This window comes from Priestia sp. RMT2NF4, from assembly GCF_047872835.1.
In the GTDB taxonomy this organism is placed as follows: domain Bacteria; phylum Bacillota; class Bacilli; order Bacillales; family Bacillaceae_H; genus Priestia; species Priestia zanthoxyli.
In genome coordinates, this window is the sequence record NZ_JBLQZO010000001.1 from 1 (window position 1) to 230,686 (window position 230,686).

Consider the following 230,686-nt stretch of genomic DNA (forward strand, 5'->3'; position numbering starts at 1 on the left):
TTAAAGCTATTTCAACACCAATCTATTCTAAAATGACAAGACCACATTATACCATTAAATTAAATAATAGGTAATAATTATCTACTAAATGAAAAGCTAGTCAACATAATCAAACTTATGGTAACTAAACCAGAAAATAAAAAGCCTGGATCTCCTTAGATACAGGCTTTTTCCCAACTCTGTTGTTTAAGTAGAACTAGGTACCTACTTTAAATTCAAAGTTACTTCCTTATTTAGATATGGAGATGTAAAAGTTACTGTTTGTTCATTTCCCCATTGTGCATCATGAGCTCCTAAAACATTTAAATCGCTCATATCCGTATTTCGTGTCATAACATGAAGAGGTTCTTGATTTATTCGTTTTTTCACCAAAGGGAATTCCGTTTGTTTATAAAAATCATAGTAATGATTAGTTTCTCCAAGACTCCAATTAGAATAACCAATAATAAGTTTTTGGGTATTCTTAGGGGAACTTAGATCATAATAGTCAACTTTATTAGTATAAAAGAACGTGAACCACCCAACGATTGCTATAGGTACAATAAAAAACGGCCCAATTACTCCCCAAAAAACTTTAGACTCTTTTGTTTTGCTAACGGTTATAAGGACTATGTATAAATAGATAAAGTGTAGAACAAATATCAGAAAATATATCGAAACCTTTGAAGAGAAAACGTATAGGCTCTTTAGTGCTAAAAGATAAAAGAATAGATTTATAGAAAGAAGGATGATAGCTAACATTTTTAGTATACTCTTATTATTTTTATACTTCATTGACTACGAACCCTCCTCCTTTTAATTTAGAAATGTTAAATATCGCTGCTATTAATATCAAGTGAGTAGCTACGAGGTATATAATTTTGGACTTTTCCAGGTGAGTTAAATAAATCACTCTTACTGAATATCGTAAATCCAACCTCTTCCACATCCACAAATGTATCGACTTTATCTATATCGACATTTTTAAATTCTATAGGTTTATTCCATTGTCTCGAAGGAATTAAATTCTGCTCTACAATACCTTCTCCGTAGAAAATGAATATACTCAGCCCATTATTAACTAATTCTTCTGCTAATCCACTAACATGGCTCAATTTTTCTTCAGAATCAACTTTAATAATAGCACCATCTAATGAATGCTCATAAAAAGGAATTTTATTTTTAATCAATGTTTCTTTTTCATGTCCAGAGAGCATTGAGTCTAAAACAAAAAAAACAGGTAAACCAAACATTTTTCGAACTAAAGAGATGATCAGATCATGATTAATGTCCCTAATCCCTACAGTAATAGATACAAATTTATCTTCTGGAAAGTCAAAACTATCAATTATACTTTGGTCTGAATATTGCACAAAATATTCTTTTTTCAACATTTATCCCCCTTTAGGGTTTAGTCTTTTTGAACTCTTACTATTACGTTATGTAGTAGTTACTTCTGTTAATGTAACAATAAATTCTATGCAAGTGATAGCAATAATCGGGAAAAATTTAGAATTTTTATTGGATAAAGAACGTTTGTTCGTATATAATAGAGAACGAACGTTCTTTATTTTAAGGAGTTCTTTCAATGGATTATGGCCAGCTACCAAACAGAGTCATTATATGTATCGATATGAAGGCATTTTTCGCTTCAGTTTCTTCTGTCATACGGGGATTAGATCCGCTGAAAACAAAGCTTGCGGTAGTAGGAGATATCAAACGGTCTGGATCGGTTGTGTTAGCTGCCACACCCTTACTAAAGAAAGAAGGAATCAAAACGGGAAGCCGTCTTTTCGATATTCCTAAAAGAAAAGATATCCATGTCGTGAATCCATCTATGGAGAGGTATATCAAGGCTTCGAACTATATTTCTAGTTTGGTGTTACAGTATGTGGCTCCTGAAGACTTTCATGCGTATAGCATTGATGAGTTGTTTATTGATGCGACAGCTTCTTTGCATTTGTTCGCTAAAACACCAGAAGAATTAGCTCATAAAATCATCAACGAGATTTACCGTAAGACACGGCTGACAGCTACCGCAGGCATCGGGCCCAATCTCTTACTGGCAAAAGTGAGCTTAGATCATGAGGCTAAGAATAGCCCAACAGGAGTTGCGTATTGGCGATATGAGGATATTCCCTTTAAACTATGGTCCATTCATCCGATGAAGGATTTCTGGGGAATTTCGTCTGCTACGGAAAGACGCTTGAATCGTCTGGGCATTCACTCCATAAAAGAACTCGCTCTTTCTTCCAAAGAGATGTTACAAAAAGAATTTGGTGTCTTGGGGGAGGAGATCCACCAACATGCGAATGGGATTGATTACAGTCGCATTTCTGATGTGTACATTCCTAGCTCTCGTTCATTTGGAAAAAGTCAGATTCTATTCCATGATTATACAAACCGAAAAGAAGTGGAGTTATTGCTGTTGGAGCTATTGGACGATGTATGTTTTCGTTTACGCATGCATCAAGTGGTAGCTCAGACTGTTCATTTATCTATTGGTTACAGCAAACGAACAGGTGGAGGCTTCTCAAGACAAAAGAAAATGGAGAGAGCTTCGAATTTAAGCCAAGATATCTTTCCGTATTGTTTAACCATCTTACATACACATGATAGCGGAATGCCGATTCGTTCCATTGGCATTTCCTTGTCGAACACACGCATTCAAGAAGAAGAACAAATGAGCTTATTTGAGGATATTGATCAGCGGGAAAGAGCCTATGCACTTGCAAAAACGATTGATGACATTCGTCTTCGTTATGGAAAGAATAGCGTTCTACGGGCCTCAAGCTATCTCGAGCATTCAACAGCTCGTTATCGAAACGGCCTTCTAGGAGGTCATAAAGCATAAAGGAGGAAGCTGCTATGCAGAACAGAGGAATGAAAAAATGGCGACCGTTCGCCACTATGCCAGAGCAATACAAAGGATTACAGGAAATGATAAAAAAACAATCGGAGATACCTCAACCTTTTTTAACAGAAGATCAAATGGAACAGATTAATTTCACTTTGATTGAAGCGCTTCATACACATAAAAAAGTGTACCTTACGTATTACAAGCGTGGGCAGTGTATAACGGAAACAGGAGTTATTCAGTTTGTTGATTCTCTTGGAGGATTATTTGTTTTTATCGATGAGGGGGATCAACAGACGAATAAAATGAGGTTAAGCGAGCTAATTGATGTTCGTTTCATATAGTAGAAAGTAATAAAACAGTTTATTTACATAAGATTTCCATACATAATTAGTATAAGCTTAAAAAGTACAGGATGATTTTTCGTAGATTCATTTAATGATGTTATATAAGGAGGAGTCCAGTATGAAGCAAGTTTGGCATGAGTTTGAACAGTGGTTGAAAATACATCGACCAGAAGCAGTACGAACGCTTAATGAAGCTGCTGCTGAATCAGAAATTGCAGCGGTTGAACAAAAGATGGGACTAACCTTCCCTCAAAACCTTAAAGACTGGTTAATGATACATAATGGACAGCGTGATGAATATATAGCAGCTATCGAAAATTATACTCTATTACCTTTAGAGGAGATTCTGTATACGTGGCAAACATTAAAAGAGCTTTTAGACGGAGGAGAATTTGAAGATTTTCCAGAAATTGAACCTATTGGGCCAGTAAAAAAAGAATTTTGGTGGAACCCGCGCTGGATTTCGATTGCCACGAATGGGGGAGGAGATGATATTTGTATAGACTTGGATCCGGCTGAAGGAGGAAAAGTCGGCCAAATTATCACCTTTTGGCACGATTGGGAACAGCGCGAAGTAATAGCAGACAGCTTAGAAGAATGGGTAATGGCCACGATAAATCATACAGATCATTAAAGGGGAGAAGCAAATGATAAAGCCGGATATAGAGAAAATCTATAAAATTCTTAAAGCACTTCCAGGTACGTCGGTGAAAGTAGAATTTGAAGATGAAGTGGGAGAAATTCTTTCTACTCCTTATTATATCTATCTTAAAAGCGAGTTTTTAGATGGACAATTAGGCTATAGAGAAGATCTAGAAGCCAATTCCCTTATAGGGAATTAAGAAGGAGATTGGCAAGAAAGCTGGTTTGTCATAGGGTATGATGAAGAAATCGGCGGTGACCCGCTTTTTATTGATATAGCGAATGAAGATTATCCAGTTTTTACAGCTGAACATGGTATGGGTGAATGGGACGCTTTAGAAATGTATGATTCTCTAGAAGAGTTTGTAGAAGATGTTACTTAATTATGGCTTCGTTAAAAGATTTTGATAAGAGTACGGTCAGAAGAGGACAGATAGTAGTTTAATATCTACCTAGCTGTCCTCTTTTGTAGTACCTATTAATCTTAGAAAGAATAATAGTAGAAATCGATTTCTGTATCACCGATATACGAAGACGCAAAGGCATTCCTATTCCTATTCTTTTATCGTTGAAAACTGTTAACAATTGAATAGTATATGGCTGCAATGATTAAAAGCATGCCAGTGATGTATAAGGTATATCTTAAAGTTTGGATCATACAAATATTTATCTTTCTGATTTAATTCCAATTCAACAAATTTTTATTAGTTTGTTTAATCAAAGAAAATATGATGTACAAAAGGGTAGATTGTTCTTTTGTTTCTTAAAGAACCTATTCATTATGTTCACTGTGGTAACTAGAGTTAGTATTTTCATTACCGTATAGGATAATCCAAATTTATCCATATTGAGTATAGAAGCTATTCTTAAAGCATTACGTAGATGGGATATACCAAACGAACGTATTCATTACGAGGTATTTAGCCCTGTAGCCATTTTAGGAGAAAAATAAAGAAGAAATTGTCATCAGTAAACAGAAAATGGTCGATTAAAATACACGTCCTGCTTAAATAAATATGCTTTTTCACTTTGCCTTAAGGAACAATTCTAAAAACAATCATTTTATGTATAGGTACTTCCACACTCTCTATGTGCAAAAAACTGGAAAAAACTCTCTCTAATAATTTATAATAATAGAGAACTATGTCGAATCCTAAATATTGGAGAGAGTACTATATGAGAAGACTACTTCCTTTTATAATTTTTACCATTTACTGCATTCCATATGTTTATTTATCTATGCGAAAGGATTTTGAGGATGATTCCAAGGTAAACTATATCATCATGGCCATAGTTACACTAGCACTGTCTTATCTAAGTGGGCTGATTAGAGCGGATTTATCACTTATTTTAGGAAATATCATTTCTTTTAGTACTTCATATTTTTATAACGCATTAAGGCTGCCTGATTCTAAGTGGGAGAAATATTTTTCACCCTTTAATTCTGTCGAACAAGTAGTACTGATAAGCCTTGCGGCGCTTGTGCTGCAGGTGATTATTTATACAGTTGCTAGAAAGCGAGCGAAGAGATACATTCGTAATACTATGGTTTCGGAATAGTTCAAAAAAGAGAGTTAATCATCTAATGAGCTAGACTCTTCAGGTGACCAAATGAAAGAAGGGTTAAAATGAGGAGAGATGTTGAAATTTTATTCTCTAAAAAGAAAGTGTTAAATGAGGAAGAACAACAAATCCTTCAAACGTGTACGTATCTGCTTTAAACAGGATACGAATCAATTAGGTAAGCTAGTTATACAACTTTTAAATATGTAACCGCAAACAAAAAGGTATGTATTTCTCTTCCTACTTTAATTATACCATAAAAAAAAATGCCGATATAGACTGTTTATTCTCATTTGCTGCTGGTAAAATCAATAAAACATTACCGGTTAGGAGAGATGTTGAATGAACTCTTTAGTTCTTAGCTTTCAAGAAATAAAAGATATACAGCTTTCACTTGTTGGAGGAAAAGGCTTGAATTTAGGGGCGTTATCAAAAATTCAAGGAATACAAGTACCGGAAGGATTTTGTGTGACAGCGGCCGGGTATCAAAAAGCTCTTGAACAAAATGAAACATTTCAAGCGTTACTGAACCAGCTGACGATGCTAAAAGCTGATGATCGAGATCAAATTGGTGAAATCAGCGAAAAAATTCGCCAAACCATTATGGAAATAAAAATTCCTTTTGACGTCGTAAAAGCAGTTATTCATTCTCTCTCTCAGTTTGGGGAAGAGCATGCTTATGCCGTTCGTTCAAGTGCGACAGCTGAAGATCTGCCACATGCTTCTTTTGCTGGTCAGCATGACACCTATTTAAATATCAGAGGCAAAGAAGCCATCCTTGAGCACATTAGCAAATGCTGGGCTTCCCTGTTTACAAATCGCGCGGTAACCTACCGTATAAAAAATGGATTTGACCATAGTCAAGTGCACGCATCGGTTATTGTTCAACGAATGGTTTTCCCGCAGGCTTCAGGTATTTTATTTACAGCTGACCCAGTCACTTCTAATCGAAAGCTGCTATCCATTGATGCAGGATTCGGACTTGGAGAAGCGCTGGTGTCTGGTTTGGTATCTGCCGATTGCTATAAAGTACAAGAAGGAGAAATCGTTGATAAAAAAATAGCAGCTAAAAAGTTAGCTATCTATGGATTAAAAGAAGGCGGAACAGAAGCGAAGGAAGTTCCTTCTGGTGTGCAAAAAACGCAAGCGCTCACTGACTCTCAAATTTTACAATTAGAACGCGTTGGAAGACAGCTTGAAGCTTATTTTGATTGTCCTCAAGATATCGAGTGGTGCTTGGCTGATGATACATTTTATATTGTCCAAAGTCGTCCAATCACTACTTTATATCCAATTCCAGAAGCAGCTGATCAAGAAAATCACGTGTATGTATCTGTTGGACACCAACAAATGATGACCGATGCCATGAAACCACTGGGATTGTCTTTTTTTCTGTTAACGACTAATGCACCGATGCGTACAGCCGGTGGAAGGTTGTTTATTGATGTCACCCCTATGCTGGCTTCACCTGACAGCAGAAAAATGATGTTAGGTGCCATGGGACAACATGATCCGCTCATGAAAGACGCACTTACAAGCATAATAGAGCGAGGAGATTTCATAAAATCTTTATCTAATGATCAAAGTTCCGGTAAAAGCAATAAAAGCGTGCCGCCTACGAAACCTAAGGTACAAATCGAAAACGACTTTACGATCGTTTTTGACTTGATCAAGAAGAATCAAGCTTCAATAGAAGAGCTAAAACAAACCATCCAAACGAAGTCAGGGTCGGAATTAGTCGATTTTATTTCAGAAGATATCGGGACATTAAAGAAGATTTTATTTGATCCACAAAGTACAGCTGTGTTTATGGCCGCTATGGATGCTTCATCATGGATTAATGAAAAAATGGAGACATGGTTAGGTGAAAAAAACGCAGCAGACGCGCTTTCTCAATCCGTCCCAAACAATATTACTTCAGAAATGGGTCTGGCGCTATTGGATGTCGCAGATGTAATTCGCCCTTATCCAGAAGTCATTCATTATTTAAAACATGTAAAAGATGATAACTTTTTGGAGAACCTGGTTAAGTTAGAAGGCGGACAGGAAACCCGAGACGCTATCTATGATTATCTCAGCAAATACGGAATGCGATGTCCCGGCGAAATCGATATTACGAAAACTCGGTGGAGCGAAAAGCCAGCTGCACTTATCCCTGTGATTCTTGGTAATATTAAAAACTTTGAGGCTAGCGCCAGCAAACAAAAATTTGAAAAAGGTTTGCAGGAAGCCTTTAAAAAAGAGAAAGAGCTATTAAGTCGATTAGAGCAATTGCCCGATGGCGAACAAAAAGCAAAAGAAACAAAAGAAAGAATTGATCTCCTCCGAAATTTTATCGGTTATCGTGAATATCCCAAATACGGGATGATTAACCGTTATTTTGTTTATAAGCAGGCTCTCCTGAAAGAAGCCGCTCTGCTAGTAAAAGCCCGCGTTATTGATGAATCAGAAGATATATACTATTTGACGTTTGAAGAACTTCAAGGAGTTGTGCGCACACGTAAACTAGATTACCAAATCATCAGTAAACGAAAAGAAGAGTACAGATTATATGAAAAGCTAACACCTCCGCGTGTGATTACGTCTCAGGGTGAAATTATTACAGGTGCGTACAAACGAGAAAACCTCCCGCCCCAAGCAATTGTAGGTTTACCGGTTTCTTCCGGAGTGATAGAAGGGCGCGCGCGCGTCATTTTAAACATGGAAAAAGCTAATCTATCAGATGGAGATATATTAGTCACTTCCTTTACTGACCCTAGCTGGACTCCGTTATTCGTAGGAATAAAGGGGCTTGTTACGGAAGTTGGGGGACTGATGACTCACGGCGCAGTCATTGCCCGCGAATACGGATTGCCAGCGGTTGTCGGAGTAGAGAATGCTACTCGGCTAATAAAAGACGGTCAGCGAATTCGCGTACATGGAACAGAAGGGTATATTGAAATACTGTAAAAGCCAAAAATACTTGCACTATTTTATCTAATTAATAGATGAAGATTTGTCTAGATTTCTTTGCGCATCTTCAGTTCATACAAAAAGGCAGGCCACAATGGCCTGCCTTTTTTATATTGGTAACAAAGTAGATTGAAACGTCAAATGCTGACTTTTTTCGTAGCTGTCTGCTGCACATGCTCCATAAAAAGTTTAAACAAGTTCAGCATTGAAATATGTTCTTTTGCCATCATTTCTGGATGCCACTGGACGCCGACTACAAATTGATTTCCTTGTTTTTCAATGGCTTCAATGACTCCGTCTTTTGCCCATGCGGAAACTTCAAAGCCTGGAGCTACGTCTTTAATCGCTTGATGGTGAAATGAATTAATAAGAGCTTGATTACCGTAAAGGTCATGTAGGCGTGTTCCGTCTTTAATCATGATGGAATGAGAAGGGTCGCTTGTATTGTTGTATTGATCATGTTTGATAAATGACTCTTTAATGTCTGACATGTCTTGATAAAGCGTGCCGCCGTAAGCAACGTTTAAAATTTGTAAACCGCGGCAAATCGCTAATACGGGCTTTCCTTGATCAATCACATGCTTTAACAATAGATGTTCAGACTGATCTCGTGCTAAAAAAGGTGAACCTGTTTTTGTTGTCGGTTCTTCACCGTATAAAAGGGGATTGACGTCTTGTCCACCTGATAAAATCAACCCGTCTATACTTTCTGCCTGCGCTTTAATCATTTCTTCATCTTCTAGTACTGGCAAGATAAAAGGAACTCCGCCGCTGAGCGCTGTTGATTCGATATAGTCGTTATTCACATACGCTCGCTTATAGCCTGGAAAGCGTCCTCCTTGATCCACAATAATGCTTCCTGATATACCAATTAAAAATCCCACTGTTGTTTTCTCCTTTTTTGTTAAATTACCATTTCTTAAGATGTTTTTTCTTTTTTACTGCGTTGATAAAGTGTTTTCAATCGCTTGCTTTATAAGAAATAAATGGTTATTTTATTCAACTATTATACATATATACCATATTTATTTAATAGAAAATGGTATAATAGCCTCTGTGTGTCAAAAATACTAATTGCCAAAGGTAGAAGGTAGTGCTACAATTGTTCACATTCCTACTATTCTTCTAATTATAGTCGGATTAAAATTTTATACAAGGAAATAGGAGTGATTTTAGTGAAAAGGACTTATTTACTTTTCATCTCTCTTTTAACCATTGTCCTCATGGTAGCAGGGTGCAGTGGTAACGCAAGTGAAAATACTTCAAGTGAAAAAGAAGGAAAAGAAGGCGGAACGCTAAACGTCGCGTCTCAAAGTGAGCCAGCAACGCTAGATGCTCAAATCACTGGGGACTCAGATGTGAAAGATGCAACGCGCAGTATCTATGAAGGGTTAATGATTTTAGACGACAAAGGAAATCCTAAGCCTGACTTAGCGTCTAAAGTAGATATTAGCGATGATAAAAAAACATACACGTTCCAATTAAGAAAAGGGGTTAAATTCCATAACGGTAAAGAAATGACTGCAGATGACGTTGTCGCTTCTATTAACCGCTGGATTAAGCTATCATCCCTTGGGAAAACAAACTTCTCTGGTGCTGAAATGACAAAAACCGGTGATTATACGGTAGAGCTTCATTTACCATCACCAAATGTTAACACGCTATCTTTATTAGCTGATCCAATCCCCGCAGCAGCTATTTTACCAAAAGAAGTGGTTGACAATGCATCTGATGAAGGGATCAAAGACTACATAGGAACAGGTCCATATAAAGTAAAAGAGTGGAAGAAAAATCAATATCTTTTATTAGAAAAATTTAAAGATTATTCTTCGAAAGGCCGCGAAGTTAAGAAAACTCCTCACGTCGATGAAATTAAGATTAGTTTCGTAAGCGATGAGTCAACTAGGATTTCTGGTATTACAACCGGACAATTTGACGTTGCGCTATCTGTATCAAGCGATAATGCCAAACAAGTTGAAGGCAGTCAAAATGCAAAAGTAGAAACATCACCAGGCGGATTTATGGGACTTTTCTACAACGCAGATAAAGGCGTCTTTAAAGACATCAATGCGCGAAAAGCAGTTAACGCAGCTCTTAACTCAAAAGATATCTTAGACAGTTCTTACGGAAGCTCAGATTATTACAAGCTTTCTTCATCCATTGTGAACAAAGAGTATCCAAACTACTACAGTACAGCTGGAAAAGAAGAATATAACCAGCATGATAAGAAAAAAGCAAAAGAATATTTGAAGAAATCTGGTTATAACGGAGAAGAAATTCGCTTAATGGCGTCTCGCGATTACCAAGATCAATACAATACAGCTGTTGTGGTTCAACAAGAATTAAAAGACATTGGTATGAATGTAAAATTAGAAGTATACGACTGGGCGACATTCAGCGATAAAATGAGTGATACAAACCAATGGGACATCTATCCTGTTGACTGGAATGCTCGTTCTACCATCTTCCAAGGATTCTGGACGACAAAAGGTACATCAGTTGAAAAATCAATGGACTACTTAAACAAAATTAAAGCTGCTCCTTCTGTTAAAGAAGCTCGCGGTGACATTGATGCCATCCAGCAATACGTATGGGACGAGCTTCCGTTCACGCTTATTGGTCATAAAGTGAACATCAATGCCGTTTCTAACAATTCAAAAGGCTATGAGTATAATTTAGGTCCAATTTTCTACAATATGAGTTTAACAAAATAATATCTTATTATTCTAATAAACAGAGGGCTTATGCTCTCTGTTTTAGAAAGGAGTTTACGATGGGAGCTTATACACTTAAGAGACTTTTTGCACTAATTCCTGTTTTATTCATTGTATCTATTGTTGTGTTCTTAATTACACGCTTAACGCCTGGGAGTCCCGCAGCAATCATTTTAGGACAAGGCGCAAGTCCGGAACAAATTGCAGCGCTAAGCAAAGAAATGGGATTGGATGAGCCTGTTGTCAATCAATACTTTATCTGGCTATCTAACATCTTTCACGGAGATTTTGGTTATTCCTACTTTTTAAATAAACCTGTGCTCGGGGCGATTTGGGATAACGTAGGTCCTACGGTTTCTCTAGCTATACTTGCGCAAATTTTTGGCGTGGTGTTTGCTTTACTATTTGGTATATATGCAGCTAAACATAAAGGAACGATTCGTGATGAAAGCATTATGGGAGCCAGCCTTTTAGGTATCTCTATTCCTAGCTTTCTTCTCGGTTCATTCCTTATTTTGCTTTTTGCTGTACAGCTTCGAATTTTCCCTGTTTCAGGATACGTTCCGTTAAATGCCGGATTATTTGAATACTTAAAGTATTTAGTTTTACCAACGATTACGCTTGGAGCGATTCAAGCTGCATTAATTACGCGTATGACGCGTTCATCTTTACTCGATACCATTTCTGAAAACTTTGTTAAAACGGCAAAAGCAAAAGGATTAAATGAACGCACAATTATGCTTAAGCATACGCTGCGCGTGAGTTTTTTACCGATTTTAACAGTTATCGGAGAATCATTTGCGGGACTTGTGACCGGAGCGGCAGTAACAGAATCATTATTTAACATCCCGGGATTAGGTCAGCTGATTGTTTCATCAATTGAACGCCGAGATTACGCGCTTATTCAAGGAGCTGTACTTTTAATTACGGTTGCTTACGTGGTCATCAATTTAGTTGTTGATTTGCTGTATGCCGTGATCGATCCGCGTGTACGCAATTCTTATCATGATTAAAGGAGGGTGATGAATGTGAACGCACAACAAAATACAGAGACCATTTCAGTAACTTCAAAGAAAAAAAGAAACCCAGCGGCAGCGCGTTTCTTCTCAAATCGTTTGCTAGTAAGAGGAGCGATACTTATTTTATTATCTATTTTGATTGCTGTTTTTGCTCCGCTCATTTCTCCTTTTGGCAGCTTACAAATCGACCCTGCAAATCGATTAGCACCGCCGTCAAGCACGCACTGGTTTGGAACGGATAACTTTGGGCGAGATGTATTTAGTCGGACAATGTACGGCGTCAGAATATCGTTAATGATTGGAGCCGCAGTAACGATTATTGCTACTGTACTGGGTTTAATCGTTGGACTTTTATCTTCTTATTATAAAATTCTTGATTATATTTTAATGAGAATTTGTGACGGCTTGTTTGCTTTTCCATCTATTTTACTAGCAATTGCCATCATGTCTGCTTTAGGACCTAAAACAAGCAATGTTATTATCGCACTGAGCCTTGTATTTATTCCTTCGATTGCGAGAATTGTTCGTTCAGCTGCGCTTGTTGTAAAAGAAAAAACATTTATTGAAGCGCTAAAAGCTCAAGGAGCAAGCTCACTTCGAATCATTTGTTTTCATATGGCACCAAACGTCTTATCGCCTTTAATCGTTCAAGTAACATACGTGTTTGCCGTGACGATTTTAACAGAGGCTTCGCTAAGCTTTTTAGGAGCCGGAATTCCTGCGCCAACACCAAGCTTAGGAAATATGCTGTATGACGGAAAGCTTGCCATTTACAACGCGTGGTGGATGACCGTGTTTCCGGGTGTATTTATCATTTTAATTGTACTTGGCCTTAATTTATTTGGTGACGGTCTGCGCGATTGGTTAAATCCGAAAAACGTAATGCTGAAGAAAAGGAGGAAAAAACGTTGAGTAACGCCCTTTTAAAATTAGAAGACTTACAAGTAACTTTTACAACGTATAGCGGAGAAGTAACGGCTGTTGACAATGTATCTCTTCAATTAAATAAAGGAGAAGTATTAGGCATTGTCGGTGAATCTGGATCAGGAAAAAGCGTAACGTCCGAATCTATTCTTCAGCTATTAGATGAAGACCTAACAAGCTACGAGGGCAAGATTTTGTTTGAAGGAAAAAACTTATTAGACATGTCTTCAAAGCAAATTCAAAAGCTAAGAGGAAACGAAATCTCAATGATTTTCCAGGATCCCATGTCGTCATTAAATCCCGTTATGCCAATTGGAAAACAAATTGCTGAAGTGATTCGTCTGCATCAAAAAGTCTCTAAAAAAGAAGCGCAAAAGAAAGTCGTAGAGCTTTTGAGACTAACCGGCATTCCGTCTCCAGAACAGCGAGCAAAAGAGTATCCGCATGAAATCTCGGGAGGAATGAGGCAGCGCATTATGATTGCGATGGCTTTAGCCTGTGAGCCGAAGCTTCTTATTGCCGACGAGCCAACAACGGCTTTAGACGTAACCATTCAAGCGCAAATCCTTGACCTTATGATGGATTTAAAAGACAAGCTCAACATGGGCGTGCTGTTCATCACCCATGACTTAGGCGTTGTCGCTAATATTTGTACAAAAGTAGCCGTGATGTATTTAGGACAAGTGATGGAAGAAACGGACGTTAACACGCTGTTTTCAAAGCCGCTTCATCCTTATACAATGGGCTTAATTAAGTCGGTTCCTCACTTAGATGGCGACAGAACACAAGAGCTTTCGTCCATTCCAGGAACGGTTCCGCCGCTTTCAAACGTGCCAGACGGCTGTCGTTTTGCACCAAGATGCCCGTTTGCAACGGAAAAATGCCATAAAGAAGTACCTGTTTTAGAGCATGCCGATGATACGCATCGCGTTCGATGCTGGCACTATGAAAAAATTCAAGAAGGAGAGGTTGCGTATGTCTAGTGAAGCAAAGCAGCAAAGCGCCAAGCCCTTGCTTGAAGTTCGCAACCTGCAAAAATACTATCCGGTTCGTTCAGCTTTAGGAAAAGCGAAGGGACAAATCAAAGCGGTTCAAGATTTGTCTTTTGATATTTATGAAGGCGAAACGTACGGATTAGTAGGTGAATCTGGTTGCGGGAAAAGTACAGCGGGGCGCACGCTTTTAAAGTTAGTAGAACCAACGGGCGGGGAAGCACAGTTTAATGGAGAAAGTATTTTCGAATCTAAAGCATCACGCTTACGGACGATTCGTAAAGATTTGCAAATGATTTTCCAAGATCCGCATACTTCCCTTAACCCAAGGAAAAAAATTGGGGCTTCCATTCAAGAAACATTAACAATTCATAATGTAGGCGCCAAAAGCGAACGAAAGCAGCTTGTCATTGAATTATTAAAAAAGCTTGGGTTTAATGAAGAAGATTACAACCGCTATCCGCACGAATTTTCAGGCGGCCAGCGCCAGCGTATAGGGATTGCGCGTTCGTTGATTTTAAACCCGAAGCTTATCATTTGTGATGAGCCGGTTTCAGCACTGGACGTATCTATTCAAGCACAAATCTTAAACTTGCTGCGCAGTTTACAAAGAGAAATGAAGCTTTCATATCTCTTTATCTCCCACGATTTAAGCGTCGTAAGGCATATTGCAGACCGCGTTGGCGTAATGTATTTAGGAAGATTAGTAGAAGAAGGGCCAACAGATGAGATTTTTTCAAATCCTCGTCATCCTTACACAAAACTTCTTTTATCATCTGTCCCGGCAATTCACGAACATGAAAAGCGTGAAAAAATTGAGGTTAAAGGTGAAATTCCTTCTCCTCTTAATCCACCTTCAGGCTGTGCGTTTCATAAAAGATGCCCGTTCGCATTTGACCGCTGCATGAAAGAAACACCTGAAGATACAGTGATTGATAGCAAGCATAAAGTAAAATGTCATCTATATAGTTAAGGTGAAAATCTGTAGCGATAGAGAAAACAAACATATTGATGCAGTAGCATAATTGAATGAATAGAAATGAAAAAGTCACTAGTACCTCTAGTGGCTTTTTTCTTTGAAAACATCGGGTTCCAAAGGTAGTGAAAAGTCATTATTTAGCATATTAGATTCATTTTTATATAAAAGATATGAATAACCCTTACTAACCTACCTATCCTAATATATGGAGATATGAAAACAAAACGTGTTATGATGGTATCGGTGATAATTATGGGTAAAAAAGCAGACAAAACGAACGTAATGCGAATTTTAGATCAGAAAAAAATTGAGTACAATTATTATTCTTATGAAACTAAAAATCTGAGTGGAGTACAGGTAGCTACTTCGCTCGGAGAGGATCTTGCTAAAGTCTTCAAGACACTTGTGACCGTTGGAAAATCAAAAGAACATTATGTCTTCATGGTACCGGTTGAAAAGGAGCTTGATTTAAAGAAAGCGGCAAAAGCAGCTGGTGAAAAATCCCTAGAAATGATTCCTCAAAGAGAGCTGTTGCCTCTGACAGGATATGTTCACGGAGGGTGTTCTCCTATCGGGATGAAAAAGCAGTTCACAACCTTCATTGACTCTACGGCAGAAGACTGTGAAACGATTTACTTTTCTGGCGGGCGTGTAGGTCATCAGATACAGCTACCACTAAGTGACTTATCAAAAGTAATTCGTATACGTCCGGCAGACATCACAAAAGATAGTTAAAATGTAGTTCCCTTGAGCGAAACGCACTTAGACATAAGCGTTTCGCTTTTTTAGTTGGTTTAATTACTGTTGGAATAACAAAAACAAAAGTAAAAAGACAGAAAAAATGATATTATATAGTTAATATATGGAAACTTCATAAAAAGGATAGGAGGAGGACAAAAATGATTAAATCAATTATTGGTGGGTTCATTTTATCTTTTATACTTTTAGTAGCATGTACAATAGCTAACGTAAATTCAGAAACAGTACTTTTCACCGCTTTCATTATATTAGTGGGGCTAGCTCTTATCATATCTGGAGCAGCTGTAAGCGGTGATCGAATGAGAGCTAACCTTTCCACAGAATCAAAAGCAGACAAGAAGTGGAGAATAACAAATTCTATAAACCTTATGTTAGCTGCCGCTCCAGTTCTCGGGGTATTTCTTCTCATTCATTACTTTGTATAGTTTATTCTTCGACATGTAAGAGCAACCCGCAAGGTCCTAAAAAACAAACTAATTATTCATAAGATAATAGCGAAAAGAGGTGCTAGGATGAAAGAAATCACTTCAACTATGGTGAATCCGACAATAAAAAAGCTGTTGTCTTATGCAACTTTAGAAGAGAAGGTTGATGAAGAATATAAAAAATACACGTGTTTGCCAAGTCGGAAATTATATAGTATTGAAGTAAATGGAGAAACCATTAGCTGTATGGGAGTTGAATTTCTTAACGCCAAGGAAGCTGTTATAAAACATATAGCTGTTTTACCAAAAGAAAGAGAGAAAGGAATAGGAAGCTGCATGATTAGCTTTCTTTGTAAGAACTATGATATACATTCTATTTTTGCTGAGACAGATAAAGAGGCAGTAAGCTTTTATTCTAAGTTTGGCTTCCAAATAACAAGTTTAGGTGAAAAATATCTCGGAGTGGAGCGCTTTTTGTGTGAATTTAAAGTTCAATGAGATAAATTAAGGTCGCCGATGTAACAAAATTATAGAGCATCTATGGCTGTATATATAATAAGGGATAAGATTAAAATTCAATAATTATCTTAAATTTAGGTTAGAGCTCAGTACAAGTTATGTTTATTCTACATATTATGTCAATGTAAGCAGCTTACACTCACAAGTTGAAAAGAGTATTTTCTTAACCATGTTCTCACTTAAAGAACATGGCTTTTTTTCTGTTTGTCATATAAATTAGAAAGCCGAACTTTGTAAAATTTTTGTATTAATAATTAGAAAATATTATATTTTCTAATAAATCAATAGTACAATATATAAATAGAAGGGAGGGTTAACACTACATATATAATAGACAGCAGCCGCTTTTAAAACCCTTATTTTGTTACCTATAAATGATATTGAAATGGATTATTCAACCTTTTTTAAGCGCTCTCATTATATAAGTGATTGGTTGAATAGGTTTTATAGAAAGCAATACAATCTAGCTGTTTAAAAAGATTTACTGGTAAATTACTTACTACTTCATGTTACAGGAGAATCAACATTAAACACTCAAAGAAAAGAGGGATCACTCATGGCTCATACCAGTGAAGCTGCAAACAACAGGCGTGTTACAAGTAATATTTTTAAAGGGTCTGTTGGAAATTTAATTGAATGGTACGATTGGTACGTTTACTCTGCTTTTGCCGTCTATTTTTCATCGCAATTTTTCCCAGAAGGCGATCCAACAAGTCAGCTGCTTAACACAGCCGCAATCTTCGCTGTTGGTTTCTTAATGCGTCCAATCGGTAGTTTGCTAATGGGACGCTATGCCGATCGGTATGGTCGCCGTGCTGCGCTTACCTTATCTATTACCATCATGGCGAGCGGTTCTTTGATTATCGCTTGTACCCCTAGCTATGGCACAATAGGGTTATTATCTCCTATTATTCTAGTACTCGCACGTTTGCTTCAAGGAATCTCCTTAGGGGGAGAATACGGAACGTCTGCAACTTATCTTTCTGAAATGGCAAGCAGCGGGCGAAGAGGATTTTATTCAAGCTTTCAGTATGTAACGCTTGTTGCTGGTCAGCTGGTAGCATTAGGTGTTCAAATTATTCTGCAAAACGTTCTTAGTGAAGCAGATATGATTTCATGGGGCTGGCGTATTCCTTTCGTTATTGGAGCCATCGGCGCGCTAAGCGTTTTATGGCTGCGACGTACGATGGATGAGTCAGAGCAATTTTCTAAAATGGACTCTGAAAGCCGTGAAAATGCAGGGACTATTAAAGCACTTATGAAGCACCCTAAAGCAGTGTTGACCGTTATTGGTTTAACATTAGGAGGAACGGTTGCATTTTATACGTATACAACGTATTTGCAAAAATTTATGGTAAACAGTGTAGGGCTAGATAAAGGAGTCGTAAGCTGGATTAACTTCTGTGCGCTGCTTGTATTTGTTGTTATTCAGCCAATAGCAGGGATGCTATCTGATAAAATTGGACGCAGACCTCTGTTAATGAGCTTTGGTATTTTGGGAACATTGCTGACTGTACCGCTGTTTCTTTTTATGAAACAAGCACATAACCCAGTCATGGCCTTTCTATTAATGACAGTTGGACTTATCATTGTAACCGGTTATACATCTATTAACGCAATTGTAAAAGCTGAGCTTTTCCCAACGGAGATTCGAGCTCTTGGTGTAGGATTACCGTACGGACTTACAGTTGCCATATTTGGAGGGACAGCAGAATTTATCGCCCTATGGCTAAAAAGCATCGGCCATGAATCAATTTTCTTTTTCTATGTAGCAGGGTGTATTGCCATCAGCTTCCTTGTTTATTGGCGTATGGGAGAGTCCTCTAAAGATTCATACATAGAATCTGAGCTCAAGAAAGAGGACAAAGAAGACAATGTACCGCCAAATAATATCAGTTTTTAATTTTGGTTAAATAAATAATCGTTTGATAACATAAAAAAGGACGGGCTTTTATAGCCAGTCCTTTTCTAGTATTCCGCGCGTATACTTGTATTAAACGCACTAAGTGACGGTTCTTACTATAGAATTCTTTTTTCTATAGTTTTGCATTATGAATTTGTACGATTAAAGCATAAAGAGGAAAATAATTAAAGGCATATAAAAAAGATCAGCGCCATAATAAAAGGATTATTTTGTGATATAACGAAATAGAGAGTATATACATCAGAAATAGAGAGAGGGTAAACTCCGTGAATACTTTATGTTCCTTTTTTATGAATCCAGTTTTAAGCGCTTCAACTTTTTTAATAGAATTACAGAGTGCGTTCTTTCGCCCTATTTGGAAAGAGTATAATTATGACGATTACTTTACCTACAAGGTATATGTTCCAAGTACATATACTGGGTTAAGTAAAGTACCATTAATCGTTATGCTTCATGGATGTCAACAAGATGCAGATGATTTTGCTGCGGGTACGGAAATGAATAAGCTAGCGGAAGAAAAAGGTTTTATTGTTCTCTATCCCCAAATGAATTACTTTGCTAATTCCAACGGGTGCTGGAATTGGTTTTATGAGTATAACCAGTTTCGCGGTAATGGAGAGCCAGACATAATAAAAGATATGATTGATCACATAACCACTAAGTATGCGATTGATTCTACTAATATATACCTTGCTGGCATGTCAGCTGGAGGCTTTATGGCGAATGTGATGGCTATTGCTTATCCTGATATATTTAAAGCGGTAGGCATTCATTCAGCAGGCAGTAATGCGTATGCTGTAGACCTCATAACAGCCGGAGAAGTTATGCTATATGGATCTCTAAATCCTGAATTTGACGGTGATGAAGCTTATAAGAAAATGGGACCTTACGCACGGCCTGTTCCCATCATTACGTTTCATGGCCAATCAGATACAACAGTTAATCCAATTAATGCGTCTACATTAATTCAGCAGTGGGTTTATACGTATAAGTATTTCGGTATCGACCTACATGAAAATGCTGATTCTTATACTTCAAAGGAAAACGAAAATCATTATAGTTACATAACGTATGACTACGTAGATACAGAAAATAAAGTCTGGATGAAAAAAATTATGGTAGAGGATATGGGGCATGCGTGGTCAGGAGGAAATAACAATGGATCAGATACTGATTCAAAAGGTCCTAATGCTTCAAAAATAATGTGGGATTTTTTTGAAGCACAGAATGATTAAATAAAATATGAACGAGCGATCAAAATGTACTACTAAATAACATCAGCCTTCATTTTTTTGAAACAAATAATTGTCGATCAACAGTAAAAAAGGATCTTATGGAAAGATCCTTTTTCTGTTATCAACCAGCATTTCTTAACAAGTAGCTTCAAACCGATTTAACAATACATCTAGATCCTGACTGATTTTAATCGTATTACTACTTGTAAACCCTTCTTCTAGGGCAATCATCATCATCATTTTTCGTATAAATTCTATCTTTATCAGCAGTAGTCTACATTTGAAACACATTAAGTTTCCTCCACTTGCCACGTCATTTTAAAGGTTTAAATTATTGAATTTTTTATGTAAAAACGGTTCAAATCTAAAAATAGAACCTAAAAAATATAGTAACAAATAGATAGTGTCGAAGTCTGTCGTATTTTGAATTCAGATATTTTCATTTAAAAAGAATTGACTCTTAAACGTTTTGCTGGAAGCTGCGCTCTGTCTTAATTATGATTGTTCCACCGGTTGTAAATAACTGACGGAGTAACAGAGCTTACCCTGTTTTTTGGATATAGGCATAATCAGATTACATTTAGGCATGTTAACATAGGATTGGACTTATTTAAGTTAGTCAACTTTAAACCAAAACATATCTTTTTTTCATTTATTGGTTTCTGTTTAACTATTTATGGCTATCAGGCACTGACAAATAAAGATAAATGATAGGTGAGGGCCGTTTCTAACCGCTATAGACTTTGTAAAAAGCGCAACAAAAAAGCGTCTGTTAAGACGCTTTATATATAATACATATACTGCTCTTCTTTATTGGCATGTGTTGTTTCATGGATTATTTCTTCCGGGATATTGGACGTCCGGTTAGTAAAAAGCATAAACAACGCAATAATTGATGCCACAAAACCTAAAGTAACAATCACAATAAATCCCTCCCTTTAGAATATATATTCTACTTTCATCTTCATTTTCCTATATTTATTTTATACCCTTATTTTATTTTCTCAACACATAGAATAAAAAGAGTGTATGCATCGCATCGGCTGAATATCCATCCAAAGTAAATACAATCAAGGGAACTTAAAAAAGTAGGAAATCATAAAGATTTTTTCGTATTCGGGATATAAATCATTAAAATTATTAATCATTGAGATAACTTATTTGTATTGTACGAATGAAAGAAATTTATATATATTAAAAATACGAAATATTCATTAAATTATACGAGGGTTTGTTTTAAGTTAAAAAGAAAAAAGCTGCTGCTTTAAAGGCAACAAGTAAGCAGTATAAGATTAAGGAGTTACACGGAATATAAAAGTTATAGAAATGAATACAAGTAGAGTTCTTTTTGCTCAAATATTCACACAGTTTTTATTCGTAAAAAAGACTGAAAATTTTGATAATAAATTTCACTTTTATTAAGGGGGACTTTTTATGACAACAACGGTTTTAAATGTATCAACTTATTCTTTTTATCTTAACGGTGAGTGGAAAGAAAGCAAATCAGGGCAGACGATCGATATTGTTTCTCCATACCGTCATGATGTGATTGGAAAAGTGCAGGCTATCACAAAAGAAGAAGTCGATGAAGCGGTACATGCCGCGCAAAAAGCTCAGAAGGGGTGGGCGGAAACTTCTCTGCAAGACCGTGCCAAATATTTATATAAGTGGGCAGATGAGCTGGTAAAAATGCAGAGTGAAATTGCCGAAATTATTATGAAAGAAGTTGGAAAAAGCTTAAAAGATGCAAGGAATGAAGTCGTACGCACGGCAGATTTCATTCGCTATACAGTTGAAGAAGCTCTTCATATGAACGGAGAAAGCATGAAAGGAGATAGCTTTCCTGGAGGTTCTAAGTCAAAGGTTGCGATTGTTGAACGCGTGCCTTTAGGCGTGGTACTCGCGATTCCTCCTTTTAACTATCCGGTAAATTTGTCTGCTGCTAAGCTTGCGCCTGCGCTTATTTCAGGAAATGCAGTTATCTTCAAACCCGCAACGCAAGGAGCGATCAGCGGTATTAAGATGATTGAAGCTCTTGATCAAGCAGGTATTCCACAAGGACTTGTAAACGTCGTAACGGGCCGCGGATCTGTAATTGGTGATTACTTGGTTGAACATAAAGGCATTAACATGATTTCGTTTACCGGAGGAACAAATACGGGTACTCAGTTAGCTAAAAAAGCAGGCATGATTCCTCTTGTACTAGAACTTGGAGGAAAAGACCCGGGTATTGTATGTGAAGATGCAGATTTGCAGGAGGCAGCAAAACATATTATAAGCGGAGCATTTTCTTATTCGGGTCAGCGCTGTACAGCTATTAAACGTGTACTTGTACATGAAAAAGTAGCAAACGAGCTGGTCGACATCCTAAAAGAAGAAGTACATAAACTATCAGTGGGTTCTCCTGAAGATGGATGTACAATCGTTCCATTAATTGATAGTAAGGCAGCGGACTTTATTCAAATTTTAATTGCAGACGCGCTCGGAAAAGGTGCAGAAGTTGTGACTGGGAACAAGCGTGAAGGCAACCTTATCTATCCTACTCTTTTAGATAACGTGAATGATACTATGCGTGTAGCATGGGAAGAACCATTTGGTCCTGTGTTACCAATTATCCGCGTCGCTTCTGACCAAGAAGCCATTGACATCGCAAACGAATCAGAATTTGGCTTACAAGCAAGCGTTTTTACAAAAGATATTAATAAAGCCTTCTCAATTGCAAATAAAATGGAAGTCGGTTCCGTTCAAATCAACGGCCGCACAGAACGCGGCCCTGATCATTTTCCTTTTATCGGCGTAAAAGGATCCGGTATGGGCGCTCAAGGCATTCGTAAAAGCATTGAATCCATGACTCGTGAAAAAGTAACGGTATTAAATCTTCAATGATTGAATTCCAAGAGCTATCCAAATCGAGTCAGTAAAATGTAGAGAATCTCATGGAAAAAAGCCTGTGCTCCAAAAAGCACAGGCTTTTAAACGTCTTATTTACCTATCACTCGATTCCATCTTTATAGTTCTTATGCCAGTTTTTATCACCTTTGTGCTCGATATCTTCAACGGTTTTTTCGAGCTCTGACATAATGAGTGTTTTTACTTCATAGATGGTATCAAAAAAAGCTTTCTCTTCATCCGGATTCGGCTTTATTTTGGCTGCTGCCGAAATATCAACATATCTGCGATGTTCAGTTGTTAATTTATCAAGCGCATCAAAAATATGAGAGGTAAGAACAGCAACCTCTTTATGATTATCAGGCAGCTTTTCTTTTAATGTTTCAATTCTTTTATCCATGTTAAAGTCCCCCTATAACGTGTTGTATTTATGTAACTTTCCCACTAATAAAAACGAATAACCTTAAAAAGTAAAAAAATATGGGAATTAGCACGTGAAACAAAAGTATACTACAGGATATCATGTTAAAGTGAAAAAACGGTGAAATGAGTGGCTATATTTTTGCATAGAGGGTATGTAATAAAGGTCGGTTTTTTTGAAGAGATAGTTGCCTTAAGACACATTGAAGCACACAATCAACATAAAAGTTCATCTATTTTTAATAGATGATGACCTTTTATGACTACTTTTTACGATTTTATGACTTTTTTTGAATGAATTTGATTGTTTTTGATGATTTTTCGAATAATCTGATATATAATGAAAGCGTAAACAGTAAAACATGTCCGTTGGTTAAGAAAAACATCCACAAAAACTGGATTCGTTATTACATAAAATCAGACCTCTGTTTTTTTATAAAAATAAATAGAACTTGAGAAAGGGAGAATGAGAATGGACATATTGGATGCAAAAGTAGTGAATACAAAGTACGGTTTAGAAACATATCTGGATGTATCAGAAAGCGTAGAAATAAAAGAAATTCATATGCCAAGTTCAGAGAATCAATCTCATAAAATTAAATTTGGAATTAAGTATTTTCTTTTAAGAGAAGGAAAGTATTACGATAGCCAAAAAGGTTATTTTTGGCTTTGTATGAATCACGATTTTAGCAGCCTTATGCTGAGTGAAACGGAAACAGAGAGTTTATTTGCAGTTAAAAGTGAAGAAGAAAGAGAAGCAACAAAAACGCTGTTAGCAGAATGGTTTATCCAAACGAATGCGTATAAAGAAGTCATCAACGAATGTATCCATCAGATTAAAACGGAGAATATTCGTACAGAGGAAGACATCGAAGACCGCGTGGACGCTATACAATTTTTAGAAAAACTAAAGGTATTAACTGCAAAAGAGATTGAAAACGCTTCTATAGAAAATCTATATGCGCTGCAGCAAATTGGCTAGGCGATAGTTCACGCAAGTTGAGATGCAGATTGATGTACAACAATAAGGAGGAATAGTGAGATGAAATTTTTTATTGATACAGCAAACCTTGAGGATATTAAGAAAGCATATAAAGTTGGTGTTCTAGCAGGTGTAACAACCAATCCATCTTTAGTAGCAAAAGAAGGCGTAAGATTTGAAGACCGCATCGAAGAAATTCTTCAAATGGTACAGGAGGTTGAATCCGTTTCCGCTGAGGTAACGCCTGACGCACTTTCTGCTGAAGACATGATCGCTCAAGCTGAAGAACTGATTAAAATTAACGATGGAGATAAAAACATTACGATTAAGCTGCCTATGACATTAGCTGGCTTGGAAGCGACGCGCTACCTTGCAAAAAAAGGTGTAAAAACAAATGTAACCCTAATCTTTACAGTAAACCAAGCGCTTTTAGCAGCTCGTGCTGGAGCGACGTATGTTTCTCCATTTTTAGGACGTCTTGATGATATTTCAGAAGACGGAGTACAGCTGGTATCTAAAATTGCTGAGTTATTCCGCGTTCAAAACATCGACTCTCAAATTATCGCCGCATCTGTAAGACACCCGGATCATGTAACGCGCGTAGCACTTGCAGGGGCTCATATTGCCACAATTCCATACGCTGTTATTGAGCAATTAGCAAAACACCCGTTAACTGACCAAGGAATGGAAAAATTTGCAGCGGATTGGGAAAAAGCAGTTAAAGCTTAACCAAAAGTCATATCAATAAAAAAAGCTTGGGGTAAGCATAGCTTATTCCAAGCTTTTTATCGTTTAACTAGCTAGTTTCTTTTTGCGTAAACGCTCTAAGCGTCGCTGCACGCTATTTCTCGAACGCCCGAGCAGCTGCCCAATTTCTCGCTGATTGCGCTTTTCCTGATAAAACATACGCCACAATTTAGCATCTTCTTCTGCTGTCCACTTTTTATGCTCGTATTTAGGGCGCTTTACATAGTCTAGCCTTCTTTGTTCATCCACCCACGCTGGTTCTGGAATAAGCGTATTTTTAGGTATTTTAAAAAAGTTAAGGCACGATTTATTTTGTTCAGCCCACTTCCAAAAAGATTGAATGTCAATTCCCATGAATGTTCTGGTCTTGGCGATGATCATTTTATACGGTAGATTCTCTTTATGAATCCACTTGTAAATTGTGTGAACATCTACTTCAAGGCAGGCTGCTAGCTCACACGCTGTGATATGTCCTACGTGCGATTTAGCTCCATACACCTCTAAACGACTTAACCTCGATTCTAGTGCCTGCACACTTCGCTGCAATTTCGCTGATATGCGCGAAAGGGGTTTTATTCCGTAATACCTTAGCAAATATTCGTCTTCTTGTACGGTCCATCTTCGCATCGCAGTTTTTCGAGTTACACCCAAAACTTTTATGCGCGTAGCAATAGAAGAAGGACTTCTGTCTAAGGAGTCTGCCATTTCACGGTTGTTCATGATATCAATGTTCTGCTGTAAAAAAGCATCTTGTTTCGGCGTCCACTTTTTACGTAAAGCTGTATCTGAAGCTCGAAGATTTAATCGAGTAAGCCGTTTATTAACCGATTCCTTGCTTCTATGTAAATGCTCACCCATCTTTTGAAGCGTCATAACGCCATAGTGTTGGATAAGAAATTTATCTTCTTCTTTTGTCCATCGCTTTTGATTTTTACTCACTGTTGTCTCACTCCAATTCAAACGAAAAGCTCAAGATGAAAAAGTTGCTAGCAATCTATTTTACGAATGAGCAGTACCCATTCAGACTGATACTCACTGCGTTCTAGCCTGTATATATTTTATCATATTTCTGCAGAAAAACCAAACGTGTGTTCTGTTTCTGTTTTAGTAAGCATTAAAGTAAGTAGAAGATTAGCTCCTTCCTTTAATAAAAGTCAATTGTGGTAAAATTGACTAGAATCGCAAGAATTTTTACATAACTGACAGCTCAGCATCATTACGTTGAGAAAGGGGAATGAGCATGAATTTTAATTTAAAAGAAGCGACCGAAATACTTGAGCGTACGCCTCAGACGCTTGAAAAACTTTTGTCGGGTCTATCTGCAGGGTGGCTGCAATGTAATGAAGGAGAAGGAACTTGGAGTACCTCGGAAGTAATAGAACATTTAATAGAAGCAGAAAAAAACAATTGGATACCAAGGCTAAAATTCATCCTTCAAGAAGGAAAAGGAGGAGCTTTCCCTCCATTTGATCGCTATGCTCATTTACACAAGGAATCTACTAGTTCTATTGAAGAAAAGCTTCTTGAATTCAACATGATAAGAATGCAGAATTTACAACAACTAAAGCTGTTAATTAAGCCTGAAAAGCATCTTGAAGTGAGAGGAGAACACCCGGAGTTTGGGGAAGTAAAAGTCAGAGAGTTGCTCTCGACTTGGGTTGCTCACGATTTAACGCATATTGCCCAAATTGTTCGAGTAATGGCAGAACGATACAGAGAAGATGTAGGACCTTGGGAAGAATACTTAGGAATACTAAAGAAATAGCAATGACAAACAGTAGCCAGCCTTTATCATTCAAGCTTGAATTAGGAAATGTACACGATTACAATAAAATGAGAATAATGAAGATTCAGGAAGGATTGCAGAGGGAACTATAAGAACATATCCCATGTGCATAACATGTAGGGTCCGTTAAGCAATTTACGAATAAAAAGAGGATTGGACTGATTAAAAATGAAAGTGAATTTTGAGAAATTTGGCGAACTAAACAATCAAGCTGTACATGCTTATACCTTATTAAATGATGAAGGGCTTAAAATCACCTGCCTTGACTATGGATGTGTGATATCAAATATTGAAATGCCGGATTCTGAAGGGAAGATTGAAAGTGTTGTCTTGGGATTTGATTCAATAGAAGAATACCAAAAGTATTCTCCTTATTTCGGAGCTGTGGTCGGACGCGTAGCAGGACGTATAGGGGGAGCGGAGTTTCAGCTTAATGATGAAACCTATCGTCTAGAGAAAAATGAAGGAAATAACCATTTGCATGGCGGTTCAGAAGGGTTTAGCCACAAAATATGGCATGCAAAAACAATCGAGGCAAGTGATCACGTAGGTGTTGAATTTACATATGTAAGTAAAGACGGAGAAGAAGGGTACCCTGGCAATCTTGAAGTGAAAGTTACGTATACGTTGACTAATAAAAATGAGTTTCATATCTCTTACGAAGGAACAACAGATCAAGAAACTCTTATCAATTTAACAAACCATACGTATTTCAATTTAAGCGGAAATCTAAAGGAAACGGTCTTAGATCATGTTTTAAAGCTGAAAAGTAACGAATTCTTAGAGCTGAATGATGATCTTTTACCTACTGGAGAAACGATAAGTGTCACAGATACCCCATTTGATTTTAGAGAAGGACATAGCCTCAAGGAAGGAGTGGAATCTACACATCCGCAAAATGTATTAGTTGGTAAAGGATACGATCATCCATTTCTTTTAGAAGCAGAAACTGAAAACCAGATGTCATTATTTGATCCAGCAAGCGGTCGCAAAATAGAAGTCAAAACGGATCAGCCTTCAGTTGTTCTCTATACGGGAAATCATCTAGACGAAGAATTTGAAATTAGAGGGGTTCACTCAGAGAAATACCTCGGTGTTTGCTTGGAAACACAAGGTTTACCAGACGCTATTCATCATAAGCATTTTCCTTCTTGTGTATTAAAGCCCGGTGAGAAATATGAAGCATCGACTAAATATTTATTTACTAATAACAATATCTAAATAAAAAAGTGCTCTCATTGAGAAGAGCACTTTTTTATTGACGTTAAGAAGTTATAAAAATGATGAATATCCAAAGCCGATGCCAAGATCTTCGATAAACGAATGGTAAAAATAAAAAGACTTAGGGACAAAGGGCTTTTCAAGCTAATGGAGAATCCTTATATAGATTAATTAAATTGTTCCAGCTTACATATTTCAGGCTTAAACAGGATAACAAGGAGGTTTCATTTTGAAAAAAACAGTAATGCTAGCTGGTCACGCCAAGCTTCCGCAAGGGATGGCAGCCAGTGATATCCATCAGACTTTAACAGTTACATTAGAAACAGATTTAAAGTATTGGGTCATTTTAAATGCGTCCTGTACGCTTGCCACTGAGCATGCACAAAAGTTTTTGGACCAATTATTAAAAGGACACAGTTTGTTAGATGGTCTAGAAGCTATTATAAAAGAAATTGAAGAACATTATTATGGCAAGGCTCAATCTGCATTAGTTGCTGCAGTAAAAGATGCTTACAAACAGTACAATCAAATTAATTTAAATGAAAAATTAGAATTTTCAAAAATTAAATTGACAAATAAGCATTAACTTTGTAAACTAGAACTATCAAATTACTCCTAGAAAGGTTACCCTTTCGTGGTCAGTAATTTATTATTCTACTAGCATCTTAAATTAACTGTTAAGTCTATCGGACTTCATACCAGAAGCCATCAGTAGACCGTAGCCAGTAATATTATTTCTCTATGCATATGTATGCGCAGAGATGATATTACTGGCTATTTTTATTGCTTTGATTAAAAAGGAGGAGAAAACATGAATGTGACTCAAGAGGGAACAAAGTCTTTCATAGGAAAATACGATACATTTGAGGTAAAAGAACACTGCCATCATCAGCGCCTGTATTCAATTGAAATGAATAACGAAGTAATAGGTGCATTTTTAGAAGAGAATCAAGATGTAAATACACAGCAGTTAGAGTATGTACCCTATATGAGATTAGTACTAGCTGAGCGCTTGCAAAACGTAGCGGGCAAAACGTTTGTTGAGAAGATACGCGCTATTTTACATGATCGAACATCAGGAGGTTTTACAATTGGTATGCAGAATCAAACTACGAGTGATCAAGATTACGTCAAATTTTCTACAGCGCTTACTCATTTAGTAGGAGGAGTTAATTTTGATGCCATGTCTAACACCTACTACGCAAGATTTACTGTAAAAGATACGGATAGCAGTGATTCATATTTAAGGCAGGCTTATCGTTTATTTACATTGCATACAGATGGTACATTTGTCGATGAGCCAACGGACTGGTTATTAATGATGAAATTTGCCGAAGAAAATGCAGTGGGTGGAGAATCAAGATTACTTCACTTAGACGATTGGGAAGACCTAGGGAAATTTGCAAACCACCCATTAGCCACTTGTCGTATAGAATACAGAGCGCCTTCAAGTAAAAATGTCAGCCAAAATGTTTATAACCAAACATTCTATGAACAGAATGGGGAACCTTGTATTTGTTTCATTGACCAATTTGCTTATCCGGCTACGTTAGAACAAGCAGCGTATTTAAAAGATCTTTCTGATTCAATGGAAAACAGCTCGGCTACCATTGCCTTGCCCCTTCCAGTAGGGGATGTAGTGATGATTAACAATCGTTTTTGGCTCCATGGAAGAGCACCATTTGAAAAAAATTCAAATCTACATCGTGAGCTGTTAAGACAAAGAGGCTACTTTGCAAAAGTCTAAAATAGATTCGTATATGAGGAGGGAAAGGATGAAAGACATTGTTATTATTGGAGGGGGCATCGTGGGGTTATCAACGGCTTTCTCGCTAAGTAAACGTTTCCCTCACGCTCGCCTTGCAGTGCTGGAAAAGGAAAGTAGTTGGGCTAAACATCAAACTGGAAATAACAGCGGCGTTATCCATTCAGGAATTTATTATAAACCCGGGAGCCTAAAGGCGAAATTTGCAAGAGAAGGTAGCCGTCAAATCATTCAGTTTTGTCAAGAGCATGGAGTGAGTTACGATCAATGTGGAAAAGTAATTGTGGCGACTAAACAATCGGAGTTGCCACTACTAGAAAATTTGTTTCAACGCGGCTTAGCAAATGGACTTGACATTTCAACTATAGGCAGAGAACAACTACAGGAAGAAGAACCGTATGTTAAAGGAATAAAAGCAATAAAAGTACCACAAGCCGGGATTATTAATTATAAACAGGTTTGTGAAAAGATGGTAGATTATTTAAGAACACGCGGAGCAGAGCTGAATTTAGAAACGGAAGTCAAAAAAGTTCTGGAGCATGATGATAACGTCGAGATTATAACAGAAAATAAAACATTTACTGCAAACTATGTAGTGAATTGTACAGGACTGCATAGTGATCGAGTAACAAAAAGAGCTGGGGTCGAAATAGATTTGCAGATTATTCCGTTCCGAGGAGAATATTACGAACTAAAACCTGAAAAACACCATCTTGTCAAAAATCTTATATATCCCGTTCCTAATCCTGATTTCCCATTTCTAGGTGTCCATTTTACAAGAATGATTGGAGGCGGAGTAGAAGCTGGCCCGAACGCTGTGCTAAGCTTCAAAAGAGAAGGGTACAAAAAGACGGATATTAATATGAAGGACTTTTCCGAAGTTATGAAATATAAAGGGTTTTGGAAACTTGCCTCTAAGTATTGGCAAGAAGGCGCCAAGGAAATGTGGCGCTCTTATAGTAAAAAAGCTTTTGTCAAAAGTCTGCAAGATCTTATTCCGTCTATTCAAGGAGAAGATCTTGTGCCTGCTTCTTCAGGTGTAAGAGCGCAGGCACTTAAGTCCGATGGAACGTTAGTGGATGATTTTTATATTGTCTCAAGTAAACGCAGTATTCATGTATGCAATGCGCCATCTCCAGCAGCTACAGCGTGCCTTCCAATTGGAAAAGCCATTGCTAATAAAGTACCAGAAATTGAAATCAATCCACAAATTTTTATTCCTTCATAGTATTTGTCTCAATAACGTAGAGCTCAGGTTTTAACAATGGGCTTTGCGTTATTTATGTTTAGTAGAGACACCTCTAAACTGTATTACATAATGAGGAAAGCGTATTTTAAAAAATAATAAGTTCACTTCGAACCAAAGGTGTTAGGCAAGTTTGTAGAAGAAGAGGAGCTCTTTACTGCAGGAATTTGAAAACTTTTGGAGAAATAAGGAGAAATACTAATAAGTTTGTCGAAACTTTGTTGCTAATAAAAAGGGTGGGATTTGCATGAGCACCGAGTTATCAAAATTAGAACAAGTCACGCAAGAACTGAAAAAGTTAAAAACACTAAACCGTGAATTAGAAGCAATTATTGAGAGCTCGTACGACGTTATCTATATCACTGATAAAAATGGAGTTACCTTAAAGACAAACTCTGCAATTGAAAGGATTACAGGTATTCCAAAAGAATATTATGTAGGTAAAAACGTAGATGCTCTTATGAAGAGAGGCATTTTAAAAAGTTCGGTTACACATAAAGTGTTGAAACAAAAGCGGTCTGTTTCTACCATTCAATACAATTATTCAGGAAAAGAAACTCTTATTACTGGTAATCCAGTCATGAATGATGAGGGGGAAATAGAAAAAGTAGTCACAAATATTAGAGACCTGTCTGAATTAAATGAGCTGCAAACAGCTTTAAAAAAAGCAAATGAGCTAAATAATAGTTATAAACAAGAGATTGAAAAATTAAAGAGTTCAACAAAGAAAGAAGAAGATGTTATTATTACAAATCATCAAATGAAGCTCATTTATGAAATGGCTGAGCGTATTGCAGATGTAGATGCCACAGTATTGATTCTAGGTGAGACAGGTGTAGGAAAAGATGTATTGGCTAAATTTATTTATAGCAAAAGTACGAGAGCGAAGCAAGGGAATTTTATTAAGCTTAACTGCGGAGCTATTCCGTCTAACCTGTTAGAATCAGAATTATTTGGGTATGAAAGCGGAGCGTTTACAGGAGCGAATGCTAAAGGGAAACCAGGGATGTTTGAGCTGGCAGATAACGGCATACTTTTTCTCGATGAAGTAGGAGAATTATCATTTGAATTGCAGGTTAAGCTCTTAAGAACACTGCAAGAAAAAGAAATACGCCGAGTCGGGGCAACTAAAACGAAAAAAGTGAACGTACGTATTATAGCGGCGACGAACAGAAACTTAAAAGAAATGGTGCTCAACGGTGAGTTTCGTGAAGATTTGTATTATCGATTAAATGTCATCCCTATATCTATTCCCTCTTTAAAAGAAAGAAGAGATGACATCTTGCCTCTCATTCAGTTATTTTTAACTCAGATAAATCACAGATATAAAAAAGATAAAAGAATTGATGTCAAACTAAACGATTTTTTTTATCGCTACAATTGGCCCGGAAACGTTAGGGAACTCTCTAACCTTATTGAAAGACTCGTGCTTACTACTCAAGAACAAGAAATAAAAATACAAGATCTTCCGTTAGAATATAGAGAATCCAAAAATTCGAGCTTAGCGTTTGCTGAATTAATGACGTTAAAAGAAGCAGTAGAGCTAGCTGAGGAAAAAGTTCTGTCGCTTGCGGTCCAAGCATGTAAAACAACATATGAAATAGCCGACGCATTAAACACTAGTCAGCCTACTATCGTAAGGAAGCTTAAAAAATATCATTTAAAAATAAAAGAGTAAAAACAAAAAATAAAGGTAATAAGGGCAGTAGCGTATATAATCCACTCAAAAATGAAAGCGTGTTCATTTTGAGGTAATAGAATAGCATATAAATGACAAAAATGTGCTAAATTCGAAGAATTCAAAGATACTTATTAGTTCTTTGGATTCTTTTTTAATACAAAAAATCAGCTGATTCAAAAATAAATCAATTGATACATAGTTGAATTGAAAAAACAGCTATTTACCTCCTCAACACGTAGTTCTGATTCAAATTTGAATGTTCCTATTTTTTTATTTGTTAAAAAGTCTTATTAACTAGAGCTTGTGGTAGTTGGCATACTTCTTGCAGATAACATAAGTGAAACTTTTTTAGAGAGGAAGATGATCAATGACCGTAGCATTAACAGAAGAAATGCAGCAAATGAAAAGCATGATTCGAAACTTTGTGGAAAAAGAAGTGGAACCATTTGCACAGCAAATTGAAGAAGAAGACGCAATCCCGGAACACTTAGTAGAGAAAGCTAAAGATTTAGGGCTGTTTGGGATTAGTATACCAGAACAATATGGTGGAATTGGATTAAACACAGTAGAAAAAGCTACTGTATTAGAACAATTAGGAAGAACACATAACGGGTTTGTTTCATTAATCAGTGCTCATACAGGGATTGGAAGCACGGGTCTTGTAAAATTGGCATCAGAGTATTTAAAAAATAAGTATTTACCTGACATGGCAGCTGGCAATAAAATTGGAGCTTTTGCCTTATCAGAACCCGGTGCTGGATCTGATGCAACTAATTTAGCAACAAGAGCGGAGAAAAAAGGTAACTATTGGGTCATGAATGGCACAAAACATTTTATTACAAATGGTCCAATTGCCGATGTGTTTACAGTATTTGCATTAACCGATAGAGAAAAAGGAGCAAAAGGTGGAATTACAGCTTTTTTAGTAGAAAAAGATTTTCCTGGGTTAATTATTGGCAAGAAAGATAAAAAGATGGGTCTAAGAGGCTCTTACACATCTCAAATTATTTTTGAAGAATGTATTATTCCAGAGGAAAATGTAATTGGCGAAGTAGGAATGGGATATATGTCTGCTCTTAAAATATTAGGAGAAGGGCGTGTAGGCTTAGCAGCTAGAGCAGTTGGATCATGTGATAAATTAATTGAATTATCGGCGAGTTACGCAAAAGAACGTATTCAGTTTGGTAAGCCTATTGCTGATAATCAAGCAATTCAATGGATGCTAGCCGATATGGCAACAGAAACAGAAGCAGCAAGAACATTGACTATGATGGCAGCACAAAAAATTGATGAAGGAAAAAAAGTGGTTAAGGAAGCTTCAATGGCGAAATTATTTGCATCTGATGTGTTTAATAGAGTAGCAGATAAAGCTGTTCAAATTCATGGTGGAATGGGATATGTGTCAGACTATCCGGTCGAGCGCTTTTATAGAGATGCCCGCATTACAAAAATTTATGAAGGGACAAATGAAGTTCAACGTTTAATTATTGCTAGAAATGTTTTACAAGAGTGTTAAAAAAGAATACATCTACATGTATTAACCTGAAACATAGAGGAAGGTGAAAGCTTTTTGCGCAATCTAATAACGCGGCCCTGGTCTACATTTTATGTAAAGGAAAAAGAACTGAGAGTTCCAGAAATTTCGTTGTACGCTATTTTAGAGAAAACAGCCAACCAATACGGGAAGCAAACGGCAATTATTTTTGAACATAAGAGAATTACGTATAGTGAATTAAAGCACCAAGTAGATTGTTTAGCCGCTTCTTGGAGAGATATGGGCGCTTACAAAGGGCAGCGAATAGGCTTAATGCTGTCCAATCATCCGGATTACATTATTTCTTATTATGCCGCCCAAGCGCTTGGGCTTATTGTTGTACAGGTAAATCCAATGTATACGCCAAGAGAACTCTTCCAAATTGTAAGCGATTCCAAAATGTCTTATCTTGTGACAGATTCAGGTGCATTAAACGCAGTTTGCGAAGTATACGAAAGCTATAAATTCAAGCATATTTTTGTATCCCAAGACCAGAAGAAGACTCAGGGTCATTTGTTCCATAGCCTAGAAGATTTAAAACGCTCTAGTCATCCCTTAGATAAACCTGCTGCTGTGTCTGTACATCAAGATGTAGCTGTTATTCAGTACACAGGAGGAACAACAGGACAAATGAAAGGAGCGATGCTAACACACTACAATTTGGTTGCAAACGTAGTCCAAAGTTATTGTATGTACGGAGAAAAAATGCTCTTAGGACAAGAAGTTATTTTAACTGCAACTCCTCTATATCATGTATATGCCATGACAAGTGCGATGAATTTAGGGATATATATTGGAGGAACGCTGCTACTATTTAAAAAATTTGAAGTAGATAACGTTTTGGAGTGTATAAAAACATATCGTCCAACTTTTTTCCCAGGTGTTCCTAAAATGTATAATGCTTTTGTGAATCATCCCGAAGTAGAAAGTTACGGACTGGAGTGCTTAAAACTGTGTTCCTGTGGATCAGCACCTCTTCCAATTGAAATTATTAAACGTTTTGAGTATTTAACAGGAGCGATAATTGGAGAAGGTTTCGGACTTTCTGAAGCATCTCCATCTACGCATCGAAATCCTACCAATGGCGTAAGAAAGATTGGAAGTATTGGAATTCCAATGCCTGGAACAGATTGTATGATTATTGACGATAATGCGCAAGAATTACCGCCTAGATGTGTTGGAGAATTACTCATAAAAGGACCCCAAGTCATGAAAGGTTATTGGAATAATGAAAAGGAAACGCTTCGCTCTTTGCAGGATGGATGGCTTTTAACGGGAGATTTAGCCACTATGGATGAAGAAGGTTACTTTTACATAGTTGGAAGAAAAAAAGAAATGGTTATTGTAGGGGGATTTAATATTTACCCTCAGGAAGTAGAGAGTATTTTGTACGAACATCCGGCTGTAAAAGAAGCAGCTGTAGTTGGTATTCCTGACCAATCGAACGGAGAGGTTATAAAGGCATATATTGTTCCAAAGGATGAGTGTCAAGTAGATTTAGAAGAATTAAAAGGACATTGTTATATGAAACTAACTCGTTATAAAGTTCCAAAGGAGTTTGAAATAAGGGAGTCTCTTCCTCGAAATGCGGTTGGCAAGTTATTAAAAAGACTATTGGTGCAAGAGGAACAAGAGAAGGAGGAACATAAAAATGCAAATTAAAGATATTAAACAAATAGGGGTCGTTGGATCTGGCGCAATGGGATCACAGATTGCTATGGTATGTGCCTTAGGTGGATACTCTGTTATTTTGCACGACGTTAGTGAAGAAAGTCTTACAAAGGCAAAAGAGTCTTTGCGTGGCCATATGAATAAAAAAATAAGCAAAGGTAGATTAACAGAAGAAGAAGTAAATAATGCATTCGGCAGATTGATATTTTCTTCTTCATTGGAGGAGCTGAATCACACAGACTTGGTTATTGAAGCTATCGTAGAACGGTTAGATGCTAAGCGTGAGCTCTTTGCAAAGTTAGATAAAATAGTCCCGGAGCACGCAATCTTAGCAACAAATAGTTCAACTATTGTTAGTTCAAAAATTGCTGATGTAACAAGCAGGCCAGAAAAAGTGTGTAACGTTCACTTTTTTAATCCAGCACTGGTGATGGAACTTGTAGAGGTAGTGCGTGGACCTCATACGTCAAAAGAAACAGCTCAATTGGCAGTAGAATTTGTAAGAAATATTGGAAAAACACCGGTTCTTTTGAAAAAAGAAATTTCAGGTTTTATTGCCAATCGTATCTTAGGCAAGTTAATGGATGAAGCTGTTTACTTACTAGAAAATGGATATGCTGATCACGAAGAAATTGATCTGGTTTGTACAAAAGCTCTAAATCACCCTATTGGTCCTTTCTCACTTATGGATTTAACAGGAATTGATGTAAATTATTTTGTTCGGATGCAGCGATATCAAGAAAGTGGTAATGAAGCTGATAAGCCCGCACAAATTGTGCAAGACAAAGTGCATAAAGGAGAACTGGGCCGGAAAACTGGAAAAGGATTTTACACTTACAATCAAGCAAAGGTTCAAGCATAAGAAAGCTCACGAAAAAGAACTGTCTTAAGACAAAGAAAGGAGGATATCAATGGTTCAACACGTAAGTGTCATTGGCGCTGGAACGATGGGACGAGGGATTGCTTACACGTGTGCGGCAGCCGGACTTTCAATTGCTGTACATGATATTGATCCTCATATGCTAAAGACCTGTAAAGAATATATAGCTGGACAATTTCAAAAAGCTTCAGAAAAAGAGCTCCTAACTGTTGAACAGGCAAACGCTTATTCTGAAAATATTTTATATACTACAAGTCTCGAAGAAGCAACTGAGCAAGCAGATTTAGTAATTGAAGCTGTTCTTGAAATTATGGAATTAAAGATTAAGATCTTTAAACAACTTGATAAATTTGCTCCTAAGCATGCTATTCTGGCGACAAATACTTCTACAATGAGTCCAACAGAAATTGGAGCACAAACAAGCAGACCATCTCAATGTATTGCTCTTCACTTTTTTAACCCCGTTCCCAAAATGAAATTAATTGAAGTTATCTGCGGATTAGAAACATCGGAGGACACGGTAGCTAAAAGCTTTCAATTTGGAGAGAAAATTAAAAAAGAATGTGTCAGGATTAACGAGTTCCCAGGCTTCGCAGTCAGTAGAATGAATTGTTTAATAGGAAATGAAGCAATGAAAATGGTAATGGAAGGTGTTGGAAGTATTAATGATATTGATAAAGCTATGAAGCTAGGTTTAAATCATCCAATGGGTCCTTTAGAGCTAGCAGACTTAGTCGGGTTAGATACGAGGCTGCGTAATATGGAATATCTCTATAAAACACTAGGTGAGACATATCGTCCTTGTCCTATTCTTACTAAGTATGTAAAAGCTGGAAGGTTAGGTAAGAAAACTGGAAGAGGATTTTATGAATATGATCATGAAAAGTAGCGAATTAGAAAATAGAAAGAAGGGTTGAGAATGGACTTTCGTCTAAGTGAAGACATTCAGTTTTTGAAAAAAAATGTGCGGGACTTTGTACAAACAGAAGTAGAAGCAGTAGCGATGCAGATAGAACAAGAGGATAAAATTCCGCAGCGAATTATCGACATGTCGAAAGATTTAGGCTTATTTGGACTAAGTATTCCAGAGCAGTACGAAGGGCTTGGAATTGGAATGGTTGGAAAGTGTGCACTATACGAGGAGATCGGAGCTACGCACAATGGATATACAACGTTAATTGGAGCACATACAGGAATTGGTACAGTAGGTATTGTAGAAATGGGCAACGACGAACAAAAACAAAGATATTTGCCCGCTATGGCTCGAGGTGAAAAAATTGGGGCGTTTGCGTTAACAGAGCCTAGTGCTGGTTCAAACGCTACGAATTTAAAAACAACTGCTGTGAAAAAAGGAGACAAATATATTTTAAATGGGACAAAGCACTACATTACAAATGCTACAGAAGCTGATGTGTTTACAGTAATGGCCATAACAGATCCAGATAAAGGGGCAAAAGGCATTACATCTTTTATTATAGAAAAAGATTTTCCCGGTTTTCATGTTGGAGCTGTAGAGAGGAAGATGGGGCTTAGAGGCTCACATTCAGCTGAAATTATTTTAGAAGATTGTGAAGTACCCGTTGAAAATGTATTGGGAGCAGAAGGTCAAGGATACGTTAACGCTCTAAAAATTTTAGCAAATGGACGTGCTGGATTAGCAGCACGCAATCTTGGTTCCTGCCAGAAGCTGCTTGATCTAAGTGCAGCGTATGCACAAGAACGAATTCAATTTGATGTTCCAATTATTGAACATCAAGCCGTATCACATATGCTTGCTGAAATGGCTGTAGACGTTGAGTCGTTACGATCATTTACATACCGCGTAGCATGGATGGTTGATAAAGGAATGAAAGTAATCAAAGAAGCGGCTATGCTAAAACTATTTGGTTCAGAAGCATACAATCGCGTTGCAGATAAAGCTGTACAAGTTCATGGAGGCATTGGCTATATTGCTGACTATCCAATTGAACGCTTTTTCCGAGATGCTAGAATCACCAGAATATATGAAGGAACATCTGAGATTCAGAAAAATATTATAGCTGGACAATTAAAAAAAGAATATAGTTAACGGTTAGTAAAGGAGGAGAAAAAATGCAAGAAGAAATCGTTATTGTAAGCGCTACCAGAACACCTATTGGGCGTTATGGAGGTGCTTTGAAAGAAGTCAGCTCCGGTCATCTAGCAAGTCTTGTTATCGAAGAGTCTGTAAAAAGGGCTAATATCGCGGCGGAACAAGTGAGTGAAGTTATTTTCGGAGAAGTAAGACAATCAACAGAAGCATCGAATGTTGCCAGAGTAGCGGCTCTAAGAGCAGGGATACCCGATACTGCACCAGCTTTTACCATCAATCGATTATGTGCATCAGGTATGCAGGCAATCGCCTCAGCTGTTCAGCAGCTACACTCAAATCAAGCAACAGTTGTGGTGGCAGGCGGAACAGAAAGTATGAGTCGTGCACCTCTTTATTTAAGAAATACACGTTTTGGAGGAGACAGATCTACTTTAGTAGATTCAAATACAGAAAATGGTCAGCAGCCTCAGGAGATATATGGTCAGCATCTAGGTATGGGAGTTACAGCGGAAAATGTAGCTGAAAGGTACCATATTTCAAAAGAAGATCAGGATGGTTTTGCAGTAGAAAGTCAACAAAAAGCTGCCAAAGCTATAAAAAATGGGGCATTTAAAGATGAAATCATTCCAGTTAAGATCCAACAAAGAAAAGCCACTGTTACAGTTGATCGAGACGAACACCCTCGCCCTCAAACGACAATTGAACAGCTATCGAATTTAAAGCCTGCTTTTAAAGAAAATGGAACTGTTACAGCTGGTAATACTTGTGGACGAAATGACGGAGCTTCTGCATTAGTTTTAATGAAAAGAAGAGAAGCTGAGCGCTTAGAGCTTAAACCTCTAGTAAGAATTGTCGATTGGGCGGCAGCTGGAGTTTCTCCAGAAGTTATGGGAATCGGTCCTGTTCCAGCTGTAAAAAAATTATTACAAAGGACTGGAAAAAAAGTAGAAGACATTGGGCTTTTTGAGCTGAATGAAGCATTTGCTTCTCAAGCTTTAGCTGTTATTCGAGAGCTTAATTTAGACGTAAATAAAGTGAACGTCAACGGAGGGGCAATTGCTCTTGGTCATCCTGTTGGAGCAACAGGCGCTCGTATAGTAACCACTTTACTTCATGAGATGATCCGGAGACAGGAGAGATATGGAATTGCTACTCTTTGTGTAGGTGGAGGACAAGGTATGGCAATCATGATTGAAACCATTCTTTAAATGTTAATAAGGAGAGGATTTTATGAAACAGCCTGTTATCGTATCAGCGGTTCGAACCGCCATTGCAAAACAAGGAGGAACTCTTGCTAATATATATCCCTCCGTTTACGGCGCTGCTGTCATGAAAGAAGCAATCAAACGTGCTTGTATTCAATCAACAGATATTGATGATGTCATCTTTGGAAATTGTCTGGCTGGAGGAGGAAATATGGCAAGGTTAACGTTACTCGAAGCCGGTTTGCCTCTAGCAATTCCTGGTATGACCATTGATCGTCAATGCGGTTCAGGAATTAACAGTATAGGTCTTGCCGCTGATCAAATTCGAGCAGGAAATGGAGAGATCTTTCTTGCGGGTGGAACAGAAAGTATGTCACGTTCACCATACTTACTTGCACCACAAAGCAGACCTTACGATCGAATGCCACCTCAATTTATAAAGCGAAAACTTTCTCCGAATCATATTGGAGATCCTTCTATGGGGATTACTGCGGAAAACTTGGCTGAAAAGTACGAAGTAACGAGAGAAGAACAAGATTTATTTGCTTTAGAAAGTCAGCAAAAAATGACCAACGCGATAAACAGGGGATACTTTAAAGAACAAATTGTACCTATTAATATTACGAATAGAAAAGGAGAATCTTATTTATTTAATCATGACGAACACGTTCGTCCGAGTACGACCATAGAAGATTTATCAAAACTTTCTCCCGCCTTTAAAAAAGAAGGAAGTGTAACGGCAGGAAACTCCTCTGGTGTTAATGATGGAGCGTCAGCAGTTGTACTTATGTCCGAAAATCGTGCAAACGAAGAGGGCATAGAAGTATTAGCGAAAGTAAAAGAGTGGGCCGTTGCAGGAGTAGATCCAAATATGATGGGGATTGGACCAGTGCCAGCTGTTCAAAAAGTGCTTCAAAAAGCAGGCTTGTCTCTTGAAGATTTCGATTTAATTGAATTTAATGAGGCGTTTGCTGCTCAGGTACTTGCTTGTAATCGAGAGCTATCTATGAATATGAAAAAAGTAAATGTAAATGGAGGAGCAATTGCTCATGGTCACCCTATTGCAGCAACTGGGGCTATGTTAATTACAAAACTGGTGTATGAAATGAAAAGACGGGATGCAAAACGCGCACTCGTAGCAGCCTGCATCGGTGGAGGGCAAGGCATTGCTTTAATACTTGAACGATAAAATCATCAATAGTGGAGGTATCGTAAATATGATTACATTTGCAAATATAGACGTGCTGAAAAAAGGACAGCTTGCTTATATCGTAATTAATCGTCCTGAGCAGAGAAATGCATTGACAAAAGAAACGTTAGAAGAAATAACAGAAGCTTTAGAAGAAATAAAGAAAGATGAAACGGTAGCTTGTTTAGTTTTTACGGGGCAAGGAGATAAATCGTTTGCAGCGGGAGCTGATATTGGTCAGCTGCGTGAAAAAACAGTGCTTGATGCGTTAAGCCAAAGCGGTATGCAGCATGTGTACAATCTTATAGAAGGTTTTGAGAAGCCAACTATTGCTATGATTAATGGTTATGCTTTGGGAGGAGGCTGTGAATTAGCCATGTCCTGTGATATACGAGTCGCTTCTACAAGTGCCAAGCTTGGTTTACCAGAACTAAATTTATCAATTATTCCAAGTGCTGGAGGAACCCAGCGCCTAGTCAGAATTGTAGGGAAAGGAAAAGCACTGGAGCTAATTTTAATGGGGAAAATGGTTGATGCCGATGAGGCCCTTCGAATCGGCCTTGTATCAGAAGTTGCTAAGCCGGAAGAACTTGAAGCAAAAGTAGAAGAAGTCGCCAATCAAATTCTGTCAAAAGGCCCGTTAGCTGTGAAGTTAGCTAAGATTGCTGTAAATTTAGGGTCCGACGTGGACATGAAAACGGGGTTAATGATTGAAAAGCTTTCTCAAGCTATTCTCTTTTCATCAGAAGATAAAAGAGAAGGAACAACAGCGTTTCTAGAAAAACGAAAACCTGAGTATCAAGGAAAATAAGAAAGGAGGAAGCGTGAGTTGCCAATTACAGTAGAGGATATCCGCGAAAAATTTGAAGAGAACCCGTTCTTTATGCATATAGGGTTTGAGATTGTTAGATTTGAAGAAGGAAATGTGAATATAAAGTTAGATATTAAAGAACATTTACTTAATATAAATGGAACCCTTCATGGCGGTGTTCATGCGACAATGCTCGATTATATCCTTGGCATGGTTACTCGATCTGTAACAAAAGCAAAGGTAGTGACAACAAATTTAACTGTTCATTACCTTTCGAGCATATCTCAAGGAGAAATCTTTGCGGAAGCTAAAGTGCTGCAGGAAGGATATAAACTTGCTTTTACTGAAGGAGAAATTAAGGATGGTCAAGGAAATATTCTTGCAAAAGGGATTGGTACTTTCAAGCTGATTCGAGATAAATGAAAAGAGGAGAATAACAGTGGGTCAATTAAAAGAGAACGTAGCGTATATCACTGGGGGAAGTAAAGGAATTGGCAAGGCAATCGCCAAGACGTTTTCTCGTGAAGGAGCAAAAGTTTGTATTGTAGATCTTAATGAACAGGAACTCTATCAAACGATAGAGGAATTTCAAATGGAAGGACTGGACGTAACAGGTTTGGTCTGTGATGTAACGAAACGAGAGCAAGTAGAGAGCAGTATGGAAGAAATAGTCCGTACATTAGGGAGCATTGACATCCTTGTTAATAATGCAGGATTAACGAGAGATAATTCTTTTCATAAAATGACTGAAGATGATTGGGATCTTATTATGAATGTTCATTTAAAAGGAACCTATTTTTGTAGCCAAACTGCTCAAAAATATATGGTCCAGCAGCAATTTGGGAGGATTATAAATATTTCTTCAGTGTCTGCGTTAGGAAACAAGGGACAAGCTAATTATGCAACTGCCAAAGCTGGCATACAGGGGTTTACTAAAACTTTGGCAATAGAGCTTGGCAAATTTGGTATTACTGTCAATGCAATTGCCCCTGGATTCATTGAAACTGATATGACTAAAGCTACCGCAGAACGACTAGGCCTTAAATTTGAAGAGTTAATCGAAGAAAAGAAAAAGGTGATTCCCATGCAACGTACTGGAAAACCCGAAGATATTGCAAATACGGCACTCTTTTTTTCATTAAAAGAATCCTCCTTTGTCAACGGTCAAACCTTATACGTAGCCGGAGGGCCAAAATTTTAATAATAGTAGTGTAAGAGCAAATGATTGGTGAGTTGTTAATACCAATCGTTTTTTTATAAGATTTATAAAAGAACGTTTGATTTAAATATGAATTATGATTTTTCTTTGAATCACCGGCTTGTTTCAATAGATAAAGGAACGGGTCACATACTTAATGCATTACTGAATTTTTTATAAATATTTCTCTTATAAGAGTGGGGAGATTAAGGCTTTTGGAATGGCATAAAACTTGCATTTATGGCAAGCTGAAGGAATACTGCAAATCCTTTTTCAAAAAAAGAAAAAAACGTACCACTGAACCATTTGATAAACGTTTTAGCTGAAAGTTCAAAAATAAAAATGAAGAAAAGAGGGATTCATATGCGATGGTTTGTTCTTCTAATGCTATTTTTCGGCGCAGTTATTAACTTTGCAGATAAATCAATTATAGGGCTTGCAGCTGTTCCTATCATGAAAGAAATGAACTTATCTTATGCCGAGTGGGGGCTTGTAGGGAGTAGTTATTACTGGCTTTACCCCATAACAGGTATTTTCGGAGCAGCATGGGCCGATCGGATTGGAGCTAAAAAAGTCCTTGGCTTTTTAATGTTAACATGGGCTTTTTTACAATTTGGTGTCTTAGCTATTGCTGCTTTACCACTACTAGTTATTTACCGAATTTTATTAGGGGCATTTGAAGGCCCATTTAGTCCAGTTGCCTATAACCATGCAGATAAATGGTTTCCACCAAAGCAAAGAGGATTTGCTAATTCTATCGTAGTTGCTGGCGGAACTGTAGGAGCTATGATTGCCGCACCGCTTCTTGTTTCTCTAATTACTCTATTAGGATGGAAGGCTGCTTTTGCTTGTCTTGGACTAGCGAGTATTGTGTGGTTTTTCTTGTTTCAATTCTTTACCAAAGAGAGTCCAGTGAAAAGGTATCAAAAAGTGCAAAAGAAAAAGAAAGCACAGCTAGAAAAAATAAATGTAAAAGATTTTTTAAAACTCCTTGGGTCTCCTTCAGCTTTATTTACAACGCTAGCCTATTTTTCAACATATATTTTAGTTGTTTGGTTTTCAGTTTGGCTACCTATTTATCTAGTAGAAGCAATAAAAATGTCTCCTGGCGAAATGGGGTATAGCGTCGCGATTATTGGAATTGTTTCTGTACTCATTTATACAGGAGTTTCGATGCTGTCTGATTATTTGTTTAAGAAAAACGAAAGCTGGCAGATATCAAGGATATTTGTAGTAGCGGGAGCTATGATAGCAGGAGCTTTACTATTAGCGTCTATTACAGTCTTTCAAAATCCGCTATGGGTGGTTATCGCTATGTGTCTAGCCAAAGGTTTAACCTACGCTATTTTGCCAATTGGACCAACTATTATGATTAATGAGTGGCCTGAACGCGGTGCATTAATGACAAGTATTTTAACTTCTTCAGGTAATATCGCAGGAATTATCGCTCCCATTTTAACTGGTTATATCGTTGGGCTAGCTGGAGCAAACAAAATTGCAGGTTACAACTTATCAATTATCTCAATGGCAATTCTCGTTTTGGTTTTTGGGATACTATTTGCGTTTTTTGTCAAACCATCTGGAGCAAAAAAGAAAGCTTTAGATCACGATGATTTATCTGAAAATTCAAATATAAAATATTCATAACCTAAAACAATCGATTATTGCACAAGACAAACCCTCGCGACTAAGGATGGCATAGTCTTATGAGGCGACGCCATTTTAATCAACTAATTATTTTCTCATAAAGACGTTGAATATACCTAATATAAATGGCTATAAAAAGGAGGGTAAAAGATGAAAACCCGTATTACAGAGTTGCTAAATATTCAATATCCGGTTATTTGCGGAGGTTTATTTAGAATTGGACGAGCTCCTTTAGCTGCTGCTGTTTCAGAAGCTGGCGGGCTCGGTATTATTACATCGGCCACTTTTGAAACAGCAAAAGAGCTGCGGCACGAAATCCGAAAAGTAAGAGAATTAACGGATAAGCCAATTGGCATTAATATTAACTTATTTCCAAGTGTGAAGCGTATGCCAAACGAAGCCTATATAGATGTATTACTAGAAGAAGGTATACGTATTGTAGAGACCTCTGGCAGAAGCCCTGAGCCATATATGAAAGTATTAAAAGACAATAACGTAGTCGTTATTCATAAAGTTGCCGGAGTGAAATATGCAAAAACGGCTGAACGAGTAGGATGTGACGCTGTAACTGTAGTGGGATTTGAAGCGGGAGGTCACCCTGGAATGGAAGATGTGGGAAATATAGTTTTAGTCCCTCAAACAGTTGATGCACTAACTATCCCCGTTCTTGCCGGTGGTGGAATTGCGGATGGACGGGGATTGGCTGCCATGCTAGCTCTCGGAGCAGAAGGTATTGTTATGGGCACACGATTCCTAGCTTCTCAAGAGGCACTAGTCCACGACAACGTGAAAAAGTGGATGGTACAAGCTTCAGAAGGAGATACGGCATTAATTCAAAAAACAATTGGTTCAACTTCAAGAGTCGCTCGAAATGCGATGGCTTTACAAGTGATGGATGCTGAAAGTAGAGGGGCTTCACTAGAAGAACTGTTGCCACTAATTTCAGGGAAAAAGGCTGTGCGGGTATATAACGAAGGAGATATCGATGCAGGAATCTTTTCATGCGGTCAATCTGTGGCCAGAATTCAAGAGATAAAAACGGTACAAGAAATCATTTTAGGAGTAGTAAATGAGGCAAAAGCCACTGTGGAAAGAATGGGAAACAGGTGGAGCAAAGTTAATGAATTAAAATAGTTAAGGGGTGAGAATAGTGAACTGGATTGGGAATAGGAAGTACCCTGAATCTCTGCCTCAGGAAATTGAAATTCCTTCATTAACGCTATATGACTTGTTGGAGCATTCAGCTCATCGTTACCCGTTACGAGTAGCGGTGATAGAAAGAGAAAAGGAGCTAACTTATGTTGAATTAAAGACAGCCTGTGAGCGTCTTGCATCAGCTTTACATCAAAAAGGATTTTGTAAAGGAGATCGAGTCGCTGTAATGTTACCAAATTGTACGGAATATATTATCTCCTACTATGCAGTTCAACGGTTAGGAGGAATTATTGTACAGGTAAACCCCATGTATCAAACGGCTGAACTAGATTATATTTTACAGGATTCTGAAGCCATATGGTTTATTAGTCGTGAAGACCAAAGGACAAAAATAGATCAAATAAACTTGAAGACTCCACTCAATTTTATTTCAACTAACAACAAGCAAAATGAAGAAGATAACCTTTATTTTTTGATTAAAAAAGGAGAGAAAGAACTTCCAAAGCTTAAAATTGAACCCAAGGAAGACTTAGCGGTTTTGCAATATACAGGAGGAACAACAGGTAAGTCTAAAGGAGTCATGCTGACTCATTCTAACTTGTTCTCCAATGTCTATCAAGATCTTTCCTGTACATTAAACGTTCTTCCACATCAAGAATCACCTGAACGAATGCTAGGTTTAGCGCCGTTATTTCATGTATATGGCATGGCTCGTATGAATTGTTCTATCTTTTCTGCTTCAACGTACATTGCTGTAGAAAGGTTTGAGATAAATGAAGTCATAAATTTAATTCGAAAGCACCGACCAACCATTTTTCCAGGTGTACCAACTATGTATGTAGCGCTACTTAACCATCCAGATTTAACAGCTGAGGATTTATCATGCTTTAAATATTGCAGTAGTGGTTCAGCGTCTCTCCCTATAGAGATCCTTCAAAGATTTGACCAAAAGTTTAATCTACCCATTTTCGAAGGGTATGGTATGACGGAAACGTCACCGACCACTCATAGAAATCCAGTTGTAGGAAAAAGAAAACAAGGAAGTATTGGTCTTCCCTACCCAAATACAGATGCTAAAATTGTAGATATTGAAAAAGGCATTACAGAATTGATGCCTGGTGAAGCGGGAGAGTTAATTATTAAAGGCCCCCAAGTAATGAAAGGTTACTGGAGGAAAGAGAATGAAACAGCAGCGGTAATACGACATGACTGGCTATATACAGGAGATATTGCTACTATGGATGAAGACGGTTATTTCTATATTGTAGGAAGAAAAAAAGATATGATTATTGCTAGTGGATATAACGTTTATCCAGTGGAGATAGAAGATATTATTTATCAGCATCCAGCTGTAAAAGAAGTATGTGTGTTTGGAGTACCAGATTTTTATCGAGGGGAAACCGTTAAAGCTGCGATTGTTTTAAAAACTGATGCATCTGCTACAGAACAGGAATTAGAAGAATGGTGCAATTTAAGGTTAGCTAAGTACAAGGTCCCTCGCTTGATTGAGTTTAGAAATAAGCTGCCTAAGTCCACGGTAGGAAAAATTTTGCGCCGCACATTAGTGGAAGAGGAAGAAGAGAAAAGAAAGAAAGAAACAGATTAGGATTTCACTAAAAAAAGGATTGCAAACGAGCTTCTGCCGATTGTAATCCTTTTTTATTCTTACTTTTTCTTTTGGCTTTTTGCACGATTAGCGTCAAGCTCAGCCGCATATTCTTCTTGAGACTTTCCTTGCTTTTGACTCTCAGACTGAATCTTTTTAAATTTGTTATCGTTTAAATTTGGCATATTAGCACCTCCTTGCAGACAGGGTTATTTTGTACAAACATTAAGGATTTATATGCTAAAAAGTTTTAATGAACTTGATTAGAAATTTCGCTCAATGCTGCACCGGCTTCATCAACATATACGTTCACGGTCGCAAGGTCACCGATTGCACAGATTCCAACCATATTATTATTCTCCACTACAATAATGCGGCGAATTTGATGATCGGCCATCATACGTGCACATTCATGAATATCCGTATCTGGAGAACAAGTAATCACATCTTTAGTCATACAATCATGGCAATGCACAGTGTTGCAATCTTTTCCATCCGCCACGCAGTTTAACACGATATCACGGTCTGTGATCATTCCCATTACTCGATTTTCTTGACACACTGGCACAGAGCCACAATTAATATCACGCATTAATTTTGCTGCAGCTGTTACTGGGTCGTGCGGTGCACAAGCTTTCACATCTTTAGTCATAACTTCACGTACTGTAGTCATTTTTAATTCCTCCTTTTAATTAAACATTCACCTCCGTATTTTCTCCATGCACATGCAGAATATGAGAATCAATAATTTCCTGAAAGCAAAAAATCTTGTAATAAAAGACGAATAAAAGAACGAACGCAGTGTAATAAACACATAAAAAAGAGCCTATTACACAAACTAAAGAGAATATGGTTTAGCTTACATTTTCGTAACGGCAGGAGTTGGGTACATAATGAAAGGAAAGTTAACGCTTTTGGCAGTACTTTTATTGCCTTGGCTGTCTATAATAAAAGTTGATAAATTTGTCTTTAAAAGATACCTACCTGTTTTAACATTTAGTTCATTAGTTATTGCTTTTATCAGTGAGTTATCTAAAAGCTTTACATGGTGGAAAGTGAGGAAACCTCTTTTCCCTAAACTTTCAAGCGACGTTTCTTTTATATTTGGACCGTTTTTTATAGCTAATTTTTGGGTATTCAAGCTGACCTATGGGAATTTCAAAAAATATTTGTTAATTAACATCCTATTTGACTATCTATTTGCTTATCCCTTGACCAGTCTGGCAGAAAAATTAAAGGTATACAAAATGGTCAACATGACGCGTTTTCAACTTTTTGTGATCTCGATTGCCACTGCTCTTATTAATTATTTCTATCATTATTTTATAGAAGATGTATTAAGGAAGAGAAGGCAATAGCTGATAGTTCGTTAACGTGAATTACTGCAAAATGATAAGGAGCCTCGCACGTTTATCATTCAGAGCTCTCTTTTATCGCTAGAGAAAATCAATACTCTCGCACAGACCAAAGAGCTAGAGGAATATAAGGAAGTCGTGACTCTCTTAACAAAAAATGATTGATTGGATGTTTCAGCAAGTAAAGCAAACAAACTAGTAAGAAATAAAGCTCCATACTTCATTACTCCCAAAAAGCTCTTCCAGTTAATAAGAACTGGGAGAGCTTTTTTACTTTTATCAGAATCTACGCGCTAGGAGAAAGATATTTCACACCACATTTAACCAAATATGTGACGAAATTATGGTAAAGCCATTTAAACTAGATAAAAATCGCTTCAAGTGTGAGAAATATCACACCTTTTAAACATACAACATGATAATTTTTTAGGAGTAAGCAATATGTCATGACAAACTTCAATATGTTAGGAGGTTTTTAGCTCTTTGATCTGTTGAGATGCATCTCTAATATGAACGTTTATATACCATTATTATGTACAGAGATTTAAAGGAAGGGAGCCTGAGCTGAGGTGAGAAAGCAAAAATCAATGCATATTGGCAAGTTAATCATTCTCTCCGTATTCATTACAATTTTTTTAGCAGGCTGTGATAGTCGTTATTTGATTTTAAATCCACAGGGGGCGGTGGCTCAAAAAGAATACCAGTTAATTATTTTTTCCATAATTTTATGCGCAATTGTCGTTATTCCTGTTTTAGGTCTGCTTGTGTATATCGTTTTACGCTACCGTGATAAGCCTGGAAACAAGGCTCCGTATCGACCAGATTGGGACGATAGCAAGCGTCTTGAATTTATTTGGTGGGGCATCCCCATTATTATTATTGGCATTTTAGGTTTCGCTACGGCCAAGACGACTTATGAATTAGTAGATCCGCCGAAAAAAGATGTAAAGCCGCTAACGATTGAAGTAACGTCTCTTGATTGGAAATGGTTATTCCAATATCCGGATCAAGATATTGCGACAGTCAACTATGTCGAAATTCCAAAGAATGTGCCCGTTCAATTCGTGCTAACGTCAGATGCACCTATGAATTCCTTTTGGGTACCCCAGCTAGGAGGACAATTATATACAATGCCGGGAATGGCCATGGGGCTTTGGCTGCAAGCTAATCACAAGGGAGAATATTTTGGTTCAGGCGCTAATTTTACGGGTGAAGGGTTCGCTCATATGAACTTTAAAGTTAAATCTACATCGACAAAAGAATTTAATCAGTGGGTAAGGCAAGTAAAAGAAACAGCACCAGCTTTAACAAAAGCTGATTATAACAGTCTTGCAAAACAAGGTCTTTCTTTAGAGAAATCGTACTCTACCATTCCTAAAGGTTTGTTCCAAGAAACTGTCATTAAAAACGGTGGTCAATATTATAGTCAGCATCACCATATGAAAAATGAAGACATGAAGACAATGAATGTGGCTTCTGATGAACAAGCACATACACAGCACGAGCACCAGGAAGGAGGAAACTAAGTTGTTAGACAAATTAAAAGATTTTTCATCTCATTTTTTTGTGACAGGGGAGCCAATGATTTACGGAGCCGATGTCGCCATATTGTTAACACTAGCCGGTATTATTTTTGTTCTTACGTATCTTAAAAAGTGGAAGTGGCTATGGCGTGAGTGGCTCACAACGGTGGATCATAAAAAAATTGGAATCATGTATATGCTTTCTTCATTGTTAATGCTGTTTCGAGGCGGAGTAGATGCATTATTGATGCGTATGCAGCTAGCATTTCCTCAGTGGCATTTTCTAGATTCTAATCATTACAACGAAATTTTTACTACGCACGGAACCATTATGATTCTATTTATGGCAATGCCGCTTATGTTTGCTTTCTTTAATATTGTTGTACCTCTTCAAATTGGAGCAAGAGATGTCGCCTATCCTTTTTTAAACGCGGTAAGCTTTTGGCTATTTTTCTTTGGCGCCATGCTTTTCAATTTGTCGTTTGTAATCGGAGGATCGCCAGATGCAGGGTGGTTGAGTTATCCGCCGCTTTCTGGCATGCAGTTCAGTCCTGGACCAGGTCAAGATTTTTATATTTGGGGCATTCAAATATCAGGTATTGGCAGCTTGGCTTCTGGAATTAATTTTATTATGACCATTTTAAAAATGCGTGCGCCTGGCATGAAACTTATGCATATGCCGCTATTCACGTGGTCTGTTCTAGCAAGCTGTATTATTATCATTTTCGCGTTTCCTGTATTAACCGTAACGCTTGCTTTATTGTTTATTGACCGCTTCTTTGACGGACACTTGTTTACCATGACCGGCGGTGGAAATCCGATGATGTACATTAACTTAATTTGGATGTGGGGACATCCTGAAGTGTATATCGTTGTACTTCCTGCATTTGGCATTTTTTCTGAAATCGTTGCAACGTTTTCTCAAAAGAAGATATTTGGCTATAAATCTATGGTTTTTTCAATGATGATTATTAGCGTTCTATCGTATTTCACATGGGTGCATCATTTCTTTACGATGGGTGCAGGTGCTAATGTAAATGTGTTTTTTGCTATTACGACGATGGCTATCGGAATTCCAACGGGTGTTAAAGTGTTCAACTGGTTATTTACAATGTTCCGCGGCCGTATTCAAATGACCCAGCCGATGCTATGGACAATTGCTTTTATCCCGTGCTTTGTTGTGGGAGGAGCAACGGGTGTTATGCTTTCAGCAGCTCCCGCAGACTATCAGTATCATAATAGCTACTTTTTAGTTGCACACTTTCACCAAGTGTTAATCGGAGGCGTTGTATTCGGCTTTTTTGCAGGTTTGTACTATTGGTGGCCAAAAATGTTTGGCTTTAAGTTAAATGACCGTCTTGGCAAATGGGCATTTTGGACGTGGAATATTGGTTTTTATGTATGCTTCATGCCTCAATATGCACTAGGGTTTATGGGAATGACGCGCCGTATTTATACGTACGATTTTGACATGGGATGGGGACCGCTGAACGTTATCTCTACAGTGGGAGCCTTCTTTATGGGCATAGGGTTTATCTTTCAAGCATGGCAGATTCTTCATGGCATTAAGTACGGAGAACGAGATGTAACAGGAGATCCTTGGAATGGCCGCACATTAGAATGGTCCATTCCTTCACCTCCGCCGCACTACAATTTTGCAGTGATTCCAACAGTAACCGGGCAAGATGCGTGGTGGACGATAAAAGAAGAAAGAAAAAAGAAAAAAGCGAAGGAAGCAGCGGCTTTTTCTCCAATTCATATGCCAAAGAATTCAGGTATCCCGTTTATTATGTCAGTTTTTTGGTTCATTGCTGGTTTTGGCTTAACGTTCCACTGGGTATGGATGGCGATATTCGGTTTGACAGGAGTCGGAGCTTGTTTACTAGCTCGTTCTTTTCAATACAACTCGGATTATTATATTCCCGTTGATGAAATTCGACATACAGAAAATTCAGTAGGGAGGGTCGGGTAACATGGCATATGCGACAGCGCACCACGAAGAACATCATCATGAACATGATGAAGAAATCAAAGTTATGGGTTTTTGGCTTTTCCTCGTAACGGACTGCATCTTATTTGGAGCATTATTTGCTACGTATGCTGTTCTTGTTAATCATACTGCGGGAGGCCTTACGGGAAAGGAATTTTTTGAAGTTCCAGGATTTGTTTCTGAAACGTTTATCTTATTAACGAGCAGCTTTACGAGCGGATTAGCTGTATTAAGCATGCACAAAGGAAAAATAAAGCCTTTAATTGGCTGGCTAATCGTAACACTGCTTTTAGGTGTATGCTTTGTTGGTCTTGAAATTCATGAATTTCAAACAATGGTTCACGAAGGAGCAACCATTTCTACGAGCGCATTTTTCACGGCTTTCTACACGCTGGTTAGTACGCACGGGCTGCACGTCTCGGTTGGAATCATTTGGATGATTTCAATTACAATCCAGTTAAAACGATACGGAATTACCTCTATAACAAAACGAAAAGTGACGATTATCAGCTTATACTGGCATTTTCTTGATGCTGTCTGGATCTTCCTTTATACGGTTGTATATTTAATGGGGGTGATGTAGATGGAGAACCACGGGTCGTTAAAAGCTTATACAACCGGATTTATTTTCTCAATTATTTTAACCGTTATTCCTCTGCTGCTGGTATTAAACCACGTACTTGCTAAAAATATATTACTAGCTAGCATTCTAGGAATGGCCGTGCTTCAATTTTTCGTTCAATTGTTTTTCTTTATGCATATTAAAGACGGAGAGAAGCCTCGTTATAATGTGATGGCTTTGATACTTGGAATCGTTTTTGTTATTACGATTGTAGCAGGATCTATTTGGATAATGACTTTTAACTCTCAAGTTCAATAAAAATGGAGCCGTGTACGATGTGCGCGGCTCCATTTTTATTAATTTCTATAACTTGTGATAAAAATCACATACTTTCGCTTGCGCAAGAAGTACAATAAAAGTGTAGCAAAGAAAGTTCTTTATAAACGAATGTTAAAGGAGAGATTATGATGAATATGGCTTATCGTAACATCCTCGTAGCAGTAGACGGTTCTGTAGAAGCGGAGTGGGCATTCAAAAAAGCAGTTAACAGTGCGAAAAAAAATAACGCTCATTTGATAATTTGTCACGTTATCGATATACAGGCGTTAAGTCCATCACCTTATGCATTTTATACGGATACACGCTTTCAAGATGCAGAGAAATTTGCTGAAGAACTTTTAACCAACTATAGTAACCTAGCCATTAAGGCTGGAGTAACGAAAGTCGAGACCTTAATTGAACACGGTTCTCCTAAAACAAAAATATCTAAAAAAATTGCTCCCGATAAGCACGTTGATTTAATTGTATGCGGTGCAACCGGGTTAAACGCGGTAGAGCGTATCTTAATCGGAAGTGTATCTCAGCATATTTTGCGCTATGCCAAATGTGATGTGTTAATCGTTCGCACCCCTAAAGAAGCTGAAGAGGAATCAAAGCCTTTACAAGTAGAACTAACAGAGTAACAGAGTAACAGGTACAGACGAGAAATAAAACTTGTTGTGCACAGCAAAATACAAAGCTCTCACCATTTCATTTATTTAAAGAGTGGGGGGAAACGTGTTTTAGTTAAAAGAAGATCCGAACAAGGAGTCAAGGTTCTCAAGAGAGAACGTGACTCGTTCGGATTTTTTTATTGTGATGGTGAATGTAGTTTTCATGTATCCAGCTGTTGATTGAAGGGGAATGGCAGAAAGAAAGGTGAGGATAGTAGAGCACATCAAACATGTTTATGAAAGAAGAAGAGGGGAAGAACAAGCATATAGAAAACTTTTCCTTAGTTGGTTAAGTTTGATTTATAAAGGAGTGACGAATATGTCAAAGTTAAATAATCCATTAACTCAATATTTCCATGAAGGCTATCCAAAGCAGTATCAAGAACCGCCTGGTGTACAAAAAGAAATGAACGTCATCCCAGACTGCGGGGAGAACAGTTACATAGGTGCAGGTAAATTAAAAGGCAGAAAAGCTCTTGTAACAGGTGGGGATTCAGGTATTGGCCGAGCAGCAGCTATCGCTTATGCAAGAGAAGGAGCGGACGTTGCGCTTAATTACTTGCCACAAGAGCAAACTGATGCAGAAGAAGTAAAAAAGCTTATTGAGGCAGAAGGCAGAAAAGCAGTACTCATACCTGGTGATGTAGGCGAAGAATCTTTTTGCAAGGAGCTAGTAGAAAAAGCTTATAAAGAATTAGATGGATTAGACGTTTTAGCGCTCGTAGCAGGTAAACAGCAGGCAGTAGAAGATCTTGCTGATTTAGAAACGGATCAGCTGCGCAAAACCTTTGAAGTAAATGTATTCTCTTTATATTGGACCGCAAAAGCAGCGCTGCCTTATTTACCGGCAGGTGCTTCTATTATTACCACAAGTTCTGTACAAGGCTATAGCCCAAGTCCTAATTTATTAGATTATGCAGCTACAAAGTTTGCCATTAACGGATTCACTCGCGGACTAGCCAAGCAATTAGCTCCAAAAGGTATTCGCGTTAACTCCGTTGCCCCAGGACCTATCTGGACGCCGCTTCAAATTTCTGGAGGGCAGCCAAGCGACGCTATTCCAGGCTTTGGACAAGATACACCTTTGCAGCGTGCTGGTCAGCCGGTAGAGTTAGCAAATGTATACGTATTTTTAGCTTCAACGGATGCAAGCTACGTAACAGCTCAAGTTTACGGAATTACAGGCGGAATAGAACTAGCTTAAAACAAAAAACACGTGCAGTTATGAACTGCACGTGTTTTTTTGTTTTATCGTCTTTTACCTTTTAAAGTTTGTACACAAATGTAGCTAAGCGTAGCGAATAATGCTGTAATAAATGCCGAGTGAGACAGTGTAGCAAAGACATTTAAACGAGACATGACAACAAAGATACCGCTAAATATTTGAGCAAAGGTTAAAGCAACTGCAATGATGGACGCGTAGTAAATATCACGGCGAGTTTCTTTATACTGTTTGATAGCAGATACCATAATCCAAATGATAAGAACAAACAGCACAAGAGCAGCAAATCGGTGAGCAAAGTGAATGCCTGTTGTTCCTGATAGCTTTGGAATAAGAGTGTTGCCATAACAAGCCGGAAAGCTTGTACACGCTAAGCTTGCACCTTTGTGACGCACATATGCACCTAAATAAATATCGCAGTAGGTAAATATAAGCGTAAACCATGCGAGCCATCTAAATTTGCCTGTAACGGCTCCTTTAATAAAATGATCCGAACGGTCCTTTTGAATAACAAATATTGAAAGTAAAAATACACCGGTAAACGCAATAAGCGAAAGACCGAAATGCAGGGCTAGCGCCTCAGCTGACTGAGGCCAGATAACGGCAGAAGCCCCGAGCAACGACTCGATAACGATAAATGCAATACTCATGATCGCTAAAATTTTCACTTCACGGTTTCTGCGATAACGAATCCAAGCCCAAATAGAAAATGCTAAAACAAGAAGACCTGCAAATGCGGTAATCAAACGATGCGTATATTCAATCATTGTTGCTACTGCGTATTCGGGTATTAACTGCCCGTTACACAATGGCCACTCGTTTCCGCACCCTAATCCAGATCCTGTGGTTGTGACCAGACTGCCGGCAATCATTAAAATAAACATAACAATCGTTGTAAATATAGCTGTTATTTTAAATAAATTTCTCATACGTTGACTCCCTTTGTTGAGTTACTAATTATGACTATAGATTTGATGAATACGATAGTCAAGTAGTAGAGCGTAATTAACAAATAACTGTCACAAACTCGCACATGTTTTCCTTAAATTTGATGTCAGAAAAGCTTTCTTCACTAAGCTTTGTAATGGTTTTTTTCTTTTAAACAATGTAAATATGCTTTCATACATAAGATATAAAAAATTATATTAGTGATTTTATACAATTTGCAAAAAAAACTTTAGAGAGAATGGAGATACAATCATATTCCAAAAGTGATAATATAAATATAAATCAAATGATGTTATAAAACCTATCATTTTATGTTAGATATAAAATAAACTTTTTTATCACGGAGAAACTTTATTGAAAGGAGAGATAACGATGAGCTTAGAAGCTTTAAATAAAAGAGTAGAAACCGATCTTTCTTACCTTTCTTTCAGGAAACCAACAGAAGTACAGCCAATTATCCCTAAAAGTGGACACGTATACGATGTAATCATTATTGGAGGAGGTCAAAGCGGTTTAGGAACGGCTTTTGGCTTGCTGCGAGAACGCGTGTCAAATATTCTTGTTATTGATGAAAACCGTTCGGGTTTAGAAGGTCCGTGGGAAACGTATGCACGAATGATTACGCTGAGAACGCCCAAAAACTTAACATCTATTGATTTAGGTATGCCTTCGCTTACGTTTCAAGCGTGGTGGGAAGCACAATTTGGCTCAGAGGGCTGGGAAGCTCTTGACAAAATTCCAAGAGGAGACTGGATGAATTATTTACGCTGGTACCGGAGCATTCTTAACCTTCCTGTGGCAAATGAAATAAACTTAACGTTAATTGAGCCGACGGAAACAGGTATTCATCGCTTGCATATTGAAGGAAATGGAGCTGCATGTCCTACACTGATGGCACGTAAAGTTATACTAGCTACAGGAATTCAAGGAGGAGGAGAGTGGCATGTCCCGCCTATGATTTCTGAAAAATTGCCGCCTCATCTTTATTCTCATACTTCACAAACGATTGATTTTACTACGTTAAAGAACAAAAAAGTAGCTGTTTTAGGAGGAGGAGCTTCGGCGTTTGATAACGCCAACTATGCGCTTTCCGAAGGAGTTGCTGAAGCTCATGTATTTGTTCGACGAAAAGAACTTCCGCGTATTAATCCAATCAGACAAATGGAAGCTTCAGGAATGATTGAGCGTTTTCATGCTCTGTCAGATGCTGAAAAATATGAAGTAATGGCTCATTTTTTCGAATACAATCAGCCGCCTACGAATGATACATTTGGACGCGCTTCCTCATGGCCAGGTTTTCATTTGCACGTACATGCCCCGTGGCTCGATGTCGAGGAAAAACAGGACAAAGCAGTTGTAACAACTCCTCAGGGAGTCTTTACATTTGACTACTTAATTATTAGCACAGGCCTTCTAACAGATCCGGCTCTTCGTCCAGAATTACGTCTTGTTGAAAAACACATCGCCCGCTGGAGCGATTATTACAAAGCACCGCATGAAATTGCCAATCCAGTATTGGATGCCCACCCTTACCTTAGTAATGGCTTTGCTTTTTCAAATCGCAATGGGGAAGGTCAAAAAATGGTATATGGCCTTTTTGCTTTTAATTATTCTGCTTTAATTAGCTGTGGAATTTCTGCTTCCGCTCTTTCAGGGCTGAAATATGCGATACCAAAGCTCGTCTCAGAAGTAGCCAATCAGCTTTTTATTGATAACCGCCATGAGAATTTAACCAATTTCTTTGACTATAATGAGCCTGAATTTATCGGCAGCTGGTCAAAAGACGCTAATCAAGTGAAAACAACATAATAAAATTACATTTTTAACAATGAAAAAGGTGAAGCATATGGAGCCGATCTCTAAAAAGAAGATAGCTACTTTGTATACTCAAATTAGCCAAGAAATTTTTAATGTAGGCGTGAATACTCAAAAAATAGATATTATTGATAATAAAATTCTTATACTAGCTCAATCAAAAAGAATGCCAGCGCTAGACGCCCTCAGTGAAGAATATAAAGAATTAGTGATGTCTCTTGATGCGGCTTTGTCGACTAAATATAAAAAAATGCTAAAGCAAAAAGTGGAGCTATTATTCGATATCCAGGTCACTTCTTTATTTAGAGATTATGATCCTGCTACTGAGAATTCTTGTACGGTTATTTGCTTTAAATAACTTCTCTATATAAATGGCAAAACGTTCGATGAAATCGTTTGTTTTGCAAAAAACGTAAAAGACGGATGCTTATCTTCTGTTTACAGAAGCAAAGAGCCGTGAAGATAGAAGGGTTTCCTTCTGTTTTCACGGCTCTTTTTATACATATTTTCATAAAAAAGGAGTGGGGAAATGACTGAATATACACTTGTTGATAAAGCGGCTGTAAAAACTAGTTAAAAAAATCCAATCGATCATTAAAGGAGTGAAAAGCAAGTGGCGATGAATGAAAAAATGGAAACTCAGCATATGGAACTAACAAAAAAATTAGCACCTAATCCTTCATGGGTAGATAAGCTGTTTCATTTAACAGAACGTAAAACAGATGTAAAAACAGAAATTCTTGCGGGAATTACGACTTTTGTGACGATGAGCTATATTATCTTTGTTAATCCGACGATTTTAGCAGATGCAGGCATTCCAAAAGAAGCGGCAATTGCGGCAACAATTTTTGCCACTGTTTTTGCAACTCTTTTGTTTGCACTGTGGGCGAACATGCCTATTGCAGTTGCACCAGGAATGGGGCTAAACGCTTTTTTTACGTATACAGTGGTATTGGGTGAAGGGTTAACGTGGCAAACAGGTTTAGGAGCCGTATTTATTTCAGGGGTTGTATTTTTTATTTTAACCATAACAGGCTTACGCAAGAAGATTATTGAAGGGATACCCGCTATTTTAAAAAGTGCTATTTCCGTTGGAATCGGTCTATTTATTGCTTTTATCGGTTTTAAGCAAGCTGGAATTATTGTAAGCAACAAAGAAAATTTAGTAGCGCTTGGACAACTGACAAAACCGGGCCCATTACTTGCTTTATTAGGTTTTATCGCGGTAACTGTATTAACTGCTCGAAAAATTAAAGGAGCTGCTTTGATTAGTATTTTACTAGTATCAATTGCAGGGATGGTGCTGGGCATAGTAGAAGCACCTAAAAGCATCAGCAGCGTTGTGTCGTTTTCAATGCCAAGCATGTCAGAAACTTTTTTACAAATGGATATTAAATCTGCTCTCCATTACGGTCTTTTCTCTATTATTTTTTCATTTACGCTTGTGGAGCTATTTGATAATTTAGGATCGATGATTGGATTATCTAAAAAAGCTGGACTAATGGATGAAAAAGGAGAAATTAAAGGGTTAGATAAAGCGCTTATGGCAGATTCTCTTGCGACTGTAGCCAGTGCTGCTATGGGATCTACCGCAATGAACGCGTATGTAGAAAACGCGGCGGGAATTGCAGAAGGAGGCAAAACGGGTCTTAAAGCACTGGTTGTTGCCATGCTGTTTTTAGTCAGTATTTTGTTCACTCCATTGATTAGCATTATTCCTGCTTTTGCTACAGCGCCTATTTTAATTATGGTTGGAGCTCTCATGTTAACAGAAATTAAAAACATTCCTCTCGACGAAATAACAGATGCTGTACCTGCTTTTTGCACCATTATTTTGATGCCGTTAACGTTTAGTATCGGCGAAGGCTTAGCGCTAGGGTTTTTATCTTATACATTCGTTAAATTGTTAGCCGGCAGGGCGAAGGAAATTCACTGGATTATGTATATGATTAGCGCCGCTTTTATTATCAACTTCGTTTGGGCTGCTTGAACGCATATATCTAGAGAAAAAAAGACTTCTCAGCTGAGAAGTCTTTTTACTGTTCATGTAAATTTTAATTGCTCTTTCTTTACAGGAATAAAAGGTAGCGAAGAAAGATATATAACGTTGAAATCAAAAGAGATACAAGCATAATTGGAGCTCCAATTTTCAAAAAATCCATAAATGAAAATTTATGTCCTTTTTTTACAGCCATGCCAGCTACAATGACGTTGGCAGATGCTCCAATTAACGTACCGTTTCCTCCCAAACATGCTCCTAGAGCCAATGACCACCATAGTACATTGATTTGAGCAGAATCAGGGCTCATTCCCATTCCATGAGCCATATCTTGAATAAGTGGAATCATTGTAGCAACAAAAGGAATATTGTCAATAACAGCTGAGGCAATTCCGCTAATCCATAAAATGAGGTAAGCTGATAGTGCGATATTGCCGTCTGTAACGTTTAACGCGCCAGCAGCCAGCTTTTTAATGATGCCTACATCAATTAATCCTCCGACAAGAATAAACAAACCAGCAAAGAAAATAATGGTTGTCCATTCCACAGAATCAAACGCGCTTTCTACTTCATCATGAGTTCTTAATCCGATTACCAGTAGCACAGCTGCACCTGTAATAGCTACCATAGCAGCATCGATATGTAAAACGGAATGCAGGGTAAAACCTAGAATCGTTAATACTAATACCGTTAACGATTTTTTCATTAAAACGGAATCTTGAATATAATCTTTTTCATTTAAACTCATTAACTCTTGCTTTTTACTATCTTCTACTTTTAACTTTTTACGATAGATAAGAACAAGAATCCCCAGCGTAACAACACCGATAATCAGCACTGCAGGAGTTAAATTTAATAAAAAAGCATTAAAATCAAGGTGAGGATTCGCTGCCCCAATCATGATATTAGGCGGGTCGCCTATTAAAGTTGCCGTTCCTCCAATATTTGAAAACAGCACTTCTGATATAAGAAACGGAAAAGGATTAATGTTTAAAATAGTAGTAATCGAAAATGTAACGGGAACAATTAACAACACCGTTGTTACATTGTCTAAAAAAGCTGATCCGACGCCTGTTAAAATCGATAAAATAACTAGAATTCGAACCGGATCACCTTTAGCAATTTTAGCAGACTTGATGGCTGCGTATTGAAACACGCCTGTTTTGTTTGTGATGCCGACTAAAATCATCATACCCATAAGAAGGACAATTGTTTCCCACTGAATGTGTTCGGTAATAGCATTATTAAAATCGACAATACCTAACAAAATCATCAATATAGCACCTAAAAGAGCTGCTGAAGCGCGATTGATCTTTTCAGTCATAATCAGAAAATATGTAATGATAAATATAATAATGGCTGCGTATACATGAAAACTTGTAATGTGTTGAATTGCATTGTGCATAACTGTAACCTGGCGATATGTCATCTAGACGTCGCGAAGTGTAGATGACGCAAACTTTGGATGTTTTCCAGGTTTTCACCTCATCTTTCATCGTTTAATTTACATCCAACTTTACGGTGAAACTTCTATAAAATCCGCTTTCCTTTAACCAACCTCCTTTAAAAGCTTTGGTGTTCTTCAAAATGAAGACGATTCCTTCAGCATTATATCATATTTACATAAAAGCTTTCTTGCTAATTATTCATGTGATTTTCAACCCACACGCTTATTATGCACCTTAAATTCAGTTTACATAATTGATTCCTCTAATATCGGACAAAGTTAGACAAAGTTGGAACAGTGTCCAATTTTGTCTAACTTTGTGAGAACAAATAAAACAATGGATTGCTAAGATAAAGCGGTTTTCATGTTGGCACGGTACTTGCAAGAGTAATTAAGTGAAGTTTGATAATCAAATGAGGAGGCTTACTATAATGAAAACTGCTCAAAATAAAACAGAAAAGCTTACGAAAGAAAAAGCCAGCTGGATGTATCAGAAAATGGTAGAAATTCGAAAGTTTGAAGATGAAGTACATCAAATTTTTGCAAAAGGTGTACTGCCTGGTTTTGTTCATCTATATGCAGGTGAAGAAGCGGTAGCGGTTGGAATGTGCGCTCATCTTAATGACAGTGACAGTATTACGAGCACTCATCGAGGACACGGTCATTGTATTGCTAAAGGCGGCGATTTGGATGGGATGATGGCTGAACTATTTGGGAAGGTAACCGGGTTAGGCAAAGGAAAAGGCGGATCTATGCATATCGCGGATTTAGATAAAGGAATTTTAGGAGCAAATGGAATTGTAGGAGGAGGATTTCCGCTTGCATGCGGTTCTGCTTTAACTGCTAAGTATAAAAAGACAAAAGATGTAAGCGTTTGCTTTTTTGGAGACGGGGCGGGCAATGAAGGAACGTTTCATGAAGGAATTAACTTGGCAGCCATTTGGAAACTGCCGGTTGTTTTTGTTGCTGAGAATAATGGCTACGGAGAAGCAACTCCCTTTTCTTATGCTTCAAGCTGCAGCACGATTGCAGACCGTGCCGCATCTTACAATATTCCAGGCGCACGAGTGGATGGAAAAGACGTGATGGCTGTTTATGAAGCAGCTGCTGAAGCGATTCAACGAGCTCGCAGAGGGGAAGGCCCAACGTTAATTGAATGTGTAACGTATCGAAATTACGGGCATTTCGAAGGCGACGCACAAACGTATAAATCAGGCAGTGAAAAGAAAGAACATCTTCAGGAAAAAGATGCGATTGCTCTTTTTGAAAACTATTTGCTTTCAGAACAAGTAGTAACAGAAAAAGAGCTTAGAGATATTGAAAGTGACGTAGAAAAAGCAGTAAAACGCGCAGTTGAGCTAGCAGAAACAAGCGATTATCCTGATGCTTCCGAACTATTAACAGATGTTTATGTATCTTACTAATTAAAGGGGGAAAAGAAAATGACTAGAAAATTAAGTATGTCTGAAGCTATCAATGAAGCAATGAAACTAGCGATGCGAAAAGATGAGAATGTGATTCTGCTGGGAGAAGATGTAGCTGGCGGAGCGGAAATTGACCACCTGCAAGATGATGAGGCTTGGGGCGGTGTCCTTGGAGTGACAAAGGGACTTGTACAAGAATTTGGACGTGAACGAATTCTTGATACGCCTATTTCAGAAGCAGCTTATATAGGAGCTGCAATGGGAGCGGCAGCTACGGGGTTAAGACCGGTTGCAGAATTAATGTTTAATGACTTTATTGGCTGCTGCTTAGATCAAGTGCTGAATCAAGGCGCAAAATTTAGATACATGTTCGGAGGAAAAGCAGAAGTGCCCGTCACGATTCGAACGACTCATGGAGCTGGATTCAGAGCTGCGGCTCAGCATTCTCAGAGCTTGTATGCTTTGTTCACTAGCATTCCTGGCATTAAAGTAGTGGTGCCTTCTACCCCTTACGATGCAAAAGGTTTATTATTAGCAGCAATTGAAGACAATGATCCGGTTATCTTTTTTGAAGACAAAACATTGTACAACATGAAAGGTGAGGTTCCTGAAGGCTATTATACGATTCCATTAGGAAAAGCAGACGTGAAACGCGAAGGAACAGATTTAACTATTGTAGCGATTGGCAAACAAGTAAATACTGCACTTACAGCCGCAGATCAATTATCTCACAAAGGAATTGACGTAGAAGTAGTCGATCCGCGAAGTCTATCACCTTTTGACGAAGAGACGATTCTTTCTTCTGTAGAAAAAACGAATCGATTAATTGTTATTGACGAAGCTAACCCAAGATGCAGCATCGCAACAGATATTGCTGCGCTAGTTGCTGATAAAGGATTTGATATGCTTGATGCACCTATTAAACGAATTACAGCACCACATACACCTGTACCATTTTCACCTCCATTAGAAGATATTTATCTGCCAACACCGCAAAAAGTAATTGAAGTTGTATCGGAGTTGCTAGGAGATAAATCGCTTCTAAGCGTGTAAGTAAAGAGAAAGGAGGAGGAAGCAAATGGCTGCAGAGGTTGTAATGCCAAAACTAGGTATGGCAATGAAAGAAGGAACCGTTTCGACATGGAATAAAAAAGTGGGAGACTCCGTTTCAAAAGGAGATATGATTGCAAGTATTAATTCTGAAAAAATAGAAATGGAAATTGAAGCGCCGCAGGACGGTGTGATTCTTGATATCCTTGTGCAAGAAGATGTAGGTGTGCCTCCTGGAACGATTATCTGTTATGTTGGAAATCCAAACGAGCAGCTTACTGAGCAAAGCAGTTCAGCAAATGAGCTTCAGGCTCCTAAAAACGAGGTAGCCGCCACTATCTCTTTAGAAGAGCCACCAGCAAACGCAGTTTCATCAAAGAAGAGCAAAGAAACTGTGCGCATTTCACCAATTGCACGGAAAATAGCAGAATCTGAAAACCTTGACATTGAAATGATTAAAGGCACGGGACCAAAAGGAAGAATCACAAAAGCGGATGTAGAGAAAGTGCTGACAGAAAAAGCTTCAGAAACAAGTCATCCACCAGTTGAAATAGATAAAGCTACAAAAAAAGAAACGCTTCCAGTAGCGGGGATGAGGAAAGTCATTGCAGGCCGAATGCATAATAGCTTACTAAACAGTGCTCAATTAACGATTAATATGAAAGCTGACGTGACGGATTTGCTGTCTCTTCAACGAGAAATTAAAGAAGTGATTCAACAACGCCATAAGGTGAAAATCTCTCTAACTGATTTTATTGCTCGCGCTGTTGTTCTTTCACTTCAAGAACACAAGCAAATGAACAGTGCGTATATCGATAACGAAATTCATCTCTATCATCATGTTCATCTTGGAATGGCCGTGGCTTTAGAGAATGGGCTAGTTGTTCCTGTTGTGCAACATGCTGAAAAAATGCCGTTAGTTGAATTAGCTGCAGAGATTAAAACACGAGCAGAGGATGCTCGGCAAGGTCAGTTGAGTACTGATAGCATGCAAGGTTCTACATTCACTATTACTAATCTCGGTGCCTACGGAGTAGAGTATTTTACACCTGTATTGAACCCGCCTGAAACAGGAATCCTTGGTGTGGGAGCTACTGAAGATGTACCTATGTATATAGGAGACGATTTACAAAGAAGAAACGTGCTGCCTTTAAGCCTGACGTTTGATCATCGCGTACTGGACGGAGCACCTGCAGCTAATTTCCTTGGAACTATTAAACAATACTTAGAGCAACCTATTTTACTACTCTTATAGAAAGGTGGTGCATTCCATGAAACCTTTAGTTGTCATTGGCGGCGGTCCTGCAGGATATGTGGCAGCAATCACTGCCGCCCGGCAAGGAAAACAAGTTACGTTAATCGAACAAAAAGATTTAGGTGGAACATGTTTAAATGAGGGCTGCATGCCAACAAAGTCATTATTAGCAAGCGCGGAAGCCTATGAGAAAATAAAGCAAGCTGAGCAATTCGGCATCACTCTTCCTTTAGAACAAGTGAAAATTAACTGGGATGGCGTTCAGCATCATAAAACAACCATTGTTAAAAACTTGGTCAGGGGAATTGGCTATTTGATGAAAAAGAACAGTATTAAAGTCATGAAAGGAGAAGCTTCTTTTTTGACAAATCATCGCCTAGCCGTGCGAAATGAAAATCAAGTAGAAGAAATAGAGGCTGAACAGTTTATTATTGCTGCAGGTTCAGAACCTGCTAGCCTGCCATTTGCTCCGTTTGATGGAAAGTGGATCATTCACAGTGGACAAGCGATGTCGCTGCCTGCTATCCCTTCATCTCTTTTGATAGTAGGAGGAGGTGTAATTGGGTGTGAATTTGCAAGCATTTACAGTCAAATGGGAACAAAAGTAACGATTGTGGAAGCGGCAGATCAGCTGCTTTCTGGTGAAGACGCCGATATCGCCTTTATGTTGCAGGAAGAGTTAGAGAAAAAAGGCGTAACGATTTATACATCCGCTTCGCTAACAGAAATGCAGCCAGAAGATAAAACGGCTCTATTTAAACATAAAGAAGAACTGCATGAACTGCAGGCTGACTATGCATTAATTTCAATTGGGAGAAAGCCTAGAGTGCTAGGTTTAGGTTTAGAAAAGCTTGGCATACATTTTTCAAAACAAGGAATTGATGTTAATGAGCATATGCAAACGAATATACCTAATATCTATGCTTGTGGAGATGTAGTCGGCGGAATTCAGCTTGCTCATGTAGCCTTTCATGAAGGCACAGTTGCTGCTTTGCATGCATGCGGAAAAGATAAGAGCGTGAATTACCGAGCTGTACCACGCTGCATCTATACTCATCCTGAAATTGCAAGTGTCGGTTTGACAGAAAAACAGGCCCGAGAAAAATACGGTGATGTTCGTATCGGAGAATTTTCGTTTACGGCAAACGGCAAAGCGATGATTGCAAATGATTCTGTTGGAAAAGTGAAAGTAATCGTAGAACCGCAGTTTAATGAAATTATTGGGTTTTCCATTGTAGGTGCACATGCTACAGAATTAATTGGACAAGGAACCATCATGCTGCACGGGGAGTTGACCACGGATGTAATGGAAGACTTTATCGCTGCTCATCCTACATTATCCGAAGCGATTCATGAAGCTCTTTTGCAGTCAACGGGTCAGGCCGTTCACTCATGATTATACAAGTGCTCAAGTTATTAAGCTCTTTAAGAATGAAAAGTAAAAATGAATGATTCAAAAAGGTAAACTAGAGGATGAAGGAATCATGAAAGAGGGAGAGGGATTTTCCTGCATCCTCGTCTAGTTTTTCTATTAATTTTTACATAACGTGAGTTTAAGAATCTATCTTTGGTAATGATAACGTTTTCTTTGTGATTTATAATAATAGTAACAAGCCTTGATTTACTATATTCAATTAAGTTTATAGGGGAGAGGTAAGAAATGGAATCCACACTTTCTTTAAACACATGGAAACGTTTTGTAAACGAAGGAGCACTTGAATCTTCAAGGTTAAACGACATCATTGTAAAATCGTGGCACCGCTGTAAAAGCGCAGATGTTAACCCTTACCTAGATAAAGGCAGGTCGATTTTAAGAAACGAAGATTTTCATTCTCGAAAACAAATGAACTCTTTATTTCTTGAAACGGCGTTGCCGCACTTAGAAAGAATCAGACAATCAGCGGCAGATTTAGGAATGGTTGCTCTATTAATTGACCCAGAAGGCTATATTTTATCTATTACAGGAAATAGACTTACACTGAATGAAGCAAGAAAAATTAATTTTGTGGAAGGTGCCTGTTGGACAGAAAAAGAAGTAGGAACAAATGCAATCGGGACGGCTCTGCAAACGGAAGAACCCATTATGATAACAGGTACAGAACATTATTCGATTGCTTCGCATCAATGGAGCTGTTCGGCGGCGCCTGTTCGAAATGACGACGGAAATTTAATTGGGATTATTAATATTTCCTGTCCCGTAAACAGAGCGCATCCTTATATGCTTGGAATGGTTACGTCCATTGCGTATACAATCGAACGGGAGTTAAGCATTCGAATGCACAAAGACGAAATTGAGTTGGTTCATGCTTCTATGAATTTTGTCGATAGCAAGCAGCTCTTGCTGCTTTGCAATTACAAAGAAGTGATTGTAGGAGCAAGTAAAACCGTTCGGGAATGTATACCTAAATGGTCAGGACAACAGTTGAATACGATTGTACAACAGGGATTTCGTATAGTGATGGAAGTGCCTGTCATTTCAAAAAGACACGGCCATTCTATTGGAAAGATTGTTTACTTATCAGAAGAAACGACTCATAACCAAACAACTAAACAGATCTCTGCTCAATCATTTTGTTTTAAAGGAGAAGCAGGCATAAGCCGATCCTTTCAGCGAACATTAGAAGAAATAAAGCAGGCGGCTCCTACGGATACAACGGTCTATATTTTAGGGGAAACAGGTACTGGAAAAGAAGTAGTGGCGAGAACGATTCATGAAAACAGTTCGCGTAAAAACGGGCCTTTTATTGCTCTTAATTGTGGTGCCATTCCGAAGGAACTTATGGAAAGTGAATTATTTGGCTATGCGGAAGGAGCCTTTACAGGAGCACGGCGTCAAGGATATCAAGGGAAGTTTGAACAGGCTAATCATGGTACGATTTTTCTTGATGAAATAGGTGAGCTTCCTCATTCTATGCAAGTTTCTTTGTTAAGAGTATTGCAAGAGCGCAAGGTCACGCCTGTGGGAAGCAATCAGGAAATTCCGGTAGACATCCGGATTATTACCGCTACTCATCGAGATCTTCGCCAACTTGTCAATGAAAGGACGTTTCGAGAAGATTTATACTACCGGCTTCACGTGTACCCCGTGCATGTTCCGCCTTTACGGGAAAGAAAAGAAGATATTCCACATCTTATGCGGTACTTTTGTCAAACGAATGATTGGAATATGAATTTCCCCAAGGAACTAGTAGATAAATTGATAGATTACCAGTGGCCGGGAAACATTCGAGAATTATTTAATGTACTTGAACGCTTGAAAATTTCACTAAACGCGGACACAGAAAAAGAGACAATATTGAGTTATTTGAGTTCTTTACATCTTGGTGGTCAGAGGAACATCTCTCACTCTGATACTTCACAAGAAATAGAAGAAAACGATTTTACGTCCCTATCCGCACTCACATTTCGTGAAAAAGTTCAAAAAGACTTGATGATGGATGCTTTACGTAAAACGCAGGGAAATGTGTCGCTTGCTGCTAAGCTGTTAGATATACCAAGAAGTACATTTTATAACAGATTAAAAAAATTCAATTTATAAGCTGAGAGTTTCTAGCTGTTTTAAATTTAGAAAAAGTAAAAAACGAACCATTGATTGATCAAGATTTTTGATTAGTGGTTCGTTTTTTTTGTTATGATAAGCGTAGTTTCGATTCGTTTTAAGTTCTTCTAGTAGTTGATTGGAGGGCAAGACGAAAACTCCTGCCGAAAAAGCGGAACAGGGGAGACTCCACAGGAGCGTATGCGACGAGAAGGCTCAGCGGCCGCCCGCGGAAAGCGAAGTCTTGTACGGAATCAACTGCCGTGACACAAGCGTTCAGCTCATGTATCCTATTTGTTCGTCGTTAGATTGAATTGCTTTCGTTATATCTCGATCTTTTTTAAATTTAATGAGGAGTGTACGTATATTTTATTATCAGATTATTCTGTACTATATACAGTATATTGTATACAATATATAATTTAATCAATATCTAATTAACAAAACCAGAGGTGATGAGTGAATGACAGACAAACAGTTTAAAAATGTACAAGACGGAACAAAAGCGGTATGGGCAGGAGAAAAAGAATCGCTTGCTTACAATGCCACTCAAGTTCCCGTCGTCTTCAGCGTAGCTTACAATTATGATGATGTAGACGAATGGCAAGAAGTTGCGTTAGGAAACAAACCAGGCTATACGTATAATCGCATGAGTAATCCTACGGTTAAAGCTTTTGAAGAAAAAGTAAGGATACTCGAAGAAGCAGAAGAAGCGGTCGCATTTTCTTCCGGCATGGCGGCTATTAGCAGCACATTATACACGTTTTTAAAACCCGGAGACCGAGTCGTATCGGTAAAAGATACATATGGAGGAACAAACAAAATCTTCACTGAGTTTCTTCCTAACATTGGAGTGGATGTAACCTTATGTAATACGGGAAATCATGAAGAAATTGAAGCGGAAGTAAATAAAGGATGTAAAGTGCTGTATTTAGAGTCACCTACAAATCCTACGATGAAAATTATTGATATTGAAAGAATAGCGAAAGCAGGGAAATCGGTAGGGGCAGTGGTCATTATTGATAATACGTTTGCGACACCAATTAACCAAAACCCTCTTCAATTAGGAGTAGATCTTGTCATTCACAGCGCCACAAAATTTTTAAGCGGACATGCGGATGCCTTAGGAGGAGTAGTATGCGGCTCTAAAGAATTAATACAGCATGTGTATCACTACCGTGAGATCAATGGCGCGACCATGGACCCTATGTCAGCGTATCTTATTTTAAGAGGAATGAAGACGTTAAAATTACGTATACGTCAACAAGAACGAAGCGCTTTGGAAATTGCTAAATTTCTTCAAAAGAAAGAAGCGGTTGAAGCCGTCTATTATCCTGGATTGGAAACACACCCTCATCATCATATTGCCAAAAAACAAATGAAAGGCTTTGGCGGAATATTAAGCTTTGTGTTAAAAGGAGAAATGGAAGCTATTAAAATTTTGCTACCAAAGTTAACGTATGCAAATAAAGCCGGTAATTTAGGAGCGGTTGAAACGATTTACGGTCCGGCAAGAACGACTAGTCACGTAGAATGTACGCTTGAAGAACGTAAAGCTCTTGGAATATCCGAAGGACTGGTTCGCATATCTGTAGGAATTGAAGATACGGAAGATTTAATTGCAGACTTAGAACAAGCATTTGCTCACTTAGAATCTGCATCACCTATTAGTAATTAAAAAGACATGTATTACTTTTTTAAATAAAAATAAGGTAAGCAACTCTTTTTAGTTGGTAGACGTTTCTTCAAAATTGCAGAGATATTGTGGAATAAAGCTGAGAAATTAAACTGCACGTGTATTTTTCCGTCTGATTTTGTAGGTATACTGATAAATTAGATGGAATAAAAATGTTTTTACACGCTTTAAAAATAAACTAACTTACAATAGCCTACAAATAAGGAATGATAGTATGTCGAAACAAGAAAATGAATACACAATAAAAGATGCATCATTGTTTGGATTTAAATTAATGCAGGTAAGTAAAGCCATCTGGCGAGCTGCAGAAGATGATTGGGAGCAATGGGTGAAACCTTATGGTCTGAATGTAAATGAGCATCATATTTTATGTTTGGCTAGCAGCACGGGAGAAATCTCTATGTCAGAGTTAGCTAACTTAGGCGCTATGCATATCTCTACAGCATTTAATTTTTCGAAAAAATTAGAAAATCAAGGATGCCTTCATTTATCCAAAAGGGAAAATGATAAAAGAAATACCTACATCAAACTGACTGAAAAGGGAGAACAATTATTGCTTGACACGCTCAAAGGGTATGAACCACATAACAGTAAGGTGTGCAAAGGCGCACTTCCTTTAAAAACGTTATACGGAAAATTTCCCGATTTTCCAGAGCTCGTAACCGTTGTTCGTCACGTTTGCGGCGGCGACCTAGTGACCGTTGCTGATCAACCTTTTGTGAATATAGAAGAAGCGGGAATAGAAGAAAATGAAGATAAGAAAGAAGTCCAGCTAACTAGTAATTGAACGCGCTGAATAATGGGCAGAGAATAGGGCTTCGTGAAAATAAGTGAATAACAGACCGAGCTGTTTTATCCGTGAGAAACTTCACGTATAAAACAGCTCTTTTTTATTTTGTGAATAATGATTCTCCATTATATTATGAGAAATTTAGGATAAGCTACCAGTAGTAAATTTACCGGAGAGAAGGAGTGGTTACCATGAATAAGTCAGACTCAATTTCTGTTTTTCAGCTGATCCTTCTTTCGATGACGTTTATTGGCTTAAAAACTCATGTGATGCTTATATCTCCATTAATTAAAACGGCAGGGCGCGATGCTTGGATCACTGTTCTTCTTACTTGTCTTTTAACACTCATATGGGTTCCTTTACTCGTATATGTAAATAAAAAAACAAACGGCGAACATCTTTTTCAATGGATGAAAAAACATATGAATAAGTCATTTACCAACGTCGTTATTTTTCTTATAATCGCTTATTTGGCCATTATGGAAATTGCCACCTTACGAGAGACGATTACGTGGATCAATATTATTTTTCTTCAGCGAACACCTTTAATTATACTCATTTTACTATTTGGTTTTACCTGTTGCTTACTTGCCGCTACGAGCATGAGAACGATTAGTATTGTAAACGTGTTTCTTTTATTTTTTATTGTACTATTAGGTTTTTTTGTTTCTTTTACAAACTTTCAATTTAAAGATTATTCTTTATTGCAGCCTGTTTTAGAAAATGGCTATTTTCCGGTTATTAAAAGTATTGTATTTCAAGGATCAGGGATGGTAGAGCTGCTGCTGCTGCTTTTCTTGCAGCACAAAGTACCGCAGCCTATACGCTATAAGCATTTAGCGGTGGCAGGAATTCTCTTAACGGGCCTTACAATTGGGCCTCTTATTGGGGCAATTACTGAATTTGGTCCTGTAGAAGCCTCTAAGCAACGTTTCCCTCCCTATGAAGAATGGGGAATTGCATCACTTGGAAAGTTTATAGAGCATATCGACTTTTTATCTATTTATCAGTGGCTGTCGGGTACCTTCATCCGCATTTCGACCTTTCTTTTTATTATGAAAGAATTAGTTCCATTTCAAAAAGGCCACAAAAGGTTTCTTTTACTCATTTTAGTGGTTATCACTGTATGCACGCTGGCTCCTATAACAGACTTTACTTTTTCAAATCTTTTATTTTTTACAATCATACCGGCTACTTTCTGGCTGTTTGTTGCTTTTTCTCTTTTCTTAGTAGTCATAGTCTTTCTAATTTCTCATAAAACAAGGAGGGATAAAAGTGGAATTTTTTAAGAAGCAAAAAGACTACAGCTCTAAAAAACAAGAGAGCGAAAGTCTTTTAAAAGAAAGTTCTTCTCGTTCTCAGATCATCAATGAGCGTACGTTAAGAGATTTATTTGGAAAATGCGGCGATATTAACTTCGAGACCGTTTATTTTTATAACAAACGAGTGCTTATGATTTATTGTACCGGTTTAGTGAGTACGGAAATGCTATATGGAATGATCCCTAAAAGATTAGAGGAATGCTGCGCTAAGCTAGAGGGGGAAGTAGAAGGAGACCAGATCATAAAATTATTAAACCTTCCCTCAGTTTCTATCGTTCAAAATGAAGAACAGGCAGTTTCGGAAATTTTTTCTGGGAAATTATTCATTGATTTTGGATTACCGAACGCTGTTGTGTCTATCGATATTTCTGACCGTCCTCAAAGAAGTCCAGAAGAAACGAAAAATGAAGTAACCATATTGGGTCCTAGAGATAATTTTATTGAAGACTTACCTGTGAATATTGCTTTAATTCGTAAGCGTCTTAAATCGGTTTCCTTGTTAACAAAATCTTTAGAAATTGGAAAACGAACAAAAACAAAAGTAAGCATTTTATACATGGAAGACGTAGCTGACAAGAAGATACTTGACGAAATTATGGAGAAGTTAGGGAATATCGATATCGACGGTATTTTCAGCGGAACACAGCTAGAAGAGCTCATTAATAAAAATCCGTATAGCTTTTTTCCTCGCCACGCTTATACAGGGAGGCCTGATTTTGCGGTTCAATCTCTGTTAAATGGCCGGTTCATTATATTAATTGATGGCACTTCATATGCGTATGTTACACCTATTAACCTTTTTTACTTATTAAAAGGATCTGAGGATAAAGAAAATACATATTTATACAGCTCTTTTGAGCGTATTCTTCGAATCTTCGGCCTTTCTATCGCTGCTTTTTTGCCCGGTTTTTGGGTTGCAATGACGGCTTTTCATCAAAATCAGCTTCCGCTCAGCTTATTAGCTACGATTGTTGAAGCAAGAAGAGGTGTCCCGTTTCCTACCTCTCTTGAAGCAATATTAATGCTTCTTTTATTTGAATTGTTTCGAGAGGCAGGATTTAGACTCCCGACTTCTGTCGGGCAGACACTCAGTGTAATCGGAGGGCTTATTATCGGTGATGCAGCCATTAGAGCCGGTTTAACAAGTCCTGCCATGCTGGTTGTCATTGCAGGCTCTACGATTGCTACCTTTACGCTAGCAAATCAGTCCCTTATAGGAACAATTTCACTGATCCGCTTTTTTAGTATTATCTGTGTTAGCATTTTAGGTTTTTTTGGCTTTTTTATTTCCATCTTTTTAGTCATGATCTATATTACAAACATTCGAACGTTTGGTGTGCCATATTTCGAATTAGCAACCCGATTAGATGCGAAAAATATTTTAAAATCTCTCTTCCGCCTGCCCGAAAGTAAAAAAGCAACGAGAGCTAGTATGCTTAACCCCAGCGATTCCACCCGCGAAGAAGGAGGAAGTTAGTGAAAAGGACCATAAGGAACTTACTTATACTTGCTATGAGCTCTTTTTTATTGTTTCTTTCGGGGTGCTGGGATACGAATGAACCGGAACAAATGGTATACGCACAGGGCATGGGGGTAGATTTTAAAGATAATCGTTACGTTCTTTACCTGCAGACAATCAATTTAAGTTTATTGGCAAAATCTGAGGCAAGCGGTGCTGGCGCGGGTCAAGTCAAAGTAGAAGTTGGCTACGCAACAGGAAAAACCATTGATGAAGCTATTTTTAGATATTATCAAATTTCTCAGCGCAGAATCTTTTTTGGGCACTTAGCTTTCCTTGTTCTAACGGACGATGCGTTAAAGCATGGTGCTGTCAAATCTGCGGTGGACTTTTTAGATCGTTATCGGGAAACGAGATATAACATTTGGATGTATGCTACGAAAAGCCCTTTGAAAAAAATGCTGTTAGCTACGCCGATGTTCGAAGTATCGAATGCTCTTTCTCGCTTGAGCGATCCTAAAGTGATTTTCAAGCAAAACTCCTTTATTCCACCAGTTGATTTAAGAGAGCTCATTATCCATCTTAATGAACCAAGTCACGAAGTAAACATCCCTCTAGTTCAGACTAAAGAACATTTAACAACGGATCAAAAAAGTGAAACAGCTATTCAAGTAAACGGAGCAGTGGCTATTACATCGTCTGAATTAAAAGGAGTTTTTTCTGAAAATAAAATCAAAGGGCTTAGATGGATAACTGATGAATTTGTACGAGCTGGTTTACGGGTAAGGCTACCTGATCATTCGGATATTGATCTTGTGGTAGACAAGAAAAAAGTAAAGATCGAACCTGTTCTAAAAGGTAGTAATCTAACCTTTAATATAAAAGTTCGGGCAAAAGCAACGATTTTAGTTATGCCGCAGCACGAAAAACTATCAACTATAAAAAAAGAAGCTGAACAGAAAATTAAGAAACAAATTATTGAAACATACGCGCAAGGCTTAAGTATAAACAGCGATGTTTACAGGCTTTCTCATGTTCTTTACAAAAAAGAACTGCGTAAATGGAAAGCTGTTCAAAGCAACGGGGCCATTCCTCTAACAAAAGACTCAATAAACGTGAAGGTCAACGTACAGGTTAAGCACGGAAACAAACAGCGAATAGGTCCGACTATAGATTAAAATACTGAAAACCTGCATTTCTCACCTAATAATGTTAAATCAAAAGTGTAAGAATAGATAAAATAGAAAAGACCGACCTAAAAACAAATCGAATTAGGAGATTATAAATGGAAACAATCAAACCAACTAAAATAGGTTCAAAAAAAACAAGCGTGAAAGAGAAATTAACAGCCCCCGAAATGGGTAAACTTTGGGCAACCTATATGGGCAACAGTATGTCTTCATATATTTTAAGTTATTTTCTTGAACACGTTGAAGATCCGGATATAAAAAAGCTGTTACAACATGCAAAAGGTTTAACGGAAGAATTTCAAAGTAACGTAAAAGACATTTTCACAAAAGAGAATGTGCCAATTCCGTATGGATTTACGCAAGAAGACGTGAACCTAGGTGCTCCAAAGCTGTTTGAAGATGAATTTTACGTGCATTATTTAAAATATGCTGCTAAAGCGGGTTTAAGCATTTACAGTATTGCACTGCCGCTAATGTATAGAGAAGATGTAAAGACACTTTTAACGTATTGTATGAAAGCAACAATGGAATTGATGGAGCAAATAAAGGCAATCTTAATGGATAAAGGATTTATTATTAAGCCGCCAATTATTCCCGCACCAGAAAAAGTGAACATCGCTACTACTCATTATTTAAGCGGGTTTATAGGAGATGTTCGACCTTTGCACGCATTAGAAATTGCTCATCTGTATGATAACATCGAGAATAATGTGACAAGCAAAGCCTTAATTTTGGCATTTAGTCAAGTTGTTAAAAGTGAAAAAATTCGTGCATTATTTGTAAAAGGCGAAGATCTGACAAATAAAGCGGTAGAACGCTATGTTGAAAAGCTTCATCTAGATAATTTACCAGCGCCATCTTTTCTTGATCATTTAATTACTACTTCGACTTTTTCACCATTTTCCGATAAATTAATGCTGTTTCACAAAATGGATATGTTCTCAATGAAAATGAGGGCTTTTGGAAATTCGGTAGCCGTCAATGGAAGACATGATTTGGCGCTGTTATATGGAAAATCAATGACAAATATCTCGAGGTTTGTAAAAGATGCAGCGGATATTATGATGGAAAACGGCTGGATGGAAACACCACCGGCAGCCGTAGATAGAAATCATTTAAACTCCAACTAGTTACTCAACGCGTCATAAAACAACGAGAACCATTTTAGAAACAGGTTCTCGTTATGTTGTTAAGTTAAAGGAGCAGGGTTAAAAAGACATAAATCATTATGCAGCCCCCAATAATCACTCCACGTTTTCTTATGGCCGCTTGCTATTTCTATAATTAAGTGAAAAAGTTCCCAACCCACCTCCTCAATGGTTGCCTCTCCTTGTGCTATTCTTCCTGCATCTAAATCTATTAAATCATCCCATTGCTCAGTTAATGAACTTCTAGTAGATACTTTAAGAACAGGTGCCATTGCCAGGCCATATGGAGTTCCTCTCCCTGTTGTGAAAATATGCATGTTCATCCCAGAAGCTAACTGTAATGTTCCGCATACAAAATCACTCGCCGGAGTTGCTGCATAGATTAAGCCTTTTTTAGTCGGCTTTTCTCCAGGCGATAAAACTTCGACGATTGGAGTTGTTCCTGCTTTAGCTATAGAGCCAAGTGCTTTTTCTACTACGTTTACAAGTCCGCCTTTTTTATTTCCAGGTGAAGGATTTGCACTTCTATCAGCTTCGCCTCTTTTTAAATATTGATCATACCAGCTCATTTCATTAATTAGAGATTGACCGACTTCTTCATTAATTGTTCGTGGCGTTAACAAATGAATAGCATCTCGAACTTCAGTAACTTCAGAAAATAAAACAGTAGCGCCTGCTCTTACTAGTAAATCTGCCGCATATCCAACTGCTGGATTGGCGGTAACACCGGAAAAGGCATCGCTTCCTCCACATTGTAAACCTACCGTTAAATCAGATAGGGGGCAGGTTACGCGCGTCCTATTATTTAGCTTAATTAATTTTTCCTCTGCCATCTCTATGATTGTAGCAACCATTTGCTTAAAGCCGGCCTGGTCCTGCAAACGTGTTATATTTCCTGAATCCTCCTGGGGAATCAAACGTTCAGGAAGAAGCTTTTCACACCCTAAGCCAACTACTAAAACTTCACCCCCGAAATTTGGATGGGTAGAAAGATTTTGTAATGTACGAATCGGAATGACGGCATCCGGTGCATTAATGGCAACTCCGCAGCCATAATTATGAGTTAAAGCTACTACATCATCTACATTTGGATAAGAAGGAAGAAGCTCTGTTTTGATTTTTTTAACCGCATAATCAAGTACTCCTGCTACACATTGAACACTTGTCGAAATCCCAAGTATATTTTTTGTTCCAACACTTCCATTTATATTTTTATAGCCTTCAAATGTGTAACCTTCTAAAGGAGGTAAAGGGGCAAAAACTTTAGTTTCCAAAGGCAACTTTTCTAAAATAGGAGGATCAGGCAGGGTAACATATGATTCTTTTACCCAAGTTCCCTGAGAAATTGGTGAGGAAGCAGTTCCAATAATTTCTCCATAACGAATAATTTTGTCATCTTTCTCAAAGTTTCTTAATGAAACTTTATGCCCTTGAGGGATATATTCTTTTAACTCTAACCCAGATGGAAACACAGTTCCTTTCGGCAATCCTTTTGAGTTTACAATAGTAGCAACATTATCGTTTTCATTTACTTTGATATAAAGGGGTTTTTCCGTTTGATTGATTTGCAAAGACATGATTCATCTCTCCTTAATCGCTTTTAATTTCTTTCTAAACATGTTCATCTTTATTTATTGCAATAAGCATGCCAAGTGCTTTAACGGGTAAAAAAGCCTTTATATCGAATAAAAGTGATGAAATATACAACAATTGTTGTACATAAAGCAACAATTGTTGTGTCAATGCGTTATAATAACTAGAATATTCTAACTAATAAGGAGGGAACGAATATGTCAAAAATTGCTTTTATTGCTCCAGATAAACAACTGTTTTTACAAGGGAGAAGAGTAATTCAAGAGTTAGGATTACAAGGAGAGGTTGAAATCTATCTTGCAAGGTTAAGTCGCGCCGTAAAACTCGCCAATAAATTAGAATCCAGTTGTGATGTTATCGTTTGCAGAGGAGGGACTGCAAGGTTAATTACTGATTCTGTAAGCAGAATTCCTCTAGTTGAAATTCCAATTACAGGACAAGATTTAGCTCAAGTCTTTTATAAAAGCAAGAAGGCAACAGGCTTAGAGAATCCTAAAGTGGCCATGCTCGCGTTTCAGAATATGAAAAATGATGTGGAAATTTTAGCAGATATTTTGGGTATCAACCTTTCTATTTATCCTCTTAATTCAGTTGAAGATATTCCAACTTGTATTGAGCAACTTTCTTCAGTAGAAACAGATATTGTTATTGGCGGAATGAAAACAACTACTTTATCGCTTAGGAAAGGCTTTAAGGCAATTCCTATTGAATCTGGAAACTCCGCTGTTAGAACAGCATTTTTAGAAGCTAAAAAGATTTCTTTAGGAAGAAAAATTGAAAAAGAGCGTTCCCAAACAGTTAAAGCCCTTATTGATTATTCTATACAAGGAATTATTAGTATTAATAGAAATAAAAAAGTAGAAGTATTTAATCATGCTGCTGAGCATTTACTAGAATTAAAAAGGCAAGAAGTGCTAGGAAAGCAGATCGATGCTGCTATGCCTTTTTTGCCTATTAAAAATTGTTTTGAAGGAGAAGAGCATCTAGGTATAATCAAAAAAATCAAAAATAAAAGTTTAATATTTAATATTGCTCCAATTAAAGTGGAGAAAGACATTATTGGAGCAATGATAACTTTTCAAGATATTACAAGTATTCAAGAAATGGAAGCTAAAATTAGAGGGGAAGTACTGTCAAGAAAGTTCGAGACACGCTACACATTTTCTGATATTTTAGGACATTCTAAGCATATTTGTGAAGCCAAACGGATTGGACAGACAGTGTCTTCGGTAGATGCAACCGTTCTAATTTATGGGGAGTCTGGCACTGGGAAAGAGTTATTTGCTCAGAGTATTCATGCAGAAAGTTTGCGGAAAAACGGTCCTTTTGTTGCTGTTAATTGTGCCGCCATTCCGCCTAATTTACTGGAAAGTGAGTTATTTGGATATGTAGAAGGGGCCTTTACTGGGGCGACCAGAAAAGGAAAGCAAGGTTTGTTTGAAATGGCGCATCGAGGAACGATTTTTCTGGATGAAATCTCTGAGATGGATACATATGGACAATCGCGCTTACTTAGAGTTTTACAAGAAAAACAGGTTATGCGCTTAGGTGATAATAAATATATTCCTGTAGATGTAAGAGTTATTGCAGCAACGAACAAAAATTTATTAAAAGTCGTAGAAAAAGGCGAATTTCGAGAGGATTTACTCTATAGGCTTAAGGTCTTAACTATAAATATTCCACCGCTCCGTAAAAGAAAAAATGATATTCGTTATCTTGCTCAGCATTTTTTAGTCTATTACACTAATCTCTATAAAAAGAAAAATATAGAAATTACAGAAAAAGCTTATTCACAATTAACTACCTATGAATGGAAAGGAAATGTAAGAGAATTAATGCATTTTATTGAAAGATTAGTAGTGATCAGTAAAAATAATGTAGTTTCGGCTCAGGATATGAAAGAGCAGCTAAATGAAAATGTTTTTGAAACAAATTACATCGGTGAAGAAGCGGAAACTAACAATCATCTTCGATCTGAAAAAGAGCAAATTTTGCTTACTCTAAGGGAAACCCATTCCAATATATCTCAAGCAGCTAAATTGTTGGGAATTGATCGAAGTACACTTTACCGTAAGTTGAGAAACTATGAAATTGAAATAAAAAAAGCGTATAAATAGAAACAAAACACACCTCTAACAAAGAGGTGTGTTTTGTTTCTATTTTAAAATCCTTTATTTAATAATTTAAGTTTATTTATTTTATTGACAAACAATTTAATTTGTCTTACAATAAAAATGTAAAAATTATCTGAAAATTTATAGGAGGATATGCATGTGAATATGAATAGAAAAGCACCTACAGGAATTTTAGGTTTCCCCGTTGCTCCCCTTAATAACCAAGGAAAATTAGATGAAAAAGCTTTAGAAACAAATATTCAATTTTTATTAGACGAAGGATTAGAGGCTATCTTCATCGCTTGCGGTTCAGGGGAATTTCAATCCTTAAATACAAAAGAATATACAGCAATGTTAGAAGTAGCTATATCTGTCGTCAACGGAAAAGTTCCCGTTTATACAGGTGTGGGCGGTAATCTTTCTACAGCTTTAGAGTGGGCTCGTATTTCAGAGGAAAAACAGGCAGACGGCTATTTAATTTTACCTCCATACTTAATTGAAGGTGAACAAGAAGGCCTTTACAACTATCTAAAAGCAATCATTGAGCATACACATTTAAACGCAATTGTTTATCAAAGAGACAATGCCATTTTACAGTTGCCAACTTTAGAAAAACTTACAGAATTAAACCAATTAGTAGGATTAAAAGACGGATATGGAAATATGGAATTAAATATAGAATTAACCCAGTCTTTAGGGAAACGACTAAGCTGGCTAAACGGAATGCCAATGGCTGAAGTAACGATGCCAGCATACGCTCCAATTGGATTTGATTCTTATTCGTCAGCAATATCTAACTATATTCCGCATATATCAAGAATGTTTTACAATGCTTTATTAAGTCATGATCAAGAGTTACTCAGTGAACTCTACCAAAATATAATTCTTCCAATTAACGATATTCGCAAGCAAAAAAAAGGATATGCTGTGTCATTAATCAAAGCAGGGATGGAAATTATAGGTTTACCTGTTATAGATACAGTGAGGCCTCCTATCGTTTCAGTAGATAAAGAACATTACGCACAGCTCGAAAGAATTTTAACACGAGCATTTGATCAATATCCTAAATCCTCTAAACAAGTTTTATCTTAATTAATAAAATGTAAACGCTTTATAAAAAGGAGAGTTCATATGAAAATTAGTGTTCAAAACAAACAATACTTAAATTTTATTAATGGAAAAGGCGTGCCATCATCGTCTCAAGAGATAATGGAAAGTCTAAACCCAGCCAATAAGAAAGAGGCTGTAGGATATGTACAAAAATCAACTCTTGAAGATTTAAATCTAGCGGTAAAAGCAGCTAAACAAGCTCAAGAAAAATGGAAGCGTTTGTCAGGCGCAGCTCGCGGACAGTACCTTCACAAAGCTGCGGATATTATGGAAAATAGACTAGATGAAATTGCAGAATGTGCTACACGTGAAATGGGAAAAACCTTGGCTGAAACAAAAGGAGAAACAGCTCGCGGAATAGCTATTCTTCGATACTATGCGGGAGAAGGTATGAGAAAAATGGGAGATGTAATTCCTTCTACCGATGCTGAAGCATTGATGTTTACATCTCGAGTGCCGTTAGGCGTTGTTGGAGTTATCACTCCATGGAACTTTCCTATTGCTATTCCTATATGGAAAATAGCTCCGGCACTTGTCTACGGAAACACTATCATAATTAAGCCAGCTACCGAAACAGCTATTACGTGTGCTAAGATTATCGAATGTTTTGAAGAAGCAGAAATTCCAGCGGGTGTAATAAACATGATTACGGGCTCTGGATCAATCATTGGTCAAGCTATTGCTGAACATCCAGAAATTAATGCTATTACATTTACAGGATCTGATCGAGTAGGTAAACAAATTGGTCAACAGGCTTTCGTTCGAGGAGCTAAATATCAGTTAGAAATGGGGGGGAAGAACCCGGTAATTGTAGCGGCGGATGCAGATTTAGATTTAGCAGTAGAAGGTACGATCAGCGGTGCATTCCGTTCCACAGGTCAAAAATGTACTGCGACTAGTCGGGTAATTGTTCAGCATGAGGTATATGAAAAATTCAAACAAAAACTATTAGCAAAAACGAAGGAGATTACCGTTGGAGAAGGGTTAAACGAAGACACGTGGATGGGACCATGTGCAAGCGAAAATCAGTTACAGACCGTATTGTCATATATTGAAAAAGGAAAAAGTGAAGGTGCAACTCTTTTATACGGAGGACGTCAGTTGACTGACGGGGAATATGAAAATGGATTTTACGTAGAACCTACTATTTTTGAAAACGTAGAATCGCATATGACGATATCACAAGAAGAAATTTTTGGCCCGGTAATAGCATTGATGAAAGTAGAATCCATCGAGGAAGCATTAGGACTAGCTAACGATGTTCAATATGGGCTAAGTGCTTCTATTTTCACTACAAATATTTCTCATATGCTTTCTTTTATTAATGAAATGGATGCTGGGCTTATTCGAATTAACTCGGAAAGCGCAGGTGTTGAACTTCAGGCACCTTTTGGAGGCATGAAACAATCAAGTTCTCACTCTAGAGAACAAGGGGAAGCTGCTAAAGAATTTTTCACAGCTATTAAAACTGTTTTTATAAAAAGTTAAATACCTTTATTGTGTTATGAACCTTTTATTCTCTTAGAAAGAAGGAAAACTCCTCCTTTCTAAGAGAGATAAACATAGAAAAAGAACAAAACAATAAGAGGGGGATGGAATAGGTGATTATGCAAGCTAAACCAAAACTGGAAGCGGGAAGCAGCAAGAAAAGCCATGTACGCTGGTTTGTCGTATTTATGCTTTTTGTTTTGACAACGATTAACTATGCAGATAGAGCGACACTGTCCATTGTAGGAGACTCTGTTCAAAAAGAATTAGGCTTAAATTCAGTTTCAATGGGGTATATTTTTTCAGCATTTGGATGGGCCTATGTAATTGGTCAGCTTCCTGGAGGTTGGTTCTTAGACAAATTCGGATCAAAGACAATCATTGCATGCAGTGTATTTTTTTGGTCTATTTTTACCTTTTTTCAAGGATTTATCGGCTTTTTTAGTGGCGGTGCTGCTATAATTATCTTATTTACGCTTCGTTTTATGGTTGGGTTAGCTGAAGCCCCTTCTTTTCCAGGAAATAGCCGTATTGTAGCGGCCTGGTTTCCAAAATCTGAACGTGGGACAGCCTCTGCGATTTTTAATTCGGCTCAGTATTTTGCACTAGTATTATTTTCGCCTATTATGGCATGGCTCACTCACAGGTTCGGCTGGCATTTTGTATTTATTATTATGGGTGTCTTAGGGGTAATCTTAGCTACTGTTTGGATGAAAGTGATCTACAGTCCAAGCAAACATCCTCGCATTACAAAAGAAGAGATAAATTATATCCAGCAGGGCGGCGGGCTCATTGATATGGATGATAAAAAAGTAGAAACAAAGAAAAATACCGGCCCGGGATGGAATCAAATTAAACAACTTCTTAAAAGCAGAATGTTGTTAGGTGTTTACATTGGGCAATATTGTATTACGACTCTCACTTATTTCTTTTTAACATGGTTTCCTGTTTATTTAGTTCAAGCACGCGGAATGTCAATTTTGGAAGCTGGATTTATTGCTTCCCTACCTGCCGTATGCGGATTTTTAGGAGGAGTGTTAGGGGGAATTGTATCTGATTTCTTTTTAAAAAGAGGTCGTTCATTAACTTTTGCACGTAAAACACCTATTGTTATTGGCATGTTGCTTTCTTGTAGCATGGTTGCTTGCAATTATGTAGATGCTGAATGGATTGTCGTAGTAATTATGTCACTTGCTTTTTTTGGAAAAGGCTTTGGAGCATTAGGATGGGCTGTTGTTGCTGACACTTCCCCTAAAGAAATAGCCGGTTTAAGCGGCGGACTTTTTAACACATTTGGAAACATTGCTTCTATTACAACACCTATTATTATTGGGTACATTGTCAATGCAACAGGCTCTTTTAATGGAGCATTGGTTTTTGTGGGCGCTAACGCTCTTGTAGCTATTCTCTGCTATCTTCTTTTAGTGGGAGAGATTAAACGAGTAGAACTAAAGAATATCCCCGCAAAGGATGAAAGTACGTTTAATATGTAAGCGGATACAATAAAACCTAAATTAGGAGTGGAAATCATGAACAATTATGTCCTTACAAATAGTGAAATTCAAAACGAAAAAAAGTCGACTACGCCTCAAATTATAGATATGCAGGTTATACCAGTGGCTGGGCATGATAGTATGCTGCTTAACCTCAGCGGTGCCCATAGTCCCTTTTTTACTCGAAATATTGTTATTTTAACAGACAGTACCGGAAGCACAGGGGTGGGAGAGGTACCTGGAGGTGAAAACATTCGTCAAACGCTTGAAGATGCGAAGACATTTGTAGTAGATCAATCAATCGGAAATTATAATAACATCTTAAATACAGTACGTAAAAAATTTGAAGATCGAGATATGGCAGGGCGAGGATTTCAAACATTCGATTTACGGACGACTATTCATGCTGTTACAGCGTTGGAGGCAGCGTTATTAGATTTAGTAGGAAAATTTCTTGATGTACCAGTTGCAGCATTATTAGGAGAAGGACAACAAAGAGAATATGTGAAAATGTTAGGTTATTTATTTTATATTGGAGATCGCAAAAAAACCGACTTGGACTATCTAAGTGGTGAAAATGAAAAAGTGGAGTGGTTCCGACTTCGTCATGAAGAAGCTCTGATTCCTGAAGCAATCGTAAAACTTGCACAGGCAGCTCATCAGCAGTATGGATTTAATGATTTTAAATTAAAAGGCGGTGTACTTCAAGGTGAGCAAGAAATAGAAGCGGTAGCAGCATTAGCTGAAAAATTCCCTGAAGCTCGAATTACCTTAGACCCCAACGGAGCTTGGTCTTTGGAAGAAGCCATTCAACTATGTAAAAATAAACATCATGTATTGGCCTATGCAGAAGACCCTTGCGGGAGCGAAAATGGATATTCAGCAAGAGAAACAATGGCGGAATTTCGGAGAGCAACTGGACTGCCAACTGCTACGAATATGATTGCTACAGACTGGCGTCAAATGGGGCACGCTATCCAGTTAAACGCTGTAGATATTCCTCTAGCAGATCCCCATTTTTGGACGATGCAAGGCTCAGTTCGTGTGGCTCAAATGTGTCATGATTGGGGTCTTACATGGGGATCACATTCAAATAATCATTTTGACATTTCACTGGCCATGTTTACTCATGTGGCTGCTGCCGCTCCTGGAAAAATAACGGCTATTGATACGCACTGGATTTGGCAAGATGGTCAGCGATTGACAAAAGATCCTTTTAAAATTGAGGGAGGAAGAGTAGCAGTACCTAAAAAACCAGGACTTGGCATAGAGGTGGATTTAGAACGAATCGAGCAAGCACATCAGCTATATAAGAAAATGCAATTAGGAGCACGTGATGATTCAAAAGCTATGCAGTATTTAATTAAAAATTGGAGCTTTGATAATAAACGTCCTTGTCTGGTACGTTAAAAATTTTTCAAAAATAATTATTTATAGGGTGCTTTTAGCTCGAACAGTTCTACGTCTTTGTTCGAGCTTCTGTTTTTATAATAACGAGCAGTTTAATACATACTCCTATGTAGATAAGAAATAAAAATAGTTAAGAAGTAGTGGTTGGTAATACATAAAAAGATGCTATATGATATAATTAGTCTTACAAATAAACAATATTCAGAAAAGGGTGGATGAAGATGAGTGGTTCGACGAAAAAAGTGTCATTTGAATCCGTTAATCGTAATACGCTAGCAAAACAAGTAGTCGATCGTATTATTCAGTTATTGGTCAGCGGGCAATTAAAGCCAGGAGATAAGCTGCCAACTGAAATGGAGTTATTAGACGTACTGAATGTAAGCCGCCCTGTATTGAGAGAAGCCTTGAGTGCATTAGAAGTACTTGGTGTAATTACACGAAAAACCCGTGGAGGTACGTATTTTAATAACAAAATAGGAGCACATCCTTTTTCCGTTATGTTAGCGTTATCAATAGATAATTTACCTGCGGTAGTGGAAGCGCGCATGGCACTAGAACTGGGCTTAGTAACCATGGCCGCGGAAAAAATAAACGATGATCAATTAAGACAGTTAAAAGAAACGATCGAAGACATAAAAAAGAGTGCAGATAACAATTACGGTGCAGCGGATAAGGAGTTCCATCGAATTATTGCTGTTAGCGCTGATAATCCAGTGGTAGAAGGTATGATTAATTCCTTACTCTTCACTCACGAAAAAACAGATAGGGAAATTACCTTTAGAGAACCAGAACTTACTGTAGAACATCATACTGCTATTTATAATGCGTTAGCTAATCATGACCCCGATGATGCATTCAAGAAAATGTATCATCATCTTAAATATGTGCGTGATAAAGTTCTTAAACAATATAATCCTAATAAATAAAAAAACACACAAAGCAGATGTAAAGAATTTGTTTTGTGTGTTTTTTTATGAAAGTATACATATGCATAAAGTAAGAAAGGGCATTTCTATTCTATAGAAGTGCTTTTTTGCTCTGTTATATATTATGTCTACTAAACTGGTATTCATTGTAGCTTAATATTTATGTGTATAAAAAACGCTATTTATTCGCTGCTCTTTATTTTAAAGAAATTATTATACATTTATAAGAGATTAAAAAGAAATTAAAGAAATTATAAACATTGCTAAAACTTATATGGACAAAAGCCTTCTGCTGACTGAGGTTATAGGGAATGAAGCAATCAAAAAAACTGCAGATTACTACAAGAATTTTCACGAAAAAATATAGGATTTTTTTATAACAGCTATATTTTCTACGCAGTCGATCGGAAAATAACGTTTATTTATTGTATTTTTTGTTCATTTAGTTGATTTTTTTCATGAAAACGAAAATCATTATCATTTAAAGAGATTTATTATAGCTGAGAGACAAATATGTTTTAGTAAGTTAAAGAGAAAAGAAGAGTAGGAGGGAAATAGAGTAGAGATGAGGAAAAAAAGGCATAACAAAAAAGAGTATTATAGAGCGTTAATTTTTGCCTGATAATACCCGTTGGCAATTTTGCGGATATACGTAAAGAAGTTTGACTCCATTTCATGCACAAGAGGGCGAAATACATCCATACTTTCTTCTATGTAAGTTTGTTGTAGATAACGCTGAACGGACGTTAATGATTTTTCGATTATATCTAAACCGAACTCATGCACAATGGAATGAATATCTTCTTTTTTAATAGAATAATGGCCAAAAGATTTAAAGAAATTCTTAAACTGAGCAAATGCATGCTCTCCACGGATTTTTTCGATTTCTTTTTGTTTTTTACTATCATGAGCACCAGTTAAATTGAAACTTAAAATAAAACCATCCTTGATTTTTTCAATAATCGATTTTCTTGGCTGCTTTTCTTCTAATAATGTTTTGACACAATCATCTTTTTCTAGTACATCGATACGGAAAATTTTACTTAATTTACTAGCCATTTCTTTAATAGCAGCTTTATAGCCAATGTATTTCGGAAGAATGTGTTTTACCTCGGTGTAAGATAAAAGGGCTTCTGAATCTTTCTTTACGTTTACATCAGATTCGTATACATACAAAGCACGTAAAGCCAGGCGCAGCATGTTAATATTTTTGATAGCCAGCAATTGATAAATCACTTCCATTGAAACAGAAGTGTAACCACCTTTTGAAGTATATGTATTGTGATCTTTATCAAGCATTTCCGGAGTATATGATATGTTTTGAGCATCAGCAGCTTCTTTCATATGTAAATCTAAAAAATCCTCTAAATAGTTGTTTAAAGAAACTTGAATATAGTCTCCCCATAAACGATCCCAGCGAATGATGTCATAGTCTTCTAAAAGCTTATTATTATTTTGAACGGTCCGAACGGAACATTGGATTGTATTAGCCAGTTCTTGCTCAGAAATAATTGAAATATGACCTTGGCTGTTACATTTGGCTACGTAAGCTAAAATTTGCTTCATCAGAGAACCCGTCCACTTTATGTCTACAAAGTTTTTTGCTAGACCAAATGAATGTTTTTCATAGTAATAGCTGTTGTCTCGTTTCGTCTCTCTATTTAAACCACTCATGACAATCAGCAGCTTGTTTGCTATCAGAGTGTGCCGTTTTAGTGCCAGCTTTTGTATACTCATGTAGTTACCTCCTTTCCAAAACTATATACGTCATCTTTTACAGTATAGACACAGTCATATAGGCTGTAAAATGACATATTTGCACGGAAAAATGGTGCATTTTTTTAAAAGACTAGTGATACCAAGGGACGAGACATCTATTTACAAGGTGACATATTTGCACGGAGATGTGGAGCAAAAATAGCGTTACATTTCATAAACGTTGATAAAACAGCATTCTTAAGACAAATGTCGTATTATGACGGATGAAATACACGTAATGTGACAAATTCAAAAAAAAATTTGATGTAAAAATGACATATTTGCACGGAGAATAGGAGCAAAAATGATAAAAATAAAGATTTGGGCAACAAAGTGACACATTTGCACGGAAAATAGGGACATAAAACAAAAAAATGCCCTTTTTTAGACACAGAAAGTTCACATTTTTACAAAGAATAAATGAACATTTGCAGAAAAAATCGCGCTTTTTTAAAAAAGTGGCATATTTGCACGGAAATCTAGAGCAAAAAACACTTTTGCACGGAGATTTGGAGCAAAAAATGCAGAAAACGAAGGGGGAAAGTCGCTGTCTCAAGAAAAATTATGTAAAAGTGGCATATTTGCACGGAAGATTGGAGCCAAACTTATAGTAAATGCAGTATAGAAAGAAAAACGACACTTTTGCACGGGAACCTGGAGCAAAAATTAGTTATAACACTTCTTTTAGACACAAAAAGTTCACAAAATGATAGGGAAGGTGAAGTTTAATAACTATATCAGCAGGGGAAATAGTATGTTTATATGGAGAATTGGAGCAAAAAAACACTTTTGCACGGAAATGTGGAGCAAAAAATGCAGTAACTAATGGTAGGCAGATAAAAAGAATGCTCTTATAAAGATCATAAGAGCATTCTTTTTTTAGCCTATAGAACTTGTTACGTTTTGATAGATAGAAAGGGGAGCATATTCGTAATCACCGGCTAATAAGTCTTTTACTTCACTTTCTCCCACAGGAATAAAGGTGATCTGAAACACTTGGCCCACTCTTTTATAAGATTGGACAGCTAGTTTTTGTTCGACTAGCTCATCTAAGGCTGTTTCAATTTCGACAAGGTTTTCTTTTTTGCGTCTTTTTCGAAAGCGGACTCTTGTCGAAAAATATAAATAATCTCTTGTGACATTGTATGAAGATTTTGTTTCATAGCAAATGAGACGCTCTTTTTGCATAACGAATAGCAAATGGTAAGCGGCGTCTAAACTTAATTTTTCTACTTTATTTTTGTAAATACGCACCGTTTGGCGTTGAATATAGTCTCTATATATCACTTCATTGACGTGAATTTCAGCAATTCGCGTTCCGTTTGGCATCGTAGTAATATCCACAAAGTCAAAAATACCATAGGCAATTGTCTTATTATGCTGTACTTTTGACATGCTGTAGTGCTTCATTTTTGTAATTCTTTCTTCTATCATCTGGTAATTGCGCTTACTGTCTGTTTTATAAAGTGCTTTCACAAGGTCACCAATCTTTACATTAATGATTTTTTGTGTAGCGAACAACTCGTCGCGTTGGCTCATGATCTCTAAAAACACTTTATAATCAAACCGATCTAAATCACTAATTTTATTTCCATTTTCTTCAGCGTATTCTTTTTCTATTAACAATTCGTAATCTGTCCCGTCTTCAGAGTTATAAGTACTTAAGAAATATTCTTTTCCTTCTTTCTCTAATAGGGGTTGCTCGACGAGAAGCTTTGCTCTTGAGTTAGAGAAAAAAGGGTTCTCTACAGTTGAAAAAGGGCTTTCAATAATACTATGGTTTCCGTTTTGGAAGCTAGGGTCCAGTATAGTCAGCCCAATAATAATAGATATATCCGTATGAATTGCTTTTTCTCGCTGCGTTTTGGTTTTTTGATGAATATAAGGATAATCAGTTAAGAAGAAGCTATCTTCTTGACTCCATTCACGTAGGATATCAATTCGTTTATTAATGACTTCTTCCGGAGACGGTATGTTTTCAAACTGTTTGCAAAAGAGTTCTTTTCCGTTTGTTTTATAATAAGCTGTTAGCGCTCTGTATTCCCCAATCAGCTCTTTATTCTTCTTGGGCTTTTTTTGCTCATAGTCGCGTATAGCAGCATCTAACCACCTGCGTTTCGTACGATTGAGAAAGTCTTTTTTTAAAATTCTCAACGCTTCGTTTACATCTTTATTTTCAAAGTGCTGCTGATAAAGAGGGAGGATGGTGCTCTCTAAATCACCTTTTATACTTTCGTTATAAACGGATAAGAGGCGTAATTTAGATACTCTATCAATGACTTCGCGTATGAGTAAAGATGAATAATCCATACACATCTAACCTCCTTAATCTTAAGTTAGTCATTTTAATCCTTAGTTGGATAGTAGCTTTAAATCTATTGTAATGCACGAAAGTTCGATGCCACAAACAAAAGACGGCTACTATCTATAGTCTATTTTTCATTATACACGTGCAAAGCAGGCGAAGGGGGGGATTTTCTTATTTTCTTTTTTCGTAATCTAAATTTGGTCATGAAGTATATACATTTGCTGCGTAGCTTATGTAAGGAGGATAACTCTGTTCGCAAGACTACTAATTCTGCTGCGGAGTTTAATGGATGAATAGCAAGCAATTTAACATAAAAGGATATCAGCGGTTAAAAGAGAATACTTTCTAAAACTACTAAACATACCCTGGAGGTCATGAATGAACCCTATATTAAATGAAGTAGGCACGATTTTTATTCCTGTAGAAGATATACAAAAAGCACGAGACTGGTATTGTGACGTGCTAGGTTTGCCGGCAGATGGAGACATTTTATATGATCATTTATATGTGATACCTATGAATGGAACAGGAATTGTATTAGATAGCAAAACTTATTCAAAAAATACGCTTTTTAAAACACCGGCTTTTCATTTGAATACAAACGATATCAAAGAAGCTTATGAGTATATGAAACAGAAAAAAGTAGAGCTAACGACAGGAATTGAACACGATCACTGGTTTATATTTAAAGATCCAGATGGAAATCATCTTATGGTGTGTGAATGCTGAACCTATGGAATAATAAAAGGACCTTCAAGAGAAGGTCCTTTTATTGTATTGCCTTTGCATTTTATAACTTGATAGATTTGTTTCTGAATTGAATCATTCTTACAATATTTATCACAATTGTTTTTGTTACAGCATAAGCCGGAATCGCTAAGATCATTCCGAGTATTCCTGCAATATTACCCGCAACAAGCAATAAAATAATAATCGTTAAAGGATGAGTGTTTAATTTCTTTCCAATTACCAGCGGAGAAATAATGTTCCCATCTAGCTGTTGAACGATTACGACGACAATAATTACTAATATCGCTTTTGTAGGAGAGTATAATAAACCTACGATTAAAGCGGGAGCTACGCCAATAAAGGGGCCGACGTACGGAATAATATTAGTAAGGGCTCCTATTAGTGCAAGTATTAATGCATAGGGCAACCCAATGATGAGGTAACCAATGAACGTACTAATACCGACAAATAAACAAACGAGCATTTGGCCTTGAATATAAGTAGCTAGCGTATTTGTTGTTTCTTTCATTGTACGCAACGTTTCTTTTCGGTAAGAAGCAGGCACCATACGCAGCGTATTTTTACGAAGTTTATGGCTGTCTTTGAGCATATAAAAAAGAATGAAAGGAACGGTTACAACCGTAAGTGTAATATTTGTTACGACGCTTAAAACAGATGAAATACTGTTTGTGAGATTCGTAGGTAAAGTAGACGCGTAGTTTAAAAGTGACTCTTCAATATGATCGAGCGACACATATTTTTGTTCAACGAGCCAGTTAAACCATCTTGAGTTAGATAAATCATTTATGTACTCTCTCGTTTCTACAATGTAAGACGGAATATTCTTAGCCAAATCAGTTAATTGTTTAGATAAGGTAGGTCCCACACCGCCCACAATAGAAGCAATTACGCCGATAAAAACAACGTATAATAGTAAAATGGCCAGTGTTTTTGGCACTTTTTTTCTTGTGAGAAATGACACAATTGGTTCGAATAAAAAGAAAAGAAAACCAGCTACAAGAATAGGGAAAAACAAAGTGGAGATAAACACACCGATTGGTAGAAAAACAAACGAAATATGTTTACAAATGTAAATCAGTAAAGCAATCATTAATAGTTCTAATGTCCAAAAATGCAGTTTCGATTTAAACAAAAAGTTACCCTCTTTCTTTACTATTTTTTACTATCATACATCAAAAAAGAAACCCACTGCACGTTAAAAGTGGGCTTTTTTAGTCTGTATAACTTTCATTTAAATAAAAATTAGGCTTTTTCCTCTTTATCTTCAGTGGTATCCTCTGGAGTTTTTTTGTCGTCATCTTGTATAATTCCTTCTGCTGCATTTTTAAATTCTCGCAGGGAATGTCCAAATGCTCGTCCTATGTCCGGCAATTTACTTGGTCCAAATACAATTAAGGCAGTAATCCCGATTACGACCATGCTTGTGGCTCCTGGCATGATATCCTCTCCTTTAAAAGCAATGAATATATGAAAATTAAAAAGAGATAGTAAATAAAGTGCATGTTTATACTATTCACTTTTCTCTTTAAAATTCCTTTATTTTAAATGATACGAAAACAAGGTGGAGCGGCTATGTATAATTTAAATGCTAGTAGTGATATTTTGCATATGAAATTTATTATAGCATTAAAGACAGCCGTTCGCCTTATTACTCTTGTATAAGCCCTATGTGAAAAAACTTGCTTTAATTCTTATGGAAACATGTCATAAATCCTGTTTTTTAAAATGAAGAATCAGTATATGAAAACAAGAAAAGAAAAAAATCGAAAAAATATAAAGATAAATTGTTGTAAAATTTAGAAATAAGTAATAGAATTAAATAAAATGTTAACGTTAACATTTTTGTTGTTGAAGATTATATCTTATTAAAATAGTTATCTATAAATAAGATTATTTATCCTCATATAAAATTTTGTTAACGTTAACAAAAAAGTAAAGGAGTAGGTAGAAATGAAACAGTTTATGGATGACCATTTTTTATTAACAAATGAAACAGCAGCACACTTGTATAATACTTACGCAAAAGATATGCCGATTATTGATTATCATTGCCACTTAAACCCGCAGGAAGTTTATGAGAATAAACAGTTTAAAACGTTAACTAACGTTTGGCTAGATGGAGATCACTATAAATGGAGACTGATGAGAGCGAACGGAATTGAAGAAGAAAAGATAACAGGATCAGCGAGTGACTATGAAAAATTTCTCGCGTGGGCTAAAACAGTTCCGATGACGATTGGGAATCCACTATATCATTGGACGCATCTAGAGTTAAAGCGTTTTTTTAATATTGATGAGATATTAAATGAACAGACGGCACCGTTTATTTGGGAAAAAGCAAACGAGAAATTACGCAGCGGTAAGTTTGGTGCAAGAGATCTTATTACACGTTCTAACGTAAAAGTTATCTGTACAACGGATGACCCAACAGATTCATTAGAGTATCATATGAAACTAAGAGATGTCCAAGGTTTTGAGACCCAAGTACTTCCAAGTTTTCGTCCGGATAAAGGGCTTGAAATCAACCAAGAAGGGTTTAAGAGCTGGATTGCAAAGTTGCAAGATTGTTCAAACCGCTCCATTCACACCTATGATGATTTGTTAAAAGCTCTTGAAAGTCGAGCTCGTTTTTTTCATTCCATGGGAGGGCGTTTATCTGATCACGCACTAAATAAAATGGTATATACGAAGACTTCGAAAGAAGAAGTTTCGGAGATTTTCTTAAAAGCCTTAAAAGGTGAAGGCGTAAGTACTGAAGAAGAAAGTAAATACAAGTCATATACGTTAATCTTTTTAGGGAAGCTGTATAATGAGCTAGGTTGGGCAATGCAATTTCACCTTCATGCTCTTAGAAACAATAACACCAAAATGTTTCGTCAGTTAGGTCCAGATACAGGGTATGACTCGATGTATGACGGACAAGTGGCAGAGCCTCTCGTACAGCTTCTTGATCAAATGGACGTACAAAATAGTTTGCCAAAGACGATTTTATATTCGTTAAATCCAAAAGATAATTATGTATTAGCAAGTATAATTGGCAGCTTTCAAGGAGACGGTATTCCTGGCAAGCTGCAGCTTGGCACGGCTTGGTGGTTTAATGATCAACGAGAAGGTATGTTAGAACAAATGAAAGCGTTATCAAATGTTGGGTTGTTTAGTCGGTTTATCGGTATGTTAACAGATTCCCGAAGTTTTCTTTCGTATACAAGGCATGAATATTTCAGAAGACTAGTATGCAGCTTAATTGGTACGTGGGTAGAAGAAGGGGAAGTACCTAATGACCAACAGCTGCTTGAGCAAATTGTAAAAGGAATATGTTATGAAAATGCTAAAGACTACTTTAGCTTCCCAGCCTATACGCTGCAAAAATAAAGGGGCAAAATAGTTTAAAGAATTGCAAGGGGAGAAGGGGGATTACCATGAGTGTTGTGGCAACAGAAAGAAAGGTTGAAATAAAAGTAGAAAAGAAAAATCTTAGTGTAAAAGAAAAAATATCTTATGGTATGGGTGATTTTGGTAACGGTTTCATGTTTGATTTAGGGCAGCTTTATTTGTTGAAGTTCTTTACAGATGTGGCAGGCATCCCTGCCGCGGCTGCGGGAGGGATTTTTCTAGTAAGTAAGTTATTTGCAGCAGTTTGTGATCCCATTGTTGGTTCGTCCATTGATTACCGAAAAAACATCGGAGCTAAAGGAAAATTCCGGCCGTATTTACTATTCGGAAGTATGGTGTTAGCCATTTTAACCGTACTCACGTTTATTTCGCCAAATCTTTCACCGGCGGGTAAATTAATTTATGCGTACGCTTCTTATATGATTTGGGGAATTGGCTATTCATTTGTCAATATTCCATACGGATCGCTAGGCGCATCCATGACTCAAAATACTTCTGATCGCACGTCTCTTGCTGCTTTTCGTCAAACAGGATCATTAGGTGCACTGTTTGTAACCAGCATTGCTGTTGTACCGCTCATTCTGTTATTTCCAAATGAAAAAATCGGTTATCCCGTTGTTATGGGAATTATGTCGGTCATTGGCATCATCGCTTTTTATGTATGCTATCGCAATTGCAAAGAACGCATTGTCGTAAAAGAGAGTCCAAAAGAAAAACTATCAGTTAAGTCTATTTTTAAAACGTTTGTAAGTAACAAACCTCTTTTAATTTTAGTGTTTATGACGGTATTTACCATTTCAGCTTACAATATTAAATCAGCTATGCTTATTTACTTTGCACAGTATAATTTAGGAAATGTTAAATTGATGGCTTACATGAACTTTATTATTATTGGTTCATCCTTTCTAGGAGTCATTATGCTGCCAAAGCTTGTTAGCCGATTTGGAAAAAAGCAAGCTGCAATGATTGGCTTAGGAATCAGTATTGCAGCGGACACAGTAAATTTCTTTATGCCTTCTAACGTCGTAATTTTTACGATTTTAGCAAGTATTGCTTTTATAGGTATCAGCATTCCTAACGGGATTACATGGGCATTTGTATCAGATATTATTGATTATGGTGAATGGAAAACAGGCGAAAGAAAAGAAGGCACAACGTATTCATTGTTCAACTTTTCTCGAAAGCTTGCTCAGTCGCTATCCGGCTTCTTATCAGGTATTGGTTTAGGGTTAGTTGGGTATATCCCAAACGTGGCACAAAAGGCAGGTACATTAGTGGGAATTAAAAGTTTGCTGTTACTATATCCTGCTATTGCTTTGTCCATTGCTGCAGTGATTATTGGTTTTATGTATAAGCTAACGGATAAGAAACACGCGGAGATTGTCCAAGATATTCATGCTAGGTCTTAGTCAAAACTGTCATAACATTCACCATTTGCTTATTATTCCTACTAACTTGTGATATCCTTATAATAAAAATCGATACTGATTCATTAAAGGAAGGTAAATGAAATGGGTGTTACAATTAAGGATATTGCAAAACTAGCAAACGTATCACATACAACGGTTTCACGTGCATTAAACAATAGTCCGCTTATTAAAGAAAAAACAAAAAAGAAAATTTTAGAGATTGCAAATACGCTTAACTATATTCCTGATTATCATGCGAAAAATTTAGTGCTTCAAAAATCTCATACAATTGGATTGTTTTTTACGAGCATGGCAAACGGTACGTCACCAAGTTTTTTAGTAGATAGTATTAGAGGGGTAAGTAAAGTAATTGATGTTCAGTATAATTTATTTGTAAGAGGCATTGACGATTATGATGATTATACGTACATCAACAATAAACGCTTTGATGCGATTATTTTAATGAGTCAAAGCGACCGTGATAACACTTTTATATATAACGTAGTAGAAAAAGGCATCCCGTTGATTGTGCTCAACCGTCAAGTTGACGATTCATCGATTATTAATATTTTGTCAAATGACAAAGAAGGAGCCTACAAAGCCGGCGAATATTTGATTGAATTAGGTCACAGGCATATTGCAATCATAGAAGGAATAGAAGGTTTTAAATCAACTCAACAGCGTAAGGAAGGATTTCTTAACTCGTTAATTGATCACAATGTTTCCATTCGCCAAGAGTATATGATTCAAGGAAATTACGATATGCAAAGCGGATATGAAGGAATGAAAGCACTGTTAAGGTTAAAGCAGCCGCCTACTGCTGTTTTTTGTTCAAATGATGATATGGCAATCGGTGCTATGAACGCCGCATTCGAGTCTGGGCTAAACGTACCGAGTGATATCTCAATTATTGGATTTGATGATATCGAATTAGCCAAATACACCACTCCTTCACTCACAACCGTTAAAAGACCAATCGAGAAAATCAGCATGACCGGAGCAGAAGCAGTTTTATCATTAATGGACAAAGATGACAAAAAGATGCTGCAAAATAAAGTTTTAATTAATACCGAATTAATGGTTCGCCAGTCTGTAAAGTCACGCTCATCTATGTAGCCGGTTATTTAGTATAACCGGCCCAAAAATGTTAACGTTAACATTTTTAAGAAATAAAACAATATAAAAAGCTATAAAAATAACAATGTTAATGTGTGCAAAGAAGGAGATGCTAACATGAAGTTAAACCGTCAGATGCAAGCTAACACACGTATATACACAGAAAAAGTACTGCAGTTTGGAGAAGGCGTATTTCTAAGAGGGTTTGCTGATTGGCAAATTCATCAAATGAACAAACACACTGCATTTAAAGGCAGTATAGTAGCTGTCAATCCGAGAATTACGGGAAATGCAGGTAAATTGAATGAGCAAGACGGTTTGTTTACGGTTTCTCTTCAAGGAATTCAAGACGGTAAAGCAGTCAAAGAACATGAAGTAATTGAATCTATTAGCCGAGGTCTAAATCCATATGAAGATTATGAGGCGTATATGCAATTAGCGGAGAAAGAAGAGCTAAGATTTCTTATTTCTAATACAACAGAAGCAGGTATCGCATTTTTAGAAGAAGACCGCTTGGAACATGCACCGCAAACGAGTTTTCCTGGTAAAGTTACGGCATTTCTATATAAGCGGTTTCAAGCTTTTCAAGGAGATCCAACAAAGGGACTTATTATCCTTCCTTGTGAATTAGTGGAGCGAAACGGGGATTTGTTAAAGAAAATGGTATTGCGCTATGCCGACAAATGGAATTTAGAGAAAAAGTTTACCGAATGGATACACGAAGCAAATGCTTTTTGCTGCACGCTTGTTGACCGAATTGTGCCAGGTTATCCAAACGATGAAAATCTGCTCAATGAACTGAGTTATGAAGATGAGTTTTTTGTGATCGCAGAGCCATTTTACTTATGGGTTATTGAGGGACCTGAGTGGGTAAAAGAAGAGTTTCCCGCGGAAGAAGCTGGTTTACATGTGAAATTTGTGAACGACATTGCACCATATGCGCTGCAGAAAGTCAGAATTTTAAATGGGATTCATACTGCTATGATGCCTGTTGCGTATTTAGCGGAACTAAATACGGTCAGAGAAGCAGTCGAAGATGATGTAATCGGAACGTTTATTCGAAAGTGTCTGTATGAAGAAATTATTCCTAGTTTACCAGTTTCGGAAGAAGAGTCTTTGCCAGTTGCTAAATCTGCATTAGAACGCTTTCAAAATCCGTTTATCCACCACGCATTAATGAGCATCTCTTTGAACAGCATGACAAAGTTTAAAACGCGAAACATCCCAACTCTTAAAGAGTACGTTGAAAAGCAAGGAGCGCTGCCGGCTTTGCTTACATTTTCTCTCAGTGCCCTCATTTCTTTTTATAAAGGAAAAAGAGAAGGAGAAAAAATTGAACTATCAGATGACCCTGCAGTTCTAGAAATGTATGAATCTCTTTGGAATACGTTTGACGGTACTGAAAAAAGCATTTCTTACATTGTAAAAGAAGTACTGGGATATAAAGAGCATTGGGGAGAGAATTTAAATACGATTCCTAGCTTAACAGAAGCCGTAACAAATGGAGTCTTAGCCATTGAAACTCTCGGAATGAAACAGGCAATAAAAGAAATTCTCTATGTAACCGCAACTAAACAGTAAGAGGTGAAGCATATGAAAGAAGTAATTCGTATTCATGAGGAAGATAATGTAGCAGTAGCTTTACGAGATTTTTTAGCACAAGAGAACCTTATGGTTGATGGAAAAGAAATTTCTCTAAAAGAAGAAGTGAAACGGGGCCATAAAATAGCTCTTACGCCAATTTCAGCGGGCGGCAACATTATAAAATATGGTTTTCCAATCGGGCATGCGACGCACTCTATTTCACCTGGTGAATGGGTGCATACGCATAACACAAAAACAAATTTAAATAATGTTAACGAATATGAATTTCATCAAAAGTTAGCAGCTCCTAAAGAAAAAAAACAATCGCTAACGTTTAAAGGATATCGCCGCAAAAACGGAGACATTGGAATTAGAAATGAGCTTTGGATTATTCCAACGGTAGGGTGCGTAAATGGTATAGCCGAACAAATGATTAAACAGTTTCAAAAAGAAATAGGTGATATCTCGCCTTTTGAACATGTAACCGTTTTAAAACACAATTACGGATGTTCTCAGCTCGGTGATGATCACCTTAATACAAGAACCATGCTTACGAGAATGGTACAGCATCCAAATGCTGGAGGCGTATTAGTATTAGGGCTTGGATGTGAGAATAATAGCTTAACAGAATTTAAACAAGCGCTAGGTACAATTGATGAAAGCAGAGTGAAGTTTTTACAATCTCAAGACGTCGAGGATGAAATTGAGGCAGGAGTCACTTTGTTAAAAGAAATTTATGCTGCTGCTAAAGATGATAAAAGAGAAGACGTTGATATTTCCAGGCTGAAAGTAGGTCTTAAATGCGGTGGGTCAGATGGATTATCTGGTATTACAGCAAATCCGCTGCTCGGTAAATTCTCTGACTGGCTCATTGCTCAAGGAGGCACAACAGTTTTAACAGAAGTACCTGAAATGTTTGGTGCAGAAACCCTGCTAATGGAAAGAGCTGTTGATGAACAAACATTTGATAAAATTGTTCATCTGGTTAATGACTTTAAAACGTATTTTCTCAATCATAAACAGCCGGTGTATGAAAATCCTTCTCCCGGCAATAAAGCAGGCGGCATTACAACGTTAGAAGATAAATCACTTGGCTGTACTCAAAAAGCAGGCACGGCCCCAGTCGTAGACGTGTTAAATTACGGAGATCGCTTACAAACTAACGGTTTAAATTTACTAAGTGCTCCTGGAAATGATTTAGTTGCCTCAACTGCTTTAGCGGCTTCAGGGTGTCATATTGTACTGTTTACAACGGGACGAGGAACGCCGTTTGGAACGTTTGTGCCCACTATAAAAATTTCTACAAACACCGCTCTTTATAACAAGAAGCCGCACTGGATTGATTTTAATGGAGGGGTACTGGTTGAAGGTGACACAGAAGAAGCTACGTTAGAAAGCTTTATTGAGTACATGATCGGGGTTTCTAGCGGAGAGCTTGTAAATAACGAAAAAAATGATTTTAAAGAAATGGCCATTTTTAAAACAGGCGTTACTTTATAAATAAGTCGGTTACTAGATTGTTAAACGAAAGGGGAAAAGCTAGTGAAAAAATATGTGCTTTCTTTGTTTGTGATGACTCTGATGCTTATTTTACCGTTTTCTGCCCAAGGAGAAGCTCTTTCAGCAAGTGAAAAAATAACAGCAGTTAAAGAACAAATTCAGCCTCCTTCATTTCCGAACCGTACGTTTAATATTAAGCGGTACGGAGCAGCAGGAGATGGAAAGTCTGATTCAACGGCTGCTTTTAAAAAAGCAATCGAAGCGGCTAACAAAGCAGGAGGAGGGCGCGTTGTTGTTCCACCAGGAACTTATGTTACCGGTGCGATTTATTTAAAAAGCAACGTAAATCTTCATGTAATGAAAAAAGCTACCATTAAGTTTAGTCAAAATCCTGACAAATACTTACCTGCTGTCTTAACAAGATGGGAAGGCGTGGAGCTATATAATTATTCACCGCTTATCTATGCTTATAACGAAAAAAATATTGCGATTACAGGAGAAGGTACGTTAGATGGACAGGGTGATAACGAACATTGGTGGCCCTGGAAAGGAAAAAAGGAGTTTGGATGGAAAGTAGGAGAGCCCAATCAACAGCAAGATCGCGATTTGCTGTTTAAAATGGCAGAAGAGAAAGTTCCTGTTAAAGAGCGCGTATTTGGCAAAGGGCACTATTTGAGACCTAGTTTTATTCAGCCTTATCACAGCAAAAATATCATGATAAAAGGTGTAACCATTTTAAATTCGCCCATGTGGCAAATCAACCCTGTCTTAAGCGAGAACATTTTAATTGATGATGTAAAAATTATAGGTCATGGTCCTAATAATGATGGAGTAGACCCTGAATCGAGTAAAAATGTGCTTATTAAAGATTCTTATTTTGACAATGGAGATGATTGTATTGCGATTAAGTCGGGGCGTAATGCAGATGGAAGAAGAATCAACGTACCAAGTGAAAATATTATTATTGAAGGAAACGAAATGAAAGATGGCCACGGGGGCGTTGTGATCGGCAGCGAAATATCAGGAAGCGTCCGGAACGTATTTGCTCAGCACAATGTTATGGACAGTCCCAATCTAGACCGGGCGCTGCGCATTAAAACAAATTCAGTTCGCGGCGGAACGATTGAAGATATCGACTTTAGCAGCAATACGGTCAAAAGCGTTGGCAGTGAAGTGATTCAAATAGACATGTACTATGAAGAAGGAGACACAGGGAATTTTACGCCCGTCGTTCGTAATATCAACATAGAAAATTTGCAAAGCAATGGAGGGAAATACGGCTTATGGATTCGAGCCTATGAACGTTCTCCCGTTACAAACCTAACAATTCGCCATTCTAATTTCCAGCATGTTGCAACCCCATTGTTAATGGAAAATGTAAAGAACCCTGTGTTTGAAGAGTTTTGTATAAATGGCAGCTGCATGAATACAAATCCGTAAAAGGGCGTGTTCATAATCAGCTGCAAGTAAGAGGTAGAACAAACGTATTTTAGCCCAAGAAGTATCCGCACAATGAATCGAGATTATCGATTCATTGTGCGGTCTTTTTTTTGTTGTGATGGTGAACGTAGGATCAATGTGTTAATAATGGTAAAAACCTGCTCTGGAATTTTTACTATTTTATAGATAAGTCAAATGACTCTTACTAATTGATAGATAACATGTATGAAAGAAATGACTTTTGAAGATTGTTTTCTAAGCAATTTATTACCTAAATGTGGATGTGGGGAGTGTGAGGGAAGATATATAAAAGAATTATAAAAACATTTGTCTTTGTAAGCGTTTTATTCTTTATTTTAATAAAGAGCAAAAAAAGGATGTTTTTCTCTAAATTTTTACCATTGAATATTTTGAATAAAGTTCATAAAATAAACTTGTAAGCGTTTTAAAAGATTAGAAAGTATGTATCTTAAAAGTTGAATAGAGAATTATTTATGAAGATAGGAAATGTGATTTTTTTGCTTTTGATCACCGTTTCCAAGAATACCTTAACAAGTAACAGCAAAACGTTCATTTAATGAAATAAAGAAATAGATAGGAGTAGAGAAAAATGTACATCGGCGTCGATTATTACCCTGAACATTGGCCAGAGAATATGATAGAAGAAGATATCCAAGGTATTAAAGAGTTAGGATCAAATATGGTGAGAATAGGGGAGTTCGCTTGGCATCTTATGGAGCCTAAAGAAGGGCAATATGACTTTTCTTTTTTTGATAGCGTTATCAATAAGCTTAAAAAACAGAATATTGACGTTATGTTTGGTACCCCTACTGCCACTTTTCCGGCTTGGCTTGCGAAGCAGCATCCTTCTATTTTATCAAAAGATGAAAATGGGGCGGTCAGAGCATTTGGAGGAAGACGTCAATATTGTTTTAATTCTCCTCTTTACCGGCAGTATAGCGCTCAGATTACAGAACAACTAGTAAAGCACTACTGCTCAGAAGAAGCAATCGTAGCATGGCAAGTTGACAATGAATTTGGCCATGAAGGCAGTGATATGTGTTACTGCGAACAATGTCATAAAGAGTTTCAGCAGTTTTTGGAAAGAAAATATAAAGATATTCATGAGTTAAATGAAAAGTATGGCACTATTTTCTGGGGACAAACGTATAACGACTTTACCGAAGTGCCTATGCCTGTAAAAACAATTACGACACACAGCCCTTCGTTAAAGCTAGACTGGGCCCGCTTTCGCTCTTTTTCGTTAAACAGATACGCTCACGAACAAACAGCGATTGTGAAGAAATATAAAGGTGATCACCAGCTGTTGACCACGAACGTATCAGGAGGCTTTTTTGATAAATGGTTCGATCATGAAGAAAACTTAGAAGTAATGGACTTTGTATCCTATGATAATTATCCGGTATGGGGCGGTCAAACAGAGCCAATTACCCCGGCTCATATTGCACTAGGTCATGATTTTAATAGAGGCTTGTTACATAAAAATTTCTGGATTGTAGAGGAATTAATGGGTGCTCAAGGTCATGATATCATCGGTTATCTACCGCGACCTAATCAGGCAAAAATGTGGTCTTATCAAGCTTTTGCTCATGGATGCACGAATATGCTGTATTTTCGCTGGCGCGGAATGACAAGAGGAGCTGAGCAATACTGCTACGGAATTGTAGGTCACGATAATCACTATGGAAAACGTTACAAAGAAGTTCAGTCGTTATTTAGTGAAATCGTTCATTACGAACATGTGCTTGAGTCTGATATTAAATCGGAGATTGCCGTTTTATATGACTATGAAAATATATGGTCATGGCGTTTTCAGCAGCAAAGTGAAGGATTTGACTTTACGCAAGAGCTTCTTAGAGGGTATACACCGTTTTATAAGTTGAATACACCAATTGATGTTATTCCTGCTACAAGAGATTTTTCAAGCTATAAAGTACTGGTTGTTCCGGCTTTGCAAATCATTGATAAAGAACTAGGTAAAAGATTTACTGAATTTACTGAAAACGGAGGCGTCATCGTTTTTACGTTTAGAACCGGCATTAAAGACAAACAAAATAATATTCACTTTAAACAGACGCTGCCCGGATATGTAAAAGAAATAACAGGGATTGAAATTCATGAAGTGGAAGCACTGTCTTCTACTCAAAAAGCAGCTATTAAAGGAAAAGGACCGTATGAAGGAGAACAAGCAAGTGCGTCCGTGTGGAGAGACATTATCACACCTGTAACAGCTGAAGTGCTGTATGAGTATGATGATCCATTTTATAATCAAGCGGCTGTAACAAAAAATCAGTTTGGTCGCGGGACGGTCTATTATGTAGGCTGTGGAATTGAAGGGCAAACGTTTGAAAAAATGGCGCTTGATATTGTAAAACAGCAGCAGATTGAGCATACGGAAAGTGAAGATGGAGTTGAAGTATATCCTCGCAAGCTTGGAGAGACAAGTTATTACTTCCTTATGAACCATACGCCAGAAGTAAAAGTATTTAAAGATATTGTTCTGCAGCCTTACGAAAGTCGAGTTGTAGAAAACATGTAGTAGCAATAGGACACTAGAATCTCATAAAGCAATGAGATTCTAGTCACTCATAATATGATATGAAAGCGTTTTATAGGAGAAGGGAGTTAGGTTACATGAACATGGGGGTACAGTCAAAAGTTTCTCTCAAAACCGTATTATCATACGGAATGGGGAGTTTTGGAAACAATATTATTTATGCATTAACAAGTACATATTTAATGATTTTTTATACGGATAGTGTAGGATTAAATGCTGCAGCCGTAGGAACTTTATTTCTTATTGCTAGGATATGGGATGGGATTGCGGACATTATTATCGGAATGATTGTTGATAATACAGAAACGAGATTTGGTAAGTTTAGGCCCTATCTTTTAATAGGCGGATTTTTTGCAGCTGTTGCTACAGTCGCGTGTTTTATTAGTCCGGATCTTTCTCACACAGGAAAATTAATTTATGCTTATATCACTTATATCGCGTGGGGAACAAGCTTTGCTATCATGGATATTCCTTATTGGTCGCTTTCAGCAACGATTACACAAGATGTAAAAGAACGAAACAAAGTTGTGGCTTTTCCTAGAACCATTGCAGCAGTAGGGTCTTTATTTGCTAGTTTATTAACTCTTCCACTAGCTCATTATTTTGGAAACTGGTTTATGCTTAGTCTTATTTATGCGTGTATCTTAATGATTACAATGATCATCACATTTTCAGGAGTAAAAGAAAACTATACCGTAAAAAGACAGGAAAAGCAGACGCCAAAAGCAGTTTGGAACTTATTTATTCAAAATAGACCGTTGCGCTACCTGATTTTCTCAATGCTTTTAGTTGAAACAATTTTAACGATTCGAACTACGTTTTCTATTTACTATTTTAAATACAATTTAAATGCAGAGAACATCGCGTCTCTTTATTTAACCTTATTTTTCACAGCACAAATTGTAGGAGCGATCGCGTCTCCTTTCATTTCAAATAAATTTGGAAAGAAACGTGCAGCAATAGGGGGAATTGCCCTAAATGCTGTAGCCACTCTTACAATGTTTGCAACGGGTTTCCACGTTATGCCAGTGATGATTTTAAGCTTTTTAGCTTCTTTTGGCGGTGGAGTTAGTAACATTGCTCAAACATCTATGCTCGCTGACTGTGTAGAATACGGCGAATGGAAAACGGGGAACCGAGCAGAAGGAATGGTGTTTTCTACGAATATTTTCAAAACAAAGGTCGCTTCAGCAGTGGGTGGAGCAGTAGGTGGGTACATCCTTTCAGCAGTAGGGTACGTGCCAAATCAAATTCAGTCACACAGCACGCTCATTTGGATTGCTTTAATCTTTACGATTATTCCGGGTATTCTTTGCTTGTTATCACTTGTCCCACTCGTAAAATATGAGTTGACGGAAAAGAGATATTTAGAGATTTTACAGGATATGAAAAAACGCTCAAGCCGCATAAAAGAAAAACCGGCTATGAAAGTGTCTAGCTAATTCAAATCAACACAAGCATTGTACACAAAAATCACAAGAAAAAAAGACTGCATTTTCTCAGCTCCTCTTGCTATGATGTCAGGTAGACAGATATCAATGTAAAGAGGAGTTTTGTTTATGTTTATTAATTTTTCAAAAGAAGACAAAGATAAAATGCTGAATGAAATTCAAACGTTTTTTTATAACGAACGAGATGAAGAAATCAGTGAATTTGCAGCGGAAAATGTATTGGAGTTTATTAAAGAACATATAGGTCCTCATTTTTATAACCAAGCCATTAAAGATGCGGAAGATATTATGAACCAGGTCATGCTTTCTGCAGAAGAAAATTTACATGCATTAAAAAAACCAATCGAAAAGTAGTTCGAAAAAGAAAATATGAAATAGGAAAAAAGCGTTTTATGTACAAAAACATAAAGCGCTTTTGTTTGTTTATGAAACAAATTATTTGTTCGCCCAAGTGATATATGATACATTCGTTTTAAGATAATATTAACGTTAACGTAAAGGTTATATTTAAAGTGTTTTGATTTAACTTGATGAGGGCATAACTTCAGCAAGCAGGGACATAATGAGGTAATTATATGAGGAAAGAAGGGACTACACATGAGCAACATTACGAAAGGTCAGCTAACAAAATCTATTGTGAAAGCAAATGAAAATCGTTTAACGGATAATAGTGATTTTGATATCTATCAAGAGCTGGAAAATGTGCTTCAAGGAGTCGACTTATCAGCAAAAGACAGTGGAGGAAACATTACATTTTACGGAGAAGATCCGATTGTTCCTAGTACGCTGCGACTTGCTTCAGCAGCAGCTATTGCACTGGTTGCTAAGTCAGTAGCTGTCTCAAAAATTTGGAGAATACGCGGAGGAAAAGGTCAAGATATTCATATGGATTTACGAAAAGCGATCCGAAGATTATCACCTTTTTACGATAAAAAATGGGAAAAGCTTAATGGGTATGCCCCGAGTAAAGCAAATGATCCTTATAATCCATTAGGCTTTCGCTTTTATCAAACAAAAGATGGCAAATGGGTAATGCCGCTGAATCCGTATCCACGCTCTAAGCATGAAACGCTCAAGCTATTAAATTGTATAGAAGACCCTGATGCAGTGGCAAAAGCGATTCGCGGATGGAATGCAGAAGAATTGGAAAAAGCTGCAGCGGAGCGAGGAGTTATCATGCCAGTTGTGCGGACAATTGAAGAGTTTATGAATGAGTCCGTGTATGAAGAAGTAGCGCAGCTTCCTTTGATTGAAATTGAAAAGATTGGAGAAAGTGAGCCGATTCCTTTTTCCAAGAATCCTAAAACGCCGCTAGATGGTATTCGAGCATTAGGTCTTGGTCACGTTATTGCAGGAGCAGGATTCGGTAGAGCTCTCGCTTTACACGGTGCGGACGTCTTAAATATTTGGAAGCCAACGGATTGGGAGCATGATACGATTTACGCTACGTCTAATGTCGGTATGCGCTCTTCAACGCTGGATATCGGTGAAAAAGAAGGAAAAGAAAAAATGGTTGATCTTCTAAAAGAAGCCGATATCTTTTTTGGGAACCGTCGCTACGGATTCCTAGAGAGATACGGTCTAACAGCTGAAGAGTGTGCAAAATTAAAACCTGGAATCATCCACTGCACCGTTAACCTGCACGGAACGCAAGGAGATTGGGCAAAAAGAAATGGATTTGACCAAACAGCGGGAAGCGTAACGGGAGTCATGGCGTTAGAAGGATCGCCAGAAAATCCTAAGCTGCCTCCTATTGTAGTTGTCAATGATTATGCAGTTTCTTGGCTGCTTGAAGTTGGTGCTTTAATGGCATTGGAAAGAAGAGCAAAAGAAGGAGGCAGCTACCGCGTGCGTGTATCATTAGATCGCGTATCTTTATGGATTTTATCAATGGGCATCTATGATAAAACATACGCCCATCAAACAGCTGGTTCGTCAGAGAAGCATGAGTACATTGCACCGGATCTCTTTACAGCCCAAACACCTTTAGGATTGTACCAAGGGCTTACAGAACAAATCGAAATGTCGGAAACTCCAGGGGAATATAAGACGGTTCTCGTTCCTCGAGGTTCTTCACGCCCAGAGTGGTTGTGATAACAAGAGGCTGAGACAAAATTATTTTAGTGGAAAGAAAATCCGAACGATGAATCGAGATTCTTGATAAAGGATCCAACTCGTTCGGATTTTTTTGTTATTGTGATGAACGTAGGTTTCGTTTATGGGGGTAGGTGTTTCTAGCGCTTGCACGGAAATCAACAGCGGTGTCACAAGCGGTTCAGCTCATGTATCCAATTTGTTTGTCTTTAGATTGAATTGATTTCGCTATGTCTTAATCTCGGTTTTTGGGGGTCAAATTTAAAATGAAAAATAAGAAAAAATATTTGAATAATTATATGATTTCTTATATAATAGCGAAAAGGATGAGGAGTTGACTTGTAATGGAAAACTATACGTCCCGCAAAATGACACGAGAAGAAGTAAAAGTATCAGACGCGACAGCAGCTCAACTAGTGCTAAACAAATCTCTTCGTGACTTTAAAAAAGCACAGCTTTTACTGCAAATCGATCAGTCTTTAGAAAAAAGAGATAAAGAAACTTTTTTACGTTTAACTGAAGAGTTAAAAGAAGTTTGTTAAATAACCTACTAACATAAACAATCAGCCTTTGCTTCTAGTGAGCAAAGGCTTTTCATATGGAAAAAAACGGATAAATGTTTTGTTTTTTCTGAAAGCGGTAAAAGTATAGTATGGATGATAAAGCAAAAATCAAGAAGTCTCTTACTTTATTATTTTTTGCTTTATCATCTACAGCATCTAGATGGTAATACATCATGAAAGAACAAAAAGAGAGAGGGTTCTTGATATGTATAACAAAATCTTAGTCGCCTTTGATGGTTCCGCACCTTCTATTCGTGCTCTTCAACATGCAAGTAAACTAGCTGAAAGCGTAAATGCTAATAAGCTGACAATTGTACATATTAAGGAAAGAATTCACTTGCAGCAGCCTGTTTTTAGCGTTGACTTGGACGCACTGATAGAAGAAGAAAACCGCGATATTTTATCTGAAGCTCACAATCATTTAACTCAATCAGGTATTCCATATGAGGCATACGGTGTAGAAGGCACCGCTTCAAAGAAAATTATTGAATACGCACGTGACAATCAACAAGACGTCATTGTGATAGGAAGCCGAGGAAAGGGCTTTGTTAAAGAGACCTTTCTAGGAAGTGTAAGTCACGAAGTTGCTCAATCGGCAGAATGTCCTGTTATTATTGTTAAATAAAAAGAGGCTGAGGCAAATTTAGTTAAAGAAAAATCCGAACGATGAATCGAGATTCTTGATGAAGAATCCAACTCGTTTGGATTTTTTTATTGGTATGGTGAACGTAGGTTTCATGTATATAGTTGCTTCTAGCAGTTGATTGGAGGGTAAGACGAAGACTCCTGCGGGGAAAGCGGAACAGGTGAGACCCCGCAGGAGCGTAAGCAACGAGGAGGCTCAGCGGCCGCCCGCGGAAAGCGAAGTCTTGCACGGAAATCAACTGCGGTGTGACCAGTAATTTATACTAGCTCCCTTATCCAATTTGTTCGTCTTTAGATTAGAGTGATTTTGTTATGTCTCAATCTCTTTTTGCTTTTGGATTATGTATTGCTGCACGCTTCGTAAGTTCGAAATTTGCTGTATGATAAACTTACTTCATACGCTAAGCTGTCAGATACCCGTGGTAAAATGTCAAAGAATAATCGTTATTTAATTAGGTATGTTTTATTCTGCACAGTTTCTTCATTTATTACTTTTATAATGAAAGCAAGGGATGTGAATAAATGAATCGTATTTCTATTAAGCTTGGACTCTTGTTTTTAATGTTCATTTTACTAATTGAAGCCGCTCTCTTTTTCTATTTATATAGCGGTCTTGCCAATACACGAATTTCAGAGGAGCTGCAAAGCTTGCGTTTAAGAGGAAACAGTCACCGGGAAGTATTAGAGAAGCATCATGATTCTGCTACGCTTAACCATGTTGCACTGATGGAATCAGAAGCAGAAACTGATGTTATCATAACGGATAAAACAGGGGAAATTATCAGTTCGTCTAGACCTTTAATTCAAGGTGCAAGAAAAGCAGTAGAGAAATGGAAAGGAAAGTCTCTTACATATAAAGGTGAAATTATGCAAGGCGACTGGAAAAGCAAACCTTATATCGCCACGGCATCACTTATTAAAGAAGGCCATCAACAGTTCGGAACGGTTTATATGTTCAAAAACACAAAGGATATTCACGAAATGATTGCGAGACTACAGCATCATTTTTACGTAGCGGGAGCTGTGTCCGTTTTATTTTCCATTGTGACTATTTTTGCTCTGTCTAAATTTATAACCGCTCCTTTAATCAAAATGAAAAAAGCAACAGAGAAGCTGAGTCAAGGAGATTTGTCTGTGAAACTTGGCGCTCATTCAAGAGATGAACTTGGACAATTAGGAATGTCCATTCAGTCGTTAGCGAATGAGCTGCAGCGATTACGAAAAGAGAGAAATGAATTTTTAAGCAGCATTTCACATGAACTTCAAACTCCTTTGATGTATTTAAAGGGCTATGCAGACGTAGCGAGAAGGCCTTCTAATACACCGCAAGAACGTGATAAGTACCTTGCTATTGTGGAAGAAGAAGCAGGAAGAATTTCACAGTTAGTCAAAGATTTGTTTCAGCTGGCGCAGCTGGATCAGCATACATTTTTTATTCAAAAACAAAAAGTAGAGCTAGCTACGTATTTGCACACCGTATGCGCGCATTTTCATTTAGCTTTAAAAGAAAAGGAGATGGAGTTGGAGATAAGCTGCCCTCAAGGTCTTTACGTTTCACTAGATCCTGAAAGATTTCAGCAAGTGATTATCAATTTACTTGATAACGCAATGAACTATTCAAAAGAAGAGACCAAAATTGATTTAAGTGTAAAAAAATCAGCTGAATCATTGACAATAACTCTTAAAGATCAAGGAATAGGCATTCCAGAAAAAGATCTACCTTACGTATTTGACAAGCTGTATCGAGTGGAAAAATCCCGCTCGAGAAAAAGCGGAGGCTACGGATTAGGCTTATCAATTGTAAAGGAGATTGTAGAAGCTCATGGAGGAGAAATAACAATCACAAGCGAGACGGGAAAAGGTACGACTGTAGAGATTGTATTAAGAGAGGATGGATAGGATGGCAACTATTTTATTAGTAGATGATGAAGCAAGGATGCTGGATTTACTAGAACTTTATCTGCTGCCAAACGGATTTACATGTATAAAATTTGAAAAAGGCACAGAAGCGCTGCGCTATCTTTATGAAGGTAACAAAGCAGATTTGATGTTATTAGATATTATGATGCCAAGCGAAGATGGGTGGGAGATTTGTCAAAAAGTAAGAAAAATGTCTGATCTACCGGTCATTATGCTCACAGCCCGCAGCCAAACGTTAGATGTAGTAAAAGGATTAAATATAGGGGCAGACGACTATATTACCAAACCGTTTAGCGAAGAAGAATTGGTTGCACGCATCGGTGCGGTTCTTAGACGTTCGTTAAAGGAAAAACATGAAATCACCTACAAAGGGTTAGTATGGAGCAAGGAAAATCACGTATTACAATATAAAGATCAGCAGATTCAAGTAACGCCTAAAGAGTTTGAATTGGTGGGGTTACTTCTTCAGCATTTAAATCGTGTGTTCAGCCGAGACGACTTGCTTGTGTTAGTGTGGGGATATGAGGCGGAGATTGGAGACCGTACTATTGACTCTCATGTGCGAAATGTTCGGGATAAGCTTAGAAAAGCGGGCTTTCCCGTAGACGAATACTTGCAAACCGTATGGGGAATAGGCTATAAGTGGGTTGATGTTAGTTGAAAATGATATGAGCATAGCTACTGAAATTGGTGAAAAGATAAAGTAAGCAGAAGCCAGCTTTTCGCTTTACATAGGGTAGGGGGGTATAGTATCATGAAGTTATGAAGGGAGGATGTTAGATGGTCGAAGCGAATCACATGAATAGTGAAGAAAAATGTTGTACGATAAATAGTGAAAGAAAAAGTCACCATTCTCCAGAAGTGAAAAAAAACCTAACAAGCCGATTAAATCGAATTGAAGGACAAATTCGAGGAATTAAAGGATTAATTGAAAAAGATACGTATTGTGACGACGTGATTACTCAAATCGCAGCTGCGCAGTCTGCTTTGAATAGTGTAAGTAAAATTTTGCTTGAAGGTCACTTGAAGCATTGCATTGTAGAACGTGTGCAAGATGGTGATGAAGAAGTAGTGGATGAATTATTAACAACCATTAAACGATTAATGAAATAAAGGAGATGCTAGAAATGGAAAACGTAACATTATCAGTACAAGGAATGTCTTGCGGTCATTGTGTCAAAGCTGTTGAAGGCGGCGTAGGCGAACTTAATGGCGTTAAAAGCGTAGAAGTAAGCTTAGAAGATGCAAAAGTAACGGTTGCATTTGATCCAAGTCAAGTAACGGTCGAAGATATTAAAGAAGCTATTGATGACCAAGGTTATGACGTAGCATAAACAGCATCGCGTGCGAATACCTTCGCACGCTTGATTTAGGAGAAAAATATACCCCTTGTAGGTATATAACAGGAGGCGAAACGCGGTGAGTGACAAACAAAAAGAAGCCACCTTGCAAATTACGGGTATGACATGCGCAGCGTGTTCTAACCGGATTGAAAAAGGGTTAAAAAAAATAGAAGGTGTAAAAGAAGCAAACGTGAATTTGGCTTTGGAAAGATCTACTATCATATTTGATCCGTCTAAAACAAGTCCACAGGCCTTTGAAGAAAAAATCGAAAAGCTTGGGTACGGAGTTGTAAGTGAAAAAGCCGAATTTGCTATTACGGGCATGACGTGCGCCGCTTGTTCGACTCGTATTGAAAAAGGGTTAAACAAATTAGAAGGCGTGACAAAGGCAAGTGTTAACCTTGCTTTAGAAACGGCTTCTGTTGAATACAGCCCTTCTCAAATAGATCCGCAAGACATAACGCAGCGAGTTGAAAAGCTTGGATACGGAGCCAAGCTAAAGTCAGAAGAAAAAGAAGAAGAGCAAAGCTACAGAGAAAAAGAACTGAGTAAACAAAAAGGAAAGTTTTGGTTTTCATTTATTTTAAGCGTACCGTTATTATGGGCAATGGTTAGTCATTTTACGTTTACGTCGTTTATTCCTTTGCCTCATATGCTGATGAATCCATGGGTTCAGCTCGCTTTAGCTACGCCTGTTCAATTCGTCGTAGGGAAGCAATTTTATATAGGTGCATTTAAAGCTCTTCGTAACAAAAGTGCCAACATGGATGTTTTAGTAGCACTAGGTACAAGCGCAGCTTATTTCTATAGTTTATACTCTTCTCTTAAATCGCTTGGCTCATCTGCTCATACTACTCAGCTTTACTATGAAACGAGTGCTATATTAATTACGCTGATTCTTTTAGGGAAATTATTTGAAGCCAATGCCAAAGGCCGTTCTTCAGAAGCAATTAAAAAGATGATGGGTTTACAAGCTAAAACGGCCGTTGTAGTAAGAGACGGAGCGGAAATTGAAATTCCAGTGGAAGAAGTGCAAAAAGGCGAAGTTATTTTTATTAAACCCGGTGAAAAAGTACCTGTAGACGGAGAGATTATTGAAGGACAATCGGCTTTAGATGAGTCCATGCTGACAGGGGAAAGCGTACCGGTAGATAAAAGCATTGGAGATAAAGTAATTGGAGCCACACTCAATAAAAATGGTTTTCTAAAAATAAAAGCTACAAACGTTGGAAAAGAGACGGCGCTTGCGCAAATTATTAAAGTAGTAGAAGAAGCGCAGGGGTCTAAAGCCCCTATTCAGAGATTAGCTGATTATATTTCAGGTATATTCGTGCCAATTGTGGTTGGAATTGCTCTTCTTACGTTCTTTGTCTGGTACATTTGGATTGTGCCTGGCGAATTTGCACCGGCTTTAGAAAAGCTTATCGCCGTATTGGTGATCGCATGTCCATGCGCATTAGGTTTAGCTACTCCAACTTCCATTATGGCGGGGTCGGGCCGCGCAGCAGAATTTGGTATTTTGTTTAAAGGCGGCGAGCATTTAGAAGCGACGCATAAAATCGATACGATTCTTTTAGATAAAACGGGAACTGTTACAAATGGAACGCCTGAGCTAACCGATGTACGTATTGCACAGGGCTACGAAGAAAATGAGCTATTACAGTTAGTTGCATCAGCTGAGCGTTTATCGGAGCATCCTCTAGCTCAAGCACTCGTAGCAGGTATAAAAAATAAAGGTATAGAAATTCAAGATCCGTTATCTTTTGAAGCGATTCCAGGGCATGGAGTAAGGGCAACTGTACAAGAACGAGAGCTGTTAGTAGGAACAAGAAAGCTTATGAACCAACATAAAGTGAATATTGATGCAGCTTTAGAAGAAATGACAAATTTAGAACGAGAAGGAAAAACGGCCATGCTCGTTGCTCTTGACGGAAAATATGCCGGCATGCTTGCTGTTGCAGACACTATTAAAGAGACTTCTAAAGAAGCAGTTTCTAGGTTGAAAGAGATGGGCTTAGAAGTGATGATGATCACCGGAGATAATCGTCAAACAGCTCAGGCTATTGCGGTGCAAGCGGGTATTGAGCACGTTATAGCAGAAGTGTTGCCAGAAGGCAAAGCAGAAGAAGTGAAAAAGCTTCAGCAGCAAGGTAAAAAAGTCGCAATGGTAGGAGACGGTATTAACGATGCTCCTGCACTTGCGTTAGCTGATATTGGAATGGCCATCGGAACAGGAACGGATGTAGCGATGGAAGCCGCTGATATTACGCTGATGCGAGGAGACTTGATGAGCATTGCAGATGCGATTGAAATGAGTAGAAAAACGATTTCTAATATCAAGCAAAATCTATTCTGGGCGATGGGTTATAACACGCTCGGTATTCCAATTGCAGCAGTTGGGCTGTTAGCTCCTTGGGTTGCTGGTGCCGCGATGGCTTTTAGTTCCGTATCGGTGGTATTAAATGCACTGCGATTGCAGAGAGTGAGGCTATAAGGTATGAAAAAGTGGATCATCTCAGCTATTTTGTACGTGCTTGCCGTTATAGCAGTATATGCTGTGTGGGAAATATAAACTAAAAAATATTGGAGTCATCGAGCCACTCTCGGTGAAAGTGATCCAAAAGCAAAGCTGCTAAAGAATATTCTTTAGCAGCTTTGTCAGGTGCAAGGAATTTTTTTGATTCAATTCATACCCTTTAAGATGAAGGTCTTCTGGATGCTTTTGCTGAGCAATTAACACATCACGTCCATCATCCATAATCCAAATGAAATAATGACGGCTAGAACCATCTCCATAGGTAATGGTCATTTTGCAATCGATGCTCCCAGCAGATTCTTCATCTAAGAGAAGTTTCATGCGCTCAGCCTTTTTTATACTATTGGTGAATGTATTCATATCTTGTTCATCGATAAACGTTTTGAGTGTTTTCATTTTAATGGACGTTACTTCTATCTTTTGTACGCTAGGTGAGAGCGTGGACTGTGCGGAAAAAGAGGGGGCTCCCATCACCAAGCTAACTACAAGTAAGAGTGAGGATAGAGCAAAGCGTATTTTTAGCATGTTTCTTTCCTCCTTTTATTTTTATACTTTTTCCTAGTGGTAAGTGTTTCATACGAAGGCCTTTTTTAGGCACAGGAAATTTTCGTACCTAATTACCCTCATCTTCACAAAATCTGCACAAAGTCTGGCTATAATAAAGAAAAGAAGAAGAGTATGCAAAGATAAGTTGTTTCTAAGGATTAAAAGATTTTTATTTTAAAATTTATTAGGTGGAAAAGAGGGACTGTCATGAAAAAACAGCTATTTATTCTTGGTGCATCTGTCATTATTGGACTAAGCGGATGCGGAAACGATTCTAGTCATGAAAAACCTTCAGCTGACAAAAATGAATCCATGCACGATCACTCAGAGATGAATCACTCTAGTTCAGGAGAGGTTCCAAAAGGATTAAAGCAAGCTGAAAATCCAACATATAAAGTTGGAGATAAAGCGGTTATGAAAGCTGATCATATGAAAGGCATGAACGGGGCTGAAGCAACGATTGTTGGTGCTTACGATACTACGGCCTATACCGTTTCGTATACGCCAAAGACTGGCGGGGAAAAAGTAAAAAATCATAAGTGGGTTATTCAAGAAGAAATAAAAGATGCGGGTAACGAGCAGTTAAAGCGAGGCAGCGAAGTGACGCTTGAAGCAGATCATATGAAAGGTATGAAAGGGGCAAAAGCAACGATTGATTCAGCCGAAAAAACAACGGTATATATGGTAGACTACACACCGACTACAGGCGGAGAGAAAGTGAAAAATCATAAGTGGGTAACGGAAGATGAGCTTTCAGCAAAATAGACTGTTAGCGAGAAAAAAGGCTGGACAGAAGTATTTTTGGTGAAAGAAGATCCGAACAATGAATCAAGATTCTTGATTGAGAATCTCGATTCATCGTTCGGATTTTTTATGGGTAGGGTGAGCTTAGGTTTTATGTAGTGTCTTCTAGCTGCGGTATTAAGTAGAATGCTACGGTAATAAAACGAACAAACTACTGATGAAAGGAGCTAGCTATGAGTGAACATACAGTAAAGCGAACAGGACGCACACGATGGTTCATTTCATCTTTGTTAAGCAGTATGATTATTTTAAACTATTTTGATCGTGTAGCGGTGTCAGTGGCCGCTCCTGCAATACAAGATGCATTTCACTTAACGGGAACAGAGCTTGGAATTGTCTTTTCTATTTATACGTATTCTTATACGATCATGCAAATACCTGCGGGAAGCTTGCTTGATCGGTTCGGAGTAGCATGGGTGACAAGAGTCGGTATGGTGATTTGGAGTTTATTAACGATGTCGATGGCTTTTTTGCAAGGAAAACTTCTTCTCTATATTGTCCGATTTTTAATAGGAATAATGAGTGCTTCTGCATTTCCGGCAGCATCAAAAGCTACGTCGCTATGGTTTCCTCCAAATGAAAGAAGCTTACCAAATTCTTTGTTTGATTCAGCGGCCAAATTTTCGAATGTACTTGGCGCGCCTCTTGTAGCGTTTCTCATCACCAAATTTGATTGGCGCACAGCATTTTTATCTATTGGAATTATAAACGTGCTGTTTACGCTGCTGTTTTGGTTTTATTACGAAAAGCCAGAAAAGCATAGACGCATATCAGATGATGAGCTGAAGTATATTCAAGAAAATAATTTAAATGCAAACGATGAGCAAACATCAAAATTTTTACATACCTTGAAAGTATTATTTACGAATCGAAAAGTTTGGGGGCTAATGATTGGGTTTACAGGCTATGGATATACGTTTAATTTACTGTTAACGTGGCTGCCAACTTTTTTAAAAGAAAAATACGGTATGGATATCATGTCATCGGGCCTGCTTACGGCAGTACCTTGGCTAATTGCTACATTTGCTGGCATTTTAGTAGGCGGGTGGCTTGTTGATTACCTCATAAAAAAAGGTTATGACAGTCAAAAAGTATATCGCACCATCATTGTTATAGGATTATGCTTAGGGTTTGTTTTTTTAGGCTCTATTTTCACTAATAGTGTCGTCTTAGCGATGATTTGTATCTCGATTGGACTGGCAGGTATATCTGCAACCGCACCAATCGGCTGGTCTATTTCTGCAGAAATTGCACCTGCAGGCTCTATTTCCCTTCTTAGTTCTATTGTTAATTTAGCTAATAATTTGTTTGGAGGAATTATAGCTACAGCTTTAACAGGGTACCTTTTAGATAAAACAGGTTCTTTTAACCTAAGCTTTATGGTAGCGGGAATTGTATTGTTGCTAGGCTTAATTTTTTATATTTATGTGCTAGGAGATATTAAACAAATTAAAATTCCAAAAAATCAACGTACGAAGTAAAACCCCATGACTCGTTATGGGGTTTTACTTTTGATTATAAATAACGACCTTGCTTGTGCGTTTAGCGATGTGAGAAACGCTATTAAAGGTGAATTTGTTTGTTTGAAACATACGATAGGGACTTGTTTTAAAATAGCATTGTTGGTATAGCATGTTCTTAAAAAGGTTAAGATGGTTTTTATGAAGAAATTCTGTGTCTATTTTTGTGATTTCAGCAGAAGTAGATACGAACCGCACTATAAAAAAATAGAAAGGCAGAGGAACATGAATCATAAAGAAAGTGAAAGCAATACTGAGTTAAATCAAAGTCATTTGTTAAAGGAACCTCAGCGCATAGAATTATCTAAGTACCAAATTTTAAAAGCACTGATACCTGTTATTATACTTGGGCTTGTCGTTTTAGTTGCCGTATTACAAAACGATGGTCTTCTTAATTGGATCTAGGCATGTAAAAGGGGTCTGTAACGTACAAACAGACGTCGCAATCAGTAGAAATAATGGATTGCAACTTAGGCATGCAATAAAAAAACTGCATAGAGTGTAATTCAAATCGCTTGGATACAGTAGAGGGAAAGAGGGAGATATATGCCAAGAGTAACCGTTTTAGGATACGGCAGTTTTGAAGTGGCAAAAGGAAAAAAGCTTGTCTTGGCACTCGAAGACAACGGTATAAATATTCTTCATCGGTGCGGTGGGAAAGCTAAATGCACGACTTGCAGGGTAGAAGTGCTCGAAGGTGAATATTGTGATTTAACACACGCGGAGAAAAATGCATACTCAGAAAGTTCAATTGAAGATCATTTGCGCTTATCGTGCCAAATTCGTGTAAATGAAGATGTCACCGTTCGGCCAATACTAACGGTAGAAAGCTCAGGACGAGAAGCAGGACCTCGACCCGCAGAGTAGTCATGTAATTGCAAAAAGCAGCGTGTGGAATGTTTACATGCTGCTTTTTGTATGTTTACTTAAAAAAATAACAAGAACAGCTACGGGGAGTAGCAGCTGTTCTTGTTCAAGTAAAATACCTACGGAATGATTCCTTTAAATTTTAGCATTCTGTAAGGCGGGCAGTAAATCACTCAAAAGAGTGATTATAAAGGCTTTTTTCGAACGGTTATCTGCAAATAGATTTAATTGGATTCTTCGATCACATCTCCACTTTTGTAAATATGATACCAGCCTATGGTACCTGATCCCCCTTGATCCATCCAGTCTTTATTTTTTGCTACGAATCTATAGTAAGCTTTATCGTTGTTATCTTTCCGTAAGCGGTCGTCTGTACTGAAGACAATGTTGTCACCGAGTTCTTTTTTACCGAATGCAATAGCCATGCTGACAGGAAATTGCTTTCTTTCTACCTTGTTCTCATCTAAAGCTGCCCATGTTAAGGGGCCAACAATACCATCTGGAGACAAGCGGTGATCGGTTTGAAATTCTTTTACTACAGTTTGCGTTCGCGTACCGAAAATTCCATCAACTGATGTGTTATACTTCACATCCTTTAAGCTTTGCTGTAAGTCTCTTACGTAGCTAGAGTGGGAACCTTTACGAAGCGTAGGCCTCGTTTCTGCTTTAGCTTCAATTTTTTGTGAGTAGGCATCTTTAGCAGCTGCTTCAGTAGTTGGAGTGCTGAATGCTACGCATGTTGTTGCAAGCGTAAGAGTAGAAAGCATGACAAGTGTTTTTTTCGTTAACATGAAATAACCTCCTTGTTTTTAGCAACTATTTGTCGCTTTTCATGAGCTTTATAACTAATTAGTAGCTATAAAGTCAACTTATTATAGCGCAGCCAGTTTTCTATTTGTTTTTATATTCCTATGATTATATAAGATAGTCATAAAAAACTAGTGAAGTAGATAAATCGTTCTATGTTTTCACTATAATTTCATTTTTCTCTGATACAGTACGGAAGGGAAAAAACAGTAGGTTTAAGCGTCTTGTGTACTTGGAGTATGTCTTGCTCTATAACGCTCATAATAAACGAATGAAAAGACTGCAAAGGGAATTTGGATCTCTTTGCAGTCTCTTCATGTTCAAAAGCTCTGCGTTCAACTGATAACCAGAAAGGAAAGTATTTATGTCTACTTTGTATGCTCAGCACATAAGGAACCTTTTTTCGAAAATAAAGTCCAATAAATCATCACGGAAACAAATTTTTCTCTACATATTAGGGATTTGCTGTTTGTGTATAGCGCTCATTGTAACAAACCACAATTATTCTCTTTATAAAAAACCAATAGCTGAGGTAGTGAAGACGAATGTTGTAGAAAAAAACAAATCTGCTGATTTAAATCATAACAAAGATACCGTATACTCTCAGGAAATTGTTGCTAAAATAATGAACGGAAAATATAAAGGAAGGCTTATCCATTTAGAGAATACGTACTCGTATTCAGGTGCTTATGATCAAAAGTATACTCTCGGAACAGATCTTTTTGTCTCCTTAGAAAAGAATTCACAGCATGCTCTAAATGGAACAATTGAAGGAGTGAAGCGGGACAAGCAGGTTACCGCTGTCGCTGGTTTATTTATATTAATTTTGCTGGCTATTGGAAGAAAACAAGGTTTTTATTCAATCATTAGCTTATTTATTAATATTGTTCTTTTAATCGGGGCCCTCAATGTATATTTAGCACTAGGAAATGTGAGCTTGCTAGCTGTATGTATTGTTGCGGTCGTTCTTTTTACGGTTATTTCTTTGTTATTAGTAAGCGGTAATAAAGAAAAAACGCATGTAGCGATTATTTCAACTTTAATAGGTACATTTGTTTCTCTTTTAATCGCGTATGGTGTCATGCAACTGACAGATTCTAATGGCCTTCATTATGAAGGAATGGAGTTTGTAACGATTCCTCCTCAAAAAATATTTATGAGTGAGGTATTAATAGGATCTTTAGGAGCTGTTATGGATGTAGCGATTACGATTACTTCTTCTGTCTATGAACTATATGAAAAAAATAAAGAGATTGCGCGCAAAGATTTACTGAAATCAGGCAAAGAAATTGGCGGAGACATCATGGGAGCTATGACGAATATTTTATTTTTTTCATATATAAGCGGAACAATCCCAATGGTTCTTCTTTATTTAAAGAATGGCTCTCCTCTAGGATATACGTTTTCGATGAATTTCTCCTTGGAGTTAATCCGTGCTCTTACTGGCAGCGTTGGCATTGTTTTAACGATTCCCATTACACTCTATCTTTCGATTCTTTTTATTTTTAGAAAGGGGAACAGAAAGTGAACGTTTTACTATTGCTTGCTCTTATTTTATTTATTCTAATGAGTATTGTGGGCGGAAAAAAAGGAATCCGGTCTTTCCTTGCGCTGTTCTTGAATTTTGGCGTTATTTTTCTCACCATTCTCTTTATGCTGTCTATAAAAAATACGATTGTTGTTACGTTAATCGCTTGTACAATCATTAGCTGCATTAATTTATTTTATATTAATAAATTCAATCGTAAAACGCTTGCTGCGTTTGTTTCAACGATTATTACCTTAGCTGTTTTAGTACTCTTTATTTTTATTATTGAACATCATGCAATGATTCAAGGATTTGGAGAAGAACAGGAAGAAGAAATTAACGCTTTTTCACTTTATGTTGGAATTGACTTTGCTAAAATAGCCATTTGTACAATTATTATGGGTGCCATAGGAGCGATCATTGATATTTCGCTATCTATTTCGTCTTCTATGAATGAATTATTTGTTCATGATCCGTCCGTAACTAAAAAGAATCTCTTCAATTCTGGTTTGAAAATCGGAAGAGATATTTTGGGCACCACAACCAATACACTGTATTTTGCCTTTGTAGGCGGATATTTGACGTTAATTATCTGGTTTAAGAGATTGTCGTATTCGTTTGGAGACATTATCAATTCAAAAACCTTTTGTGCAGAAGTCATTTCTATTTTAAGCGGAGGCATTGGTGTAGCCATTATTATTCCGATTACCTCTTGGATTAGTGCCTCTATATTCTTACAAAAAAGAGAAAAAGGGAAGCAGTACAAGGAAATAAAGTAGAGAAGCGTATGGACAAATAAAAACAGAAAGTCATAAGAAACTGCCCCTCCAATGGTTAACCATTGGAGGGGCAGTTCAAATTAACCTCGGCCTATTTGTGGGATTTTGAGAGGAAACTAGGTGGAGGATGGGAGTTGTAATAGCATTAAGGATTACAATCTGTTTTTCTTACTGATAGATAATACGAAAAGGCCAAGAAGCAGAATTTACAGGAGAAGCAGCTTTTACAAGGACCGTCTCACCATTAGCTGGAAGCAGATTCTTAAAAGCATAAATTCTACGTTCACCTCTTGGAGATCCACGTCCTCGAGAGGTCTTTTGAGGTATAATATTTCGTTCATTTTTTGGGTCAAGTATCCAGTGTACGTACCAAATCTGACGTAAAAATTGTCTATTTGTACTTTGTGGACGTTCATCAAATATACAGTGATTCACTTGGCCTGTCCAATATAGATATCGCCCGTTTCCTATATGCCATTCATCTTCTGACCGATATCTGATTCCTACACATTCACCGGGATAGATAATATCAGGGATGTTGTAATGACTTTCTCTTTGACAGCTAGGGTCACTATATTGTGTATAAGGTGTGACTTCTACCTTTTCCAATTGATTTTTTCTAAAATACAAATATTGCTGCGTGACTTGCCCTGTCGTTCGATTTACGGCTCGGTGACTTAGAAGAATACCATTATAGGTCTGTAACTTTGTGTTATCGATGCTTCTTGTAACCGTTAAGGTACCGGCATTTGAGCTTATGACGCCGCCTACTAATCTTCCATTATGAACACAGTACCCGTTTCTGCATGATGCACCGGCATTAGCTCGATATAGAACTCCTACGCATGTCCCACTAGTAATTAGAGTCAATTATATTGACCTCACATTTCAACGTTGTTTATAGAAATAGCTTTCGAAAGTACTCTTCGTTTGAAGTGATTTCTATAGATCATCCGGGCCATATCGATAGGAAGGCTGTGTTTGAATAAAATAGCCATTTCGTACTTGAGCTATCCAGTTTTGAAATATTTCTCTCCATTCAACACGGTTAAAAAACTCATCAAGCGGCTTTGAAGAATCCCATTCAATGATAAAGAACGGAACTACTGATGGATTCCATACGCCTATACTATTGACACCTGCTTCTTTGATAAGAAGTAAAGGCAGGCCTCGTTGGTAACCCATGCTTGGCTCTATTTGTAAAAATGGAGCACCTTCCCATGATGGTGGCGGAGGTGTACCGCCGGGAATATTCGTCATGGTATAATTGGCGAAGACTTGCTGCATATTCACCGCAATCAATCCATAGCTAGAGAGGATCATTCGGCGAACGCTTGTAATCGTTTTATTAGGATATTGCTCCGTATCAGGCAGTGTACGAGGGAAAAGAAGAGCACGTTCAATTTCATCAATTAAACGATTAAGAAATCTTGTTTGAGTAGCATTAAGCATAGAAGGGTGGCTGAGGAATACAGGAATTTTATAAGCTCTATCGGCTGTATTTTTTAAAGGGATTTTAGGGGCAGCAGAGGGGGATACTTTATCGTCTCTAAGAGAGTAAGGCTTGTCTACATAATATTTACCATCTTGCGGATTATAATAGGAATAATGTTTTTTAATCGTAATCATCCTTTCTTATTTTTCTCTATATTTTATTCAGATAGACAAAATAAGTATGTATGTTTGTCCAAGGACATTAGGAGCATTTTTACGAGAAAACGTACCTATATTATCGTATGCTAGATTTGACTTAAATTAGTAGGGAAAATAATTCCTTAAATCCAATCCTTAAACAACTACTAAATCACTTTTAGTTCACTAAAAAATTGTAAATCAGTTAAAAATCAATTATAGTAATGAAGCATTAATACATAAGCCTATTTATACATCAGCTGAAAGGGAGTAGGAGGTGTTCATTAATGAGTACAAAATCTATAGATAGTATTGAAAAGGCAGCTCAAATCTTAAAATTATTGGGAGATAAAACAAGGCTTTCGATGGTGAAATTAATAGAGAACAATGAATGTTGTGTGTGTGAGTTCGTGGATATCTATCAAGCTAGCCAACCTTCAATTAGTCAGCATTTGCGAAAATTAAGAGATGCTGAGCTTGTGAAGGAAAGAAGAAAAGGGCAATGGGTTTTTTATTCTCTTAATAAAGAAAGCCAGTACTATGAGTTTGTTCTAGGTATACTTGAATCTGTACCAAGTCAGGACGAACGTTTAAAAGAGCTAGAAAAACAAGGACTGCGTATTAGTTGTTGTGAATAATTGGAGGTTTAAAAAGTGGCATCAGTTGTACTAGCATCATTGATTTTTTTAGTAACACTAATTTTTGTCATTTGGCAGCCGAAGAATTTGTCAATCGGCTGGTCGGCTTGCGGGGGAGCTATCCTTGCTTTACTGGCAGGCGTTGTTGATTTTCAAGACGTTCTTGAGGTAACCAGCATTGTGTGGAATGCGACTCTTACGTTTATTGCTATTATTATTATTTCTTTAATTTTAGATGAAATTGGTTTCTTTGAATGGGCAGCGCTTCATATGGCTAGAGCTGCAGGAGGGAACGGCGTGCGTATGTTTGTCTACGTATCTCTTCTTGGAGCCGTTGTAGCAGCGCTATTTGCTAATGACGGAGCAGCTTTGATTTTAACACCCATTGTTTTAGCCATGGTTCGGGCATTAAAGTTCGACGATAAAATGGTTTTTCCGTTTATTATCGCAAGTGGATTTATTGCTGATACAACTTCGCTGCCGCTTGTTGTTAGTAACTTAGTGAATATCGTATCAGCCGACTTCTTTGGCATTAGCTTTTCTGAATTTGCATCACGCATGATTGTTCCAGATTTAGTTTCTCTGTTTGCAAGTATTATGGTCTTGTATCTGTATTTCCGCAAAAGAATTCCTAAGAAATACAATGTAGCAGATTTGCAGAAGCCAGTGGATGCCATCAAAGATGAAAAGATGTTCCGGCTATCTGGAATTGTCTTAGTTTTGCTAGTGCTAGGCTATTTAATTGGAGAATTCTTTAGCGTCCCCGTTTCGATCATCGCAGGTATTATTGCTATTCTGTTTTTGATGATGGCAAAAAAAAGCCGAGCGGTTCATACAAAAAAAGTGCTAAAGGGAGCTCCATGGGCGATTGTCTTTTTTTCTATCGGCATGTATGTCGTTGTATACGGCTTGCGTAATGCTGGTTTAACAGAAATTCTGGCTGATGTGATCCAAGCAACGGCTAGTCATGGACTGTTTGGGGCAACAATTGGCATGGGATTCACTGCCGCTATTCTTTCATCAATTATGAACAATATGCCAACCGTTATGATTGATGCACTAGCAATCGATGCAACACACGCAGCTGGCACAATCAAGGAAGCGCTCGTTTATGCAAACGTCATTGGATCGGATTTAGGTCCGAAAATTACCCCGATTGGTTCTTTAGCAACGCTTTTATGGCTTCATGTTCTGTCAACAAAAGGCGTGAAAATTTCCTGGGGAACGTATCTTAAAACGGGTATTATTTTAACGATTCCGACATTGTTTATTACGCTTGTTGGTTTGTATATTTGGCTATTAATTATTTCATAACATGTCCTAAAAGAGATGTGTTTCAGTCAATAGGATAATCGCTGTTATTAGAAAATTTTAGATGTGTATCGAAGCTGTAGAAAATAATCTACAGCTTTTTTATTGAAAAAGTATAATGGACACTGACACGCTTTTAAAATGGGATATGTATTTCTCATTGAAACTACTTTTCTCCCCATTCATACTCCAACAGCTCTTTCTATGATAAAATAATAAAACTGAATAAGTTTCACATGGAAATTTGAAATGTAAGGTGATTAAATACATGAAGTTAATTATTGCAGAAAAGCCGGATCAAGGATCGACGCTCGCTTCACAGTTCAAGCCGAAGCGTCACGACGGCTATTTAGAGATTCCACCGAATGAAGTGTTTACAGACGGAGCATATGTAACGTGGGCAGTGGGGCATTTATGTCAGCTTGTGAGCCCGGAAGATTATAAGCCGGAGTGGAAAAAGTGGTCAATTGACACGCTGCCGATGATTCCAGACCGTTTTCAATATGAAGTGACGCGCTCAAAAGCAAAGCAGTTTCAAGTGGTAAAAAAATTGCTTAAAAAGCCGACGGTCACAGAAATTATACATGCGGGAGATGCGGGACGCGAAGGAGAATTAATCGTCCGCAATATCATTCAGCTGTCAGGTGTGCATAAGCCGATGAAACGATTGTGGATTTCTTCGTTAACGCCAAAAGCCATTTATGATGGGTTTCAACAGTTAAAAGACGAAAGCGACACGCGCAACCTTTATTATGAAGCCTATACAAGAGCATGTGCGGATTGGGTCGTTGGGATGAATGCTTCACGCGTGTATAGCATCTTATTGAAAAAGCATGGGATGTCAGATGTTTTTTCAGCAGGGCGCGTGCAGACACCAACGCTTGCTTTAATTGTAAAGCGTGAAAAGGAAATTGATAATTTTAAATCAGAGCCTTTTTGGGAAGTGCTTGCTAAGTTTGATATTGAAGGAAAAAAGTATGAAGGCAAATGGCATCAAGACGGAGAGTCGCGTCTTAAAGAAAAAGAAATGGCGTATAAAATTGCTCAGTTTTGCGAAGGAAAAGACGCACAAGTTCATGAACTCTTAACGGAGCGAAAAGAGTTCCAGCCGCCTTTATTATTTAACTTATCATCACTTCAAGCAACGGCGAATAAAGCGTTTAAGTTTTCACCTAAAAAGACGCTTGATGTGCTGCAAGGGCTGTACCAGAAAGGAATTGTTTCTTATCCACGATCAGACTCAAACTACGTAACAGAAGGCGAAGCGGAAACGTTTCCTGAGATTTTAGAAAAGCTGAGTGCTTTTTCTGAATATGAACATTTATTTCCGCTTCCTTACCCTTCGATTCTAGGAAATAAACGCTACGTAAATGCAAAAAAAGTGAGCGATCACTATGCGATCATCCCAACGGAACAAGTGAAGGACCCGAGCAAACTGTCAGGAGACGAACAGAAAATTTATGACTTAGTCGTAAGACGGCTAATTGCAGCACACTACGAAAAAGCGATTTTCGACTACACAACGATTACGACACTTGTGGAAAAGCGAGCAGCTTTTATTTCAAAAGGAAAGCAGCAAATTCAAGAAGGCTGGCGCAAGGTAATTTTTCAAAATGAGAAAGACGACGATGTCATTCTTCCGAATGTTCAAGAAGGCGAAGAAGGTAAAGTTATTAAGGTAGACGTAAAAGAAGGCAAAACACAGCCTCCAAAACGCTACACCGAAGGTCAGTTGATTACACTGATGAAGACAGCGGGTAAGCATTTAGATAACGATGAGCTGGAGAAAATTCTAGCAAAGTCAGAAGGCTTAGGAACAGAAGCAACGCGTGCTGGAATCATTACAATGCTTAAAGATCGTAAATATATTGATGTGAAAAAAAACCAAGTGTTTGCGACTGATAAAGGAAAGGTATTGATTGACGCGATTGGAGATAAAATTTTAGCTTCACCAGAAATGACGGCTAAGTGGGAGCAGCGTCTAGCTGAAATTGGAGAAGGAGCAGCATCGGCCGCTACTTTTATGGAACAAACAAAGAAACTTTCAGCTAAAATTATCGAAGACGCTGTCGAAGCAGAAAGCAAGTGGAATTTCAGCGGATACGACACTGAATCCATTCAGCGAAAAGGCAAGGGAAAAGGTAAAAGTTTTTCCTCTAAATCGTTTGGTCCATGTAAGCTTTGCGACGGAAAAGTAGTCGATAAAGGTTCATTTTACGGATGCTCAAACTATGCAAAAACAAAATGTACATTTACCGTATCGAAAAAGATTTTAGGTAAAACAGTCACGCAGGCTAATTTAAAAAAACTGTTAAGCGAAGGGCAGACAGACTTGATTGAAGGCTTTAAAAAAGGTGATAAGACCTTTAATGCGAAGTTAGAATGGAAAGAAAACAAAGTGCAGTTTTTATTTGAAAAGTAGAGAAATAAAAAGCGCTTGCTAAAGATAAAGAGCAGGCGCTTTTTGTATGTAAAAACAGGAGTTTTCCAGCCTTTCTAGAATTTCCTACATAGCTTATTTATGTAAAGGATGAGATTAATGAAACGAACGAGTAAAGGGATGATTCCGTTTTGGGATTATATTGGCATTGAAGAAACGCTGCTTGAAAAAGGATATGCAGAGTTGAAAATTACGATTCAACCGCAGCTTCTGCAAGGAAGAGGAACGGTTCATGGAGGCGTTATTGCCACGCTTATCGACGCGGCTGTTGGTTCGGCTGTGCGTTCTTCTCTTTCTGAGGAGGAAAGTGCCAGTACAGTTGAGTTAAAAGTAAATTACACAAGGCCGGGTATAGGCGAATATTTAGTTGCAAAGTCTACATTGTCTCACCGCGGCAAAACGCTTGCTGTTGGAGAAGTGAAAATTGAAGACAGCAGCGGCAAGCTTGTTGCGCTTGGCAGTGCAACATATATGATTTTTTTAGCAAAAAAAGCTTAGGATTCTAAGCTTTTTCTGCTGAATTCAGCTGCTGACTAATACATGCAATAATTGTTTTATAGTAAGCTTTGGGATGGGGAGCCAATTCACTTTTATGTGCTGTACGGTGAATTGGCTCTTTTTCATTTGTTATCCCTTCAATGATCAGTTCTGTTTGATTTCCAAGCCACAGTTCGCAAAAGTTAGAAAAAGGCGCTTTTACAAGTCCTGATACTTCTTCTTGCTGCAACGTAAACGCACTAAGAGGGTGAGAGCTGTAGTATAAAAATACATGTGCAAATTCTTTATCAACATAGTGCGGCTGAGATACTTCGTATTTAAAGACATCTAAAGGAAGCAATTCATCAAATGAAATGTTGACGCCGAGCTCTTCGTGAATTTCTCTTACACCGTCCTCAGCGGTTTCTGTATGAAGCAAATGTCCGGCAGCTGTGATATCGAGTGCACCGGGGTAATCTTGCTTTTGCTCGCTGCGAATTTGGAAATAAATATAGTCTATATCATTTTCGCGGCTGACAAACCAGCAGTGAAACGCTTCGTGCCAATAGCCTTTTTCATGAACTTCTTTGCGAGACGCTGTTCCTATGCGCTGCTGTTGGTTGTTAAATATGGTTAACACTTCATCGTTCATCATAAGTCCCCCAATTTGTTTCCTACTTCTTTCTACTCTAACCTGCCGTGAAAGGTATGTAAATAATGGAAGATGAAAATCTGCTTTGATACATACAAATATGCACAAAATAAAAGATACATCAATTTTAGTAAAGAAGGTGCATGCGTTGAATCATTGGATGGAAGTAGTACTTCGTTCGGTGCTGATTTTACTTGGCTTGTTTTTTATTACAAAGCTGTTAGGAAAAAAACAGTTATCCAAACTTTCTTTTTTTGAATATATCGTTGGCATTACGATTGGAGATATTGCGGGAACCATTTCAATGGACGTAGATTTACAGGCAAGTCATGGGGTAGTCGCGATTTTAGTGTGGGCATCGTTTCTTATTTTTGTCTCAAACGTATCGTTAAAAAGTATTAGCTTTCGAAAAGCGGTGGAAGGGACGACGACGATCCTCATTAAAGAAGGAAAAATTCTTGAGGAAAATGTAAAAAAAGAAAAATATACCGTAGATGAGCTCATGGAACAGCTTCGGAAAAAAGACATCTTTTATGTGGAAGACGTAGCTTTTGCCATGCTCGAAACAAACGGCGAATTAAGCGTGCTGTTAAAAAAAGAAAAGCAGAACGTTACAAGAGAAGATTTATTAATAAAAGGAGAGGCGACGAGATTACCTCAAACGATTATCATGGACGGAAATATAATGAAAGAAGCGGTTCATGAGCTAGGGTATAGCGTAGCGTGGGTTAAAGAACAGCTCAAAGAGAAAGGTGCTGCAGTCGACAAAGTATTTTTAGGGCAAGCAGACTCAGCGGGTCATCTCTATCTTGATTATTATGAAGACTGAGGCTAGGACAAACGTATTTTAGCCCAAGTGAAAAACGAACCACTAATCAACATGTTGATTAGTGGTTCGTTTTTTTGTGATGGTACATATCGTTTTATCTGTTTCGTTCCCTCTAGCAGTTGATTGGAGGGCAAGGTGAAGACTCCTGCGGAAAAAGCGGATCAGGTGAGACCCCGCAGGAGCGCAAGCGACGAGGAGGCTCAGCCGCCGCCCGCGGAAAGCGAAGCCTTGCACGAAAATCAACTTCGGTGTCACAAGCAGTCCAGCTCATGTATCTCATTTGTTCGCCTTTAGGCTGAATTCATTTTGTTATGTCTTAGCCTCAGCCGGGATCTACTTCTCGTCCAGATTTTATGTCGATGACTTTAAGGCTGTCTTTTGGTGCTTTAATATCTTTACTTGCAGGCGCTGCTTTTTTATTTTCTACCCAGTCTACTAACAAATCAAAAGATTGATGAGCATATGGGAGCAGGGGCTGAAGCTCTTGATTTGGATCCGTTTGTTTATTCCACACTAAGCTATCAACGTGATTTCCGTTTTTCACAGTATAAAGGCGATGAAGATTTGCCTTGCCAGCTTTTTTAACGAGTTTTTCATAGCCTTCGGCGTGAATAGACGGGAAGATAAGTGAATCGAGAGAGCCAGTCATACTGATAAGAGGCACATCGATATCGCCCGTATTTTCTACTTTTGCTACATTTTCTTTTACGCTTTTTGGACGGGTTTGATAGCGATAGTTTTCAAAGATGTAGTCCCATGAACGGTCGCGCAGGCCTGATGAAGTAAAGTTTAAATAGTTGTGCCAGTTTGTTCTTCCTGGAGCTGTCGGATCAAAGTGGTCACGGTAAATGTTTAAAGTGACCGCCCAGTACACTTGATCATGATAACTCCACAGTTTTTCTGATCCTTTCGGAAGGCCGGCTTTATACATTTGTTTAATAGCTTTTTTCTGCTCTTTTCCCGTTCCGTGCAGCGCTTCTTCCGCGTTGTTTACAACCGGTGTTAGTGAGCTGATTAAATTTGGCGCTTTTGCATTCCACAATACGCCTTCCCAATCGACGCCTCCATCAAATAAACGAGGCTCTTTGGTTTGTTTTGGATCGTCGTGTTCAAGTGCGTATCTGACAACGTATCCGCCGTTTGAAATGCCAATTGCATACGTGGGTACTTTATGATCGTTTCGAATCAAATCGCTTGCAGGGTTTTTTCGATTAGCCGGATTGATTAGTTTGTCTGAGTAATGAGTAGTCAAGTATTGCTGAGCTGCTTTTGTCATTTGACGATAGCGCATATTCCATTCTGCTACGCTGTCGTCTTCATTAGCAAGCGCATTTTTTACTTTAGCAAAAGGATCGGTAGGATCACTTTCTCCTTGTGTTCCTTTATCAATTGCAGCAAACGCATAGCCTTTTTTAAGAACGTAATCGCTGAATAATAAATCGGTGGACGTTTCGTTGCGCGTAGCAGGAATGCCGGCTACCACAAGTTTTCCATTCCAGTTATCAGGAACCCGGATGACGAATTGAGCGTCTTCAAAAATTCCATTTACTTGCGTTCCTTTAACCGCAGCGGGCTGATTGATTCGATACCAGCCTGATTCATTTTCAGCTTTTCCCCAGTTATAAGGAGTAAGCCCGATGTTTCCATAGAGCGTAGCCTGCTGATATTGAGCCGGGTTTTTAGTCGTCAGCCAGTTCCCGTTCGCTCCGTCAAAATAGGTTTCTGCTGATTGATCAGCATTTGGAATGACATCTGTTTTGTTAGCAGCTTCAGCAAGAGATCCTGAAGCGGAAAAACAAAGAGCAGCAGAAAAAGTAAGCGCTATCATTTTTCGTTTCACGTTTCTTCCTCCTCATGAAAATACTCATACCTTTTAAGTAAATTCCATAAAAAAGAAAAATGTCCTGTTTTAAAATCAATTTAGAAGAAAGTTTTTGCGTTTGTTTCTAAGCTGTTTTTGTCTGACAAATAGGTAAACTGCATCCAATTCTCTAGTTTCTTTTTAGGCTGCTTATATTATAATGAAACAAGGATTAAAAAAGACAGGGTAAAACAATCGATTAAATAAGTATAAAAGAAGGTAAGGGAGTAGGTCTATGAGTAGCTTTAACAGTCAGTTTTTGTATTCCATTACAATTATTCTATTAGGATACATACTAAAACGAACAAACCTCCTTCAGCAAAAAGACGGGGAAGCTTTAGCAAGAATTATTTTTAATATTACAATGCCTTGCTTGATTATTGTTACATTCAGCAGTATTAAAATTGATGGATCGCTTATTTTACTATTAGTTATTGGGATTGTCTATGGCTTGCTGTTAGCTGCAGTCGGAATTTTTGTTTTTCGAAAAGATGAGCGAAAGGTGAAAGGCATGCTGACGATGATGATTCCAGGGTTTAATATTGGAATGTTTGCCTATCCGTTAGTAGAAGGCATTTGGGGAAAAGAAGGGCTTAAATACTTTGGTATGTTTGATGTCGGAAATGCTTTTGTTATTTTTGTTTTATGCTACGTAATTGGCAGCTACTACTCAGGGGATGATATTGACATTGAATTTAAAAAGATTTTATACAAAGTATTAAAATCGATGCCGCTTCTGACCTATGTAATCATTTGTCTTCTTGCGATTATAGGCCTTCATTTACCAGCATATGTATTAGACGTCTCAGGTATTATCTCTAAAGCGAATATGCCGCTTTCTCTTTTGCTTTTAGGCGTATATTTAAATTTTTCGTTCCAAAAAAGCTACTTAAAAAAAATTATCATGTTTTTAAGCATTCGCTACGTGATCGGACTTGGCGTAGGAATTGCGCTGTTTTTCTTGCTTCCATTTGAAGATATGTTCCGGTATACAATTTTAGTTTGTTTCATTCTACCCGTAGCGGGATCCGTTTTACCTTACGCAGTAGAATTCAAATACGATCAGAAATTTGTCGGGACCGTTTCAAATATGACCATTTTGCTTAGCTTTTTGCTGCTGTGGGGAATGACAAATATTTTAATGTGAATAACAAAGGACGCTCGCACTTGTGAGCGTCCTTTTTGATGAAAAAAGGATATTCCCAAATAAACAGAGGTAAGCTAGGAGAAGAGAAAATCCATCATACATACAACCTGACGGGAGGAAAAAACGTGGAGTCCTTAACTTTTGTTTTATTTGGCGCAACGGGTGATTTAGCAAAAAGAAAAATCTTTCCTGCTCTTTATAATTTATTTACAGACAAAAAGCTCCCTGATACTATTTCTATTATTGGATCAGGATACGAGCAGCTATCTCATGAGGATTTTAAAGAGCGTGTAAAGCAATCTATAAACGATTTTTCAAGACGGAAAATGGAAAGTAACGAGGAAGATTTTTTGTCGCTGTTTCATTACCAAGCAGTAGACGCAAGCAAAACAGAAGATTACAAACAGCTGCTAAAGCTTGTGAATGAGCAAGAAACAACTCATAGAAGTAAAGGAAATCGTTTGTTTTATTTGTCCGTAGCACCAGAATACTTCGATGTAATTGCGCTGCATATAAAAAAAAGCGGCTTAGACCAAACGAGCGGCTGGAAGCGTCTTATGATTGAAAAGCCATTTGGACATGATCTTGCTTCTGCAAGAAAGCTTAATGAAAAGCTAAGCAGTACGTTTAAAGAAGAAGAAATTTATCGAATTGATCATTATTTAGGTAAACCGATGGTGCAAAATTTAGAAGCGCTTGAATTTACGAACCCTGTACTGCAATCATTGTGGAATAACAAACACATTGCGAATGTCCAAATTACAGCAAGTGAAACAGTCGGTGTTGAAAATCGTGCAGGGTATTATGATCATACGGGAGCCATACGCGACATGATTCAAAATCATATGCTGCAGGTTCTCATGATGACAGCCATGCATCTTCCAAAACGAATTTGCTCAGAAAACATTTTAGAAGAAAAGCAAAAAGTAATGGAGTCACTGAGGAAAATTCCAGCACAAGAAGTAGCTCGCGATGTTGTACGAGGACAATACGGAAGCGGAGAAATTGATCACAAATCTGTTAAAGGATACAAAGAAGAGCCCGGCGTAGAAGCAAACTCTAAAAATGACACGTTTGTAGCCGCTCGCTTATGGATTGATAATCCATTTTGGAAAGGTGTTCCTTTTTATATTCGAACGGGTAAACGAATGAAAGAAAAATCAACTCGTATCGTCATTGAATTTAAAGATTCGTTAAAAGGTCTGTATGAAACTCCTTATGATAAAGTAGCGCCAAACTTATTTATTATTGAAATTAGCCCAAGCGAAAACGTCGCTTTGCAGCTTAATAGCAAAAATCCATTAAAAAATGGTGTGATTGAGCCGGTTCGTATTACGTTTTCAAGAGAAGAAGAAAGTGTGCCGGAGGCATATGAACGAATTATTTACGACGCATTAATCGGCGACTCCACATTTTTTGCCCATTGGAAAGAAGTAGAGCTATCTTGGCAGTGGGTACAGCCAGTATTAGATGCATTTGAAGCTGATATGCTGCCGCTTTATGAATATCCATCTGGTTCACAAGGCCCTGAAGAAGCACAAAAATTAGTTGCACAGGAAGGCTTTAAATGGTGGCTCGATGACGATGAACATGGGGAAGCACCTGGAGTGTTTTTGCCGATTTGAAAAAGACATCTCTTTGAGGGATGTCTTTTTCACGGTTTGTATATTCTGAATTTTCTTGAGATGATTATTTTCCCTGCGTATAATCAAAAGAGTATAATGCATGAAGTATTGTGTATAGATCTATATAAAAAGACGCAGGGGGACTTTTGATGAAAACGTTAAAAATAGCGAATATACCAGGAGATGGAGTAGGGAAAGAAGTTGTTCCAGAGGCAGTTAGAGTTCTTCATACGATTGCAGAGCTTCACGGGGGATTAAAATTTGAATTTACAGAATTTCCTTGGAGCTGTGATTATTATTTGAAGTACGGACAAATGATGCCGGAAGATGGGCTACAGCAGCTTCAAGACTTTGACGGAATTTTTTTAGGAGCCGTAGGAAATTTAAATCTTGTGCCAGACCACGTGTCGTTATGGGGTCTGCTTATTAAGATTCGTCGAGAATTTCAGCAGGTAATTAATATTCGTCCGGCCAAGAGGCTAAAAGGCATCGCATCTCCACTAACGAACCCAAAAGACTTTGATTTAATTGTTGTTCGTGAAAATAGTGAAGGGGAATACAGTGAAGTAGGAGGCCGGATATATCAAGGAGAAGATCAAATTTCGATTCAAAATGCGGTTTTTTCTCGAAAAGGAACAGAACGAGCGATGCGCTATGCTTTTGAATTAGCTTCTAAAAGAAAAGCCAAAGTTACAAGCGCCACGAAGTCAAACGGAATTGTTCATTCCATGCCGTTTTGGGACGAAGTGTTTCAAGATGTTGCAAAGAGTTATCCTCATATTGAAACAGATTCCCAGCACATCGATGCGCTGGCGGCTTTCTTCGTAACAAATCCAAGTCGTTTTGATGTCATTGTGGCAAGCAATTTATTTGGAGATATTTTAACAGATATCGGAGCTGCTATTATGGGGAGTATTGGCGTTGCTCCTGCTGCAAATATTAATGTGAACGGAAAATATCCTTCGATGTTTGAACCGGTGCACGGGTCTGCTCCTGATATTGTCGGAAAAGGAATTGCAAATCCAATCGGACAGATTTGGACGGCTAAAATGATGTTGGATCATTTCGGTGAACAAGAATTAGGCAGTCATTTGTTAGAGGTTATTGAGCAAGTGACGGAATCGGGTATCATTACACCAGATGTTGGAGGCAGCGCAACTACTGGTGAAGTAACGGATCAAATTATTTCTCATTTAAAAAAGTGACGCTTCTAAAAGAGGCTGGGATAAAAGTAATGTAGTTGAAGGGAAATCCGAACGATTAATCGTTCGGATTTTTTCATTGTGATGGTGAATGTAGGTTTCATTTATCGATTTGTTTCTATAGAAAAATGAAATCGATAAATACATGTTGACACTTACATATATGAACCCTATAATAGTTTGAGTTGAGATAATTCGTATACATATTATTTATGGACTATGCTTTAGTTTGTTTTAATAAATAGGTACGAATGAAAAGATAAAAGGAGGAAAATCATGCAGAAATCGAAATTATGGACAAAAGATTTTTTAGCGGTCTCACTGACTAGCTTTTTTGTTTTTGTCATTTTTTATATGTTAACTGTCACATTGCCGCTGTTTGCAACGGATGAACTTCATGCAAGTAAGCAAAGCTTAGGGTTAATTGTGACAATTTTTTTAGTCTCCGGCATTGTGTTCAGACCGCTAGCCGGTAAGTGGATGACAACATTAGGACAAAAGAAAGTCCTATTAATAGGTGTCTTCATCTTTTTAATTGGTTCTATTTTATATATGAATATCCACTCATTATCAGCGCTGCTGCTGCTGCGTGTGCTTCATGGTATTGGTTTTGGAATGAGCACAACTGCTACAGGAGCAATTGTTGCAAATGTAATCCCTGAACAGAGAAAAGGAGAAGGGATGGGATACTATGCGACGTTCATGAATTTAGCGATGGTAGTGGGTCCGTTTGTAGGCTTAACGTTAACAAATACTTTGGGTCATACAGCGGTCTTTACCGTTGCGATTGTATCTTCTGTTTTAGCAGCATTATGCAGTTTAGTACTTCGTGTACCTGAGGTGGAGCCAGCTTCTTCTGCAACAAATAAAATACAGCCAGCTAAAGGTCTTGCGGCGTTTTTTGAATACCGTTCGCTGCCTATTTCTGTTGCTGGCCTTGTGGTAGCTTTTTCATATGCAAGTGTTATTTCGTTTGTGTCTATGTATGCAAAAGAAATGGGCTTTACGCAAGCTTCAAGCTTTTTCTTTGTTGTATACGCGGTGTGCTTATTAGCTTCTAGACCTTTTACTGGAAAATGGTTTGATCAATACGGAGAAAACAGCGTGGTATATCCGTCCATTTTATCTCTAGCTATCGGTATCTTTTTGCTTAGCCAAGCGACAACAAGCTGGGTGTTTTTATTAGCTGGAGCATTGATTGGATTAGGATTTGGAACGATTACATCAAGTTTTCAATCCATTGCTGTAAAAAAAGCTTCTCCTCATCGCCGAGGTGTCGCCACGGCTACGTTTTTTGTGTTTTTTGACTCTGGAATGGGGTTAGGGTCCTTTTTATTAGGTATTTTATCTACAGCAGCCGGATATAAAGGAATGTATGTATTCTGTTCCATTGTTGCTCTTTTAGCTATAGCAGTATACCTTGTATTGCACGGCCGAAAAAGCCAGAAACAGCGTATTCTTTCTCAAAATGAATCATTAGGAAAATAATATAAATAAAAAAAGGCGTGCTCAAGGGGAGCATGCCTTTTTTATTTATGGAGCTCTAAAGAAAACGGCTGTGAGCACATCGATATTGAAGCCTTCCTGATTTCTTTAGAGATTTCTTTTATTCCACTTCTTCTTTTGTAATCCACTCACTGGACCATGTCTGAATTTCCTGAATTACCGGCGCCAGTGCTAATCCTTTGTCGGATAGCGAATACTCGATTCGAACAGGAGTTTCCGGAATAACCGTACGAATGACGATTCCTTCATGCTCTAATTCTTTTAAGCGCTCGGATAAGAGCCTTCCGCTTACTGGAAGTGCTTCTTGCATTTGAGAAAACCGCTGTGAGCCGGAAAGCAGCTGAAAAATGATCAAACTCGTCCAACGTTTCGTTAGTATAGTAACAGCCTTTTCAAAACGCGGGCAGAGTGCTAAACCGTCCATGTTATTACCTCCATTCTCTTCCTATATTATAAAACAAAGTCAGCATTTTATCTAGTGTTGTGTAATTTAATTACTTAAAGAACATAAATTACTTTACGTTTTTATGTTTTAATTATATAATTTATATAATTAAAGAAGTTAATTACTAAAAGTAACAAAGAGAACATAAAAGCTTTACAAGATAAATGTATCGTCATATAATACTTTAAGCAAGTAAAGTTACTTACTTTTAGTAAGCTAATACATCAATTAAAAAAGATAAATGTAGTGAAGTGCTAGAAAAAATATTTGTTCATGTGAGAGATTGAGCACAATGTGAAAAGAGTAGATAAGTGAAAGACACATAAGAGGAGGAAATGACTGTGATTAACGAAAAAGTTGTTTCAATTTTAAAAGATAAAATTAATGTAGTAAAAAATGATGATCATTTTATTTATATAGTAGGACCTATCACGCTTCCGGTGAATCTAGATGGAGAGACACAAGTATTTAGTTGGTATTCATGGTTGCGTTCTGATAATGTAAAAGAAGGATCTTTAAGTACGGAAGAGCTTATTGAAAAAATGCAAGGAGCTAATTTAGCTGACATGCAGCAATCGAGTGTTCTTGTGTACGGAGATTTTCAAGAATCGCATGAGGCACTCATTCGTATGCACAGTATCTGCCATACGGGAGACATATTCGGAAGCAAACGCTGCGACTGTGGTTTTCAATTAAAACAATCGATGAAAATGATTGTCGAAAATGGAAGCGGAGCGCTATTTTATTTAGCAAATCATGAAGGACGCGGCATTGGCCTATTCAGCAAAGCAATGGCATACGTTCTTCAAGAAAACGGATTTGATACGGTAGAGGCGAATGAAGGGTTAGGATTTGAAGATGATACTCGCAGTTATAGCGAGGCCATCAGTGTGTTAAAAGTACTGCGTCAAAAACCTGTTACGCTGATTACGAATAATCCGAAAAAGCTAATCGCACTTGAGAAAAACGGCGCACTTTTATCAGGGCGCGTTCCACTTTGGGGAGATGTATCTCAGTTTAATGAAAAGTATCTAGACACCAAAGTTAAACGTTCAGGACACTTAAAAGAGGAGGTTCTTCTTTGATCAATCACGAATTTTATATGAATATAGCTTTACAAAACGCAAAAGCAACAAAAGGACAAACAGATCCAAATCCGCTTGTAGGATCTGTCATTGTAAACGATAATCGAATCGTTGGAATCGGTACGCATTTAAAAGCGGGAGAGCCTCACGCTGAAATTCATGCGCTGCGAATGGCTGGCGAACAAGCACAAGGAGCGACTGCTTATGTAACGCTAGAGCCTTGTTCGCACCACGGACGTACAGGTCCTTGTGCTGAAGCGCTGGTTGAAGCCGGTGTAAAAAAAGTGGTCATAGCAACTTTAGACCCCAACCCTTTAGTAGCAGGTAATGGAGTTGAAATTTTAGAAAAAGCAGGCATTGAGGTCATAACAGGTGTATGTGAAGAAGAGTCACGTCAAATGAACGAAGTCTTCAATAAGTATATTGTAACGAAGAAGCCGTTTGTTTCGTTAAAGTCAGCGATTACGTTAGACGGTAAAATAGCTACTGCTTTTTCTCACAGCAAGTGGATTACGTCTGAGGCAGCTCGTTTGGATGTACATCAGCTTCGTCATGAAACGGCGGGTATCTTAGTAGGGGTGAACACGGTCATTAAGGACAACCCCGAGCTGACAACTCGCATCGAAGGCGGCCGAAGCCCGATTCGTATTGTGATGGATTCGAAGTTGCGTATGCCCCTTGATTCCAAGCTAGCAACGGATTCTTTAGCCCCAACATGGGTATTTACAAGTCAGGGCTATTCAAAAGAAAAAAAAGAACAGCTTGAGAAACAAGGCGTCGAAGTATTTGTCACAAGCGGTGAGGACAAAGTAAATCTTGAAGATATGCTTTCTATACTAGGTGAGAAATTTGTGTCGTCTCTTTTAATTGAAGGAGGCGGCGAAGTGAATGCCGCATTTCTAGAAAATCGTTTAATTGATAAATTGGTGCTGTATATGGCTCCAAAGCTTTCAGGAGGAAAAGAAGCTCCTACTTTTCTAGAAGGAAAAGGCGTAGAAAAGATGTGGGATGCAGTGGACGTGGAGCGTCTTTCTGTTATTTCAATTGGTAAAGACTTTAAATTTGTTGGATATCCTGTTTATAAATGAAAAATGTAAATGAGGCTGGAACAAAAATATGTTAGTTGAAGGAAAATCCGAACGATTTATCGTTCGGATTTTTTAGAGAGGAAAAATAATACACTATTTTACTCTTATAGATTAATTTGCTATTATAGGGAATGGTCAATTTCGAAACATTGCATAAATTTTTAGCGTGTTTACAGTTGACTATCTAAATAAAAGCACTATATGTTTATAGAGAGAATATATTATGTGAAAGTAAGGGTGAGAAAAGAGATGAGAGAGTATAGAATTGGGAGTGTTATGAGAGACCTTCGCAAAATGGCAGGGTTGACACAACAAGAATTATCAAGAGACATTTGTACACAAGCGCAAATCAGCAAAATTGAAAACGGTGAAGAATATCCATCAAGCATTACCCTCTATAAAATTTCTAAGCGCCTTGGCGTAGATGTTAACTACTTTTTTGATAGTGTAGAATCACCTCGACTTGATTACGTAGATGCGGTTCAATCGTTAATTCGTCAATATATTCGTCAGAGAGATTATGATGCTATTCATAATATCATTGTAAAAGAAAAAGAAAGTCCCCTGTTTCAAAATCCGCTGAACAAGCAGTTTTTAATGTGGCACGAAGGTATTTGCGTGTATTACATTCATCACAACAAAGAAGATGCGCTGTCTAAAATGTACCAAGCGATCGAGCTTACTAAGCAATCAGCAACGTTTTATAAAGAAAGAGAAATTGAAATTTTAAATAGCATTGGGATTATTCTTTATGAAGAGAAAGAGTATGAACAGGCTCTAGATACATATCAAACAGCACTCAAAAGCTTAAATGAGCTGCCCCAAACAAAAGACGAAAATATAAAAATTAGAATTTTAAATGCACTTGCCAAAACGCTTGGAGATATGAGTAACTATGATGAATCATTGATATATAGCAACCGAGGAATCGATTTGTGCATTAGTAATGAATCAATGTATTTATTTGGAGAACTTCATTACCAAGCAGGAGAGAGCTTAATCAAATTAGGTAAAATTGAACAAGGTAAAGAATATATGGAAAAGTCTATGACCATTTTCACCTTGCAGCGAAACGAGCGATTCGTCAAGCTAGTAGAAAAAGAACTTGAAGCTCTATTTGTTTAAAATATTCCTATCATTATAATTTTTGAGAAATTTCTATCAAAATGGAGGAAATCCATGGTTTTAAGGTGATAAATGCTGATAGAAAGGAATTCATCTACTTTTATCCTGTGATACACTAGAGTCAAATCAAAGAAAGAGGAGGAAATAATTATGAAAAAAGTATTAGTCGGTATGGCATTAGCGTTTACATTAGTAGCAGGTGTTGCTTCAGTTGGAACAAGCGTAGCAACAGGAGATTTTTCAACATTAGGTCTTCCAAGCCAACATTAATAAAAAAAGCCGTGCTAAAAAGCACGGCTTTTTCTTATTGTGTTTTACTTGACTGATCTTTGTTGCGTTTGTTTCCTTTTGAATTATCCCCGCTTGAAATTTCTTCACCCATTTCAACAAGGTGGTGCTGTGTTTTTGGATTACTTTGATTAGCGCTTCCTTTGTTATTCTTTTTTGTCATATCCATTCTCCTTTAAAACGATGGCAATGCATCGAGATTATTTGTTTTGTCATGGTCAGGAATGCTGCGAATATACGTACCGCCGTCTTTCCCTACAAAGGTACTCACATGCTCAACGTCCCCAGCTTCTACTTTTTTTAACGCTTCTTCATAGGTTAAAACGTCTCCTGAAGCCGTTTGGAATTCTAAGAGGTCACCGTCTGCATTTTTACGCACTGCAACGAAACGTTCTTTCATACAAATAAACACCTTCCTTTACATCTATATGGTTGCTGAAATAGTCGTTTTTATTCATTATAAAAAGTGATAAGGTAAAGAAAAGAGTGCAAAGGGGATAAAAAATGACAACATTTAATTGGCATGATCAAGCTCAAGACGAGTGGAACCAAAAAGTCTCATTTTGGAATAGCCGAAGTGAAGAGATGTGGAAAAATGGAAGTCGGAAAACAGTGATTCCATTTATTCAAAAACATCTTAAATCAGGTGGTATGGTGGCAGACGTGGGCTGCGGTGATGGGTTTGGAACGTCTCTTCTAGCTGCTTCTGGATACAAAGCAATCGGTCTTGATTTATCGGAAGAAATGATTCAAAAAGCATCGCAGCTGCATAAAAGTGAAAATTTGTCGTTCGCTCAAGCTGATATTATGAAGCTCCCGCTGTCTTCTGAATCAGTAGAAGGGGTTATGGTAATCAATGCGTTAGAATGGACTGAGCACCCGCGGTTAGCTTTGAAGGAATTGTACCGAGTTGTAAAACCAGGAGGATATGCATGCGTAGGTATTCTTGGGCCAACTGCTCAGCCTCGTACCAACAGTTATCAAAGACTATATGGGGAAGACGTTATTTGCAATACGATGATGCCGTGGGAGTTTGAACAGCTTGCAAAAGAAAATGGATGGGAAGTAATCGATGGCGAAGGTGTATATAAGCGAAATGTTACTGATAAGCTGATTGGACAGCTCCCAAATGAATTAAAGCAAGCCTTAACGTTTCTATGGCTATTTATGCTCAAGAAACAATAAAAACAGCACGCGTCTCCTTATATGTAGCTGTACAAAGGGTACACTACAAACTGGAGGTGAGTGACATGAGTAAAATTAAAAAAGACCGCTCAAAATCAGAGCTAGGTTCACCAAATGTAGAAGGACAAGGGACGACCACTTCTGAACAAGGTGTTCAAAGCAGTTCAGCTAACAAAAAGCAGAAGCGTTCATAACAAAAATAAAACGAACTTGCAGGGAGAACAACGAGCTCACTGCAAGTTCGTTTTATTTACGGTGTCATCTTTATAAGTAAGAAGGTATTGTCTGCAAGATTGCAGATAGCTTATAATAAAATCTGAGCCAATAATTGTAATTTTCTACAAGCTTGGTTTACATTCGATGTAAAGCGGAGGTGTAATAAATGGTGAATAAAAGATATTTACCGGATACTGCAGCGTCTCATGCAAAGCCTGATATTAGAGAGGCGATACTTTGCATGGGGTGGACGGTTTAGTAATAGACATCGCCTAACCGAGCATATCTCATTTCTAATATATACGGCTTTGCCCCTTATTGTATAAGCAAAATCACATAAGGAGCTGGCAGAAATGACGTATGTAAAAGCAACAAATATTTTACCTGAAGAGCTGATTAGTGAAATTCAAAAATATATTCAAGGAGAAACCATTTATATTCCGAAGCCGCAGAAGGCAAGGAAGAAATGGGGCACTTGCTCTGGTGGAAGAAAGTTGATTGACGAGCGAAACGAACAGATTAAGACGTTGTTCAAAAAAGGAGCTTCAATCGAGGAGCTAGCCCGTGAATACTTCTTATCAACCGAAACCATCAAAAAAATTGTATATAAAAAGCAACGGTAAAAATCAAGCGCGGGCGACTGAATGCCCGCGCTTTTTTAGGTATAGTTTATTTCTGATTTATTTTTTACATTTCGTAAAAGGAATCCATACGGTAAAGTAAAAAGTAGCTGATTACCTGAAAAAGGAGTGAAGAACGTGGAAGCGTTTATAAGAAATGATCAATATAACTTTATCAAAAGCCAAACGCAAATTCTTATCAATGGGTATGGAACAGTGAACAATTCCGATGTGCTGCAGGCTTTAAAAGCTCTTGCAAAAGAAAAAGTATTAAACGCGTTTGAAGTTCTTACTGAGGAACAGGAAGATTTATTGCTACCGGTTGCTGAAGTTAAAAATAAAGAACAAGCAGAGGTGTTTTTAGAAACGATAAAGCCTTACGTGATTCCATTTAAATCGTTTACAGAAGCTGGCGTGAAAAAATTGTTTCCGAAAGTGAAAAAGTTAAAGATTCCTTCAGTTGATACCATTGATCTAGGGAGCATTTCATATGTTAGCTGGGTCGATAAAGGCTCAAACAAAAAGTTTATCGTAGCGCAGGATCTCTATACTCAGAAGCTAAAAGGTATTCAAGGAACGTTTAAACCTATCAACCAGAAGGGAATATGCACGCTTTGTCACAGCTACGAAGAAGTCGGTATGTTCACTGCTGAAATCAAAGGAACTGTTCAAGGAACATTTACCCAACGAGGAAATTATATTTGTCAAGATAGCGAAGCGTGTAATCAAAACTTGCTTACCTTAGAGCGGCTTCATGATTTTATGTTAAGGCTTAGTAAATAACATGAGGCTAATAAGAAAAATACAAAAAAAGAAGGTTCAGTCCCTATACTTTTGGTGAGACTGAGCCTTCTTTATCTATCTGTTTTTCTCGATTGGATTGTCACGATAGCTAATCCAATCGCTCCAGCTGCCGGCATATAATTTTACATTTGGAAAACCGGCTGATTTTAAAGCCAAAACGTTAGGGCAAGCAGATACACCCGATCCGCAGTATACAATGATTTCAGCGTGAGAATCAATAGCTGAAAACATCTCCTTCCACTCTTTATCTGTTTTCCATAAACCTTCTGAAGTTAACACATCTTGCCAAAAAGAATGAATGGCGCCTGGAATATGTCCTGCTACAAAATCAATGGGTTCTTCTAAGCCGAGATATCTCTTTTTTTCACGAGAGTCGACAAGAACAACATTAGGATTATGAAGATTCTCTTTTACGTATTCAACTCCTGCAACTCCCCAATCTTGTTGAACGAAAGGTACAAAAGTTTGAGGAGAAGATGCTGGAACGCTCTTAGTTGTTTCATATCCCGATTGTTTCCAGTTAGTAAAACCTCCATTTAAAATTTGTACGTATTCAATTCCTATATATCGCAGTAGCCACCATGCTCTTGAAGCCATCATTCCGTTTTGTTCATCATAAACGACGACTCTGGAATCAGCATTAATTCCTAAGTTGCCGAGCTTCTGAGCGAGCTTTTGAACATCGGGCAGCGGGTGTCTGCCTCCGTGAGAAGTAGCCACAGAGGACAAATCTTTTTCTAAATCCAAATAATGAGCATCCGGGAGGTGCTCATTTTGATAAGCATCTGCTCCTGCCTCAGGCTTTCCAAGGGTAAATCGGCAGTCAAGCAACACAATGGAGTGTTGGGGTTGCTGTAATGCAGTATGTAAGTCAGCCGGTGAAATAATAGTGTTCATAACATTCACATCCTTTTACCAAAATTCTAGTTGAAATAAATAAAAATGAAAAGCTTTAAATATAAATTACGGCAAAGGTATGCTGCTTTCCTTCAATTATTCCCCATAGAATAATTGACCATTTTAGCGCTTATCTGATGCAGAGTGAAATGCTCTTGTGCTACAGTTATAGTAAGAGTTACATAGTATAAGCCAAATGCTCACCGTAAGGTCATACTTACTATTGATGAGAAGGAGAGAGAAAGATGCAAACAAATGAAAAGAAAGAATTTAAACTGATTGCACTAGATATGGATGGAACCCTGCTGAACGATCAGCAAGAAATTTCTGAAGAAAATCGTGCGGCCATTGCTAAAGCTCAAGAACAAGGTGTTCATGTGGTATTAAGCACGGGGCGATCTCTTTTAACATGCCGTGAATACGCGCAGTCTCTTCAGCTGTCTTCTTACCTTATTACAGTAAACGGAAGTGAAATTTGGGATGAATCTGGACAGCTTGTAGAACGAAAGTTAATTGATGCTTCACACATTGAGAAAATGTGGAATCTAACGCAAGAGCATAAGCTTAACTTCTGGGCTGTGACGACGGATAAAGTATGGAGAGATGAATTTCCAGAAGATATTGCTTCACAGGAATGGCTGAAGTTTGGCTACGATATTCCAGATGATGCTTTACGAGAAGAAGTGCTGAAACAAATAGCAGGCATTTCAGATTTTGAAATCAGCAATTCTAGTTTAACGAATCTAGAAATTAATGCACTTGGTATTAACAAAGCAAAAGGGATCATGACTGTATGTGAACGTTTGGGCATTTCAATGGATGAAGTCATTGCAATGGGAGACAGCTTAAATGATATGGCTATGATTGAAGCGGCAGGTTGTGGAATCGCCATGGGAAATGCTCAGGAAGCTGTAAAAGAAGCAGCGGACTGGGTGACAGATACAAATGTCAATAACGGAGTAGCGAAGGCTATCAGCCACTGGGTACTGAAATAACAGCAGCTCTACACAGCAGGCGTCACTGTTGCACCACTTAACTACTTTCCGCATAAACTGATACTGGATGCCTCCCTTAGAGTTCGTCTTATACGTATATATAAGGAGAAGCCATCTAGTTAAGGAGTGGGGAGTATGAGCGATTTATCATTAGACAAGCTGTTAAAAAAAGCAGAAAATAAGCTGCAGAATGTACATGAAATAGTGCAAGAAAAAGCGTACGAACTCATTAGGCAAGCATATAAAGAAAGTATATTTATTGTGATCACTGAAGGATTTAGATCGATAGAGCAGCAGCACAAACTATATTCACAAGGCCGAACAACACCAGGAAGTATCGTGACTAATGCCAAAGGCGGCTATTCTTATCATAATTATGGACTAGCTATTGATATTGCGCTGCTTGATAACAACGGAGAAGTTGACTGGACCATTGATCGAAGATGGAACAAAGCGGGAGAGGTAGGAAAAAGGATCGGGTTGGAATGGGGAGGAGATTGGAAAAGCTTAAAAGATTATCCTCATTTTCAATATACATTCGGTTTATCTTTGTCGGAGCTTCGAAGTGGAAAAAAACCTGAGAAACAGACGGAAAAGGTTTCAAGAGTGCTAATTGAATACGGAGATCGAGGAAATCAAGTACAGTTAATTCAACGTATGCTTATTCACTTAGGCTATTCTCTTTTTGGAGGAGCAGACGGTATATTCGGGTCTTCCACTCTCAAAGCGGTAAAAGCTTTTCAACAAGCACTTTATTTGCAGGTAGATGGAATAGTTGGACCGAAGACACTCGAAAAACTCTATGGGAATTTTAATAAAACTATGTTCTAAATAACCATAAAAATATGAGAACGAGAAAAGGAAGAAAAGAGATGGATGGAAATCGTCTCCTTTCTTCCTTTTCTGTAGTTATGGTAGAAAAACTGAAATTTATAAAGAAATAAAAAGGATTTTCTAAGCGTAAGAAACGTTCACGTGATCTAACTGGATAACATTGCTCAACAACACGATATCTTTATATATTTCACTTTTTACAGAGGCGTTTGAACAGTTTTGATAGTCTTTCAACAAGCGGCCAAGTTCTTTAATAAATAACAACGTCTCTTGTTCATTAATCATAGTCAAAACTCCTTGTTTAGAAATGAATCCAGGTCATTATATAGGAATTCTATCATATCTATACGCACCTGTTGACAAAAAAAGTTCGTCAATTTTTTTGTGAGAAGAAGAAATTTAGGGATATGTGGAATGCGTTCGACTCTCTCATTTTATACATATGCAGCTTGTCTAAAAATATGAGAGTAGTTATAGTAATATTTACTCCTAATTATGCAACTTAAAACCTATTTTAGAGGTTATCCGTAAATTCCCTCTATTGTAGAGTGATGGAACAAAAAAAGAATGCCTCTTTTTGTATCTTTAGTATGATAACGTTTTGAAGGAATAAGGCATATTTTTGAGTTTTAAGATGGATTTGTATTAGATCTTTTGACACGCTCTTTTTGTAGGGGGAGGCATATTTACTTTCTATTAAAGAAAATTGTAAAGCTCCAACGAGTTTCTAAATCAGAAACTCGTTGGAGCTTAATTTTTTGGATAAGGGATGTGCAAAAGTTCTGGGACGGTCACAAAATGATATCCTTCTTGTTTAAGTCTAGGAATGATGGTGTCCAGCGACTTTGGGGTGTTGGAAAGATCCATGGTCCAATGGCCGCCGTCGTGCATCAAAACAATTGTTCCAGCGTGCATGTTCTTAAATACATTCTTGGTTATTTCTGCTTCTGGGATTTGCTTCCAGTCTAATGAATCAGAAGACCAGTTAATCGCATAGACATTTTCATTTGGCAGCTCGCTGATCATTTCTTGCGTTAAATTTCCATAGGGAGGACGAAACAGCTGTGTTTCAAACCCGGTAATGTTTTTAATAATAGCCTGAGTTTTGGCAATTTCCCAGTGAAACTTTTCAGTCGATTCTTTTAGTAAGTTGGGGTGCCAATAGGTATGAATCCCAACAGCATGACCTTCAGCTACCATTCTCTTCACCAGCTCAGGATGTTCATGAGCTTTTGCCCCAATAAGAAAAAAGGTTGCTTTAATACCATGCTTTTTCAATTGATCCAATACATGTGGAGTAAAGCGCGGATCCGGTCCATCATCAAATGTTAGGGCGGTTTGCTTTAGATGGTTATTACCTTGATAAAGCAAACGGTCACGCACAGCTACATTTTTTACTTGTTCCGCTTTACATAGTGCAGGAAGGGCTCCATTAAATAAGAAGCACAGTGTGAACAGCAGTATACTAATTCTTCGTATCATGTACATGCACGCTCCTTTCTAGGGCAAAGTATAACGTTATGATACCCGATTAAAAATTTTGTATGAAGCTGAAATGCCCTTTTGTGTCAAAACGTATGATATGCATGAAACAGCGCACTATAATAAACAGTTACTATTAGGTGAAGAAAGGAAAAAGCAGATGAAAAAAATAATGATTGCCGTAGCATTGATTTTTTCGCTAAGTTTATCTCCCTTAGCTGAATATATTTCCTATCACGACGACTATAACGTAAGTGCAAGGTCGTATCGTTCGGGGAAGCGGTCGTTTAATAGACAGCCAAGCGTTAGACAAAATGAGCCGAGATCTAATTTTTCAAATCGCAGAAATGGAACTGTAAATCGAGGTGTTACCCGTTCAAAACGAGGAGGATTCGCTCGTGGACTGCTGTACGGCGGTCTGGCAGGGATGTTATTTGGCGGTTTGCTTGGTCATATGGGTGCACTGGGCGGGATTTTTGGGTTATTAATTAACATTTTAGCTATTGTGCTTATAATTAATTTAATTCTGCGGTTATTCCGCCCTTCTCGTCGCGACAATAATTGGAGGTAGACCGTAATTGCTGTCATAAACTAATAAGAAAGCTCCATATAAATAAGAAAACGCTTTCTATAGTTAATCGAAAGGATGAAACGTATGTCAGCAAACAGACAGCGCAGCAAATACCTGGCGTTTTGCACAGAATGCGGTCTCCCAAACAGGTTAACATTGTTTCTTTTAAGACAGTACGTTGCGACAGACGAATATAGCGGATTTTATTGTGGGAATTGCGGAATTCGAAACGAATTTCCAGATTCGGTCATTGAATATATTAAAGAACTTTAAAGAGGCTGAGACAAACGTATATTAGTTGAAGAAAAATCCGAACGGTGAATCGTTCGGTTTTTTTCATGGATAGGCTGAACGTAGACCTTATGTATGTAGCTGATTCTAGCGATTGGTTGAAGGACAAGGTCTAGAAAAGCTAAATAGATAAGAACTCGCCGCAGGAGCGCAAACGGCGAGGAAGCTCAACATCATCCTATAAAAAGTAAGGTATTGCACCGAAATCAACAGCAGTGTCATAGGCGATTCATACTCGATTTTTTATCCCGTTCGTTTCTTCTGGGATTGGATTGATCTCGTGATGTCTCAATCTCTTTTCTTTATTCGATAAAACTATGTTCTAAATACGAACTACAAGACATGGCCGCTTACAAAGAAGAAGTGATGCCTGAATGCTTCACCTTATTCAGGGCGATTAAAAAACTCCCGTTTTAAACTTACTAGGTAGGGGAGTACAAAGGGTTTACGAGAAGAACATATATGAATTTAGTGGCGATAGATTTAACGAACATGTTAATTGCAGAAAATCAATTGAACCATACTTTAAACGGACGCATATACTACATTAAAATTTTAGAAAGCGGAGGAATGGACTAATGCCTGTTTCCGTCATTTTCAACCAAATAAACGTGGTAAGTATGGTGTCCAATTCAGTAATTGCTTCAGGTCAAAATAGCCAGCCAGATTGGAATTCCCAAGGTAAATTTAACTTAGGAAACGGTTTTGCTATAAATTCAGCTATATTGGGCAGCACGAATATCATTAATGATCAGGATGTTTGTGATACGCCAATTACTCAGCCTGAAAATATTAATCCTCAGCCAGTTTCTCAGTTCTAGGAAAAAGAAGATGAAAGAAGTTGAGAAAAGTTGATTATAAAATTTACTAATCTTAATGTTACGTATATTTCTAATAACTCTGGTATTTTCACAGGAGAAAATACTCAATCAGATTGGGAAGTGAATTGGAAAAGTAATACGGGGTTTGGTGAAATAATTGGCTATAATAACTTTGCCTCTCAAATGGTAAATGTTATTAACGATAATGACGTCGTTGATTCCAATTTTTCTGAACACATAGATTTCAACAATGCTCCTGTTACACAAAGTTAAAGAAGTAAAAGTAATTAGGCATTCTATCAATCGGTTATTTTGGCAGAGTGGGGAGGATATATGAGTAACAGGCTTAAACCATCTTTTATACAGATGGTTTTTTTGCTAGCTTATTTTAGAGGAATAACACTCAAGAGTAATGAGAGGAATACTTTTATAGTAAATGGAGTAAATATCATAGAAAAGGCGTAAAAGCTTAAATGATTAAAGAGACGAAGCAGGTAAGAATTTAAACATAAGATCATGTATTTGAGTTTTATATGGTATTAACTGAAATAAATTGCTGTCTGTGAGGTGTTTTTATGGCCAATATTCATTATCATTCCATCAAAGTAAATAAAATTCAAAACAGTTCAGGCCTATTTTATGGCGTTAATATTCAATATAAATGGAGTCATAAAAGTCAAATTTCTGACGGTTTTGGAAAAATAGTTGGTCATTCTAATAAAATTTTAAATAATACCACCGTGGCGAAAACCCCTAAAAAAAATGATGAGTAAAATCGTAGAGTTAAGCTTCTTTTGCGGCCTGCTTAAAAGAGTCATTTACATCATCTTCACCAAGAACAAGATGTGTATTGTAGGATAGTTGATTATCATCTCCCGAAATTGTGCCAAAACCTGAATTGCTGCTGCTGATTGTAGTTTCCCAATTTTTTTGCATATTTTTTCCTATAAATACTCCTGCGTTGTTTTTAACCGTATTTACGGTGAGGTCATCAAAAATGATTTGCGGAGAACGGAGATCTATTTTCATAATTCCTCCCGATACATATGAGACATTAATTAAAGTTATCTAATACACTACTATATGTTGTAAATGGGCTAAAAGTGTTAAAACAAATGAGGGGTCAAACTCTATGGATGAAAAGGTGTTGAATATACTCAAAAACATTGAAAAAAGGCTCGCAAGCTTAGAAAAACACGTAAATGAACTTTCAAAAGAAAAGGTCCAATCTTTTCATTTAGATATAAAGAACGTTGAAACACTGAACTTGGACGAACTGTCTTATTATTTAGAACATATTGATGTAAAGGAACTTAGTGGAACTTTGAATATTGGTAATACTTTTCCTGCGCAAACGAATCAATATCAAGCGCCGAGAAAGAAAGGTAAAAAAACAACAAATGACTCTGATGTTAATCAGAAATCGGGTAGTCAGAATAATAAAGCCAAAAATAAAGAAAAGGGTCCTTCTGAAATATCAGTTAAAATTAATGAAAGAAGTGTCCCTTACAAACTAATCCATACAGAAAAAATGAGGGAGTCTAATCAGGCTCTAGAATCAATCTTTAGCATAGGTGACATTCATATTGGTACAATCGAAGATGCTTCAGCTGTAAACTTTGGTAATAACTTTCCGACAAATTTTAGAAGTCATAAAAAAGTGAGTCAGGGATTTGGCAATATTTTGGGCAATCAAAATGATATACATGACATCTTATCCTCTTTAGAGGAAAAAGATGCTTCAGAAGTATACAATGAAAACCAAGGTGAAAAGCCGCCTGAATGGCTGGACACAATGATAGAAGAACAAAAGAAGGAAATGGATGAAACAAAGCTAGACGAGGATGAAGAAGGATGAGGAAGAGAGTAAAAACTTTGGATTCTCAAATCATTGTTGTCGAAGCTGGATTTCTGAAAAAAAGCTTTAATTAGGAAATAAAATAGAAAACCTGCGCTCTAAACGAGCGGCAGGTTTTCTATTTTATTTCTAGGCCGCTGCAGTTTCAACATGAAAAAGAGCATGCGTAATTTAATTGAACACTGGGATAGATCGGTTCTTTCATTCCCACAGATATGGAGTCTCTTGGTAAACATAATAGTTTAACCAATTCATAAACAGCAGGTTGGCATGAGAACGCCATGTTTTTAAAGGGTTTTTGTCAGGATCATTGTTTGGGAAATAGTGTTCCGGAAGCTTTGGTTCTAGTCCTTTTTCTGTATCTCGAAGAAATTCTTCTTGCAGTGTTTGAACGTCGTACTCTGGGTGGCCTGTCACGAAAACAAACTTTTCGTCTTTAGACATCGCCATATAAACACCAGCTTCTTCAGAGTACGAAAGAAGCTCAAGGTCAGGATGATTTTTTACTTCATTCATGTCTACATCAGTGTGACGGGAATGAGGAGAATAAAAGACATCATCAAATCCTCGCAGCAGCTTAATGGGCTCTTCACTCGATACAACATGTGTAAATACACCCGTGCATTTATCAGAAAGAGGTCGCTTGTCAATGCCAAAGTGATGATAAAGTCCGGCTTGAGCTCCCCAACAGATATGAAGGGTAGAAGTCACATTTGTTTTACACCAATCCATAATTTCTTGAAGTTCTTTCCAGTAGTTTACTTCTTCAAATGGTATATGTTCCACAGGTGCTCCTGTAATAATCATTCCGTCATATTTTCGTTCTTTAATTTGTTCAAACGTTTTATAAAACTGATCTAGGTGATTTTTACTCGTTGTTTTTGCTTTATGGCTTGCCGTGTAAAGAAGTGTAATATGCACTTGCAGCGGTGAGTTCCCGAGTAAACGTAACAATTGCGTTTCAGCTTTTTCTTTTTCCGGCATTAAGTTTAGGATAACAATATTAAGCGGGCGAATTTCTTGGTTAACAGCGCGCACGTCGTCCATGATGAAAATTCTCTCTTTTTCTAAAATTTCTTTTGCCGGAAGATCACGTGGAATATTAATAGGCAATAAAATTCCTCCTATTCGATTTCGAAGTAATGACGCGTATAAATGTTCTTTCTCACGTGAAGATGAGGTTCAACATTTATGTACAATATACTATTATAGGAATATACAGAATATTAAGCAATTGAATTTTGAAAAAAAAGAGCATTAATATGCGTAATGGCTAAAATGAAATGGTACAATAAGGTTAAATTGGAGCGTTGCTATGCTTTTTTAGCATGACTGAAACTCAGTAAAATTTATAGAGCAGTCGTTCCTGTATTTATTAAACTTCATATCTCCCCCAGAAAACGGATTTTATCCTTTTTTGATGAAGTGTTTAAAAAGAATTCTCAGCAGAAAAGGGGTTTTTATATGACAACTAAGAAGCAAATAAAAAGTGATTTGCAAATTGCACAAGAGGCAACGATTAAACCGATTAAAGAGATTGCCGAGCAGCTCGATATTTTAGAGGACGAGCTAGAGCCGTACGGACATTATAAAGCCAAGCTTTCTTTGTCCGTTATGGAACGTTTACACACAAAACAAGATGGAAAAGTGATTTTAGTTACAGCTATTAATCCAACTCCAGCAGGAGAAGGGAAGTCGACAGTGACGGTTGGCTTAGCTCAGGCATTACATAGATTAGGTAAAAAAGCGATTGTCGCCATGCGTGAACCTTCTCTTGGTCCGGTAATGGGAATTAAAGGAGGTGCCGCTGGAGGTGGCTATGCTCAAGTGCTACCAATGGAGGATATTAACTTGCACTTTACTGGAGACCTGCATGCCATCACAACAGCTAACAACGCGCTGGCAGCCATTTTAGATAACCATATACATCAAGGTAATGAACTGCGTATTGATACACGTAAAATTACGTGGAAACGAGTGGTGGATTTAAACGACCGCGCGCTGCGTCAGGTTGTCGTTGGATTAGGTGGTCCGATGCAAGGTGTTCCTCGAGAAGATGGATTTGATATTACCGTTGCATCAGAAATTATGGCTATTTTCTGCTTAGCGTCAGATTTACAAGACTTAAAGCGTCGCTTAGCGTCTATTGTGGTAGCTTATAACATAGACAATGAGCCTGTAACGGTTGCAGACTTAGGTGCACAAGGAGCGCTTACCCTTCTTTTAAAAGATGCGATTAAACCAAACCTTGTACAGACGTTGGAACATACTCCAGCCCTCATTCACGGAGGTCCTTTTGCTAATATTGCCCACGGTTGCAATAGCGTCATTGCAACAAAAATGGCTGCAAAACTAGGCGACTATGTAGTAACAGAAGCGGGATTTGGGGCAGATTTAGGCGCAGAAAAATTCCTGAATATTAAAGCTCGTATGGCAGATATTAAACCAGAAACGGTAGTAATCGTTGCCACAATTCGCGCTCTGAAAATGCATGGGGGTGTTCCTAAAGAGCGTTTAAATGAAGAAAACATTGAGGCTTTAGAAGCGGGAATTGAAAATCTTGAAAAACATATTGAAACGATTCAGGCATTCGGCGTTCCTTATGTGGTAGCCGTGAACCGTTTTGTAACAGATTCAAAAGGTGAAGTAGAAGCGCTTATGAATTGGTGCGCTTCAAAGAATGTTCCAGTTGCTTTAACAGAAGTATGGGAAAAAGGTGGAGAAGGCGGCGTCATGCTTGCTGAAAAAATTCTTGAAGTCATGAACGAGACGGAAAGTCAGTTTTCTCCTCTTTACGATGTGTCAGCTTCGATTCCAGAAAAAGTAGAAGCTATTGCTAAAACCGTATACGGAGCACAAGGCGTAGATTTTGCTCCAAAAGCGTTAAAGCAAATACAGCAATTTGAAGCAAACGGATGGGATCACCTGCCGATCTGTATGGCCAAAACGCAGTATTCGTTAAGTGATGATCAGACGAAGCTGGGACGACCAACTGATTTTAAGATTACAGTGAGGGAATTCCGTCCTTCGCTCGGCGCTGGTTTTCTCGTGGCGCTAACAGGTTCAATTATGACAATGCCTGGACTTCCAAAAAAACCTGCTGCGCTCAATATGGATATTGACGAGAATGGACATGCACTAGGTATTTTTTAAGAGAAAAGCGATGCCTTGGCATCGCTTTTCTTATGAGATAAAACAAAATAACAGGTATGTTATGAATTAATTTGGCAAGAAAGAAGAAGAGCTGACTGTTCGTATTTTATAAAAAAAGGAAGTAGTTGAAATGTTTGATCCAATTGTATTTGATAATTTAAAAGTGGTTGTAGAAGGAGAGATCTATGATCTTGACTTATCTGGGCAAGTATCTGTTACAAATCGCGAAGATTTTGTAGACTTAGCTCAGTTTACTCGAACGTACCGCATTTCTTTTCAACAGCATTTTTGCTGTACCGCGTCGCTAACTTTATCAACCGACTTAGATAATATTCATGCGGAATTAACGCCTTCCCGTGTAGAAAAACCAGGTTGTACAGTTTATATTCATTTTCAGCTGAAAAAACAAAAACCGTTTGAAGAAGCTGAGTTTAGAAACATACAGGAAATGTGTGAAAGGATCTGGGGAACAACAAGAGTGGTTAAGCAGCGTATTACTCATGAAGTTGGAGGAAACGAATATGAAAACAATATTGCGGTAACCTTTAACCGATTCATTTACGAAGATCAAGTAGGAGATTTAATCGAAATGATTGATTATATGCTGCAAACGACTGATCAGCTAAAGGTTCTTTACGACAAATCATAAGAGCGTTTCAGTTGTACTTCAGAAATAAAGTGAATTACAATAGGGAAAAGGAGGCGTTTTAATGAGCGTGTATGAATACTCTGCAAAAACAATTAAAGACGAAGACGTATCACTATCTAACTATCAAGGTGACGTACTGTTGATTGTGAATACAGCTAGCAAATGCGGCTTCACCCCTCAATATAAAGATTTACAGGCGCTGTATGAAGAAGAAAAAGAAAACGGTCTAACGGTTCTAGGTTTTCCTTGCAATCAATTTGGTGGTCAAGAGCCAGGAAGTTCAAATGATATTGAACAATTTTGCGAGTTAAACTACGGCGTTTCGTTTCCAATGTTTGCAAAAGTAGATGTAAAAGGTGAGCATGCACATCCGTTATTTGCATACTTAACGGAACAAGCACCTGGCCTGCTAGGTTCTAAAGCGATAAAGTGGAATTTCACAAAGTTTTTAGTGAATCGTCAAGGTGAAGTCGTGAAGCGATACGCACCTCAAACTGCACCAAAAGATATTCAAAAAGATATAAAAGAATTGCTGTAAAAGCAGGTGGGTCTCCATCTGTTTTTTATTTTTCAGCCAGGGTTTTCAAAGGGTGCTCAGCTGTCAGTGAGACGAGCGCCTTACTTTGTGCTAAAATAATGGTGGATATAATTGAGGTGAGCAAATGAACAAAATAGAAAAGACGGAAAAGTGGGTTCAAGCAAAGCTTGCACATGACACGACGGGACATGACTGGCAGCATATCGATCGCGTGCGTCGAAATGCAGTGCTTTTATATAAAAAAGAAGGCGGCAATCGGGAAGTGATTGAACTAGCCGCGCTTTTACACGACGTTGTAGATGATAAGCTAGTGGAAGATGTTGAAAAGGCGTACGAAGAAGTGCGGGAGTGGCTGAAGAGTCAGCGCGTAGAAGAAGAGAACTGCAAGCATATCGTTCACATTTTACAAACGATGTCATTTAAAGGCGGAAACCGTCCGGCTATGGCTACGCTTGAAGGTCAAATTGTTCAAGATGCAGATCGTTTAGATGCGATCGGTGCAATTGGTATCGCACGTACGTTTATGTATGCAGGTGCTAAAGGCACGGCCCTGTATGATAAAAACATTGCTGTACGAAGTGAGATGACAGAGGAAGAATACAGACACGGAAAATCAACGGCTATTGCTCATTTTTATGAAAAGTTGTTAAAGCTGACTGCGTTAATGAATACTCAAACAGCACGGTCTCTAGCGCAAGAGCGACATACATATATGAAAGAATTTTTAGTTCAATTTAAGAAAGAGTGGAATTATCATTATGAAAATGCTGACTGTTGAAAACTTAACAAAAACATATGGAGAAAAAGAGCTGTTTCATCAGCTAACGTTTACAATTACGGAAAATGAGCGAATCGGCTTAATTGGTGTAAACGGAACAGGAAAATCGACGCTTCTTAAAATTATCGCAGGTCTAGAGCTGGGAGATGAAGGGGATATTGTTCATGCTAAAGACTACAGCGTGACATATTTACCTCAGCATCCGGATTTTGATGAAGACTTAACGGTTTTAGAGCAAGTTTTCAGCGGAGATACGCCCCTTCTTAATTTATTAAAAAACTATGAGCTGGCTCTGTATGCGTTAGAGCAAGATTCTGCAAACGAGAAGAACCAGCAGACACTGTATGATTTACAGCAGAAAATGGATGCGATGAACGCGTGGGAAGCCAATTCTAACGCACAGTCGATCTTAACGAAGCTGGGAATTTCAAATATGAGTGCAAAAATCGGCGAGCTTTCAGGTGGACAGAAAAAGCGCGTGTCAATTGCCCAAAGCCTAATTCAAACACCTGATTTATTAATTTTAGATGAGCCGACTAACCACTTGGATTATGAGACCGTTAAATGGCTCGAAGAATATTTATCCAAATATCAAGGAGCCGTATTGCTTGTTACTCATGATCGCTATTTCTTGGATGCTGTTACAAACCGAATTTTTGAATTAGACGGTGGAAATTTATATAGCTATAAAGGAAACTATGCTGCTTTTCTAGAAGGAAAAGCGATTCGAGAAGAGCAGGAAAAAGCAACTCAAGCAAAATTAAGCAACTTATTTCGCAATGAATTGGCTTGGATTCGCCGAGGAGCAAAAGCGCGTACGACTAAACAAAAAGCGCGTATTCAGCGATTTGATGAATTAGAAGGAAAACTCGATTCTTCTGAAAAAGAATCATTGGATTTAAGTTTAGCAGGCAGCCGCCTTGGGAAAAAAGTGTTTGAATTAAAAGATGTGTCTAAGACGTATGAAAATAAAATCATTCTTTCAGACTTTACGCACATCGTGAAAAAACAAGACCGAATTGGAATTGTCGGTAAGAACGGAAGCGGAAAGTCTACCCTATTGAATATGATTGCAGGACGCATTGAGCCGGACAGCGGTGAAATTGACAGAGGACAAACGGTTAAAATTGCTTACTATACTCAAGAAAGCGATGATATGGACTTGAATCAACGCATGCTTGATTATATTAAAGAATCGGCAGAAGTTGTGCATACGACGGATGGGAAAATGATCTCTGCATCGCAAATGCTTGAGAGATTTCTATTTCCTTCACATACGCACGGAACACCGATTCAAAAGTTGTCCGGAGGAGAGCGCCGTCGTTTATATTTATTGAAATTGTTGATGACATCGCCAAATGTTTTACTGCTAGATGAGCCGACTAATGATTTGGATACTCAAACGCTAACGGTGCTTGAAGACTACCTCGAAGAATTTCCAGGTGTTGTTATCACGGTATCGCATGATCGCTATTTCTTAGATAAAGTAGCAGATTACTTACTTGTCTTTGAAGGAGAAGGAAACATTTCGACTTATTTTGGCGCTTATACAGATCAATTAGAAGAAGCGGTGAAAAAGAAGCAGGCAATGGCTCAGCAGGCTAAAGTGAAAGAAGAAAAGCCAAAACAGCCGGAGAAAACGAAAAAGCGTCGCTTAACGTATAAAGAACAAAAAGAATGGGAAGAAATCGAAGATCATATTGCAGCAAAAGAAGAAGAAATTGAACGCTTAACAAGTGAAATTGAACAGGTGGGCAGCGATTATACAAAAGCGCATAACCTATCGTTAGAACAAGAAAAAGCAAATGAAGAATTAAATGCACTGCTTGATCGCTGGGCAGAGCTTTCAGAGCTGATTGAAGAAATTGAAAACGCGTAAACAAGTCGTTAGACTGAGTATAAGCCACATGCTACAATTTTAATGAGAGGAGTACGATACGATATGAACATTAAATCAATTGAGCCAACGCCAAGTCCGAATACAATGAAAATTAATTTAGACGAAGTGCTATCAGGCGGAAAAAGCAATAACTATACGGAAAAAAATGCTGAAGCAGCGCCTGAAGTTGTTCAAGATATCTTGAAAGTAGAAGGGGTAAAAGGAGTCTATCACGTAGCGGACTTCTTAGCAGTAGAGCGAAATGCTAAATATGACTGGAAGCAAATTTTGCCGCAAGTTCGTGCAGCGTTTGGTGAAGATTTGCAGAGTAACAGCGAACAGCACAAAATGAATGAGCATTTTGGTGAGGTCAATGTGTCCGTTCAAATGTTCAAAAACGTACCAATGCAAGTTAAGCTAACGGATGGAAATGAAGAAAAGCGATTTGGTCTGCCTGAACGATTCGCAAAAGCGGTAGCAGAGCTTCAAAGCTTTTCAGATAATGTAGTGTTAGAACGGAAATGGAAAGAACAAGGCGTTCGTTACGGAGAGTTAGCGGCTATCGGAGACGAAGTAGTGGAAGAATTAGCAGCAGCATATCCGCAAGAAAGATTAACTCGCCTTGTAGCCAATGCACAAGAAGAAAAAGAAGGCGGAAAAACGGTACAGCCGCGTAAAACCTATAAGGTTACAGAAGAGATGCTAGAAGACAACGATTGGTCAGTGCGCTATGCCCATTTAGAACAAATGGATCCAACAGAAGCTGATTTAGACGTTTTAAATAAAGCGCTTGATGATGAAAAAGCATCTATTCGCCGCTTAGCTACGGTCTACTTAGGAATGATTGAATCAAAAGCGGTACTGCCTTATTTATACAAAGCATTAAAAGATAAATCAGTCACTGTGCGCCGTACTGCTGGAGACTGCATGTCGGATTTAGGTTTTGAAGAAGGTATTCCGGCAATGTGTGAAGCCCTTGGTGATAAAAACAAGCTTGTGCGCTGGCGTGCAGCGATGTATTTATACGAGGTAGGGGATGAGACGGCTCTTCCTGCATTAAAAGCAGCAGAGAATGACAAAGAATTTGAGGTAGATTTACAAATCAAGCTAGCGATTGAACGTATCGAAGGCGGAGAAGAAGCAAAAGGTTCTGTTTGGAAACAAATGACGGAAAGCAGAAAAGCATAAAAAAAGATCATTCACGTGAATGATCTTTTTTTATGACTGTTTTGCAGCGGGAGTTGGAAACTGCATAGGCTGCATCGTGTTATCAATTTTAATAGGCTGATAACCGGACTGTTTTAAGTAAGTCAAAATAGTCGGCAGAGACTGTGCCGTAAAGGATTTGTCATGAAATAAAATGACGGGTGTTCTTCCGTTGGAGTTAACCCCTTGAATATGAGGTTCAAGGCCCTGAATAATTCTAGGTGCAGAACGAAGTGCCCAGTCTTCACTGTCTACATTCCAGTCCCATAATTTAAAGTGGCTTAGCAACTCTGTACGGTGCGGCTCTTTTAAATAAGGAACGCTGCCGTAAGGAACGCGGATTAACTTACTGTCAACACCGGTTACTTTCTTAACTGTCGCTTGACACTCCTGCATTTCTTTTAACGCGGCGCCGTCTTCACTATACATGACATGAATATCATGAGAGACGCCGTGACAGCCGATGGCATGTCCTTCCTGTGCTACTTTTTTAGCAATTTCAGGGTGAGCGTCAATTTGATACTTTAACATAAAGAAAGTTGCTTTTACGTTGTATTGACGCAAAGCATCTAAAATGTGAAGGGTATCAGGCGTTGGGCCATCGTCAAACGTAAGGTAAACAGGCTGTGTAAGAGCTTGATTTTGATCGTTCACGGTATTTCCTACATACATATTATGGTGAAGTGTATTAAGCAGCTTCTCAGGTTGTGCTGAAGATGCAGCTTCTTTCAGCGGCAATGAAGTAGATGCTAAGACTTGCTGAGATGCAGCGGATTCACTTCCTTTGGCTTCTGTAATAAAAAATAAAGAAGCGACGATCACTAACACTAAAGACAAAAATGCATAAAATCGTTTGTTTGGCTTAAATCGTTTGTTCGGTTTAAATCGCTGGTTCAATTTGAAAATCCTTTCTACTAAACTACTATTTACTACTATAGTACAAAAAATGGAATATTAATAGTAAAAATCGACATTTTTATGGAAAAAAATTAGATGATATGACCCGGTTTTAATCTTTTTTTGTCAAATGAAAAAGGAGAACGTGACAGCGATAAGGATTTGAAGAGTGAGTAGCTAGATTTTTCCTGGTTTTTATAGTATGCTTTTAGCGTGAATGATTGTTAGGAGGAATGTTAATATGTCAATGGCATATGAAGAATATATGCGTCAGTTAGTTAAACCAATGCGTCAAGAATTAACTCAAGCTGGTTATGAAGAATTAACAACAGAGGAAGCCGTAGTTGATTTTATGGAAAACGTAGAAGGAACGACTTTTGTTGTCGTTAATTCAGTTTGTGGATGCGCTGCTGGTTTAGCACGTCCTGCAGCAACGCAAGCGTACTTACAGTCTGAGCAAAAACCAGATCAAGTGGTAACTGTTTTTGCCGGTCAAGATAAGGAAGCAACAGCTAAAATGCGTGAATATTTTGGGGACATTGAGCCTTCATCACCGTCTATGGCACTTTTAAAAGGAAAAGAAGTTGTTCATTTTATTCCTCGACATGAAATTGAAGGTCAGCCGTTAGAAGTTATTTTTGAAAACATTTTAAATGGCTTTAAGCAGCACTGTTCATAAAATGTCCTGCTTTTGTCACATCTAGTATATAGATTTTTAAAGAAAAATCGCATATACTTTATAAGAAAAAGGATGTCTATCGGCATCCTTTTTCTTTATGTAAATAGCCAAACAGTGTAGGGGGAGTTATGAAAGTGATTGTTACGACTGCTGGTCGAACAAATGAACAGATGATTATAAAAGCCAAACAAGTAGCCGCTGATTTAAGTATACCTTTTGTAACAAGAGAGAAGAAATCTGTCGCAGATCTTCAAAATCTTGAAGCGGCAGACGTGCTGGTTGTCGGTAAAAATAGAGTAGAATTGCACGTCCAAAATGAAGAAGAACCTATTTTTTTTCATCCAAATTCCGCTATGTTTAGAGTGAAGAGATGGCTGCGCGGAGAACGTGATCCGTTTATTGAAGCCGCTAGTTTGGAAAACGGAATGAGCGTGCTTGACTGTACACTTGGTCTTGCATCGGATAGTATGATGGCGAGCGCAGCGGTAGGGAAAAGCGGGAAAGTTGTCGGACTAGAAGGCAACCGCTATGTAGCTTATTTAGTCAAACAAGGACTTTTAAATTGGGAAAGTGACGTACAAGAGTTGAATGATGCAATGAAGCGTATAAACGTGGTTCATCAAAATTTTGAATCGTTTTTGGCGTGTTGTGAAGATAATTCTTTTGATGTTGTCTACTTTGATCCTATGTTTCAAGAACAAATTGAGGAATCGAATGGAATTAACGGTATTAAAGCAATAGCACTGTATACCACGCTGACGCCAATGGCTATACAAGAAGCAAAAAGAGTAGCCAAACAAAAGGTCGTGCTAAAAGATCATTGGAAAAGCAGTCGTTTTAAAGAGCATGGATTTACTGTGCAAAAACGAAAAACATCAAAATTTCATTACGGGACAATTGATATACAAAAATAACCAAAAAAGTAAAATTAATTACGCTCATTGAAAAGACTTCCAAAACCTTTTAGGAATTAAAAAGTTTTGGAAGTTTTTTTATGAATTTCATCTAAAGTTCATAAAAGTATGATATATTTTTGAACATAAAAATACTTTTGTGTTTAAGCATCCAGCAAAAAAGGAATATCTTGTATAGGTTTCCGCTCGGTGTGACAACCTCAAACAGAAGAAGGAAGGTGGTAACTGAAAAGTCGTCAAATGCCCGTAGACAGCATAAATGAATAAGCAAATATAGGTAAAAAATTAATAAGTATGTTACAATACCTAGTGAGTTATGATAATGAATTTTACAATATGAAAAGACCATATGGGAAAAGATGAGAAAGGAAAGATACGAATGCCTAGATGGATAAAAAGAATGCTAATTGTATTTATTACAGTATTTACATTTGGGCTTGTCACTCCACCAGAATATTTATACGTTGATGATGCAAAAGCGGACAAGCAACATAAAGCAGGGTATGTAAGAGAAACAACTCCTGTCACAGCTGTTATAGAAGATATTCATTTGCCATATGAAGAACCAAAATATGAAGACGTTTCATCATTTGTTACGTATGCAATGGAATCAGCTGAAAAACAGTCAGTGGAAAAATTCGGAACAAAAATTGGTCCTGTCATTGAAGATGAATTTCGTCAAGCAGTGTTACCTAAAATTGAAGAAGTGCTGACCGACATTGGCACTGAACGTGAACAGTCAATTCAGAATCTCGAGATAAGCGAGCACCCTGCTGCTGGCTACGGTGAAAAGATTTTCCATGTATATGACCGGGAAACCGGTCAGGACTTAATACGGTTTCATGTACGGCGTGAAAATCCTCCAAAAGATGGATACTGGTTTAATTTTCACTATCATGCGGCCGCAGATAATTTTCAAAAGCATTATGATTTAGGGAAAATTTATTGGAACCGAAACATGCCGCCTAAGTGGTTCAGCTGATAATAGACACAACATTCTACAATTTCGAAATGTTAGCTTTTTTAAGCTAGCATTTTTTTACGTCTAAAACCGTTATGGTCTAAATAAGCTGAAACATTAGCACAACGATAAAAAAATCGTTTATAATGAAGTCAGACTTCTTACTATAGAATTGTAGGAAGGAACGAATAGACGCTGGAGGTAACACAATGAAACAATTTACGGAAGAAAAACAATTTCGCGAACAAATTAAGAATGAAACACTAAGCGTTGGGATTTTTACGACAACGTGGTGTCCTGATTGCAAACGTTTGGATATGTTTATTGATGAAATCGTTGACGAAAATACAGATAAAGCATGGTTTAAAATTGACAAGGATGAGTTTGAAGAACTTTCTGCTGAAAACAATGTAATGGGTATTCCTTCTCTTCTTGTATATAAAAACGGTGAAAAAATTGCGCACCTGCACAGTGCAAATGCTAAAACGCCTGAAGCGGTCCGTGAATTTTTAGCAACTCTTTAATTCCCTAAGCTGCGAGAGCATTCTCGCAGCTTTTTTTGTGAGAATGGCTATTTCCATTTTTCGATGAGTGGGGTATACTAGGACAAGTGAATAATCGTAAAGCAATAAGGTCTCAATTTAAAGATTGAGTGAAAAGGGAAGTCTGGTGAAAAACCAGCGCGGTCCCGCCACTGTAAGCGCTTTGTGCGTAAGTCAGGAGACCTGCCTTATTGTTAGCTGTGAAACCTTCGAGGAAGGGTGAAGCAGGGTAATGAACATACATATCAAGTATAGTGAACGGATTCTTTTCCTGCTTATCTTGACGTTACCTGCTTTGCTTTCAATTGAAAGTAAAGCTTTTTTATTTTGAAGCTGCTGCCGAGCAGTATACATAGTCAAAGCGGAAAAAACGGGATAGCGCTGCTTTTTGCATGATCATTTGCTTTTTCTTTAACGTGGAGGTTTCGTATTCACAATGAACAATATATAGGGGGAGTATTTAGATGAAAAAATGGCTTTCGTATTCCATTATTGCGCTGTTAGTCATCGTACTTGCTGCATGCGGTGCAGGCAGCCAAAGCAACAGTGATAAAAAAACGAAGCAAGATACAGAACAAACGTCACAAGCTGCGTTTCCAGTGAAGGTAAAAGACGCGCGTGATAAAGAAATTACGTTGAAAACACAGCCTAAGAAAATTGTTTCATTAATGCCAAGTAATACGGAGATTGTATATGCCCTTGGCCTTGAAAAAGAATTAGTCGGTGTCACAAGCAACGATGATTATCCTAAAAGCGTAAAGAAAAAAGCGCAGGTGGGAGATATGAACGTTAATGCAGAAAAAGTTATTGCTTTAAATCCTGATTTAGTGCTGGCACACGCTTCAAGTATGGGCGTTTCAGATGAAGTATTTAAACAAATTGAAAGTGCGGGTATTCCGGTATTTGTTGTAAAAGATTCAACAACGTTTGATACGGTTTATGATTCTATTACGCAAATTGGTAAATTAACGGGTAAAACAAAAGAAGCTAATCAAACAATTAAAGACATGAAAGAAAAAGTAGCTTCAATTGAGAAAAAAGCAAAAACGATTTCAAAAGAAAATCGTAAAAAAGTATGGATAGAGGTATCGGGAGCTCCTGAGATTTATACAACAGGAAAAGGTACGTTCATGAACGAAATGCTTACTATGATCGGTGCTGATAACGTAGCGGCTAGTGAAAAGGGTTGGGTTAAGTTTTCTGAAGAGCAAGTTGTTAAGTTAAACCCTGACGTTATTATCGCAACGTATGATGCAGACAAAAATGAGATTATGAAGCGTCCCGCTTGGAGCAGCATGACTGCTGTAAAAGAGGGGAACATCGAAAAGGTTGATCAAAACAAAATCAACCGCTTAGGACCTCGTATTGTAGATGGCTTAGAGGACTTAGCAAAAGCAGTATACCCTGAGGTGTACAATAAATAAAAAGAGGGACCATATTCCAGTTCGAATTGAAAAGGGGATTGGTCCCTTTTCACATCTTAAAATTGAAGAACGGCCTGAGCTTTTAATCATGAAAACCGAGACTTCTTATAAAACATACAGCTCAGGCGTTTTAGGAACAGGCATCATGGAAACGGACACCTTTTACAATCGATTTGTTCATAAAGACTATTATTCAGATACTCCTTCTTTAGAGTATGAGCAATATTTGATGAAAGAAAATGTGCGCCATGAGCAAATCGTAGGGTTGATGACAGCGGTTTGGTTAAAAGAAAGAGCGGTTTACTGTTATGAAGGCTACGGAGTAAGAGTAGCTTCCGTGATAACGGCTGGAGTAGGAAACGCAGTGGATATTACAGCTGACGAAGCTGTCCCTTTCTATTCCTCTCCCGGTACAATTAATATGTTTTTTTTCGTGGAAGGCAGGCTTACGGATGCGGCGTTTTTACAGCTTTTTATTGCCGCTACAGAAGCCAAAACAAAAACGCTGTCACAGCTGGGTGTCATAGATCCAGCTACAAAGACGATTGCTACGGGAACATCTACGGACAGTATCTCAGTTGCAGCGTCTCAGCAAGGACCATTATATGAATATGCAGGCTCTATGACCGCTTTAGGTCAAGCGGTAGCCAAGCTGGTAAAAATAAGCTTAGAGCAGGCACTTAAGGAAAAGAGGTGAAGAAATGAGTATTGCACAAGCGATGATTGCACACCTGACAGCCATGACGATTGCTCTACTCATTGACCGAATCATAGGTGACCCAGAAAATTGGCCGCATCCCGTTCGCTGGTTTGGCAAGTGGATTTATTGGATGGATTCCAGATTAAATAAAGGCGCAGGAAAACGATTCAAAGGATTGCTTCTTGTGATAAGTATGGTGGTGCTCGCAGGAGTTATTCCTTTTTTATTCCTTCATGCTTTGTACGGAGTTCATTTTATACTAGGTGTTTTAGTAGAGGGCGTAATGATTGCGACTACTATATCCACTCGTTCCTTAAGCGAAGCTGCTTATAAGGTGCAAAAGCCGCTTCAGCTAGGAGATATGGAGAAAGCTAGATATGAAGTAAGCATGATTGTGGGACGAGATACGGATCGTTTATCAGAAGGAGAAATTGCCAGAGCGACGGTAGAGACCGTGGCTGAAAATACAAGTGATGGTATTACAGCTCCGCTTTTTTATGCATTTATAGGAGGAGGAGCCCTAGCCTTTTTTTACCGAGCTATTAACACATGCGATTCAATGGTTGGGTATAAAAATGACCGCTACTTTCTGTTCGGCTATTTTAGTGCAAAAACCGATGACGTATTAAACTATATTCCAAGTCGGTTAACTGCAGTGGTAATGACCGCTGTTAATGTAGCAAAAAGCCAATATTCTCTTTGGCATGTAACGAGTTTGATTAAGCGCGATGCTAAGAAGCATCCAAGTCCAAATAGCGGATACGGGGAAAGTGCAGTGGCTGCCCTTTTAGGTATTCAACTCGGCGGGCTTAATACATATAAAGGCATAGAATCTAATCGTGCAAAAATGGGCGAACCACTCATTCCCCTGCAAGCCGGTCATATTGAACAAGCTGTTTTCATTATGAAAAGGACGGTCTATGCTACGTGGTTATTCTATCTTTTGTTAGGAGGAGTTATTAGTGCTATTACCTACACATGGAGCTAACCCCAATGTCTTTTTAAAAGCAATAGGGGCCGAGAATTTGTCGCATCTAAAAGACTTTAGCGTAAACACAAATCCTTTAGGGGCTCCCCTTGTTCTTCACGAAAAGTGGAACGAATTCAAGGAAGCTGCGTTTAGTTACCCTGATCCTGAAGTAACAGAACTAAAAAATAAACTTGCAGCTCATCATCATGTTTCCGCTGCCCAAGTGCTGCCCACAAATGGGGCCGCTGAAGCGTTTTTCCTTATTGCTTCTTTATTTTCAGGAGAGAAAGCGGGGATTGTACAGCCGACGTTTGTCGAATACGAACAGGCAAGTAAAGCGTATGGATGTGAAGTGACATACGTTCCTTTAGCTGAAGAAAATGGCTGGAGCTGGGATATAGAGTTGATTATGAGTATTCTTCCGGATATAAAAGTACTATGGATTTGTCACCCAAATAATCCAACGGGCGTTATGTATAGTCACGAGGAATGGATGAAAGTAGTAAAAGCTGCTGCTCATCATGGTACATACTTAATAATTGATGAAGCATTTATTGATTTTGTCGAACATCAGCCTTCATTTGATTCTCTTATTCTAAACTATGAACATCTCATTGTTGTGCGTTCGATGACAAAGATGTTTAATATTGCGGGGCTTCGCCTTGGCTATATTTTGGCAAATGAAAAAATCATTAGCAAGATGTCTAAAAAACAACCTCCTTGGAGTGTAAATGGATTGTCGCAGCAAGTAGGGATGATATGTGTAGATGAAAAAGATTTTGTGAAAAAAACCGTATATTATATTAAACAAGAACGAAAACGGATCTTGAGTCAACTAGAAGAATGGGGGCTTTTGGTTTCTCCGTCTCAAACAAACTATTATCTTTGCAGCGTTCCGTCTTCTATTAAAACGCGCGATTGGCTTATCTATTTAGCAAGCCGCGGTGTGGTAGCTCGGCATACTGAAAACTTCCCATTTTTAAATGGACGCTATATCCGTTTGGCTGTGAAAACGAAAGAAGAAAATGACTATTTACTTAACGTAATCAAACAAGGACTCGATGAAATATGATCATCTTTATTAGCGGAGGGGTTCGAAGCGGCAAATCACATGCAGCGGAGAACATGGTTCAAACTTTTTGTACAAAGCGCGCTGTTTATATTGCCACAAGCCGGCAAACAGATAGTGAAATGCAAAAACGTATCCAGCTTCATCAAGCAGAACGTCAAGCGGCGAACACGCCTTGGGTAACGATCGAGCAGTCTGTAGATTTACAACAAATTCTTCCAAACCTTCGAAGTGATGATACTATACTCTTGGACTGTGTCACAAACTGGCTTGCCAATGAGCTTTTTTTAACCGAAAAAAGGTGGCAAACAAAAGAAGGTAAACAAGAGGTTTTTCGTCAGATGATAGAAGCGCTCGATAAGCTGTTTGCGCAGTCTCAGACGGTCGTGCTAGTATCTAATGAACTGTTTGAAGCGGGCGTGTTAGAGGAGCCGACATATAGCTATATGCATATGTTAGGGAAATTACATCAGTATATTGTAGAAAAAGCAGATGTGGCTATTTGTGTAGAAGCGGGACTTTCCCGTTTTAAAAAAGGAAAGGAATGTGTAAGCAAATGAAAGAATGGATAGCCATACTACGAATCTCTCTTCAGTTTTTTACGATCTTACCACTGGCTAAAACCGTTCAATGGACTGAAAAAAGAACGGCACGCTCACTTTTTGTCCTGCCTTGGATTGGCATATTACTAGGTTTAATGTTTTATAGCTTTTTACAGCTGCTTCACTATTCACCTATCACTGCTATTGTTAGCAGTATTTTAGTTTTGCTTTTGCCGCTTGTTTTAACGGGTGGTCTTCATGTAGACGGGTGGATGGATGTAAGTGATGCGTATTTTTCCCATCAGTCAAAGGAAAAGAAACTGCAGATTTTAAGCGATCCGCACGTTGGGTCTTTTGCTATTCTTTCTCTTATTGTTCTGCTTCTGCTGCGCTTTAGTGCAATCTATGAATTAACGTCTCTTTCTTCTTTATCGGTTTGGGTATGTATAACCGTCTTTACACTTCCAAGAATCGGAGCCGCTTTCTTAGTTATGAGAGATAAGCCCGCTAAAGATACGGGGCTTGCTGCTTATTTTCAAAAAGGAGTCACCAAATGGTCTATTTATGCATTTATCGTCATGAGCCTATTCTTAGTTGCTATTTTCATTGTTTTTATAGACAATAAATTCATTATCTTTTTCTTTGCCGGTTTTTTATGGCTCTGGATACGGTTTTATCGTTCGCAGTTTGGTGGCGTAACAGGAGATGTTATAGGTGCAACCATTGAAGGAGGAGAAACGTTTTTATGGATAATTCTTTGGTTATCACATGTATTCGCCATGGCATGACGCTTGAAAATCAACAAAAAAAATATATAGGGTGGAGTGATCCGCCTTTAAGTATAGAAGGGAAAAATGAATTAAAAGAGCTTTCTCTAGAGCCGGAGCTCGTTATTTCCAGTGACTTAAAAAGAGCGCTAGAAACAAGTTCAATTGTTTTTCCTAAATCTCAGGTGATTAAAAGGGAAAGTTGGCGTGAGCTGCATTTTGGAGATTGGGAAGAGAAGACGTATGAAGATTTAAAAAACATACGGGCATATAGAAATTGGATCGATCACTGGGCAGAACATACGCCTCCGAATGGTGAAAGCTTCTCAGGGTTTTCAAACCGAGTTTGGGAAGCTTGGGAAGAAGCGGTCGATTTGGCGGCTAGTCAGCAATTGCGTCACATTGCTATTGTTTCACACGGCGGACCACTGCGTTTACTTGCGTCCCATTTTAAACAGACAGCGTCGCTTTGGGATGTTTCTTTTTCTTATGGAGAAGGTTTTTCAGTAACGTGCACATACAAACAGGCAAAGGAGAGAAGAGCATGCATTTCGTATTCGGCGGTGCATTTACCGGCAAAAGAAAATGGGTGAAGCAGCAGTATGCCAGTGAGTCGATAAAATGGCATTGTTTGTATGAAGACCCCGTTTTACCGGCCATTGAGTTTGAAGAAAGTTACATTGTGCTAGAAGGATTTGAGCACTATGTTAAGGAATTAATACATAGCGAGCTGGAGGCTCCGCATCTTGTTGTTAAAAAGGTCATACAGAAGTGGAGAGACAGCGGTGTATGGGAACAGTTAATAGTGATTGGAACTGAAGTCGGCAAAGGCATTGTTCCTTTAGATCCAATAGAGCGGCAGTGGAGAGATGAATGCGGGTATGCGTATCAGCATTTGGCGGCACATGCCCAGAAAGTAGATCACATTTGGTACGGAATTGCTAATCGATTGAAGGAGGAAATACAATGAACATTTACACAAAAACAGGGGACAAAGGGCAGACAAGCTTAATTGGAGGAAGAGTAAATAAAGATGATATTCGAGTGGAAGCATACGGGACGATTGATGAGCTAAATGGCTTTGTAGGTCAAGCGATTTATCAGCTGGATGAAGCAACATTAAAAGATGTAAAAGAAGAGCTAATTACGATTCAGCATGAGCTTTTTGACTGTGGAAGTGATTTAGCATTTGCAAAAGATGATCATCCGTACAAAGTAACGAATGACATGATAGCAGTACTTGAAAAGCGCATTGATGTCTATATGTCAGAAGCGCCGGCCATTGAGCGTTTTATTTTACCTGGAGGCACACCTGCAGCGACAACGCTTCATATTTGTCGGACGATTACACGCCGCGCAGAACGGCTTGTTGTTGGCGTGCAGCGTGAGCATAAAATTAATGTGGCGGTGCTTCAGTATTTAAATCGTTTATCCGATTATTTCTTTGCTGCGGCTCGAATCGCTAACGCGCGAGAAAACGTACAAGACGTAGAGTATATTCGCAGTGCCAAAGTATTTAAACAACCTAAAAAATAATGTATAAAAAACGGTCGAGCTAAAAGCGATCGTTTTTTTTTTTTTTTTTTGAGCTATTTCGATAGGCAAAATAAAGCTATAAAAAAGAGGTAAATGCATCTATAATGATAAGAGACAGAGAGATAAAGAAAAGAGGTTGAGAAATGAATCAAGATTCTAAACGAGCAGGTATTGTTTATACAGCCAGCGCTTACGTTATGTGGGGGCTTTTTCCGCTTTACTGGAAGCTTCTTGGCGAGGTGAATGCGAATGAAATACTTGCTCACCGCGTTATATGGTCATTTGTTTTTATGCTTTTACTTTTGCTTGTGACAAAGCAAATGAGTTCTTTAAAGAAGACGCTTGGTTTATTATTTCGTAATACGAAACAAGCGGTCATTTTATTTGTGGCTTCAGTGCTAATCAGCATCAACTGGTTCGTTTACATTTGGGCGGTTAACCATAATCATATTATTGAAACAAGTTTAGGTTACTACATCAATCCGCTCGTTAGTATTTTGCTTGGCATAGTCGTTTTAAAAGAGAAGCTTAATTTTTGGCAAGGTGCTTCTGTTGGATTGGCTGCTATAGGTGTTATCGTTATGACAGTTACATACGGACATATCCCATGGGTATCATTAAGCTTAGCGTTTAGCTTTGGTTTGTACGGTCTTGTAAAAAAGACTATTCAGTTAGAAGCAAAAGTAGGATTAACGATTGAAACGATGATGGTTGCACCTATTGCAGTTATTTATTTTATTTTTCTTTTAGTGAAAGGATCTTCAAGTTTTTCCCTTCAGTCGCTTGATGTGAGCGCTCTTTTAATTGGAGGCGGTGTTGCTACAGCTATGCCACTATTGTATTTCGCTAAAGGAGCCCCGCTTATTCCGCTATCGATGGTCGGTTTTTTGCAGTACATTGCTCCTACCATGACGCTTTTATTAGGGGTATTCGTGTATCACGAACCGTTTTCTAGTGTGGAAATGATTGCCTTTTTGTTCATTTGGGGCGGATCGGTGATGTTCATTTTATCTAAAACTAAGTTCATGAGTTCTCATCAGCCGAAATTCTTTAAAGGGCGTTCAGCTTAACGGACAAAAAAGCGGATATCTTTAGATATGCGCTTTTTTGTCTGCTGTAAAGAAATAAAAACGGAGACGGAAAAGTCACCGTATGTATACTTTATAGCTTCCGCTTGAAATGAGCGTTCAACTGACCTTGAAGCATTTGGTTTTTTACTTCTTTCATTTTTCTCGCTTCATCTTTTTTAGCCAGTTCTGTGCGTATTTCACTCGTTTGAACTCCTTCTTCTATACGATCGGCAATATCCATTAATCGTTCGACGTCTGAAAACGAATATTTCCGGATACCCGTATTGGTTCGGTCCGGAAAGAGCAGGCTTCTTTTCTCATAGTAGCGAATTTGTCTTTCTGATAAACCGGTTAATTCTTTTACAATCCCAATAGACATGACTTTTTTATCTCGATATGACGCTTCATTCGTAGACAATCTCCCTCACCCCTGAGTACGTAGTAGTATGTTATTATAAAGGAAAAAAATACAAAAAATTATAACATGTAATACATTCTAACATATATATGTTATATTTTTGAATTACTATGTGAGAAAAAGTGACATAAATAATGAAATAGGGAAAAGAGTCCTATAAACTAATGATTAACTCGATCCCAAGTGGTTAACCATACAGGATAAAGCCTTGTGGTTAATCACTTGCTTTCAAAATGATGAATAGAAAATAAATGTGAGAATATACATAAATTCTAAAAGGGAAGGGCGTTTTACATGGCTGTGCAACAATTGAAAAAAGAAGAGATTATTGAGCTGGCAAAAGAAATTATTGAACTCGATTTGAAAAGAGATGAAAAATTTGAAGAATTGACAGAGTTAGCCGGAAATCGTGCATATGAAATTTTGCGCAGAGTACAAAATGCCTGTTTATAAGTAATAAAAAAATCCCGCCTAGAGCGGGATTTTTAATGAGATTGCTGTTCAAGATTAAATAATTCTTGTTTCATCTTAGCGTGATCGAGGTTTTCACCTATAAAGACAAGAGTGGTGGGCAGCTTCATCATTTCTTTCATATATAGAGGCATGCCGTATGAATATTGAAACGAATACGTATCATTCGAATGAGTGAAGCGCATGTAGCCTTTAATGCGATAAATGGTATCTGGCATTTGGCGAAGCCAATTTTCAAATAATTCAAGATCCACTTTTTTTGTAAACTCATATACAAATGTTTTCAAATGAAGATGATCTTCAACATGAGCCTTATGGTGCGGCTGTTTTTGAGACAGCTGAGCTTTTTGAATCACATCAAGCTTCACGCGGGAAAATGTCGTTAATAATGTCCTTGCACTAGCGTTAATGGATTGAATCTCAAAAAGCAGGGAAGACTTTTCTGACTCAGACAGCATGTCCGTTTTATTTAATAAAATTACATCCCCATGTTTTACTTGTTCTTGAAGAAGTTTTTGAAGTTGAATGCTTAAGGAACCACGTTCTTTCCATCTTGTCGCATCCAGTGTGGTGATAATACTTTTAATCGTAACTTGATGCGCAAAAAGAGGAGACATACAAGCATCTAATACTTCAATGGGATGGGCAACTCCCGTTGTTTCTATATAGATAGCATCCAATGTGTTCTCCTGTAAAAGTGAATGAAGCTGCGTTTCAAATTGACCTTGAATCGTACAGCACACGCAGCCATTTAGCAATTCTTTTAACGGCGTGTCTTCTTCTACTTCATTTGAGTCAATCGAAACTTGGCCAAGCTCATTCATCACAACAGCAATATTGCGATTACGATCTTTTTCTTGCTGAAGCAGCTGTTTAAGCAACGTTGTTTTTCCGCTGCCTAAAAATCCAGATAAAATGTAGATTTCTGTTTTCATTTCAGTCTCTCCTATGTAAATAACATTATTTAAATCGGAATTTTTCCGATTACGGGTTGGTAAATCGTATATCCAAGAGGGGATAAATGTCTAAACGTAAATTTTTATGCTTTTTTGTATTCATTATAACAACTTTAAAAGCGCTATGGCTATCTTTTGTAGAAAACTCAAAATACAATGAAATAAGAATATTATAAAATTTCAAACTAGCTGTGCTACAATAAAAGAAAAAGAAAAGGGGAGCAAAAGTTATGCGAATATTAGTTTTAGGCGCAGGCGGCGTTGGCGGTTATTTTGGAGGCAGGCTTGTGGAAAAAGGAGAAGATGTTACTTTCCTTGTCAGAGAACGCAGAAAAAAAGAGCTGGAACAAAACGGACTTGTGATTAAAAGTGCACACGGTGACTTCACTTCACCTGTACAAGCTATTACAAAATCTGAGGTAAAAGGACCTTATGATGTTATTTTGTTCACAACGAAGGCTTATCATCTTACACAAGCAATTGAAGATGTCCGTCCTTTTGTAGGGAATCAGACCGTTGTAATACCTTTGTTAAACGGTATGGCTCATGTCGCTCCATTGCAGGAAGCTTTTGGGGAAGAGAAAGTCATTGGAGGGCTGTGCTTTATTGAAACTACTTTAAACCAAGATGGAGAGGTCGTCCAGACGAGTCCTGCTCACAGACTTGTATTTGGTGAATTTAAGCAGAAGGACACAGAACGATTACAACTGATTGAGCAAGCGTTCAGTAGTACAAAAGCTTCGTTTGTGAAAAGTTCATATATTGAACAGGATATGTGGCATAAGTATTTGTTTATTACGGTTATGTCAGGCATGACTACTCTTATGCGCGCACCTGTTGGACCAGTTTTAGCAGCAAAAGGCGGGCGTCAATTTGTGCAAGAACTTTTTAAAGAAGTGGAAAATATTATGATGGCCTACGATGCACCATTAGCCGAAGGAATCATTGAACAGCATATGAATACGATGGACAAAATGACGTATGACATGAAGTCATCGATGCAGCGCGACATGGAAAAAAGCTCTCAAATTGAAGGAGACCACCTTCAAGGATATTTGCTGAAGTTAGCTGAAAAATCGTCTATACACGTACCGCTTCTTCAAACTGTACATACGCATCTAAAAGTATATGAAGAAATGTTAAAAGGTTATCAAAAATAATGACAGCAAAAATTGATTTAGCAGTCATGCAAGTATTGCAAAAGCTGCTAAGTACAGCAGAAATGGGACAATTGCCTTCCGCTCCCGGCATTTATTTTTTCTTTGATGAACCCGGCCGGCTTTTGTATATCGGAACCACGACGGGCTCTCTATCAGAAAGAGTAAGAGCTCACGTTGCAGGAAAAGGTGTTAGCAATACAAAAAAATTCCACAAAGAAATTCATGCGGTTGGATATATTGAAGTTCATGGATTAAAAAAAGAATTAGATATGTTGAGAACGATGCTTGTGAATGGTTATTTTCCAAAATACAATAAACAAGATGTAAAAAGAGAAAATGAATACGACATTTACACTGTTCACGGCAGAGTCCTCAGGGATACAGGAGTTAACAAGAAAAAAGTCTCTAAGCGAAAAACGGTGCTAAAGCCAACGTTAAAAGAGATAGAGATTCGTCAAGAAAACAGCGATATTACATATGCACGAGTCGCAAATATGAATGCTGAAGATCGAGTGAAAAAATTGTGGTCTTGTCAAGAAGCAGGAGCGCAGCTACATCTTCCGGAGTCGAAAGTGTTAGCAATAAGTGACCGGCTCTTAAAAGAACAGTATACATTTCAGCGAGATATGAAAAAGAATATGATGTTTACGATGCGGGATTTAGTTGTTATTCAAGTGTTGTTAAATTTAAATCCGACTCATGATTTGAAAAAGAGAGAAATAAAGGAAGCCATCAGTTTAGTGCGTAAATTTGGCATAGAAGAAGCTCTTCGCATCTCTGAAAAATTACTCAAAACGTAATAAAATCCATGATCATTGTGATCATGGATTTTATCATTTATCATTCGCGCTTAAGCTAATTCGTCAATAACTTTTGGTAGAGCCATAATGGAAATAACGCAAAGTGAACTGACAACTTGATGCATTTCAAAAATGGCAATGATGAATAACATCAGTGATATATATAATTGAAGGCCTTTTAATCCCCACGGCTTGCGATCGAAAAAAAAGTCGCTAAGTACAAATACAAAGAAAATGAGCGAACTGAACAAAATAATCATGGATGTAGACATGGAACGATCATAAGCAATGATAAATAACAAAGCGAGAAGCGACACAACAGATATAACTTTTAATGTTTTAATCATCGTGTTTTTATTCACTTTTTTCACCTTCATTTGTAGGATTGATCTTTCATCCTCATTTTATAGGATAGTCAAAAGTTCTAAAAGTCAAACGAATAAATCATAACAACAATTTAACATCTTTATACTACATTTACATTGAGAGAAAAAAATGGGCGGGTTTTGAGCTTTGTGCACTTCATTGACGCGTGCAAAGAACAAGTGCTATAGTATGTTTGCTCTAAAAGCTAAAGGAGCAAAGTTTTCAAAGGACGTGACTATGTGAACGAAACACTATTAGTAATTGATGGATTTAATTTATTAAGCCGCTGTTATTTTGCTACTTCTTATGGAAGAGATGAAGCAGCGTTGACAAGAAACAGTAAGGGCCAATTTACGAATGCCCTGAGAGTAACGATTCAAAAAATGCATGCATTGATTCACCAATATGAGCCAAGCCATATTTTCGTCGCTTGGGATGTTAAACGCGAGGATACAAAACGTAAAGATACATACGCTTTATATAAGCAAACAAGAGCAGAGCTGCCTGATCCGCTGATTCAGCAGTACGAAACGTTAAAGCAATTTTTTGATACAGTAGGCATTTATCAAATGTCATTGTCTTCTTATGAAGCAGATGATTTAATTGGAGCACTTGCAAGCAAGTGGAGTAAGGAAAAGCAAAGTCCAGGGTACATCTATAGCAACGACCGAGACTTGCTTCAGCTCCTAGATCAACATATTTCGCAAATTATTGCTAAAAAGCAGGTTGGCGATCTTGTTTATGGCTTTAAGCACTTTCAAGAAGAATATAATATTCATCCTCGTCAATGGGTGGACGTAAAAGCATTGCTTGGTGACAAATCTGATAATATTCCGGGCGTTCCAGGTGTAGGAGAAAAAGCCGCACTGCCTCTTATTCAACAATATGGCTCTATCCATGAAATTTATGCACAAATTGAACAATTAGATCCAGCTTTTAATCGTTACAAAAAAAAGCTGGCAGAAGGAAAAGAACTAGGTATGCTTAGCCGTGAACTCGCTGAGATTATTATAGACATTCAAGAAATCAGTATGTTGAATTGGGAAGAATTAACATTTATGTATGATTATGAACGATGGAATAAAGAAATTCAAAGTCTAGAACTAAACATTAGGATTCGCTCCTGATTTTTAGTACAATACAATTTATGAACATGAGAAAGGAGTAACAAGCGTGCAACCAATTCATAAAGAAACAGTTCAAAAAAAAATACAAACATTTTTAAATAAAGACGTATATGTACACCTTGAAACGACAAACGGTGCATATGCTTCACACGTAAATGAAAAAGTAATGACAGTTGGGGCTTTTATTCGCAATGGTAAAGTCACTATTTCAAACGGAAAGATAACTGGAGAAGGTCCTTATCGTGTAGGTCTTCAAATTGATTTAGGGTGGATTTATGCAGAGGGATTAACAGATTGGGAAATTGATGAAGAAGGCAGACTTCTTTTAGCAGGGCATGACTTTGAAGGTCGTTTAGCAGTTGCCCTTCAATTAAGTGAACATCCGTTTTCATAACAGAAAAGAGAGGAGAATAGAACATGGAAGAAAGATTATTAATTGTATTTCCGCATCCTGACGATGAAGCATATGGAGCAGCAGGAATGATCACGCAAGCTAGACAAAAAGGAACGCCCGTTACATATGCTTGTGTTACGCTAGGTGAAATGGGACGAAACATGGGTAGACCGCTGTTTGCTAACCGTGAAACTCTACCTCAAATTCGAAAAAAAGAACTTTTAGATTTAGCAAACGTTTTAGACATTCAAGACTTGCGTATGCTAGGGCTTCGTGATAAAACGCTAGAATTTCTTGATATTGATGTTTTTGCAGATAAAATTGAAGAAATTATTAACGATGTAAAGCCGACTCACATTTTAACGCATTACCCTGGCTTTGCAGTACACCCTGATCACAATGCCACGGGAGCAGCTACGATCCAAGCGGTAAAACGTATGCCAAAAGAAAAGCGTCCGGTTGTTTGGTGTCATGCGTTTTCAAAAGATCGTATTGAACATATTGGAGAACCAGATGTTATTTTTGATGTAACAGCGATGAAAGATAAAAAAATTGAAGCGTTAAAAGCCCATCGTTCTCAAACAGAAGGAATGATGAACGCAATTGACTTCGATCGCTTATCTGACTATCCGCAAATGGAACGTCTATTAACAAGAGAAGAATTCTGGACATATAACTGGGAGTAACAGATGAAAAAACAGCGAATTTTATTTATTGGAGCAGGACGAATGGCTGAAGCCGTAGCGGCTGGCTTGGTTACGAGCAGCGCTGATAGTATTGAGGCAGTGGTGATGTCAAACAACGGAGATATCGGTCGGTTACAGCGAGTTGAAAAAACGTACGGCGTACAAACGACGCAAAATTGGCGCCAGGAAGTTGACAATTCGGACGTTATTATTTTAGCGATGCCTCCCGAGGCGCATCCTTCCGTTCTCAAGGAACTTTCGACTCATTTAAATCAGCAATTTGTTGTAACGTTAGCTGCAGGAATTGGTCCGAGTTATTTAGAAAACCACCTTCCTCAGGAAACGCCTGTCGCTTGGATTATGCCAAATACAGCTGCTATGATTGGGCAATCGATGTCCCTGTATACACTTGGAACTTCTGCAACAAAAGAGCATAAAGAAGTGCTTCAAATGATTTTAAAAGGAATTGGTGAAGCGCATGAGTGTTCAGAAAAAGAAGTACATGAGCTAACGGCTGTAACTGGCAGTGCACCTGCGTTTTTATATTATTTTGCAGAATCGTTAATTGATGCAACGACTGCTTACGGTGTGGACGAAAAAACAGCCAAAGATTTAGTTATTCAAATGATGTATGGCTCTGTACAAATGCTGCATGAAACCAAAGATCCTGCGTCTTTAAGAGAGCAAGTAACAACTCCAGGCGGCGCTACTGCCGAAGGATTAAAAGTGATGAAAGAACAAGACTTTTTCTTAACAATGAAGCAGGCAATTGAAGCAACGAATAAAAAAGCAATGGGTGGAAGCTAAAAAAGCTCATACAACCATATGTTAGATAAAAAATCCGAACTATAGTTCAGCATTCTTTCATTAGAATGTTGAATCAGTTCGGATTTTTTTATGAATAGACTTTCTTAACATAAAAATATGCCTCTTTGGAATCGTTTTTTCTCTATGTGCCGAGCTTTTTTAGTCATCGACAAATCGCTTTTTTGTATCAGAAGTTGGGAGCATGCAGTGCTGCTGTTTGCCAAACCACTTATATCGGTTGCGAGCGATCCAGTTGTATACGATATCTCGAATAGGCGCAGGAATGATAATAAGTGCATATAAAAATTTAACGGGTCCATCTAAGCGCTTGGCGATTTTTAAAGCAGCCGTTGATTTTATATATCTTTGTTTTCCATGGATATATACAATGCTGTCTAATTGCTCAGGAAGTAAGCCGTGAGAGGCGAGCTGCTGCTTTCCGAAATCTGATTGAAGAGAGGCGAAAGAAAACAAAGCTTGTTCATCATGTTTAATAATAAATTGAACACTGCTGTTACATAAATTACATATGCCATCAAAAAGAATCAAATGTTTCATTGGACAATTTCGCTCCTATTCCATAAAAAAAGTATAATTACTTGTCATTTTTGAAAAATAAAGGTACGTTTAAAAGATGTGAAAGTGATCCAAATGCAAAGGTAATTCGATTATATAATAAGGACTCATAAGAGTTAAAGGAGAAGGGTATGAAAGAGCAAAACGACGTTGTCTTATACAATAGAATAAAAGAACAAGACAAAAAAGCCCTTGAACTGCTGTATGACAAGTACGAGCGAATTCTTTATTCGTTTGTATACCGGTTAACAAATAGCTCTGATATTGCTGAAGAAGCTGTTCAAGAAGTATTTATTAAGCTGTGGAGAGGAAAGGGAGTTTACAGCGATGAAAAAGGGAAGTTTTCATCATGGCTGTTTACGATTACAAGAAACACCGCGATTGATATGGTGAGAAAAAGAAAAAACGATCCTATTTTCTCAGAAGAAATTTTTGATTTTATTGAAGATGATCATCCTCAGATTGACGAGCACCTTCAGTGGAAAGAAGAACAGCAGAGAGTACGGCACGCTGTATCAAAATTGTCTGAAGACCAAAAAAAGATTATTCAATCCGTTTATTTTAAGGGATTAACGCAGCAAAAAGTAGCAGAAGAGCAGCAAATCCCATTAGGAACAGTAAAGGGTAGGGTGCGATTAGCGTTGCGGAAATTAAAAACATATTTAGGTACCGATGCAGAAGGGAGAGCTGATTCATGAGTATGTGCGATAAACTAATTGATTACTATAATGATCAGTTGACTTCCCATGAGAAAAAAGAGTTTGAAATGCACTTAAAAAACTGTCAAAGCTGTCAGGATGAACTAAAAGAACTGGAGGAAGTTCTTGGAGATCTAACGTATTTGACACCAGAGCAATCTCCTCCTCCAGAAATGAAACAGCGAATACTTGCAAATGTATTCGAAGAAGATCAAGGTGAGACAAAGAGAGAATCAATAGCTTTAAAAAATGAAAAACAATATGCTGCGTCTAAGAAATCAAATAAAAAATCCGTCATTATTGGATTAGCTGCGGCACTTATTTTATCCCTTGTAGGAAACAGCTACTTTCTGTTGAAAGATGGAGACAAAGGCAAACAAGAACCAAATGTTTCGGTTGCTCCTCAAAATGAACCTCTTACATCTGAGAAAACGATGAAGCTGCAGGCAGAGCCGAATGTTTCTGGTGAAGCAACAGCATCTCTGACGAAAAAAGGTGGAAATTTAAATGTGGTCATTCAAGCGAATAACTTGAAAAATGTAAAAGGGAATGAAGTCTATCAGGTATGGCTCATAAAAGGTGATAAGCCTCACCCGGCAGGTGCTTTTGTAACAGATAAAAATGGAAATGGGACAGTGGTCTATACGATGAGCCAAAAAGAACAGAGTGAAAAGTGGGATGTTATGGCCATTACTTTAGAACCGAACGCGAATAATAAGACGCCAAAAGGAAACGTTGTGTTAAGTTCAGCGCTCTAACAAAAACCCTTCTGCTAGCAGAAGGGTTTTTGTTACGTGCAGTTAATCATCTTCAAACTGTATAGCAATGGTTTGATCATTTTCTATCTTATTCAGTCGAATTTCCAATAAACCATTTTTGTACTTAGCGCGAACTGGTTCGTCCGTGTAGTGAAAAGGAAGTTTGACCGTGCGAGAAAATACGCCTGTATGGCGTTCGTTCAGCTTTAGCTTTTGTTTAGATGCTTCATAAGCATAAGGAACGTTCCCTTCAACTGTTAATATATTTGCGTCCAACTTAATTTGAATGTCGTTAGTGGAATGTAGTCCAGGAACTTCAACGACGATAATGCCTTCTTTATCGGTTTCATATAAATCGACGTTTGGAAATCGCTTTGGCAAGATGTGATTTAAATCGCTCCAAAAGTGATTTCCAAGCATATCTTCTACCTTATGCTGAATTGAACCCCAATCAATCTCTTCATATTTTTTACTCAAAGGAACCCCTCCTTATATTCACGTAAATTCCTTCTATATATATGAAAAAAAGAAAATTCAATGCCTGCTTACAAAGAATGAGAAAAATGCGTAAATAAGTGAAAAAATGTGAGGAAAAAAAGAGATTTTGAGTGAAAAAGAAGGATTATGTAGAATAAAAAAAGTATAATTACGTATAGAGCTTTCTATTATTCTAAATGAAAGCAAGTATGTGAAGGGGGAAGTTGAGATGAGAGAAAAGCGTACATCCAGTGGTTTTCTATTAAAACAACGTGCTTTCTTAAAATTATATATGATTACAATGACGGAGCAAGAGCGTCTGTATGGCCTTCGGTTATTAGATGTGTTGAGAGATGAATTTCGACCTTTTGGATTCAAACCTAATCATTCTGAGGTATACAAAGCTCTTCATGACTTGATTGAAGACGGTGTCCTCAAACAGGTGAAGCGTAAAAAAGAAGGAATGAAGCTTCAAGAAGTGGTTTATTATACATTTACAAATGAGGGAGAAGAGAAAGCTAAATTATATAAAAAACAATTAAAAGTAGAGCTGGAGCGGTGTGAAGCTATGATTCAAAAAGCTATTCGTGACAACTTCGGGTCCAAATGAACGTGTCTTTAGTTAGAAAAGACACGTTTTTTCTATAGCTGATTTTGTCGTCTTATGTCGGAATAAAAGTTATAAAATGGGTACAAAGTAGTGTAAAAGATGGATATATAGTTATATTATGGATAAAATACACACTTTTAACATATATGGATGAATTCGATTTTAAAGATTATGCACTATTCATAAATAGTGTACGAATTGATATGATACAAAGTGTATATAAATCTATTTAATACGTTATTTGCCATATTTTAAGAACTTATAAACCGTTATCAGACCATCATTCAAGCATTTTGGTTTTAGCAACTCTGACGAATTTGACTAGATTTGTATCGAGAAGATATTATTTGTTTACTATGAAAGGAATGGATTTTATGAAGTCTACAGGAATTGTAAGAAAAGTAGATGAATTGGGTCGCGTAGTAATTCCTATTGAATTGCGCCGTATTTTAAATATCAACACAGGTGATCCAGTAGAAATATATGTTGATGAAGATATTATTATTTTACAAAAGTATAGCCCGTATGGTGCTTGCTTAGTAACTGGGGAAATTACGCGTGAAAACTTAACCTTTGGTAATGGAAACGTTGTGTTAAGTAAAAAAGGTGCGGAACAGCTTTTACAAGAGTTAGAGCGTACCTTAAATAAATAAGAAGTTTTAGGTCTTAGTATAAGGAAGAATATCCATCCATCTTTAAACCAAAAAAGAACGTTCTTTTGAGAACGTTCTTTTTTGGTTTAAGCCGTTCGAGAAGATTTATCCTCCTCTAGCAGCTGCTTTTTTTGTATTTTTATCAAACGATACGCAAGTCCTGTTGCTCCTGCAGCGAGCCCAGCAATTAGTCCAACCCAATAGCCAAACGCCTGCAAATCGGTGTATTTTGCTAACACAATGCCTAAAGGTAGACCAATTACCCAATAAGATACCAAGGACATTAAAAAGGTTACATTTACGTCCTTATATCCTCGCAGCGCACCTTGAATAGGAGCTTGAAGAGCATCAGAAAGCTGAAAGAAAATTGCATAAATCAAAAAGTGAGAAGTTAATGCCAGTACCTCTGCATCTTTTGTATATAAAGATGCTACGGATTCTCGAAGAGTAAATAAAAGACCTGCGCAAACAAAAGCCATGCCAACAGCAATTGTTATACCAATTCTGCTATAGCTTCGTGCATCTTGATTCCGTTTAGCACCCGCTTCAAATCCTACAACGATTGTTAAAGCCATCGAAATACTCAGTGGAATCATATAGAGAAATGAGGCAAAATTAATAGCTGCTTGGTGAGAAGCGATTGTAATGGTATTATATGAGCTCATAAACAGCGTGACAGCTGAAAAAATACTTGTTTCGAAAAATACGGAAAAACCGATAGGTAAACCAATTTTTAATATTTCTTTCCAGGCAGAAAATGAGATACGGTGAAATTTTTTAAATAAACCGAAGCTAGAAAAAGGCTCTTTTTTATGAATAATTAAAATCGATATGACAAGTATGCACCAATATGTGATGGCCGTTGCATAACCAGAGCCTACGCCACCCAAGTGAGGGAAGCCCAGCTTACCGAAGATTAATACATAGTTTAAAGCCACATTAATCGGAAGCCCTAAAATGGTGACCAGCATAGACGTACGAGTTTGCCCTAAAGCATCAATAAAGTTTCGTAAAACCGTATAAATAAAAAGCGGAATAATACCAAAAGATAAAGCGATTAAATACTGTTTGGCAATGCGCATCACGTTTGCTTCTAAATTCATTCCTTTTAAGATAGGACTAACAACAAAAAAGCCGATTAAAATGATAACAGCGGCCATTAAAATGGAGACATAAAGCCCTTGAATGACAGAGAACGGAACTTTTTTCTTTTGATTAGCTCCCACCAGCTGTGCAACAATTGGTGTAATAGACATTAAAATTCCGCTTAGCCCTGTAAAAACAGGCACCCATAAGCTCGAACCAATTGCTACCCCTGCCAAGTCATCTGCACTAACTCTTCCTGACATCATCGTATCAAAGAAAGTCATTGAAAACATTCCAAACTGGGTGACCAATATCGGAAATAAAATAAAAACGAACTGCTTAACTTTTTGAGACGTTGAAAACGTTTGTTGCATTAAAAAACCCCCAATTTGAAAACATTTACACCAAAAAGCATTATATCACGCAAAGGCTTGTTTTTGCTAAGAGTTCTGACAATAAATTCAAAGAATGTATCCATAAAGAACACACTTTGAAAGGAAGTAAAAGGTAAAGTAGTATATGATTTTAATTTTGAGACGCGGTGGGATATGATAGAAAGTATAGTAGTTATCATTTAACGTGGAGGGATACGTGTGGATTTACAGTTGCAAAGTAAAAATGTACTCATTACCGGTGGATCAAAAGGGATTGGGAAAGCTATAGCTGCTTTGTTTATTCAAGAAGGAGCAAACGTTGGAATTGCTGCAAGAGGAGAGGAAGCATTACAGCATGCACAGTCAGAATTAGAAAACGTACGTACATATACAGCAGATCTAACAAACGAAGCGGATAGAGTTGCGTTAATTAAGAAATTCATTAACGACTTTGGGAGTATTGATATTTTAATTAATAACGCTGGAGGAAGTAATGGAAGCACGGCAATGGAAACAGATTTATCTCTTTTTCAGGAAGCAATGGAGCTAAACTACTTTTCAGCTGTCCACTTGAGCAAGCTAGCAGCAGCTCGTATGACAAAAGATGCGGCAATCGTTAATGTTACGTCTATTTTTGGGAGAGAAAGTGGAGGGAAAGTCACGTACAATAACGCAAAAGCAGCGCTTATCAGCTTTACAAAGTCGTTTGCAGATGAAATGATTTCTAAAGGAATTCGTGTAAATGGAGTAGCGCCTGGAAGCATCTTGCATGAAACGGGTAATTGGAAAAAAAGAATGGATGAAAATCCGGAAAAGATTAAGCAGTTTGTTGAAAATGAAATACCCGCAGGGCGCTTTGGAGAGCCAGAAGAAGTGGCAAACGCCGTTGTTTTTTTAGCATCTTCTCAAGCTTCATGGATAGTAGGTGCGACATTAAACGTAGACGGTGGACAGTCAAAAATGAACTTTTAAAAAAAGTGCAGGAATTTCCTGCACTTTTTCATTATCCAATATCTTTTTGCATACGAGGAATTTGAAAATCTTCATTAATCGCGTCCGCTGTAAGCTGACCTGATAATGTCACCATCGGCACGCCGCCTCCAGGGTGTGTAGAGCCTCCTACAAAATAAAGGTTAGAAAGAAGCTGACTTCTTGCCGGAATTTTAAACCCTCCATTTTTCTTACGGTCAGTTGCTACGCCATAAATGGACCCACCGTTAGCGCCGTAAAGCTCTTGGATATCGTTAGGAGTAAACGTATATTCAAACTCAATGCTGGAACGTAAGTCTTCTAATCCCATTGCCTCAAGCTTTTTTAGTACGACATCACGGTAGCGGTCTTTTAATGCAGCCCAGTCGTCGCCTTCTTTTAAAGGAGGTACATGAGTAAGAACGAACAGGTTTTCTTTTCCTTCAGGAGCTTGCGTAGGGTCTGATTTAGACGATACGCCAATGTAAATTGTCGGATCCATGGCTACTTGACCTTTGTTAAAGATTGTATCAAACTCTTCTTTCTGATCCTTTGAGAAGAAGAAATTATGATGTTGAAGCTGTTTGTACTGTTTGTTAACCCCTAATAAAAGAACAAGGCCAGAAACAGTAGGTTCAAATTTTGCAAGCTGCTGAGTTTGCTTAGCTGCTTGCGCATGATTTTTTAATAAATAGCGGTAAGTTGGAATGGCTTCTAGATTAGATACCACAACATCTGCTGATAGGCTTTCACCGTTTTCTAGTGTAATTCCAGTTGCCTTTGCTCCGCTTGTTGTGATTTCTTTTACCGGCGTATTTAGATGCACAGTGACGCCAAGTTCTTGAAGGAGCTTATCCATCGCTTCAGCAATTTTGTACATTCCGCCTTTTACGTAATAAATACCTAATCCTAGCTGAACGTGAGCAAGCTGTGTTAATACAGCCGGTGCATGATAAGGAGAAGAGCCGATGTACATAATTAAAAAATTAAACAATTGACGCAAATGTTTGTTTGAAAAATATTTGCGTGTAGTAGCATCCATAGATCTCATTGGATCCATTTGAAGCAGTTCTTTTACCGTGTGCATCGTTCGTAAATCGTGCAGTCCAGATAAACTTTTTTTATAAAAACTTTTTAAGTTCGATTCGTACATTTTATTTGCATAAGATAAATAGTCAAAAAAACCTTCAATGTCTTCTGGAGCAAGTTCTTGAAGCTGCTGAAGCATGCGAGGAAGGTCACTGGTCAAATCAATTTGTGTTCCATCTTGGAAAAAAGTTCTCCACTGAGGCTCAATTCGTTCTATTGTCAAGTAGTCGTGGATATTGCGGCCTGCACTGTCAAACAGCTGCTCTAGCACCCACGGCATTGTTAAAATAGAAGGTCCCGTATCGAAAGAAAACCCTTTGCCGCTGCGAATATTTAACTTACCGCCAATTCGCTCGCTTTTTTCAACGACTGTTACATCATATCCATCAGCTGACAGACGAATAGCAGCTGACAGACCACCTAAACCTGCGCCTACAACAATTACTTTCTTTTTCATCTTTTTCCTCCTTATAAAACAAAAGCGAGTTGTCAACAATGTGTATAAAATGACTTCACGCAAAATAAAAATAGGTCTACAACTTTTTATTTTGTCCAGTTCGCTAATTTTCATACGTGAAGGAAAGGAGAAAGAGATGTCTTTTTTACTGGTTGCTCTTGTCTTGACAGGTACGCTTGTCATCACTATCCCTACATTTAAACGTGTAAAAATAGTAAGAAACGATATGTCATGTTTGTCCATTATTATTCCAGCTAGAAATGAAGAAAAAAACCTTACCTTTTTATTGCAGTCACTCCAGTTACAGAACGCTGACTTTGAAGTGATTGTTGTAGATGACAACTCAACAGATCATACTGAGCGGGTAGCCAAAGCATTTGGCGTAAAAGTAGTGCACCCGGGGACACTTCCAGCTGGATGGTTAGGAAAGTCATGGGCATGCTGGAATGGAGCAAGAGAAGCAAAAGGCTCGGTGCTTTTGTTTTTAGATGCTGATCTTACAGTAGAGAAAGACGGAATTGAAAAAGTATTTTTCTACTATCAACAGCAAGGGGGGGTGCTGTCGGTTCATCCTTATCATCTTGTTAAGAGGCCTTATGAAATGTTTTCTGCTTTATTTCACTATGTTACGTTTGCATCGATTGGCGCTTTTCACCCCTTTAAAAATTGGAAAAGTCCTTCCGTCGGTTTCGGGCAGTGCTTGCTTTGCAGCGCAGCCTCCTACTTTCAAAGCGGAGGCCACGAAGGCATAAAAAAAGAAGTGGTTGAAAATATGGCACTGGTTGAGAAAATGAGCAAACAAGGTGAATTTATTACGTGTATGAGTGGACAAGGAGCTCTTTCCATGCGCATGTATCCAGATGGTATGAAAAGCCTGATAAGAGGGTGGAGTAAAAGCTTTGCTTCAGGTGCGGGGAAAACGGAAGCCATTTATTTATTTCTAGTAAGTTTATGGCTTACTAGCATGATTAATTATGTTCTTTTTTTACCTACTCTATGGAATCAACATGCAGGCTTGGCAATTAGCAGTTATGTTTGCTATGTCAGTCTCTTATTTAATAGCTTAAAAAAAATAGGTTCGTTTACTTTTTTTTCTTTGTGCTTATTTCCTATTCACGTGCTGTTTTTTCTGGGCCTATTCGTATGGTCTTTCATCCAAACAGCGGTGAGAAAGCAAGTTAAATGGAAAGAACGCAGCATATCTATAGAAGAAGAAAAAAAGAAGAAAGTGATAAAATGACAGGCGCTCAGCTCTTAATTAATATCATGGCATGGTTTGTGATTCACATGTTCATCGCCTACAGGTGCACAAAAATTTCTGCCTTTTATTTAAAAAAAGACCTTGCGCTGTTTAAGGTTCACAGCTGGGAAACAGTTGGAATATATAAAAAATTCGGGGTACACCGATGGAAAACGTGGCTTCCTGATGCAGGAAAGCTATTTAAACGAGGGTTTTATAAAAAGAAATGGGAGAGTAGAACGAAGGAATATGCACAGCTTTTTTTAATGGAAACAAATCGAGCAGAGTTAACTCACTGGATCAGCATACTTCCTTCTATTCTTTTTTTTATATGGAACTCTCCTTCTATAGGTGTTTGGATGGTTATTTATGCGATTATTGCAAACGTACCGTTTATTTTGGTTCAACGATATAATCGAATACGGATTCATCAAGTCGTTTTAAAACTCAAACGAAATTAATTAACATGCCTTTGGCTCCGAGTAGGGGCCTCGGTTTTTATCTTTTTCTCCTTATTTGAAGACAATAATTTCTTGGATAAAAGAAAAAAAGAAGCAAAGGCGATATAAATACTAAAAAACACTAAAAATCCCCATAAGCCTGCTATTGCATCATCAAATTCCATGTTGCCTCGAGTGGTAATTCCTTGCTGAATTTCAATAGCAAAAACTAAGACAAGCATAACGGTAAGAGTGTAGATAAAAGAAATAGCTGTAATACTAAATTTCCATTTTGACAATAATTTAAAGATCATATAAACGCTTAAAAACGTGAGCAGTCCAATAATGCCAATAATCCAGAAGTGAAGTTCTTTATCTGAAAGAGAAAATCCTAGTAAATAAAAAATATAAATTAATCCATCGTGCAATACATTAATAATATTTGTAATGAAAACAATACATTCTTTCATTTTTTCTCCTTTATAAAAATGTAAGACGTTTAAACTTCTAGGTATACAAGTATACGTAGCCCGTACTCATTCCAATTTTATATAAAAAATGCACTTTCTAGATCAAATATTAAAGAGATCTGAAATTTCAAATAATATTTATAATTTATATTATAAACAAAAAGGTAAAAAAATAAAAATTTTCGATGCAAACTGACACATTTTTTTCATATTTAAAGAAAGAAATAACTCAGAATATGTGGTTTACTGTAGAAAGAAAAGAAAATAAGAGGCATTGATATAACAAATATTCACAAGTGCTTTTATGCATTCTCTTGTAAAGCAGAAGGAAAACTAAGGCAAGTGTTAAATTTATATGTATAGTGGACAAAATAAAAAATAAATATAAAATAGTGAAACCTAAAGAGAAGCTGTCCGTATTAAATAGTGAGAAGAAAAAAGCGCAGGATATATTTGTGTTTGAAAGCCGATAGAGCTGGGAATAAGAAAGTAGTTATTTTCTCACGTTTGGTGAAAATTATACGTAGCGGTGTTGACAATTTTTTTTAAAGAGTTAAAATGTGAAAGAACAGATTAGCTCTCTTACATTTTTTGTAAGGGAGATTTCTTTTTACATTTACTATAAAAATAAAAGTGAGCTTAAATTTCAATAGAGACAGAGGTGGGAATATGAAACAGCTCATGACAAACGGTAAAAATATTTTTTCGAAACAACTGCCGTTATTTCTAATTGCAGTTTTGTTGTTTTGGATTAAAACGTATACCGTTTATCGTATCGAATTTAACTTAGGGCTAGATAATTTTATGCAAAAGTTCTTACTTTTCATAAACCCAATTGGTTCGGCAATTTTCTTTTTTGCCATTGCATTACTATTTAAAGGGCGCGGAAAAGTACGAGCACTGCTTGGAATGAATTTTTTACTTTCATTCATCCTGTACGCAAATGTAGTATACTATCGCTTCTTTAATGATTTTATTACTGTTCCTGTATTGACTCAGTCAAACAACTTTGGTCAATTAGGCGGCAGTGCTATGGCTTTAATTAGCCCAACTGATATTTTATACTTCACAGATTTCTTTATTCTTTTAGTTTTAGTATTATGGAAAAAAGTTGACTTACCAGCAACAATTAGTCGACGTACTGTGACAGGTGTATTTTTATCAGGGATTTTATTCTTAAGTGCCAACATCGCACTAGCGGAAATGGATCGTCCTCAACTATTAACAAGAACATTTGACCGCAACTATTTAGTGAAATATTTAGGAACGTATAACTATACGATCTATGACATCATCCAGAGCTCGAAATCTTCAGCACAGCGCGCGCTAGCAGATAGCAGTGATGTGGCTGAGGTAGAGAACTATGCAAAAGCAACGTATGCTGAACCGAACAAAGAATATTTCGGTCAAGCAAAAGGCAAAAACGTTATCTATATTTCATTAGAATCACTTCAGTCATTTATGATTGGTTATAAGTTAAATGGTGAAGAAGTAACGCCATTCTTAAATTCACTATTAAAAGATCAGAACACAATGTATTTCGATAACTTCTTCCATCAAACAGGGCAAGGTAAAACGTCAGATGCTGAATTCATGATGGAGAACTCATTATTCGGCTTACCTCAAGGTTCTGTATTTACAACAAAAGCAAATAACACCTATCAGTCGCTATCTGGTATTCTAGATCAGCAAGGCTATACAACATCTGTGTTCCACGGAAATGGAAAATCGTTCTGGAACCGTGATGAGATGTATAAATCAATGGGTGTAGAAAAATTCTTTGATTCAGCTTATTACAATATGTCAGACGAAGATACGCTGAACTATGGTTTAAAAGATAAACCTTTCTTTAAAGAATCAATGCCGTACCTAAAAGGCTTAAAGCAGCCATTTAGCGCGAAGTTCATTACGTTATCAAACCACTTCCCTTATCCATTAGATAAGGAAGACCAAACGATTGGACCTCATAATACGGGAGATAAGTCAGTTGACCAATACTTCCAAACGGCTCGTTATTTAGATGAATCAATTAAGCAATTCTTTGAGGACTTACAGGCCTCTGGCTTAGCAGACAACACGATGGTTGTGATGTACGGTGACCACTATGGTATTTCTGAAAACCATAAGCGTGCAATGGGCAAAGTAATGGGTAAAAACATCAATGATTTTGAACAAGCTCAACTGCAGCGCGTACCATTATTTATTACTTCACCAGGCCTTAAAGGCGGCGTAAATCATACGTATGGTGGAGATGTAGATGTTCGTCCAACAGTGATGCATTTATTAGGTCTTGATACAAAAGACTATATTGACTTTGGTACAGACTTATTATCAAAAGAACATCAGCAAGTTGTACCTTTCCGTAACGGTGACTTTGTTACACCGAAGGTAACAAAAGTTGATCAGAAAGTGTATGACAACGCAACGGGCAAGCAGCTTTCAGATAAGGAAGCGAAACAGTATGATAAGTATGATGAACTAGTTAAGAAAAAGCTAGAACTATCAGATAAACTTGTTTACGGAGACTTACTCCGCTTTCATACACCAGAAGGGTTCAAACCAATTGAACGTTCGAAGTATGATTACAACAAGCGCGAAGATCAATAAAAAACAGGCAGCTATAAAAGCTGCCTGTTTTTTTGTTTTGTGAAACTTTTAAGGGATTTATCCGTATATAAATTATAACAGTAATCGTTTTAAGAGATGAGAAGACAATGGTATAATATGTATACGTTTAAAAGTTCGGTCACATTTAAGATAGGAGTGAAAGCGATGAAAGTCGTTCGAATCATAAAAAAGATTCTTGCCATTTGGGTAACAGGAGCAGTAGCCGTTCCGGTCAGCTATTTTGGATTCAGTACCACGATGATTCAATCCGTTGGCATTAGTATAGGAGTAATGGTCGTGATGAGCCTGTTTTTTATTATGAGCAGTGCTCGACGTCATTATCAAAATCCATATAGAGAAGAAATTGCATACGTGCGTCATCAAGTAAAAGAGGCAAGAAAGCAATTAAGAACCATTGGAAGCTATCGTTTTAAAATTCGGTCTGTTCATATGTGGACAGAACTTTCTAAACTATACAAAGTAGGCAAAAGCATCATTGAAATGGTAGAAAAAGAGCCCGCACGATATAAAGATGTTCAGCCCTTTTTTACGAACTACTTACAATCAACGGTTACCGTCATTGAAAGGTATATGTTTTTATTATCAAAACCAACGAAAAGCATAGAAGTAAAAGAAAGTCTTCATGAAGCGGAAGACATGCTGCGCGGGTTATCAGGGAAGTATGAGCATTTATTAACAAATGCTCTTTCACAAGATAAGCTGACATTAGATGTAGAGCTTAAAGTGCTAAAGCAAGCATTTGAAGAAGAGCAGCCGTATATACCGACAGCTACTAATCGCACAAAGTAATGTAAATGCAAAGGATGGGATTTTATGATGAAAGAATATGATCAAAATAAATCGTTAGATGCGCTGCTTGATGATCCTTTTGCTTCGCCTACCCCGCAGTTACAACCGGATACTCGCGCTGCAAAAAGAAGCACATACGATGATTTGACACCGGAATATCAGGAAAAAGCACAGAAAATCGCAAATCAAATTGATTATAAAAATCAGCAGGCTATCTTACAGTACGGGGTAGCAGCTCAGTCAGAACTATCTCAGTTTTCTCAATCTGTACTACAGCATGTTCAAACGAAAGATACAGGACCAGTAGGAGACGTTATAGGAGATTTGATGAGTAAGATTCGCCAAGTAAATCCCGATGACTTTTCTTCAAAGAAAAAAGGAGTCATCGGTCGATTGTTTTCAGGAGTCTCTAGACCTATTCAAAATTTATTAACAAAATATCAAAGCATTAATGTTGAAATTGATAAAATTGCAGATAAGTTAGAGCGCTCAAAACAAATGCTGTATCGAGACATTACAATGTTAGATAGCTTATATGATAAAAATAAACAGTTTTATGAGGCGCTTAACGTTTACATTGCAGCGGCAGAATACAAGTTAGTGGGGCTGCAGAATGAAACGCTGCCCCAGCTGCAGCAAACAGCCTCTCAAAAAAATGACTACTTGATGGCTCAGGAGGTCAATGATTTAAATCAATTTATCAATAGGCTAGAAAAACGAGTGCACGATTTAAAGCTGAGCCGTCAAATTGCCATTCAAAGTGCACCGCAGATTCGATTAATTCAAGAAGTCAATCAGACCCTTGTGGAAAAAATTCAAAGCTCTATTTTAACAGCTATTCCACTTTGGAAAAATCAAGTAGTCATCGCAACCACTTTATTGCGCCAAAAGAAAGCAATGGAAGCCCAAAAACAAGTATCTAAGACAACAAACGACTTGCTTACTAAAAATTCAGAGCTGCTCAAGCAGAATACAATTGAAGTAGCTCGTGAAAACGAGGCAGGGATTGTCGATATCGAAACATTGAAAAAAACGCAGTCCGACTTGATTACTACGTTAGAAGAAGTACTAAAGATACAAGAAGAAGGGCGTACGAAGCGTACCGAGGCAGAATCAGAGCTGTATCAAATGGAAAAAGATTTAAAAACCAAACTGTTAGATATGAAATAAAGAAAAAGTCGGTTTACATACTTTGTAAACCGACTTTTTTTCTGTTTTATGCATTTTGAAGTGTTTTCGCCATTTCCAAAAACGGAGTTAAATCCCTTTCGGATTTAGGAGCAAAGATCGTTAATCGGAAAGTAGGGTGTTGATTTTGCTTTCGAACAAGAAAGCCGTATGCATTACTTTTATCATCGGACGCTTTGTACGCAGCTTCTATCTCTAAGCTAGATTGAATGAGGTGCGTGTCAAGGGAAGCCACTTCCGAAAAGCCAGCTCTTAAAATTTCTTTTGTTTCTTTCTTCAGCTCCTCTACACTTTTATTTGAGGGAAACACTTCAATCCGCATCCACAAAGCATCATTTTTTTTATTGTAAATGACATCTTTTCGGGGCTCTTCTTCTGTAAACTCGTATCCTTCTAGTACGTAAAGCGTATAGTTTTGATTACTGCTTCTTTTAAGATAACCTACATCTGTTCTGCTGCTTCCTTTGTAAGGATAGGTGAAGTTTTGCTGTGGCAAGCGTTCTCTTGGAATTTCTTTTTGTGTGTTGATAAGCTCTTCGCGAAAAGCAGTTGAACAGCCACTCATCAAACATATAAAACAAACAAGAAATATCTTTTTTTTCATAGCTGGCTTCCTTATCTATTTTCATTCATGCGTTTTTACTGAGTTAACAATTGAAATTAACTTTTTTTCATCATCGGAATTTTTAGCCGTAACCATCGTGATTTTTAAAGCAGGGTGCCCCTTTGTTTCTCTTAATACATATAGTTTTGCCGTTTCTTTTTTACTCCCAGACATAGATGCAAACACAACGGGTTGAATAAATGGGGATGTAGAAGAAATTTTTAACGATTTTCCAAACTGGTCATCAAACAATTCTTTTGAACGATCTAGATATGGTGTGCTTGTACTTTCTTTCCCGGAAAGGACTTCAATTCGCATCCACGTATAGGGAGTCTTGGTTGAAAAAAGAATATCTTTTCCATCTTCTTCTTTTTGAAGCGTATATTCACCGGGCAATGAAAGAGAATATCCTTGTTCGCTTACGGTGAGCTGCTGATGTTTCTCGTTGCTTTCACTGATTGCTTTAACAGAAGGCAGTATAACCATGGTTCCGCTTATCATTAACAGAAGCGCTAAATAAAATTTTCGCATGTATATATCTCCTATTCAAAACGCTAGACAGCGTGTAATTACTATATAAAAATGTTTTCGCCATGTTAGAACCCGTAGGTTTATTTTTGACTTTTTGGTAAAGCTAAAAACACAATCAATTAGTAATGGAGAGAAGACTATGAAAAACCGTAAATCAACTTCTGCAGCTAATCGCCGTCAACAGCGCGTGTGTTTGGGTGATGAACGATTATTTGCAGTTGGTATTAAAGCGTTTATTGACAATACGCATGAATCACACCTAGACAAAAAAGGAGGTCATTGAGTGAAATGGTGCTTGTCAATTATTATTATTGTTTCCATTAATTTCTACGGTATTCAGGTGGATGCTGCAAAGAAGAGCAGATTTTATTATGAAAGAAAAGGAGATATCGTGTGGGAAGTTCCCATGAAAGATGAGAAGTTAATTGCGCTTACATTTGATGATGGACCAGATCCTAAATATACGCCGACTATTTTAAATTTATTGCAAAAATACGGTGCCAAAGCAACTTTTTTTGTAGTCGGCGATCGAATAACGTCATTTCCCAAGCTTGCTCAAAGAGAAGTTCGTGAAGGTCATGAACTTGCTAATCATACATATAGCCATTTGAAAGTAAGGGGCCAGGAAGTAGAGAGAATTGAACAAGAAATTGAAAAAGCCGATGAACGTATACAAGCTATTACAGGAATAAAACCTTACCTGTTTCGTCCACCTACTGGTTATTATGACGATCGGGTAGTAAAAGCTGCTAAAAATCAGCAGTATACGATTATTCTTTGGTCTTGGCATCAAGATACATTTGATTGGAGAAATCCAGGCGTCGGTAAAATTGTAAGTCAAGTGCTTAACCATGCCAGGTCAGGAGATATTGTATTGTTTCATGATACGGGAGGAGATCGAACTCAAACCATTGAAGCATTAAAACAAATTTTACCGAAGTTAAAAGAAGAGGGGTATAAATTTGTAACGGTCTCAGAACTTTTAAAACATCATCCCAATTATAAATCTCTTTATTTGATGCAACAGCAAAAACAGCACTCCGTTCAATAAGCGGGTGCTGTTTTTCTAGTAAAAGCTTTAGCTAATCTTTTAACTGGTTTTTCCTTCTCTTTCGTCCCCATCAGACGTATTTTTTTGGAAAAATGCTTTTACTTTATCTCGTTTTTTCTTCGAAATAAGAATATATAATGTATCACCTGCAAAAATTTGTGTATTTCCTCTAGGTGTAAGTAATTTATCATCTCGAATAACAGCAGTCACTAAAATGTCTTCAGGGAGGTGAAGTTCTTCAAGCGATTTACCTGATATATCTGCATGTTCCACGAGCTTCAACTCAATCATTTCATTTTTGGTTTTGCCCATCGAAACAAGCTCGAGACTGTGAGGAACCGTCTCTTTTTCACCTTGAGAAAGGTTTAGAAATTTGGCCAAAGGAGCGATTGTTGCTCCTTGAAGAAGAGCGGAAGTTAAGACCACAAAGAAAACGACGTTAAAAATGAGCGTGCTGTTCTCCAAACCTGCCATCATAGGATAAGTAGCCAATACAATTGGAACAGCTCCTTTTAAACCGGCCCAAGAAATAAACAGTTTTTCTTTGGATGAGTATTTAGCAAACATCATCGAAAGAAATACGCCGAGTGGACGAGCGACAAACATAAGTAAAAGAGATAACAGTATACCCTGCCAAATGATATCTAGCAGTTGATTAGGAAAGACAAGAAGGCCGAGTAAAATAAACATTAAAATTTGCATCATCCATGCAAAACCTTCGTTAAAGCGGACAATTGTGTGACGATAAGTTAGATCTGCATTTCCTACTACCACTGCCATTACGTATACAGCAAGTAGACCGCTTGCCTCTACAAATGTGGAAATTCCATAGGTTAAGGCGGCCAATGACAATGTAAGCACAGGGTAAAGCCCAGAAGAATCCAAATTAATTCGATTAATAATCCAAACGGATGCTTTTCCAAGTACTAAACCAAGTACCAGCCCGATTCCCATTTGCCAAAAGAAATTAAAGATTAATGAGAGGATAGGAGAGTCTGGATGTTGAATTAATTCAATAATAGAAACGGTTAAGAAAATGGCCATCGGATCGTTGGAACCAGATTCTGCTTCTAGCGTGGAGTTTAGTTTTTGGCGGATGTTCTGTGTCCCTAGTACAGAGAACACGGCTGCAGCATCTGTAGAGCCAACGATTGCCCCAAATAAAAAGCCTTCAAGCCAAGTAACACCTAAAATATATTTGGCAAGTACACCCGTTAAAACTGTCGTAATGAGGACTCCGAAAGTAGCTAATGAAACGGAAGGGCGAACAACGCGTTTAACATCTTTCCATTTTGTCTGCACGCCTCCATCAAAAAGAATAATGATAAGCGCTAATATTCCGAATCCTTGTGTTAAAAGAGCATTGTCAAAGTAGATGTAGTGGCTAACAACCATTCCTACAATAATAAAGAGTACAAGCGAAGGGACCCCAAGGCGAGTAGAGAACTTTGCAGTAAGTACCCCTATGACAAGGAGAATGGATAATAAGAGAATTGAATGGTCTACCGTAAAATCCAAAAAATACACCTCTTTTGTTCAAAATTTTTATGTAAGCAATAAGTGAGGTTCCTCTATAATAATTGTAGCATAATGGATTTAAAACCTTGAGAAATCTGCTTATCAAAAAAAGAGATGCATAAACATCTCTTTTTTGGTCATGTATGAATAACAGGGATAGATTCTTATTTAACATCTTGCTCGTGATAAAGATGAGGAGCTTTAAATGTTGCTTTCTTTTTAACGGAAGAACCTTGTTGGTCTGGACGGGAACGATCGTAAATAGCTGTTCCAACAATCTCAGCCACATCTTGAAGTTTTTCTTTGCTTATTTTATCAAGGGTATCTTCAGGCGTATGATACCAAGGTTCAGACGGACTGTGAATAAATAGAGCAGCCGGTATTCCTGCCTCTGCAAAAGGAACGTGATCACTGCGGCCGCCAGCTTGGAATGGCGTAGGTGATCCATTTAATCTTGTACTTGAAGCTTGAGCTAATTCTGTGACAAGATTTGGTGTTCCATCAGCTGTATTCATCACCAAATCTCCCGCATCTCGACTTCCTACCATGTCTAAATTAAACATTCCAACAATACGATTTTTCTCATTTTCAGATAGCTCACTAACATAATGCTCGGATCCTAGTAAGCCTACTTCTTCAGCTCCGAATGTAACAAATCGCAGTTCTGTATCGGTAGGAAGAGTTTTAAATACGCGAGCTAATTCAAGCACCATTGCTGTTCCAGAAGCATCGTCATTTGCCCCAGGTGCTCCGGCCACAGAATCATGATGAGCACCTACTACAATAATATCATTTGTTCCTTTTTTCTTAAAAGTAGAAGGTTTAGCAGCGGTTACATTATAAGATGTTCGCTCACTTACGACAGCTCCTTCAATTTTTACTGTACCTGAAGGCTTTTCGCCTTTTTGAATAGAAGTAAGAATCTTTTCACCTTCTTCTTTGGTAACAGCAAGAGACGGAATGTAGTTATCATTAGCGCCGCCAAGCGTTCCGTTTAGCTCACCGTCTGTATTATTAAAAATAATGACGGCTGCAGCCCCTTTTTCAGCAGCATTTAATACTTTTTCACCAAAAGTAATAGTGCCTCGCTGAACTAATACAATTTTACCTGTCACATCTTTGTTTGCTAAATTATCTTTTGTACCCAGCCCTCCATCGACAATTTCAGCTGTGACATTTCCATTGGTGCTATAAGTAAAAGTTGTTGGAGAGTAGCCGGTACCGTTTACGCTTAGTGAAAAACTAGCTGCTGGTGTGTAACCGGTAAAGGTAAAAGGTTCCACTTCGCTCTCATAGCCTAGTTTAGACAAACGCTTTTGAACAAATGTAGCAGCTTCGCGTTCAGCTTCAGTTCCTGCCACACGAGGTTTTTTTGAGAGATACGCAATGTCTTGATAAATTTTCTCAGCATTGATTTTTTTTAATACTTTTTGTTCAGAACTTTGATGGTGAGAAGCATTTGCAGAAGTAGAAGCTTGTACACTTGTAAAAGATAAAGTCAAACTTGTGGCTACAGCCAAAGAAATCACGGTTTTTTTCATTAAAATCCCCCTAAATTTATCGATGTAGTTGGTACTATTCGAATTTACAATATTAAGAAAATACAAAAAAGAGTATTATTACCTAAATGTTCCAGGGTATTCCGTATCTAAATTCCTATTTTAATAGAGAAAATAATTCAAATAAAATGAAAATGCGGAAACAAATAAAGAGGATAAAAGAAACTGTGTCAAAAGTAATAAGAAAAGGTATTAGATAAGAATAAAAAAATAAGGTAAACTAGTTTAAAAGTAAGAAGAATATTCAGAACTTAATTGATGAAACATAGAGAGTATTCACATAAAAAACAAAGGCTGGTGGGAAATATTGATAAAAAATAGGGAGGGTGTACGAAAAGCAGCGGCGGTAACGGGTCTTCTGCTTTTAGGGGTGTACACCGTCTTTCAAACAATGGCATTTTTTAAAGGAGCATATGCTCTTAGCAGTTTGATAAAAGATAGTTTACTAGTGGGCATAACGGCTGGCACGTTTTATTTACTTCATAAGCGTTCGGTTTATACCCAGGTGTCTGATGAACAGTATCAGCTTGCTACATTAATAAACTCAATGCCAGATTTTATTTGTTTTAAAGATGGAGCTGGCAAATGGGTGGCGGTGAACGATTTTGGAAGAGAACTTTATCATTTAAAGGGTATTGATTATAGGGGTAAAACCGATGCAGAGCTTGGGGAGCTTGTGCCTTTCTTTCAAGCGGCTTTCTTACACTGTATTTCATCGGATGAAGAAGCTTGGAGAAAAAAGGAAAAGGTACGCATGGAAGAAGCATTTGAAATACCAAACGGCGAGGTCAAAACATTTGACGTCATTAAAGTACCTGTGTTTTTTGATGATGGCTCAAGAAAAGCTCTTATTACGATTGGACGAGATATCACTCAGCAAAGGCTTGCAGAAGCGCTTCTGATAAAAAAGGAAAAGCTTTCTGTAGTAGGCGAATTAGCTGCTGGAATTGCCCATGAAATTAGAAATCCGCTTACGAGTATTAAAGGGTTTGTTCAGCTCATGAAAGAAACAGACCGATCCGCGGTAGGGTATGCTAATATCATGCTTGATGAGCTGGAACGAATTAATGGTATTGTTAGTGAAATGCTCCTGTTGTCAAAACCTGAAAGTGAACATTTTCGCGTGTTTTCTCTTACAGAAGCGGTTAAGTATGTAATGAGTCTAACTTCCCATGAAGCTTTATTGAAAAATATTGACTTCTTATACGATGAACAAACAAATAACGCTAGTATATATGGAAATAAAAATCACCTTATCCAAGTATTACTTAATGTTTTTAAAAACGCAATTGAAGCCATGGATAAGCCTGGAAATATTTATATCACAATCAAAACAGCGCAGGATGACCATATTTTTATAGAAGTTAGAGATGAAGGAGTAGGAATTTCTAAAGACCGTCTAGAACATATAGGAGAACCGTTTTTTACTTTAAAAGAAAAAGGAATGGGGCTTGGATTAACAATCAGCTCTAAAATTATTCATGATCATCACGGTACCCTGCAGATTGAGAGTGAACAGAAAAAAGGGACGGTTGTTAAAATCCGACTGCCTCTGTATATCGAAGATACGGCGGTTTTTGCAAGCAAATGAAATGTTGTAAACGAAAAGTAATGAAAACGTCATCCATTTCTTATTGCTAAACGCAGCTGTACATGATGTAATAAAAGAAACGAACATGTCAGGAAGGTAGCAAAATGAGACGTGCAGATCAAAAAATTATATTACCGTATACACCGGAAAATTTAAGAATGCTATTGCTTCAAGTATGTGACGGAGAAAATCCGTTTTCCCATCAAGACCTTGCGTATTGGTGTGATAAATATACTCTCCATTATTATGAGTATGAAGCGGATGAAACGCAGTGGATGAATGATATGCAGCAGACAGATAATAGGCAAGATCTAGCTAAATCCTATGCCATTGCTAAAGATATTGGCTGGCAGTGGTACTTTTATATGGCTAGAGGAACGACGCTATCTGATATTCAATATGTCGAGCTTCACGAACTAGAATTACCCAGACATTTGTTTGTAAAATGGCTAAATGAATTATATGAAATGTAATCCTATATATGAATTGTAGTACATCCGGTCTGATGAAAGAAAGGCCATCTCTGGTAACGGAGCAAAAGACCACTGAAGTACATACAAGCGTAAAATAGAAAGCTAAGGAAAATCCTTAGCTTTTTTGTTTTGTCAAAATTATTCAAAAAAACTGTCTTTAGGAAAAAACATAAAACCTAGTTGACTTATTGGTATTGTTGTATTATAAGTAATAGAGACATAAATTATGGAAAAATTACAGGGGGAACATCTATGAATAACTTATTAGTCATTCTAAACATCCTTATTATGCTGGCACTGCTTGCGGGGCTGTTTATGATGCAGAAAAAACATGTATCATTTTCAAAGCGTGTGTTCACGGCGCTTGGCCTAGGGATTATTTTTGGCTTTGCTCTTCAGTGGGTGTATGGTCCGACTCATGAAGTAACGATAGCGACCGCCGATTGGTTTAGCATTGTAGGAAGCGGATATGTGAAGTTTCTTCAAATGATTGTCATGCCGCTTGTATTTGTATCGATTGTAGCGGCATTCACTCGTTTGAAATTGACGAGCAATATTGGAAAGATTAGTAGTTTAATTATTGGGATTTTGCTTGTCACAACAGCGATAGCAGCTGCAATTGGTATTTTTACAACAACGAGCTTTAATTTAGAATCTGTCCAAATCACAAAAGGGGAAGCGGAACTTCAGCGCGGAGAGGACTTGGAAAACAATTTATCTAGTTTAGAAGCAAAAACAATTCCGCAGCAAGTAGTAGAATTATTACCTGCTAACCCGTTTCTTGATTTAACAGGCGCACGATCAACTTCCACGATTGGCGTTGTCATCTTTGCCGCATTTGTTGGAATTGCGTATTTAGGCGTGAAGCGTAAAAAAGCTGAGGAAGCGGCGTTATTTTCAAAAATTATTGATACGCTTTATGCAATTGTCATGCGTGTAGTGACGCTAATTCTTCGTTTAACTCCTTATGGGGTACTTGCAATTATGACCAAAACAGTAGCAACGAGTGATATTGATGCAATTGTTAAACTTGGAAAATTTGTTGTAGCATCATATGTCGCATTGGCAGCTATGTTTATCGTTCACTTAGTTATTCTAACAATCATCGGTGTAAATCCGATCACATATGTTAAGAAAGTATTTCCTGTATTGGCGTTTGCCTTTACTTCTCGTACGAGTGCTGGAGCATTGCCTTTGAATGTTAACACACAAACAAGACAGTTAGGGGTTCCAGAAGGAATTGCGAATTTTGCAGGTTCATTTGGTCTTACAATCGGTCAAAACGGATGCGCTGGAATATATCCAGCTATGTTAGCCGTTATGATTGCACCAACGGTAGGTATTGATCCTTTAACGCCTTCATTTATTTTCACGTTGATTGCCATTGTAGCAATTAGTTCGTTTGGCGTAGCAGGGGTTGGCGGAGGAGCGACATTTGCGGCTTTACTTGTATTATCTTCTATGAATTTGCCCGTAGCGCTAGCAGGCTTATTAATTTCAGTAGAACCACTGATTGATATGGGACGTACGGCACTTAATGTAAGTGGAAGCATGACAGCCGGAGTCGTAACTAGTAAACTAACAAAAGAGTTAGATACAAACGTATACAACGATCAAACCATCTCACCTGAAACAGCAGAAGTGTAAAAGAGATACGGCATCCATAGTTAACATTGTTAACTATGGATTTTTTTTCTTTATCCGCATAAAATAGGAAAAAATACTTATGATAACGCTTTCAAAAAAGGTTATAGTGAAAAATGTGTACGTACTTTATTTTACGGGAGGGTTTTAATTGAAACGTAGTTGGACTAAATATGCAATGGTACTGACGGCTTTACTCTTACTAGTAAGCTCTTTTTTTAGCCCGTTTATGCAATCGTTTGCATCTGCAGCGGATACCACAAAACTCACGATTCACTATCAGCCTGCTTCAAACGATACAAAAGAATGGGGATTATGGGTTTTTCCTGAAGGAGGAGAAGGGAAGCCTTACGCATTTACAGGGGAAGATCAATTTGGAAAAGTAGCGGAAGTTGAACTACCCGGTACTTATGACAAAGTAGGTTTTATTGTACGAACAGAGTCGTGGGAAAAAGATGGAGGAGACCGCTTCGTTTCAGTGGAGAACGGTGAAGGAGAAGTATGGGTAAAAAGTGGAGATGAACATACATATACGTCTCCTCCTGACGGTGAATATCGAGATTTACCGAAATTTGATAAAGTAAACGTTACCTTAAACTATCATCGGTACGATGGAGATTATAGCGGGTGGAACATTTGGACATGGCCAGGTGATGAAAAAGAAGGCAAGCAAATCGAATTTACGGAAGACACGAATTTTGGGAAGAAAGCAACTTACACAATTAACAGTGGAAGTGGTAATTTATTTGACAAAATTGGTTTTATTGTACGCCATTCTACTAGTGACAGCGATTGGGAAAATAAAGACGGAGGAAACCGCTTTATTACCAAGGTTGGTAAAGATGGGAATGTAGAAGTATGGATTGTTCAAGGGCAAAATCGAATTTATTACGATATAGCTGGAGTAAATCTCACTCGGAAAATCATGAAGGCGACGATGGATACATTTAATCAAATCACCTTAGAAACAAACGTGCCGTTTGACTCTTCTAAGAGTTTAGGAGACATTGAAATTGACGGAGCTCAAATTGAGAAAGTGACACCTTATAAAGAGGGAGGAGACGCTGTTACTACTAAAATTAAAATCATAACAAAACGGCCTTTGGACGTTACACAAACGTATAGAGTTAAGCAAAAAGGATACGGATCAGCTGATGTAGTCAATGGAAATGTCGTGCGTACGAAAGAATTTGACGAAAAGTATGCATATAGCGGAAACGATTTAGGAAACAAATATTCTAAGAAACAAACAAATTTTCGCGTATGGGCTCCAACTGCAAGCGAAGCCAAGCTAGTGACTTATTCGTCATGGAACTCGAAAGCTTTAAAAGAAATTTCTATGACTAAAAGTGAAAAAGGAACGTGGAAAGCGGAGTTAAAAGGAAATCAAGATGAACTAATTTATACGTACAAAGTAAAAATTGGGAACGTCTGGAATGAAGCGGTTGATCCATATGTACGAGCAACAACGGTCAATGGAGATCGCGGAGTCGTCGTAGATTTGGCTAAAACAAATCCGAAAAAGTGGAGTACAAATAAGCCGAAATTTAAAAATCCAGAAGATTCCATTATCTATGAACTGCACGTACGAGATTTATCGTCTCAAAAAGAGAGCGGTATCAAAAACAAAGGAAAATATTTAGGCGTAGCGGAGTGGAATACGAAAGGACCAAATGGAGTAAAAACAGGACTCAGTCATATTAAAGATTTAGGTGTAACGCACGTCCAGTTCCTGCCTATTTACGATTATCGTACGGTGGATGAAACGAAATTAAACGAGCCGCAGTTTAACTGGGGATATGATCCGAAAAATTATAACGTCCCAGAAGGCTCCTATTCAACAAACCCATATAATCCTAAGACTAGAATTATTGAGCTCAAACAAATGATTCAAACGCTTCATGACAAGCAGCTTCGCATGGTAATGGACGTTGTTTATAATCACGTGTATGCAGTGAGTGAGCATAGCTTTGATAAACTAGTTCCAGGCTACTACTTCCGTTATAAAGAAGATGGAACTCTATCCAACGGAACAGGTGTTGGAAACGACACGGCGTCTGAACGGAAAATGGTTCGGAAGTTTATCGTAGATTCTGTTGCGTATTGGGCAAAAGAGTACCACATTGACGGGTTTCGGTTTGATTTAATGGGGATTCACGATACAAAGACAATGAATGAAGTGAGAAAGAAGTTAGATGAACTTGATCCTTCCATTATCGTCTTAGGAGAGGGCTGGGATCTAGGAACCGAGCTTGACGCTAAGCTCAAAGCTAACCAGAAAAACGCTCAGGATATGAAGCGCATCGCTCACTTTAATGACGGTATGCGGGATGGTCTTAAAGGCAGCGTATTTTTTGATCATGACAACGGATTTGTGAATGGAAAGCAAGGACAAGAAAAGCTCATACAGCAAAGTATAGCAGCTGGAATTGATTATGATCGTTCAACTGCCACGTATGAAGATCCAGATCAAGTTGTTACGTATGTAGAAGCGCACGATAACCATACGTTATGGGATAAGCTTCAGCTGACGAACCCTGCTGACACCGAGCAAACGAAAAAGCAAATGCACAAGCTTGCTTCTTCTATTATTTTAACATCTCAAGGAATGAACTTTATACATGCAGGTCAAGAGTTTATGAGAACAAAAGGCGGAGACCATAACAGCTATCAGTCACCCGATTCTGTCAATCAGCTAGATTGGAAGCGCCGAGCAGCTTTCAGCCAAGAAGTAAATTACATGAAGGGACTTATTGCGCTTCGAAAGCAATATTCGTCATTTAGAATGACGAGTGCACAGGCTATTCATCAAAATTTACGCTTTGTTGATGCACCAGCAAACGTAGTAGGTTATACGTTAAATGCTAAAGCTAATAAAGATAAAACAAACGAAATAATGGTGATTCATAATGCAAATAAACAAGCTCAAACGGTTCATTTGCCTTCTAACAGAACGTGGAGATTACTTGTTGACGGCGAGCGGGCCGGAACAAAAACGCTCCGTACGGTGAAAGGAAATACAATAAACGTTTCGCCTCTTTCGACATTTGTACTAGTAAGATAAGTTTTAGATAGCTAGAATGCATGTAGAAAAATTCAGAATATTGTATGCAAAATTGTTGATTTTACTAGATAACATGGTAAAATATTCATTGTTAGCGTTTTCAAAATTCGTGGGGAGGTATGTATTTGATGCAAAATCTTGGAGCGAAAAAAGTTGAAATGAGTCCGAAAGTAGTGGAGTTTTTAAAAGGAGTTAAACAGCTATACATTAATGGCGAATGGGTAGACTCTGTTTCAGGAAAAACGTTTGAAACAGTAAATCCAGCAACGGGTGAAAAGTTGGCAGATGTAGCTGAAGCAAATCCAGAGGATATTGATCGCGCCGTCAGAGCGGCTAGAGAAGCCTTTGATCATGGACCTTGGACAAAGATGTCAGCAGCTGAAAGAAGTCGACTTATTTATAAATTAGCTGATTTAATGGAAACACATCAATTGGAACTTGCGCAGCTTGAAACGCTTGATAACGGAAAACCAATTCGTGAAACATCAAATGCAGACATTCCATTAGCCATCGAACATTTCCGCTACTTTGCAGGGTGGTCAACTAAAATGGTTGGACAAACTATTCCTGTGCAAGGAGCGTATTTTAACTATACGAGATGTGAACCAGTAGGAGTTGTTGGCCAAATTATTCCGTGGAACTTCCCGCTTTTAATGGCCGCTTGGAAGCTCGGAGCCGCTTTGGCAACTGGATGTACAATTGTGCTCAAGCCAGCCGAGCAAACGCCTCTTTCTGCACTTTACTTAGCTCGACTAGCCGATGAAGCAGGATTCCCAAAAGGCGTGCTAAACATTGTGCCAGGCTACGGGAAAACAGCAGGTGAACCGCTCGTTCATCATGATCTTGTCGATAAAATTGCTTTTACAGGATCTACTGCTGTCGGAAAAGCAATTATGAAACAAGCTAGCGACTCTTTAAAGCGTGTGACGTTAGAGCTTGGAGGAAAATCACCAAACATTATCCTCCCAGATGCAGACTTAACAAAAGCTGTTCCTGGTGCGCTTTCAGGTATTATGTTTAACCAGGGACAAGTATGTTGTGCTGGAAGTCGTCTGTATGTCCAAAAAAGCTTATATGATAATGTCGTAGCTGATTTAGTTTCTCAAACGAAATCTATTAAACAAGGAAATGGATTAGCTGATGAGACAACAATGGGTCCGCTTGTATCTGCGCAGCAGCAAAAACGAGTGAAAACCTATATTGATAAAGGAATTGAAGAAGGAGCGGAAGTACTCGCAGGAGGAAACATACCGTTTGATCAAGGCTATTTCGTAGAACCGACTATCTTTGCAGATGTCGATCATTCGATGACGATTGCTCGTGAAGAAATCTTTGGTCCGGTTGTAGCTGCTATGCCGTTTGACGATCTTGATGATTTGATTGCCAAAGCAAATGATACAGCATATGGTCTAGCAGCAGGCGTCTGGACACAGGATTTAAAGAAAGCACACTATATTGCTCATGGTATTAAAGCGGGTACAGTTTGGGTGAACTGTTACAACGTATTTGATGCAGCAAGCCCGTTTGGAGGTTATAAGCAGTCGGGAATTGGTCGTGAAATGGGAAGCTATGCGCTTGATAATTACACTGAAGTGAAAAGCGTATGGATCAATATGGAATAATAAGTAAGATTTTTTGTGAAAATCAATAGCATATCTTTGTGTGAAAAAGAGTAGTCTTTAGTGGACTACTCTTTTATTTGTTTAAGTCCCGCATTTTTAGAAAAGGAGTGATAACATTGCCGGTTATACAGGGCCCCTCGTCGTATAAGCTTACCGGTCACCTGCAAAAGTTTAGAGAGAACCCATTGGGTTTTTTGGAAAACTTGACTCAGTATGGAGAAATTGCAACATTTAGAGTTGCGCACAAACGCTTTTATGTAACGAGAGACCCTCAACTTATTAAAGATGTAGTCATTACAAACAGCAAGGCGTTTCAAAAAATTAAACTAACGCATATGTTTAAAACGCTGCTGGGTGAAGAAATGTTATGGACAGATGAAGCATTATACATGAGCCCCATTCAACCCTCACAACTTAAACAACATCTAACTTATAATAAGGAAGCAATCGCAAAAATAATTGAAAAGCATACGGAAACGTGGGAAGAAGGGCAGCTTCGAACGATAGTAAAAGACATAAGACAGATAGTCGTAGCTGTACTCCTTCAACTTGTATTTGGCATTTCGATTGAGGATAAAGACAAAATTCACTATGTTCAAGCACTTATGAGAAAAAAAGAAAAGTTAGGCAAAATTTATATTCGTCTACCCTTGCACCAGCCTGACTCAGATGAGCAGCTAGAACAACTCCTTTTTGAACGCGTTCAAATGCGTGTTCAAAACAAAACCGAAGGAAATGACTTACTGCAGTGTGTATTAAATTCTCACGGGGAAGACATCGATGAAAGAGAAATATACGAACAGCTAAATTCTATATTCCTTTCGATGTATGAAATGATTACGCACGTATGCAGCTGGTCTATTCATTTACTGTCTCAAAATATTAGGGAGCACCTTCAGCTGCATAAAGAAATTCAAGCCTATGCTAGCGGTGAATCACTTTCAACCAAAAATTTGACCTATATGCGCAAAATAATTGCTGAAAGCATGAGGCTGTATCCGCCTCTTTGGCTATTTGGGCGTCAAGCACGTGAAGATATACAAATAGATGGTTACAGCATTAAAAAAGGGGAGATTATGTTAATTAGCCCTTATATGATGCATCGCCATGAAGATTACTTTTTAGAGCCCAGTGAATTTTTACCTGACCGTTTTGAAAAAGGAGGGTCCATTGATGTCCCAAGCTATATGTATATGCCGCTTGGGATTGAGCATCAAGCGGAAAGAGGCATGGACTATATCACTGAAATAGTAACTATTTTTCTGTCAGAAATGACAAAGCGCTTTTTATTTCAACTGACTAAGCCCGAGCCTATTGCTCCGATGGCGGGCGTTATGCTGAATATGAAAGAAGAACTGGATGTGAATGTTCACAAAGTTCACACGCAGTCTTGAATGAACGGGAATCCTTTCCCTCTTTATATCAGGCTGTCAATTTATTGACACATCCTGCATTGAGATTTATCATAGGATAATATTTGATAGAGATTACTGAAGGATTTTTAGAGGGGACTATGGATAAAACAATTAAACAGTTAGTGTCGCTAGTTGAAACATCATTACTAACGCAAGTTAAGATTCAAAGTGAAAGTGACTATGATCCAGTTGAAGTTACGAACAAAACAAAAGAGTGGGTACTTATTGGTAAAGGAAACTATGCCGGTGTGTTTACGCACGAGAATTATCCTGAATTTGTCGTAAAAGTATACGGAAGAGACGTTTATGGTGTAAAAAAAGAAGCGCAAGTGTATAGAAAGCTGGGCGTTCACCCAGCTTATTCTCAACTTTTTCATGAGGGAAAGACGTACTTGATTTTAAAAAGACTTACAGGTGTTACTTTGTATGATGCTGTACAGCGGGGAATAAAGATTCCAGAACAAGTCATAAAAGATGTGAACAAAGCTTTGGACTATGCAAGAAGCCAGGGGTTAAACCCGTATGATGTGCATGGCAAAAATGTCATGATGAAAGATGGAAGAGGATATGTGGTGGATATTTCTGACTTTTATAAGGAGGGTATTGATAAAAAATGGACAGACCTTGTAAAAGCTTATTACACCTTTTATCCGTTTATTGATAAATACCATATCCGCTTGCCGTATCCGCTTTTAAACGTTATCAGAAAAGCATATCGTCTATATCGTAGAATCAAATCAAAAAGGAGTTTCCGCTAAAGGGAACTCCTTTTTAAGATGAAATACAGCGCAGTACGTGCTGCTGTTCAAAAGTTGGTTTTAATTTGAATAGAATGGTTTGTAGTATTTCAGATTGATAGACAAATTTTAGCGTATGTTTAAGGGAAAGAGGATGTAAGAAAGAACGTATTCTTTTTTCAGCATAACGTATCACCTGTTCTTCATAAAATAAAGTACGTGCGGAGATTTTAGCGTGAATATCTTTTGTTAGTTCGATTGTAAACTGGATAATCATTAAATCAGTGTCTTTACAGTATTTTTCTAGTAGCATAATATCACCTCCATTTTGTCAACTCATTTACATAATCTTAATATAAAATTTACAAATGTCAATAAAACACGGAAAAATAAATGGTAAGACTGCTCTTTTTATATGTTGAATAAACAACAACGTTACAGAGGTGAGTAAAGTTGAATATTAACGTCGGGTTTGCAATTTTAGCTGATATTGATAATAAGATGACGGCTGCTATTTATGTGGAAAATCAAATTGTAGCGATTATAGCTGGACCTTCAGATATTCTGTATGAAAAGTTGAAAAAAGTGTTTTTATAATAGAGAAAAGATGTAATTGTAAATATGATTCATAAAAAGCTTAAAAATTCTATGAAATAGTCGAAATAAAAGATGAGGATAAAATACACAAAAAGAAAGAACAGGAAGTTAAGGATAGGAGAATTACATATGGATAAAACATCTTTTATTGGACTGATTTTAGGAATAGCCTCTCTTATTGTAGGCATGTTTTTCAAAGGGGTTAATCCATCTGTGTTAGGAAATCCGGCTGCTATTTTAATTATTATTGTCGGAACCGTCGGAGCAGTAGTGATTGCATTTCCTTCAAATGAAATCAAAAGAGTCCCAAAACTGTTTGGTGTCCTGTTTAAAGAACAAAAAATGCTGCAGCCCGTTGATTTAGTATCCATGTTTTCAGAATGGGGACAAGTTGTTCGAAAAGAAGGGTTACTATCACTTGAAGCCCAAATTATTGATGTAGATGACCCTTTCTTAAAAAATGGTTTGAATTTAGCTATTGATGGTCAAAGTGCGGATTATATACGAGACGTGTTGTCTGAAGAAATTGATGCTATGGAAGAGAGACATCAAACGGGTGCAAGTATTTTCGCTTTAGCAGGTACATATGCTCCAACTCTGGGTGTACTTGGAGCTGTTATAGGGTTAATTGCTGCGCTTGGGAACATGGAAGATACGGATACGCTAGGACATGCGATCAGCGCGGCGTTTGTTGCTACGCTTCTTGGTATTTTTACTGGGTATGTACTATGGCATCCGTTTGCAAATAAACTGAAGCGTAAATCGAAACATGAAGTAAAGGTAAAGTATATGATGATCGAAGGAGTGCTTTCACTTCTAGAAGGAGAAACACCGAAAGTAATTGAGCAAAAGCTGGCTTCCTATTTGCCAACAGCGGAACGTAAAAAGCTTCTTCAAGAAAGCGAAGTGGGCACAAATGAGTAGACGCAGAAAACGAAAGCATGAAGAGGACCATGTTGACGAAAGCTGGCTGCTTCCTTACTCAGATTTGCTTACACTTTTACTTGCTTTATTCATTGTATTGTTTGCAATGAGCTCAGTGGATGCGCAAAAATTTAAGAACCTTTCCCGCGCATTTAATGAAGCGTTCGTTGGAGGAACGGGCGTGATGGAATTTCAATCTCTGCAGGAATCTGAAGAAGCGGTTCAGCCTTCAAATACTCCTGCAGCTAAAAGTACGGAAAAAACAAATGAAGTAGAGACAGCTCCCAATCAGTCTCCTGCTTCTTCACAATCGTTAACGAGCGAACAAAAGGAGCAAACCATTCGAGAAGCTGATCAAGAAGAGCTTCAGCAAATTCAATCTAAAATTAATGCGTATATTCAAAAGAAAAACTTAACAAATCAATTACAGACTTCGCTAACCGAGGAAGGTCTCTTAATTTCCATTCGAGACAATGTATTGTTTGATTCGGGAAGAGCACAAGTGCGGAGTGAAGATACAAAAATCGCAAATGATATTTCAGAGCTTTTGGTGATTGATCCTCCTCGTAATATTATTATTAGCGGCCACACCGATAACGTACCTATTCGCAACGCTGGTTTTGAATCCAACTGGGAGTTAAGCGTGATGAGAGCAGTTAACTTTATGAAAGTTATCTTAAAAAACGATAAGCTTAATCCAAGCATGTTCAGTGCAAAAGGATTTGGAGAGTTCAAACCGGTGACATCTAACAATACAGCAGAGGGGCAAGCGAAAAATAGAAGGGTTGAAATATTGATTACTCCTCGTACAATTAAACAGCCGTAAAAGCAGTCCTGCTTTTACGGCTGTTTTTCTATGTGTTATAAAGCTAAGAGTCTTCTCTTTTCAAAGTTTCCTCGTACTAACTTGAGGTCCATTCCATCTAAAATCAAATCAATGAGAGCGCCTTTAAAGACATCTGCTGTTTTTTTCTTATCATTGGACTGCAAATATTGCACGCGATACCACTTGCCTTCAACTTGAAAGTACATAAAACGTCCGTGCGTAAAGTCAATCCAAAACTTGGTAGGTTGTCCATTGAGATTTTTATAAACATATCCCCAGCTTCGTCCTTGGTGAGCGTCCTTCATTTTAGGGCGAGCTGTATTAAATACTTCGTAATATACTTTATGCTTAATATCATAGAGCATCATGTGACAGTCCTCCTATTTATAGACGTGCTAGCAGGTAAAGATATATTTGTATACGACAAGTATACTCAGATGAAAGGAATCGTAGACTATTTTTTTGAGACAAGCAGGAGCAAAGGTAAATGAAAAAGACAGTTTAAATTAGCTCAATCATTCCGCTTTTTTTATACTGTAAATAAATGCGTTAAATAAGGAGGAAAAAATGAGACGAGTAGGCATAGTAGGTGCTGGAATGACGGGCCTTACAGCAGCGGCTGAATTGCAAAAAGAGGGAATAGAGGTCTTTCTTCTTGATAAGGGCAAAAGTGTAGGGGGACGAATGGCTACCCGACGAGTAGGGGATGGAAAAGCAGATCACGGAGCTCAATTTTTTACAGTGAGATCCGATGAATTTCAACAAGACGTAAATAAATGGATAGGTGATAGAAAGGTTAAGAAGTGGTTTGGTGACCATCACCCTCGGTATCAAAGTCCGAATGGCATGAATGCGCTAGCTAAATATTTAGCTGAAGATCTACGCGTATATGTAAATCGAAAAGTTCAAGCCATTGATTTTCAAAACGGAAGGTATCAGTTATATACAGAAGAAAATGAGATTTTTGAAGCTACTGATATCATTCTTACACCTCCGTCTCCTCAGGTTATTGAGATGCTTAATAACAGCAGGTTACAGGTGGACCAATCTATTCTTAAAACACTGAAATTCAGTCCTTGCTTGGTTGCTATCGTGGAGCTTTACACAGAGACGCTGTTTGGTGATCATGGTCAACTCACGAATCCATCTGGCACAATCCAAAGAATCATTAATCATGAGCAAAAAGGAATATCAAAGACGCCCGTTCTTAGCATATATATGAATAAAGACTGGTCAGAAAAACATTTTGATGAACATGAACGTGAGTTGCTGCCGATGATAAAAAATGAAATAAAAGAATGGATAGGTGCAAATCATATTAAAAGCATCCAGATAAAGAAATGGCGCTATGCAGAGGTTGAACAAGTTCTTCATCAGCCCTTTGCTAAAATTATGCCGTCGCTACTGGTGGCAGGAGATGCTTTTTTAAGAAGGGAAGACGAGACGAATCACTCACGGTTAGAGAGCGCATATTTGTCAGGCAAATCGGCAGCCGCTGAATTAATGGAAAAGAACATCTAGAAAAAGGAGGGACCAAGAAGTGAAAAATAATTGGATAATGAAACAAACGTGGAAAGATTTACTGTTTATTCATTGGCCTGTAGATCCGGCATTTTTGGCTTCTTTATTGCCGAGTCAGTTAGAGCCTGACACCTATAATGGTCAAGCGTGGATTGCGCTTGTGCCTTTTACGATGACAGACATTCGATTCAAAGGAACGCCCGCCGTGCCCATCTTTTCACGGCTATATGAGCTAAATGTGCGTACCTATGTTACATATAAAGGGGAAAAAGGCGTTTATTTTTTTAGTTTAGACGCAAGCAATCCACTAGGAGTATGGATTGCTCGTCAGTTTTTTCACTTGCCTTATTACCACGCTGCTATGACATTCAACAAAACTCAGAACTATATTTCTTTTCAGTCAGTTCGAACGCACAGAGACTCAAAAAAAGAGCGAGTAAAGCTTACATATAGAGGTACTTCTCCGTCCTATCGCAGTAGAAAAGGAGAATTAGCTCATTGGCTTACAGAGCGCTATTGCTTATTTACCACTCATCAAGGAAATGTCTACAGAGGAGACCTTTATCATGATCCTTGGGAGCTGCAAAAAGGAGAGTGTGAAATAAGAGATGATTCTATCACTCAGCCTTTTTTGCGTCCGGCGGACTATCATAATTTAACTGTACACTACGCAAAGAAAGTAACTGCTTATTTTTACCCGTTTAAGAAAGTATAGGCATCAAAACAAAATTAAAAAATCTTCATAGCCTTCTTCTTTAAGCTTCTCTTTTGGAATAAAGCGAAGAGCCGCAGAATTTACTTGATAGTATTCGCTGTTTTCTTCTGTTAAAAGTAAACCAAGATAGTTATCTCCTTCTTTGCTTTTTAGCGCTGTTGAATGCTGAGCCGGCACTTTTTTTATGTTTCCGTATAAGATAGGACGCTTAAAAATGGGCCAGCCTGTATGAGAAGGAAGCTGATCTGACGTTTTGAACAGTGCTTCTCCAGTTAGAAGGTCAACGTAAATTCCTTTTTTTTTGTTATTCCAATATAAATTTGTAAAAGGGGGTTCGGTTCCGTTTTCCTGCGTAACAAAATATTGCATAGGCGTTAGGAACTTTTTAAGGTAAGAGCGGTCCTTGGGCCAATGCTGCGTCAGAAAATCAGTTCGCCCCGAGCCTTCTTTGTATAATTTATAGTGAAATGCATTTTTTCGATAATAATCCTGCTGCTGTTCTTCTGCTTCGTAAAAAGAAGAAAAAGGTAAAATAGGTGTGACGATAGGGTTCTTAAAACGTCCGCTTTGGGCGAGCTTTCTTTTAGAATCGAGAGCCACTTCTTTTTGCTTTTCGTTATGATAAAAAATAATGGCTCGATACGATGGTCCGCGGTCTGAAAACTGTCCGGCGGAATCCGTAGGGTCAATTTGCTGCCAATACAGGTTAAGCAGCTCTTCAAACGTAATTTGAGAAGGATCCCATACAATTTGCACGGCCTCTACGTACTCGCTTTCCTGTTTAGCTTCAGAAGCGATTTGTTCATCTCTAGCGTAGCCCGAGCGGATACTAATGATTCCTGTAAGCTGATCAAAAGGAGCGACCATGCACCAAAAGCATCCTCCTGCAAACGTTGCATATTCTTTCATGTTACTTTCCTCTTTTCGTTGAATAAAATAAATGAAAATATATTTATATATTAAAATGTATAAACAAACAGAAAGCGCTTTATAACGAGCCTTGTAAGAAAGCACACTCTTATGGTATTATGACCACTGGATAAAAGAAAGATGGCTTATTGTTTACGCGAGTATCCTTATTTTATGTTCTTAAAAAGATGCAGTTTATTGTTTAAGTACTCATAGAAATACATACGTTGGAGCAGTAAGAGGAACAATTAAAAAATAAGGACGTTTTGCTCTTAAACGATACCACATTCCAGAATCTACATACCAGTTTAGGAGGAGCTAGTTTGAACACAACCCGTTTACCATCTATGTGGGAAATAATGATTGTGCTTGCTTTATTTTTAGCTGTTGTTATTTCGTTTGCAACTGTTTTTGATTTACCTATTCAGCTCGCTTTATTTATTTCATGGTTTATTGTTATGGCGCTAGGAGTACGACTTGGGTATACGTATAATCAGCTGCAAGGGGCCATTACAAGAGGAATATCAAACGGCTTAGAAGCTATTTTAATTTTATTAGCCGTCGGTACGTTAATTGGAACATGGATTGCCGGAGGAGTTGTTCCTTCTCTTATTTATTTTGGATTAGAGTTTATTAATCCAACATTCTTTTTACTTGCTACACTGATCATTTGCTCTATTACCTCGATTTCAACAGGAACATCTTGGGGAACGGTTGGTACAGCCGGAATCGCGATGATGGGAATCGGACAAGGCTTAGGTATGCCGCTTCCTTTAGTAGCTGGAGCCGTGATTTCAGGAGCTTATTTTGGAGACAAGCTTTCTCCTCTTTCTGATAGTACCATTTTATCTGCGTCAATGGCCCGAGTGAACGTTATCGATCACGTAAAAGCAATGTTAGTATTGGATATTCCTGCTTATCTCATTACGGCAGTATTATTTACGGTAACAGGGTTTATGTATGGGGGAAAAGATTTTGATGCTGGACGGGTAGAAGAATTAAAATCTTCGCTGTTGGATACATTTCACATCAGCGGGTGGATGCTGATTCCGGCTTTGGCTGTCATTGTCCTTTTAGCATTAAAGAAACCTTCTCTTCCAGCAATTGCGGTTGGTTCATTATTAGGAATTATATGGGCAGTTGTCTTTCAACATATGGATGTGGCGAGCGCATTTAATACGGCTTATGAAGGATTTAAAATTAATACCGACAACACATTTTTAAGTGAGCTATTAAATCGTGGCGGAATTTTAAGCATGGTCGGTTCTATTATTGTCATTATTTTTGGCCTAGGATTTGGCGGGTTATTAGATGAGCTCGGCGTCTTAGAAGTCCTGCTATCTAAATTTGAAAAAATTCTTGTCAATTCAGGAAACGTTACGGCTTCTACTATTTTCGTTGGATTATTAGGAAATATATTTGGTTGTGCGATGTATGTTTCATTAATTTTAACACCGAAAATTATGGAGAAAAGTTACGATAAGTTAAGAATACAGCGTCTAGTGCTTGCCCGTAACTCAGAAGTAGGGGGAACCTTAACTTCTGGAATGGTTCCGTGGACGGATAACGGTGTATTTCTAGCTACAACGCTTGGGATTTCTACATTCGCTTATCTGCCGTTTATGTGGCTCAGTTTTGTCTCTATTATTTTGGCGATTGTTTACGGATATACAGGGAAATTCATTTGGTACGTAAAAGAAGAAAAACAGCGTTCTGCCATAGCAAAATAAAAGAGGCTGGGACAAAAGAGTTTTAGTTGAAGAAAAATCCGAACGATGAATTGAGATTCTTAATGAAGAATCAACTTCGTTCGGATTTTTTCATTGGTATGATAAACGTAGGTTTCATGTATTTCGTTTCTTCTAGCTGTTGATCGAATTGATTTAGTTATGTCTCGAGTTCTTTTTGATCAAATCATTTCTGGGTATTCGATTTTCCAGTGAACATTTTGAAGGTAAAGCTGAACATCCGCCTTTTTTTTCTGCTGCAGAAGTTTTAGAATATGGCGGTGATGTTCATTCATTACGCGTAAAATGGCGTATAGCTCTTTTTTGTCATCGCTAAAGTACGTTTGTCTGATGAATCCGTCTTGTAAAGACATAAGCTGTTCTTTTAAGGTCACATTATCGCATCGGTTCAAATATACTCGATGAAAATACGTTTGATATTTTTGATAATCCTGATAATTTTCTGATTCAATCGAAACATCGATTTTTTTAATAAGCTCATCCATCTTCGTAAAATCTTCTTCAGTTAAGTGATCAATCGACAAGGCAGCTGCCAGACCATCTAAAGCACCGACGATTTCAAACACTTCTAGTTTTTTGTGTGTATCAATTTCCTTTACAGTAAACCCTCTGCGCGGTCTGTATTCTAATAGGTTGTCTGAAGCTAATTTAATAAGCGCTTCTCTTACAGGCGTTCGGCTGACATTCAGCTGAGAACAAATACTGGCTTCATTTATTTTGTCGTTAGGCAGCAGTGTACCTTCTTGAATTTGACTTGCTATGTAGTTATATACATGATCTTTTAATGAATGATAAATCATAGGCCCCTTGTTCATTGTTTCCCCCTAAAATAAATATCGCATCAGCTGTTCTTTCTCTTCATGTCATGGTGATGAAAGAGTATAAAAATAGAAAGAAAGAACGTACAGGTGTAAAAATAATCATATCATATCACTTCATTTAATCTTAGTTAGAATATAAAAAAATAGAATTATTGAAATATTTTTTACTATTCATTGTTGTAAAAAATCTGAAAAATGATATAATCGTAAAAAGATTTAAGAAGTGTATATTGTATACAATATACAAAATTCGTACATATCGAAGAAATAGAGCCTATTCCTGAAGAGAAGAGACTATAGAGAATATGTAAAAAAACCAAGTTTTTGGATGGGTTTACTATAAAAAGGAGGTACATAATGGGTGAGAATACAACATCTATGAATCAGTTACAAAGAAAAATGAAAAGCCGTCATTTATTTATGATTTCCCTTGGCGGTGTTATCGGTACGGGGTTGTTTCTTAATTCTGGCTATACAATTAATGCAGCAGGTCCTGGGGGAACGCTCCTTGCTTATTTAATCGGTGGATTAATTATGTATTTAGTCATGATATGTCTAGGGGAACTAAGCGTAGCAATGCCTGTGTCAGGATCATTTCAAGTATACGCTACAAAGTTTATAGGGCCGGGAACTGGTTTTGCGGTGGGCTGGCTCTACTGGCTGACTTGGGTAGTATCTGTCGGTTCGGAGTTTACAGCGTCTGGGCTGCTTATGCAAAGATGGTTTCCTGACGTTTCGGTTTGGATATGGAGCGCGCTGTTTGCTCTTTTATTATTTGGTTTAAATGCAACATCTGTACGTTTTTTCGGCGAAACAGAATTTTGGTTTTCAAGTATTAAAGTATTAACGATTATTGTATTTATTATTTTAGGCGCAGCAGCGATGTTTGGATTCATTCCCCTTAGCGGTCATGAAAAAGCGCCGATGCTTTCTCATTTTACAGGAGAGGGCGGTTTATTTCCAAATGGACTTATGCCTGTATTAATTACGATGGTTTCCGTGAGTTTTGCTTTTTCAGGAACAGAATTAATTGGTATTACGGCGGGAGAAACCGAAGATCCAGAAAAGAACATACCTCGAGCCATTAAAAATATCATTTGGCGTACATTCTTCTTCTTTATTGGCGCCATGTTTGTACTATCTGGGTTGATCTCATGGAAACAAGCAGGAGTGTTAGAAAGTCCTTTTGTGACGGTGTTTGATCAAATAGGTATTCCTTATGCAGCAGATATTATGAACTTGGTTATTTTAACAGCTTTACTATCAAACGCTAATGCAGGCTTATATGCATGCTCGAGAATGCTCTGGTCATTATCCGATCAAAAAATGGTTAGCAGCTGGTTAGGGAAAGTAACGTCTAAAGGAGTTCCATTTAATTCGTTGCTTATCAGCATGGGAGTGGCTTGTCTGTCCTTGCTGTCAAGCGTGGTTGCACCAACTACTGTTTACTTAGTATTAGTTTCTATTTCTGGATTTGCGGTGGTAGCTGTATGGATGGCTATTGCAGCTTCTCATTTTATGTTCAGAAGACGCTATATTAAAGAAGGAAATGATGTATCAAAGCTTGTTTACAAAGCTCCTTTATATCCTCTCGTTCCTATCTTAGCATTCGTTTTATGCTTTGCTGCTTGTGTAGGACTTGCTTTTGATAAGAGTCAGCGTATCGCATTATACTGCGGTATCCCATTTGTCCTTTTTTGTTATCTGTTTTATTATTTAAAAAGTAAAAAAGAAAACGGAAAAGATGACAGTCAGCCTATAGCAAAATAAAAAGCAGAAGACCTAGGTCTTCTGCTTTTTTTTGCATACAAAAACACCCTATCCATCCGTACTGGTTAAGTGTCCCGCAACAAGCGAAATTGAATTGGATAGGGTGCGTATCTATATAGTAGAGAAAGAGGCGCCATTTGTCAAACTTATTTAGCGGCGCCTTATTTAAAAATAGAAAAAAGAAAAGTTTTCACTGTTTTTTCATTTTCACTATGTATAGTAAGGGATGTAAAGAAAAGATATTCGCAGCAGCACGTCGTACAAATCCATAGAACGTAAAAGAAAGGAGGAAGTCAAATGGCTAAGCGGGATGCGTATTTTGATAACGTGAAATTTATCTTAATTGTACTGGTAGTGTTTGGCCATTTGTTAACTCCCTTCATTAATGATGAACAGTGGTTACGAACACTCTACATATTTATTTATACTTTTCATATGCCAGCGTTTATTTTAATAAGCGGATATTTTGCAAAAGGATACCGAAAGAAAGGATATATGTGGAAGATGGCGAAGAAAGTATTACTTCCTTATATTATCTTTCAACTTATCTATGCGGTATATGATTATAAACTGTATGATGAATCGTCATTTGAAGTTTCAGTATTTCAGCCAGCTTGGTCACTGTGGTTTTTACTAAGTTTATTTTGTTGGAATGCGATGCTGTTCATTTTTACAAAGATCAAATATCCTTTAGCCGTCGCGGCAGTTTTAGGAATTATGATTGGCTTATGTGAACCGCTAGAAACAACGTTAAGTCTTTCTAGAACATTTGTATTCTTCCCCTTCTTCTTAGCAGGGTTTTATATGAAAAAAGAACATTTTAAAAAGTTGACGTCTGTTTCTTGTAAGAAAATAGCTGGAGGCACATTGCTCATTATTGCTCTGTGGATCCAGTACGTAGCACCGGATTTTGAGAAGGAGTGGCTATTTGGTTCAAAATCTTATGCCTCCTTAGGTGTAAATCAAGTAGAGGGAATGATCATTCGTACACTATTTTATAGCATCAGCTTAGCAATGACGGTTTCCTTTTTAGCTTTGATCCCTACACAGACGATGTCTTTTACATCTCGAGGTGCTCAAACCTTTTATGTGTATTTGCTACATGGATTTCTGATTAAATATATTCGCTTATCTTCTTTTGGAGACTGGATAGAAAGTGTACAAGGATACAGCATTCTTTTGATTGGAGCTTGTGGAGTGGCGTGGCTGTTGTCGAGTAAATACGTATCTACGATTGCAAGGCCTTTAATTGAGCTTAAACCTTTACCAACGCGCAAAAGTTTAAGTTTAGGTAAGTAATGAGAAATGGAAAAGGAGTTTAATGATGTCTAAAAACAAAATAATTATGATTATCGCAGCCGTTGTCATTATTGCTGCAGTAGCTATTGGTGCCGTAGCAATGAATAAATCAAAGGTAGTTGCTACCGTTGGTGATGAAAAAATCACAAAAAATCAGCTGTATGATGCTCTTCTTGCTCAAGGAGGATCAAGCGTCCTTGATTCACTAATCGAACAAAAAGTCATTTCAAAAGAAGCAGCTAAACAAAATATTAAAGTAACCGATAAAGAAATTAATGCTGAATTAGAAAACCTTAAAAGTCAGTACGGTGGAGAAGATGCACTAAATCAAGCATTAGCATCTAGCGGTGTAAAATTGTCAGAGCTGAAAAAAGATTTAAAGACGAATATTGAAGCAAAAAAAATGGTCGAGTCGACTATTAATATTAAAGATAGTGAAATGAAATCGTACTTTAATCAAAATAAAGATTCACTAGCTACAGAAGCACAGGTAAAAGCTAGTCATATCTTAGTAGCAGACGAAAAAACAGCAAAAGAAGTAAAGGCAAAGCTTGATAAAGGAGAAGATTTTGCAAAGCTAGCAAAAGAATATTCAACGGATACAGCTTCTAAATCAGATGGCGGAAACCTTGGATACTTCAAAAAAGGCGATATGGTCGAAGCTTTTGCCAACAAAGCATTTTCAATGAAGGTAAATGAAGTAAGTGATCCTGTTAAAACAGAATACGGTTACCATATTATTAAAGTAACAGGCAAAAAAGAAGCGCAAAAAGCAACATATGAAAACAGCAAAGCAAAAATCAAGCAAACGCTGCTTGATCAAAAATACCAAACAGAGTATCCAACATGGTTACAAAAGCTAAAGAAAAAGTATGATATTACAAACAAACTTGATTCATAAATAATACCTTAACGAAATGAGGGGATGGATATGAAACAAACAGCGTCTTATAGCAAATTAGAAAAAATCGTCGAACAATTGAAGCACAGAGGTGTACGAGCTGAAATATGCCGGCGTGTTGTAAAGGTCACAGAAACTGTTAATGGATCAAATCCTTCATATTCAAATCAAATCGTTAGTCATTCATAAAAGTACAAAAGACGCGAACGGCTGAACAGCAGTTTGCTCTCGTTCTTAATACAGGTAGGGAAAATTAAAATGAAAAGAGATCAGTAGAGGCAGCTTGTTTCTGCTGATTCTTTTTGTATAATAAAGTAAACAAAAGGATGCAGGGAAATGTATCAAACGAAGGAAGGAGTTACGCAGAATGAACGTACTGCTAGCAGAAGATGATTTGCAGCTAGGTGAATTAGTTAGTTATATGCTGAAGAAAAAAGGAGGCTATAACGTCGAATGGGTGACGGAAGGGAATGATGCATATGACTATGCATCTGAAGCACATTATGATGTGTTAATTCTTGACTGGATGATGCCCAATGGAGACGGAATCGATGTATGTAAACGTCTAAGAAAAGAAGGGTACGCCGGGGCCATTCTTATGTTAACAGCAAAAGATGCGGTTCAAGATCGTATACAAGGCTTAGATGCGGGAGCGGATGATTACGTTATTAAGCCATTTGAAATTGACGAGCTGCTTGCAAGGCTTCGCGCTTTGGCTCGTCGTAATTATGCACCAATTTTAGAAGAAGAAGTAGAGATTGCCAGCATGATATTAAAAAGAGCAAGTCAAACCGTGCAGTTTGACGAGGAGTTTATTCAATTAAGTCCTCGTGAATTTCAACTGCTAGATTTTTTAGTGAAAAACAAAGGACAAGTTCTTTCCCGGGATATTATTTTAGACAGGGTATGGGGATATGAATCAGATGTTTCGATTAAAACGATTGATGCGACGGTTAAACTTTTGCGAAAAAAACTAGAGAAATTTAACAAACAAGATCTTATTCAAAGCATTCGCGGAGTAGGCTACAAAATTGAAAGCTAAACTTCTTACGAGGGCTAAACAGAAAGTAAAACAAAAAGTAAAGCAAGATTTATTCAGCCAGACGCAAAATCGTTTAACATTCCGATACAGCGCATTGCTAATGCTGTTTCTGCTTTTATTCGTATTTATTGTTTATGCATTGGTGTATGTGGTTGTATCCAATAGTCAGCAGCAAAACTTAAATAGCATGTTAAAACAAGAGTCTCGAATTGTCCAAAGCATCTTAATTAAACAAGCGGTAAACAGTTCGAATCAACAGTCGAAAGAAGAGTATAAAAACATTGTCGTAGCCGGTGAAGACCAGTTTTTTTATTATGTCATCAGTCCTGAAGGGGACCTTATTATGGGCAACGAAGCGAGTGAGCGTCTTCGCTCTAACTTGTTAGATTTAATTGATGGATGGATCCCTATTGAAAACGAAGTGCGAAAAGAACGAATAAAAGCCCCGCGTCCTAGTTTTGAGCACATCGAAGGAGTAAAAGGGCAAAACGGGGAAGGCAAAATAGATATTGATTTAATGATGGCGGGGGAACCTATTTTTTATAAAGGCCAATTTTTAGGGATGCTTTATATTGGAAAAGACGTTTCGTTTCTTTATCAGCTGTTAAAGTGGCTCCTCATTATTATGCTGAGCCTTACGGTACTGTTTGTAGGAGTAGCCATTTATATCAGCCGCTTAATGTCAAAACGTGCCATGGTCCCAATTGAAACAGCTTTCCAAAAGCAAAAAGAATTTGTGGCGGATGCATCCCATGAGCTAAGGACACCGCTTAGCGTTATGCTTTCTTCTATCAACGCTTTAGAAATGCAGGAGGAAGTAACAGAAGATCCCTTCTCTAAAAAATTAATTAATAATATGAAAGCTGAAGTGAAGCGGATGACGAGTCTCGTCAGTGATTTACTTACGCTTGCACGCTCAGACTCTAATAAAGTAGAAAAAGCAATGATGCCGTTTGATATTACAGATGCGGTACAAAAGGTAATGGAATCGGTTGAAACTCTAGCGATTTCTAAACATATTGATTTGCAGCTGGATACGCCTGAAAAATTAGTTGTAACTGGAGATCAAGAGCGTCTCACTCAGCTGATTTACATTTTGTTAGACAATGCGATTAAATATACGACTCCTCATGGAAGTGTAAACATTCAAGTGGTTCAGCACGGGAGTGAATGTACATTAAAAGTACGTGATACAGGGGTTGGAATTCATCCCGACGAAAAGGATCGAATCTTCGACCGCTTTTATCGTGCTGATAAATCCCGATCCCGTCAAATGGGAGGTCACGGGCTAGGCCTAGCAATCGCTAAATGGATCGTAGAAACACATAAAGGCAAAATTGATGTAGAAAGTGAACAAGAAAAAGGAAGTACATTTACAGTAAGGTTGCCAATGTCACAAAAAGTAAAAAAGAGTTAAAATAGACTGTGACAAAATTAGTTGAAGGAAGATCCGAACGAGTTTGATTCTTGATGGAGAATCAAACTCGTTCGGATTTTTTTATGGTTAGAGTGGAGATAGGTTTCATTTATCCAATTTGTTCGTCCGTTGATTTAGTTATGTCTCCATCTCTTTTCAGTTAGTGAAAGTGACCAAATGAAAAAGAAAAGTTTAGACAAAATGGCGAATGAAAAAATCGGATAATTCAGTTATATTAACTGACGTAATAATCAGTCTGTGTGTCAGGGTTCTTTACAATGATAAAGACTTTTTAAAGGAAACAGTGCATGATAGAACAATAGCAGACTACTTCGTTTAATAAAAAGATGAAGTAAGTAAAGGGGAGTTTGATAATATGTACGATTTAATTATTCGGGATGGTTCGGTCGTATTAGAAGACGAAATAGTAAAAGCGGACATAGGTGTTAAAAAAGGAAAGATTGCAGAAATAGCGCAAGGTGTTAGCATACCAGCAAAAAAATACGTAGATGCTAAAGGCAAATATGTTCTGCCTGGAATGATTGATATTCATGTGCATTTTGATGAACCGAGCCGAGACCATTGGGAAGGGTTTGACTACGGTTCAGCATCTATGGCCGCAGGAGGCTGCACTACATATTTTGATATGCCTTTAAACGGCGTTCCTCCTACCGTAACAGAAGCAGCACTGTGGGAAAAGAAAAAGCTGGCTGATCAAAAGTCAGTAGTAGATTACGGTCTATGGGGAGGGTTGGTTCCTGGTAATAAAGAAGAATTAGCCAAAATGGCTCATTCGGGTGTAATAGGTTTTAAAGCATTTATGTCAGAAGCAGGTTCTGAATTTGATTTCTCAGATGACCTCACATTATACGAAGGAATGAAAGAGATTGCAAAACTAAATAAAGTGCTTGCCCTGCATGCTGAAAGAAATGACTTAATACAAAAGCTTGAACAGGCTAAACAGAAGCAAAAGCAAACGGCTATTAAAGATTATTTAGAAACGCGACCGGTTGTAGCAGAAGTAAACGCAGTAAAGCAAGCGCTTGAGTACGGTGAAGAAACGGGATGTCCGCTTCACTTTGTACACATTAGCAGCTGTGAAGCAGTGCAGCTTATTACGGAAGCAAAGAAGAATGGAATGAACGTTACGCTGGAAACTTGTCCGCATTATTTACTTTTTACAGAGGAAGACTTTGAAGAAATTGGCGTAACGGCTAAGTGTGCACCTCCTCTTCGCAGCAGGAGTCAAAAAGAAAAATTATGGGCATGTATTCAATCAGAAGAAGTAGATATGATTTCTTCGGATCATTCTCCTTGCCCGATTGAGTTAAAAACAGCTCATCAGAATGATTTATTTAAAGTTTGGGGTGGAATATCAGGCGGTCAGTACTCTTTGCAAGCAATGATTAGTGAAGGAGCGATCACTAGAGGGATTTCTCTTTCTCACATTTCAAAGCTTGTATCAACCAATCCAGCTAAACGATTCGGCTTATATCCCAAAAAAGGCAGCATTTTGCTAGGAGCCGATGCGGATTTGGTTATCGTTGATCTGGATCAAACTGAAAAAGTGACAAAAGAAGGAATGGTTTTCAAACATAAGCACAGTATATATGAAGGAACGGTATTTAATAGCGTTATTTTAACTACCATTAATAGAGGAACGATTGTATACACTAAAGAAGAAGGTGTGTTTCCTCTTCACAAAGGACAAATGGTAAATGGTGAATACGTAAAATTGTAGGCACAGTGAAAAAAGAGATGAAAAATAAACCTTTTATCTCTTTTTTTACATAAAAAAATGAGGATGACTTATATTAAAAGTATTACATAGGTGAAAAAAGAGTATCTACTATAACAAAAGAGACATTTTTAAAGAAGGTTTTATTATTTTAAAAAAGTATATTTTTGATTGAGGGAAGCATAATTTAAAAAGAATAAAGCTTCTTTTTAAATATAAAGAAAAATTTCCCAAAAAGAAAAATATTATCTGGTTGTATGAAAAGTAGATAATCAGATGCTTTGTAATCAAGGGTTTTGTATAAAAAAATTTTCAAAAAGATATTTTAAGAAAGGAAATCTTGATTTAAAGCTTTTTATAGGTGCAATTTTATAATGAAAAACCGTATATTATGCACTCATTGTAAAATTCTGATATTGACAGAATCATTTTATAAGAATAAAATTTTCTTGTTTCTATTTTTTTATATCATCATAATTTTTTGACAGTTTTGTCTATGGTGGTTTAGGGTTGAAAGAGAGGTTAAGGAATATGTCGGTAGAGAGAGAAAAAGTGTATGAAACAGTTCCTCAAAAAGGATTCTTCGGACATCCTAAAGGTTTATTTACCTTGTTCTTTACAGAATTCTGGGAGCGTTTTTCATACTATGGAATGCGTGCGCTACTTGTATTGTACATGTACGATACAATTGCAAACGGTGGATTAGGAATGGAACAAGGAACCGCTTTAGCGATCTTTTCTATTTATGGTTCTCTTGTTTATATGTCTGGAATTATTGGCGGTTGGATTGCAGACCGCATTTTAGGTACGTCTAATACGGTGTTTTACGGCGGTATATTTATTATGCTGGGGCATTTAGTGCTTGCATTGCCAGCAGGTGTAACAGCGCTGTTTATTTCAATGTTCTTGATTATCATTGGAACAGGTTTATTAAAACCAAACGTTTCAAGCGTTGTGGGCGATATGTATAGCCCGACTGATAACCGTCGAGATGCTGGATTTAGTATCTTCTATATGGGTGTAAATGCTGGAGCATTTATCGCGCCGCTAGTTGTTTCAACAGTAGGTGAAAAGTATAACTACCACTTAGGTTTTGGAATCGCGGCAGTAGGAATGCTTTTAGGTCTAATTGTATTTATGGCTACACGAGGTAAAAACCTAGGGCGTGCAGGTAGACAAGTTCCAAACCCTTTAAAACCAGAAGAGCGCAAAAAAGTTTTTGGTACTATTGCACTTGCTGTAGTTGTACTTGCTATCTTTATTGTACTGACTTCTTTAGCAGGTATTTTAACAGTTGAAGGCGTTATTTTATTTGTAAGTATTTTAGCGATTGTTATTCCTATTATTTACTTTGTGGTTATGTATAAGAGTCCCAAGACAACAGCTGATGAGCGTTCACGCGTATTAGCTTATATCCCTCTTTTTATTTCTGGAGTAATGTTCTGGGCAATTCAAGAGCAGGGGTCAACAATTTTAGCAACGTATGCAAAAGATCATACACAGCTAACGTATGGCGGCTTTAAAATTCCAGTTGGCTGGTTCCAATCGTTAAATCCGTTATTCATTATTATATTTGCCCCAGTTTTTGCAGCACTTTGGGTGAAATTAGGAAACAGACAGCCTTCTACACCAAAGAAGTTTTCATTAGGACTTTTATTTGCAGGGCTTTCTTTCCTTGTCATGGTTATCCCGGCTAGTATTCATGGAAACGAAACGTTAGCGAGCCCGCTATGGCTAGTATTAAGCTTCTTCTTAGTTGTAGTTGGAGAGCTTTGTTTATCACCAGTAGGGCTATCAACTACCACAAAACTAGCACCTGCAGCGTTTTCTGCTCAGACAATGAGTTTATGGTTCTTAACAAGCGCAGCGGCGCAGGCAATCAATGCTCAGCTTGTTCAATACTATGAAAACATTTCGCAAGTTGTTTATTTTGCTGCATTGGGCGGAGTGTCGGTCATTTTAGGTGTAATTGTACTAATGATTTCGCCAAAAATTCAGCGTTTAATGAAAGGTGTTCAATAAAAAAAACCGTCCTTAAGGGCGGTTTTTTTTATGATTTATTTGAAAAAATATTCATGAAGGAGGCGTATGTCTGATCGTCCTCACCCTCATAGAACGCAAGATTTAAAAGTCTGTTAAGTTCGTTTGTTGATTTTTCAGTTTCTGCAATAATTTGATGCATATGAGCAATCTTAGACATGGATCCGTTGCCATAAGCATTTTTAATTTGATTTAATGTTAAATGAAGCGATAAGACCTCTCGGCGAAGAGCTTGTCTTAATTCAGAGGAAGCAGGGATAAAAAAGCGTTTATAAAAATAACTGGCTTCTTCAAACACCAATTCTCCATTCTCTAGCTCTTTAGACGCAATTTCTTTAATCTCTTGATCGTCTAATCGACTGGCCGCTTCTTCGATAAGAAATCCAAAAATAATAGCTGTATCTGGTTTTAACATATAATAACCTCCATTATTATAAAAAAGAACTATGTAGTTTATATGTATAGAGAGAAAGGAAAGAATATTCATAGTAATTCACTAATCAGCATAGACAAAAAAATAAAAAATATTCTTTTATAGGCAAACTAAAATTATTTCAAAATAAATTTTTTATAATTAAACATTTTTTCCATATTAAAGGATTATTTTGACTTTCCAAAAGAGATGAATAGAATAAAGAGGGTTCTTAGTACCTATATAAAAAGAAAATTGATAAAAGATATTAAATTCAGAAATTTCTACCTCTTTATAACTAAAAAATTGCTCTACTAAAATAGTTGACAGCAGAAATAGATAGGCATAAAATATACTATTGTCAAATGAATTAGCAAGCTATTCATAAAAAGTTAACGGACATTTGAATAATATGAGTAATATCCATATAAGGTATCAATTACTTAAATCTAACCAACTTGTATGCTTGTCATACAAGTCTACAGAAAGGAAGATAGTCGTATGCGCAACGTATTTTTTACAGATAATGAAACAATTGAAACGACTTTACGTGGGAAAGAAATTTTAGGAGCTCCAATGTTAAACAAAGGAGTAGCTTTTACAAAAGAAGAGCGTAAAACGTTAGGATTAGAAGGTTTACTTCCTCCAATGACTTTAAGTTTAGATGAGCAGGCAAAACGTGCATATGAGCAATTTTTAGCTCAGGCAGATAACCTTGGTAAGAATGTGTATTTAAACGATTTACAGAACCGTAATGCTGTATTATTTTATCGTTTATTGCAAGATCACTTAAAAGAAATGCTTCCGGTTGTTTATACACCAACAGTTGGACAAGCAATCCAAGAATACAGCCACGAATATCGCCGTCCGGGTGGCGTATACTTGTCAATCGATAATGTAGAAGGCATTGAAGAAGCTCTTAAAAATATCGATGCAAATAGTGAAGACATTGATTTAATGGTTATTACAGATTCAGAAAGTATTTTAGGAATTGGTGACTGGGGCGTTGGTGGTATTAATATTGCTATCGGTAAATTAGCCGTGTACACAGCTGCAGCAGGAATCGATCCAAGCAGAGTACTTCCAGTTGTTCTTGATGTAGGAACAAACAATGAAAAATTATTAAATGATCCTTTATATATCGGAAACCGCCATGAACGTATCCGCGGTGAGCGCTATGATCATTTCGTAGATCAATTTATTTCAAAATCTCTTGAAATATTCCCTAATGCACTGTTACACTGGGAAGATTTCGGTAATGTAAATGCTCGTAATATTATTAACAAGTACGGAAAAGAAATTCTAACGTTTAATGATGATATTCAAGGCACAGGTGCCGTAACGCTTGCCGCTATTTTCTCAGCAGTTCAAGTGTCTAAAATGCCACTTCGTGACCACCGTGTTTTAATCTTTGGACCAGGTACAGCAGGTATCGGTATTGCAGATCAAGTACGTGATGCAATGGTATTAGACGGGATCACAGAAGATGAAGCATACAAAAACTTCTGGGCAGTCGATTTCCGAGGCCTTTTAACAGATGACATGGACGACTTATTAGGTTTCCAAACGCCTTATGCACGAAAAGCAGAAGAAGTGAAGGACTGGAACCGTGAAGAAGACAAAATTTCTCTTTTAGAAGTTGTCAGACAAGTTAAGCCAACAATCTTAATTGGTACGTCTGGTGTAGCAGGCGCATTCTCAGAAGAAATCGTAAAAGAAATGGCGAAGCATGTAGAACGCCCAGCTATTTTACCAATGTCAAATCCAACTCCGCTTGCGGAAGCTACTCCTGAAAACCTATTAAATTGGACAGAAGGAAAAGCACTTGTAGCGACTGGAAGTCCGTTTGAACCAGTTAACTACGACGGTGTGGAATATGAAATTGGTCAATCTAATAATGCTTTTGTTTTCCCTGGTCTTGGTCTTGGATCAATCGTGGTAAAAGCAGAAGTTATTACAGACAGCATGTTCGCAGCATGTGCACACGCTGTAGCTCAAATGGTAGACAGCAGCAAACCAGGAGCTTCATTACTACCACGCGTAGAAGAATTACGTGAAGTATCATATAACGTTGCTTTAGCGGTTGCTAACGCAGCAATTAAAGATGGTGTTGCAAAAGAAGTTCCAACAGATGTAAAAGCGGCAGTAAAAGCAGCAATGTGGGAACCAACATACAAAGAAATTAAAGCTTTAGAAACGGTAAATGCTTAATTTTTAGATAGAAAAAGCACAGCTTCTGAAAAAAGAAGCTGTGCTTTTTTTAGTTACAAAAAGAATTCTTAAGTTACATAACGTATATAGTTTTTTTAAACTTGTGTATGATTCTCTATATTAGAACCACAGGGGGTTATGAGATGAATACAGCACGTAAATTGGAAACGTTTACTCAAGATTCACAGCCTGAAAATAAGGGTTTTTGGAACCGAATCAACAATATTAAAGTAGGAGTTATTCCTCTACCGCTATACGTTTTACTTGCATTAATTGTATATGGCGCGGCCGTTTACAACGAACTTCCTCCAGATATGATTGGCGGATTTGCGATTATTATGGTAATGGGAATGCTGCTTGGTGATTTAGGATTAAAAATTCCGATTTTAAAAGATATTGGCGGACCAGCTATTTTATCACTGCTTGTACCTTCCGTATTAGTTTTTTATAATGTTTTAAATCCCGCGT

At 37.8% G+C, this 230,686-nt stretch carries 223 protein-coding genes and 1 riboswitch (1 of these 224 cut by a window edge); of the genes, 175 read left to right on the top strand and 48 right to left on the bottom strand.

The window, feature by feature from the left end; genetic code table 11:
• Nucleotides 1-204 precede the first annotated feature (204 nt).
• Both ACMX9J_RS00005 and ACMX9J_RS00010 read right to left on the bottom strand, forming a co-directional pair.
• On the bottom strand, nt 205-774 hold the full coding sequence (locus ACMX9J_RS00005) for a hypothetical protein (protein ID WP_416225278.1): 570 nt from the start codon (nt 772-774) through the stop codon (nt 205-207).
• Between the two features lie 35 nt (nt 775-809).
• Entirely contained in the window at nt 810-1,370 is a 561-nt protein-coding gene (locus ACMX9J_RS00010) for a hypothetical protein (RefSeq protein ID WP_033578681.1), read from the bottom strand.
• A gap of 197 nt (nt 1,371-1,567) precedes the next feature.
• Here ACMX9J_RS00010 and ACMX9J_RS00015 point away from each other — a divergent pair, with 197 nt between their 5' ends.
• The 6 genes from ACMX9J_RS00015 to ppsA all read left to right on the top strand — a co-directional run bounded on the left by ACMX9J_RS00015 (nt 1,568) and on the right by ppsA (nt 8,337).
• Nucleotides 1,568-2,833 carry a DNA polymerase thumb domain-containing protein gene (locus ACMX9J_RS00015; protein ID WP_047751180.1) on the top strand — a complete coding sequence of 422 codons (1,266 nt, stop codon included), beginning with the start codon at nt 1,568-1,570 and terminating at the stop codon, nt 2,831-2,833.
• Between the two features lie 14 nt (nt 2,834-2,847).
• Nucleotides 2,848-3,180, top strand: coding sequence for a YolD-like family protein (locus tag ACMX9J_RS00020; RefSeq protein ID WP_033578683.1), 333 nt, complete (start codon nt 2,848-2,850; stop codon nt 3,178-3,180).
• Between the two features lie 121 nt (nt 3,181-3,301).
• The gene (locus ACMX9J_RS00025; RefSeq protein ID WP_033578684.1) at nt 3,302-3,817 is read left to right on the top strand and encodes an SMI1/KNR4 family protein; all 516 of its coding nucleotides are present in this window, start codon (nt 3,302-3,304) and stop codon (nt 3,815-3,817) included.
• Nucleotides 3,818-3,830: 13 nt separating this feature from the next.
• Nucleotides 3,831-4,025 carry a hypothetical protein gene (locus ACMX9J_RS00030; RefSeq protein ID WP_416225279.1) on the top strand — a complete coding sequence of 65 codons (195 nt, stop codon included), beginning with the start codon at nt 3,831-3,833 and terminating at the stop codon, nt 4,023-4,025.
• A gap of 1,084 nt (nt 4,026-5,109) precedes the next feature.
• Entirely contained in the window at nt 5,110-5,385 is a 276-nt protein-coding gene (locus tag ACMX9J_RS00035; RefSeq protein WP_255219820.1) for a hypothetical protein, read from the top strand.
• A 345-nt stretch (nt 5,386-5,730) separates the two neighbouring features.
• On the top strand, nt 5,731-8,337 hold the full coding sequence (ppsA, locus tag ACMX9J_RS00040; protein ID WP_416225280.1) for a phosphoenolpyruvate synthase: 2,607 nt from the start codon (nt 5,731-5,733) through the stop codon (nt 8,335-8,337).
• Nucleotides 8,338-8,477: 140 nt separating this feature from the next.
• Here the strand turns inward: ppsA and ACMX9J_RS00045 are convergent, their stop codons facing one another.
• Complete coding sequence (locus tag ACMX9J_RS00045; RefSeq protein WP_028413756.1) at nt 8,478-9,224, bottom strand: gamma-glutamyl-gamma-aminobutyrate hydrolase family protein; 747 nt, start codon at nt 9,222-9,224, stop codon at nt 8,478-8,480.
• 291 nt (nt 9,225-9,515) lie between these two features.
• Between ACMX9J_RS00045 and ACMX9J_RS00050 the strand changes: the two genes are divergently transcribed.
• The 10 genes from ACMX9J_RS00050 (at nt 9,516) to ACMX9J_RS00095 (ending at nt 19,830) form a co-directional block, all read left to right on the top strand.
• A complete protein-coding gene (locus tag ACMX9J_RS00050; RefSeq protein WP_053001489.1) occupies nt 9,516-11,054 on the top strand; it encodes an ABC transporter substrate-binding protein in 1,539 nt (512 codons plus the stop codon).
• A 59-nt stretch (nt 11,055-11,113) separates the two neighbouring features.
• On the top strand, nt 11,114-12,067 hold the full coding sequence (locus ACMX9J_RS00055) for an ABC transporter permease (protein ID WP_028413754.1): 954 nt from the start codon (nt 11,114-11,116) through the stop codon (nt 12,065-12,067).
• A gap of 9 nt (nt 12,068-12,076) precedes the next feature.
• A complete protein-coding gene (locus ACMX9J_RS00060; RefSeq protein ID WP_034264721.1) occupies nt 12,077-12,985 on the top strand; it encodes an ABC transporter permease in 909 nt (302 codons plus the stop codon).
• Entirely contained in the window at nt 12,982-13,980 is a 999-nt protein-coding gene (locus ACMX9J_RS00065) for an ABC transporter ATP-binding protein (protein ID WP_416225281.1), read from the top strand. Before ACMX9J_RS00060 ends, ACMX9J_RS00065 begins: the two co-directional genes overlap by 4 nt.
• Complete coding sequence (locus ACMX9J_RS00070; protein WP_047751176.1) at nt 13,973-14,962, top strand: ABC transporter ATP-binding protein; 990 nt, start codon at nt 13,973-13,975, stop codon at nt 14,960-14,962. Before ACMX9J_RS00065 ends, ACMX9J_RS00070 begins: the two co-directional genes overlap by 8 nt.
• 258 nt (nt 14,963-15,220) lie before the next feature.
• Nucleotides 15,221-15,703, top strand: coding sequence for a Cys-tRNA(Pro) deacylase (gene ybaK / locus ACMX9J_RS00075; RefSeq protein WP_045289895.1), 483 nt, complete (start codon nt 15,221-15,223; stop codon nt 15,701-15,703).
• 164 nt (nt 15,704-15,867) lie between these two features.
• On the top strand, nt 15,868-16,152 hold the full coding sequence (locus ACMX9J_RS00080) for a DUF5316 family protein (protein ID WP_028413748.1): 285 nt from the start codon (nt 15,868-15,870) through the stop codon (nt 16,150-16,152).
• A gap of 87 nt (nt 16,153-16,239) precedes the next feature.
• On the top strand, nt 16,240-16,650 hold the full coding sequence (locus ACMX9J_RS00085) for a GNAT family N-acetyltransferase (RefSeq protein WP_416225282.1): 411 nt from the start codon (nt 16,240-16,242) through the stop codon (nt 16,648-16,650).
• A 577-nt stretch (nt 16,651-17,227) separates the two neighbouring features.
• Complete coding sequence (locus tag ACMX9J_RS00090) at nt 17,228-18,574, top strand: MFS transporter (protein ID WP_033578694.1); 1,347 nt, start codon at nt 17,228-17,230, stop codon at nt 18,572-18,574.
• Nucleotides 18,575-18,861: 287 nt separating this feature from the next.
• A complete protein-coding gene (locus ACMX9J_RS00095; protein WP_176344206.1) occupies nt 18,862-19,830 on the top strand; it encodes an alpha/beta hydrolase family esterase in 969 nt (322 codons plus the stop codon).
• 135 nt (nt 19,831-19,965) lie between these two features.
• Here the strand turns inward: ACMX9J_RS00095 and ACMX9J_RS00100 are convergent, their stop codons facing one another.
• Nucleotides 19,966-20,121 (bottom strand): aspartyl-phosphate phosphatase Spo0E family protein, encoded by a 156-nt coding sequence (locus ACMX9J_RS00100; RefSeq protein ID WP_016763750.1) that lies wholly within the window; start codon nt 20,119-20,121, stop codon nt 19,966-19,968.
• A 491-nt stretch (nt 20,122-20,612) separates the two neighbouring features.
• Nucleotides 20,613-20,753 (bottom strand): hypothetical protein, encoded by a 141-nt coding sequence (locus ACMX9J_RS00105; RefSeq protein ID WP_014460568.1) that lies wholly within the window; start codon nt 20,751-20,753, stop codon nt 20,613-20,615.
• 511 nt (nt 20,754-21,264) lie between these two features.
• Between ACMX9J_RS00105 and ACMX9J_RS00110 the strand changes: the two genes are divergently transcribed.
• Nucleotides 21,265-22,716, top strand: coding sequence for an NADP-dependent glyceraldehyde-3-phosphate dehydrogenase (locus ACMX9J_RS00110; RefSeq protein ID WP_047751174.1), 1,452 nt, complete (start codon nt 21,265-21,267; stop codon nt 22,714-22,716).
• A gap of 106 nt (nt 22,717-22,822) precedes the next feature.
• On the opposite strand, the gene ACMX9J_RS00115 is transcribed toward ACMX9J_RS00110, so the two are convergent.
• Nucleotides 22,823-23,119 carry a hypothetical protein gene (locus ACMX9J_RS00115; protein WP_028413740.1) on the bottom strand — a complete coding sequence of 99 codons (297 nt, stop codon included), beginning with the start codon at nt 23,117-23,119 and terminating at the stop codon, nt 22,823-22,825.
• 492 nt (nt 23,120-23,611) lie between these two features.
• Here ACMX9J_RS00115 and ACMX9J_RS00120 point away from each other — a divergent pair, with 492 nt between their 5' ends.
• Both ACMX9J_RS00120 and fsa read left to right on the top strand, forming a co-directional pair.
• Nucleotides 23,612-24,121, top strand: coding sequence for a hypothetical protein (locus ACMX9J_RS00120; protein ID WP_025749002.1), 510 nt, complete (start codon nt 23,612-23,614; stop codon nt 24,119-24,121).
• 60 nt (nt 24,122-24,181) lie between these two features.
• On the top strand, nt 24,182-24,850 hold the full coding sequence (fsa, locus tag ACMX9J_RS00125) for a fructose-6-phosphate aldolase (protein ID WP_416225283.1): 669 nt from the start codon (nt 24,182-24,184) through the stop codon (nt 24,848-24,850).
• Nucleotides 24,851-24,913: 63 nt separating this feature from the next.
• On the opposite strand, the gene ACMX9J_RS00130 is transcribed toward fsa, so the two are convergent.
• A complete protein-coding gene (locus tag ACMX9J_RS00130; protein WP_176344204.1) occupies nt 24,914-25,807 on the bottom strand; it encodes a sigma-70 family RNA polymerase sigma factor in 894 nt (297 codons plus the stop codon).
• 301 nt (nt 25,808-26,108) lie between these two features.
• Here ACMX9J_RS00130 and ACMX9J_RS00135 point away from each other — a divergent pair, with 301 nt between their 5' ends.
• From ACMX9J_RS00135 to ACMX9J_RS00225, 19 genes are all read left to right on the top strand, one after another.
• Nucleotides 26,109-26,633 (top strand): DinB family protein, encoded by a 525-nt coding sequence (locus tag ACMX9J_RS00135; protein ID WP_416225284.1) that lies wholly within the window; start codon nt 26,109-26,111, stop codon nt 26,631-26,633.
• A gap of 189 nt (nt 26,634-26,822) precedes the next feature.
• The gene (locus tag ACMX9J_RS00140) at nt 26,823-27,875 is read left to right on the top strand and encodes an aldose epimerase family protein (protein ID WP_176344203.1); all 1,053 of its coding nucleotides are present in this window, start codon (nt 26,823-26,825) and stop codon (nt 27,873-27,875) included.
• Between the two features lie 244 nt (nt 27,876-28,119).
• Nucleotides 28,120-28,461 carry a DUF3870 domain-containing protein gene (locus ACMX9J_RS00145; RefSeq protein ID WP_098112817.1) on the top strand — a complete coding sequence of 114 codons (342 nt, stop codon included), beginning with the start codon at nt 28,120-28,122 and terminating at the stop codon, nt 28,459-28,461.
• A gap of 225 nt (nt 28,462-28,686) precedes the next feature.
• A complete protein-coding gene (gene glaH / locus ACMX9J_RS00150) occupies nt 28,687-29,622 on the top strand; it encodes a glutarate dioxygenase GlaH (RefSeq protein ID WP_028413735.1) in 936 nt (311 codons plus the stop codon).
• A 28-nt stretch (nt 29,623-29,650) separates the two neighbouring features.
• The gene (lhgO, locus tag ACMX9J_RS00155; RefSeq protein ID WP_034264638.1) at nt 29,651-30,868 is read left to right on the top strand and encodes an L-2-hydroxyglutarate oxidase; all 1,218 of its coding nucleotides are present in this window, start codon (nt 29,651-29,653) and stop codon (nt 30,866-30,868) included.
• A gap of 265 nt (nt 30,869-31,133) precedes the next feature.
• Nucleotides 31,134-32,564 carry a sigma-54 interaction domain-containing protein gene (locus ACMX9J_RS00160; protein WP_051418574.1) on the top strand — a complete coding sequence of 477 codons (1,431 nt, stop codon included), beginning with the start codon at nt 31,134-31,136 and terminating at the stop codon, nt 32,562-32,564.
• Between the two features lie 370 nt (nt 32,565-32,934).
• On the top strand, nt 32,935-34,083 hold the full coding sequence (locus ACMX9J_RS00165; RefSeq protein ID WP_028413733.1) for an acyl-CoA dehydrogenase family protein: 1,149 nt from the start codon (nt 32,935-32,937) through the stop codon (nt 34,081-34,083).
• Nucleotides 34,084-34,137: 54 nt separating this feature from the next.
• A complete protein-coding gene (locus ACMX9J_RS00170) occupies nt 34,138-35,763 on the top strand; it encodes a long-chain-fatty-acid--CoA ligase (protein ID WP_034264635.1) in 1,626 nt (541 codons plus the stop codon).
• On the top strand, nt 35,753-36,634 hold the full coding sequence (locus tag ACMX9J_RS00175; RefSeq protein WP_416225285.1) for a 3-hydroxyacyl-CoA dehydrogenase family protein: 882 nt from the start codon (nt 35,753-35,755) through the stop codon (nt 36,632-36,634). Before ACMX9J_RS00170 ends, ACMX9J_RS00175 begins: the two co-directional genes overlap by 11 nt.
• Before the next feature lie 49 nt (nt 36,635-36,683).
• On the top strand, nt 36,684-37,541 hold the full coding sequence (locus ACMX9J_RS00180; protein ID WP_028413730.1) for a 3-hydroxyacyl-CoA dehydrogenase family protein: 858 nt from the start codon (nt 36,684-36,686) through the stop codon (nt 37,539-37,541).
• 30 nt (nt 37,542-37,571) lie between these two features.
• On the top strand, nt 37,572-38,720 hold the full coding sequence (locus ACMX9J_RS00185) for an acyl-CoA dehydrogenase family protein (protein WP_416225286.1): 1,149 nt from the start codon (nt 37,572-37,574) through the stop codon (nt 38,718-38,720).
• Nucleotides 38,721-38,743: 23 nt separating this feature from the next.
• Nucleotides 38,744-39,931, top strand: a complete 1,188-nt coding sequence (locus tag ACMX9J_RS00190; RefSeq protein WP_028413728.1) for a thiolase family protein — start codon at nt 38,744-38,746, stop codon at nt 39,929-39,931.
• Between the two features lie 22 nt (nt 39,932-39,953).
• Nucleotides 39,954-41,117, top strand: a complete 1,164-nt coding sequence (locus ACMX9J_RS00195; protein ID WP_416225287.1) for a thiolase family protein — start codon at nt 39,954-39,956, stop codon at nt 41,115-41,117.
• Between the two features lie 28 nt (nt 41,118-41,145).
• The gene (locus ACMX9J_RS00200; RefSeq protein WP_416225288.1) at nt 41,146-41,928 is read left to right on the top strand and encodes an enoyl-CoA hydratase/isomerase family protein; all 783 of its coding nucleotides are present in this window, start codon (nt 41,146-41,148) and stop codon (nt 41,926-41,928) included.
• An 18-nt stretch (nt 41,929-41,946) separates the two neighbouring features.
• The gene (locus tag ACMX9J_RS00205; RefSeq protein ID WP_028413725.1) at nt 41,947-42,351 is read left to right on the top strand and encodes a PaaI family thioesterase; all 405 of its coding nucleotides are present in this window, start codon (nt 41,947-41,949) and stop codon (nt 42,349-42,351) included.
• 16 nt (nt 42,352-42,367) lie between these two features.
• Nucleotides 42,368-43,129, top strand: a complete 762-nt coding sequence (gene fabG / locus ACMX9J_RS00210) for a 3-oxoacyl-ACP reductase FabG (protein ID WP_416225289.1) — start codon at nt 42,368-42,370, stop codon at nt 43,127-43,129.
• A 360-nt stretch (nt 43,130-43,489) separates the two neighbouring features.
• A complete protein-coding gene (locus tag ACMX9J_RS00215) occupies nt 43,490-44,773 on the top strand; it encodes an MFS transporter (protein WP_051137088.1) in 1,284 nt (427 codons plus the stop codon).
• A gap of 150 nt (nt 44,774-44,923) precedes the next feature.
• Nucleotides 44,924-45,907, top strand: a complete 984-nt coding sequence (locus tag ACMX9J_RS00220; protein WP_034264623.1) for an NAD(P)H-dependent flavin oxidoreductase — start codon at nt 44,924-44,926, stop codon at nt 45,905-45,907.
• A gap of 16 nt (nt 45,908-45,923) precedes the next feature.
• Entirely contained in the window at nt 45,924-47,534 is a 1,611-nt protein-coding gene (locus ACMX9J_RS00225; protein WP_231503812.1) for a long-chain-fatty-acid--CoA ligase, read from the top strand.
• Nucleotides 47,535-47,593: 59 nt separating this feature from the next.
• On the opposite strand, the gene ACMX9J_RS00230 is transcribed toward ACMX9J_RS00225, so the two are convergent.
• Together ACMX9J_RS00230 and ACMX9J_RS00235 are read right to left on the bottom strand one after the other, a co-directional pair.
• Nucleotides 47,594-47,719 (bottom strand): hypothetical protein, encoded by a 126-nt coding sequence (locus ACMX9J_RS00230; RefSeq protein ID WP_013056562.1) that lies wholly within the window; start codon nt 47,717-47,719, stop codon nt 47,594-47,596.
• Nucleotides 47,720-47,784: 65 nt separating this feature from the next.
• Complete coding sequence (locus tag ACMX9J_RS00235; RefSeq protein WP_013056563.1) at nt 47,785-48,207, bottom strand: CBS domain-containing protein; 423 nt, start codon at nt 48,205-48,207, stop codon at nt 47,785-47,787.
• Between the two features lie 220 nt (nt 48,208-48,427).
• Here ACMX9J_RS00235 and ACMX9J_RS00240 point away from each other — a divergent pair, with 220 nt between their 5' ends.
• The 7 genes from ACMX9J_RS00240 (at nt 48,428) to ACMX9J_RS00270 (ending at nt 55,160) form a co-directional block, all read left to right on the top strand.
• Nucleotides 48,428-48,892: a hypothetical protein gene (locus tag ACMX9J_RS00240; protein WP_028413721.1), complete on the top strand. Its 465-nt coding sequence runs from the start codon at nt 48,428-48,430 to the stop codon at nt 48,890-48,892.
• 584 nt (nt 48,893-49,476) lie between these two features.
• Nucleotides 49,477-50,415: a cytochrome c oxidase subunit II gene (locus ACMX9J_RS00245; RefSeq protein ID WP_221833694.1), complete on the top strand. Its 939-nt coding sequence runs from the start codon at nt 49,477-49,479 to the stop codon at nt 50,413-50,415.
• A 1-nt stretch (nt 50,416) separates the two neighbouring features.
• Nucleotides 50,417-52,384, top strand: a complete 1,968-nt coding sequence (gene qoxB, locus ACMX9J_RS00250; protein ID WP_028413719.1) for a cytochrome aa3 quinol oxidase subunit I — start codon at nt 50,417-50,419, stop codon at nt 52,382-52,384.
• Nucleotide 52,385: 1 nt separating this feature from the next.
• Nucleotides 52,386-52,985, top strand: a complete 600-nt coding sequence (gene cyoC, locus ACMX9J_RS00255) for a cytochrome o ubiquinol oxidase subunit III (protein ID WP_028413718.1) — start codon at nt 52,386-52,388, stop codon at nt 52,983-52,985.
• Nucleotides 52,986-53,282, top strand: a complete 297-nt coding sequence (cyoD, locus tag ACMX9J_RS00260; protein ID WP_033578712.1) for a cytochrome o ubiquinol oxidase subunit IV — start codon at nt 52,986-52,988, stop codon at nt 53,280-53,282.
• Nucleotides 53,283-53,431: 149 nt separating this feature from the next.
• A complete protein-coding gene (locus ACMX9J_RS00265) occupies nt 53,432-53,926 on the top strand; it encodes a universal stress protein (RefSeq protein WP_026106550.1) in 495 nt (164 codons plus the stop codon).
• Between the two features lie 349 nt (nt 53,927-54,275).
• The gene (locus ACMX9J_RS00270) at nt 54,276-55,160 is read left to right on the top strand and encodes an SDR family oxidoreductase (protein ID WP_416225290.1); all 885 of its coding nucleotides are present in this window, start codon (nt 54,276-54,278) and stop codon (nt 55,158-55,160) included.
• A gap of 44 nt (nt 55,161-55,204) precedes the next feature.
• On the opposite strand, the gene ACMX9J_RS00275 is transcribed toward ACMX9J_RS00270, so the two are convergent.
• Nucleotides 55,205-56,107, bottom strand: coding sequence for a COX15/CtaA family protein (locus tag ACMX9J_RS00275; RefSeq protein ID WP_014460550.1), 903 nt, complete (start codon nt 56,105-56,107; stop codon nt 55,205-55,207).
• A gap of 391 nt (nt 56,108-56,498) precedes the next feature.
• Between ACMX9J_RS00275 and ACMX9J_RS00280 the strand changes: the two genes are divergently transcribed.
• From ACMX9J_RS00280 to ACMX9J_RS00290, 3 genes are all read left to right on the top strand, one after another.
• Nucleotides 56,499-57,935 (top strand): NAD(P)-binding domain-containing protein, encoded by a 1,437-nt coding sequence (locus ACMX9J_RS00280; RefSeq protein WP_416225291.1) that lies wholly within the window; start codon nt 56,499-56,501, stop codon nt 57,933-57,935.
• A 37-nt stretch (nt 57,936-57,972) separates the two neighbouring features.
• Nucleotides 57,973-58,299, top strand: a complete 327-nt coding sequence (locus ACMX9J_RS00285) for a Na-translocating system protein MpsC family protein (protein ID WP_014460548.1) — start codon at nt 57,973-57,975, stop codon at nt 58,297-58,299.
• Between the two features lie 255 nt (nt 58,300-58,554).
• Nucleotides 58,555-59,931 (top strand): NCS2 family permease, encoded by a 1,377-nt coding sequence (locus ACMX9J_RS00290; protein WP_416225292.1) that lies wholly within the window; start codon nt 58,555-58,557, stop codon nt 59,929-59,931.
• A gap of 79 nt (nt 59,932-60,010) precedes the next feature.
• Here ACMX9J_RS00290 and ACMX9J_RS00295 read toward each other — a convergent pair whose 3' ends face one another.
• Nucleotides 60,011-61,345, bottom strand: a complete 1,335-nt coding sequence (locus ACMX9J_RS00295) for an ArsB/NhaD family transporter (protein ID WP_098626859.1) — start codon at nt 61,343-61,345, stop codon at nt 60,011-60,013.
• 473 nt (nt 61,346-61,818) lie between these two features.
• Between ACMX9J_RS00295 and ACMX9J_RS00300 the strand changes: the two genes are divergently transcribed.
• From ACMX9J_RS00300 to ACMX9J_RS00355, 12 genes are all read left to right on the top strand, one after another.
• Entirely contained in the window at nt 61,819-62,811 is a 993-nt protein-coding gene (locus tag ACMX9J_RS00300; RefSeq protein ID WP_416225293.1) for a thiamine pyrophosphate-dependent dehydrogenase E1 component subunit alpha, read from the top strand.
• A gap of 18 nt (nt 62,812-62,829) precedes the next feature.
• Nucleotides 62,830-63,864: an alpha-ketoacid dehydrogenase subunit beta gene (locus ACMX9J_RS00305; RefSeq protein ID WP_028413711.1), complete on the top strand. Its 1,035-nt coding sequence runs from the start codon at nt 62,830-62,832 to the stop codon at nt 63,862-63,864.
• A gap of 25 nt (nt 63,865-63,889) precedes the next feature.
• The gene (locus tag ACMX9J_RS00310; protein WP_416225294.1) at nt 63,890-65,116 is read left to right on the top strand and encodes a dihydrolipoamide acetyltransferase family protein; all 1,227 of its coding nucleotides are present in this window, start codon (nt 63,890-63,892) and stop codon (nt 65,114-65,116) included.
• A gap of 16 nt (nt 65,117-65,132) precedes the next feature.
• On the top strand, nt 65,133-66,512 hold the full coding sequence (lpdA, locus tag ACMX9J_RS00315; RefSeq protein ID WP_047751157.1) for a dihydrolipoyl dehydrogenase: 1,380 nt from the start codon (nt 65,133-65,135) through the stop codon (nt 66,510-66,512).
• A gap of 264 nt (nt 66,513-66,776) precedes the next feature.
• Nucleotides 66,777-68,654 carry a sigma-54-dependent Fis family transcriptional regulator gene (locus tag ACMX9J_RS00320; protein WP_416225295.1) on the top strand — a complete coding sequence of 626 codons (1,878 nt, stop codon included), beginning with the start codon at nt 66,777-66,779 and terminating at the stop codon, nt 68,652-68,654.
• Nucleotides 68,655-68,789: 135 nt separating this feature from the next.
• Complete coding sequence (locus tag ACMX9J_RS00325; protein WP_255900469.1) at nt 68,790-68,921, top strand: hypothetical protein; 132 nt, start codon at nt 68,790-68,792, stop codon at nt 68,919-68,921.
• Nucleotides 68,922-69,117: 196 nt separating this feature from the next.
• A complete protein-coding gene (locus tag ACMX9J_RS00330; protein WP_028413707.1) occupies nt 69,118-70,332 on the top strand; it encodes a cystathionine gamma-synthase family protein in 1,215 nt (404 codons plus the stop codon).
• Between the two features lie 232 nt (nt 70,333-70,564).
• The gene (locus ACMX9J_RS00335) at nt 70,565-71,137 is read left to right on the top strand and encodes an HTH-type transcriptional regulator Hpr (protein ID WP_033578720.1); all 573 of its coding nucleotides are present in this window, start codon (nt 70,565-70,567) and stop codon (nt 71,135-71,137) included.
• 194 nt (nt 71,138-71,331) lie between these two features.
• Nucleotides 71,332-72,429 carry a GerAB/ArcD/ProY family transporter gene (locus ACMX9J_RS00340; RefSeq protein WP_251440569.1) on the top strand — a complete coding sequence of 366 codons (1,098 nt, stop codon included), beginning with the start codon at nt 71,332-71,334 and terminating at the stop codon, nt 72,427-72,429.
• Entirely contained in the window at nt 72,416-73,939 is a 1,524-nt protein-coding gene (locus ACMX9J_RS00345) for a spore germination protein (protein WP_176344190.1), read from the top strand. The genes ACMX9J_RS00340 and ACMX9J_RS00345 overlap by 14 nt, the downstream gene beginning before the upstream one ends.
• Nucleotides 73,939-75,099 (top strand): Ger(x)C family spore germination protein, encoded by a 1,161-nt coding sequence (locus ACMX9J_RS00350; RefSeq protein WP_416225296.1) that lies wholly within the window; start codon nt 73,939-73,941, stop codon nt 75,097-75,099. The genes ACMX9J_RS00345 and ACMX9J_RS00350 overlap by 1 nt, the downstream gene beginning before the upstream one ends.
• A gap of 107 nt (nt 75,100-75,206) precedes the next feature.
• A complete protein-coding gene (locus tag ACMX9J_RS00355) occupies nt 75,207-76,241 on the top strand; it encodes a DUF3231 family protein (RefSeq protein ID WP_045289484.1) in 1,035 nt (344 codons plus the stop codon).
• A gap of 59 nt (nt 76,242-76,300) precedes the next feature.
• On the opposite strand, the gene garD is transcribed toward ACMX9J_RS00355, so the two are convergent.
• Entirely contained in the window at nt 76,301-77,836 is a 1,536-nt protein-coding gene (gene garD / locus ACMX9J_RS00360) for a galactarate dehydratase (RefSeq protein ID WP_045289483.1), read from the bottom strand.
• 213 nt (nt 77,837-78,049) lie between these two features.
• Between garD and ACMX9J_RS00365 the strand changes: the two genes are divergently transcribed.
• From ACMX9J_RS00365 to ACMX9J_RS00390, 6 genes are all read left to right on the top strand, one after another.
• Nucleotides 78,050-79,969: a sigma 54-interacting transcriptional regulator gene (locus ACMX9J_RS00365; RefSeq protein ID WP_176344189.1), complete on the top strand. Its 1,920-nt coding sequence runs from the start codon at nt 78,050-78,052 to the stop codon at nt 79,967-79,969.
• 156 nt (nt 79,970-80,125) lie between these two features.
• Entirely contained in the window at nt 80,126-81,058 is a 933-nt protein-coding gene (gene kdgD / locus ACMX9J_RS00370) for a 5-dehydro-4-deoxyglucarate dehydratase (protein WP_176344188.1), read from the top strand.
• Nucleotides 81,059-81,097: 39 nt separating this feature from the next.
• Entirely contained in the window at nt 81,098-82,564 is a 1,467-nt protein-coding gene (gene gucD, locus ACMX9J_RS00375; protein ID WP_154989004.1) for an alpha-ketoglutaric semialdehyde dehydrogenase GucD, read from the top strand.
• 119 nt (nt 82,565-82,683) lie between these two features.
• The gene (locus ACMX9J_RS00380) at nt 82,684-84,057 is read left to right on the top strand and encodes an MFS transporter (RefSeq protein WP_154989606.1); all 1,374 of its coding nucleotides are present in this window, start codon (nt 82,684-82,686) and stop codon (nt 84,055-84,057) included.
• A gap of 36 nt (nt 84,058-84,093) precedes the next feature.
• Nucleotides 84,094-85,467, top strand: a complete 1,374-nt coding sequence (gudD, locus tag ACMX9J_RS00385) for a glucarate dehydratase (protein WP_416225297.1) — start codon at nt 84,094-84,096, stop codon at nt 85,465-85,467.
• A gap of 221 nt (nt 85,468-85,688) precedes the next feature.
• Nucleotides 85,689-86,393 (top strand): FadR/GntR family transcriptional regulator, encoded by a 705-nt coding sequence (locus ACMX9J_RS00390; protein WP_154989000.1) that lies wholly within the window; start codon nt 85,689-85,691, stop codon nt 86,391-86,393.
• A 597-nt stretch (nt 86,394-86,990) separates the two neighbouring features.
• On the opposite strand, the gene ACMX9J_RS00395 is transcribed toward ACMX9J_RS00390, so the two are convergent.
• Nucleotides 86,991-88,130, bottom strand: coding sequence for a hypothetical protein (locus ACMX9J_RS00395; protein WP_416225298.1), 1,140 nt, complete (start codon nt 88,128-88,130; stop codon nt 86,991-86,993).
• 900 nt (nt 88,131-89,030) lie between these two features.
• Nucleotides 89,031-90,461, bottom strand: coding sequence for a hypothetical protein (locus tag ACMX9J_RS00400; protein WP_028413700.1), 1,431 nt, complete (start codon nt 90,459-90,461; stop codon nt 89,031-89,033).
• A 376-nt stretch (nt 90,462-90,837) separates the two neighbouring features.
• Between ACMX9J_RS00400 and ACMX9J_RS00405 the strand changes: the two genes are divergently transcribed.
• Nucleotides 90,838-91,188, top strand: a complete 351-nt coding sequence (locus ACMX9J_RS00405; RefSeq protein ID WP_028413699.1) for a VOC family protein — start codon at nt 90,838-90,840, stop codon at nt 91,186-91,188.
• A gap of 61 nt (nt 91,189-91,249) precedes the next feature.
• Here ACMX9J_RS00405 and ACMX9J_RS00410 read toward each other — a convergent pair whose 3' ends face one another.
• Both ACMX9J_RS00410 and ACMX9J_RS00415 read right to left on the bottom strand, forming a co-directional pair.
• Nucleotides 91,250-92,341 (bottom strand): AI-2E family transporter, encoded by a 1,092-nt coding sequence (locus tag ACMX9J_RS00410; RefSeq protein ID WP_025751972.1) that lies wholly within the window; start codon nt 92,339-92,341, stop codon nt 91,250-91,252.
• Nucleotides 92,342-92,451: 110 nt separating this feature from the next.
• A complete protein-coding gene (locus tag ACMX9J_RS00415) occupies nt 92,452-92,646 on the bottom strand; it encodes a twin-arginine translocase TatA/TatE family subunit (RefSeq protein ID WP_033578725.1) in 195 nt (64 codons plus the stop codon).
• Nucleotides 92,647-93,159: 513 nt separating this feature from the next.
• Here ACMX9J_RS00415 and uxaC point away from each other — a divergent pair.
• The 17 genes from uxaC (at nt 93,160) to ACMX9J_RS00500 (ending at nt 114,739) form a co-directional block, all read left to right on the top strand.
• On the top strand, nt 93,160-94,581 hold the full coding sequence (gene uxaC, locus ACMX9J_RS00420) for a glucuronate isomerase (protein WP_048021357.1): 1,422 nt from the start codon (nt 93,160-93,162) through the stop codon (nt 94,579-94,581).
• A 47-nt stretch (nt 94,582-94,628) separates the two neighbouring features.
• Nucleotides 94,629-96,011, top strand: a complete 1,383-nt coding sequence (locus tag ACMX9J_RS00425) for a glycoside-pentoside-hexuronide (GPH):cation symporter (RefSeq protein WP_028413697.1) — start codon at nt 94,629-94,631, stop codon at nt 96,009-96,011.
• Between the two features lie 102 nt (nt 96,012-96,113).
• Complete coding sequence (locus ACMX9J_RS00430; protein WP_028413696.1) at nt 96,114-97,127, top strand: LacI family DNA-binding transcriptional regulator; 1,014 nt, start codon at nt 96,114-96,116, stop codon at nt 97,125-97,127.
• 117 nt (nt 97,128-97,244) lie between these two features.
• A complete protein-coding gene (locus ACMX9J_RS00435) occupies nt 97,245-98,708 on the top strand; it encodes a tagaturonate reductase (RefSeq protein WP_416225299.1) in 1,464 nt (487 codons plus the stop codon).
• A gap of 12 nt (nt 98,709-98,720) precedes the next feature.
• Entirely contained in the window at nt 98,721-100,211 is a 1,491-nt protein-coding gene (locus ACMX9J_RS00440; protein ID WP_034264545.1) for a UxaA family hydrolase, read from the top strand.
• Between the two features lie 42 nt (nt 100,212-100,253).
• Nucleotides 100,254-101,651 (top strand): glycoside hydrolase family 28 protein, encoded by a 1,398-nt coding sequence (locus tag ACMX9J_RS00445; RefSeq protein WP_416225300.1) that lies wholly within the window; start codon nt 100,254-100,256, stop codon nt 101,649-101,651.
• A 610-nt stretch (nt 101,652-102,261) separates the two neighbouring features.
• Nucleotides 102,262-104,211: a beta-galactosidase gene (locus ACMX9J_RS00450; protein WP_033578730.1), complete on the top strand. Its 1,950-nt coding sequence runs from the start codon at nt 102,262-102,264 to the stop codon at nt 104,209-104,211.
• 95 nt (nt 104,212-104,306) lie between these two features.
• Nucleotides 104,307-105,671 carry a glycoside-pentoside-hexuronide (GPH):cation symporter gene (locus ACMX9J_RS00455; protein ID WP_028413691.1) on the top strand — a complete coding sequence of 455 codons (1,365 nt, stop codon included), beginning with the start codon at nt 104,307-104,309 and terminating at the stop codon, nt 105,669-105,671.
• A gap of 117 nt (nt 105,672-105,788) precedes the next feature.
• A complete protein-coding gene (locus ACMX9J_RS00460) occupies nt 105,789-106,034 on the top strand; it encodes a DUF2164 domain-containing protein (protein WP_013082790.1) in 246 nt (81 codons plus the stop codon).
• A 243-nt stretch (nt 106,035-106,277) separates the two neighbouring features.
• Nucleotides 106,278-107,774 (top strand): CoA transferase, encoded by a 1,497-nt coding sequence (locus tag ACMX9J_RS00465; protein ID WP_416225301.1) that lies wholly within the window; start codon nt 106,278-106,280, stop codon nt 107,772-107,774.
• Nucleotides 107,775-108,118: 344 nt separating this feature from the next.
• Entirely contained in the window at nt 108,119-108,316 is a 198-nt protein-coding gene (locus ACMX9J_RS00470) for an IDEAL domain-containing protein (protein WP_013082792.1), read from the top strand.
• Between the two features lie 226 nt (nt 108,317-108,542).
• Nucleotides 108,543-108,962 carry a universal stress protein gene (locus ACMX9J_RS00475; protein WP_028413689.1) on the top strand — a complete coding sequence of 140 codons (420 nt, stop codon included), beginning with the start codon at nt 108,543-108,545 and terminating at the stop codon, nt 108,960-108,962.
• A 542-nt stretch (nt 108,963-109,504) separates the two neighbouring features.
• Entirely contained in the window at nt 109,505-110,881 is a 1,377-nt protein-coding gene (locus ACMX9J_RS00480; protein ID WP_416225302.1) for a sensor histidine kinase, read from the top strand.
• A gap of 1 nt (nt 110,882) precedes the next feature.
• On the top strand, nt 110,883-111,563 hold the full coding sequence (locus ACMX9J_RS00485; RefSeq protein WP_047751141.1) for a response regulator transcription factor: 681 nt from the start codon (nt 110,883-110,885) through the stop codon (nt 111,561-111,563).
• 119 nt (nt 111,564-111,682) lie between these two features.
• Nucleotides 111,683-112,015: a metal-sensitive transcriptional regulator gene (locus ACMX9J_RS00490; protein ID WP_013056612.1), complete on the top strand. Its 333-nt coding sequence runs from the start codon at nt 111,683-111,685 to the stop codon at nt 112,013-112,015.
• A gap of 14 nt (nt 112,016-112,029) precedes the next feature.
• Nucleotides 112,030-112,236, top strand: a complete 207-nt coding sequence (copZ, locus tag ACMX9J_RS00495; protein WP_013082796.1) for a copper chaperone CopZ — start codon at nt 112,030-112,032, stop codon at nt 112,234-112,236.
• An 85-nt stretch (nt 112,237-112,321) separates the two neighbouring features.
• Entirely contained in the window at nt 112,322-114,739 is a 2,418-nt protein-coding gene (locus ACMX9J_RS00500; protein WP_048021346.1) for a heavy metal translocating P-type ATPase, read from the top strand.
• A 138-nt stretch (nt 114,740-114,877) separates the two neighbouring features.
• Here ACMX9J_RS00500 and ACMX9J_RS00505 read toward each other — a convergent pair whose 3' ends face one another.
• Nucleotides 114,878-115,306, bottom strand: coding sequence for a hypothetical protein (locus tag ACMX9J_RS00505; protein WP_047751139.1), 429 nt, complete (start codon nt 115,304-115,306; stop codon nt 114,878-114,880).
• Nucleotides 115,307-115,534: 228 nt separating this feature from the next.
• Between ACMX9J_RS00505 and ACMX9J_RS00510 the strand changes: the two genes are divergently transcribed.
• The 3 genes from ACMX9J_RS00510 to ACMX9J_RS00520 all read left to right on the top strand — a co-directional run bounded on the left by ACMX9J_RS00510 (nt 115,535) and on the right by ACMX9J_RS00520 (nt 118,518).
• Nucleotides 115,535-116,092, top strand: a complete 558-nt coding sequence (locus ACMX9J_RS00510) for a YdhK family protein (RefSeq protein ID WP_416225303.1) — start codon at nt 115,535-115,537, stop codon at nt 116,090-116,092.
• A gap of 212 nt (nt 116,093-116,304) precedes the next feature.
• Nucleotides 116,305-117,612, top strand: a complete 1,308-nt coding sequence (locus ACMX9J_RS00515) for an MFS transporter (RefSeq protein WP_034264501.1) — start codon at nt 116,305-116,307, stop codon at nt 117,610-117,612.
• 585 nt (nt 117,613-118,197) lie between these two features.
• Nucleotides 118,198-118,518: a 2Fe-2S iron-sulfur cluster-binding protein gene (locus ACMX9J_RS00520; protein ID WP_034264498.1), complete on the top strand. Its 321-nt coding sequence runs from the start codon at nt 118,198-118,200 to the stop codon at nt 118,516-118,518.
• 224 nt (nt 118,519-118,742) lie between these two features.
• On the opposite strand, the gene ACMX9J_RS00525 is transcribed toward ACMX9J_RS00520, so the two are convergent.
• The gene (locus ACMX9J_RS00525; protein WP_034264495.1) at nt 118,743-119,309 is read right to left on the bottom strand and encodes a peptidoglycan-binding domain-containing protein; all 567 of its coding nucleotides are present in this window, start codon (nt 119,307-119,309) and stop codon (nt 118,743-118,745) included.
• A 551-nt stretch (nt 119,310-119,860) separates the two neighbouring features.
• Here ACMX9J_RS00525 and ACMX9J_RS00530 point away from each other — a divergent pair.
• Nucleotides 119,861-120,853: a YibE/F family protein gene (locus ACMX9J_RS00530; RefSeq protein ID WP_416225304.1), complete on the top strand. Its 993-nt coding sequence runs from the start codon at nt 119,861-119,863 to the stop codon at nt 120,851-120,853.
• Nucleotides 120,850-121,632: a YibE/F family protein gene (locus ACMX9J_RS00535; protein WP_165635869.1), complete on the top strand. Its 783-nt coding sequence runs from the start codon at nt 120,850-120,852 to the stop codon at nt 121,630-121,632. Before ACMX9J_RS00530 ends, ACMX9J_RS00535 begins: the two co-directional genes overlap by 4 nt.
• A 168-nt stretch (nt 121,633-121,800) precedes the next feature.
• On the opposite strand, the gene ACMX9J_RS00540 is transcribed toward ACMX9J_RS00535, so the two are convergent.
• Both ACMX9J_RS00540 and ACMX9J_RS00545 read right to left on the bottom strand, forming a co-directional pair.
• Nucleotides 121,801-122,502: a hypothetical protein gene (locus tag ACMX9J_RS00540; RefSeq protein ID WP_033578742.1), complete on the bottom strand. Its 702-nt coding sequence runs from the start codon at nt 122,500-122,502 to the stop codon at nt 121,801-121,803.
• 72 nt (nt 122,503-122,574) lie between these two features.
• A complete protein-coding gene (locus ACMX9J_RS00545; RefSeq protein WP_223260162.1) occupies nt 122,575-123,261 on the bottom strand; it encodes a hypothetical protein in 687 nt (228 codons plus the stop codon).
• Nucleotides 123,262-123,551: 290 nt separating this feature from the next.
• On the opposite strand from ACMX9J_RS00545, the gene ACMX9J_RS00550 reads away from it, so the two are divergent.
• From ACMX9J_RS00550 to ACMX9J_RS00565, 4 genes are all read left to right on the top strand, one after another.
• Nucleotides 123,552-123,902: an ArsR/SmtB family transcription factor gene (locus ACMX9J_RS00550; RefSeq protein ID WP_013056623.1), complete on the top strand. Its 351-nt coding sequence runs from the start codon at nt 123,552-123,554 to the stop codon at nt 123,900-123,902.
• A 15-nt stretch (nt 123,903-123,917) separates the two neighbouring features.
• The gene (locus tag ACMX9J_RS00555) at nt 123,918-125,216 is read left to right on the top strand and encodes an arsenic transporter (RefSeq protein WP_416225305.1); all 1,299 of its coding nucleotides are present in this window, start codon (nt 123,918-123,920) and stop codon (nt 125,214-125,216) included.
• A 265-nt stretch (nt 125,217-125,481) separates the two neighbouring features.
• On the top strand, nt 125,482-127,635 hold the full coding sequence (locus ACMX9J_RS00560) for a DNA topoisomerase III (protein WP_416225306.1): 2,154 nt from the start codon (nt 125,482-125,484) through the stop codon (nt 127,633-127,635).
• Nucleotides 127,636-127,752: 117 nt separating this feature from the next.
• On the top strand, nt 127,753-128,151 hold the full coding sequence (locus ACMX9J_RS00565) for a PaaI family thioesterase (RefSeq protein ID WP_033578746.1): 399 nt from the start codon (nt 127,753-127,755) through the stop codon (nt 128,149-128,151).
• Between the two features lie 4 nt (nt 128,152-128,155).
• Here the strand turns inward: ACMX9J_RS00565 and ACMX9J_RS00570 are convergent, their stop codons facing one another.
• Nucleotides 128,156-128,785, bottom strand: coding sequence for an NUDIX hydrolase (locus ACMX9J_RS00570; protein WP_034264482.1), 630 nt, complete (start codon nt 128,783-128,785; stop codon nt 128,156-128,158).
• A 136-nt stretch (nt 128,786-128,921) separates the two neighbouring features.
• Between ACMX9J_RS00570 and ACMX9J_RS00575 the strand changes: the two genes are divergently transcribed.
• On the top strand, nt 128,922-129,611 hold the full coding sequence (locus tag ACMX9J_RS00575; RefSeq protein ID WP_239993423.1) for a DUF421 domain-containing protein: 690 nt from the start codon (nt 128,922-128,924) through the stop codon (nt 129,609-129,611).
• A gap of 119 nt (nt 129,612-129,730) precedes the next feature.
• On the top strand, nt 129,731-129,910 hold the full coding sequence (locus ACMX9J_RS00580; protein ID WP_154991436.1) for a hypothetical protein: 180 nt from the start codon (nt 129,731-129,733) through the stop codon (nt 129,908-129,910).
• A gap of 23 nt (nt 129,911-129,933) precedes the next feature.
• Here the strand turns inward: ACMX9J_RS00580 and ACMX9J_RS00585 are convergent, their stop codons facing one another.
• Nucleotides 129,934-131,451 (bottom strand): alpha/beta hydrolase, encoded by a 1,518-nt coding sequence (locus ACMX9J_RS00585; protein ID WP_416225307.1) that lies wholly within the window; start codon nt 131,449-131,451, stop codon nt 129,934-129,936.
• Nucleotides 131,452-131,707: 256 nt separating this feature from the next.
• Here ACMX9J_RS00585 and ACMX9J_RS00590 point away from each other — a divergent pair, with 256 nt between their 5' ends.
• From ACMX9J_RS00590 to ACMX9J_RS00605, 4 genes are all read left to right on the top strand, one after another.
• A complete protein-coding gene (locus tag ACMX9J_RS00590) occupies nt 131,708-132,619 on the top strand; it encodes an AEC family transporter (protein WP_028413669.1) in 912 nt (303 codons plus the stop codon).
• A 125-nt stretch (nt 132,620-132,744) separates the two neighbouring features.
• Nucleotides 132,745-134,244 carry a glucose-6-phosphate dehydrogenase gene (gene zwf, locus ACMX9J_RS00595; protein WP_034268269.1) on the top strand — a complete coding sequence of 500 codons (1,500 nt, stop codon included), beginning with the start codon at nt 132,745-132,747 and terminating at the stop codon, nt 134,242-134,244.
• A gap of 149 nt (nt 134,245-134,393) precedes the next feature.
• On the top strand, nt 134,394-135,449 hold the full coding sequence (locus ACMX9J_RS00600; protein ID WP_028413668.1) for a tartrate dehydrogenase: 1,056 nt from the start codon (nt 134,394-134,396) through the stop codon (nt 135,447-135,449).
• A gap of 273 nt (nt 135,450-135,722) precedes the next feature.
• Nucleotides 135,723-136,934, top strand: coding sequence for an MFS transporter (locus tag ACMX9J_RS00605; RefSeq protein ID WP_033578752.1), 1,212 nt, complete (start codon nt 135,723-135,725; stop codon nt 136,932-136,934).
• Nucleotides 136,935-137,052: 118 nt separating this feature from the next.
• On the opposite strand, the gene ACMX9J_RS00610 is transcribed toward ACMX9J_RS00605, so the two are convergent.
• Nucleotides 137,053-137,376, bottom strand: a complete 324-nt coding sequence (locus ACMX9J_RS00610; protein ID WP_014460492.1) for a winged helix-turn-helix transcriptional regulator — start codon at nt 137,374-137,376, stop codon at nt 137,053-137,055.
• A 356-nt stretch (nt 137,377-137,732) separates the two neighbouring features.
• On the opposite strand from ACMX9J_RS00610, the gene ACMX9J_RS00615 reads away from it, so the two are divergent.
• The 3 genes from ACMX9J_RS00615 (at nt 137,733) to ACMX9J_RS00625 (ending at nt 140,695) form a co-directional block, all read left to right on the top strand.
• Nucleotides 137,733-138,482 carry a GTP cyclohydrolase II gene (locus ACMX9J_RS00615; RefSeq protein ID WP_028413666.1) on the top strand — a complete coding sequence of 250 codons (750 nt, stop codon included), beginning with the start codon at nt 137,733-137,735 and terminating at the stop codon, nt 138,480-138,482.
• A complete protein-coding gene (ribD, locus tag ACMX9J_RS00620) occupies nt 138,479-139,570 on the top strand; it encodes a bifunctional diaminohydroxyphosphoribosylaminopyrimidine deaminase/5-amino-6-(5-phosphoribosylamino)uracil reductase RibD (protein WP_028413665.1) in 1,092 nt (363 codons plus the stop codon). The genes ACMX9J_RS00615 and ribD overlap by 4 nt, the downstream gene beginning before the upstream one ends.
• 249 nt (nt 139,571-139,819) lie before the next feature.
• Entirely contained in the window at nt 139,820-140,695 is an 876-nt protein-coding gene (locus ACMX9J_RS00625; RefSeq protein ID WP_014460489.1) for a helix-turn-helix domain-containing protein, read from the top strand.
• Nucleotides 140,696-140,999: 304 nt separating this feature from the next.
• On the opposite strand, the gene ACMX9J_RS00630 is transcribed toward ACMX9J_RS00625, so the two are convergent.
• Nucleotides 141,000-141,146 (bottom strand): hypothetical protein, encoded by a 147-nt coding sequence (locus ACMX9J_RS00630; protein WP_013056671.1) that lies wholly within the window; start codon nt 141,144-141,146, stop codon nt 141,000-141,002.
• Nucleotides 141,147-141,158: 12 nt separating this feature from the next.
• Entirely contained in the window at nt 141,159-141,383 is a 225-nt protein-coding gene (locus ACMX9J_RS00635; protein WP_013056672.1) for a DUF3892 domain-containing protein, read from the bottom strand.
• A 104-nt stretch (nt 141,384-141,487) separates the two neighbouring features.
• Here ACMX9J_RS00635 and ACMX9J_RS00640 point away from each other — a divergent pair, with 104 nt between their 5' ends.
• From ACMX9J_RS00640 to ACMX9J_RS00655, 4 genes are all read left to right on the top strand, one after another.
• Nucleotides 141,488-142,168: a class I SAM-dependent methyltransferase gene (locus ACMX9J_RS00640; RefSeq protein ID WP_034268278.1), complete on the top strand. Its 681-nt coding sequence runs from the start codon at nt 141,488-141,490 to the stop codon at nt 142,166-142,168.
• Nucleotides 142,169-142,233: 65 nt separating this feature from the next.
• Nucleotides 142,234-142,362 (top strand): YuzL family protein, encoded by a 129-nt coding sequence (locus tag ACMX9J_RS00645; RefSeq protein WP_013056674.1) that lies wholly within the window; start codon nt 142,234-142,236, stop codon nt 142,360-142,362.
• 366 nt (nt 142,363-142,728) lie between these two features.
• Nucleotides 142,729-143,007 carry a CD3324 family protein gene (locus ACMX9J_RS00650; RefSeq protein ID WP_285852074.1) on the top strand — a complete coding sequence of 93 codons (279 nt, stop codon included), beginning with the start codon at nt 142,729-142,731 and terminating at the stop codon, nt 143,005-143,007.
• A gap of 135 nt (nt 143,008-143,142) precedes the next feature.
• Nucleotides 143,143-143,787 carry a FusB/FusC family EF-G-binding protein gene (locus ACMX9J_RS00655; protein WP_034268292.1) on the top strand — a complete coding sequence of 215 codons (645 nt, stop codon included), beginning with the start codon at nt 143,143-143,145 and terminating at the stop codon, nt 143,785-143,787.
• 75 nt (nt 143,788-143,862) lie between these two features.
• Here ACMX9J_RS00655 and ACMX9J_RS00660 read toward each other — a convergent pair whose 3' ends face one another.
• Complete coding sequence (locus ACMX9J_RS00660; protein WP_034268283.1) at nt 143,863-144,705, bottom strand: sulfurtransferase; 843 nt, start codon at nt 144,703-144,705, stop codon at nt 143,863-143,865.
• A gap of 245 nt (nt 144,706-144,950) precedes the next feature.
• On the opposite strand from ACMX9J_RS00660, the gene ACMX9J_RS00665 reads away from it, so the two are divergent.
• Entirely contained in the window at nt 144,951-145,700 is a 750-nt protein-coding gene (locus ACMX9J_RS00665; RefSeq protein WP_028413660.1) for a Cof-type HAD-IIB family hydrolase, read from the top strand.
• Nucleotides 145,701-145,835: 135 nt separating this feature from the next.
• Nucleotides 145,836-146,531, top strand: a complete 696-nt coding sequence (locus tag ACMX9J_RS00670) for a peptidoglycan-binding protein (RefSeq protein WP_034268286.1) — start codon at nt 145,836-145,838, stop codon at nt 146,529-146,531.
• Between the two features lie 123 nt (nt 146,532-146,654).
• Here the strand turns inward: ACMX9J_RS00670 and ACMX9J_RS00675 are convergent, their stop codons facing one another.
• Nucleotides 146,655-146,819, bottom strand: coding sequence for a hypothetical protein (locus ACMX9J_RS00675; protein WP_013056680.1), 165 nt, complete (start codon nt 146,817-146,819; stop codon nt 146,655-146,657).
• A 465-nt stretch (nt 146,820-147,284) separates the two neighbouring features.
• A complete protein-coding gene (locus tag ACMX9J_RS00680) occupies nt 147,285-148,016 on the bottom strand; it encodes a polysaccharide deacetylase family protein (RefSeq protein ID WP_033578758.1) in 732 nt (243 codons plus the stop codon).
• A 160-nt stretch (nt 148,017-148,176) separates the two neighbouring features.
• Here ACMX9J_RS00680 and ACMX9J_RS00685 point away from each other — a divergent pair, with 160 nt between their 5' ends.
• The 4 genes from ACMX9J_RS00685 to ACMX9J_RS00700 all read left to right on the top strand — a co-directional run bounded on the left by ACMX9J_RS00685 (nt 148,177) and on the right by ACMX9J_RS00700 (nt 150,472).
• The gene (locus ACMX9J_RS00685) at nt 148,177-148,587 is read left to right on the top strand and encodes a hypothetical protein (protein WP_028408813.1); all 411 of its coding nucleotides are present in this window, start codon (nt 148,177-148,179) and stop codon (nt 148,585-148,587) included.
• A gap of 84 nt (nt 148,588-148,671) precedes the next feature.
• Nucleotides 148,672-148,860 (top strand): hypothetical protein, encoded by a 189-nt coding sequence (locus ACMX9J_RS00690; protein ID WP_014460480.1) that lies wholly within the window; start codon nt 148,672-148,674, stop codon nt 148,858-148,860.
• A 638-nt stretch (nt 148,861-149,498) separates the two neighbouring features.
• Complete coding sequence (locus ACMX9J_RS00695) at nt 149,499-149,699, top strand: hypothetical protein (RefSeq protein WP_223260161.1); 201 nt, start codon at nt 149,499-149,501, stop codon at nt 149,697-149,699.
• Between the two features lie 575 nt (nt 149,700-150,274).
• Nucleotides 150,275-150,472 carry a hypothetical protein gene (locus ACMX9J_RS00700; protein WP_034268305.1) on the top strand — a complete coding sequence of 66 codons (198 nt, stop codon included), beginning with the start codon at nt 150,275-150,277 and terminating at the stop codon, nt 150,470-150,472.
• A 10-nt stretch (nt 150,473-150,482) separates the two neighbouring features.
• Here the strand turns inward: ACMX9J_RS00700 and ACMX9J_RS00705 are convergent, their stop codons facing one another.
• On the bottom strand, nt 150,483-150,728 hold the full coding sequence (locus ACMX9J_RS00705) for a hypothetical protein (protein ID WP_033578760.1): 246 nt from the start codon (nt 150,726-150,728) through the stop codon (nt 150,483-150,485).
• Between the two features lie 103 nt (nt 150,729-150,831).
• Here ACMX9J_RS00705 and ACMX9J_RS00710 point away from each other — a divergent pair, with 103 nt between their 5' ends.
• Entirely contained in the window at nt 150,832-151,557 is a 726-nt protein-coding gene (locus tag ACMX9J_RS00710) for a hypothetical protein (protein ID WP_416225308.1), read from the top strand.
• Between the two features lie 201 nt (nt 151,558-151,758).
• Here the strand turns inward: ACMX9J_RS00710 and metA are convergent, their stop codons facing one another.
• A complete protein-coding gene (gene metA, locus ACMX9J_RS00715; protein ID WP_013056685.1) occupies nt 151,759-152,670 on the bottom strand; it encodes a homoserine O-acetyltransferase MetA in 912 nt (303 codons plus the stop codon).
• 351 nt (nt 152,671-153,021) lie between these two features.
• On the opposite strand from metA, the gene ACMX9J_RS00720 reads away from it, so the two are divergent.
• The 6 genes from ACMX9J_RS00720 to ACMX9J_RS00745 all read left to right on the top strand — a co-directional run bounded on the left by ACMX9J_RS00720 (nt 153,022) and on the right by ACMX9J_RS00745 (nt 159,742).
• On the top strand, nt 153,022-154,710 hold the full coding sequence (locus ACMX9J_RS00720; RefSeq protein WP_176344170.1) for a formate--tetrahydrofolate ligase: 1,689 nt from the start codon (nt 153,022-153,024) through the stop codon (nt 154,708-154,710).
• Nucleotides 154,711-154,840: 130 nt separating this feature from the next.
• Complete coding sequence (locus ACMX9J_RS00725) at nt 154,841-155,359, top strand: hypothetical protein (RefSeq protein WP_033578762.1); 519 nt, start codon at nt 154,841-154,843, stop codon at nt 155,357-155,359.
• Between the two features lie 61 nt (nt 155,360-155,420).
• On the top strand, nt 155,421-155,897 hold the full coding sequence (locus ACMX9J_RS00730) for a glutathione peroxidase (protein ID WP_028413651.1): 477 nt from the start codon (nt 155,421-155,423) through the stop codon (nt 155,895-155,897).
• Between the two features lie 124 nt (nt 155,898-156,021).
• Nucleotides 156,022-156,675, top strand: a complete 654-nt coding sequence (locus ACMX9J_RS00735) for an HD domain-containing protein (RefSeq protein ID WP_176344167.1) — start codon at nt 156,022-156,024, stop codon at nt 156,673-156,675.
• Nucleotides 156,656-158,554 carry an ABC-F family ATP-binding cassette domain-containing protein gene (locus ACMX9J_RS00740; RefSeq protein ID WP_416225309.1) on the top strand — a complete coding sequence of 633 codons (1,899 nt, stop codon included), beginning with the start codon at nt 156,656-156,658 and terminating at the stop codon, nt 158,552-158,554. Before ACMX9J_RS00735 ends, ACMX9J_RS00740 begins: the two co-directional genes overlap by 20 nt.
• 63 nt (nt 158,555-158,617) lie before the next feature.
• On the top strand, nt 158,618-159,742 hold the full coding sequence (locus ACMX9J_RS00745; protein WP_028413648.1) for a conserved virulence factor C family protein: 1,125 nt from the start codon (nt 158,618-158,620) through the stop codon (nt 159,740-159,742).
• Nucleotides 159,743-159,772: 30 nt separating this feature from the next.
• Here the strand turns inward: ACMX9J_RS00745 and ACMX9J_RS00750 are convergent, their stop codons facing one another.
• Complete coding sequence (locus ACMX9J_RS00750) at nt 159,773-160,657, bottom strand: polysaccharide deacetylase family protein (protein ID WP_416225310.1); 885 nt, start codon at nt 160,655-160,657, stop codon at nt 159,773-159,775.
• Between the two features lie 241 nt (nt 160,658-160,898).
• Between ACMX9J_RS00750 and ACMX9J_RS00755 the strand changes: the two genes are divergently transcribed.
• From ACMX9J_RS00755 to rarD, 14 genes are all read left to right on the top strand, one after another.
• Nucleotides 160,899-161,336, top strand: coding sequence for a BrxA/BrxB family bacilliredoxin (locus ACMX9J_RS00755; protein WP_013056693.1), 438 nt, complete (start codon nt 160,899-160,901; stop codon nt 161,334-161,336).
• A 134-nt stretch (nt 161,337-161,470) separates the two neighbouring features.
• Nucleotides 161,471-162,250 carry a class I SAM-dependent methyltransferase gene (locus ACMX9J_RS00760; RefSeq protein ID WP_416225678.1) on the top strand — a complete coding sequence of 260 codons (780 nt, stop codon included), beginning with the start codon at nt 161,471-161,473 and terminating at the stop codon, nt 162,248-162,250.
• 379 nt (nt 162,251-162,629) lie between these two features.
• Complete coding sequence (locus ACMX9J_RS00765; RefSeq protein ID WP_028413645.1) at nt 162,630-163,232, top strand: YpjP family protein; 603 nt, start codon at nt 162,630-162,632, stop codon at nt 163,230-163,232.
• Between the two features lie 188 nt (nt 163,233-163,420).
• Nucleotides 163,421-163,735 (top strand): thioredoxin family protein, encoded by a 315-nt coding sequence (locus tag ACMX9J_RS00770; RefSeq protein WP_013056696.1) that lies wholly within the window; start codon nt 163,421-163,423, stop codon nt 163,733-163,735.
• 90 nt (nt 163,736-163,825) lie between these two features.
• A riboswitch (cobalamin riboswitch) is annotated at nt 163,826-163,959 on the top strand.
• A 258-nt stretch (nt 163,960-164,217) separates the two neighbouring features.
• Nucleotides 164,218-165,177, top strand: a complete 960-nt coding sequence (locus ACMX9J_RS00775) for an ABC transporter substrate-binding protein (RefSeq protein WP_416225311.1) — start codon at nt 164,218-164,220, stop codon at nt 165,175-165,177.
• An 88-nt stretch (nt 165,178-165,265) separates the two neighbouring features.
• Nucleotides 165,266-165,874, top strand: a complete 609-nt coding sequence (locus tag ACMX9J_RS00780) for an adenosylcobinamide amidohydrolase (RefSeq protein ID WP_034269343.1) — start codon at nt 165,266-165,268, stop codon at nt 165,872-165,874.
• 4 nt (nt 165,875-165,878) lie between these two features.
• Nucleotides 165,879-166,865: an adenosylcobinamide-phosphate synthase CbiB gene (gene cbiB / locus ACMX9J_RS00785; RefSeq protein ID WP_033578767.1), complete on the top strand. Its 987-nt coding sequence runs from the start codon at nt 165,879-165,881 to the stop codon at nt 166,863-166,865.
• Nucleotides 166,840-167,919: a threonine-phosphate decarboxylase CobD gene (cobD, locus tag ACMX9J_RS00790; RefSeq protein WP_034269340.1), complete on the top strand. Its 1,080-nt coding sequence runs from the start codon at nt 166,840-166,842 to the stop codon at nt 167,917-167,919. The genes cbiB and cobD overlap by 26 nt, the downstream gene beginning before the upstream one ends.
• Entirely contained in the window at nt 167,916-168,476 is a 561-nt protein-coding gene (locus ACMX9J_RS00795) for a bifunctional adenosylcobinamide kinase/adenosylcobinamide-phosphate guanylyltransferase (protein WP_416225312.1), read from the top strand. The genes cobD and ACMX9J_RS00795 overlap by 4 nt, the downstream gene beginning before the upstream one ends.
• Entirely contained in the window at nt 168,473-169,246 is a 774-nt protein-coding gene (gene cobS, locus ACMX9J_RS00800; protein ID WP_416225313.1) for an adenosylcobinamide-GDP ribazoletransferase, read from the top strand. The genes ACMX9J_RS00795 and cobS overlap by 4 nt, the downstream gene beginning before the upstream one ends.
• On the top strand, nt 169,204-169,818 hold the full coding sequence (locus ACMX9J_RS00805; protein WP_028413638.1) for a histidine phosphatase family protein: 615 nt from the start codon (nt 169,204-169,206) through the stop codon (nt 169,816-169,818). The genes cobS and ACMX9J_RS00805 overlap by 43 nt, the downstream gene beginning before the upstream one ends.
• Nucleotides 169,770-170,195, top strand: a complete 426-nt coding sequence (locus ACMX9J_RS00810) for a bifunctional adenosylcobinamide kinase/adenosylcobinamide-phosphate guanylyltransferase (protein ID WP_033578770.1) — start codon at nt 169,770-169,772, stop codon at nt 170,193-170,195. The genes ACMX9J_RS00805 and ACMX9J_RS00810 overlap by 49 nt, the downstream gene beginning before the upstream one ends.
• Nucleotides 170,192-170,761 carry a cob(I)yrinic acid a,c-diamide adenosyltransferase gene (locus tag ACMX9J_RS00815; protein WP_028413636.1) on the top strand — a complete coding sequence of 190 codons (570 nt, stop codon included), beginning with the start codon at nt 170,192-170,194 and terminating at the stop codon, nt 170,759-170,761. The genes ACMX9J_RS00810 and ACMX9J_RS00815 overlap by 4 nt, the downstream gene beginning before the upstream one ends.
• Nucleotides 170,762-170,904: 143 nt before the next feature.
• Nucleotides 170,905-171,831 (top strand): EamA family transporter RarD, encoded by a 927-nt coding sequence (gene rarD / locus ACMX9J_RS00820; protein WP_033578771.1) that lies wholly within the window; start codon nt 170,905-170,907, stop codon nt 171,829-171,831.
• Nucleotides 171,832-171,922: 91 nt separating this feature from the next.
• On the opposite strand, the gene ACMX9J_RS00825 is transcribed toward rarD, so the two are convergent.
• Nucleotides 171,923-172,249 (bottom strand): MerR family transcriptional regulator, encoded by a 327-nt coding sequence (locus tag ACMX9J_RS00825; RefSeq protein WP_013082852.1) that lies wholly within the window; start codon nt 172,247-172,249, stop codon nt 171,923-171,925.
• Nucleotides 172,250-172,543: 294 nt separating this feature from the next.
• Between ACMX9J_RS00825 and ACMX9J_RS00830 the strand changes: the two genes are divergently transcribed.
• Complete coding sequence (locus tag ACMX9J_RS00830; protein WP_013056708.1) at nt 172,544-172,702, top strand: hypothetical protein; 159 nt, start codon at nt 172,544-172,546, stop codon at nt 172,700-172,702.
• A gap of 32 nt (nt 172,703-172,734) precedes the next feature.
• Here the strand turns inward: ACMX9J_RS00830 and ACMX9J_RS00835 are convergent, their stop codons facing one another.
• Nucleotides 172,735-173,655, bottom strand: a complete 921-nt coding sequence (locus ACMX9J_RS00835; RefSeq protein ID WP_014460454.1) for a CobW family GTP-binding protein — start codon at nt 173,653-173,655, stop codon at nt 172,735-172,737.
• A gap of 251 nt (nt 173,656-173,906) precedes the next feature.
• Between ACMX9J_RS00835 and panE the strand changes: the two genes are divergently transcribed.
• Both panE and ACMX9J_RS00845 read left to right on the top strand, forming a co-directional pair.
• Nucleotides 173,907-174,836 (top strand): 2-dehydropantoate 2-reductase, encoded by a 930-nt coding sequence (panE, locus tag ACMX9J_RS00840; RefSeq protein WP_416225314.1) that lies wholly within the window; start codon nt 173,907-173,909, stop codon nt 174,834-174,836.
• On the top strand, nt 174,836-175,636 hold the full coding sequence (locus tag ACMX9J_RS00845; protein ID WP_028413633.1) for a GIY-YIG nuclease family protein: 801 nt from the start codon (nt 174,836-174,838) through the stop codon (nt 175,634-175,636). The genes panE and ACMX9J_RS00845 overlap by 1 nt, the downstream gene beginning before the upstream one ends.
• A gap of 50 nt (nt 175,637-175,686) precedes the next feature.
• Here ACMX9J_RS00845 and ACMX9J_RS00850 read toward each other — a convergent pair whose 3' ends face one another.
• Nucleotides 175,687-175,998, bottom strand: coding sequence for a hypothetical protein (locus ACMX9J_RS00850; RefSeq protein ID WP_016763842.1), 312 nt, complete (start codon nt 175,996-175,998; stop codon nt 175,687-175,689).
• Between the two features lie 243 nt (nt 175,999-176,241).
• Between ACMX9J_RS00850 and ACMX9J_RS00855 the strand changes: the two genes are divergently transcribed.
• The 4 genes from ACMX9J_RS00855 to proC are packed head-to-tail and all read left to right on the top strand — an operon-like array spanning nt 176,242 to nt 179,016.
• On the top strand, nt 176,242-177,129 hold the full coding sequence (locus tag ACMX9J_RS00855) for a 5'-3' exonuclease (protein WP_028413632.1): 888 nt from the start codon (nt 176,242-176,244) through the stop codon (nt 177,127-177,129).
• Between the two features lie 46 nt (nt 177,130-177,175).
• A complete protein-coding gene (locus ACMX9J_RS00860) occupies nt 177,176-177,523 on the top strand; it encodes a YojF family protein (protein ID WP_013056714.1) in 348 nt (115 codons plus the stop codon).
• 23 nt (nt 177,524-177,546) lie between these two features.
• On the top strand, nt 177,547-178,209 hold the full coding sequence (gene bshB2 / locus ACMX9J_RS00865; protein WP_013056715.1) for a bacillithiol biosynthesis deacetylase BshB2: 663 nt from the start codon (nt 177,547-177,549) through the stop codon (nt 178,207-178,209).
• A 3-nt stretch (nt 178,210-178,212) separates the two neighbouring features.
• Nucleotides 178,213-179,016, top strand: a complete 804-nt coding sequence (gene proC, locus ACMX9J_RS00870) for a pyrroline-5-carboxylate reductase (RefSeq protein WP_028413631.1) — start codon at nt 178,213-178,215, stop codon at nt 179,014-179,016.
• A gap of 159 nt (nt 179,017-179,175) precedes the next feature.
• On the opposite strand, the gene ACMX9J_RS00875 is transcribed toward proC, so the two are convergent.
• A complete protein-coding gene (locus ACMX9J_RS00875; protein ID WP_028413630.1) occupies nt 179,176-179,574 on the bottom strand; it encodes a thiol-disulfide oxidoreductase DCC family protein in 399 nt (132 codons plus the stop codon).
• Between the two features lie 149 nt (nt 179,575-179,723).
• On the opposite strand from ACMX9J_RS00875, the gene ACMX9J_RS00880 reads away from it, so the two are divergent.
• Together ACMX9J_RS00880 and ACMX9J_RS00885 are read left to right on the top strand one after the other, a co-directional pair.
• A complete protein-coding gene (locus tag ACMX9J_RS00880; protein WP_028413629.1) occupies nt 179,724-180,290 on the top strand; it encodes an RNA polymerase sigma factor in 567 nt (188 codons plus the stop codon).
• Complete coding sequence (locus tag ACMX9J_RS00885; protein ID WP_028413628.1) at nt 180,287-181,048, top strand: anti-sigma factor; 762 nt, start codon at nt 180,287-180,289, stop codon at nt 181,046-181,048. Before ACMX9J_RS00880 ends, ACMX9J_RS00885 begins: the two co-directional genes overlap by 4 nt.
• 42 nt (nt 181,049-181,090) lie before the next feature.
• On the opposite strand, the gene ACMX9J_RS00890 is transcribed toward ACMX9J_RS00885, so the two are convergent.
• Nucleotides 181,091-181,525, bottom strand: a complete 435-nt coding sequence (locus tag ACMX9J_RS00890) for an Hsp20/alpha crystallin family protein (RefSeq protein ID WP_013082862.1) — start codon at nt 181,523-181,525, stop codon at nt 181,091-181,093.
• Between the two features lie 229 nt (nt 181,526-181,754).
• Between ACMX9J_RS00890 and ACMX9J_RS00895 the strand changes: the two genes are divergently transcribed.
• Complete coding sequence (locus ACMX9J_RS00895; RefSeq protein WP_013056721.1) at nt 181,755-182,135, top strand: helix-turn-helix transcriptional regulator; 381 nt, start codon at nt 181,755-181,757, stop codon at nt 182,133-182,135.
• Between the two features lie 374 nt (nt 182,136-182,509).
• Nucleotides 182,510-182,788, top strand: a complete 279-nt coding sequence (locus ACMX9J_RS00900; RefSeq protein WP_025752053.1) for an AbrB/MazE/SpoVT family DNA-binding domain-containing protein — start codon at nt 182,510-182,512, stop codon at nt 182,786-182,788.
• Nucleotides 182,789-182,874: 86 nt separating this feature from the next.
• Here ACMX9J_RS00900 and ACMX9J_RS00905 read toward each other — a convergent pair whose 3' ends face one another.
• A complete protein-coding gene (locus ACMX9J_RS00905) occupies nt 182,875-184,248 on the bottom strand; it encodes an MATE family efflux transporter (RefSeq protein ID WP_028413627.1) in 1,374 nt (457 codons plus the stop codon).
• 219 nt (nt 184,249-184,467) lie between these two features.
• Between ACMX9J_RS00905 and ACMX9J_RS00910 the strand changes: the two genes are divergently transcribed.
• A complete protein-coding gene (locus ACMX9J_RS00910) occupies nt 184,468-185,220 on the top strand; it encodes an SDR family NAD(P)-dependent oxidoreductase (RefSeq protein ID WP_028413626.1) in 753 nt (250 codons plus the stop codon).
• 31 nt (nt 185,221-185,251) lie between these two features.
• Here ACMX9J_RS00910 and ACMX9J_RS00915 read toward each other — a convergent pair whose 3' ends face one another.
• Complete coding sequence (locus tag ACMX9J_RS00915) at nt 185,252-186,763, bottom strand: phytoene desaturase family protein (protein ID WP_028413625.1); 1,512 nt, start codon at nt 186,761-186,763, stop codon at nt 185,252-185,254.
• 136 nt (nt 186,764-186,899) lie between these two features.
• Between ACMX9J_RS00915 and ACMX9J_RS00920 the strand changes: the two genes are divergently transcribed.
• Nucleotides 186,900-188,003 (top strand): glycosyltransferase, encoded by a 1,104-nt coding sequence (locus ACMX9J_RS00920; protein ID WP_416225315.1) that lies wholly within the window; start codon nt 186,900-186,902, stop codon nt 188,001-188,003.
• A complete protein-coding gene (locus tag ACMX9J_RS00925) occupies nt 187,946-188,464 on the top strand; it encodes a glycosyl-4,4'-diaponeurosporenoate acyltransferase (protein WP_228307693.1) in 519 nt (172 codons plus the stop codon). Before ACMX9J_RS00920 ends, ACMX9J_RS00925 begins: the two co-directional genes overlap by 58 nt.
• On the opposite strand, the gene ACMX9J_RS00930 is transcribed toward ACMX9J_RS00925, so the two are convergent.
• The gene (locus tag ACMX9J_RS00930) at nt 188,461-188,913 is read right to left on the bottom strand and encodes a hypothetical protein (RefSeq protein WP_013056728.1); all 453 of its coding nucleotides are present in this window, start codon (nt 188,911-188,913) and stop codon (nt 188,461-188,463) included. The genes ACMX9J_RS00925 and ACMX9J_RS00930 overlap by 4 nt on opposite strands.
• 669 nt (nt 188,914-189,582) lie before the next feature.
• On the opposite strand from ACMX9J_RS00930, the gene ACMX9J_RS00935 reads away from it, so the two are divergent.
• From ACMX9J_RS00935 to ACMX9J_RS00945, 3 genes are all read left to right on the top strand, one after another.
• Complete coding sequence (locus ACMX9J_RS00935) at nt 189,583-191,520, top strand: LTA synthase family protein (RefSeq protein ID WP_013056729.1); 1,938 nt, start codon at nt 189,583-189,585, stop codon at nt 191,518-191,520.
• Nucleotides 191,521-191,685: 165 nt separating this feature from the next.
• A complete protein-coding gene (locus ACMX9J_RS00940) occupies nt 191,686-192,330 on the top strand; it encodes a 5-bromo-4-chloroindolyl phosphate hydrolysis family protein (RefSeq protein ID WP_028413622.1) in 645 nt (214 codons plus the stop codon).
• 24 nt (nt 192,331-192,354) lie between these two features.
• Nucleotides 192,355-193,500, top strand: a complete 1,146-nt coding sequence (locus ACMX9J_RS00945; protein ID WP_098626775.1) for a toxic anion resistance protein — start codon at nt 192,355-192,357, stop codon at nt 193,498-193,500.
• A gap of 46 nt (nt 193,501-193,546) precedes the next feature.
• Here ACMX9J_RS00945 and ACMX9J_RS00950 read toward each other — a convergent pair whose 3' ends face one another.
• The gene (locus ACMX9J_RS00950; RefSeq protein ID WP_033578781.1) at nt 193,547-194,122 is read right to left on the bottom strand and encodes a hypothetical protein; all 576 of its coding nucleotides are present in this window, start codon (nt 194,120-194,122) and stop codon (nt 193,547-193,549) included.
• Between the two features lie 21 nt (nt 194,123-194,143).
• Nucleotides 194,144-194,653: a hypothetical protein gene (locus ACMX9J_RS00955; protein ID WP_033578782.1), complete on the bottom strand. Its 510-nt coding sequence runs from the start codon at nt 194,651-194,653 to the stop codon at nt 194,144-194,146.
• A 139-nt stretch (nt 194,654-194,792) separates the two neighbouring features.
• On the opposite strand from ACMX9J_RS00955, the gene ACMX9J_RS00960 reads away from it, so the two are divergent.
• Both ACMX9J_RS00960 and ACMX9J_RS00965 read left to right on the top strand, forming a co-directional pair.
• Nucleotides 194,793-194,936 carry a hypothetical protein gene (locus ACMX9J_RS00960; protein ID WP_013056734.1) on the top strand — a complete coding sequence of 48 codons (144 nt, stop codon included), beginning with the start codon at nt 194,793-194,795 and terminating at the stop codon, nt 194,934-194,936.
• A complete protein-coding gene (locus tag ACMX9J_RS00965) occupies nt 194,937-195,704 on the top strand; it encodes a polysaccharide deacetylase family protein (RefSeq protein WP_033578783.1) in 768 nt (255 codons plus the stop codon). It abuts the gene before it with no gap.
• A gap of 39 nt (nt 195,705-195,743) precedes the next feature.
• Here ACMX9J_RS00965 and ACMX9J_RS00970 read toward each other — a convergent pair whose 3' ends face one another.
• Together ACMX9J_RS00970 and ACMX9J_RS00975 are read right to left on the bottom strand one after the other, a co-directional pair.
• On the bottom strand, nt 195,744-197,222 hold the full coding sequence (locus ACMX9J_RS00970) for a potassium/proton antiporter (RefSeq protein ID WP_033578784.1): 1,479 nt from the start codon (nt 197,220-197,222) through the stop codon (nt 195,744-195,746).
• 164 nt (nt 197,223-197,386) lie between these two features.
• On the bottom strand, nt 197,387-198,763 hold the full coding sequence (locus ACMX9J_RS00975) for a M28 family peptidase (RefSeq protein ID WP_034269289.1): 1,377 nt from the start codon (nt 198,761-198,763) through the stop codon (nt 197,387-197,389).
• A 325-nt stretch (nt 198,764-199,088) separates the two neighbouring features.
• On the opposite strand from ACMX9J_RS00975, the gene ACMX9J_RS00980 reads away from it, so the two are divergent.
• From ACMX9J_RS00980 to ACMX9J_RS01010, 7 genes are all read left to right on the top strand, one after another.
• Nucleotides 199,089-200,372, top strand: a complete 1,284-nt coding sequence (locus ACMX9J_RS00980; protein ID WP_416225316.1) for an ATP-binding protein — start codon at nt 199,089-199,091, stop codon at nt 200,370-200,372.
• 104 nt (nt 200,373-200,476) lie between these two features.
• Nucleotides 200,477-200,845, top strand: coding sequence for a hypothetical protein (locus ACMX9J_RS00985; protein ID WP_013056739.1), 369 nt, complete (start codon nt 200,477-200,479; stop codon nt 200,843-200,845).
• Nucleotides 200,846-201,097: 252 nt separating this feature from the next.
• Complete coding sequence (locus ACMX9J_RS00990; RefSeq protein WP_034269283.1) at nt 201,098-202,492, top strand: L-cystine transporter; 1,395 nt, start codon at nt 201,098-201,100, stop codon at nt 202,490-202,492.
• 175 nt (nt 202,493-202,667) lie between these two features.
• Nucleotides 202,668-205,553 carry a type I pullulanase gene (pulA, locus tag ACMX9J_RS00995; protein ID WP_416225679.1) on the top strand — a complete coding sequence of 962 codons (2,886 nt, stop codon included), beginning with the start codon at nt 202,668-202,670 and terminating at the stop codon, nt 205,551-205,553.
• Nucleotides 205,554-205,681: 128 nt separating this feature from the next.
• The gene (locus tag ACMX9J_RS01000) at nt 205,682-207,175 is read left to right on the top strand and encodes an aldehyde dehydrogenase family protein (protein WP_416225680.1); all 1,494 of its coding nucleotides are present in this window, start codon (nt 205,682-205,684) and stop codon (nt 207,173-207,175) included.
• A gap of 107 nt (nt 207,176-207,282) precedes the next feature.
• Nucleotides 207,283-208,569, top strand: a complete 1,287-nt coding sequence (locus tag ACMX9J_RS01005) for a cytochrome P450 (RefSeq protein WP_080963438.1) — start codon at nt 207,283-207,285, stop codon at nt 208,567-208,569.
• 119 nt (nt 208,570-208,688) lie between these two features.
• Nucleotides 208,689-209,348 carry a serine/threonine protein kinase gene (locus tag ACMX9J_RS01010; RefSeq protein WP_028413611.1) on the top strand — a complete coding sequence of 220 codons (660 nt, stop codon included), beginning with the start codon at nt 208,689-208,691 and terminating at the stop codon, nt 209,346-209,348.
• Between the two features lie 13 nt (nt 209,349-209,361).
• Here the strand turns inward: ACMX9J_RS01010 and ACMX9J_RS01015 are convergent, their stop codons facing one another.
• Nucleotides 209,362-209,640: a hypothetical protein gene (locus ACMX9J_RS01015; protein WP_014460422.1), complete on the bottom strand. Its 279-nt coding sequence runs from the start codon at nt 209,638-209,640 to the stop codon at nt 209,362-209,364.
• Between the two features lie 140 nt (nt 209,641-209,780).
• Between ACMX9J_RS01015 and ACMX9J_RS01020 the strand changes: the two genes are divergently transcribed.
• From ACMX9J_RS01020 to motB, 3 genes are all read left to right on the top strand, one after another.
• A complete protein-coding gene (locus tag ACMX9J_RS01020) occupies nt 209,781-209,924 on the top strand; it encodes a hypothetical protein (RefSeq protein ID WP_014460421.1) in 144 nt (47 codons plus the stop codon).
• Between the two features lie 129 nt (nt 209,925-210,053).
• Nucleotides 210,054-210,848 carry a flagellar motor stator protein MotA gene (gene motA / locus ACMX9J_RS01025; RefSeq protein ID WP_033578789.1) on the top strand — a complete coding sequence of 265 codons (795 nt, stop codon included), beginning with the start codon at nt 210,054-210,056 and terminating at the stop codon, nt 210,846-210,848.
• On the top strand, nt 210,841-211,674 hold the full coding sequence (gene motB / locus ACMX9J_RS01030) for a flagellar motor protein MotB (RefSeq protein ID WP_025752068.1): 834 nt from the start codon (nt 210,841-210,843) through the stop codon (nt 211,672-211,674). Before motA ends, motB begins: the two co-directional genes overlap by 8 nt.
• Nucleotides 211,675-211,709: 35 nt before the next feature.
• Here the strand turns inward: motB and ACMX9J_RS01035 are convergent, their stop codons facing one another.
• Nucleotides 211,710-212,042, bottom strand: a complete 333-nt coding sequence (locus tag ACMX9J_RS01035) for a hypothetical protein (protein ID WP_033578790.1) — start codon at nt 212,040-212,042, stop codon at nt 211,710-211,712.
• Between the two features lie 199 nt (nt 212,043-212,241).
• Between ACMX9J_RS01035 and ACMX9J_RS01040 the strand changes: the two genes are divergently transcribed.
• Both ACMX9J_RS01040 and ACMX9J_RS01045 read left to right on the top strand, forming a co-directional pair.
• A complete protein-coding gene (locus ACMX9J_RS01040) occupies nt 212,242-213,195 on the top strand; it encodes an NAD(P)/FAD-dependent oxidoreductase (RefSeq protein WP_033578791.1) in 954 nt (317 codons plus the stop codon).
• 19 nt (nt 213,196-213,214) lie between these two features.
• On the top strand, nt 213,215-213,910 hold the full coding sequence (locus tag ACMX9J_RS01045) for a YqjF family protein (RefSeq protein WP_028413608.1): 696 nt from the start codon (nt 213,215-213,217) through the stop codon (nt 213,908-213,910).
• Nucleotides 213,911-213,913: 3 nt separating this feature from the next.
• On the opposite strand, the gene msrA is transcribed toward ACMX9J_RS01045, so the two are convergent.
• The gene (gene msrA / locus ACMX9J_RS01050; protein ID WP_033578792.1) at nt 213,914-214,819 is read right to left on the bottom strand and encodes a peptide-methionine (S)-S-oxide reductase MsrA; all 906 of its coding nucleotides are present in this window, start codon (nt 214,817-214,819) and stop codon (nt 213,914-213,916) included.
• A 323-nt stretch (nt 214,820-215,142) separates the two neighbouring features.
• Between msrA and nhaC the strand changes: the two genes are divergently transcribed.
• Nucleotides 215,143-216,549: a Na+/H+ antiporter NhaC gene (gene nhaC / locus ACMX9J_RS01055; protein ID WP_028413606.1), complete on the top strand. Its 1,407-nt coding sequence runs from the start codon at nt 215,143-215,145 to the stop codon at nt 216,547-216,549.
• Between the two features lie 179 nt (nt 216,550-216,728).
• Here the strand turns inward: nhaC and ACMX9J_RS01060 are convergent, their stop codons facing one another.
• Nucleotides 216,729-217,382 carry a GntR family transcriptional regulator gene (locus tag ACMX9J_RS01060; protein ID WP_034269276.1) on the bottom strand — a complete coding sequence of 218 codons (654 nt, stop codon included), beginning with the start codon at nt 217,380-217,382 and terminating at the stop codon, nt 216,729-216,731.
• Between the two features lie 363 nt (nt 217,383-217,745).
• Here ACMX9J_RS01060 and ACMX9J_RS01065 point away from each other — a divergent pair, with 363 nt between their 5' ends.
• From ACMX9J_RS01065 to ACMX9J_RS01100, 8 genes are all read left to right on the top strand, one after another.
• On the top strand, nt 217,746-219,158 hold the full coding sequence (locus ACMX9J_RS01065; protein WP_034269273.1) for an amino acid permease: 1,413 nt from the start codon (nt 217,746-217,748) through the stop codon (nt 219,156-219,158).
• Between the two features lie 297 nt (nt 219,159-219,455).
• Nucleotides 219,456-220,457, top strand: a complete 1,002-nt coding sequence (locus tag ACMX9J_RS01070) for an acyltransferase family protein (RefSeq protein ID WP_033578795.1) — start codon at nt 219,456-219,458, stop codon at nt 220,455-220,457.
• A gap of 25 nt (nt 220,458-220,482) precedes the next feature.
• Nucleotides 220,483-221,358, top strand: a complete 876-nt coding sequence (locus ACMX9J_RS01075) for a peptidylprolyl isomerase (RefSeq protein WP_416225317.1) — start codon at nt 220,483-220,485, stop codon at nt 221,356-221,358.
• Nucleotides 221,359-221,388: 30 nt separating this feature from the next.
• Entirely contained in the window at nt 221,389-221,547 is a 159-nt protein-coding gene (locus ACMX9J_RS01080; protein ID WP_155017217.1) for a hypothetical protein, read from the top strand.
• A gap of 178 nt (nt 221,548-221,725) precedes the next feature.
• Nucleotides 221,726-222,400 carry a response regulator transcription factor gene (locus ACMX9J_RS01085; protein ID WP_028413601.1) on the top strand — a complete coding sequence of 225 codons (675 nt, stop codon included), beginning with the start codon at nt 221,726-221,728 and terminating at the stop codon, nt 222,398-222,400.
• Complete coding sequence (locus tag ACMX9J_RS01090) at nt 222,390-223,817, top strand: sensor histidine kinase (protein WP_028413600.1); 1,428 nt, start codon at nt 222,390-222,392, stop codon at nt 223,815-223,817. Before ACMX9J_RS01085 ends, ACMX9J_RS01090 begins: the two co-directional genes overlap by 11 nt.
• A 376-nt stretch (nt 223,818-224,193) precedes the next feature.
• Nucleotides 224,194-225,558, top strand: a complete 1,365-nt coding sequence (locus tag ACMX9J_RS01095; protein ID WP_033578797.1) for an allantoinase — start codon at nt 224,194-224,196, stop codon at nt 225,556-225,558.
• 528 nt (nt 225,559-226,086) lie between these two features.
• Complete coding sequence (locus ACMX9J_RS01100) at nt 226,087-227,577, top strand: peptide MFS transporter (protein WP_033578798.1); 1,491 nt, start codon at nt 226,087-226,089, stop codon at nt 227,575-227,577.
• A 28-nt stretch (nt 227,578-227,605) separates the two neighbouring features.
• On the opposite strand, the gene ACMX9J_RS01105 is transcribed toward ACMX9J_RS01100, so the two are convergent.
• Nucleotides 227,606-228,010 (bottom strand): hypothetical protein, encoded by a 405-nt coding sequence (locus tag ACMX9J_RS01105; protein WP_048021248.1) that lies wholly within the window; start codon nt 228,008-228,010, stop codon nt 227,606-227,608.
• A gap of 498 nt (nt 228,011-228,508) precedes the next feature.
• Here ACMX9J_RS01105 and ACMX9J_RS01110 point away from each other — a divergent pair, with 498 nt between their 5' ends.
• Nucleotides 228,509-230,218, top strand: a complete 1,710-nt coding sequence (locus tag ACMX9J_RS01110; RefSeq protein WP_034269256.1) for an NAD-dependent malic enzyme — start codon at nt 228,509-228,511, stop codon at nt 230,216-230,218.
• A gap of 143 nt (nt 230,219-230,361) precedes the next feature.
• Nucleotides 230,362-230,686 carry the start of a 2-hydroxycarboxylate transporter family protein gene (locus ACMX9J_RS01115; protein ID WP_416225318.1) on the top strand. The gene runs 1,019 nt beyond the window's last position, so 325 of the gene's 1,344 nt are visible here — the first part of the coding sequence; it begins with the start codon at nt 230,362-230,364; the stop codon falls past the right edge of the window.

Coding starts and splice junctions, on each gene's coding strand:
- ACMX9J_RS00005 (WP_416225278.1), bottom strand. CDS start 774: ATGAAGTATAAAAATAATAAGAGTATACTAAAAATGTTAGCTATCATC.
- ACMX9J_RS00015 (WP_047751180.1), top strand. CDS start 1,568: ATGGATTATGGCCAGCTACCAAACAGAGTCATTATATGTATCGATATG.
- ACMX9J_RS00020 (WP_033578683.1), top strand. CDS start 2,848: ATGCAGAACAGAGGAATGAAAAAATGGCGACCGTTCGCCACTATGCCA.
- ACMX9J_RS00025 (WP_033578684.1), top strand. CDS start 3,302: ATGAAGCAAGTTTGGCATGAGTTTGAACAGTGGTTGAAAATACATCGA.
- ACMX9J_RS00030 (WP_416225279.1), top strand. CDS start 3,831: ATGATAAAGCCGGATATAGAGAAAATCTATAAAATTCTTAAAGCACTT.
- ACMX9J_RS00035 (WP_255219820.1), top strand. CDS start 5,110: ATGGCCATAGTTACACTAGCACTGTCTTATCTAAGTGGGCTGATTAGA.
- ppsA (WP_416225280.1), top strand. CDS start 5,731: ATGAACTCTTTAGTTCTTAGCTTTCAAGAAATAAAAGATATACAGCTT.
- ACMX9J_RS00055 (WP_028413754.1), top strand. CDS start 11,114: ATGGGAGCTTATACACTTAAGAGACTTTTTGCACTAATTCCTGTTTTA.
- ACMX9J_RS00060 (WP_034264721.1), top strand. CDS start 12,077: ATGAATGTGAACGCACAACAAAATACAGAGACCATTTCAGTAACTTCA.
- ACMX9J_RS00070 (WP_047751176.1), top strand. CDS start 13,973: ATGTCTAGTGAAGCAAAGCAGCAAAGCGCCAAGCCCTTGCTTGAAGTT.
- ybaK (WP_045289895.1), top strand. CDS start 15,221: ATGGGTAAAAAAGCAGACAAAACGAACGTAATGCGAATTTTAGATCAG.
- ACMX9J_RS00080 (WP_028413748.1), top strand. CDS start 15,868: ATGATTAAATCAATTATTGGTGGGTTCATTTTATCTTTTATACTTTTA.
- ACMX9J_RS00085 (WP_416225282.1), top strand. CDS start 16,240: ATGAAAGAAATCACTTCAACTATGGTGAATCCGACAATAAAAAAGCTG.
- ACMX9J_RS00090 (WP_033578694.1), top strand. CDS start 17,228: ATGGCTCATACCAGTGAAGCTGCAAACAACAGGCGTGTTACAAGTAAT.
- ACMX9J_RS00100 (WP_016763750.1), bottom strand. CDS start 20,121: ATGTGTTTCAAATGTAGACTACTGCTGATAAAGATAGAATTTATACGA.
- ACMX9J_RS00110 (WP_047751174.1), top strand. CDS start 21,265: ATGACAACAACGGTTTTAAATGTATCAACTTATTCTTTTTATCTTAAC.
- ACMX9J_RS00115 (WP_028413740.1), bottom strand. CDS start 23,119: ATGGATAAAAGAATTGAAACATTAAAAGAAAAGCTGCCTGATAATCAT.
- ACMX9J_RS00120 (WP_025749002.1), top strand. CDS start 23,612: ATGGACATATTGGATGCAAAAGTAGTGAATACAAAGTACGGTTTAGAA.
- fsa (WP_416225283.1), top strand. CDS start 24,182: ATGAAATTTTTTATTGATACAGCAAACCTTGAGGATATTAAGAAAGCA.
- ACMX9J_RS00135 (WP_416225284.1), top strand. CDS start 26,109: ATGAATTTTAATTTAAAAGAAGCGACCGAAATACTTGAGCGTACGCCT.
- ACMX9J_RS00140 (WP_176344203.1), top strand. CDS start 26,823: ATGAAAGTGAATTTTGAGAAATTTGGCGAACTAAACAATCAAGCTGTA.
- ACMX9J_RS00145 (WP_098112817.1), top strand. CDS start 28,120: ATGCTAGCTGGTCACGCCAAGCTTCCGCAAGGGATGGCAGCCAGTGAT.
- glaH (WP_028413735.1), top strand. CDS start 28,687: ATGAATGTGACTCAAGAGGGAACAAAGTCTTTCATAGGAAAATACGAT.
- lhgO (WP_034264638.1), top strand. CDS start 29,651: ATGAAAGACATTGTTATTATTGGAGGGGGCATCGTGGGGTTATCAACG.
- ACMX9J_RS00160 (WP_051418574.1), top strand. CDS start 31,134: ATGAGCACCGAGTTATCAAAATTAGAACAAGTCACGCAAGAACTGAAA.
- ACMX9J_RS00165 (WP_028413733.1), top strand. CDS start 32,935: ATGACCGTAGCATTAACAGAAGAAATGCAGCAAATGAAAAGCATGATT.
- ACMX9J_RS00175 (WP_416225285.1), top strand. CDS start 35,753: ATGCAAATTAAAGATATTAAACAAATAGGGGTCGTTGGATCTGGCGCA.
- ACMX9J_RS00180 (WP_028413730.1), top strand. CDS start 36,684: ATGGTTCAACACGTAAGTGTCATTGGCGCTGGAACGATGGGACGAGGG.
- ACMX9J_RS00185 (WP_416225286.1), top strand. CDS start 37,572: ATGGACTTTCGTCTAAGTGAAGACATTCAGTTTTTGAAAAAAAATGTG.
- ACMX9J_RS00190 (WP_028413728.1), top strand. CDS start 38,744: ATGCAAGAAGAAATCGTTATTGTAAGCGCTACCAGAACACCTATTGGG.
- ACMX9J_RS00195 (WP_416225287.1), top strand. CDS start 39,954: ATGAAACAGCCTGTTATCGTATCAGCGGTTCGAACCGCCATTGCAAAA.
- ACMX9J_RS00200 (WP_416225288.1), top strand. CDS start 41,146: ATGATTACATTTGCAAATATAGACGTGCTGAAAAAAGGACAGCTTGCT.
- ACMX9J_RS00215 (WP_051137088.1), top strand. CDS start 43,490: ATGCGATGGTTTGTTCTTCTAATGCTATTTTTCGGCGCAGTTATTAAC.
- ACMX9J_RS00220 (WP_034264623.1), top strand. CDS start 44,924: ATGAAAACCCGTATTACAGAGTTGCTAAATATTCAATATCCGGTTATT.
- ACMX9J_RS00230 (WP_013056562.1), bottom strand. CDS start 47,719: ATGCCAAATTTAAACGATAACAAATTTAAAAAGATTCAGTCTGAGAGT.
- ACMX9J_RS00235 (WP_013056563.1), bottom strand. CDS start 48,207: ATGACTACAGTACGTGAAGTTATGACTAAAGATGTGAAAGCTTGTGCA.
- ACMX9J_RS00240 (WP_028413721.1), top strand. CDS start 48,428: ATGAAAGGAAAGTTAACGCTTTTGGCAGTACTTTTATTGCCTTGGCTG.
- ACMX9J_RS00245 (WP_221833694.1), top strand. CDS start 49,477: ATGCATATTGGCAAGTTAATCATTCTCTCCGTATTCATTACAATTTTT.
- cyoC (WP_028413718.1), top strand. CDS start 52,386: ATGGCATATGCGACAGCGCACCACGAAGAACATCATCATGAACATGAT.
- cyoD (WP_033578712.1), top strand. CDS start 52,986: ATGGAGAACCACGGGTCGTTAAAAGCTTATACAACCGGATTTATTTTC.
- ACMX9J_RS00265 (WP_026106550.1), top strand. CDS start 53,432: ATGAATATGGCTTATCGTAACATCCTCGTAGCAGTAGACGGTTCTGTA.
- ACMX9J_RS00270 (WP_416225290.1), top strand. CDS start 54,276: ATGTCAAAGTTAAATAATCCATTAACTCAATATTTCCATGAAGGCTAT.
- ACMX9J_RS00275 (WP_014460550.1), bottom strand. CDS start 56,107: ATGAGAAATTTATTTAAAATAACAGCTATATTTACAACGATTGTTATG.
- ACMX9J_RS00280 (WP_416225291.1), top strand. CDS start 56,499: ATGAGCTTAGAAGCTTTAAATAAAAGAGTAGAAACCGATCTTTCTTAC.
- ACMX9J_RS00285 (WP_014460548.1), top strand. CDS start 57,973: ATGGAGCCGATCTCTAAAAAGAAGATAGCTACTTTGTATACTCAAATT.
- ACMX9J_RS00295 (WP_098626859.1), bottom strand. CDS start 61,345: ATGCACAATGCAATTCAACACATTACAAGTTTTCATGTATACGCAGCC.
- ACMX9J_RS00300 (WP_416225293.1), top strand. CDS start 61,819: ATGAAAACTGCTCAAAATAAAACAGAAAAGCTTACGAAAGAAAAAGCC.
- ACMX9J_RS00305 (WP_028413711.1), top strand. CDS start 62,830: ATGACTAGAAAATTAAGTATGTCTGAAGCTATCAATGAAGCAATGAAA.
- ACMX9J_RS00310 (WP_416225294.1), top strand. CDS start 63,890: ATGGCTGCAGAGGTTGTAATGCCAAAACTAGGTATGGCAATGAAAGAA.
- lpdA (WP_047751157.1), top strand. CDS start 65,133: ATGAAACCTTTAGTTGTCATTGGCGGCGGTCCTGCAGGATATGTGGCA.
- ACMX9J_RS00320 (WP_416225295.1), top strand. CDS start 66,777: ATGGAATCCACACTTTCTTTAAACACATGGAAACGTTTTGTAAACGAA.
- ACMX9J_RS00330 (WP_028413707.1), top strand. CDS start 69,118: ATGACAGACAAACAGTTTAAAAATGTACAAGACGGAACAAAAGCGGTA.
- ACMX9J_RS00335 (WP_033578720.1), top strand. CDS start 70,565: ATGTCGAAACAAGAAAATGAATACACAATAAAAGATGCATCATTGTTT.
- ACMX9J_RS00340 (WP_251440569.1), top strand. CDS start 71,332: ATGAATAAGTCAGACTCAATTTCTGTTTTTCAGCTGATCCTTCTTTCG.
- ACMX9J_RS00355 (WP_045289484.1), top strand. CDS start 75,207: ATGGAAACAATCAAACCAACTAAAATAGGTTCAAAAAAAACAAGCGTG.
- garD (WP_045289483.1), bottom strand. CDS start 77,836: ATGTCTTTGCAAATCAATCAAACGGAAAAACCCCTTTATATCAAAGTA.
- ACMX9J_RS00365 (WP_176344189.1), top strand. CDS start 78,050: ATGTCAAAAATTGCTTTTATTGCTCCAGATAAACAACTGTTTTTACAA.
- gucD (WP_154989004.1), top strand. CDS start 81,098: ATGAAAATTAGTGTTCAAAACAAACAATACTTAAATTTTATTAATGGA.
- ACMX9J_RS00380 (WP_154989606.1), top strand. CDS start 82,684: ATGCAAGCTAAACCAAAACTGGAAGCGGGAAGCAGCAAGAAAAGCCAT.
- gudD (WP_416225297.1), top strand. CDS start 84,094: ATGAACAATTATGTCCTTACAAATAGTGAAATTCAAAACGAAAAAAAG.
- ACMX9J_RS00390 (WP_154989000.1), top strand. CDS start 85,689: ATGAGTGGTTCGACGAAAAAAGTGTCATTTGAATCCGTTAATCGTAAT.
- ACMX9J_RS00395 (WP_416225298.1), bottom strand. CDS start 88,130: ATGAGTATACAAAAGCTGGCACTAAAACGGCACACTCTGATAGCAAAC.
- ACMX9J_RS00400 (WP_028413700.1), bottom strand. CDS start 90,461: ATGGATTATTCATCTTTACTCATACGCGAAGTCATTGATAGAGTATCT.
- ACMX9J_RS00405 (WP_028413699.1), top strand. CDS start 90,838: ATGAACCCTATATTAAATGAAGTAGGCACGATTTTTATTCCTGTAGAA.
- ACMX9J_RS00415 (WP_033578725.1), bottom strand. CDS start 92,646: ATGCCAGGAGCCACAAGCATGGTCGTAATCGGGATTACTGCCTTAATT.
- uxaC (WP_048021357.1), top strand. CDS start 93,160: ATGAAACAGTTTATGGATGACCATTTTTTATTAACAAATGAAACAGCA.
- ACMX9J_RS00425 (WP_028413697.1), top strand. CDS start 94,629: ATGAGTGTTGTGGCAACAGAAAGAAAGGTTGAAATAAAAGTAGAAAAG.
- ACMX9J_RS00430 (WP_028413696.1), top strand. CDS start 96,114: ATGGGTGTTACAATTAAGGATATTGCAAAACTAGCAAACGTATCACAT.
- ACMX9J_RS00435 (WP_416225299.1), top strand. CDS start 97,245: ATGAAGTTAAACCGTCAGATGCAAGCTAACACACGTATATACACAGAA.
- ACMX9J_RS00440 (WP_034264545.1), top strand. CDS start 98,721: ATGAAAGAAGTAATTCGTATTCATGAGGAAGATAATGTAGCAGTAGCT.
- ACMX9J_RS00450 (WP_033578730.1), top strand. CDS start 102,262: ATGTACATCGGCGTCGATTATTACCCTGAACATTGGCCAGAGAATATG.
- ACMX9J_RS00455 (WP_028413691.1), top strand. CDS start 104,307: ATGAACATGGGGGTACAGTCAAAAGTTTCTCTCAAAACCGTATTATCA.
- ACMX9J_RS00460 (WP_013082790.1), top strand. CDS start 105,789: ATGTTTATTAATTTTTCAAAAGAAGACAAAGATAAAATGCTGAATGAA.
- ACMX9J_RS00465 (WP_416225301.1), top strand. CDS start 106,278: ATGAGCAACATTACGAAAGGTCAGCTAACAAAATCTATTGTGAAAGCA.
- ACMX9J_RS00470 (WP_013082792.1), top strand. CDS start 108,119: ATGGAAAACTATACGTCCCGCAAAATGACACGAGAAGAAGTAAAAGTA.
- ACMX9J_RS00475 (WP_028413689.1), top strand. CDS start 108,543: ATGTATAACAAAATCTTAGTCGCCTTTGATGGTTCCGCACCTTCTATT.
- ACMX9J_RS00480 (WP_416225302.1), top strand. CDS start 109,505: ATGAATCGTATTTCTATTAAGCTTGGACTCTTGTTTTTAATGTTCATT.
- ACMX9J_RS00485 (WP_047751141.1), top strand. CDS start 110,883: ATGGCAACTATTTTATTAGTAGATGATGAAGCAAGGATGCTGGATTTA.
- ACMX9J_RS00490 (WP_013056612.1), top strand. CDS start 111,683: ATGGTCGAAGCGAATCACATGAATAGTGAAGAAAAATGTTGTACGATA.
- copZ (WP_013082796.1), top strand. CDS start 112,030: ATGGAAAACGTAACATTATCAGTACAAGGAATGTCTTGCGGTCATTGT.
- ACMX9J_RS00505 (WP_047751139.1), bottom strand. CDS start 115,306: ATGCTAAAAATACGCTTTGCTCTATCCTCACTCTTACTTGTAGTTAGC.
- ACMX9J_RS00510 (WP_416225303.1), top strand. CDS start 115,535: ATGAAAAAACAGCTATTTATTCTTGGTGCATCTGTCATTATTGGACTA.
- ACMX9J_RS00515 (WP_034264501.1), top strand. CDS start 116,305: ATGAGTGAACATACAGTAAAGCGAACAGGACGCACACGATGGTTCATT.
- ACMX9J_RS00520 (WP_034264498.1), top strand. CDS start 118,198: ATGCCAAGAGTAACCGTTTTAGGATACGGCAGTTTTGAAGTGGCAAAA.
- ACMX9J_RS00525 (WP_034264495.1), bottom strand. CDS start 119,309: ATGTTAACGAAAAAAACACTTGTCATGCTTTCTACTCTTACGCTTGCA.
- ACMX9J_RS00545 (WP_223260162.1), bottom strand. CDS start 123,261: ATGATTACGATTAAAAAACATTATTCCTATTATAATCCGCAAGATGGT.
- ACMX9J_RS00550 (WP_013056623.1), top strand. CDS start 123,552: ATGAGTACAAAATCTATAGATAGTATTGAAAAGGCAGCTCAAATCTTA.
- ACMX9J_RS00560 (WP_416225306.1), top strand. CDS start 125,482: ATGAAGTTAATTATTGCAGAAAAGCCGGATCAAGGATCGACGCTCGCT.
- ACMX9J_RS00565 (WP_033578746.1), top strand. CDS start 127,753: ATGAAACGAACGAGTAAAGGGATGATTCCGTTTTGGGATTATATTGGC.
- ACMX9J_RS00570 (WP_034264482.1), bottom strand. CDS start 128,785: ATGATGAACGATGAAGTGTTAACCATATTTAACAACCAACAGCAGCGC.
- ACMX9J_RS00590 (WP_028413669.1), top strand. CDS start 131,708: ATGAGTAGCTTTAACAGTCAGTTTTTGTATTCCATTACAATTATTCTA.
- ACMX9J_RS00600 (WP_028413668.1), top strand. CDS start 134,394: ATGAAAACGTTAAAAATAGCGAATATACCAGGAGATGGAGTAGGGAAA.
- ACMX9J_RS00605 (WP_033578752.1), top strand. CDS start 135,723: ATGCAGAAATCGAAATTATGGACAAAAGATTTTTTAGCGGTCTCACTG.
- ACMX9J_RS00610 (WP_014460492.1), bottom strand. CDS start 137,376: ATGGACGGTTTAGCACTCTGCCCGCGTTTTGAAAAGGCTGTTACTATA.
- ACMX9J_RS00615 (WP_028413666.1), top strand. CDS start 137,733: ATGACTGTGATTAACGAAAAAGTTGTTTCAATTTTAAAAGATAAAATT.
- ACMX9J_RS00625 (WP_014460489.1), top strand. CDS start 139,820: ATGAGAGAGTATAGAATTGGGAGTGTTATGAGAGACCTTCGCAAAATG.
- ACMX9J_RS00630 (WP_013056671.1), bottom strand. CDS start 141,146: ATGACAAAAAAGAATAACAAAGGAAGCGCTAATCAAAGTAATCCAAAA.
- ACMX9J_RS00635 (WP_013056672.1), bottom strand. CDS start 141,383: ATGAAAGAACGTTTCGTTGCAGTGCGTAAAAATGCAGACGGTGACCTC.
- ACMX9J_RS00640 (WP_034268278.1), top strand. CDS start 141,488: ATGACAACATTTAATTGGCATGATCAAGCTCAAGACGAGTGGAACCAA.
- ACMX9J_RS00645 (WP_013056674.1), top strand. CDS start 142,234: ATGAGTAAAATTAAAAAAGACCGCTCAAAATCAGAGCTAGGTTCACCA.
- ACMX9J_RS00660 (WP_034268283.1), bottom strand. CDS start 144,705: ATGAACACTATTATTTCACCGGCTGACTTACATACTGCATTACAGCAA.
- ACMX9J_RS00665 (WP_028413660.1), top strand. CDS start 144,951: ATGCAAACAAATGAAAAGAAAGAATTTAAACTGATTGCACTAGATATG.
- ACMX9J_RS00670 (WP_034268286.1), top strand. CDS start 145,836: ATGAGCGATTTATCATTAGACAAGCTGTTAAAAAAAGCAGAAAATAAG.
- ACMX9J_RS00675 (WP_013056680.1), bottom strand. CDS start 146,819: ATGATTAATGAACAAGAGACGTTGTTATTTATTAAAGAACTTGGCCGC.
- ACMX9J_RS00680 (WP_033578758.1), bottom strand. CDS start 148,016: ATGATACGAAGAATTAGTATACTGCTGTTCACACTGTGCTTCTTATTT.
- ACMX9J_RS00685 (WP_028408813.1), top strand. CDS start 148,177: ATGAAAAAAATAATGATTGCCGTAGCATTGATTTTTTCGCTAAGTTTA.
- ACMX9J_RS00690 (WP_014460480.1), top strand. CDS start 148,672: ATGTCAGCAAACAGACAGCGCAGCAAATACCTGGCGTTTTGCACAGAA.
- ACMX9J_RS00695 (WP_223260161.1), top strand. CDS start 149,499: ATGGTGTCCAATTCAGTAATTGCTTCAGGTCAAAATAGCCAGCCAGAT.
- ACMX9J_RS00700 (WP_034268305.1), top strand. CDS start 150,275: ATGGCCAATATTCATTATCATTCCATCAAAGTAAATAAAATTCAAAAC.
- ACMX9J_RS00705 (WP_033578760.1), bottom strand. CDS start 150,728: ATGAAAATAGATCTCCGTTCTCCGCAAATCATTTTTGATGACCTCACC.
- ACMX9J_RS00710 (WP_416225308.1), top strand. CDS start 150,832: ATGGATGAAAAGGTGTTGAATATACTCAAAAACATTGAAAAAAGGCTC.
- ACMX9J_RS00720 (WP_176344170.1), top strand. CDS start 153,022: ATGACAACTAAGAAGCAAATAAAAAGTGATTTGCAAATTGCACAAGAG.
- ACMX9J_RS00725 (WP_033578762.1), top strand. CDS start 154,841: ATGTTTGATCCAATTGTATTTGATAATTTAAAAGTGGTTGTAGAAGGA.
- ACMX9J_RS00730 (WP_028413651.1), top strand. CDS start 155,421: ATGAGCGTGTATGAATACTCTGCAAAAACAATTAAAGACGAAGACGTA.
- ACMX9J_RS00735 (WP_176344167.1), top strand. CDS start 156,022: ATGAACAAAATAGAAAAGACGGAAAAGTGGGTTCAAGCAAAGCTTGCA.
- ACMX9J_RS00740 (WP_416225309.1), top strand. CDS start 156,656: ATGAAAATGCTGACTGTTGAAAACTTAACAAAAACATATGGAGAAAAA.
- ACMX9J_RS00745 (WP_028413648.1), top strand. CDS start 158,618: ATGAACATTAAATCAATTGAGCCAACGCCAAGTCCGAATACAATGAAA.
- ACMX9J_RS00755 (WP_013056693.1), top strand. CDS start 160,899: ATGTCAATGGCATATGAAGAATATATGCGTCAGTTAGTTAAACCAATG.
- ACMX9J_RS00765 (WP_028413645.1), top strand. CDS start 162,630: ATGCCTAGATGGATAAAAAGAATGCTAATTGTATTTATTACAGTATTT.
- ACMX9J_RS00770 (WP_013056696.1), top strand. CDS start 163,421: ATGAAACAATTTACGGAAGAAAAACAATTTCGCGAACAAATTAAGAAT.
- ACMX9J_RS00775 (WP_416225311.1), top strand. CDS start 164,218: ATGAAAAAATGGCTTTCGTATTCCATTATTGCGCTGTTAGTCATCGTA.
- ACMX9J_RS00780 (WP_034269343.1), top strand. CDS start 165,266: ATGAAAACCGAGACTTCTTATAAAACATACAGCTCAGGCGTTTTAGGA.
- cbiB (WP_033578767.1), top strand. CDS start 165,879: ATGAGTATTGCACAAGCGATGATTGCACACCTGACAGCCATGACGATT.
- ACMX9J_RS00795 (WP_416225312.1), top strand. CDS start 167,916: ATGATCATCTTTATTAGCGGAGGGGTTCGAAGCGGCAAATCACATGCA.
- cobS (WP_416225313.1), top strand. CDS start 168,473: ATGAAAGAATGGATAGCCATACTACGAATCTCTCTTCAGTTTTTTACG.
- ACMX9J_RS00805 (WP_028413638.1), top strand. CDS start 169,204: ATGGATAATTCTTTGGTTATCACATGTATTCGCCATGGCATGACGCTT.
- ACMX9J_RS00810 (WP_033578770.1), top strand. CDS start 169,770: ATGCATTTCGTATTCGGCGGTGCATTTACCGGCAAAAGAAAATGGGTG.
- ACMX9J_RS00815 (WP_028413636.1), top strand. CDS start 170,192: ATGAACATTTACACAAAAACAGGGGACAAAGGGCAGACAAGCTTAATT.
- rarD (WP_033578771.1), top strand. CDS start 170,905: ATGAATCAAGATTCTAAACGAGCAGGTATTGTTTATACAGCCAGCGCT.
- ACMX9J_RS00830 (WP_013056708.1), top strand. CDS start 172,544: ATGGCTGTGCAACAATTGAAAAAAGAAGAGATTATTGAGCTGGCAAAA.
- ACMX9J_RS00835 (WP_014460454.1), bottom strand. CDS start 173,655: ATGAAAACAGAAATCTACATTTTATCTGGATTTTTAGGCAGCGGAAAA.
- panE (WP_416225314.1), top strand. CDS start 173,907: ATGCGAATATTAGTTTTAGGCGCAGGCGGCGTTGGCGGTTATTTTGGA.
- ACMX9J_RS00845 (WP_028413633.1), top strand. CDS start 174,836: ATGACAGCAAAAATTGATTTAGCAGTCATGCAAGTATTGCAAAAGCTG.
- bshB2 (WP_013056715.1), top strand. CDS start 177,547: ATGGAAGAAAGATTATTAATTGTATTTCCGCATCCTGACGATGAAGCA.
- proC (WP_028413631.1), top strand. CDS start 178,213: ATGAAAAAACAGCGAATTTTATTTATTGGAGCAGGACGAATGGCTGAA.
- ACMX9J_RS00875 (WP_028413630.1), bottom strand. CDS start 179,574: ATGAAACATTTGATTCTTTTTGATGGCATATGTAATTTATGTAACAGC.
- ACMX9J_RS00880 (WP_028413629.1), top strand. CDS start 179,724: ATGAAAGAGCAAAACGACGTTGTCTTATACAATAGAATAAAAGAACAA.
- ACMX9J_RS00885 (WP_028413628.1), top strand. CDS start 180,287: ATGAGTATGTGCGATAAACTAATTGATTACTATAATGATCAGTTGACT.
- ACMX9J_RS00895 (WP_013056721.1), top strand. CDS start 181,755: ATGAGAGAAAAGCGTACATCCAGTGGTTTTCTATTAAAACAACGTGCT.
- ACMX9J_RS00900 (WP_025752053.1), top strand. CDS start 182,510: ATGAAGTCTACAGGAATTGTAAGAAAAGTAGATGAATTGGGTCGCGTA.
- ACMX9J_RS00905 (WP_028413627.1), bottom strand. CDS start 184,248: ATGCAACAAACGTTTTCAACGTCTCAAAAAGTTAAGCAGTTCGTTTTT.
- ACMX9J_RS00915 (WP_028413625.1), bottom strand. CDS start 186,763: ATGAAAAAGAAAGTAATTGTTGTAGGCGCAGGTTTAGGTGGTCTGTCA.
- ACMX9J_RS00920 (WP_416225315.1), top strand. CDS start 186,900: ATGTCTTTTTTACTGGTTGCTCTTGTCTTGACAGGTACGCTTGTCATC.
- ACMX9J_RS00925 (WP_228307693.1), top strand. CDS start 187,946: ATGGAAAGAACGCAGCATATCTATAGAAGAAGAAAAAAAGAAGAAAGT.
- ACMX9J_RS00930 (WP_013056728.1), bottom strand. CDS start 188,913: ATGAAAGAATGTATTGTTTTCATTACAAATATTATTAATGTATTGCAC.
- ACMX9J_RS00935 (WP_013056729.1), top strand. CDS start 189,583: ATGAAACAGCTCATGACAAACGGTAAAAATATTTTTTCGAAACAACTG.
- ACMX9J_RS00940 (WP_028413622.1), top strand. CDS start 191,686: ATGAAAGTCGTTCGAATCATAAAAAAGATTCTTGCCATTTGGGTAACA.
- ACMX9J_RS00945 (WP_098626775.1), top strand. CDS start 192,355: ATGATGAAAGAATATGATCAAAATAAATCGTTAGATGCGCTGCTTGAT.
- ACMX9J_RS00950 (WP_033578781.1), bottom strand. CDS start 194,122: ATGAAAAAAAAGATATTTCTTGTTTGTTTTATATGTTTGATGAGTGGC.
- ACMX9J_RS00955 (WP_033578782.1), bottom strand. CDS start 194,653: ATGCGAAAATTTTATTTAGCGCTTCTGTTAATGATAAGCGGAACCATG.
- ACMX9J_RS00960 (WP_013056734.1), top strand. CDS start 194,793: ATGAAAAACCGTAAATCAACTTCTGCAGCTAATCGCCGTCAACAGCGC.
- ACMX9J_RS00975 (WP_034269289.1), bottom strand. CDS start 198,763: ATGAAAAAAACCGTGATTTCTTTGGCTGTAGCCACAAGTTTGACTTTA.
- ACMX9J_RS00985 (WP_013056739.1), top strand. CDS start 200,477: ATGAGACGTGCAGATCAAAAAATTATATTACCGTATACACCGGAAAAT.
- ACMX9J_RS00990 (WP_034269283.1), top strand. CDS start 201,098: ATGAATAACTTATTAGTCATTCTAAACATCCTTATTATGCTGGCACTG.
- pulA (WP_416225679.1), top strand. CDS start 202,668: ATGGTACTGACGGCTTTACTCTTACTAGTAAGCTCTTTTTTTAGCCCG.
- ACMX9J_RS01000 (WP_416225680.1), top strand. CDS start 205,682: ATGCAAAATCTTGGAGCGAAAAAAGTTGAAATGAGTCCGAAAGTAGTG.
- ACMX9J_RS01010 (WP_028413611.1), top strand. CDS start 208,689: ATGGATAAAACAATTAAACAGTTAGTGTCGCTAGTTGAAACATCATTA.
- ACMX9J_RS01015 (WP_014460422.1), bottom strand. CDS start 209,640: ATGCTACTAGAAAAATACTGTAAAGACACTGATTTAATGATTATCCAG.
- motA (WP_033578789.1), top strand. CDS start 210,054: ATGGATAAAACATCTTTTATTGGACTGATTTTAGGAATAGCCTCTCTT.
- motB (WP_025752068.1), top strand. CDS start 210,841: ATGAGTAGACGCAGAAAACGAAAGCATGAAGAGGACCATGTTGACGAA.
- ACMX9J_RS01035 (WP_033578790.1), bottom strand. CDS start 212,042: ATGATGCTCTATGATATTAAGCATAAAGTATATTACGAAGTATTTAAT.
- ACMX9J_RS01040 (WP_033578791.1), top strand. CDS start 212,242: ATGAGACGAGTAGGCATAGTAGGTGCTGGAATGACGGGCCTTACAGCA.
- msrA (WP_033578792.1), bottom strand. CDS start 214,819: ATGAAAGAATATGCAACGTTTGCAGGAGGATGCTTTTGGTGCATGGTC.
- ACMX9J_RS01060 (WP_034269276.1), bottom strand. CDS start 217,382: ATGAACAAGGGGCCTATGATTTATCATTCATTAAAAGATCATGTATAT.
- ACMX9J_RS01065 (WP_034269273.1), top strand. CDS start 217,746: ATGGGTGAGAATACAACATCTATGAATCAGTTACAAAGAAAAATGAAA.
- ACMX9J_RS01070 (WP_033578795.1), top strand. CDS start 219,456: ATGGCTAAGCGGGATGCGTATTTTGATAACGTGAAATTTATCTTAATT.
- ACMX9J_RS01075 (WP_416225317.1), top strand. CDS start 220,483: ATGTCTAAAAACAAAATAATTATGATTATCGCAGCCGTTGTCATTATT.
- ACMX9J_RS01080 (WP_155017217.1), top strand. CDS start 221,389: ATGAAACAAACAGCGTCTTATAGCAAATTAGAAAAAATCGTCGAACAA.
- ACMX9J_RS01085 (WP_028413601.1), top strand. CDS start 221,726: ATGAACGTACTGCTAGCAGAAGATGATTTGCAGCTAGGTGAATTAGTT.
- ACMX9J_RS01095 (WP_033578797.1), top strand. CDS start 224,194: ATGTACGATTTAATTATTCGGGATGGTTCGGTCGTATTAGAAGACGAA.
- ACMX9J_RS01100 (WP_033578798.1), top strand. CDS start 226,087: ATGTCGGTAGAGAGAGAAAAAGTGTATGAAACAGTTCCTCAAAAAGGA.
- ACMX9J_RS01105 (WP_048021248.1), bottom strand. CDS start 228,010: ATGTTAAAACCAGATACAGCTATTATTTTTGGATTTCTTATCGAAGAA.
- ACMX9J_RS01110 (WP_034269256.1), top strand. CDS start 228,509: ATGCGCAACGTATTTTTTACAGATAATGAAACAATTGAAACGACTTTA.